This window comes from Ottowia sp. (assembly GCF_016703145.1).
Classification (GTDB): domain Bacteria; phylum Pseudomonadota; class Gammaproteobacteria; order Burkholderiales; family Burkholderiaceae_C; genus Ottowia.
Genome location: NZ_JADJCO010000003.1, coordinates 734,578 through 951,767, shown reverse-complemented (window position 1 = coordinate 951,767; position 217,190 = coordinate 734,578). Strand labels below are relative to the sequence as shown.

The 217,190-nt window shown below is 70.0% G+C and carries 210 protein-coding genes, 1 tRNA gene and 11 pseudogenes (1 of these 222 running past the window's edge); 108 read left to right on the top strand and 114 right to left on the bottom strand.

What is annotated here, in order from left to right; genetic code table 11:
- Window positions 1–55 precede the first annotated feature (55 nt).
- Window positions 56–1,597, bottom strand: a complete 1,542-nt coding sequence (glpK, locus tag IPG65_RS08220) for a glycerol kinase GlpK (RefSeq protein WP_293188740.1) — start codon at window positions 1,595–1,597, stop codon at window positions 56–58.
- Window positions 1,598–1,658: 61 nt separating this feature from the next.
- Between glpK and IPG65_RS08215 the strand changes: the two genes are divergently transcribed.
- A complete protein-coding gene (locus IPG65_RS08215; protein ID WP_293188739.1) occupies window positions 1,659–2,807 on the top strand; it encodes an esterase-like activity of phytase family protein in 1,149 nt (382 codons plus the stop codon).
- Between the two features lie 89 nt (window positions 2,808–2,896).
- Window positions 2,897–3,733: a pyrroline-5-carboxylate reductase gene (gene proC / locus IPG65_RS08210; RefSeq protein WP_293188738.1), complete on the top strand. Its 837-nt coding sequence runs from the start codon at window positions 2,897–2,899 to the stop codon at window positions 3,731–3,733.
- Window positions 3,734–3,750: 17 nt separating this feature from the next.
- Here proC and IPG65_RS08205 read toward each other — a convergent pair whose 3' ends face one another.
- A complete protein-coding gene (locus IPG65_RS08205) occupies window positions 3,751–4,491 on the bottom strand; it encodes a GntR family transcriptional regulator (RefSeq protein ID WP_293188737.1) in 741 nt (246 codons plus the stop codon).
- Window positions 4,492–4,633: 142 nt separating this feature from the next.
- On the opposite strand from IPG65_RS08205, the gene pcaB reads away from it, so the two are divergent.
- The 3 genes from pcaB (at window position 4,634) to IPG65_RS08190 (ending at window position 8,541) form a co-directional block, all read left to right on the top strand.
- Complete coding sequence (gene pcaB, locus IPG65_RS08200) at window positions 4,634–5,989, top strand: 3-carboxy-cis,cis-muconate cycloisomerase (protein WP_293188736.1); 1,356 nt, start codon at window positions 4,634–4,636, stop codon at window positions 5,987–5,989.
- Between the two features lie 60 nt (window positions 5,990–6,049).
- Window positions 6,050–7,045 (top strand): tripartite tricarboxylate transporter substrate-binding protein, encoded by a 996-nt coding sequence (locus tag IPG65_RS08195; RefSeq protein WP_293188735.1) that lies wholly within the window; start codon window positions 6,050–6,052, stop codon window positions 7,043–7,045.
- Window positions 7,046–7,149: 104 nt separating this feature from the next.
- Window positions 7,150–8,541, top strand: a complete 1,392-nt coding sequence (locus tag IPG65_RS08190) for a lyase family protein (protein ID WP_293188734.1) — start codon at window positions 7,150–7,152, stop codon at window positions 8,539–8,541.
- Between the two features lie 93 nt (window positions 8,542–8,634).
- Here IPG65_RS08190 and ubiA read toward each other — a convergent pair whose 3' ends face one another.
- Together ubiA and IPG65_RS08180 are read right to left on the bottom strand one after the other, a co-directional pair.
- Window positions 8,635–9,525: a 4-hydroxybenzoate octaprenyltransferase gene (gene ubiA / locus IPG65_RS08185; RefSeq protein WP_293188733.1), complete on the bottom strand. Its 891-nt coding sequence runs from the start codon at window positions 9,523–9,525 to the stop codon at window positions 8,635–8,637.
- 69 nt (window positions 9,526–9,594) lie between these two features.
- On the bottom strand, window positions 9,595–10,542 hold the full coding sequence (locus IPG65_RS08180) for a LysR substrate-binding domain-containing protein (RefSeq protein WP_293188732.1): 948 nt from the start codon (window positions 10,540–10,542) through the stop codon (window positions 9,595–9,597).
- 149 nt (window positions 10,543–10,691) lie between these two features.
- Between IPG65_RS08180 and IPG65_RS08175 the strand changes: the two genes are divergently transcribed.
- Entirely contained in the window at window positions 10,692–12,137 is a 1,446-nt protein-coding gene (locus IPG65_RS08175) for a DUF1254 domain-containing protein (protein ID WP_293188731.1), read from the top strand.
- Between the two features lie 91 nt (window positions 12,138–12,228).
- Window positions 12,229–13,671, top strand: coding sequence for a DUF1254 domain-containing protein (locus IPG65_RS08170; RefSeq protein ID WP_293188730.1), 1,443 nt, complete (start codon window positions 12,229–12,231; stop codon window positions 13,669–13,671).
- A gap of 182 nt (window positions 13,672–13,853) precedes the next feature.
- Here the strand turns inward: IPG65_RS08170 and recG are convergent.
- Window positions 13,854–15,925, bottom strand: a pseudogene (recG, locus tag IPG65_RS08165) (ATP-dependent DNA helicase RecG).
- Between the two features lie 214 nt (window positions 15,926–16,139).
- Here recG and queA point away from each other — a divergent pair.
- From queA to IPG65_RS08140, 5 genes and pseudogenes are all read left to right on the top strand, one after another.
- Window positions 16,140–17,182: pseudogene (gene queA, locus IPG65_RS08160) on the top strand (tRNA preQ1(34) S-adenosylmethionine ribosyltransferase-isomerase QueA).
- Between the two features lie 87 nt (window positions 17,183–17,269).
- The gene (locus tag IPG65_RS08155) at window positions 17,270–18,607 is read left to right on the top strand and encodes a tetratricopeptide repeat protein (protein WP_293188729.1); all 1,338 of its coding nucleotides are present in this window, start codon (window positions 17,270–17,272) and stop codon (window positions 18,605–18,607) included.
- An 8-nt stretch (window positions 18,608–18,615) separates the two neighbouring features.
- Window positions 18,616–19,788 (top strand): tRNA guanosine(34) transglycosylase Tgt, encoded by a 1,173-nt coding sequence (gene tgt / locus IPG65_RS08150; RefSeq protein ID WP_293188728.1) that lies wholly within the window; start codon window positions 18,616–18,618, stop codon window positions 19,786–19,788.
- An 88-nt stretch (window positions 19,789–19,876) separates the two neighbouring features.
- Window positions 19,877–20,848: a hypothetical protein gene (locus IPG65_RS08145; protein WP_293188727.1), complete on the top strand. Its 972-nt coding sequence runs from the start codon at window positions 19,877–19,879 to the stop codon at window positions 20,846–20,848.
- A 30-nt stretch (window positions 20,849–20,878) separates the two neighbouring features.
- Window positions 20,879–21,853: pseudogene (locus IPG65_RS08140) on the top strand (nitronate monooxygenase family protein).
- 171 nt (window positions 21,854–22,024) lie between these two features.
- Here IPG65_RS08140 and IPG65_RS08135 read toward each other — a convergent pair.
- The 8 genes from IPG65_RS08135 to IPG65_RS08100 form a co-directional block, all read right to left on the bottom strand.
- Window positions 22,025–23,083, bottom strand: a complete 1,059-nt coding sequence (locus IPG65_RS08135) for a serine endopeptidase (RefSeq protein ID WP_293188726.1) — start codon at window positions 23,081–23,083, stop codon at window positions 22,025–22,027.
- 35 nt (window positions 23,084–23,118) lie between these two features.
- Entirely contained in the window at window positions 23,119–23,922 is an 804-nt protein-coding gene (locus tag IPG65_RS08130; protein ID WP_293188725.1) for a DUF2145 domain-containing protein, read from the bottom strand.
- Window positions 23,923–23,932: 10 nt separating this feature from the next.
- The gene (locus IPG65_RS08125; protein WP_293188724.1) at window positions 23,933–24,406 is read right to left on the bottom strand and encodes a hypothetical protein; all 474 of its coding nucleotides are present in this window, start codon (window positions 24,404–24,406) and stop codon (window positions 23,933–23,935) included.
- Window positions 24,407–24,476: 70 nt separating this feature from the next.
- The gene (locus tag IPG65_RS08120) at window positions 24,477–24,755 is read right to left on the bottom strand and encodes an IS1 family transposase (RefSeq protein WP_293190000.1); all 279 of its coding nucleotides are present in this window, start codon (window positions 24,753–24,755) and stop codon (window positions 24,477–24,479) included.
- 102 nt (window positions 24,756–24,857) lie between these two features.
- Window positions 24,858–25,223: an IS1 family transposase gene (locus tag IPG65_RS08115; RefSeq protein ID WP_293188723.1), complete on the bottom strand. Its 366-nt coding sequence runs from the start codon at window positions 25,221–25,223 to the stop codon at window positions 24,858–24,860.
- Window positions 25,224–25,287: 64 nt separating this feature from the next.
- Window positions 25,288–25,752 (bottom strand): YiaA/YiaB family inner membrane protein, encoded by a 465-nt coding sequence (locus tag IPG65_RS08110; protein ID WP_293188722.1) that lies wholly within the window; start codon window positions 25,750–25,752, stop codon window positions 25,288–25,290.
- A 238-nt stretch (window positions 25,753–25,990) separates the two neighbouring features.
- On the bottom strand, window positions 25,991–26,806 hold the full coding sequence (locus IPG65_RS08105; protein WP_293188721.1) for a class III extradiol ring-cleavage dioxygenase: 816 nt from the start codon (window positions 26,804–26,806) through the stop codon (window positions 25,991–25,993).
- 74 nt (window positions 26,807–26,880) lie between these two features.
- Window positions 26,881–27,783: a nitronate monooxygenase gene (locus tag IPG65_RS08100; protein WP_293188720.1), complete on the bottom strand. Its 903-nt coding sequence runs from the start codon at window positions 27,781–27,783 to the stop codon at window positions 26,881–26,883.
- Between the two features lie 55 nt (window positions 27,784–27,838).
- On the opposite strand from IPG65_RS08100, the gene IPG65_RS08095 reads away from it, so the two are divergent.
- The 3 genes from IPG65_RS08095 to IPG65_RS08085 all read left to right on the top strand — a co-directional run bounded on the left by IPG65_RS08095 (window position 27,839) and on the right by IPG65_RS08085 (window position 30,141).
- The gene (locus tag IPG65_RS08095) at window positions 27,839–28,291 is read left to right on the top strand and encodes a MarR family transcriptional regulator (protein ID WP_293188719.1); all 453 of its coding nucleotides are present in this window, start codon (window positions 27,839–27,841) and stop codon (window positions 28,289–28,291) included.
- Window positions 28,288–28,710: a PAS domain S-box protein gene (locus IPG65_RS08090; protein WP_293188718.1), complete on the top strand. Its 423-nt coding sequence runs from the start codon at window positions 28,288–28,290 to the stop codon at window positions 28,708–28,710. The genes IPG65_RS08095 and IPG65_RS08090 overlap by 4 nt, the downstream gene beginning before the upstream one ends.
- Window positions 28,711–28,833: 123 nt before the next feature.
- Window positions 28,834–30,141, top strand: coding sequence for an alpha/beta hydrolase (locus IPG65_RS08085; protein ID WP_293188717.1), 1,308 nt, complete (start codon window positions 28,834–28,836; stop codon window positions 30,139–30,141).
- Between the two features lie 87 nt (window positions 30,142–30,228).
- Here the strand turns inward: IPG65_RS08085 and IPG65_RS08080 are convergent, their stop codons facing one another.
- Complete coding sequence (locus IPG65_RS08080; protein ID WP_293188716.1) at window positions 30,229–30,423, bottom strand: hypothetical protein; 195 nt, start codon at window positions 30,421–30,423, stop codon at window positions 30,229–30,231.
- Window positions 30,424–30,541: 118 nt separating this feature from the next.
- On the opposite strand from IPG65_RS08080, the gene IPG65_RS08075 reads away from it, so the two are divergent.
- The 3 genes from IPG65_RS08075 to IPG65_RS08065 are packed head-to-tail and all read left to right on the top strand — an operon-like array spanning window position 30,542 to window position 31,897.
- Window positions 30,542–31,138 (top strand): hypothetical protein, encoded by a 597-nt coding sequence (locus IPG65_RS08075; protein ID WP_293188715.1) that lies wholly within the window; start codon window positions 30,542–30,544, stop codon window positions 31,136–31,138.
- On the top strand, window positions 31,135–31,473 hold the full coding sequence (locus IPG65_RS08070) for a hypothetical protein (protein ID WP_293188714.1): 339 nt from the start codon (window positions 31,135–31,137) through the stop codon (window positions 31,471–31,473). Before IPG65_RS08075 ends, IPG65_RS08070 begins: the two co-directional genes overlap by 4 nt.
- A 49-nt stretch (window positions 31,474–31,522) precedes the next feature.
- Window positions 31,523–31,897: an RES domain-containing protein gene (locus IPG65_RS08065; RefSeq protein WP_293188713.1), complete on the top strand. Its 375-nt coding sequence runs from the start codon at window positions 31,523–31,525 to the stop codon at window positions 31,895–31,897.
- A 443-nt stretch (window positions 31,898–32,340) separates the two neighbouring features.
- Here IPG65_RS08065 and IPG65_RS08060 read toward each other — a convergent pair whose 3' ends face one another.
- The 6 genes from IPG65_RS08060 to IPG65_RS08035 form a co-directional block, all read right to left on the bottom strand.
- Window positions 32,341–33,534, bottom strand: a complete 1,194-nt coding sequence (locus tag IPG65_RS08060) for a restriction endonuclease subunit S (RefSeq protein WP_293188712.1) — start codon at window positions 33,532–33,534, stop codon at window positions 32,341–32,343.
- Window positions 33,531–35,177, bottom strand: coding sequence for a class I SAM-dependent DNA methyltransferase (locus IPG65_RS08055; protein WP_293188711.1), 1,647 nt, complete (start codon window positions 35,175–35,177; stop codon window positions 33,531–33,533). Before IPG65_RS08055 ends, IPG65_RS08060 begins: the two co-directional genes overlap by 4 nt.
- A 73-nt stretch (window positions 35,178–35,250) precedes the next feature.
- A complete protein-coding gene (locus IPG65_RS08050; RefSeq protein ID WP_293188710.1) occupies window positions 35,251–35,679 on the bottom strand; it encodes a type II toxin-antitoxin system VapC family toxin in 429 nt (142 codons plus the stop codon).
- Window positions 35,676–35,942, bottom strand: a complete 267-nt coding sequence (locus IPG65_RS08045; protein WP_293188709.1) for a hypothetical protein — start codon at window positions 35,940–35,942, stop codon at window positions 35,676–35,678. Before IPG65_RS08045 ends, IPG65_RS08050 begins: the two co-directional genes overlap by 4 nt.
- A 489-nt stretch (window positions 35,943–36,431) precedes the next feature.
- On the bottom strand, window positions 36,432–38,576 hold the full coding sequence (locus tag IPG65_RS08040) for a DEAD/DEAH box helicase family protein (RefSeq protein ID WP_293188708.1): 2,145 nt from the start codon (window positions 38,574–38,576) through the stop codon (window positions 36,432–36,434).
- Between the two features lie 37 nt (window positions 38,577–38,613).
- Window positions 38,614–40,521 carry an MFS transporter gene (locus IPG65_RS08035; protein ID WP_293188707.1) on the bottom strand — a complete coding sequence of 636 codons (1,908 nt, stop codon included), beginning with the start codon at window positions 40,519–40,521 and terminating at the stop codon, window positions 38,614–38,616.
- 128 nt (window positions 40,522–40,649) lie between these two features.
- On the opposite strand from IPG65_RS08035, the gene IPG65_RS08030 reads away from it, so the two are divergent.
- The 4 genes from IPG65_RS08030 to IPG65_RS08015 all read left to right on the top strand — a co-directional run bounded on the left by IPG65_RS08030 (window position 40,650) and on the right by IPG65_RS08015 (window position 45,132).
- On the top strand, window positions 40,650–41,381 hold the full coding sequence (locus tag IPG65_RS08030; RefSeq protein WP_293188706.1) for a helix-turn-helix transcriptional regulator: 732 nt from the start codon (window positions 40,650–40,652) through the stop codon (window positions 41,379–41,381).
- 214 nt (window positions 41,382–41,595) lie between these two features.
- A complete protein-coding gene (locus tag IPG65_RS08025) occupies window positions 41,596–42,303 on the top strand; it encodes a response regulator transcription factor (protein WP_293188705.1) in 708 nt (235 codons plus the stop codon).
- Between the two features lie 23 nt (window positions 42,304–42,326).
- The gene (locus IPG65_RS08020; protein WP_293188704.1) at window positions 42,327–43,649 is read left to right on the top strand and encodes a HAMP domain-containing sensor histidine kinase; all 1,323 of its coding nucleotides are present in this window, start codon (window positions 42,327–42,329) and stop codon (window positions 43,647–43,649) included.
- A gap of 256 nt (window positions 43,650–43,905) precedes the next feature.
- The gene (locus tag IPG65_RS08015) at window positions 43,906–45,132 is read left to right on the top strand and encodes an O-antigen ligase (RefSeq protein WP_293188703.1); all 1,227 of its coding nucleotides are present in this window, start codon (window positions 43,906–43,908) and stop codon (window positions 45,130–45,132) included.
- Between the two features lie 12 nt (window positions 45,133–45,144).
- Here IPG65_RS08015 and IPG65_RS08010 read toward each other — a convergent pair whose 3' ends face one another.
- The 6 genes from IPG65_RS08010 to IPG65_RS07985 all read right to left on the bottom strand — a co-directional run bounded on the left by IPG65_RS08010 (window position 45,145) and on the right by IPG65_RS07985 (window position 49,547).
- A complete protein-coding gene (locus IPG65_RS08010) occupies window positions 45,145–45,351 on the bottom strand; it encodes a zinc-finger domain-containing protein (protein WP_293188702.1) in 207 nt (68 codons plus the stop codon).
- Window positions 45,352–45,365: 14 nt separating this feature from the next.
- Window positions 45,366–46,304, bottom strand: a complete 939-nt coding sequence (locus tag IPG65_RS08005) for a branched-chain amino acid transaminase (protein WP_293188701.1) — start codon at window positions 46,302–46,304, stop codon at window positions 45,366–45,368.
- Window positions 46,305–46,386: 82 nt separating this feature from the next.
- The gene (locus tag IPG65_RS08000; RefSeq protein ID WP_293188700.1) at window positions 46,387–46,806 is read right to left on the bottom strand and encodes a glycerate kinase; all 420 of its coding nucleotides are present in this window, start codon (window positions 46,804–46,806) and stop codon (window positions 46,387–46,389) included.
- A gap of 155 nt (window positions 46,807–46,961) precedes the next feature.
- Window positions 46,962–48,350: a DNA repair protein RadA gene (radA, locus tag IPG65_RS07995; RefSeq protein WP_293188699.1), complete on the bottom strand. Its 1,389-nt coding sequence runs from the start codon at window positions 48,348–48,350 to the stop codon at window positions 46,962–46,964.
- A 34-nt stretch (window positions 48,351–48,384) separates the two neighbouring features.
- The gene (locus IPG65_RS07990; protein WP_293188698.1) at window positions 48,385–49,173 is read right to left on the bottom strand and encodes an RES family NAD+ phosphorylase; all 789 of its coding nucleotides are present in this window, start codon (window positions 49,171–49,173) and stop codon (window positions 48,385–48,387) included.
- Window positions 49,170–49,547, bottom strand: a complete 378-nt coding sequence (locus tag IPG65_RS07985) for an antitoxin Xre-like helix-turn-helix domain-containing protein (RefSeq protein ID WP_293188697.1) — start codon at window positions 49,545–49,547, stop codon at window positions 49,170–49,172. The genes IPG65_RS07990 and IPG65_RS07985 overlap by 4 nt, the downstream gene beginning before the upstream one ends.
- Window positions 49,548–49,799: 252 nt before the next feature.
- Here IPG65_RS07985 and IPG65_RS07980 point away from each other — a divergent pair, with 252 nt between their 5' ends.
- The gene (locus IPG65_RS07980) at window positions 49,800–51,032 is read left to right on the top strand and encodes an MFS transporter (protein WP_293188696.1); all 1,233 of its coding nucleotides are present in this window, start codon (window positions 49,800–49,802) and stop codon (window positions 51,030–51,032) included.
- Window positions 51,029–51,919, top strand: coding sequence for a glutamate racemase (gene murI / locus IPG65_RS07975; RefSeq protein ID WP_293188695.1), 891 nt, complete (start codon window positions 51,029–51,031; stop codon window positions 51,917–51,919). Before IPG65_RS07980 ends, murI begins: the two co-directional genes overlap by 4 nt.
- 30 nt (window positions 51,920–51,949) lie before the next feature.
- On the opposite strand, the gene ybaL is transcribed toward murI, so the two are convergent.
- Window positions 51,950–53,686 carry a YbaL family putative K(+) efflux transporter gene (ybaL, locus tag IPG65_RS07970; RefSeq protein ID WP_293188694.1) on the bottom strand — a complete coding sequence of 579 codons (1,737 nt, stop codon included), beginning with the start codon at window positions 53,684–53,686 and terminating at the stop codon, window positions 51,950–51,952.
- Between the two features lie 138 nt (window positions 53,687–53,824).
- Complete coding sequence (locus IPG65_RS07965; RefSeq protein ID WP_293188693.1) at window positions 53,825–54,025, bottom strand: hypothetical protein; 201 nt, start codon at window positions 54,023–54,025, stop codon at window positions 53,825–53,827.
- 9 nt (window positions 54,026–54,034) lie between these two features.
- Between IPG65_RS07965 and IPG65_RS07960 the strand changes: the two genes are divergently transcribed.
- Window positions 54,035–54,865, top strand: coding sequence for an HpcH/HpaI aldolase/citrate lyase family protein (locus IPG65_RS07960; RefSeq protein ID WP_293188692.1), 831 nt, complete (start codon window positions 54,035–54,037; stop codon window positions 54,863–54,865).
- Between the two features lie 74 nt (window positions 54,866–54,939).
- Here IPG65_RS07960 and IPG65_RS07955 read toward each other — a convergent pair whose 3' ends face one another.
- Entirely contained in the window at window positions 54,940–56,757 is a 1,818-nt protein-coding gene (locus IPG65_RS07955; protein ID WP_293188691.1) for a choice-of-anchor U domain-containing protein, read from the bottom strand.
- Window positions 56,754–57,311 carry a hypothetical protein gene (locus IPG65_RS07950; RefSeq protein WP_293188690.1) on the bottom strand — a complete coding sequence of 186 codons (558 nt, stop codon included), beginning with the start codon at window positions 57,309–57,311 and terminating at the stop codon, window positions 56,754–56,756. Before IPG65_RS07950 ends, IPG65_RS07955 begins: the two co-directional genes overlap by 4 nt.
- A 274-nt stretch (window positions 57,312–57,585) precedes the next feature.
- On the opposite strand from IPG65_RS07950, the gene IPG65_RS07945 reads away from it, so the two are divergent.
- From IPG65_RS07945 to IPG65_RS07930, 4 genes are read left to right on the top strand one after another with little or no spacing between them, the layout of a single operon-like run.
- Window positions 57,586–58,029: a hypothetical protein gene (locus IPG65_RS07945; RefSeq protein WP_293188689.1), complete on the top strand. Its 444-nt coding sequence runs from the start codon at window positions 57,586–57,588 to the stop codon at window positions 58,027–58,029.
- Window positions 58,026–59,156 carry an MBL fold metallo-hydrolase gene (locus IPG65_RS07940; protein ID WP_293188688.1) on the top strand — a complete coding sequence of 377 codons (1,131 nt, stop codon included), beginning with the start codon at window positions 58,026–58,028 and terminating at the stop codon, window positions 59,154–59,156. The genes IPG65_RS07945 and IPG65_RS07940 overlap by 4 nt, the downstream gene beginning before the upstream one ends.
- Window positions 59,157–59,209: 53 nt before the next feature.
- Entirely contained in the window at window positions 59,210–60,199 is a 990-nt protein-coding gene (locus IPG65_RS07935; RefSeq protein WP_293188687.1) for a 2-dehydropantoate 2-reductase, read from the top strand.
- Window positions 60,200–60,241: 42 nt separating this feature from the next.
- On the top strand, window positions 60,242–61,033 hold the full coding sequence (locus tag IPG65_RS07930; RefSeq protein WP_293188686.1) for a UPF0149 family protein: 792 nt from the start codon (window positions 60,242–60,244) through the stop codon (window positions 61,031–61,033).
- A 167-nt stretch (window positions 61,034–61,200) separates the two neighbouring features.
- Here IPG65_RS07930 and IPG65_RS07925 read toward each other — a convergent pair whose 3' ends face one another.
- On the bottom strand, window positions 61,201–62,949 hold the full coding sequence (locus IPG65_RS07925) for a hypothetical protein (protein WP_293188685.1): 1,749 nt from the start codon (window positions 62,947–62,949) through the stop codon (window positions 61,201–61,203).
- A 401-nt stretch (window positions 62,950–63,350) separates the two neighbouring features.
- On the opposite strand from IPG65_RS07925, the gene IPG65_RS07920 reads away from it, so the two are divergent.
- Window positions 63,351–64,598 (top strand): nucleoside recognition domain-containing protein, encoded by a 1,248-nt coding sequence (locus IPG65_RS07920; protein WP_293188684.1) that lies wholly within the window; start codon window positions 63,351–63,353, stop codon window positions 64,596–64,598.
- A 67-nt stretch (window positions 64,599–64,665) separates the two neighbouring features.
- Here IPG65_RS07920 and rsmI read toward each other — a convergent pair whose 3' ends face one another.
- A complete protein-coding gene (rsmI, locus tag IPG65_RS07915; RefSeq protein WP_293188683.1) occupies window positions 64,666–65,586 on the bottom strand; it encodes a 16S rRNA (cytidine(1402)-2'-O)-methyltransferase in 921 nt (306 codons plus the stop codon).
- Between the two features lie 21 nt (window positions 65,587–65,607).
- Here rsmI and IPG65_RS07910 point away from each other — a divergent pair, with 21 nt between their 5' ends.
- From IPG65_RS07910 to IPG65_RS07900, 3 genes and pseudogenes are all read left to right on the top strand, one after another.
- Window positions 65,608–66,006, top strand: a complete 399-nt coding sequence (locus IPG65_RS07910) for a YraN family protein (protein WP_293188682.1) — start codon at window positions 65,608–65,610, stop codon at window positions 66,004–66,006.
- Window positions 66,007–66,055: 49 nt separating this feature from the next.
- Window positions 66,056–66,307: pseudogene (locus IPG65_RS07905) on the top strand (SIS domain-containing protein); the annotation flags it as partial.
- 127 nt (window positions 66,308–66,434) lie between these two features.
- Window positions 66,435–67,199 (top strand): BON domain-containing protein, encoded by a 765-nt coding sequence (locus tag IPG65_RS07900; protein WP_293188681.1) that lies wholly within the window; start codon window positions 66,435–66,437, stop codon window positions 67,197–67,199.
- A gap of 187 nt (window positions 67,200–67,386) precedes the next feature.
- Here the strand turns inward: IPG65_RS07900 and IPG65_RS07895 are convergent, their stop codons facing one another.
- Window positions 67,387–68,304, bottom strand: coding sequence for an NAD(P)-dependent oxidoreductase (locus tag IPG65_RS07895; protein WP_293188680.1), 918 nt, complete (start codon window positions 68,302–68,304; stop codon window positions 67,387–67,389).
- A 256-nt stretch (window positions 68,305–68,560) separates the two neighbouring features.
- Here IPG65_RS07895 and IPG65_RS07890 point away from each other — a divergent pair, with 256 nt between their 5' ends.
- Window positions 68,561–68,725, top strand: a complete 165-nt coding sequence (locus IPG65_RS07890; protein ID WP_293188679.1) for a DUF6516 family protein — start codon at window positions 68,561–68,563, stop codon at window positions 68,723–68,725.
- Window positions 68,697–69,044: a transcriptional regulator gene (locus tag IPG65_RS07885; protein ID WP_293188678.1), complete on the top strand. Its 348-nt coding sequence runs from the start codon at window positions 68,697–68,699 to the stop codon at window positions 69,042–69,044. Before IPG65_RS07890 ends, IPG65_RS07885 begins: the two co-directional genes overlap by 29 nt.
- Before the next feature lie 142 nt (window positions 69,045–69,186).
- Here the strand turns inward: IPG65_RS07885 and IPG65_RS07880 are convergent, their stop codons facing one another.
- Both IPG65_RS07880 and IPG65_RS07875 read right to left on the bottom strand, forming a co-directional pair.
- On the bottom strand, window positions 69,187–70,323 hold the full coding sequence (locus IPG65_RS07880) for a PilT/PilU family type 4a pilus ATPase (protein ID WP_293188677.1): 1,137 nt from the start codon (window positions 70,321–70,323) through the stop codon (window positions 69,187–69,189).
- A gap of 86 nt (window positions 70,324–70,409) precedes the next feature.
- Window positions 70,410–71,453 carry a type IV pilus twitching motility protein PilT gene (locus tag IPG65_RS07875; protein WP_293188676.1) on the bottom strand — a complete coding sequence of 348 codons (1,044 nt, stop codon included), beginning with the start codon at window positions 71,451–71,453 and terminating at the stop codon, window positions 70,410–70,412.
- A 49-nt stretch (window positions 71,454–71,502) separates the two neighbouring features.
- On the opposite strand from IPG65_RS07875, the gene IPG65_RS07870 reads away from it, so the two are divergent.
- Complete coding sequence (locus IPG65_RS07870; RefSeq protein ID WP_293188675.1) at window positions 71,503–72,204, top strand: YggS family pyridoxal phosphate-dependent enzyme; 702 nt, start codon at window positions 71,503–71,505, stop codon at window positions 72,202–72,204.
- A gap of 100 nt (window positions 72,205–72,304) precedes the next feature.
- Here IPG65_RS07870 and IPG65_RS07865 read toward each other — a convergent pair whose 3' ends face one another.
- Window positions 72,305–73,846 carry a winged helix-turn-helix domain-containing protein gene (locus IPG65_RS07865; protein ID WP_293188674.1) on the bottom strand — a complete coding sequence of 514 codons (1,542 nt, stop codon included), beginning with the start codon at window positions 73,844–73,846 and terminating at the stop codon, window positions 72,305–72,307.
- Window positions 73,847–74,034: 188 nt separating this feature from the next.
- Here IPG65_RS07865 and IPG65_RS07860 point away from each other — a divergent pair, with 188 nt between their 5' ends.
- The 7 genes from IPG65_RS07860 to IPG65_RS07830 all read left to right on the top strand — a co-directional run bounded on the left by IPG65_RS07860 (window position 74,035) and on the right by IPG65_RS07830 (window position 79,791).
- Window positions 74,035–74,334: a hypothetical protein gene (locus IPG65_RS07860; protein ID WP_293188673.1), complete on the top strand. Its 300-nt coding sequence runs from the start codon at window positions 74,035–74,037 to the stop codon at window positions 74,332–74,334.
- Window positions 74,335–74,439: 105 nt separating this feature from the next.
- Entirely contained in the window at window positions 74,440–75,957 is a 1,518-nt protein-coding gene (locus tag IPG65_RS07855; RefSeq protein ID WP_293188672.1) for a GMC family oxidoreductase N-terminal domain-containing protein, read from the top strand.
- A 51-nt stretch (window positions 75,958–76,008) separates the two neighbouring features.
- Window positions 76,009–76,683, top strand: a complete 675-nt coding sequence (locus IPG65_RS07850; RefSeq protein ID WP_293188671.1) for a hypothetical protein — start codon at window positions 76,009–76,011, stop codon at window positions 76,681–76,683.
- Between the two features lie 56 nt (window positions 76,684–76,739).
- Window positions 76,740–78,158, top strand: coding sequence for a hypothetical protein (locus IPG65_RS07845; protein ID WP_293188670.1), 1,419 nt, complete (start codon window positions 76,740–76,742; stop codon window positions 78,156–78,158).
- Window positions 78,159–78,174: 16 nt separating this feature from the next.
- A complete protein-coding gene (locus IPG65_RS07840) occupies window positions 78,175–78,429 on the top strand; it encodes a hypothetical protein (RefSeq protein ID WP_293188669.1) in 255 nt (84 codons plus the stop codon).
- Window positions 78,405–79,100 (top strand): GNAT family N-acetyltransferase, encoded by a 696-nt coding sequence (locus IPG65_RS07835; RefSeq protein WP_293188668.1) that lies wholly within the window; start codon window positions 78,405–78,407, stop codon window positions 79,098–79,100. The genes IPG65_RS07840 and IPG65_RS07835 overlap by 25 nt, the downstream gene beginning before the upstream one ends.
- Window positions 79,101–79,116: 16 nt before the next feature.
- Entirely contained in the window at window positions 79,117–79,791 is a 675-nt protein-coding gene (locus IPG65_RS07830) for a hypothetical protein (protein WP_293188667.1), read from the top strand.
- A gap of 27 nt (window positions 79,792–79,818) precedes the next feature.
- Here the strand turns inward: IPG65_RS07830 and purU are convergent, their stop codons facing one another.
- Complete coding sequence (gene purU / locus IPG65_RS07825; protein ID WP_293188666.1) at window positions 79,819–80,667, bottom strand: formyltetrahydrofolate deformylase; 849 nt, start codon at window positions 80,665–80,667, stop codon at window positions 79,819–79,821.
- A gap of 118 nt (window positions 80,668–80,785) precedes the next feature.
- On the opposite strand from purU, the gene IPG65_RS07820 reads away from it, so the two are divergent.
- Window positions 80,786–81,202, top strand: a complete 417-nt coding sequence (locus tag IPG65_RS07820; protein ID WP_293188665.1) for a YXWGXW repeat-containing protein — start codon at window positions 80,786–80,788, stop codon at window positions 81,200–81,202.
- Here the strand turns inward: IPG65_RS07820 and IPG65_RS07815 are convergent.
- From IPG65_RS07815 to IPG65_RS07805, 3 genes are all read right to left on the bottom strand, one after another.
- Window positions 81,196–82,038, bottom strand: coding sequence for a ChaN family lipoprotein (locus tag IPG65_RS07815; protein ID WP_293188664.1), 843 nt, complete (start codon window positions 82,036–82,038; stop codon window positions 81,196–81,198). The genes IPG65_RS07820 and IPG65_RS07815 overlap by 7 nt on opposite strands.
- Before the next feature lie 84 nt (window positions 82,039–82,122).
- Window positions 82,123–82,404, bottom strand: a complete 282-nt coding sequence (locus IPG65_RS07810; protein ID WP_293188663.1) for a DUF3567 domain-containing protein — start codon at window positions 82,402–82,404, stop codon at window positions 82,123–82,125.
- A gap of 142 nt (window positions 82,405–82,546) precedes the next feature.
- Window positions 82,547–83,575: a DUF3108 domain-containing protein gene (locus IPG65_RS07805; protein ID WP_293188662.1), complete on the bottom strand. Its 1,029-nt coding sequence runs from the start codon at window positions 83,573–83,575 to the stop codon at window positions 82,547–82,549.
- A gap of 57 nt (window positions 83,576–83,632) precedes the next feature.
- Here IPG65_RS07805 and IPG65_RS07800 point away from each other — a divergent pair, with 57 nt between their 5' ends.
- Both IPG65_RS07800 and IPG65_RS07795 read left to right on the top strand, forming a co-directional pair.
- Window positions 83,633–84,643: a fumarylacetoacetate hydrolase family protein gene (locus IPG65_RS07800; RefSeq protein WP_293188661.1), complete on the top strand. Its 1,011-nt coding sequence runs from the start codon at window positions 83,633–83,635 to the stop codon at window positions 84,641–84,643.
- A gap of 26 nt (window positions 84,644–84,669) precedes the next feature.
- Window positions 84,670–85,502: pseudogene (locus tag IPG65_RS07795) on the top strand (tripartite tricarboxylate transporter substrate-binding protein).
- Between the two features lie 51 nt (window positions 85,503–85,553).
- On the opposite strand, the gene IPG65_RS07790 reads toward IPG65_RS07795, so the two are convergent.
- Complete coding sequence (locus tag IPG65_RS07790) at window positions 85,554–86,219, bottom strand: glutathione S-transferase family protein (protein ID WP_293188660.1); 666 nt, start codon at window positions 86,217–86,219, stop codon at window positions 85,554–85,556.
- Between the two features lie 146 nt (window positions 86,220–86,365).
- Window positions 86,366–87,025: a glutathione S-transferase gene (locus IPG65_RS07785; RefSeq protein WP_293188659.1), complete on the bottom strand. Its 660-nt coding sequence runs from the start codon at window positions 87,023–87,025 to the stop codon at window positions 86,366–86,368.
- A gap of 105 nt (window positions 87,026–87,130) precedes the next feature.
- Here IPG65_RS07785 and IPG65_RS07780 point away from each other — a divergent pair, with 105 nt between their 5' ends.
- The 5 genes from IPG65_RS07780 to IPG65_RS07760 all read left to right on the top strand — a co-directional run bounded on the left by IPG65_RS07780 (window position 87,131) and on the right by IPG65_RS07760 (window position 90,813).
- Window positions 87,131–87,493: a DUF2946 domain-containing protein gene (locus IPG65_RS07780; RefSeq protein ID WP_293188658.1), complete on the top strand. Its 363-nt coding sequence runs from the start codon at window positions 87,131–87,133 to the stop codon at window positions 87,491–87,493.
- A gap of 74 nt (window positions 87,494–87,567) precedes the next feature.
- Entirely contained in the window at window positions 87,568–88,074 is a 507-nt protein-coding gene (locus IPG65_RS07775) for a YcnI family protein (protein WP_293188657.1), read from the top strand.
- 29 nt (window positions 88,075–88,103) lie between these two features.
- Entirely contained in the window at window positions 88,104–88,598 is a 495-nt protein-coding gene (locus tag IPG65_RS07770; RefSeq protein WP_293188656.1) for a copper chaperone PCu(A)C, read from the top strand.
- A gap of 89 nt (window positions 88,599–88,687) precedes the next feature.
- Window positions 88,688–89,542, top strand: coding sequence for a PhaM family polyhydroxyalkanoate granule multifunctional regulatory protein (locus IPG65_RS07765; protein WP_293188655.1), 855 nt, complete (start codon window positions 88,688–88,690; stop codon window positions 89,540–89,542).
- Between the two features lie 2 nt (window positions 89,543–89,544).
- Window positions 89,545–90,813 (top strand): FIST N-terminal domain-containing protein, encoded by a 1,269-nt coding sequence (locus tag IPG65_RS07760; protein WP_293188654.1) that lies wholly within the window; start codon window positions 89,545–89,547, stop codon window positions 90,811–90,813.
- A 40-nt stretch (window positions 90,814–90,853) separates the two neighbouring features.
- Here the strand turns inward: IPG65_RS07760 and IPG65_RS07755 are convergent, their stop codons facing one another.
- The 3 genes from IPG65_RS07755 to IPG65_RS07745 form a co-directional block, all read right to left on the bottom strand.
- The gene (locus tag IPG65_RS07755) at window positions 90,854–92,128 is read right to left on the bottom strand and encodes an MFS transporter (protein WP_293189998.1); all 1,275 of its coding nucleotides are present in this window, start codon (window positions 92,126–92,128) and stop codon (window positions 90,854–90,856) included.
- A gap of 259 nt (window positions 92,129–92,387) precedes the next feature.
- The gene (locus IPG65_RS07750) at window positions 92,388–93,044 is read right to left on the bottom strand and encodes an MBL fold metallo-hydrolase (protein WP_293188653.1); all 657 of its coding nucleotides are present in this window, start codon (window positions 93,042–93,044) and stop codon (window positions 92,388–92,390) included.
- 83 nt (window positions 93,045–93,127) lie between these two features.
- Window positions 93,128–93,922 carry an exodeoxyribonuclease III gene (locus IPG65_RS07745; protein ID WP_293188652.1) on the bottom strand — a complete coding sequence of 265 codons (795 nt, stop codon included), beginning with the start codon at window positions 93,920–93,922 and terminating at the stop codon, window positions 93,128–93,130.
- A gap of 13 nt (window positions 93,923–93,935) precedes the next feature.
- Here IPG65_RS07745 and pyrE point away from each other — a divergent pair, with 13 nt between their 5' ends.
- Both pyrE and IPG65_RS07735 read left to right on the top strand, forming a co-directional pair.
- A complete protein-coding gene (pyrE, locus tag IPG65_RS07740) occupies window positions 93,936–94,637 on the top strand; it encodes an orotate phosphoribosyltransferase (RefSeq protein WP_293188651.1) in 702 nt (233 codons plus the stop codon).
- The gene (locus tag IPG65_RS07735; protein ID WP_293188650.1) at window positions 94,634–95,302 is read left to right on the top strand and encodes a DUF4124 domain-containing protein; all 669 of its coding nucleotides are present in this window, start codon (window positions 94,634–94,636) and stop codon (window positions 95,300–95,302) included. The genes pyrE and IPG65_RS07735 overlap by 4 nt, the downstream gene beginning before the upstream one ends.
- Window positions 95,303–95,305: 3 nt before the next feature.
- On the opposite strand, the gene gatB is transcribed toward IPG65_RS07735, so the two are convergent.
- The 3 genes from gatB to gatC are packed head-to-tail and all read right to left on the bottom strand — an operon-like array spanning window position 95,306 to window position 98,524.
- A complete protein-coding gene (gene gatB / locus IPG65_RS07730) occupies window positions 95,306–96,757 on the bottom strand; it encodes an Asp-tRNA(Asn)/Glu-tRNA(Gln) amidotransferase subunit GatB (RefSeq protein ID WP_293188649.1) in 1,452 nt (483 codons plus the stop codon).
- Between the two features lies 1 nt (window position 96,758).
- A complete protein-coding gene (gene gatA / locus IPG65_RS07725) occupies window positions 96,759–98,225 on the bottom strand; it encodes an Asp-tRNA(Asn)/Glu-tRNA(Gln) amidotransferase subunit GatA (protein ID WP_293188648.1) in 1,467 nt (488 codons plus the stop codon).
- Window positions 98,225–98,524, bottom strand: coding sequence for an Asp-tRNA(Asn)/Glu-tRNA(Gln) amidotransferase subunit GatC (gene gatC / locus IPG65_RS07720; protein WP_293188647.1), 300 nt, complete (start codon window positions 98,522–98,524; stop codon window positions 98,225–98,227). The genes gatA and gatC overlap by 1 nt, the downstream gene beginning before the upstream one ends.
- A 210-nt stretch (window positions 98,525–98,734) precedes the next feature.
- Here gatC and IPG65_RS07715 point away from each other — a divergent pair, with 210 nt between their 5' ends.
- From IPG65_RS07715 to IPG65_RS07695, 5 genes are all read left to right on the top strand, one after another.
- Window positions 98,735–99,778 carry a rod shape-determining protein gene (locus tag IPG65_RS07715; protein WP_293188646.1) on the top strand — a complete coding sequence of 348 codons (1,044 nt, stop codon included), beginning with the start codon at window positions 98,735–98,737 and terminating at the stop codon, window positions 99,776–99,778.
- A 149-nt stretch (window positions 99,779–99,927) separates the two neighbouring features.
- Window positions 99,928–100,878, top strand: coding sequence for a rod shape-determining protein MreC (gene mreC / locus IPG65_RS07710; protein WP_293188645.1), 951 nt, complete (start codon window positions 99,928–99,930; stop codon window positions 100,876–100,878).
- A complete protein-coding gene (mreD, locus tag IPG65_RS07705; protein ID WP_293188644.1) occupies window positions 100,875–101,393 on the top strand; it encodes a rod shape-determining protein MreD in 519 nt (172 codons plus the stop codon). Before mreC ends, mreD begins: the two co-directional genes overlap by 4 nt.
- 87 nt (window positions 101,394–101,480) lie before the next feature.
- The gene (mrdA, locus tag IPG65_RS07700; RefSeq protein WP_293188643.1) at window positions 101,481–103,421 is read left to right on the top strand and encodes a penicillin-binding protein 2; all 1,941 of its coding nucleotides are present in this window, start codon (window positions 101,481–101,483) and stop codon (window positions 103,419–103,421) included.
- A gap of 155 nt (window positions 103,422–103,576) precedes the next feature.
- On the top strand, window positions 103,577–105,103 hold the full coding sequence (locus tag IPG65_RS07695) for a catalase (RefSeq protein ID WP_293188642.1): 1,527 nt from the start codon (window positions 103,577–103,579) through the stop codon (window positions 105,101–105,103).
- A gap of 144 nt (window positions 105,104–105,247) precedes the next feature.
- Here IPG65_RS07695 and IPG65_RS07690 read toward each other — a convergent pair.
- Together IPG65_RS07690 and IPG65_RS07685 are read right to left on the bottom strand one after the other, a co-directional pair.
- Window positions 105,248–105,323, bottom strand: a tRNA-Arg gene (locus IPG65_RS07690).
- 54 nt (window positions 105,324–105,377) lie between these two features.
- Window positions 105,378–106,010 (bottom strand): TetR family transcriptional regulator, encoded by a 633-nt coding sequence (locus IPG65_RS07685; protein WP_293188641.1) that lies wholly within the window; start codon window positions 106,008–106,010, stop codon window positions 105,378–105,380.
- A gap of 180 nt (window positions 106,011–106,190) precedes the next feature.
- Here IPG65_RS07685 and IPG65_RS07680 point away from each other — a divergent pair, with 180 nt between their 5' ends.
- The 4 genes and pseudogenes from IPG65_RS07680 to IPG65_RS07665 all read left to right on the top strand — a co-directional run bounded on the left by IPG65_RS07680 (window position 106,191) and on the right by IPG65_RS07665 (window position 113,275).
- Window positions 106,191–107,483, top strand: a complete 1,293-nt coding sequence (locus IPG65_RS07680; RefSeq protein WP_293188640.1) for an efflux RND transporter periplasmic adaptor subunit — start codon at window positions 106,191–106,193, stop codon at window positions 107,481–107,483.
- Window positions 107,484–107,498: 15 nt separating this feature from the next.
- On the top strand, window positions 107,499–110,759 hold the full coding sequence (locus IPG65_RS07675) for an efflux RND transporter permease subunit (protein ID WP_293188639.1): 3,261 nt from the start codon (window positions 107,499–107,501) through the stop codon (window positions 110,757–110,759).
- Entirely contained in the window at window positions 110,756–112,282 is a 1,527-nt protein-coding gene (locus IPG65_RS07670) for an efflux transporter outer membrane subunit (RefSeq protein ID WP_293188638.1), read from the top strand. Before IPG65_RS07675 ends, IPG65_RS07670 begins: the two co-directional genes overlap by 4 nt.
- A gap of 138 nt (window positions 112,283–112,420) precedes the next feature.
- A pseudogene (locus IPG65_RS07665) lies at window positions 112,421–113,275 on the top strand (c-type cytochrome).
- Window positions 113,276–113,401: 126 nt separating this feature from the next.
- Here IPG65_RS07665 and IPG65_RS07660 read toward each other — a convergent pair.
- Genes IPG65_RS07660 through IPG65_RS07650 form a run of 3 tightly spaced genes read right to left on the bottom strand, consistent with a single transcriptional unit; the run spans window position 113,402 to window position 115,466 of the window.
- Entirely contained in the window at window positions 113,402–113,941 is a 540-nt protein-coding gene (locus IPG65_RS07660; protein WP_293188637.1) for a DUF2946 family protein, read from the bottom strand.
- A gap of 7 nt (window positions 113,942–113,948) precedes the next feature.
- Window positions 113,949–114,983, bottom strand: coding sequence for an alpha/beta fold hydrolase (locus IPG65_RS07655; protein ID WP_293188636.1), 1,035 nt, complete (start codon window positions 114,981–114,983; stop codon window positions 113,949–113,951).
- A gap of 36 nt (window positions 114,984–115,019) precedes the next feature.
- Complete coding sequence (locus IPG65_RS07650; protein WP_293188635.1) at window positions 115,020–115,466, bottom strand: nuclear transport factor 2 family protein; 447 nt, start codon at window positions 115,464–115,466, stop codon at window positions 115,020–115,022.
- Window positions 115,467–115,633: 167 nt separating this feature from the next.
- Between IPG65_RS07650 and IPG65_RS07645 the strand changes: the two genes are divergently transcribed.
- Genes IPG65_RS07645 through IPG65_RS07635 form a run of 3 tightly spaced genes read left to right on the top strand, consistent with a single transcriptional unit; the run spans window position 115,634 to window position 117,750 of the window.
- Window positions 115,634–116,254: a LemA family protein gene (locus IPG65_RS07645; protein ID WP_293188634.1), complete on the top strand. Its 621-nt coding sequence runs from the start codon at window positions 115,634–115,636 to the stop codon at window positions 116,252–116,254.
- A gap of 42 nt (window positions 116,255–116,296) precedes the next feature.
- On the top strand, window positions 116,297–117,205 hold the full coding sequence (locus IPG65_RS07640) for a TPM domain-containing protein (protein ID WP_293188633.1): 909 nt from the start codon (window positions 116,297–116,299) through the stop codon (window positions 117,203–117,205).
- A gap of 5 nt (window positions 117,206–117,210) precedes the next feature.
- On the top strand, window positions 117,211–117,750 hold the full coding sequence (locus IPG65_RS07635) for a TPM domain-containing protein (protein ID WP_293188632.1): 540 nt from the start codon (window positions 117,211–117,213) through the stop codon (window positions 117,748–117,750).
- Between the two features lie 177 nt (window positions 117,751–117,927).
- Here the strand turns inward: IPG65_RS07635 and IPG65_RS07630 are convergent.
- The 11 genes and pseudogenes from IPG65_RS07630 to IPG65_RS07580 form a co-directional block, all read right to left on the bottom strand.
- Window positions 117,928–119,212: pseudogene (locus IPG65_RS07630) on the bottom strand (IS1182 family transposase).
- A gap of 184 nt (window positions 119,213–119,396) precedes the next feature.
- Entirely contained in the window at window positions 119,397–119,993 is a 597-nt protein-coding gene (locus IPG65_RS07625) for a Crp/Fnr family transcriptional regulator (protein WP_293188631.1), read from the bottom strand.
- Between the two features lie 817 nt (window positions 119,994–120,810).
- Window positions 120,811–121,230, bottom strand: coding sequence for a F0F1 ATP synthase subunit epsilon (locus tag IPG65_RS07620; protein ID WP_293188630.1), 420 nt, complete (start codon window positions 121,228–121,230; stop codon window positions 120,811–120,813).
- 61 nt (window positions 121,231–121,291) lie between these two features.
- Window positions 121,292–122,695, bottom strand: coding sequence for a F0F1 ATP synthase subunit beta (gene atpD / locus IPG65_RS07615; protein WP_293188629.1), 1,404 nt, complete (start codon window positions 122,693–122,695; stop codon window positions 121,292–121,294).
- 37 nt (window positions 122,696–122,732) lie between these two features.
- The gene (gene atpG / locus IPG65_RS07610) at window positions 122,733–123,611 is read right to left on the bottom strand and encodes a F0F1 ATP synthase subunit gamma (protein ID WP_293188628.1); all 879 of its coding nucleotides are present in this window, start codon (window positions 123,609–123,611) and stop codon (window positions 122,733–122,735) included.
- Window positions 123,612–123,637: 26 nt separating this feature from the next.
- Complete coding sequence (gene atpA / locus IPG65_RS07605) at window positions 123,638–125,251, bottom strand: F0F1 ATP synthase subunit alpha (protein WP_293188627.1); 1,614 nt, start codon at window positions 125,249–125,251, stop codon at window positions 123,638–123,640.
- 49 nt (window positions 125,252–125,300) lie between these two features.
- Window positions 125,301–125,831, bottom strand: coding sequence for a F0F1 ATP synthase subunit delta (locus tag IPG65_RS07600; protein WP_293188626.1), 531 nt, complete (start codon window positions 125,829–125,831; stop codon window positions 125,301–125,303).
- A gap of 15 nt (window positions 125,832–125,846) precedes the next feature.
- Window positions 125,847–126,317, bottom strand: a complete 471-nt coding sequence (locus tag IPG65_RS07595) for a F0F1 ATP synthase subunit B (RefSeq protein WP_293188625.1) — start codon at window positions 126,315–126,317, stop codon at window positions 125,847–125,849.
- Window positions 126,318–126,372: 55 nt separating this feature from the next.
- On the bottom strand, window positions 126,373–126,621 hold the full coding sequence (gene atpE, locus IPG65_RS07590; protein ID WP_293188624.1) for a F0F1 ATP synthase subunit C: 249 nt from the start codon (window positions 126,619–126,621) through the stop codon (window positions 126,373–126,375).
- A 67-nt stretch (window positions 126,622–126,688) separates the two neighbouring features.
- Complete coding sequence (gene atpB / locus IPG65_RS07585) at window positions 126,689–127,576, bottom strand: F0F1 ATP synthase subunit A (protein ID WP_293188623.1); 888 nt, start codon at window positions 127,574–127,576, stop codon at window positions 126,689–126,691.
- A gap of 67 nt (window positions 127,577–127,643) precedes the next feature.
- Window positions 127,644–128,156 carry an ATP synthase subunit I gene (locus IPG65_RS07580; protein ID WP_366820261.1) on the bottom strand — a complete coding sequence of 171 codons (513 nt, stop codon included), beginning with the start codon at window positions 128,154–128,156 and terminating at the stop codon, window positions 127,644–127,646.
- Between the two features lie 132 nt (window positions 128,157–128,288).
- Here IPG65_RS07580 and IPG65_RS07575 point away from each other — a divergent pair, with 132 nt between their 5' ends.
- From IPG65_RS07575 to IPG65_RS07550, 6 genes are all read left to right on the top strand, one after another.
- Window positions 128,289–129,224, top strand: a complete 936-nt coding sequence (locus tag IPG65_RS07575; RefSeq protein ID WP_293188622.1) for an aminotransferase class IV — start codon at window positions 128,289–128,291, stop codon at window positions 129,222–129,224.
- A complete protein-coding gene (locus IPG65_RS07570) occupies window positions 129,221–129,526 on the top strand; it encodes a DUF493 domain-containing protein (protein ID WP_293188621.1) in 306 nt (101 codons plus the stop codon). Before IPG65_RS07575 ends, IPG65_RS07570 begins: the two co-directional genes overlap by 4 nt.
- Window positions 129,527–129,591: 65 nt before the next feature.
- Entirely contained in the window at window positions 129,592–130,296 is a 705-nt protein-coding gene (gene lipB / locus IPG65_RS07565; protein ID WP_293188620.1) for a lipoyl(octanoyl) transferase LipB, read from the top strand.
- Entirely contained in the window at window positions 130,293–131,294 is a 1,002-nt protein-coding gene (gene lipA / locus IPG65_RS07560) for a lipoyl synthase (RefSeq protein ID WP_293188619.1), read from the top strand. The genes lipB and lipA overlap by 4 nt, the downstream gene beginning before the upstream one ends.
- Window position 131,295: 1 nt before the next feature.
- Entirely contained in the window at window positions 131,296–131,619 is a 324-nt protein-coding gene (locus IPG65_RS07555; RefSeq protein WP_293189995.1) for a YnfA family protein, read from the top strand.
- 6 nt (window positions 131,620–131,625) lie between these two features.
- Window positions 131,626–132,513, top strand: a complete 888-nt coding sequence (locus IPG65_RS07550; RefSeq protein ID WP_293188618.1) for a DMT family transporter — start codon at window positions 131,626–131,628, stop codon at window positions 132,511–132,513.
- An 81-nt stretch (window positions 132,514–132,594) separates the two neighbouring features.
- Here IPG65_RS07550 and IPG65_RS07545 read toward each other — a convergent pair whose 3' ends face one another.
- The 8 genes from IPG65_RS07545 to IPG65_RS07510 form a co-directional block, all read right to left on the bottom strand.
- Complete coding sequence (locus IPG65_RS07545) at window positions 132,595–133,635, bottom strand: NADP-dependent oxidoreductase (protein ID WP_293188617.1); 1,041 nt, start codon at window positions 133,633–133,635, stop codon at window positions 132,595–132,597.
- Window positions 133,636–133,722: 87 nt separating this feature from the next.
- Window positions 133,723–135,060, bottom strand: coding sequence for a HAMP domain-containing sensor histidine kinase (locus tag IPG65_RS07540; RefSeq protein ID WP_293188616.1), 1,338 nt, complete (start codon window positions 135,058–135,060; stop codon window positions 133,723–133,725).
- On the bottom strand, window positions 135,057–135,854 hold the full coding sequence (locus IPG65_RS07535) for a response regulator transcription factor (RefSeq protein ID WP_293188615.1): 798 nt from the start codon (window positions 135,852–135,854) through the stop codon (window positions 135,057–135,059). The genes IPG65_RS07540 and IPG65_RS07535 overlap by 4 nt, the downstream gene beginning before the upstream one ends.
- 87 nt (window positions 135,855–135,941) lie before the next feature.
- Complete coding sequence (locus IPG65_RS07530) at window positions 135,942–136,397, bottom strand: Spy/CpxP family protein refolding chaperone (RefSeq protein WP_293188614.1); 456 nt, start codon at window positions 136,395–136,397, stop codon at window positions 135,942–135,944.
- A gap of 133 nt (window positions 136,398–136,530) precedes the next feature.
- Window positions 136,531–138,279, bottom strand: a complete 1,749-nt coding sequence (ptsP, locus tag IPG65_RS07525; protein WP_293188613.1) for a phosphoenolpyruvate--protein phosphotransferase — start codon at window positions 138,277–138,279, stop codon at window positions 136,531–136,533.
- A 196-nt stretch (window positions 138,280–138,475) separates the two neighbouring features.
- Window positions 138,476–138,745, bottom strand: a complete 270-nt coding sequence (locus IPG65_RS07520; RefSeq protein ID WP_293188612.1) for an HPr family phosphocarrier protein — start codon at window positions 138,743–138,745, stop codon at window positions 138,476–138,478.
- Complete coding sequence (locus IPG65_RS07515; RefSeq protein ID WP_293188611.1) at window positions 138,714–139,163, bottom strand: PTS fructose transporter subunit IIA; 450 nt, start codon at window positions 139,161–139,163, stop codon at window positions 138,714–138,716. Before IPG65_RS07515 ends, IPG65_RS07520 begins: the two co-directional genes overlap by 32 nt.
- A gap of 194 nt (window positions 139,164–139,357) precedes the next feature.
- Window positions 139,358–139,894, bottom strand: a complete 537-nt coding sequence (locus IPG65_RS07510; RefSeq protein ID WP_293188610.1) for a hypothetical protein — start codon at window positions 139,892–139,894, stop codon at window positions 139,358–139,360.
- A 131-nt stretch (window positions 139,895–140,025) separates the two neighbouring features.
- Here IPG65_RS07510 and IPG65_RS07505 point away from each other — a divergent pair, with 131 nt between their 5' ends.
- Complete coding sequence (locus IPG65_RS07505; protein WP_293188609.1) at window positions 140,026–140,523, top strand: TlpA disulfide reductase family protein; 498 nt, start codon at window positions 140,026–140,028, stop codon at window positions 140,521–140,523.
- 64 nt (window positions 140,524–140,587) lie between these two features.
- On the opposite strand, the gene IPG65_RS07500 is transcribed toward IPG65_RS07505, so the two are convergent.
- The 5 genes and pseudogenes from IPG65_RS07500 to IPG65_RS07480 form a co-directional block, all read right to left on the bottom strand.
- Complete coding sequence (locus tag IPG65_RS07500; RefSeq protein ID WP_293188608.1) at window positions 140,588–141,580, bottom strand: tripartite tricarboxylate transporter substrate binding protein; 993 nt, start codon at window positions 141,578–141,580, stop codon at window positions 140,588–140,590.
- A 29-nt stretch (window positions 141,581–141,609) separates the two neighbouring features.
- Window positions 141,610–142,863 carry an alkyl sulfatase dimerization domain-containing protein gene (locus IPG65_RS07495; protein WP_293188607.1) on the bottom strand — a complete coding sequence of 418 codons (1,254 nt, stop codon included), beginning with the start codon at window positions 142,861–142,863 and terminating at the stop codon, window positions 141,610–141,612.
- A gap of 3 nt (window positions 142,864–142,866) precedes the next feature.
- Window positions 142,867–144,249, bottom strand: coding sequence for a DUF1254 domain-containing protein (locus IPG65_RS07490; RefSeq protein ID WP_293188606.1), 1,383 nt, complete (start codon window positions 144,247–144,249; stop codon window positions 142,867–142,869).
- Between the two features lie 85 nt (window positions 144,250–144,334).
- Window positions 144,335–145,303 (bottom strand): tripartite tricarboxylate transporter substrate binding protein, encoded by a 969-nt coding sequence (locus IPG65_RS07485; protein WP_293189993.1) that lies wholly within the window; start codon window positions 145,301–145,303, stop codon window positions 144,335–144,337.
- A gap of 110 nt (window positions 145,304–145,413) precedes the next feature.
- A pseudogene (locus IPG65_RS07480) lies at window positions 145,414–146,410 on the bottom strand (tripartite tricarboxylate transporter substrate binding protein).
- A gap of 271 nt (window positions 146,411–146,681) precedes the next feature.
- Here IPG65_RS07480 and IPG65_RS07475 point away from each other — a divergent pair.
- Entirely contained in the window at window positions 146,682–147,392 is a 711-nt protein-coding gene (locus tag IPG65_RS07475) for a Crp/Fnr family transcriptional regulator (RefSeq protein WP_293188605.1), read from the top strand.
- Window positions 147,393–147,506: 114 nt separating this feature from the next.
- Here IPG65_RS07475 and IPG65_RS07470 read toward each other — a convergent pair whose 3' ends face one another.
- The gene (locus tag IPG65_RS07470; protein ID WP_293188604.1) at window positions 147,507–147,962 is read right to left on the bottom strand and encodes a cytochrome c; all 456 of its coding nucleotides are present in this window, start codon (window positions 147,960–147,962) and stop codon (window positions 147,507–147,509) included.
- A 122-nt stretch (window positions 147,963–148,084) separates the two neighbouring features.
- Here IPG65_RS07470 and IPG65_RS07465 point away from each other — a divergent pair, with 122 nt between their 5' ends.
- A complete protein-coding gene (locus IPG65_RS07465) occupies window positions 148,085–148,756 on the top strand; it encodes a cytochrome b/b6 domain-containing protein (RefSeq protein ID WP_293188603.1) in 672 nt (223 codons plus the stop codon).
- 5 nt (window positions 148,757–148,761) lie between these two features.
- Window positions 148,762–149,277 (top strand): GNAT family N-acetyltransferase, encoded by a 516-nt coding sequence (locus tag IPG65_RS07460; protein WP_293189991.1) that lies wholly within the window; start codon window positions 148,762–148,764, stop codon window positions 149,275–149,277.
- A gap of 76 nt (window positions 149,278–149,353) precedes the next feature.
- Here IPG65_RS07460 and IPG65_RS07455 read toward each other — a convergent pair whose 3' ends face one another.
- The 16 genes and pseudogenes from IPG65_RS07455 to rpsL all read right to left on the bottom strand — a co-directional run bounded on the left by IPG65_RS07455 (window position 149,354) and on the right by rpsL (window position 159,941).
- Window positions 149,354–149,860 carry a peroxiredoxin gene (locus IPG65_RS07455; protein ID WP_293188602.1) on the bottom strand — a complete coding sequence of 169 codons (507 nt, stop codon included), beginning with the start codon at window positions 149,858–149,860 and terminating at the stop codon, window positions 149,354–149,356.
- A gap of 88 nt (window positions 149,861–149,948) precedes the next feature.
- On the bottom strand, window positions 149,949–150,218 hold the full coding sequence (gene rpsQ, locus IPG65_RS07450; RefSeq protein ID WP_293188601.1) for a 30S ribosomal protein S17: 270 nt from the start codon (window positions 150,216–150,218) through the stop codon (window positions 149,949–149,951).
- Between the two features lie 2 nt (window positions 150,219–150,220).
- Window positions 150,221–150,424, bottom strand: a complete 204-nt coding sequence (gene rpmC, locus IPG65_RS07445; protein ID WP_293188600.1) for a 50S ribosomal protein L29 — start codon at window positions 150,422–150,424, stop codon at window positions 150,221–150,223.
- Window positions 150,425–150,440: 16 nt separating this feature from the next.
- A complete protein-coding gene (gene rplP, locus IPG65_RS07440; RefSeq protein WP_293188599.1) occupies window positions 150,441–150,857 on the bottom strand; it encodes a 50S ribosomal protein L16 in 417 nt (138 codons plus the stop codon).
- A 3-nt stretch (window positions 150,858–150,860) separates the two neighbouring features.
- Entirely contained in the window at window positions 150,861–151,760 is a 900-nt protein-coding gene (rpsC, locus tag IPG65_RS07435; protein WP_293188598.1) for a 30S ribosomal protein S3, read from the bottom strand.
- A gap of 18 nt (window positions 151,761–151,778) precedes the next feature.
- A complete protein-coding gene (gene rplV / locus IPG65_RS07430; RefSeq protein ID WP_293188597.1) occupies window positions 151,779–152,108 on the bottom strand; it encodes a 50S ribosomal protein L22 in 330 nt (109 codons plus the stop codon).
- A gap of 12 nt (window positions 152,109–152,120) precedes the next feature.
- Window positions 152,121–152,396 carry a 30S ribosomal protein S19 gene (rpsS, locus tag IPG65_RS07425; protein WP_293188596.1) on the bottom strand — a complete coding sequence of 92 codons (276 nt, stop codon included), beginning with the start codon at window positions 152,394–152,396 and terminating at the stop codon, window positions 152,121–152,123.
- Window positions 152,397–152,406: 10 nt separating this feature from the next.
- A complete protein-coding gene (gene rplB, locus IPG65_RS07420) occupies window positions 152,407–153,231 on the bottom strand; it encodes a 50S ribosomal protein L2 (protein WP_293188595.1) in 825 nt (274 codons plus the stop codon).
- A gap of 3 nt (window positions 153,232–153,234) precedes the next feature.
- Window positions 153,235–153,570, bottom strand: a complete 336-nt coding sequence (rplW, locus tag IPG65_RS07415) for a 50S ribosomal protein L23 (protein ID WP_293188594.1) — start codon at window positions 153,568–153,570, stop codon at window positions 153,235–153,237.
- On the bottom strand, window positions 153,567–154,187 hold the full coding sequence (gene rplD, locus IPG65_RS07410) for a 50S ribosomal protein L4 (protein ID WP_293188593.1): 621 nt from the start codon (window positions 154,185–154,187) through the stop codon (window positions 153,567–153,569). The genes rplW and rplD overlap by 4 nt, the downstream gene beginning before the upstream one ends.
- Window positions 154,187–154,870 carry a 50S ribosomal protein L3 gene (rplC, locus tag IPG65_RS07405; protein WP_293188592.1) on the bottom strand — a complete coding sequence of 228 codons (684 nt, stop codon included), beginning with the start codon at window positions 154,868–154,870 and terminating at the stop codon, window positions 154,187–154,189. Before rplC ends, rplD begins: the two co-directional genes overlap by 1 nt.
- Before the next feature lie 152 nt (window positions 154,871–155,022).
- The gene (gene rpsJ / locus IPG65_RS07400; protein ID WP_293188591.1) at window positions 155,023–155,337 is read right to left on the bottom strand and encodes a 30S ribosomal protein S10; all 315 of its coding nucleotides are present in this window, start codon (window positions 155,335–155,337) and stop codon (window positions 155,023–155,025) included.
- Between the two features lie 11 nt (window positions 155,338–155,348).
- Window positions 155,349–156,539 carry an elongation factor Tu gene (gene tuf / locus IPG65_RS07395; RefSeq protein ID WP_293188044.1) on the bottom strand — a complete coding sequence of 397 codons (1,191 nt, stop codon included), beginning with the start codon at window positions 156,537–156,539 and terminating at the stop codon, window positions 155,349–155,351.
- A gap of 187 nt (window positions 156,540–156,726) precedes the next feature.
- Window positions 156,727–158,831, bottom strand: a pseudogene (gene fusA, locus IPG65_RS07390) (elongation factor G).
- Window positions 158,832–158,913: 82 nt separating this feature from the next.
- Window positions 158,914–159,384: a 30S ribosomal protein S7 gene (gene rpsG / locus IPG65_RS07385; RefSeq protein ID WP_293188590.1), complete on the bottom strand. Its 471-nt coding sequence runs from the start codon at window positions 159,382–159,384 to the stop codon at window positions 158,914–158,916.
- A gap of 179 nt (window positions 159,385–159,563) precedes the next feature.
- Window positions 159,564–159,941, bottom strand: a complete 378-nt coding sequence (gene rpsL / locus IPG65_RS07380; RefSeq protein ID WP_293188589.1) for a 30S ribosomal protein S12 — start codon at window positions 159,939–159,941, stop codon at window positions 159,564–159,566.
- A 225-nt stretch (window positions 159,942–160,166) separates the two neighbouring features.
- On the opposite strand from rpsL, the gene mnmA reads away from it, so the two are divergent.
- Complete coding sequence (mnmA, locus tag IPG65_RS07375; RefSeq protein ID WP_293188588.1) at window positions 160,167–161,294, top strand: tRNA 2-thiouridine(34) synthase MnmA; 1,128 nt, start codon at window positions 160,167–160,169, stop codon at window positions 161,292–161,294.
- 67 nt (window positions 161,295–161,361) lie between these two features.
- Here the strand turns inward: mnmA and IPG65_RS07370 are convergent.
- A pseudogene (locus tag IPG65_RS07370) lies at window positions 161,362–161,481 on the bottom strand (short-chain dehydrogenase); the annotation flags it as partial.
- A gap of 522 nt (window positions 161,482–162,003) precedes the next feature.
- Between IPG65_RS07370 and IPG65_RS07365 the strand changes: the two are divergent.
- The 5 genes from IPG65_RS07365 to IPG65_RS07345 all read left to right on the top strand — a co-directional run bounded on the left by IPG65_RS07365 (window position 162,004) and on the right by IPG65_RS07345 (window position 164,058).
- On the top strand, window positions 162,004–162,489 hold the full coding sequence (locus IPG65_RS07365) for a glycine zipper domain-containing protein (RefSeq protein WP_293188587.1): 486 nt from the start codon (window positions 162,004–162,006) through the stop codon (window positions 162,487–162,489).
- Window positions 162,490–162,658: 169 nt separating this feature from the next.
- On the top strand, window positions 162,659–162,922 hold the full coding sequence (locus IPG65_RS07360; protein ID WP_293188586.1) for a hypothetical protein: 264 nt from the start codon (window positions 162,659–162,661) through the stop codon (window positions 162,920–162,922).
- A 302-nt stretch (window positions 162,923–163,224) separates the two neighbouring features.
- The gene (locus IPG65_RS07355) at window positions 163,225–163,437 is read left to right on the top strand and encodes a hypothetical protein (RefSeq protein WP_293188585.1); all 213 of its coding nucleotides are present in this window, start codon (window positions 163,225–163,227) and stop codon (window positions 163,435–163,437) included.
- Window positions 163,438–163,477: 40 nt separating this feature from the next.
- Window positions 163,478–163,798, top strand: coding sequence for a hypothetical protein (locus IPG65_RS07350; RefSeq protein ID WP_293188584.1), 321 nt, complete (start codon window positions 163,478–163,480; stop codon window positions 163,796–163,798).
- The gene (locus tag IPG65_RS07345) at window positions 163,732–164,058 is read left to right on the top strand and encodes an isochorismatase family cysteine hydrolase (RefSeq protein ID WP_293188583.1); all 327 of its coding nucleotides are present in this window, start codon (window positions 163,732–163,734) and stop codon (window positions 164,056–164,058) included. Before IPG65_RS07350 ends, IPG65_RS07345 begins: the two co-directional genes overlap by 67 nt.
- Window positions 164,059–164,106: 48 nt before the next feature.
- Here the strand turns inward: IPG65_RS07345 and IPG65_RS07340 are convergent, their stop codons facing one another.
- The 3 genes from IPG65_RS07340 to IPG65_RS07330 all read right to left on the bottom strand — a co-directional run bounded on the left by IPG65_RS07340 (window position 164,107) and on the right by IPG65_RS07330 (window position 167,348).
- Window positions 164,107–164,874: a TerC family protein gene (locus tag IPG65_RS07340; RefSeq protein WP_293188582.1), complete on the bottom strand. Its 768-nt coding sequence runs from the start codon at window positions 164,872–164,874 to the stop codon at window positions 164,107–164,109.
- Between the two features lie 158 nt (window positions 164,875–165,032).
- A complete protein-coding gene (locus tag IPG65_RS07335; protein WP_293188581.1) occupies window positions 165,033–166,052 on the bottom strand; it encodes a C4-dicarboxylate ABC transporter in 1,020 nt (339 codons plus the stop codon).
- A 306-nt stretch (window positions 166,053–166,358) separates the two neighbouring features.
- Window positions 166,359–167,348 (bottom strand): tripartite tricarboxylate transporter substrate binding protein, encoded by a 990-nt coding sequence (locus tag IPG65_RS07330; protein WP_293188580.1) that lies wholly within the window; start codon window positions 167,346–167,348, stop codon window positions 166,359–166,361.
- A 267-nt stretch (window positions 167,349–167,615) separates the two neighbouring features.
- Between IPG65_RS07330 and IPG65_RS07325 the strand changes: the two genes are divergently transcribed.
- From IPG65_RS07325 to IPG65_RS07295, 7 genes are all read left to right on the top strand, one after another.
- Window positions 167,616–168,620 (top strand): sulfate ABC transporter substrate-binding protein, encoded by a 1,005-nt coding sequence (locus tag IPG65_RS07325; RefSeq protein WP_293188579.1) that lies wholly within the window; start codon window positions 167,616–167,618, stop codon window positions 168,618–168,620.
- A 30-nt stretch (window positions 168,621–168,650) separates the two neighbouring features.
- Entirely contained in the window at window positions 168,651–168,851 is a 201-nt protein-coding gene (locus tag IPG65_RS07320) for a hypothetical protein (RefSeq protein WP_293188578.1), read from the top strand.
- Between the two features lie 121 nt (window positions 168,852–168,972).
- A complete protein-coding gene (gene rpsI / locus IPG65_RS07315) occupies window positions 168,973–169,968 on the top strand; it encodes a 30S ribosomal protein S9 (RefSeq protein WP_293188577.1) in 996 nt (331 codons plus the stop codon).
- A 22-nt stretch (window positions 169,969–169,990) separates the two neighbouring features.
- Window positions 169,991–170,866, top strand: a complete 876-nt coding sequence (gene cysT / locus IPG65_RS07310; protein ID WP_293188576.1) for a sulfate ABC transporter permease subunit CysT — start codon at window positions 169,991–169,993, stop codon at window positions 170,864–170,866.
- Window positions 170,866–171,822, top strand: coding sequence for a sulfate ABC transporter permease subunit CysW (gene cysW, locus IPG65_RS07305; RefSeq protein ID WP_293188575.1), 957 nt, complete (start codon window positions 170,866–170,868; stop codon window positions 171,820–171,822). The genes cysT and cysW overlap by 1 nt, the downstream gene beginning before the upstream one ends.
- On the top strand, window positions 171,819–172,907 hold the full coding sequence (locus IPG65_RS07300) for a sulfate ABC transporter ATP-binding protein (protein WP_293188574.1): 1,089 nt from the start codon (window positions 171,819–171,821) through the stop codon (window positions 172,905–172,907). Before cysW ends, IPG65_RS07300 begins: the two co-directional genes overlap by 4 nt.
- A gap of 310 nt (window positions 172,908–173,217) precedes the next feature.
- The gene (locus IPG65_RS07295) at window positions 173,218–174,375 is read left to right on the top strand and encodes a BMP family ABC transporter substrate-binding protein (RefSeq protein WP_293188573.1); all 1,158 of its coding nucleotides are present in this window, start codon (window positions 173,218–173,220) and stop codon (window positions 174,373–174,375) included.
- A 31-nt stretch (window positions 174,376–174,406) separates the two neighbouring features.
- Here the strand turns inward: IPG65_RS07295 and IPG65_RS07290 are convergent, their stop codons facing one another.
- Together IPG65_RS07290 and IPG65_RS07285 are read right to left on the bottom strand one after the other, a co-directional pair.
- Complete coding sequence (locus tag IPG65_RS07290; protein WP_293188572.1) at window positions 174,407–174,847, bottom strand: nuclear transport factor 2 family protein; 441 nt, start codon at window positions 174,845–174,847, stop codon at window positions 174,407–174,409.
- A gap of 26 nt (window positions 174,848–174,873) precedes the next feature.
- Complete coding sequence (locus IPG65_RS07285; RefSeq protein WP_293188571.1) at window positions 174,874–176,895, bottom strand: FAD-dependent oxidoreductase; 2,022 nt, start codon at window positions 176,893–176,895, stop codon at window positions 174,874–174,876.
- Window positions 176,896–177,070: 175 nt separating this feature from the next.
- On the opposite strand from IPG65_RS07285, the gene IPG65_RS07280 reads away from it, so the two are divergent.
- The 6 genes from IPG65_RS07280 (at window position 177,071) to IPG65_RS07255 (ending at window position 183,322) form a co-directional block, all read left to right on the top strand.
- Complete coding sequence (locus IPG65_RS07280) at window positions 177,071–177,679, top strand: PadR family transcriptional regulator (RefSeq protein ID WP_293188570.1); 609 nt, start codon at window positions 177,071–177,073, stop codon at window positions 177,677–177,679.
- Window positions 177,680–177,858: 179 nt separating this feature from the next.
- Window positions 177,859–178,620 (top strand): hypothetical protein, encoded by a 762-nt coding sequence (locus tag IPG65_RS07275; RefSeq protein WP_293188569.1) that lies wholly within the window; start codon window positions 177,859–177,861, stop codon window positions 178,618–178,620.
- A 138-nt stretch (window positions 178,621–178,758) separates the two neighbouring features.
- Window positions 178,759–179,904, top strand: a complete 1,146-nt coding sequence (locus IPG65_RS07270; protein WP_293188568.1) for a BMP family ABC transporter substrate-binding protein — start codon at window positions 178,759–178,761, stop codon at window positions 179,902–179,904.
- A gap of 58 nt (window positions 179,905–179,962) precedes the next feature.
- A complete protein-coding gene (locus tag IPG65_RS07265; protein WP_293188567.1) occupies window positions 179,963–180,964 on the top strand; it encodes an aromatic ring-hydroxylating dioxygenase subunit alpha in 1,002 nt (333 codons plus the stop codon).
- On the top strand, window positions 180,961–182,016 hold the full coding sequence (locus IPG65_RS07260; protein ID WP_293188566.1) for an adenosine deaminase: 1,056 nt from the start codon (window positions 180,961–180,963) through the stop codon (window positions 182,014–182,016). Before IPG65_RS07265 ends, IPG65_RS07260 begins: the two co-directional genes overlap by 4 nt.
- 235 nt (window positions 182,017–182,251) lie before the next feature.
- Window positions 182,252–183,322, top strand: coding sequence for a BMP family ABC transporter substrate-binding protein (locus IPG65_RS07255; RefSeq protein ID WP_293188565.1), 1,071 nt, complete (start codon window positions 182,252–182,254; stop codon window positions 183,320–183,322).
- A gap of 95 nt (window positions 183,323–183,417) precedes the next feature.
- On the opposite strand, the gene IPG65_RS07250 is transcribed toward IPG65_RS07255, so the two are convergent.
- The 7 genes and pseudogenes from IPG65_RS07250 to IPG65_RS07220 all read right to left on the bottom strand — a co-directional run bounded on the left by IPG65_RS07250 (window position 183,418) and on the right by IPG65_RS07220 (window position 189,330).
- Window positions 183,418–183,996 (bottom strand): YceI family protein, encoded by a 579-nt coding sequence (locus IPG65_RS07250; protein WP_293188564.1) that lies wholly within the window; start codon window positions 183,994–183,996, stop codon window positions 183,418–183,420.
- 35 nt (window positions 183,997–184,031) lie between these two features.
- The gene (locus IPG65_RS07245) at window positions 184,032–184,607 is read right to left on the bottom strand and encodes a YceI family protein (RefSeq protein WP_293188563.1); all 576 of its coding nucleotides are present in this window, start codon (window positions 184,605–184,607) and stop codon (window positions 184,032–184,034) included.
- Window positions 184,608–184,643: 36 nt separating this feature from the next.
- Entirely contained in the window at window positions 184,644–185,228 is a 585-nt protein-coding gene (locus tag IPG65_RS07240; RefSeq protein ID WP_293188562.1) for a cytochrome b, read from the bottom strand.
- Between the two features lie 184 nt (window positions 185,229–185,412).
- Entirely contained in the window at window positions 185,413–186,384 is a 972-nt protein-coding gene (locus IPG65_RS07235; RefSeq protein WP_293188561.1) for an IPTL-CTERM sorting domain-containing protein, read from the bottom strand.
- Between the two features lie 70 nt (window positions 186,385–186,454).
- Window positions 186,455–186,964, bottom strand: a complete 510-nt coding sequence (gene ssb / locus IPG65_RS07230) for a single-stranded DNA-binding protein (RefSeq protein ID WP_293188560.1) — start codon at window positions 186,962–186,964, stop codon at window positions 186,455–186,457.
- Between the two features lie 83 nt (window positions 186,965–187,047).
- Window positions 187,048–188,031: an IPTL-CTERM sorting domain-containing protein gene (locus IPG65_RS07225; protein ID WP_293188559.1), complete on the bottom strand. Its 984-nt coding sequence runs from the start codon at window positions 188,029–188,031 to the stop codon at window positions 187,048–187,050.
- A 133-nt stretch (window positions 188,032–188,164) separates the two neighbouring features.
- Window positions 188,165–189,330 (bottom strand): annotated as a pseudogene (locus IPG65_RS07220) (MFS transporter).
- A 131-nt stretch (window positions 189,331–189,461) separates the two neighbouring features.
- Between IPG65_RS07220 and IPG65_RS07215 the strand changes: the two are divergent.
- The 4 genes from IPG65_RS07215 (at window position 189,462) to IPG65_RS07200 (ending at window position 195,767) form a co-directional block, all read left to right on the top strand.
- Window positions 189,462–189,968, top strand: a complete 507-nt coding sequence (locus tag IPG65_RS07215; RefSeq protein WP_293188558.1) for an ecotin family protein — start codon at window positions 189,462–189,464, stop codon at window positions 189,966–189,968.
- A gap of 185 nt (window positions 189,969–190,153) precedes the next feature.
- Window positions 190,154–193,132, top strand: coding sequence for an excinuclease ABC subunit UvrA (gene uvrA / locus IPG65_RS07210; RefSeq protein ID WP_293188557.1), 2,979 nt, complete (start codon window positions 190,154–190,156; stop codon window positions 193,130–193,132).
- 31 nt (window positions 193,133–193,163) lie between these two features.
- Entirely contained in the window at window positions 193,164–195,479 is a 2,316-nt protein-coding gene (locus tag IPG65_RS07205; RefSeq protein ID WP_293188556.1) for an FdhF/YdeP family oxidoreductase, read from the top strand.
- A gap of 30 nt (window positions 195,480–195,509) precedes the next feature.
- Window positions 195,510–195,767 (top strand): hypothetical protein, encoded by a 258-nt coding sequence (locus IPG65_RS07200; RefSeq protein WP_293189989.1) that lies wholly within the window; start codon window positions 195,510–195,512, stop codon window positions 195,765–195,767.
- A 410-nt stretch (window positions 195,768–196,177) separates the two neighbouring features.
- On the opposite strand, the gene IPG65_RS07195 is transcribed toward IPG65_RS07200, so the two are convergent.
- The 6 genes from IPG65_RS07195 to IPG65_RS07170 form a co-directional block, all read right to left on the bottom strand.
- On the bottom strand, window positions 196,178–196,801 hold the full coding sequence (locus IPG65_RS07195; protein WP_293188555.1) for a glutathione S-transferase family protein: 624 nt from the start codon (window positions 196,799–196,801) through the stop codon (window positions 196,178–196,180).
- 203 nt (window positions 196,802–197,004) lie between these two features.
- Entirely contained in the window at window positions 197,005–198,483 is a 1,479-nt protein-coding gene (locus tag IPG65_RS07190) for a class I SAM-dependent DNA methyltransferase (protein ID WP_293188554.1), read from the bottom strand.
- A 132-nt stretch (window positions 198,484–198,615) separates the two neighbouring features.
- Window positions 198,616–200,085: an ATP-binding protein gene (locus IPG65_RS07185; protein ID WP_293188553.1), complete on the bottom strand. Its 1,470-nt coding sequence runs from the start codon at window positions 200,083–200,085 to the stop codon at window positions 198,616–198,618.
- A gap of 171 nt (window positions 200,086–200,256) precedes the next feature.
- Window positions 200,257–201,774, bottom strand: a complete 1,518-nt coding sequence (locus IPG65_RS07180) for a restriction endonuclease subunit S (protein ID WP_293188552.1) — start codon at window positions 201,772–201,774, stop codon at window positions 200,257–200,259.
- Window positions 201,771–204,545: a DEAD/DEAH box helicase family protein gene (locus IPG65_RS07175; protein ID WP_293188551.1), complete on the bottom strand. Its 2,775-nt coding sequence runs from the start codon at window positions 204,543–204,545 to the stop codon at window positions 201,771–201,773. Before IPG65_RS07175 ends, IPG65_RS07180 begins: the two co-directional genes overlap by 4 nt.
- Before the next feature lie 48 nt (window positions 204,546–204,593).
- A complete protein-coding gene (locus IPG65_RS07170; RefSeq protein ID WP_293188550.1) occupies window positions 204,594–205,301 on the bottom strand; it encodes a glutathione S-transferase N-terminal domain-containing protein in 708 nt (235 codons plus the stop codon).
- Window positions 205,302–205,415: 114 nt separating this feature from the next.
- Between IPG65_RS07170 and IPG65_RS07165 the strand changes: the two genes are divergently transcribed.
- The 4 genes from IPG65_RS07165 (at window position 205,416) to IPG65_RS07150 (ending at window position 208,680) form a co-directional block, all read left to right on the top strand.
- On the top strand, window positions 205,416–206,375 hold the full coding sequence (locus IPG65_RS07165; RefSeq protein ID WP_293188549.1) for a sulfurtransferase: 960 nt from the start codon (window positions 205,416–205,418) through the stop codon (window positions 206,373–206,375).
- Complete coding sequence (locus IPG65_RS07160) at window positions 206,372–207,508, top strand: YeeE/YedE family protein (protein ID WP_293188548.1); 1,137 nt, start codon at window positions 206,372–206,374, stop codon at window positions 207,506–207,508. Before IPG65_RS07165 ends, IPG65_RS07160 begins: the two co-directional genes overlap by 4 nt.
- Before the next feature lie 13 nt (window positions 207,509–207,521).
- Window positions 207,522–207,695 (top strand): hypothetical protein, encoded by a 174-nt coding sequence (locus IPG65_RS07155; RefSeq protein ID WP_293190103.1) that lies wholly within the window; start codon window positions 207,522–207,524, stop codon window positions 207,693–207,695.
- A 166-nt stretch (window positions 207,696–207,861) separates the two neighbouring features.
- Window positions 207,862–208,680, top strand: coding sequence for a M48 family metallopeptidase (locus IPG65_RS07150; protein ID WP_293188547.1), 819 nt, complete (start codon window positions 207,862–207,864; stop codon window positions 208,678–208,680).
- A gap of 12 nt (window positions 208,681–208,692) precedes the next feature.
- Here the strand turns inward: IPG65_RS07150 and IPG65_RS07145 are convergent, their stop codons facing one another.
- A complete protein-coding gene (locus IPG65_RS07145) occupies window positions 208,693–209,502 on the bottom strand; it encodes an amidohydrolase family protein (RefSeq protein ID WP_293188546.1) in 810 nt (269 codons plus the stop codon).
- An 88-nt stretch (window positions 209,503–209,590) separates the two neighbouring features.
- On the opposite strand from IPG65_RS07145, the gene IPG65_RS07140 reads away from it, so the two are divergent.
- The 6 genes from IPG65_RS07140 to nirD all read left to right on the top strand — a co-directional run.
- Complete coding sequence (locus tag IPG65_RS07140) at window positions 209,591–210,307, top strand: GntR family transcriptional regulator (RefSeq protein ID WP_293189987.1); 717 nt, start codon at window positions 209,591–209,593, stop codon at window positions 210,305–210,307.
- A 28-nt stretch (window positions 210,308–210,335) separates the two neighbouring features.
- Window positions 210,336–211,328 (top strand): tripartite tricarboxylate transporter substrate binding protein, encoded by a 993-nt coding sequence (locus IPG65_RS07135; protein ID WP_293188545.1) that lies wholly within the window; start codon window positions 210,336–210,338, stop codon window positions 211,326–211,328.
- A gap of 64 nt (window positions 211,329–211,392) precedes the next feature.
- Window positions 211,393–212,748: a nitrate regulatory protein gene (locus IPG65_RS07130; RefSeq protein ID WP_293188544.1), complete on the top strand. Its 1,356-nt coding sequence runs from the start codon at window positions 211,393–211,395 to the stop codon at window positions 212,746–212,748.
- A gap of 420 nt (window positions 212,749–213,168) precedes the next feature.
- Window positions 213,169–214,428, top strand: a complete 1,260-nt coding sequence (locus IPG65_RS07125; protein WP_293188543.1) for a nitrate/nitrite transporter — start codon at window positions 213,169–213,171, stop codon at window positions 214,426–214,428.
- A gap of 34 nt (window positions 214,429–214,462) precedes the next feature.
- Window positions 214,463–216,919 carry a nitrite reductase large subunit NirB gene (gene nirB / locus IPG65_RS07120; protein WP_293188542.1) on the top strand — a complete coding sequence of 819 codons (2,457 nt, stop codon included), beginning with the start codon at window positions 214,463–214,465 and terminating at the stop codon, window positions 216,917–216,919.
- Window positions 216,916–217,190, top strand: partial view of a nitrite reductase small subunit NirD gene (gene nirD / locus IPG65_RS07115; protein WP_293188541.1) — the 5' portion only. Its footprint extends 109 nt past the window's final position; 275 of the gene's 384 nt are visible here — the first part of the coding sequence; the start codon lies at window positions 216,916–216,918; its stop codon lies beyond the right edge, outside the window. The genes nirB and nirD overlap by 4 nt, the downstream gene beginning before the upstream one ends.

Sequence of the window (217,190 nt, the reverse complement as noted above, 5' to 3'; positions counted from 1 at the left end):
TATCCACGCTGGCTGGAGGCCGATTTCGCTTGAAATCCATCACGCCCTCGCCCGCTCACCCGGCGGCCCCGTCGCGGGCCCAGCCGCGCGCGCGCTCGACGGCCTCGCGCCAGCGCGCCAGGCGGGCGCGCCGCGCGGGCTCGGGCAAGCGCGGCTCGAAGCGCCGCTCGGCCGACCACTGCGCGGCGATGGCCGCGCCGTCGCGCCACACGCCGGTGGCCAGCCCGGCCAAGTAGGCCACGCCCAGGGCGGTGGTCTCGGTGACGCGCGGGCGCACCACGGGCACGCCCAGCAGGTCGGCCTGCAGCTGCATCAGCAGGTCGTTGCGGCTGGCGCCGCCGTCCACGCGCAGCTCGGTCAGCGGCAGGCCGGCGTCGCGGCTCATGGCGCCGAACAGGTCGGCCGACTGCAGCGCGATGGCCTCCAGCGCGGCGCGGGCGATGTGGGCGCGCGTGGTGCCGCGCGTCAAGCCGACCAGGGTGCCGCGCGCGCGGCCGTCCCAGTCCGGCGCGCCCAGGCCGGCGAAGGCGGGCACCAGGAAGACGTCGCCCGTGTCGGGCACGCTGGCGGCCAGCGGCTCGACCTCGGCCGCGCTCCGGATGATCTGCAGGCCGTCGCGCAGCCACTGCACCGTGGCGCCGGCCATGAAGACCGAGCCCTCCAGGCAGTACGCTGTGCGGTGGGCCCCGGCCTGCGCCGGCCCCTGCCAGCCGACGGTGGCGAGCAGCCGGTTGCGGCTGGGCCGGGCCTTGGCGCCGGTGTTCATCAGCATGAAGCAGCCGGTGCCGTAGGTGTTCTTGGCCATGCCGGGCGCGAAGCAGGCCTGGCCGAAGGTGGCGGCCTGCTGGTCGCCCGCCACGCCGGCGATGGGGATGGGCGCGGCGCCCAGCAGGCCGGGCGCGGTCTCGCCCAGCACACCGCTGGAGGGCACGATGCGCGGCAGCACCGCGCGCGGGATGCCGAACAGGCGCAGCAGCTCGTCGTCCCACGCCAGCCGGTGGATGTCCATCAGCATGGTGCGCGCGGCGTTGCCGGGGTCGGTGGCGTGCACGCGCCCGCCGGTCAGCTTGTGGATGAGCCAGCTGTCGATGGTGCCGAAGGCCAGCTCGCCCGCCTCGGCGCGGGCGCGCGCGCCGGGCACCTGCTCCAGCAGCCACTCCAGCTTGGTGGCGGAGAAGTAGGCGTCCAGCACCAGCCCGGTCTTGCGCTGGATCGGCCCGGCCTGGCCGGCGCGCCGCAGCTGCTCGCAGCGCGCCGCCGTGCGGCGGTCCTGCCAGACGATGGCGGGCGCCACCGGCGCGCCCGTGGCGCGGTCCCACAGCACCGTGGTCTCGCGCTGGTTGGCGATGCCGATCGCTATTATTTCAGGAGCTGATGGCACAATGCGGGTACTGGCTGGAGGCAGTTTCTGTATACATTCCCGTGCCACGGCCAACTGCGTCGCCCAAATATCTTGCGCGTCGTGCTCCACCCAGCCGGGCCGCGGAAAGTGCTGCGCGAACTCGCGCTGCGCCAGCGCCGCCACGCGCCCGTCGCGGTCGAAGGCGATGGCGCGGCTGCTGGTGGTGCCTTGGTCGAGGGCCAGGAGGTAGCTCATGGCGGCAAGCGTAGCCGAAGCCACCCGGCCTGCCCATCGCCTCCCTCTACACTGCGCAGCCATGACCGGACCCGATCGCACGCCCCCGCTCAGCCGCCGCGCCGCCCTGCGCGCGCTGGCTGGCGCCGCCGCGCTCCTTGGCGGCGGTGCCCGCGCCCTGCAGCCGCCCGCCGCCGGCACGCCCGCGCTGAAGCTGATCGCGCACGGCAGCCTGGCCAGCGGGCAGTCGTTCCAGAACACGACCATCGGCGGCCTCTCCGGCCTGGCCGGGGACGCGCGCACCGGCCTCTGGTACGCGCTGTCCGACGACCGCAGCCGCCACGCCCCGGCGCGCTGCTACGTGCTGCGCCTGCCGCCCTTCGCGGCCGGCCAGCCACTGCTGCCGCAATGGGTGGACGTCATCACCCTGCTCGGCCCCGACGGCCAGCCCTTCCCGCGCCACCGTGTCGATCCCGAGGCGCTGGCGCTGCGGCAGGACGAAGCCACCGGCGCCACCACCCTGCTGTGGACCAGTGAAGGCGACCTGCGCGCCCGCATTCCGCCGGCGCTGTACGAGAGCGCGCTCGACGGCCGCCTGCTGCGCGAGCTGCCCCTGCCCCCGCTGCTGCGCCAGACCGGCGCGCGCGGCCGCGGCCCGCGCAACAACGAAACGCTGGAGGCCCTGGCCACCACCCCCGACGGCCGCCACGCCTGGGCCGGCATGGAAAGCGCGCTGGCGCAGGACGCCGGCGGCCCCGGCGCCCCGGCCGGCCCGTGCCGCATCACCCGGTTCGACCTGGCCCGCGGCCGCGCCGACCGGCAGGTGGCCTACCTGCCCGAACCCCTGCCCTTCGGCATGGCCCTGCCCCACGGCCCGGCCGAGAGCGGCGTGGCCGAAGTCCTGGTGGCCGACGAGCATCGCCTGTGGGTGCTGGAGCGCGCCTGGACCCCCGCCACCGGCGTGTCCGCGCGGCTGTACGAGGCCGACCTGCGCGGCGCCAGCGACACCCTGGGCATCGACACCCTGCGCCCCGGCCGCTACCGCCCCACGCCCAAGCGCCTGCTGCTCGACCTGCGCGCCAGCGGCCTGCCGCACGTGGACAACTTCGAGGCCATGGCCTGGGGGCCGCCTCTGCCCGGAGGCTGGACGTCGCCCCCAAGCTCCGCTGCTTCGCATGCCGCGCTGCCCCCAGGGGCCCCGCCCGGGCGGCCGGCGGCCGGACGCTGGTGATGATGACCGACGACAACTTCAACCCACTGCAGGTGACGCAGTTCGCCGCCTTCGAGGTCGTCGAATAGCCTGGCCTACACTGCCGCGCCATGAACACCGCCACCGCCCTCCCCGCTTCCACCCGCATCGCCTTCATCGGCGGCGGCAACATGGCCAGCGCCATCATCGGCGGGCTGGTCCGGCAGGGCCTGCCGGCGCAGCGGATCGCGGTGGTGGAGCCGTTCGAGGGCTCACGCAACAGCCTGCGGCAGCGCCACGCGGTCGAGGCCCGGCCGGCCGCCGGCGACTTCCTGGCCGGCGCCGGGCTGGTCGTCTGGGCCGTCAAGCCGCAGAGCTTCCGCGAAGCGGCCGCGGCCGCCGCGCCGCACATCGGCCAGGCGATGCAACTGTCGGTGATGGCCGGCATCCGCCTGGGCGACATCGCCGCCGCCACCGGCACGGACCGCATCGTGCGCTGCATGCCCAACACGCCGGCGCTGGTCGGCCGGGGCATGACCGGGCTGTTCGCCAGCTCCAGCGTGGGCGCCGCCGACCGCGCGCTGGCCGAGGCCGTGATCCGCACCACTGGCGACGCGCTGTGGGTGGAGCGCGAGGCACAGCTCGACGCCGTGACCGCGCTGTCCGGCTCCGGCCCAGCCTACGTCTTCTACTTCCTCGAAGCCATGCAGCAGGCCGGAGTCGAACTGGGCCTGAGCGCCGAGCAGGCGCGCCACCTGGCCGTGGGCACTTTCGCCGGCGGTAGCGCACTGGCGGCCGACTCACCCGAACCGCTGGCCGTGCTGCGCGAGCGCGTGACCAGCAAGGGCGGCACCACCCACGCCGCGCTGGCGGCGATGGAGCAAGCGGGCATGAAGGCGTCCTTCATCGAGGCCATGCAGGCGGCCTGCGCGCGCGCCAGGCAACTGGGCGACGAGTTCGGGCGCTGAGAAGCCGTGCCGCGGCCTCAGGCGCCGCGCTCCCGGGACCGGTTCATCTCCATGGTCAGCGTGAAGCGGTCCGCCGGGTGGATGGACACCGAGATCTCGATCGCCTCGCCCTCGGCGTCGAGGTAGGAACGCGTGATCTTGAGCGCCGCCGCCCCCGGCTCCGCCTGCAGTTCGGCCGCCAGCGCCGGAGACAGCGTGATGGCGCCGATCTCCTGCCGGATGCGCGCGATGGCGGTGCCGTAGCGCTCCTCGATCAGCGCGCTCACCAGCCGGTCGGGTGACTGGCGCGCCAGCGCCTCGATCCCGGCGAAGCGCTCGTCCACGTAGACGTCCGTCCAGCCCATCGGGCGGCCCTGCCCGCCGGCCTCCATGCGCAGGCTCGACAGGCGCAGCAGCCGCGTGCCGCCCGGCACGCCCAGTTCGCCGGCCAGCGCCAGGTCGGCCACCACCGGCACGACCTCGCGCACCTGGCGCACGTGCCGGGAGCCGAACTGCGCCAGTTCTTCCGCCGTCACGATCGACTGTGTGAACCCCTGCCTCGGCGCGCGCGCCTCGACGCGCGTGCCGACGTTCTTGCGGCGCGAGACCAGCCCCTGCTCCTGCAGCTCGTCCAGTGCCTTGCGCACGGCGTAGCGGCTCAGGCCGTGGCGCGCGCACAGCTCGAACTCGGTCGGCAGCAGCGAGCCCACCTCTTGCTGGCCGGAGGCGATCGCCTCCGTCAGGTGGCGGGCCAGGTCGTGGCTTGACGTGATGCTCATGCGCAACTTCATCAGGGTAAACCCCAGTATTTTCTATGTTCGAACATATTTAGACTTTATATGTTCGAACAAATAAACATGTTCGATCAATGCCCGACATATTAGCCAACCTGGAGACCCCGTGACCGCTTCACCCCCTCCCATGACCAGCACCGTCCTGGATTCGATCCTGTTCCGCGACGCCTTCGGCACGCCCCGCATGCGCGAGGTGTTCTCCGACCGCCAGTTGATCGCCCGCTACATCGAGGTCGAGGTCGCGCTGGCCCGCGCCGAGGCGCGCTGCGGCGTCATCCCGGCCGACGCCGCCGAAGTCATCGCGCGCGAGTCGCGGCTCGACCGCATCGACTTCGACCACATGCGCCATGAGACCGACATCGTCGGCTACCCCATCCTGCCGCTGGTGCACCAGCTCGTCGCGCTGTGCGGCGACGCCGGCCGCTACATCCACTGGGGTGCGACCACGCAGGACATCATGGACACCGCCAACGTGCTGCAGGTGCGCGATGCGCTGGCCCTCGTCGAGGCCGACATCCGCGAGCTGCGTGCCATCCTCGCCGGCCTGGCGGAGAAGCACCGCGACACGCCCATGGCCGGCCGCACGCACCTGCAGCAGGCCCTGCCGGTCACCTTCGGCTACAAGGCCGCGATCTGGTTGGCCATGTTCGACCGCCACCAGCAGCGGCTGGCCGAGCTGAAGGGCCGCGTGCTGGTGGTCGAGTTCGCCGGTGCCGCCGGCACGCTGGCCTCGTTGGGTGACAAGGGCTTCGAGGTGCAGGCCGCGCTGGCCGACGAGCTGGGCCTGGGCGTGCCGGCCACCACCTGGCACGTGGCGCGCGACGGTTTCGCCGAGGCAGTGAACCTGCTGGCGCTGGTCACCGGCTCGCTGGGCAAGATCGCGCTGGACATCATGATCATGGCGTCCACCGAGTTCGCCGAGGTATACGAGCCCTTCGTCAAGGGGCGCGGCGCGAGCAGCACCATGCCGCAGAAGCGCAACCCCATCTCCAGCGAGCTGATGCTGGCCGCCGCCAAGGCCGTGCGCCAGCACGCCGGGCTGATGGTGGACGCGATGATCCACGACTTCGAGCGCGCCACCGGCCCCTGGCACGCCGAGTGGATCGCCATTCCCGAGAGCTTCGTGCTCACGGCCGGGGCGCTGCACCAGGCCAAGTTCGCGCTCTCGGGCCTGATCGTGGACGAGGCGCGCATGCGCCACAACCTCGGCATCAGCCGCGGCCTGATCGTGGCCGAGGCCGTGATGATGGGGCTGGCCCCGCACATCGGCCGCCAGCAGGCGCACGACGTGGTCTACGACGCCTGCCGCACCGTCAACGAACAGGGCGGCACGCTGGCCGAGGCGCTGGCCGCGCTGCCCGCCGTGACCGCGCACGTGGACCGCGCCACGATCGACCGCCTCACCGACCCCGCGAACTACCTGGGCCTCGCGCCGCGGATGGTGGATCGCGCGCTGGCCGCATCCCGGCAGTGCGGCGCCTGAGGCGCCCCGAGCCCGCCCCCCGATTTCCCCGCCACCACCCCACCCCAGGAGAGATTCATCATGAACGCATCCCGCCCGAACACCCTGCGCCGCCTGTGCCTCGCCGCCGCCCTCGCGGCCGCCGCGCCGCTGTCCCTGGCCCAGGCCTGGCCGAACAAGGCCCTGACCTGGATCGTGCCCTTCGCCGCCGGCGGCCCCACCGACGGCATGGCGCGCGACATCGCCGACAAGGTCGGCCGCCAGCTCGGCCAGCCCATCGTGATCGAGAACGTCGCCGGCGCCGGCGGCACCATCGGCGCCACCAAGGCGGCCCGCTCCAAGCCCGACGGCTACACCTTCCTGGTGGGCCACCTGGGCTACATGGGCGCCGGCCCGTCGCTGTACAAGAAGTTGGCCTACGACCCGGTCAAGGACTTCGACGCGGTGTTCCGCTTCCCGGACACGCCGCTGGTCCTGCTGGCCGGCAAGAACTCCAAATACAAGACCGCCACCGACCTGATCGCCTTCGCCAAGGCCAACCCCGGCACGGTGAACTTCGCCAACGCCGGGGTCGGCTCCACCTCGCACCTGATCGCCGCGCTGTTCGCGTCCCGGGCCGGCATCGCCGTGTCGCAGGTGTCGTACAAGGGTGTCGCGCCGGCCGTCAACGACCTGATCGGCGGGCAGGTCGATGCCATCTTCGATCAGAGCAACACAGCGCTGCCCCAGGTGCAGGGCGGGCGGCTCAACGCCATCGCGCTGACGTCCCTCAAGCCCATGCCCCAACAGTACCCCGGCGTCGCGCCGCTGGCCGACCAGGGCCTGCCCGGCTTCGAGGCCGCCACCTGGTACGGGCTGTACGCACCCAAGGGCACGCCGCAGGACGCGATCCAGAAGATGCACGCGGCCTACCTCAAGGCGCTGGCCGACAAGGCGTGGACCGACCGCATGGCCGCCGCCGGCATCCAGTTGCTGCCCGAGGCGCAGGTCGCGCCCGCCGCGTTCGCCAAACACACGGCCGACGAGGTGGATCGGTGGCGCAAGGTAACGGCCGAGGCCAAGATCCAACTCAACTGAGCGCCCGCCGCGCCCACCCTGGGCGCGGTGCGGGGCCAATATGGACGCGAGGCCGCACGTTGAGAAACCGTCGCGGCCAAGACCCGCATCCCACTGGAGTGAACATGGACACATCACGCACCGAGCATGACGCCTTCGGACCCGTCGAGATTCCCGCGGACCGCTACTGGGGCGCGCAAACGCAGCGCGCGCTTGGCGTCTTTGAAGTCGGCGAGGAGCGCTTTCCCGCGTGTCTGATCCGCGCGTTCGGCCTGCAGAAGATGGCGGCCGCGCGCGCCAACCTGCGTTGCGGTGCGCTCAAGGCGATGCTGGCAGAACCGATCGTGGCGGCTGCCGCTGAGCTGCGCGACGGCCGCTTCGACACGCACTTCCCGCTCACCATCTGGCAAACCGGCTCGGGCACGCAGACGAACATGAACGCGAACGAGGTGATCGCGAACCGGGCCAACGAGCTGATGGGCCAGCCGCTGGGCACCAAATCCCCGGTGCATCCCAACGATCACGTCAACGCGTCGCAATCGTCCAACGACAGCTTCCCGACCGTCATGCACCTGGTCGCGGTGCTGGAGCTGGAGCAGCGGCTGAAGCCAGCGCTCGCATTGCTGCGGGACAGTCTGCGGGAGCGTGCCGACGCGTTTGCCGACGTCCTGAAGATCGCGCGCACTCACCTGATGGACGCCGTGCCGATGACGATGGGGCAGACCTTCGACACCTTCGCCCGCCAGGTCGGGCATGGCATCGAACGAATCGACGCCACCCTGCCGCGGCTTTTGTCGCTGCCGCAGGGCGGGACGGCGGCCGGCACGGGTCTGAACGCGCCGCCGGCGTTCGATGTCTTCTTCTGCGAGGAGATCGGCGCACTCACGGGCCACGGCTTCTCGCCCAATGCCTCGAAGTTCGAGGGCATGGCGGCGCACGACGCACTGGTCGAGGTGTCAGGCGCGCTGAACGTGCTGGCGACTTCGCTGCTCAAGATCGCCAACGATCTGCGCTGGCTCGGATCCGGCCCGCGCTGCGGCCTGGGGGAGCTGAAGATTCCGGATGACGGCCTCACGAGTTCGATCATGCCGGGCAAGCGCAACCCGACGATCGCGGAGGTGCTGGCGCAGGCCTGCATGCAGGCCATGGGCAACCACGTGACCATCACCCTGGCCAACGCGTCGGGCAATTTCGAGCTGAACGTCGCCAAGCCCGTGCTGATCGCCAACCTGCTGCAATCGATCCGCGTGCTGGCCGATGCGGCGGGCGTGCTGGCCCGGCGACTGGTTCAGGGTATCGCGGTGGACCCTGCGCGCCTGGCCGGCAACGTCGAGAACGCGCTGCTGCTGGCGACGGCCTTGAATCCGCACCTTGGGTACGACCGGGTGGCGAAGATCACCGCCGCGGCGCTCGCGCAGGGAATGACGCCGCGCGCTGCCGCTGTATCACTGGGATTCCTGGATGAGGCGACCTACGACCGGATCGTGGATGCCGGAAGGATGGCCCATCGCCAATAGCCTGGCCTCGGCGCCGATCGGCGGTTCGTTCCCATCTCAAGCAGGACTGGCGCATAGCGGCGACCGGCGCCAGCATCCAGCTCAGCCGACCATTCAACGCACCCATGCCAGCGCCAGCGCGATGCCCGCGAAAACCGTGAAGCCGAGCCAGTGGTTCTGCCTGAAGGCGGTGAAGCAGCCCTCGCGCGTGCGCCCGCGGATCAGCGTGTAGTGCCACAGCGCCTGCGCGGCGGCCAGCCCGAATGCTATGTAAAGAATAGCTGAAGGCGCATGCTGGACGCCAACCCAGAGCCAGATCGACAGGAAAACGGCGTAGAAGGCCATGACCGCCGGCACGTCCAGTGCGCCCAGGGTGATGGCCGAGGTCCGGATGCCGATCTTCAGGTCGTCGTCGCGGTCGACCATGGCGTACTCGGTGTCGTAGGCCAGCACCAGGGCGATCTCGCCCAGGGTCAGCCACAGCGCCTCCAGTGGCACGCGGCCCTGCGCGGCGGCGTAGGCCATCGGGATGCCGAAGCTGAAGGCGACGCCCAGCACCGCCTGCGGCATGGCGAACCAGCGCTTGGTGAAGGGGTAGGCGATGGTCACCAGCAGCGCGGGCACGGACCACAGGATGACCAGCCGGTGGGTCGTCAGCGCCAACGCGAAGGCGGCCAGCGCCAGCGCGGCGCCCAGACCCAGCGCCTCGCGCACGCTCACCTGCCCCGTGGTCACCGGCCGCCCGGCGGTGCGTTTGACGTGGCGGTCGAACTCGCGGTCGGCCACGTCGTTGACGCAGCAGCCGGCCGAGCGCATGAGGATGGTGCCGCCCACGAACACCGCCAGCAGGTGCCAGCCCGGAAAGCCGCCCGCCGCCAGCCACAGCGCGCCCAGCGTGGGCCACAGCAGCACCAGCCAGCCGGCGGGGCGGTCCCAGCGGATCAGGTCGAGGTACAGCGCCGGCTTGCCGCGCGGCGCGGCGGGGGCTTGGGACGAAGCGTTCATGCAATCGAAATGATAGCGGCTGGCACAACGCGGACGCCGGCTGGAGGCCGATTTTGCTTGAAATCTCCGTCAGGACAGCCGGGCGACGCCGGGCAGCGGGCAGCCGTAGACGGCGTTGCGCAGCGCGGCGATGGCCTCGTAACGCGTGAAGCTGCGCCGCCACGCCAGCACCACGCGCCGCGTGGGCGGGGCGGTGCCGGGGTGGTCGTCCACCACGGGCAGGTAGCGCACCAGCGCGTCCTGCCCCTGCGCGCCGGGCGCGGGCACCGACAGGCGCGGCACCAGGGTCACGCCCATGCCGGCGGCGACCATGTGCTTGATGGTTTCCAGCGACGAGCCCTCGAAGCTCTTGCGGATGCCCTCGGCGTCGCTGGCGTAGCGCGCGAACTCCGGGCACACCTGCAGCACGTGGTCGCGGAAGCAGTGGCCGGTGCCCAGCAGCAGCATGGTCTCGCTGCGCAGCTGCTGCGAGGTGACGGACGGCTGCGCGGCCAGCGGGTGGCCGGCCGGCACGGCGGCCATGAAAGGCTCGTCGTACAGCGCGGCGATGGCCAGGCCGGTGTCGGGGAAGGGCTCGGCCAGGATGGCGCAGTCGATCTCGCCGGTGCGCAGCATCTCCAGCAGGCGCACGGTGAAGTTTTCCTGCAGCATCAGCGGCATCTGCGGCGTGCGGGCGATGTTCTGGCGCACCAGGTCGGGCAGCAGGTAGGGGCCGATGGTGTAGATCACGCCCAGCTTGAGCGGCCCGCCCAGCGGGTCCTTGCCGCGCTGGGCGATCTCCTTGATCCGGGCCGCCTGCTCCAGCACGCTCTGCGCCTGGCGCACGATCGCCTCGCCCAGCGGCGTGACGGTGACCTCGCCGGCGCTGCGCTCGAACAGCTTGAGCTCCAGCTCGTCCTCCAGCTTCTTGACCGCCACCGACAGCGTGGGCTGCGAGACGAAGCAGGCCTCGGCGGCCTTGCCGAAGTGCTTTTCGCGGGCCACGGCGACGATGTATTTCAGTTCGGTCAGGGTCAAAAACAACTCCTTGCGCAACTCCTGCGGTCCCGTCGCCGGCCATCATAGGGCGGCCGTCTCTTCGCCGCTTTGTAAACGCGATGACAGTCTGCCCGCAGGTTCGGCACTATGGTGCGCGGACCCGATTTCACAACGACAAGGAGACACCCATGATCCCATTCATGGCTCATGCGCGGCGGGCCGGCCAAACCGCGGCGACGCTGGCCTGGGGGCTGGCACCCGTGTGCCTGGCCTTCTCGGCTTCCGTGGCGAGCGCCGCGCCACCGCCGCTGACCGAGGACGAGGCCTACGCCATCGGCGTGGAGGCCTACACCTACGCCTACCCGATGGTGCTGATGGAGGTCTCGCGCCGCATCACCACCAACGTGGCGCAGCCCGACGGCGCGAAGCTGCGCGCGCCGGTCAACCAGTTCACGCACGCCTCGACCTACCCGGACGCCAAGTTCAAGGACGTGGTGCGCCCCAACGCCGACACGCTGTACTCGATGCTGTGGTTCGACGTCGGCCAGGAGCCCCTGGTCATCTCGCTGCCCGACACCGCCGGGCGCTATTTCGTGGTGCCGATCATGGACCAGTGGACCGACGTCTTCGCCACGCTCGGCACCCGCACCACTGGGCGCGCCACGGGCGACTACGCGCTGGTCGGCCCGCGCTGGCAGGGCGCGCTGCCGGCCGGCGTGCGCAAGATCGTGAGCCCGACGGACAAGGGCTGGATCGTCGGCCGCATCCAGACCAACGGGCCGGAGGACTTCCCCAACGTGCGCAAGTTGCAACAGCAACTGAAGGCGGTGCCGCTGTCCGGCCGGGGCAAGCCCGATGCGCCGCCGGCGGGCCGCGTCGATCCGGCGGTCGACATGACCACGCCGCCGGTCGCCCAGGTGGCGGGCCTGGCGCCGCAGGCCTTCTTCGGGCTGTTCGCCGAGGCCCTCAGGCACAACCCGCCGCACGCGGCCGACTACCCGGCGGTGCTGCGCATGGAGCGCCTGGGCCTGGTGGCGGGCCAGGGCTTCGACCTGGCCAAGGCCGACCCCGCCGTGCAGCGCGGCCTGGCGCGCGCCGCGCCCGACGCGCTCAAGCGCATCGTCGAGCGCGGGCGCTTCCGCTACGTGCGCAAGGACGGCTGGAGCACCCCGCAGGCCATGATCGGCACCTACGGCAACGACTACATGATGCGCGCTTTCACCGCCTACGCGGGCCTGGGCGCGCTGCCGCCCGAGGAAGCGATCTACCCCGGCGGCGTGCTCGACAAGGATGGCCAGCCCCTGACCGGCGCGGCGCGCTACGTGCTGCACTTCGACAAGAGCCAGTTGCCGCCCGTGGACGCCTTCTGGTCGCTGACCATGTACGGCCCGGACCAGTTTTTCGTCGACAACCCCATCCACCGCTACGCCATCGGCGACCGCGACAAGCTGGCCTACAACGCCGATGGCTCGCTGGACATCCACATCCAGCACGCCTCGCCGGGCAAGGACAAGGAAGCCAACTGGCTGCCCGCCCCCGCCGGCCCCTTCAGCATGAACCTGCGCTTGTACCTGCCGCGCCCCGAAGCCGCGGACGGCCGCTGGGCCGCGCCCGGCCTCGTGCGCCAACCCTGAGGGCCGCCGAATCGCCCGCTGGACGGCGCGGTCCGTTGGCGGGCGCACCGGGTGCTATGGTGCGTGCCTCGACAACATTGAGGAGACCTCCATGATTCCATTCCTGGCGCCCTGGCGACGCGGCGCGCACACCGTGACCGGTCCGGCCCGGGGGCTGATGCCCCTGTGCCTGGCCTTGTCCGTCACCATGGCCAGCGCCGCCGCACCCACGCTGACCGAGGACGAGGCCTACGAGATCGGCGTCGAGGCCTACACCTACGCCTACCCCCTGGTGCTGATGGAAACGACCAACCGCGTCACCACCAACGTGGCGCGGCCGGACAGTGCCAGCCTGCGCGCGCCCTACAACCAGCTAGTGCACGCCACGGCCTTCCCGGACGCCAGCTTCAAGGACGTGGTGCGGCCCAACGCCGACACCCTGTATTCCCTGGTGCGCTACGACGTGGGCCAGGAGCCGATGGTCATCACCGTGCCGGACACCGCCGGCCGCTATTTCTCGCTGACGCTGATGGACATGTGGACCGACGCCTACGCCTCGATCGGCACCCGCACCACGGGCGCGGCGACGGGCCGGTTCGCCATCGTCGGCCCGGGCTGGCGAGGCCCCCTGCCGGCGGGCGTGCGCAAGATCGTCAGCCCCACCGCCGGCGGCTGGCTCACCGGCCGCATCCAGACCAACGGAGAGGCCGACTACGCCAAGGTGCACCAGCTCCAGTCCGGCCTGCACGCCGTGCCGCTGTCGGCCCTCGGCAAGCCCTACACGCCGCCGCCCGGCCGCGTGGACCCGGCCATCGACATGAAGACGCCGCCGGTCGATCAGGTGCAGACCATGAGCCCCGCGGCCTACTTCGCCCTGTTCGCCGAAGCGCTCAAGCGCAACCCGCCGCACGCCGCCGACTACCCCATGCTGCTGCGCCTGGAGCGCCTGGGCCTGGTGGCCGGCCAGGGCTTCGACCTGAACCGGGCCGACCCCACCGTGCAGCGCGCCCTGAACCGCGCCGCGCCCGATGCGCTCAAGAACTTCGCCGCCGGCCGCTCACGCTTCGCGCAGCGCAACGGCTGGAACCTGGCCATGGCCAGGATCGGCTCCTACGGCGAGGACTACCTGCTGCGCGCCCTCGTCGCCCGCGGCGGCCTGGGCGCCCTGACGCCCGAGGAGGCGGTCTATCCCGGCGGCTTCGTCGACCCCGACGGCCAGCCGCTGACGGGCGCGGCGCGCTACGTGCTGCACTTCGACAAGGGCCAGTTGCCGCCGGCCAAGGCGTTCTGGTCGCTGTCCCTGTACGGCGCCGACCAGTTCTTCGTGGCCAACCCGCTCAATCGCTACGCCATCGGCGACCGCGACAAGCTGGTCTTCAACCCCGACGGCTCGCTGGACATCCACGTGCAGCACGAGTCGCCCGGCAAGGACAAGGAAGCCAACTGGCTGCCCGCCCCGGCCGGCCCGTTCAGCACCAACCTGCGCCTGTACCTGCCCAAGCCCGAGGCGACGGATGGGCGCTGGACCCCGCCCGGCATGCAGCGGGTGAAATGAGCCACCCCCGTGGCTCCACTCGCTGCGCGATGTTTCGCCTCCCCCCTTGAAGGGGGCGCACCCACTGGCCGGGGGAACCCCGGCCATGGGTGCACTGGCATGGCCTGCTCCGCGGCCATTGGGCTCTTTGGGTTTCACGCGATGCGGGTGGAAAGCAGCGTCATGGGCAACGGAAACGAAGGTCAAGCCTTGAGGTAGTCCGTCCGCCCGCCCAGCCAGCGCTCAACGTGGCGCTCGGCCAAAACCGGGTACCGGTCCCACATGAGCGGCGCCGCGCGGCGCGCCCACTGCAACAGCGCGTCGTCCTCGGCCAGGTCGGCAAAGCGCAGCAGCGCGGCGCCCGATTGGCGCGCGCCCAGGAACTCGCCCGGGCCGCGAATGGCCAGGTCGCGCCGCGCGATCTCGAAGCCGTCGCTGGTCTGCACCATCGCCTTCAGCCGCTCGCGCGCCGTCTCGCCCAGGCGGCCGCCCTCGGGCGCGCTGTACAGCAGCACGCAGGCCGACGCCGCCGCGCCGCGCCCGACGCGCCCGCGCAACTGGTGCAGCTGGCTCAGGCCGAAGCGCTCGGCGTGCTCGACGACCATCAGGCTGGCGTTGGGCACGTCCACGCCGACCTCGATGACGGTGGTGCTGACCAGCACCGCCAGCGCGCCGGCGACGAACTCGGCCATCACCGCCTTTTTCTCGGCCGGCGGCAGGCGCGCGTGCAGCAGGCCGACGCGCGCGCCGGGCAGGGCGGCGCTCAACTCCTCGTGCGTGGCGCTGGCATGGCGCAGATCGAGCACCTCGCTTTCCTCGATCAGCGGGCAGACCCAGTACACCTGCCGGCCGGCGGCGATCTGGGCGCGGATGCGCCCGGCCACCTCGTCGCGGCGATGCTCGGCCACCAGCTTGGTGACCACGGGCGTGCGGCCGGGCGGCGGCTCGTCCAGGGTGGAGACGTCCAGGTCGGCGTAGTAGCTCATCGCCAGCGTGCGCGGGATGGGCGTGGCGCTCATCATCAACAAATGTGGTTCTTGCTCTGATTCCGATAGCTTCTGACGCAGGCTCAGCCTTTGCTGCACGCCGAAGCGGTGCTGCTCGTCGATGATGGCCAGGCCCAGCCGCGCGAAGCGCGCCTGCGCCTGAATCACGGCGTGCGTGCCAATGACCAGCGCCGCCTCGCCCGAGGCGATGAGCGCCAGCATGGCGGCGCGCTCCTTCTTCTTCTGGCTGCCAGTGAGCCAGGCCACGCGCCGGCCGCGCGGCGCCAGCAGCGGCTCGACCCACTGCGCCAGCTTGGTGAAGTGCTGCTCGGCCAGGATCTCGGTGGGCGCCATCAGCGCGCACTGCCAGCCGGCGTCGATGGCGACGCAGGCCGCCAGCGCGGCCACCACGGTCTTGCCCGAGCCGACGTCGCCCTGCAGCAAGCGGTGCATGGGCTGGGGGCGTGCCAGGTCGCGCGCGATCTCCTCGCCCACGCGCCGCTGCGCGCCGGTGAGCGAGAAGGGCAGCGCGGCCAGCAACCGCTCGGGCAGGCCGCCCAGCGCGGCGCGCAGCACGGGCGCGCGCAGGCGCTCGCGCTCACCGCGCGCGCGCCACTGCGACAACTGCTGCGCCAGCAGCTCCTCGGCCTTCAGGCGCTGCCAGGCCGGGTGGCTGCGGTCCCCCAGCTCGGCCAGGGAGGCATCGGGCGCCGGTTGATGCAAAAAAGTGAGCGACTCACACAACCCCCATGCGGTCTGATGGCCAATTTTGCTTAGAAACGCCTCCGGAATGGTCTCCGACAGGTCGGCCTGCGCCAGCGCGCCCAGCACCGCCTTGCGCAGGTAGGGCTGCGGCAGCCCGGCCACCGTGGGGTAGACCGGCGTGAGCGCCCGCGCAGCGCGCCGCCGGCCACGCGCACCGTGGGGTGCATCATCGTCAGGCCGGCGAAGCCGCCGCGCAGTTCGCCGCGCACGCGGATGCGCGCGCCCACCGCCATCTGCCTTTGCTGCGAGGGGTAGAAGTTGAAGAAGCGCAGCACGCAGGCGGCGCCGCCGTCGTCCACCGTCACCAGCAACTGGCGGCGTGGGCGGTAGGCCATCTCCTGGTGCGTCACCGCGCCTTCGATCTGCACCACGTCGCCATCGCGCGCGTCGGCGAGCCGAGTCAGCCGCGTCTCGTCCTCGTAGCGCAGCGGCAGGTGCAGGGCCAGGTCGATGTCGCGCACGAGGCCGAGCTTGCGCAGGGCCTTCTGGGGCGCTGACAAGGGCTGGGCATCGGCGGTCGGCATAGGACAATTCTGCCCGCACCCACTGCATCAGCCATGCCGCAGCATTTCAGTTGTCCATCACGCCCAACATCACCCGCATAGCATGAAACCCAACGAGCCCGAAGGCCGCGGAGCAAACCATGCCAGTGCACCCGTGGCCGGGGTTCCCCCGGCCAGTGGGTGCGCCCCCTCGAGGGGGGAGGCGGAACATCGCGCAGCGAGTGGAGCCACGGGGGTGGGCCTTTTCACCACCAGCGACTTCGATTTCTCGCTGCCCTCCGAACTCATCGCCCAGCACCCCGCCGCCGAGCGCAGCGGCTCGCGCCTGCTCGACGGCAGCGGCGAATTGCCTGAGGACCGGGTGTTCCGCGACCTGCCCGCCCTGCTGCGGCCGGGCGATCTGCTGGTCTTCAACGACACGCAGGTGGTCAAGGCGCGTCTGTACGGCAAAAAGCCCAGCGGCGGCAAGCTGGAACTGCTGATCGAGCGCGTGCTGGACGGCCACGAGGTCGCCGCCCACATGAAGGTGAGCAAGAAGCCGCCGCCCGGCACCGTGCTGCGCATGGCGGGCGGCTTCACGGCCGAGCTGCTGGGCCGCTGGCCCGATGCGGCCGGGCCGCTGTTCCGCCTGCGCCTGTCGGATGACCCCCATGCGCTGATGGCGGCGCACGGCCACGTGCCGCTGCCGCCGTACATCACGCACGCCGACACGGCCGAGGACGCCTCGCGCTACCAGACCGTGTTTGCCCGCAACCCCGGCGCCGTGGCGGCGCCGACGGCGGCGCTGCACTTCGACGAGGCGCTGCTGGCCGCCCTGGCCGCGCGCGGCGTGCAGCGGGCGGCGGTCACGCTGCACGTGGGCGCGGGCACCTTCCAGCCGGTCAAGACGGAAAGCCTGGCCGAGCACGTGATGCACCGCGAGCGCTATCACGTGCCCGAGGCCACGCAGGCCGCCATCGCCGACTGCCGCGCGCGCGCGGCTGCGTGGTGGCGGTGGGCACGACCACGGTGCGCACGCTGGAATCATGGGCCGCCAGCGGCGAGGCCAGCGGCGACACGGCGATCTTCATCACGCCGGGATTCGGCTTCCAGGTGGTGGACGCGCTGGTGACCAACTTCCACCTGCCGCGCAGCACGCTGATGATGCTGGTCAGCGCCTTCGCCGGCCACGCGCACGTGATGGCGCTGTACCGCCACGCGGTGGAGGCGCGCTACCGCTTCTTCAGCTATGGGGATGCGATGTGGCTGGTGCGTGCCGTCCAGACCGATGCCGGATAATTCGGCGACTTGCCGACCAGCGGTCGCCCTGCAACGGTGTCCATGCCGACACTGCGCCGTCTCACCCTTCTATTCGCGTCCATTTCAATGTCGAGTTCTTCCTCCTCCACCGATCAGTTCACGGCAGAACTGCAGCAAATTCGCGGCTTCATCGCCAACGGCCAACTGCAAGAGGCCGCGCAGGCCTTGAACGTGGCACAGCAACGAGCCCCCAAGGACGCGCGCGTGCCACTGCTTGGCATGCGCCTGGCCGAAAGCGTTGGCAATCTGCCCAATGCCACGAAGGCGGCGCGGCGGGCCCTGGCGCTGGCGCCCGGATGGCACGTCGCGCAGATCGAGCTGGCCCTGTTGCTGGCCCGTCAGAAGGAGGCCGACGAGGCCATGCGCCTGGCCATGGAAGCACTGGCGAACGCACCGAAGGACGTTCAGGTGATGGCCGGCGCCATCAACGTGGCGTTTTTCTCCGGGCAGACCGACCAGACCCTGGCCTGGGCCGAGGAAGGCGTGCGACGCTTCCCCGACAACGCTGGCGTCCGCCTGTTCCTGGCCCGCCATCTGAGCAGCCTGGGGCGCCACGACGATGCAGCGGCGCACCTCCAATACATCCACCAGCGCGCGCCCCACCACGACGAAACCTTGAAGGGCCTGCTGAACTGCGCCCTGGCCAAAGGCGATGAAGCGCAAGCGCGCGAATACGCCGACCGCCTGCTGGCCGTGACGCCCTACGACGACACCGCGCGCTATTGGCACGCCGTGGCGCACGGCCAAACGCCCGCGACCCAGCCGCCGGAGCTGGTGTCCAGTCTGTTCGACGACTATGCGCCGAATTTCGACCTGCACCTGGTGCGCGGCCTGCAGTACCGCGTGCCCGAGCGGGTGGCGCAGATCCTGCTGGAGAAGCACCCCGACCGCCGCTTCAACCTGCTCGATCTGGGCTGCGGCACCGGGCTGATCGGCTTCTACCTGGGGCCTATCGAGGGCTTCATCGTCGGCGCCGACCTGTCCGAGAAGATGATCGAAGAGGCCGCCCGCCACGGTATCTACGCCAAGTTCCACCGCGTGAATGTCCTGGACGCGCTGCGCGAGACGCCATCCGACCACTACGAAGCCATCACCTGCACCGACGTGCTGATCTACGTGGGCGACCTCGCCCCGGTCATCCCCAACGCGCTGCGCATCCTCAAGCCGGGCGGCCACTTCGTCTTCTCGTGCGAGGCGGCCAGCGAGGACGAGGCCGACCTGGTGTTGCGCGAAAAGGTCAACCGCTACGCGCACAAGGCTTCGGCCGTCGAACGCCAGTGCCGCGAAGCCGGCTTCGACGAAGTGATCGTCGAACACCTGCCGACGCTGCGCACGGAAGGGGGAACGCCCGTGCCCGGCTTCCTGGTGACGGCTCGCAAACCCCAGGTGGCGCCCGCCGCCTGAGCGCGGCCATGCTGCGCTTCGACGTGCTCGGCACCGACCCGGGCAGTCACGCCCGGCGCGGGCGCCTGACGCTCAACCACGGCGTGGTCGAGACGCCGATCTTCATGCCCGTGGGCACCTACGGCACCGTCAAGGGCGTGATGCCGCGCAGCCTGCACGAGATGGGCGCGCAGATCATCCTGGGCAACACCTTCCACCTGTGGATGCGCCCGGGGCTCGACGTGCTGCGGCAGTTCGGCGGCCTGCACCAATTCGAGAACTGGCCCAAGCCCATCCTCACCGACTCGGGCGGCTTCCAGGTCTGGTCGCTGGGCGAGATGCGCAAGATCAGCGAGGAAGGCGTCAAGTTCGCCAGCCCCGTCAACGGCGACCGGCTGTTTCTCACGCCCGAGATCAGCATGCAGATCCAGACCGTGCTGAACAGCGACATCGTGATGCAGTTCGACGAGTGCACGCCCTACGAGACCCAGGGCCGCGTCACCACCGAGCGCGAGGCGCGCGCCAGCATGGAACTCAGCCTGCGCTGGGCCACGCGCTGCCAAGCCGAGTTCGCGCGGCTCGGCAACCCCAACGCCCTGTTCGGCATCGTGCAGGGCGGCATGTTCGAGCACCTGCGGCAGGAATCGCTGGAGCAGCTCGTCGCCATGGACTTTCCCGGCTACGCCATCGGCGGCGTCAGCGTGGGCGAGCCCAAGGAAGACATGCTGCGCCTCACCGCCCACACCCCGCACCGCCTGCCGGCGCACAAGCCGCGCTACCTGATGGGCGTGGGCACGCCCGAGGACCTGGTGTACGGCGTGCAGCACGGCGTGGACATGTTCGACTGCGTCATGCCCACGCGCAACGCGCGCAACGGCCACCTGTTCACGCGCTTCGGCGACCTGAAGATCCGCAACGCCCGGCACAAAACCGACCCGCGCCCCATCGACGAAACCTGCACCTGCCACGCCTGCGCCGGCGCCTCGGGCGTGGCCTGGGCCGACGGCGGGCGCGATGGCTTCTCGCGCGCCTACCTGCACCACCTGGAGCGCTGCGGCGAAATGCTGGCCCCCATGCTGGCCACGGTGCACAACCTGCACTATTACCTGCGGCTCATGCGCGAGATCCGCGAGGCGCTCGACGCCGGCGCCTTCGCCGGGTTCCGTGCCACGTTCCAGGCCGACCGCGCGCGCGGGGTGTAGCGCGCCTGCCGCACAGGCGACTGCGACCCCCCTCTCGCGGGGCTATGCTTTTTCGATCTCCATTCCCGACCGCATCGAGCACGCCGCCATGACCCGTCCCATTCCCGATGCCTTCCCCGGCTTCCCCGCGCCCGCTCCCCTGTGCGGCCCGCCGCGCCAGCCGCGCCAGATGCTCGCCGAGCAGACCTACGACGGCCACCTGTCCATCCACGACGACCAGACCGCCGCCGACCTGGGCCTGGCCGCCGGCCCCATCGAAGGCCCCACGCACTTCAGCCAGTTCGACCCGCTGCTGTTCCAGTTCTTCGGCCCGCGCTGGTTCGAAAGCGGCTGCATCAGCGTCCACTACCAGACCATGGTGGTCGAGGGCGAGGAGGTGCGCGCCTTCGTGCAGCCGCCCGCCGCCGGCGAGGCGGTGGCGCGCATCTGGGCCGAGAAGCGCGATGGCACGCCGGTGCTGACCGGCACCGCGTCGGTGGGCGAGGTGCCCGACGCCGCGCACGAGATCCCCCAGCGCATCGCCAAGCTGCGCCCGCCCACCGGCCTGGTGATCAACCGCGACCTGAAGGTCGGCCAGCGTGGCGCCGAGGCCGAGACGGTGACGATGGGCTTCGAGCAGCACATGGGCCACTACTACCCGTTCACGCTGGCGTCCAAGCTCAAGGCCATCACCGAGCCCTCGCCCTGGTACACGCCCGAGGGCGGCCCGGCCTCGCCCTGGGGCCGCGCCATCATCCCCATCGAGATGATCAGCGTGCTGCTGGGCAGCAGCGGTGACCGCGCCGGCCTGCACGGCCGCGGGCCGGCGGTGGGGCTGTTCGCCGGCCAGCAGATCCGGCTGGTGAAGGGGCCGCTGTTCGTCGGCCAGGCCTATGATCTGGCGCGCGAGATCATCGCCCTGAGCGAGAGCGCGCGCACCGAATCGGTCTGGGTCCGCACCCAGGTCTTCGAGGCCGGCACCCGCACCCTGGCGGCCGAGATGATCCTCAACCACGCCACGCTCAAGGCGTCGTACGCCCACTACGAGAAAGAAGCGCGCGAACTGGGCCTGGCGGCCTGATACCCCATCCACAACGACTCGGAGACCCTCTTGAAGACCCGCATCACCGAACTCTTCGGCATCGAACACCCCATCATCCAGGGCGGCATGCACTACGTCGGCCTGGCCGAGCTGGCCGCGGCCGTCTCCAATGCCGGCGGGCTGGGCATCATCACCGGCCTGACGCAGCGCACGCCCGAGCTGCTGGCCAAGGAAATCGCGCGCTGCCGCGAGATGACCGACAAGCCCTTCGGCGTCAACCTGACCTTCCTGCCCTCGGTCAACCCGCCCGACTACCCCGGCTACGTCAAGGCCATCATCGACGGCGGCGTGAAAGCGGTCGAGACGGCGGGCAACAACCCGCAGAAATGGCTGCCCGCGCTGAAGGAGCATGGCATCAAGGTCATCCACAAGTGCACCTCGGTGCGCCATGCGCTCAAGGCCGAATCGATTGGTTGCGACGCCATCAGCGTGGACGGCTTCGAGTGCGGCGGCCACCCCGGCGAGGACGACGTGCCCAACTTCATCCTGCTGCCGCGCGCGGCCGAGGAGCTGAAGGTGCCCTTCGTCGCCTCCGGCGGCATGGCCGACGGCCGCAGCCTGGTGGCCGCGCTGGCGCTCGGCGCCTAGGGCATGAACATGGGCACGCGCTTCATCGCCACGAAGGAGGCGCCGGTGCACGAGAACGTGAAGCAGGCCATCGTCGCCGCCACCGAGCTGGACACCCGCCTGGTGATGCGCCCGCTGCGCAACACCGAGCGCGTGCTGACCAACGCCGCCGTCGAGCGCCTGCTGCAGAAGGAGCGCGACATCGGCCCCGGCATCAAGTTCGAGGACATCCTGCCGGAAGTCGCCGGCGTCTACCCGCGCATCATGCAAGGCGGCGAGATGGAGGCCGGCGCCTGGTCCTGCGGCATGGTGGCCGGCCTGATCGACGACGTGCCCACGGTCAAGGAGCTGATCGACGGCATCATGGCCCAGGCCAACGCGATCATCAACGAGCGCCTGGCCTCCATCGCCCGGTGAAGTGAAGCGCCCCCAGGCGCCACACGCTGCGCGTTGTTCCTCCTCCTCCCTCGAGGGGGCACCGCCAGCAACCCGGCCAAGCCGGGCCGCGGCGGTCGCTGGCGTGGCCTGCTCCGCGGCCTCCGGGCTCTTTGGATTCGTGCGCCGCGGGCGGGCGCCGGCGGGCTGAACTCAAGCAGCGGGCAGCGGCTCGGCGGGCGACGCCGTGGTGCCGCACGCGTGGCAGAACTTCGAGAACGCGCTCTTGCGCGCGTCGCATTGGCGGCAGTGGTCGAACAGGCCGATGCCGCAGTGCGGGCAGAAATCGATCTCCGCGTTCTTCAAATCCACCGGCCGCTCGCAGCCGGGGCACACGCCCTTGGCCAGCCGTGCCAGCGCGGTGTCGTAGGACAGCTCCTGGCGCCGCACGGTGTCGGGCTGCGCCTCGGCCGCCTGCTGGCGCGCCAGGTAGCGGTTGAGCGCGACGATGGCCCAGCGCCCCACCAGCACCGTCACCACGATGCCGACCGCGTAGCGCACGTAGCCGCCGTAGCTGGGCAGGTAGGGCACCAGCTCGACGAAGAAGGCGAACAGCGCGAACAGGATGAAGCCCCAGACGAAGGGCCACCAGGTGCCGCGCCGCTTCCTGGCGAACAGCCAGCCCGCCGCCACCAGCAGCGGCAGGGTCAGCGCCAGCCGGTAGCCGAACACGCGCAGCTCCACGCGGCGGTACTCGGCGGCCAGCTTCTCCCGCGCGTCGGCCTCCAGCACCGACAGCGACTCGCGCGCCCGCTGCGCGCCTTGCCGGGCGTCCAGCACGATCTGGCGCTGCGCCTCGGCCTTCTGGCGCGCCTCGTCCTCCTTCTGCTTGAGGCCGTCGAGCGCGCGGGTGCGAGCGATCAGCTCGGCGTCCTGGTCGGGCTGCTCGGTGGCGCGGCGCGTGGCGAGCCAGTTGCCGAAGGCCTCGCGCGCGCTGGCGTTGGCCTGCCGCGCGGCGTCCTGCTGCAGCTCGATCTGCTCCAGCGCGCGCTGGGCCTGCCGCTCGGCGTCCTCCGCCGCCTTGACGGTGGCGCGCAGGGGGTCGGCCGCGGCGCGGTCGATGAAGTCGTCGAGCTGGCGCACGTGCTCGACCTGCGGCAGGTCGCCGACGACGGTGCCGCCCAGCCCGATCAGGAACCCGGCGAACATCAGCGCCACCAGCCACAGGCCGCGGCGGAACCATTTCTCGGACAGTCGCAGGGACTTGCTCATACCTCTCTCCAGTCAGATGCATGCGTCGCGCATTGTCACAGCGCCAGCCGCTGTGCCGGCGCCGCCTGCAGCGCGCGCGGCAGCCATTCCAGCACCGAATCGGCGGTCACGGTCTCGATGCGGTCGGCGAAGCGCTGCGCGTCGGGGTGGTCATCGAAGGCCACGTTGCCCGCCGTCATGCGCCCGCCAAGGCGGGTGAGCGCGCCGATGCGCAGCGTGGCCGGGCGGTAGTCCTTCAGCCGCAGCCAGGCCTGGGCCTGCTCGCGCCGCGCCAAGCCCGGCTCGGCCGCCAGCGCCAGCGTCTCGATGGCCCACTGGTTGGACTGCTGGTAGCGCGTGCCCCAGGCGTAGCTGACCATGCTGTAGCGCGGCTGGTGCAGCGTGCCCGCGCGGCGGTTGTCCTGCAGCAGCGGCCACAGCGCCTGCTGCAGCGCGGGCGGCGGCGCGACCCAGGCGGCCTCGTAGCGCCACGGGTCGTCCAGGAAGAACTCGCCCAGGCCCTGGCGCATCAGCACCGAGCGGTCGGTGCCGCATTCGTTGAGCTTGTGCACCACGCGCCACGGCCCCTCGGCGCCGCGGTAGGCCCAGCCGACGTGCGACCAGTGCTGGCCGTACTTCGTCAGGTCCTGCCCGGCGCGCGCCAGCAGCACCACGCGCGTGCCGTCCCGGGCGTGCGCGGCGTCCAGCGCGGCGGCGGTCTGCTGGGCCAGTTGCATGCCGCGCTCGACGGCCTGCGGCGCGGGCGGCCTGGCATCGCATCGGCGGCCGGCATTTGCGGCGCCAGCCCCCGCCAGTGCCGCGCCAGCCACTATGGCAACGATAGCAAATCGAATCGTCATGATCGCCCTTTCACATCATCCGTTCGTTGTAAAGCAGCGCGCGGCCGACGGCGTTGGGGATGAAGGCGATGGCCTCGCCCGCCGCCGACAGGATGACGCCCGAGGCGATCACCGCCGTCGTCACCACCGCGCCCGCCGACAGCGCCGCTGCGCTGGCCATGTGGCCGGCGATCTCGACACTGGCCGCCGCGCCGTCGCTGGCGCGCTCCAGCACGAGCAAGGTGCCGCGCGCCGAGGCCTCGACGGCCTTCACCGTCAGCACCGCGCCGCCGACGGCCAGCGCGATGGGGATCGCCACCACGCTGCTGGCCGCCGCGCCGGCCACCGAGGCGGTGCCGACGACCGAGGCCACGGGCAGCATCGACAGCGCGGCCGACGCCTCGCTCTGCGCCTGGGCGTGGCCGGCGGCCAGCACGGCGCAGGCGGCCAGCACGGCGGCGGTGGCGCGGCGCAGCGCGCCGATCGAGGGTTCTGGTTTGGTCATGGTGGTTACTCCTGTTTCAATAGCATTTGGCGCTTGTTGCATGCGGGTTTCTGGGCGATTTGTGGGATTGCTAAATAGGTATTGATATCTCAACATCCCAGAGCCGCCGGCATGTGATCTCGCCGGCCTGGGGCGCCAGCGCGTGGCCGAACTTGCGCTGCCACACAAACAGCAGCGAGTCGCGCAGGTTGAGCGCGCTCTTGGAGTAGCAGTGCGTCTTGCGGCGCAGCCGCGCCAGATAGCAGCGCAGCTTGTTGTTCATGCTCTCGATGATGTGCGTGTGCGCCTTGCCTTGGGTGTGCTGCCCGGCGGGGAAGATGGCTGCGTAGCAGCGCCAGTGGTCGGGCAGTACTGGATGTGAGGGCCTTGAGGAATCTGCGCGCCCAGCGCTCGGGCTGCTCGGGTGTCACGATCGCCCAGCGCCCAGCCGAGAATTCGGCAGGAAGTGCGATCAATAGCCCACCACAGCCAAATTGGTCTTTTTTGAACCCACGTAGCTCCACAGCTCATCGGCCTCGACGTACTGCACCTGCGCCGCATCCAGGCGCGCCAGCGCCTGACCAGCAACCTCCTGGCGCACCCAGCCGATGATGGTGTTGTGACTGGGCCCCACCAGCCGCTCGGTGGCCCGCAGGCCCACGCCTTCGGCGTAATGGCGCAAAGCGCTTTGCTTGATCGCCGGGTCAATGAGCCGGTGATCGCGCTCGCCGAAGGTCAGCGCGCAGCCCTTGCAGCGCCAGCGCTGGTGGCCGTGGCGGCTGCGGCCATTCTTGACCACCTGATCGGTCAAGGTGCAACGTGGGCAAGCGAGGTTCATCCGGCAATCTTGAGGGAAAAATGCAAGTGTATCAACCCCTGTTCAGCAATCCCCGATTTGTCCCTCACTCCTGCCCGGCGCGGGCCTCGCGGCGGCCGCGCAGTTGGGCTTCGAGCAGGTCGGCTTCCTGGCGGTCGCGCAGCAGCTTGGCCAGCGTGAAGGCGCCGGTGATGAGGTAGAGCCAGCTCACGCCCAGGAAGACCTTGTAGGTCGGGTTGACGTCCATGCGCAGCAGGCCCCAGGCGGTGAGCGCCATGGCCAGCGCGAAGCCGCCCCAGACCACCCAGCGGAACATGGGCGTGTCGGCCGCGCGGCCGTCGGCGCGGGCCGCCTCGCCGTCGCGCACGAACTTGGACAGCACGAAGGCGCTGGTCAGGCAGAACAGGTAGCCCATGACCATGAAGGCGCGGTCCAGGTCCTGCCCCGGCAGGTAGGCCAGGCCGGTGACGCACAGGGTAACGGCGATGCCGAAGGAGGCCCACACTTGCAGTTGCCAGGGCTTGGAGTCGCGGCGGATGAGGTTTTGCATGGCGTTCGATGTCGTGGTGTTTAACATGGAACGCGAGTCTGGCGGCGAGGCGGGCCGGCAGAGTCGGATTTCGGCTCTGGTGGCGACCGGCTGGCCTATGAGTATCCCAGGACGATACTTTTCGGCGTTTCGCCGTTCTTTGCCTGACGCTATTAAATAGAGAGCCATGGATTCAATAGGGGCACCGGCAAAAGCCCCAAAGCCCTTCGATTCCGGGCCCCGCGACCGCCAGGCCGCGTCAGTCGAAGCGGAAGGCCGAGATCACCGTCTCCATCACCCGGTCGGAGAACACTTGGCGCCCCACGTCCTCGCCCGCCGCGCCGGCGGCCACGTGCAGCGGCAGCAGGTGCTCCTCGGCGCGCGGCGGGTGCGACAGGCGCCCGGCCGGGCCGCTGGCCGTGGCCCAGTCGGCCAGCCGCGCGTCGCGCTCGGGCGCGGGCAGAGCGACGGTCTCGGTCAGCCAGCGGTCGAATTCAGCGCTGACGGGCGTCGAGCGCGGGTCGCCGTAGCCGCGCATGTTGTGGTAGCTCATGCCGCTGCCGACGATCAGCACGCCTTCGTCTCGCAGCGGCGCCAGCGCGCGGCCCAGGGCGATGTGCGCGGCGGCATCCAGGCCGTGCAGCAGCGAGAGCTGCACCACGGGCACGTCGGCGTCGGGAAAGGCCACCTTCAGCGGGATGAACACGCCGTGGTCCCAGCCGCGCTGGGCGTCCTGCACGGCGGGCAGGCCGGCGCCGGCCAGCAACCGCGCCACGCGCGCGGCCACCTGGGGCGCGCCGGAGGCGTCGTAGCGCAACTGGTAGGTGTGGGGCGGAAAGCCGCCGTAGTCGTGGATCAGGCCGGGGCGCGCGCCACTGGTCACGGTGGGCCGCGGCGCCAGCCAGTGGCCGGAGACGAGCACGATGGCCCGGGGCCGCGCCGGCAGGCTGGCCGGAATGCCGCGCAGGAACTCGGCCGTCTTGTCCCAGGCACCGGGCGGGTTCCAGTCCATGAAGAAGCACGGGCCGGCGCCGTGGGGAATGAACAGGGTCGGCTGGCGGGCGGGGGGGTCCATGGCGGCGGGCAGAAGACGCGATTGTCCGCCCGGCGCGCTCAGGTGCACAGCAGCGCGCCCGCGCGCAGACAGCGCTAGGCGTCCCGCGCCAGCCGCTCGACGACGTGCGCCGCCGGCGCCACGTCATCGATCAGGTCCACCGCCTCGCCGGCCCAGACCATGGCGGTGTCGAAGTCCTCGTCCCGCTGCGCGGCCTGGAACGCCTCGCGCTGCCGGGACACGTCCCGCGCCAGCCCGGCCTCGTCGCCCTGCCAGCGCGCCATGAAGCCGTTGCGCAGCGCGCGGCCGGTGTAGAGCGCGGGCCAGTCCAGGCCGCGCACGACGTCGAACACGCGGGTGCGCGCCGTCTCGTCGCCGCTGGCCTGCACGATGCACTGGCGCGCGCGGAGCGAGCCCAGCGCCTCGTCGCAGGCATGGAAGCGCGTGCCCACCAGCGCGCCCTGCGCGCCCAGCATCAGCGCCGCCGCCACGCCGCGCCCGTCGGCGATCCCGCCAGCGGCCAGCACCGGCAGCGGCGCCAGCGCGTCCACCACGGTGGGCACCAGCGGCAGCGTGGCGCGCAGCGCGCCGTGGCCGCCGCCCTCGGCGCCCTGCGCCACCACCAGGTCGGCGCCGGCCAGGTCCTGCACCTGGCAGATCAGCTTGCAGCCGGCGGCCTTGATCAGTGCGCCATGAGGACGCGGGTCGCCGAAGGACAGCAGCACCGCGTGCGGCCTGGCGGCCAGCACCTGGTCCAGCACCGCGCGGCTGGCCGACCAGGTGATCAGGCCCGCGCCCCACGGCCGCGTGGTGGCACGGCGCACCGCGTTCAGCTCGGTGCGCAGCCAATCCGCATCGCCGTAGCCGCCGCCCACCAGCCCCAGCCCGCCGGCGTTGGACACCGCCGCCGCCAGCGCGCCGCCGGCCACGCCGCCCATGGGCGCCAGCACGATGGGGTGGTCCAGGCCGAACAGGCGGGTCAGGGCGGTGGTGATCATGATGGGCTCCGTGGCAGGACCGGATCAATGTATCACGTCATGATATAAATCGCCCATGTCCACGCGCCGCCTGTCCCAGTCCGAGATCGAACGGCTGGCCGACTTCCGCTACCAGCTGCGGCGCTTCCTGCGCGCCAGCGAGGCGCTGGCGCACGCCCACGGCTGCACCGCGCAGCAGTACCTGCTGCTGCTGCAGCTGCGCGGCTTTCCGGGCCGGCAGTGGGCCAGCCTGGCCGAGCTGGCCGAGCGGCTGCAGGCCCAGCCGCACGGCGTGGTGGCGCTGGTGACGCGCTGCGAGGCGGCCGGCTGGGTCGAGCGCCGCGCCAGCCGGGGCGACCAGCGCCTGGTCGAGGTGCACCTGACGCCCGCCGGCCGCGCGCTGGTGGAGCGCCTGGCCAGCCTGCACGACACCGAGCTGCGGTCCCTGCGCGAGGGCTTCAGCATGCCCGCCGCCGACCCCGCCCCTGACCCCGCTGCCCCCGGCAGCAGAAAGCGAGACCCGCCATGAATCCCACCGCACCGCCCGACGTCATTCCCTGGGCCGGCATCGCCGCCGGCGTGCCCGACGCGCTGATCTACGCCGACGACGCCGGCCTGATCCGCGTGTGGAACGCTGGCGCCGCCGCGCTGTTCGGCTTTTCGGCCGCCGAGGCGCTGGGCCAGAGCCTGGACCTGATCATCCCCGAGCGCCTGCGCGCCGCGCACTGGGCCGCCTACGACCGCACGCTGGCGGCCGGCGCCACGCGCGGCGGCACCGACGTGCGCACCACGCGCGCCACGCACCGCGACGGGCGCAAGCTGTACGTCGAGATGAGCTTCGGCGTGGTGCTGGACGGCGACGGGCGCGCGCTGGGCTCGGTGGCGGTGGCGCGCGACGGCACCGCGCGCCACCTGGCCGCCGCGGGCGGCCCGGCGGCAGCGGCCTGAACGCCGTGCCCCGGCACGCGAGGGGCCAGGGTTTTTCCTGAAGCGAAAACGTGCGCCGCCGCCCTCGGGCGGGGGTGGGCTGGGCCACACTCGGCGGTCTTCCATTTCTTCATGCAGTGCACCGTGTCCCAGCCCACCCCCGACCTTCGCCTTTTGACGGCCCCCACGCCCACCGGCACGCCCGGCCTGCCCACGCGCCTGCGCGCCGACCAACTGGACGGCGAGTCCGAGGCGCTGCTGGGCGTGCTGAACCTCGCGCGGCGCGGCACCATCACCCACGACACCCTGCGCGCGCAGCGCAAGGGCTGGGAAATCTCGGCGCGCGCGCTGGGCCGCGCCGACGCGGTGGCGGAGGTGCGCAACGTCTGGATCCCGGGGCCGCACGGCGACATCGAGGCGCGTGTGTACCGGCCGGCGGCGGCCGCCGCCGATGCGTCGCCCGCCTTCATCTGGTTCCATGGCGGTGCGTTCATGATCGGCGGCCTGACGACGGCCGATGCCGTGTGCCGCCACATCGCCCGCGTCAGCGGCGTGGTGGTGGTGTCGGTGCGCTACCGGCTGGCGCCCGAGCACGACCTCTACGCCGGCCGCGCCGACTGCCTGGCCGCCGTCGAGTGGCTGGCGCGCGAAGGCCACACGCTGGGCATCGACGGCGCGCGCCTGGCGGTGGGCGGCGACTCGGCCGGTGGCAACCTGGCCGCCGCCGTGTCCCAGCGCTGCACCGAACAGGGCGGCCCGGCGCTGCGCCTGCAGGTGCTGGTGTACCCGGCCACCAACCTGAGCGTGGAATTCCCGTCCAAGCAGGAGAACGCCGCGGGCTACCTGCTCACGTCCGACGGCATTGATTCCATCCACGACATCCTGCGCGAGCGCGACGCCGACCACCTGGCCGACCCTTGGGTCTCGCCCGCGCTCAACCCCCAACTGGCGGGCCTGCCGCCCGCGCTGGTGCTGACGGCCGGGTTCGACCCCATCCGCGACGACGGCCTGGGCTACACCCAGCTGCTGCGCGAGGCCGCCGTGCCCGTCGAACTGCTGCACTACCCCGGCCAGTTCCACGGCTTCGTCAACTTCGACGGCGTGCTGCGCAGCGCGCGCGACGCGCTGGAGCGCATCGGCACCGCGCTGCGCGCGGCGCTGCGGCCGGCCGTGGGGCAGCCCGCGCCCGCCGTGAACCGCACGCTGGAAATCACGATCACGCCCGCGCTGACGTTGCCGCGCGCCGGCCGGCGCCTGCTCACCGGCAGCCTGATGCTGGGCGAGCGCCTGGAAAGCTGGCGCGCCCGCGCCACGCGCCGCCTGTGGGCGCGCAGCCCCCGGGGCGGCGACTGGGCCAGCGCGCCGCTGCTGAACCCGGTGACCACCTGCCGTGCGCAGGTGGCGCGGCGCCTGGCGCCCATCCAGGCGAGCGAGACCTTCTGCGGCGCCTGAACGGCGCTGGCTGAAGACGCTGGTTGAAAGCCCTGCTGGCGACTCTCAAGACCGCTGGGCTGCACGCACCTTGCTCGCGAAACGCGGTCAGCGCGCCTGATCCTCGATCAGGGCGGGCTCGCGTTGCAGTTCGCGCTGCAATTCTTCCTCGCTGGGCAAGGTCAGGCGGTAGCGCGAGGCGAAAAGCTGCCGGCTGTCGTTCAGCACAGAGTACCAACCGGTCGCGTGCGGCTTGACGAGGCCGGCTGACTCGCCCCATGGATTTCGGTCATCGTCGGTCATTTGCCTACTTGGAGCGCATCCAGAGATCAGCAGGCGCATCCAAAATGTCAATTTAAATGTCTTGTCATAACGCTATTTAAAGCAGTATAGTGGAGTCGGATCATCCTTAAGGCTTGCCATGCCCGCCCCAACTCTCCGTCTCGTCCGCTTGGCTCCAGACCCTCTCGGGCTGTACATCCGTGCAGGGCGCATAGATCAGAAGGATCTACTGAGCTTCATCACCTCAGGCGCAGCCGCGTTTACTGGAGTCGTTTTCGAGGCTAAGCGCGTCGGACAGCAACAGGAACTGCTCTCACTCGTGCTGGAACGCGGCCTGGATGCTGTGCTCGACCCACAGACCCAGGCCATGGCCACGATCGGCGGCTATGCCAAGAACATGGATGGTCTTCCTTGGTCGAAGAAGAGACCTCATTCCTTAACTGACTTAGCTTCTGTGTTTCAACAGCGGCAGATGGCTGAAGACATCGCGAATTTCGCGATCTCCCACGGTTTCACACAGGTGATCGCTCCTACGCATTTGATATCGGGAGCCGATGACCCTTGGCTAGCTATCGACATTGCACTGGCCAATGCGCTACGTACTGCACTGGAGCGCCGGGGCGCCAGTCACGTTCAACTTCATTACTCTCTGGCCTTGAGCTACGAGGCCTTTCGGACATGCGTTGACAAACCCGCCGCCATGAATCACGTGCCTACCCACGGAGGCATGCCATGAGCAATGCGATTGCGCGCCGCCTGGAAGCCATCCAAAGCAAGGGCGCCATGCGTTCATCCGATGTGGCGAACGTCTTGAACGTGCGGCCCGAAACCGTTTCCCGATGGAACAAAGGCAAGGCGCTGCCGCACGCCAGCACTGAAAAGCAGCTTCTCGAACTGGAGTTCGTCATCGACAAGCTCGCCGACATCTATGAGCCACGCGATGCACGGTTGTGGCTGTTCGCCCGCCAGCGCCTTTTGAACGACCAGGTGCCCGCCGAGTTGATCCAGCAGGGCCGTGTCGACGAAGTCCTGGCCTCGGTGAACCAGTTGCTCGATGGCGTGCATCTGTGAGGTTCGGGCAGCAGGATGATCCACGACACCGACCTGCTCGACCGGCTGGATGCGTTTCCAAAGGAAACCTTCCGAGATCTCGTTCCACTGGGGTCAGCTCTACCCTCGCCCCACGAAGCCCGTCATGCTGCACAAGCTGCGCGTGATGGCGCATCGAACCCTGAGACTGGTCAGGGCCGACCTGCCGACACTGGGCGTGCCGGAAAGCGCCTATACCGACGTTAACCTGCCGCGCACGCAGGAGATCGGCGCGGCGGTCGAATTCCTCGGCTGTGACGGCCTGATTGCACCTTGCGCCAGATGGGCCTGCGACAACCTCATCCTGTTTCCGGATCGAATGGGATTGGATGCCACGCCGGAGATCGTGACCAGTGAGGCCGTCGATTGGGTCACATGGGCCACTGCCAACGGGTTGCTCGCATAGATGGTGATGGGCCAACAGACCGCTGAACTACCGAGGTGACCAGTTGCTGGGTGCCACGACCGCATGCGCTATTCATTGGATAGCTGTTTATGCCTTATACAAGCCGGATAGAGACCTATTTCACCCTAGAAACGGCAGTTGAACGCGCCCGCCAGTGCCGTGATTGGCGTGGCAGGCAAGGGTGAACGCCGCGGCTCCACAGGCGCCTGCGCGCCTGTGGACGGCGTGAACGGGGCCGGCCTCTGGACGGCCCGCGCCCTGCAAGGGAGACGACGCGGCGCACTGTTGTGCGCAAGGAGGAGCAACGCCGCATGGCGCGGCGAGCGCGGTGCTGGCGGGTGCGTAGCGCTCTCACCCGAAAGGTGAAGGTCATCGAAGCCGTCGAGGTCAATGCTCACGCGGCTTTCCCGAGGGTGGCAAGCGGTCAACTGCCGTTTCTAGGTTCACTCATAACCACCCTTGTTGAATGCGCGCGCCAGGAGCGCCTGAAAAGTGGCTTCGACCTTCTTGAGGGCTGCGGTTTGTTGGAGCACGATTGCGGCGATGGAAGCGGCCCGATCCGTAAAAGCCACCTGTTCCAACGGCGGCGGCAACACGACCGGAAACGCACTCAACTGCGTTTTGTTGATCGACGCGATCCCTGTCGTCTTTTTCGCCACGCTCAGGAAGTAAGCCTTGCCGTAGGTGCTGCTGGCGAGGGCGCGCAGATAGGAGGGCAGCACTCGGCTGCGGTCGCTGCGCACCTTGAAGACGTGGTTCTGGTGAACGCAGCGGTCGATTTCACCCGACCAGAGCGCGGCACGGCCCAGCTTGTCGGGGTCACCGCCTTCGGTCATGAGCAGATCGCCGGGCTGGATCAGCAGTTTGTCCACTTCGGTGTGCTTGATCTCGATGGTCTTGACCTCGCCAAGGTCCAGGTAGCCGTCCTTCACGTTGGCGACGCGCATATACGGCAGTTCGATCCCTTCGCCGGCCGCCAGCTTGCGGCCCTTGGCGATGCCGGAGATCACTTGCGCAACCTCGGACAGCGGCGTGATCGGCCACCCCTTCGGATTCGTCACCGGGTCGCCGAACATGTCGAGGAAAAGCGCGGGGATGATGGCTTGGGCCTTGGTTTGGGCCTCGCGGCGCAGGCTCATGATGCCCTCGGCGCGGGCAAGGAGATCGACGATGCGGCGCTGCTCTTCAAGTGGCACAACTGGAATACGCTGCTCCAGCACTTGGCGATCTGTGACTGCTGGATAGAGAGCGCCGGACACCAGCTTAGTGAGCTCATCGATAAATCGTCTGGAACGCACAAAGTAGAAAAGGTACTTCGGTAACACCACCTCTTCTTTCGCACGCAGCACGCAGAAGCCGGTACTGGCGATCTGATCGTCGAGCGCTTCCGGTACCAGTGCCACCGCATTGAGATTGGGTCTCACCGTGGAAACGAGAACGTCACCGGTGCGCAAGACTTTACGGGCACGACTTGGCGCTTCTGCACCCGTCATGCGCTTCGCGCCGGTGATGCTTTTTACTTCGTTGTCTATGGCTGCGACGTCCACATAGACAAACTCCTCATTCGGTTTCTTTGCTGGATTCCGGCTACCCGTTGTCGTGATCACAACGTCTGCAAGACGCATCGCGCTGGTCATGCCACCCCACCCAACGCCACCCGCAACGCCTCCACCTCCTGCGCGATCTCCGCCTCGATCGCCGCCAGCTCGGCCAGCAGTTCACGCGGGTCCTGGTGCGCCACCTGCGCCTGGCTCATGGGCCGGTAGCGGCCAGCGGACAGGCTGAAGTCGTTGGCGCGCAGGGTGGCCGCGTCGGCGAACCACCAGGGCGCCGTCCATTCGGCCTGGGGGTCGCGCGCTTCCCAATCAGCCAGGTGGACCGCGCGGTCGCGGTACGCGGCCACCAGGCCGGGCAGGTCGTCGCGCTCGATGGGCTGGTCGTGGTTGGCGTCGAGCTTGTAGCCGTCGTTGTCGGCGTGCAGGAACATCACGTGCTGGGTGCTGCCGCCCTTGCGGAAGAACAGCACCGACGTTTTCACGCCGCTGTAGGGCTGGAACACGCCGCCGGGCAGGCTCAGCACGGCTTCGACGCGGTTGTTCTCCATCAACTGGCGGCGCAACTCCTTATGCGCGCCGGTGGAGCCGAAGAACACGCCCTCGGGCACGATGACGCCGCAGCGGCCGCCCCCCGCGCCGGTGCGCGGGTTGGTCGGGTTCTGGAGGCTGTCCATCATGTATTTGAGGAACAGCAGTTCGGTGGCGGTGGTGGTGCCGACCTTCACGTCATCGACGATGCGGTCGCGGTCCACGCGGCCCGAGAAGGGCGGGTTGGCCAGCACGACGTGGTAGCCGCCCTCGGGCAGGCCCAGTTCGGCCTTGCGTTCGCCGTCCAGCGTGGTGGTGAGCACGTTGCGCAGCAGGATGCGCACGTTGGGCAGGCCGCGCAGGGTGAGGTTCATGGTGGCCAGGCGCACCATCTTCGGGTCCACGTCGTTGCCGAAGAAGGTCTGGTTGTGCAGCACGGATGTTTGCGCCGCCGACAGCTTGTCGCCCAGGCCGCGCGCCAAGGTCTTGCCGTCCAGCTCGACGGATTGCGTGCCGCCGGGCGACGAGTTGGCCAGGCGGATGTGGTTGTACGCGGCGACGAGGAAGCCGGCGGTGCCGGCCGCCGGGTCGTAGACGGTTTCGCCAATCTTGGGGTCGATGATCTCGACGATGGCGCGGATGACGTGGCGCGGGGTGCGGAACTGGCCCAGCTCGCCGGCCTGCTTGATCTGCTTGAGCACGTGCTCGAACAGGTCGCCCTTGGTGTCGGCGTCGGCGCGGTCCAGGCGCAGGCCATCGACCAGGGTGACGACCTGGGTGAGCACGGTGGGTTCGTCGATGACGAGGCGCGCGCCGTGCATGAAGTTGACGGCGGATTCACCGGCCACGTCGGCGAAGAAGGGGAAGACTTCATCGCGCACCCAGCGCACCAGTGGTTCGCCGGACAGGTTGGCCCACACGGACCAGCGGAAGCGCTCGCACGGCACGGTGGTCTGGCCGGGCGTGGTGGCGTTTTGCAGGTTGCGCAGCGTGCGGGTGCCCACGAACAGGCTGTCGTAGGGCTGCTTGAGAACCTTGGCGCGGGCCTGGTTTTCGGCGTCGATGCCTTCGACGAGGTAGAAGAAGAACAGGAAGGACAACTGCTCGGCGTTGCTCACCGGGTCGGGGTAGCCGCCGCCGAACAGGTAGTTGCGTATCTGTTCGACATCGCGGCGCATGTCGGGGGTGAGGGGCATGGGGATGGCGAATATTTGAATGAAATAGGCGTTTTGTCGGCGTGTAGCAAGCGTGGGCAGCTATGATTTTTGACTATTGCGGCGGCGCACGCTGGGCCAGCACGGTCACATTGAGCCCCGCGACGCGCCGAAAGGCCGCATCCCCCGTCAGCAGCACATGCCGCGGCCCCAGTTGCAGGCAGCAGGCGGCCTGCAATGCATCGGGGGTGAGCAGGCCATGCCGCACGCGGATGGCCGCCGCCAGTTCCACCACCTCACGGCTCAATTCCACCCACACCAGGTCGGGCCGGGCGAAGAACGCATCGAACAACGCCAGCGTTGCGGCGTCATTGGCCTTCATGGGGCCGACCCGGCATTCCAGCCACGACAAGCGGCTGATGGCTGCCTGCAGGCCGGGGTGCGCCTGTTCAAGCGCGGCCAGTTGCGCGCGCACGCGCTCGGCGAATGAGGGCTGGCCCTCCAGCACATAGATCAGTGCGCTGGCATCGAAGAAGACGATCACCAGGCACGCTCCTGGGCCAGGGCGGCATCGATGTCCTTGCGGTTGCGCGTGCCGGCCGCCGGCTGCGCCAGCAGCCACTGCAAGGCCGTCATGCCCGGCCGGGCCTGCGGCTGCCCCGAGGCCAGGCGCTGGTAGTCCTCCTCGGACAGCACGACGGCCGCCAGCTTGTTGCGCTTGACGATGTGCACCGGGCCGTGCCGTAGCCCCTCCTCGATGGCGGCCATGCCGCAGCGCTTGATCTCGGCAATGGTCAGGGTGTTCATGGACGCTCCTGCATCGGTACTTGAATTAACTCAAATCATACTGTTTTCGGTATCAAACCAACAAGGGTTGCGCTGCCACCATTGCGCGCGCCTAGCATGGCTTTCAGCGACGAGGGCAGGCGCAAGGCGCGGTGGCCTTGGGGCTCCAGGGCCGGCCTGCCCGGATCATCCTAGAAACGGCAGTTGAACGCGCCCGCCAGTGCCGTGATCGGCGTGGCAGGCAAGGGTGAGCGCCGCGGCTCCAAAGGCGCCTGCGCGCCTTTGGACGGCGCGAACAGGCCCAGCCTCTGGCTGGGCCGCGCCCTGCAAGGGCGAGGACGCGGCAGGCTGATGCCCACAAGGACGAGCAACGCCGCATGGCGCGGCGAGCGCGGTGCTGGCGGGCGCGTAGCGCGCTCACCCAAGAGGTGAAGGTCATCGAAGCAGCGAAAGTCAGCACCCATGCGGCTTTTCCTGAAGATGGCGAGCGGTCAACTGCCGTTTCTAGGATCATTGCCACGCGGCGGGCTGGCTGGCGGCGCCATCGGCGGGGCCGCCGCCCTGGGCCGGGAACACGGCGGCGCTCAGGCTGGCCAGCAGTTCGTCCAGCCGATCCTCACCGCCAAACACGCGCAAGGCCTCGGGCAGCCCGCCCATGAGGGTGAAGGGCGCAAAGGCGAAGTGGCCGGGCGTGAATTCGTCCCAGACGTCGGCGTTGGCGCGCAACTGGCTGCCGATGGTGAGCAGCCAGCGCTGCTGGTCGGGGGTGAGCTGGTCTTCGCGCGCCAGCCACCAACCCTCGAAGCGCGCGCCGACGTCGGCGCGGCACTGTTCCGACGCTTCGGGGAAGACCAGGTTGCCGTCTTCGTCCACGGTGATCCAGGCGCGGGTGGCGGGGTCGATGTGGTCGTCGATGTCGAGCGACAGCAGGCGGCGCGGCTCGTGCCGTTGGCGGCGGGGGCGCTCCATGACGAGGCCGCCTTCGGCCATGCCGTCGTCGTCGCCGTGGTAGTCGGTCACGCCCACGAAGTCGAACAGGGTGAAGACGGGCTTGCCCCTGGCCTTGCGGGTGCCGCGCCCGCGCATCTGCTGGTAGAGGATGGCGGAGCGGGTGAAGCGGGCGAAGACGAGGTTGACGACCTCGGGGCAGTCGAAGCCCGTGTCGAGCATGTTCACCGAGACCAGGATTTGCGGGAACGGCTCTTTCTTGAAGCGCTTGATCCTGGTCATGCCGTCGGCGCTGTCCTGAGGCCCGGTGCCGGAGACCACGTAGTCAGCATAGCGCACGTCGGGCGAGGGCTTGCAGTCGGCGAAGGCGGCGTCGAACAGTCGCGCCAGTGTCTCGGCATGCCGCTTGTTGACGGCGAAGACGATGGTCTTGCCGATCAGCGGTTTGCGCAGCATGCCGCGCGCGTCGGTGTAGCCGTGGGTCAGCACCTGGCGGAACTCGCGCACGATGGCGCGGTTGCGCTCGGGGATGGTGAACCGGCGCTCCAGCGCGGCGGGGTCGATGGTGAGGCTCTTGCGGTCGCCGAACGCCTGCTCCAGCTCGGCGTGGGTGGCGGCATCCATGGCGGACCAGTCCAATTCATCGCGTTGCACCTCGAAGCCGCCCTCGGCGGCGGTCTTGACGGTCTTGGCCTTGTAGATCTGGTAGGGGACGAGGGTGCCGTCGCGGATGGCGTCCTTGAGCCGGTAGCTGAAGGTAGGCCGGTCCACCTCGAAGAAGCGCAGCGTGTCGCGCACGAACAGCGCGTCTTCGGCGTCGCCCAGGTCTTCGACGTTGGCGACGCAGGGCGTGGCCGTCAGGCCGATCTGGATGCCGTCGAAGTGCTTGAGCACGCCGCTCCACTTGCCGTAGATGGAGCGGTGGCATTCGTCGGAGATAACCAGGTCGAAGTAGCCGGCCGAGTAGTCGCGGAAGATGTTGACCATGCTCTGCAGCGTGGTGATGGTGATGCGCTTCTCGTCCTGGAAGCGCCGCCCGGCGCGCAGCACGTAGGCAGGGATGCCCGGCAGGTGCTCGGCGAAGGCGTCCTCGGTCTGCCGCGCGAGCGGGATGCGGTCGACGAGGAACAGCACGCGGGTGACGGCGCCGGCCTCGAACAGGCGCTGGATGAGAGCGGCGGCGGTGCGTGTCTTGCCGGTGCCGGTGGCCATTTCGACCAGCAGTTTGCGCTGGCCGGTGGCGATGGCGCGGCAGAGGGTGTCGATGCAGTCGATCTGGTAGTCGCGGCTGGCGATGCGCCGGTCGATGGGCACGGCGAGCGGGTCGCGCCGCACCTGCACGGTGGCGGCGCGGCGCTCCAGGTCAGGTTGCGAGAAGAAGGTCTTGACGGGGCGCGGGAAGGCGTCGCGCCGCCAATCCCAGAAACGGATTTCCTCGCCGTTGGCGAGGAAGATGCAGGGCACGTTCAGTTGCTGGGCGTAGGCCCGGGCCTGCGCCTCGGCCTCGGCCGGGTTGATGGCGGCGCGCTTGGCCTCCACCACGGCCAGCGCGCGGCCGTGGCGGTCGCACAGCACGTAGTCGGCCTTGGTTCTGTCGGGCAGCACCACCTCGAAGCGGACGGCGCTGGTGTCCAGCACGTCCCAGCCCTGGTCCTTGAGCTGGGCGTCGATCCTGACGCGCGAGAAGGCTTCGTTGGTGGGGAGCATGCCTCCAATTATGGGAGGGCGTGCCTTGGGGGGCGCCTCACCCCGCCATCAGCTCCGCCACCCGCGCCCGCAGCCCCTCGGGCGTGGCCCGCGCCGCCGGCATCGCCTCGCCCACGTTCAGCCCCACGCGGTTGAACAGGCCGCGCCGGAACGGCCGCACCATCGCGCCGCCCTGCTCGATGCGGCTGAAGTACGAGCCCCACAGGTTGGTCAGCGCCATCGGCACCACGGGCACGTGCAGGCCGTCGGCGCGGGCCTGCTCCAGGATCTTCATCACGCCACCCTTGAAAGGCTGCAACTGGCCGTCGCGGGTGATGCCGCCTTCCGGGAAGATGCCCAGCAGGTCCCCCTCGCGCAGCACCTTGGCGGCCGCGTCGAAGGCGCGCTGGTAGGCCGCCGGGTCTTCCTTCTGCGGCGCGATGGGGATGCACCTGGCGAGCCGGAAGACCCAGCCGAGCACCGGCACCTTGAAGATGCGGTGGTCCATCACGAAGCGGATGGGGCGCGGGCTGGCGGCCATCAGCAGCACGGCATCGACGAAGCTGACGTGGTTGGCCACCAGCACGGCCGGGCCGGTGGCGGGAATGTGCTCGTCGCCCACGACGCGGTAACGGTACACCCCGCGCGAGGCCGCCCAGGCGATGAAGCGCAGCAGGTACTCGGGCACCAGCAGGAAGATGTAGAAGCCCACCACCGCGTTGGCCAGCCCCACCGCCAGGAAGATCCGCGGGATGCTGAAGCCCGCCTTCAGCAGCGTGCCGGCGATGACGCTGCTGGCGATCATGAACAGCGCGTTGAGGATGTTGTTGGCGGCGATGATGCGCGCGCGGTGCGTGGGCGCGCTGCGCAACTGGATCAGCGCGTACATGGGCACGCTGTACAGGCCGGCGAACAGGCTGAGCAGCAGCAGGTCGGCCATCACGCGCCAGTGCGCCGGCTGCGCGAGGAAGCTGCCCAGCGTGTGCCCGGCGTGCGGCGGCAGCCCGCGCGAGGCGAAGTACAAATCCACCGCGAACACCGTCATGCCGATGGCGCCCAGCGGCACCAGGCCGATCTCGACGTGGTGGCGCGAGAAGCGCTCGCACAGCAGCGCCCCGGCGCCGATGCCGACCGAGAACACCACCAGCAGCAGCGAGGCCACCTGCTCGTTGCCGTGCAGCACCTCCTTGGCGAAGGCCGGGAAGTTGGACAGGAACACGGCGCCGAAGAACCACATCCACGAGATGCCCAGCAGCGAGCGGAAGACGACCAGGTTGCCGTGCGCCAGCTTCAGGTTGCGCCAGGTCTCGCTGACCGGGTTCCAGTTGATGACCAGGCCCGGGTCGGTGGCCGGGGCGCGCGGGATGAACTGCGAGATCACCCGTCCCAGCACCGCCAGTGCTACACAAGCGATAGCTACCGCCGCATGCCCCACGCTGGGCATGGCCACCAGAAGGCCGCCCACCACGTTGCCCAGCAGGATGGCGACGAAGGTGCCCATCTCCACCATGCCGTTGCCGCCGGTCAGCTCGCGCTCATGCAGCACCTGCGGCAGGTAGGCGAACTTGACCGGCCCGAACAGCGTGGAATGCAGCCCCATCAGGAACACGCAGCCCAGCAGCACCGGCACGTGGGCGGCGATGAAGCCCCAGGCCGCCAGCGCCATGATGGCGATCTCCAGGTTCTTCACGAAGCGGATCATGGCCGTCTTCTCGAACTTGTCGGTCAACTGCCCGCTGGTGGCCGAGAACAGCAAAAAGGGCAGGATGAACAGCGCCCCGATCACCAGCCCCGCCATGGCCGGCGGCAGCCAGCCGACGCTGAGCTGGTAGGTCACCATCACGGTGAAAGCGAACTTGAACAGGTTGTCGTTGGCCGCGCCGGAGAACTGCGTCCAGAAGAAGGGCGCGAAGCGGCGCTGGCGCAGCAGGACGAACTGGTTGGGCGCGTCGGAGGGCTGGGACATGGTGGCGGGGCTCGTCGGATCGGGTGCGCGCATTGTGCCGGCTGCGCGCCGCGCGGGCGGGGCGGATTCCGCGCCCTGGCCCGTGCCCCGCCACCCCGGGTATCGCCAGGCGATGCTCTAATAAACCCATGAGCACCACCGCCGACCTCGTCGCCGCCGTCAAGAAGGAGCTGAAAAGCGCCCAGATGACCTACGCCGACCTGGCGCGGGCGCTGGGCCTGGCCGAGTCCAGCGTCAAGCGCATGCTGGCGCGGGGCGACATGCCGCTGTCGCGCGTGGACGCCATCTGCCGCGCGCTCAGGATCGACTTCGCCGAGCTGGCGCGGCGCGTGGCCGACGCGCAGCCGCTGCTGAAGGAGCTGACGGCCGAACAGGAGCGCGCCGTAGTGCAGGACGATAAGCTGCTGCTGGTGGCCATCAACGTGCTGAGCGGCTGGACGCTGGAGCAGATGACCGCTGCCTACCGGCTGACCGACGCGGAGGTGATCAAGTACCTGGCGCAGCTCGACCGCATCGGCATCATCGAACTCAAGACCCTCAACCGCTACCGCCTGAAGGTGGCCAAGACCTTCCGCTGGCGCCCGCACGGGCCGGTGATGCAGTACTTCCGCGAGCACGTGGTGCTGGACTATTTCGGCGGTGGCTTCGACGGCGCGGGCGAGCACCTGCAACTGGTGCACGGCAGCATCAGCCGCGCGCTGGCGCCGGCGTTCGTGGAGCGCCTGCAGCGCCTGGCGCAGGACTTCGCGCAGCAGCACCAGACGGACCAGAAACTCAAGGCCGCCGAGGTCGAGGGCTACACCCTGGTGCTGGCGATGCGCTGCTGGGAGTTCGAGGCGTTCACGCGGCTGCGGCGGTAACTACTGTTTTAATAGCTGTTCGCGCAATATCCATGCGGGCTACCGACATTTTTTACCAATAAATCACCGTGGACCTCCGGCCCATGCCGACGACGCGTTTACGTATCTTTACCGGGGCGACAAGCGCCGCTGGCCGATCGCGGCCACCATGCGGGCGGGCCTGACGCGCCCCTGAGAACTTGAACGCCATGGCGCATGGTCTGGAGGATATGGAATGAGCACACCCCGACTGCTGATGATCGAGGACGACGGGCGGCTGGCCGCCATGGTCGGCGAGTACCTGTCGCAGTCCGGCTTCGCCGTGACGCACGCGGCCGACGGCGAGGCCGGCCTGGCGGCGGTGCAGGACGCGCCAGTCGAGCTGGTCATCCTCGACCTGATGCTGCCCGACATCGACGGGCTGGAGGTCTGCCGCCGCCTCCGCGCGCTGCCGGGCGAGATGGCGCGCGTGCCGGTGCTGATGCTCACCGCCAAGGGCGACCCGATGGACCGCATCATCGGCCTGGAGCTGGGCGCCGACGACTACCTGCCCAAGCCCTTCGAGCCGCGCGAGCTGCTGGCGCGCATCCGCGCCGTGCTGCGCCGCCGCCAGCCCGGCGCCGCGCCCGAGCACAAGCTGATGCGCTTCGGCGCGCTGGAGATCGACCGCGACGCGCGCATCGTCACCGTCGAGGGACAGGCGCGCGAGCTGACCAGCTACCAGTTCGACCTGCTGGTGACCCTGGCCGAGCGCGCCGGCCGCGTGCTGACGCGCGACCAGATCATGGAGGCGGTGCGCGGGCGCGAGCTGGAGGCGTTCGACCGCTCCATCGACGTGCACATGGGCCGCATCCGCGCCGCCATCGAGGCCGACCCGAAGAGCCCGAAGCGCATCCTCACGGTGCGCGGCGTGGGCTACGTGTTCGCCAAGCAGCAGGACTGAACCCGCGCGCCGCCGCCCCGCCGATGATCAAGCTCTTCACCCGCCACCTCTACGTGCGCATCTGGCTGGCCGTGCTGGCCGGCGTGGCCGTGGTCGTGCTGGCGGCGGGCTGGGCCTGGCAGGGGGCGGAGGACCGGCGCTCGCAGCCGCTGCCGCGCGAGGTGACGCTGCGCAACCCGCGGAACCAGCCCATCGGCAGCGGCCAGTCGCTGCGCACCAGCCGGCCGGGCGAGCCGCTGGAGTTCACCATCACGCTCGACAACGGCCAGCAGTTCGTGATGGAGCTGGGCCCGCGCACCGACCGCCGGCCCAGCCCGCCGCCCTGGCTGCACCCGCAGACGGGCATCTTCTGGCTGCTGGCCCTGGTGGGGCTGGCCACGGCGGCGGGGCTGTTCCCCATCGTGCGGCGGCTCACCACCCGGCTGGAGGGCCTGCAGCGCAGCGTGCAGCGCTTCGGCGCGGGCGACCTCTCGGTGCGCGCCCCGGCCGACGACGGCGAGGACGAGGTGGCCGACCTGTCGCGCCGCTTCAACGACGCCGCCGAGCGCATCGAGGGCCTCATGGACTCGCAGGCGGCACTGCTGCAGTCGCAGAAGTCACTGCTGGCCAACGCCTCGCACGAATTGCGCTCGCCCCTGGCGCGCATCCGCATGGCGCTGGAGCTGATGGGCCCTCCGCGCCCGGCGGCGGCGCCCTCCGCGGGGGCCGCACCCGCCTCGGGGCGGCCCAGCGGCGGATGGGTCGGGCCCTCGGCGTCCGTCGCCCGGGACGAAATCTCCCGCAGCATCGCCGAGCTGGATCAGTTGGTGGATGAAATCCTGCTGGCCAGCCGCCTGGACGCGCGCGAGGCCGATCTGGGCACCGTGGAGCCGGTGGACCTGATCGGCCTGCTGGCCGAGGAATGCGCCCGCGTCGGCGCGGCGGCCGAGGTGGCGCCGGGCACGCCCGAGGTGCTGGTGCCCGGCGTGGCCAAGCTGCTGCGCCGCGTGGTGCGCAACCTGCTGGAGAACGCCGTGCGCCACGGCAGCCGCACCGGCCGCGGCAGCGAGGTGAGCGCCGAGCTGGGCACCGCCGGCGGCTGGGCCGTGCTGCACGTGGACGACCGTGGCCCCGGCGTGCCGCCCGGCCAGCGCGAACGCATCTTCGAGCCGTTCTACCGCTTGCCGGGCGCCAGCGAGCGCGAGGGCGGCGTCGGCCTGGGCCTGGCGCTGGTGCGCTCCATCGCGCTGCGCCACGGCGGCGAGGCCACCTGCGACAACCGGGCGGGCGGCGGCGCGCGCTTCACGCTGCGCCTGCCGCTGCAAGTGGATTCGCGGGGACAAAAACAAATTCTGAATACTTTGTAATTCAAAATACATCGGCACCCTACCGCAAATGAGGGCGTGTGTTCTGCGGCCCGATTGTGTGGAGTTGTATCCCATTGCTGTCACACACATTCGCGGCGGCAGGGCCCCTCCGGGCCTGATCCGCATTCCTCCACGAACAACCATCGCCCCTTCTCTTCAGCCGCCGCAAGGCGGCTTTTGTTGCCTCGGGACCCGTCCCCGCACGCCGGCCGGGAGCCGCCAGGGCACCGGGAAGGGGCGCCTACAATTGCCGCCCATGCCGCAGCTTCCCCTGGTTCGCTGGGCGGCCCTGTTCTGGGGATTGGCCGCCTTCTTCCCCATTGGTTTGAACTACGCCGCCTTCCTGGGGCTGGCGCTGGCCATGGCGTGCCAGGGCGGCTGGCCGGAGCGCGGGGCGCGCCTGCGGCGCACCCCCAACTGGTGGCCCGCCTGGCTGTTCGTGGGCTGGACGGCGCTGGTCCTGGCGTTTGGCCCGACCTACCCCGAGACCTCCTCCAACGCGCTGCACGCCCTGCGCATCGTCCTCACCCTGGCGCTGGCGCTGGCGCTGTCGCGCGACGAGGCGGTGTGGGCGCTGCGCGGCTTCTGCCTGGGGCTGGCGGCCAGCCTGGCGCTGGTGGTGCTCAACGAGACGGTGGGCCTGCCGCCCGGCGCGGCGTGGGACAGCATCGTCCGCTACGGCGGCAACAAATCGCTGGCCAACGCCGCGCTGATGGCCCTGGCGGCCGGCACCGGCCTGCTGCTGATGCCGGTCCTGTCAGGGCGCCAGCGCCTGTGCGCGGCGGTGCTGTCGCTGGGGGCGCTGGGGGTGCTGGCCTGGGTGCTGCATTCGCGCACGGCCTGGCTGATCCTGCTGGCCTGCGGGGTGGCGGGCCTGCTGCACCAGTTGCGGGCGCGGCGCCAGGAGCAGGTGCTGGCCGTCGCCCTCGCGGCGGCGCTGACCCTGGGCACCGGCCTGCTGGTGCCGGGCGTGAAGGACCGCGTGGCGCTGGGCCTGCACGAAATCGCCAGCGCCTACGAAGGCCACGCGGTGGACCCGGGCAGCAGTTGGGGCATCCGCTTTCGCATGTACAGCGAGACGGCGGCCATGGTGCGCGAGCAGCCGCTGTGGGGCTGGGGCATCGGGGGCTGGAGCGCGCAGTGGAAGCAGCGGGTGGAGCCGGCGCTGGCCGACTCCAACATGCCGCACAACGACTTCCTGTGGATGGGCGCGCAGGCCGGCCTGCCAGGCGCGGCGCTGCTGCTGTGGCTGGTGGCGGCGGGCCTGCCCGCGGCTTGGCGCCGCCACGACCTGAGCGGACGCCTGGGCGTGGTGGCGCTGCTGACGATGCTGGTCGCGGTGGCCACCAACTCGGCCCTGCGCGATGCCGCCATCGGCCTGAGCCTGTGGTTCATCGTGCTGGTCTACCAGCGCCTGTCCACCGAGCCGGAGGCCGTGTGGCTGCAGGCGCTGCCGGGCGGGCGGCCGGCGGATCCGGCGTAGCGGTGGGCGGGGTCAGTGGCCGCCGGCCAGAACCTCGCCAGCCTTCAGCCGGTACAGCGCGCCGCAATAGGGGCACTTGGCCTCGCCGGTGCTCAGGTTCAGGAACACGCGCGGGTGCGTGTTCCAGAGCTGCATGCCGGCCTTGGGGTTGGGGCAGTAGGTTTCGCCGGCGGGCGTCAGGTCCTTGGCCAGCAGTTCGACGGCGGCGGGGGTGCTCATGGCGGGCTCCTGGTTCAGACTTTGGACAGCCACTTGGCGTACTTGGCGTTGCGGCCGTTCACGATGTCGAAGAACGCGCTCTGGATCTTCTCGGTCACGAGGCCGCGCTGGCCGGCGCCGATCTCCACGCGGTCGAGTTCGCGGATGGGCGTGACCTCGGCCGCGGTGCCGGTGAAGAAGGCTTCGTCGCTGATGTACACCTCGTCGCGCGTGATGCGCTTTTGCACCACCTCCAGCCCCAGGTCCTTGGCGATATGCAGCACGGTGTTGCGCGTGATGCCGTTGAGCGCGCCGGCCGACAGGTCGGGCGTATGGATCACGCCGTCCTTGACCAGGAAGATGTTCTCGCCCGCGCCCTCGCTCACGAAGCCGGCGGCGTCGAGCAGCAGCGCCTCGTCGTAGCCGTCGTCCAGCGCTTCCATGTTGGCCAGGATGGAGTTGCTGTAGTTGCTCACCGCCTTGGCCTGCGTCATGGTGATGTTGACGTGGTGGCGGGTGTAGCTGCTGGTCTTGACGCGGATGCCGCGCCGCATGCCCTCCTCGCCCAGGTAGGCGCCCCACTCCCAGGCCGCGACCATGGCGTGGATGGTGTTGCCCTTGGGCGAGACGCCCAGCTTCTCGGAGCCGATCCAGACCAGCGGGCGCAGGTAGCAGCTCTTGAGGCCATTGGCGCGCACGACCTCCTTCTGCGCCTCGTTCAGTTGCTCGGGCGTGAAGGGGATTTTCATGCGCAGGATCTTGGCGCTGTTGAAGAGGCGCTGCGTGTGCTCCTCCAGGCGGAAGATCGCCGTGCCGTCCACCGTGTCGTAGGCGCGCACGCCCTCGAAGGCGCCGCAGCCGTAGTGCAGGGTGTGGGTCAGCACGTGGATCTTGGCGTCGCGCCAGTCGACCATCTGGCCGTCGAGCCAGATCTGGCCGTCGCGGTCGGCCATGGAGGGGGCGGGGGAGCTCATGGGCATGTCCTCTTCGTGGGCTGCGTGGGGCGGGCCGCGGAAACGCCGGCGCAGGCGTTGGGTCCGCCGGAAAACGGCGATTCTAAGCCTGCGCAGGACCGGTTTCGGGCGCCTCGGCGGGCCGCTCCAGTTGCCAGCGGGCCAGGCGGCCGCCCTCGAACTCGGCGGTCACGTGCGACTCGCCGGGGTCGCGCCAGCGGTAGACCTCCGGCTCGGCGCCTTCGTCCGACAAGCGCTGGCCCAGCGCGCGCGTGAGGGCGAGCACCGTCAGCAGCGGCTGGCCGCGCTTGAGCTTGGCGTTCAGCATCACCGCGCTGCCGACGTAGCCGATGGGGCGGTCGACGGCGCGTTTCATGATGGTCATGAGGCGCGTGTAGTAGAGCATCACCCACAGCATCAGGCCGCTGCCCAGCAGCGCCAGCCCTTGCCAGCCGCCGGCCCGCCAGGCGCCGGCACCGAGCGCCACGGCGCCCAGGATCGCGAGAATTCGTTGCCATTTCATGGCCGCGATTGTCGCCGCTCGGCGGCGTCCAGAAACACGCCACCTGGCCAGTGCAGCCCTGGTGCGGCGCCGTACACGGTTTTTCTGAATGAAAACGGCCTTCAATCGTCGTACTATCTACGTCGATAGCTATAAAAAAAGCAGCATTCGGACGCTCAATCCAATCGCCGCACCACCTCCATCGCCTCTTCCACCCGCTCCACCGCGTGGATGGTCAGCCCTTCCAGCTCGCCGCCGGCCTTCTTCGGCGCGTTGGCCTTGGGCACCACGGCGACGGAAAAGCCCAGCTTGGCCGCCTCCTTCAACCGTTCCTGCCCGCGCGGGGCCGGCCGCACCTCGCCAGCCAGGCCCACCTCGCCGAAGGCGATGAAGCCCTTGGGCAGGGGCCGGCCGCGCAGGCTGCTGGAGATGGCCAGCAGCACCGCCAGGTCGGCCGCCGGCTCGCTGATGCGCACGCCGCCGACGGCGTTGACGAACACGTCCTGGTCGCCGCAGGCCACGCCCGCGTGGCGGTGCAGCACGGCCAGCAGCATGGCCAGGCGGTCGCGCTCCAGGCCCACCGACAGGCGGCGCGGGCTGGGGCCGCCGCCATCGACCAGCGCCTGGATCTCCACCAGCATCGGCCGCGTGCCCTCCAGCGTGACCAGCACGCAACTGCCCGGCACCGGCTGGGCGTGCTGGCTCAGGAAGATGGCGCTGGGGTTGCTGACCCCCTTCAGCCCTTTTTCCGTCATGGCGAACACGCCGATCTCGTTGACGGCGCCGAAGCGGTTCTTGATGGCGCGCACCAGCCGGAAGCTGCTGTGCGTGTCGCCCTCGAAGTACAGCACCGTGTCCACCATGTGCTCCAGCACGCGCGGGCCGGCGAGCTGGCCGTCCTTGGTCACGTGGCCCACCAGCACGATGGCGCAGCCGCTGGCCTTGGCCCAGCGCGTCAGGTGCGCCGCGCACTCGCGCACCTGCGCCACGCTGCCGGGGGCGCTGGTGAGCTGGTCGCTGTAGACGGTCTGGATCGAGTCGATCACCGCCACGGCCGGCTGCTGCGCAGCGAGCGTGGCGATGATCTTCTCCAATTGGATTTCCGCCAGCACGGCGACCTGGGAGCCGGTGATGCCGAGCCGGCGCGCACGCAGCGCCACCTGCGCGCCGCTTTCCTCGCCGGTCACGTACAGGGTCGGCAGGCTGGCGCGCTGCAGCGCGTCCAGGGCCTGCAGCAACAGCGTCGATTTACCGATGCCCGGATCGCCCCCGATCAGCACCACGCCGCCGGGCACGATGCCGCCGCCCAGCACGCGGTCCAGTTCGCCTTGGCCGGTGGGCGTGCGGGGCACGTCCACCGCCTCGATCTCAGCCAGCGCCTGCACGGCAGACGACGGCGCCAGCGCGGCGAAACCAGCGCTCAGGCGGTTTTTGCCGGGTGCCGCGCTTTCAGCGGCGGACTCCACGAGCGTGTTCCAGGCGCCGCAGCCCGGGCACTTGCCGAGCCAGCGCGGGCTGGTGGCGCCGCATGCGTTGCAGGTGTAGATGGATTTGGGGCTGGCCATCGGGCCGATCGTACCGGCTGGGGTGCCGGCGGCCCTACCCCGGCCACTCGTAGCGCCCGGCGCCGCCGTCCCGCGCCATCATGACGTGCTCGCGCGTGGCGGTGCAGGTCCATTGCTGCCGGGACGCGTCCAGGCCCTTGCGGGGCTCGCCGAGGGCGTCGGGCGTGAAGACCGCCACGCAGGCGCAACCAGGCGCGCGGGCGGATTCGTAGCGGATGACCTGGATACCGGCGGCTTGCGCCGCCGCGGACAGGCGGTGGGTTTCGGCGTAGTCGCCGCTGTGCTTCCACGCCGCCTCGAAGGCGTTCCAGGGCGGTGCCATGAGATCGATGCCGTTACCCGCGACTTCGGCCGCGAAGAACGTGTGTTTGGTGATGATCTTGCTGCTGGCCAGTCCGGCGCTGTCCTGCATGAAGCGCATGCGCCAATAGGCCACCTCGGCGCACGCGCCCTGCAACTGCCGGGCGCCGTACCAGAGGCCGTGCCGCCCCTGGCCGGCCTGGCGGAACCGGCTGTCGTGCAGCGGGGTGTAGCGGAACGGGGTGACCAGCAGGAAGTGCTTGCGCGGATCCGCCGCCTCCGGCAACGGCGGCTTGCTGCCTTCCAGCAGCCGCTCCAGCGCGTCGTGCTCGTCCAGCGAGTCCACCAGCAGCGTGGTCGAGCTGGCGTACTGGCTTTCCACCCCGCGCCAGGCCTGGGGCTCGGTAATTCGGCCGGCGTGGTCTTGGAGCCAGTGCGGCTCCCACCCCTCCGCGGTCACTGGAGTTGCTTCGCCTTCGGCGGCGGTGCGCGCTTGCTTCGGGCGGCCGGGCGCGGCGCTCATGCCGCCGCGCGCATGCCGTCCAGGTAGGCGAGCGTCCTGACCAGGCCTTCCGGATGCCGGATCAGCTTGGCGGGCACGCCGCCCAGGGCCTGGTGGTCCGAGTGCATCCACGCCTTGCGCATCTCGTTGTCCGAGCCCACCAGCGGGTCGAGCGAGCGAAAGACGCGGATCAGCATCAAGGCCAGCTCGCCCGGCTTGGACGTGGGCGAAATGCCCGCGCCCTTGGTCTTGTAGCGGGATACCGTGGAGTCGCTCACCCCGATGATCCGGGCCAGGTCGGCGTTGTGCAGGCCCAGCCCTTCGGCCGCCCGGACGGTGGCCTTGGTCAGTACCGCTTCGGGGTGGACTTGCGGCTTGTGCAGGGCGGCGTTCATGTCGTGCTCCTTCTGGCTGGCTTTCGCGGCGGTGCGCGCTCGCCGGGTGAGAAAGATGGTACCCCATCTCGACGAAAAACATGTCATGTGAAATAAATAATCAATGAATTGCCATATGAAAATCATTGCCCCCCACTTCGGCGCACCGATGCCTCGGCGCGCCGCCAGCCCGGCCACGCAACCCCCTCGCCCTTGCGGTCGCCGCCAGCCGGGTACCATGCGCCACCCTTTCCACCCACCCCGGAGCCGACCATGACCGCCCCAGCGGCCGCCGCCAGCACGCCTCCCGTGTCGAGGAACCGCCTGCTCGTCACCTCGGGCCTGGGCTGGATGTTCGACGCGATGGACGTGGGGCTGCTGTCCTTCGTGCTGGCCGCGCTCAAGGCCGACTGGGGCCTGTCGGCCGGGCAGATGGGCTGGCTGGGCGCCATCAATTCCATCGGCATGGCCGTGGGCGCCGTCGCCTTCGGCATGATGGCCGACCGCATCGGCCGCAAGAGCGTGTTCATCGTCACGCTGCTGCTGTTCGCCATCGCCAGCGGCCTGTCCGCCTTCGCCAGCACGCTGGCGGTGCTGATGGTGCTGCGCTTCTTCATCGGCATGGGGCTGGGCGGCGAGCTGCCGGTGGCCTCCACCTACGTGTCGGAGCGCGTGCCGGCGCACGAGCGCGGCCGCGTCGTGGTGCTGCTGGAGAGCTTCTGGGCGCTGGGCTGGCTGCTGGCGGCGTTGATCGCCTACTTCGTCATCCCGCGCTTCGCGCCGGACATGGGCTGGCGCGTGGCCCTGCTGCTGGGCGCGCTGCCCGCCGTCCATGCGCTGGTCCTGCGCCGCGGGCTGCCCGACGACAAGCCCACCGCCCCGCCCGCCGCCGGCCTGCCCTGGACGGCGCGGCTGGCCGCCCTGTGGTCGCCCGCGCACGCGCGCGCCACGCTGGTGCTGTGGGTGCTGTGGTTCACCATCGTGTTCTCGTACTACGGCATGTTCCTGTGGCTGCCCAGCGTGATGGTGGGCAAGGGCTTCGCGCTCATCAAGAGCTTCGAGTACGTGCTGGTGATGACCTTCGCGCAACTGCCCGGCTACTTCACCGCCGCCTGGCTGATCGAGCGCATGGGCCGCAAGTTCGTGCTGGTGGCGTACCTGGCCGGCACCGCCGCCAGCGCCTGGGCCTTCGGTACCGCCAGCACCGAGGGCGCGCTGCTGCTGCATGGCGCGCTGCTGTCGTTCTTCAACCTCGGCGCCTGGGGCGCGCTCTACGCCTACTCGCCCGAGAACTACCCCGCCCCCATCCGCGCCAGCGGCGTGGGCACCGCCGCCGGCGTGGGCCGCGTCGGCGGCATCCTGGGACCGCTGGCCATCCCGTACCTGGGCGCCCAGGGCTGGGCCACGGGCGCCATCTTCGGGCTGTTCGCGGCCGCCCTCGCCGTCGGCGCGCTCGCCGTGGCCCTGCTGGGGCGCGAGACCAAGGGCGACCTTGCCGTGACATGAGCCCGGAGTCGTCCGAAGCGGCCCCCATCGGCGTGTTCGACAGCGGCGTCGGCGGCCTGAGCGTGCTGCGCGCGCTGCAGGCCGAGCTGCCGCACGAGCACTTCGTCTACCTGGCCGACAACGGCCACGCGCCCTACGGCGAGCGCGGCGACGCCTTCGTCGCCGCGCGCACGCACGCCATCGCCGGCCACCTGCGGCGGGCGCACGGCATCAAGGCGCTGGTGGTGGCCTGCAACACCGCCACGGCGGCGGCCATCCACGAGGCGCGCGCCAGCCACCCCGGACTGCCCGTGGTCGGCGTGGAGCCCGCCCTCAAGCCCGCCGTGGCGGCCACGCGCACCGGGCGCGTGGGCGTCATCGCCACGCGCGGCACGCTGGCCAGCGGCAAGTTCGGACGGCTGCTCGATTCGCTGCGGTCGCAGGCCGAATTCATCGTGCAGCCTTGCGACGGCCTCGCTCACGCCATCGAGCAGGCGGTCGCCGAGGGACTGGCCGGCGCCACGGCCGCTGCAGAAATTGAAGCGCTCTGCACAATGTACATGCGGGCCATGGGCCGATTTGGCACTGAAACAGGCGCCATCGACACGTTGGTGCTGGGCTGCACGCACTACGTCTTCGCCGAAAGCGTGCTGCAGCGCCTGGCCGGCCACGGCGTGCGGCTGGTCGAAACCGGCGAGCCCGTGGCGCGCCAGACGCGGCGCCTGCTGGCGCAGGCCGGTCTGCTGGCCTCCGCGCCCGGCGGCGGCGCGCTGCAACTGCTGACCACCGGCGACCCCGGCCTGCCGCGGGCAGCGGCGGCGCGCTGGCTGCGTGGGCCGGCGCGACAGAGCGAACGAGTGGATGTGCCGGCTGTTCCGCCCGCTCTCCCCGCACGACGGCCGGGGTAAGGGCCGAGGGCGCGCCCCGAAACGCCGGCCCTACCAGGCCTTCAGCGCCCCCGCCTCCGAATGGGGCGCCATGGCCCGCTCCAGCACGTCGCGCGCCATCGCCCGCGCCAGTTCCTGCTCGCCGATGTAGACCGTGGCGGCCTCTTCCTGCACCAGCAGTTGCGCCTCGGTCTCGTTGTGGCCGCGCACCACGATCTCGATCGGGGGGTTGAGCGTGCGCGCGGTGGCGATCATCTGGCGGATGTTCAGCGTGTCCGGCGTGGTCACCACCAGCACGCGGGCGCGCGCGATGTGCGCCTGGATCAGCACCGCCGGCTCGGCGGCGTTGCCCCACACGGCCGCGAAGCCCTGCTCGCGCAGCCGCTCGACCAACTCGCGGTTCTGGTCCGCCACCACGAACGGCACGTCGCTCGCCTTCAGCTGGTCGGCGATGCGCCGCCCCAGCCGGCCGTAGCCCACCAGCACCACCTGGCGCGAGAGGTAGCGCGCCTCGGTGCTCCGCGGCAGCTCGGCCAGCGGGTCGTCGCGCTGCTCCAGCCGCCGGGCCAGCGCCGAATGCACGCGCAACCAGCGCAGCAGCGGCCCGATGGCCTGGAAGCACAGCGGATTGAGGGCGATGGAGATCAGCGCCCCCGCCAGCACCAGGCTGCGCGCCTCGTCCGGCAGCAGTTCGTGCTTCATGCCCAACACCACCAGGATGAAGGAGAACTCACCGATCTGCGCCAGGCTGGCGCTCACCGTGAGCGCCGTCGCCAGCGGGTAGCGGAAGGCCAGCACCAGCGCGCAGGCCGCGAAGGACTTGCCCAGCACGATGACCAGCACCACCGCCAGCACCTGCAGCGGCCGCTGCAGCAGCACGGCCGGGTCGAACAGCATGCCCACCGAGACGAAGAAGATCACCGCGAAGGCGTCGCGCAGCGGCAGCGACTCCTGCGCCGCGCGGTGGCTGAACTCGGACTCGCGCATCACCATGCCGGCGAAGAAGGCGCCGAGCGCGAACGACACCCCGAACAGCGCCGCCGACGCGAAGGCGATGCTCACCGCCGCCGCCACCACGCACAGCGTGAACAGCTCGCGCGAGCCGGTGCGCGTGACTTGCCACAGCACCCACGGGAACAGCCGCCGCCCCACCACCAGCATCAGCGCCACGAAGCCGCCCACCTGCAGCAGCGTCGTCCCCAGGGCGTGCCAGACCGAGGCCGCGCCGTGCGCCTCCTCGCCCGCCGCGGCGCCGGCCCGGCCGCCCAGCGCCTCGGCCAGCGGCGGCAGCAGCACCAGCACCAGCACCATCGCCAGGTCCTCCACCACCAGCCAGCCCACCGCGATGCGGCCGGTGTGCGTGTCCAGCAGGCCCATGTGCTCCAGCGCGCGCAGCAGCACCACGGTGCTGGCCACCGACAGCGCCAGTCCGAACACCAGCGCGGCGCCCAGCGACCAGCCCCACCAGGTGGCCAGCCCGGCCCCCATCAGCGTGGCGGCCACGATCTGCACCAGCGCGCCCGGCAGCGCGATGCGCCGCACCGCCAGCAGGTCGCCCAGCGAGAAATGCAGCCCGACGCCGAACATCAGCAGCATCACGCCGATCTCGGCCAGTTGCGCCGCGATGTCGCTGTCGGCCACGAAACCGGGCGTGAACGGCCCGATGATGACGCCCGCCACGAGGTAGCCCACCAGCGCCGGCACGCGCAGCCGCGCGGCCACGAAGCCCAGCAGCAGCGCCAGGCCGAGCGCGGCGGCGAGTGTCTGGATCAGAGCGCCATGGGCCATGCTGTTCATTTTGCAGGCAATGGCGCAGCGGCCCTCGAAAAAAATCACCTGGCGCGCACGCCGCGGGGCCGCCTTCCGGCCTCCTCAGCCCCAGCCCCGCGCCAGCGCCCGCGTGATCTCCGCCGCCGGCGCGCTGCGTCAGCCGCTGGCGTTCTGGCCGCCCCACAGGGGCGTGAAGTCGGTGCGGCCGGTTTCGCGCGCGGCGTCGGGCGCGGTCGGCGTGTGGCGGAAGTAGTTGACGTTGTAGGGCAGCGAGCCGAGCGCGCCGACGCCATTGGCCAGCGCCAGGGCGCGGCCTTGGGCGCCGGGCTGCGCCAGAATCCACGGGACGCAAAACACAAGGCGACCATGAAAACCCCGCACAACCCCTTCAAGCAGGCCCTGGCCGAGGGCCGCACCCAGATCGGCCTGTGGGCCGCGCTGGCCAGCCCCTACAGCACCGAGCTGCTGGCCGGCATCGGCTACGACTGGCTGCTGCTGGACGGCGAGCACGCGCCCAACGACCTGCGCTCCACCCTCGGCCAGTTGCAGGGCGTGGCCAGCGCCCAGCACGCCTTTGGCGACGCCCGCTCGCACCCCGTGGTGCGCGTGCCGCTGGGCACCGGCGAGGCCGGCACCGCGCTCATCAAGCAGTACCTCGACATCGGCGCCCAGACCCTGCTGGTGCCCATGGTGGACACCCCCGAGCAGGCCGCGCAGGTGGCCGCCGCCTGCCGCTACCCGCCCGCCGGCGTGCGCGGCATGGGCAGTTCGCTGGCGCGCTCCGCGCGCTGGAACGCGCACCCGCGCTACGTGCACGAGGCCAACGGCCAGGTCTGCGTGCTGGTGCAGGCCGAAACCGCGCTGGCCATGCGCCACCTCGACGCCATCGCCGCCACCCCCGGCGTGGACGGCGTGTTCATCGGCCCGGCGGATCTTTCCGCCAGCATGGGCCACCCCGGCAACGCCGCCCACCCCGACGTGCAGGCCGCCATCGAGCAGGGCATTGCCCGCATCCTGAAGGCCGGCAAGGCCCCCGGCATTCTTGCCACCAGCGAGCCGCGGGCGCGCAAGTGGCTGGCGGCCGGCGCGCTGTTCGTGGCCGTGGGCATCGACACCGCGCTGCTGGCCAGCGGGGCGCAGGCGCTGCTGGGCCAGTTCAAGGAAGGTACGGCCGCCGCCAGCGGTGCCGGCTACTGAGACGAAACAGCCCGTTGTGCGTCCTGCGTTTGGCGTTGAGCGTGAAAACGCAAAACGCTCAACGCCAAACCATTTCATGCGCCGCGGGTGGCGCGCCGCGGCAGCGCGGCGGTCAGCGCGGTCAGCAAGCCCAGCAGCGCCAGCGCCCAAGGGCCAAGGCCCGGCACGGGCGTGGGCGCGGGCGCCGCGGCCGCGCGCAGCGGGCCGTTGGGATCGGTGATCTCTCCGTTCCGCGCCCAGTCGTCATCGCCCAGCCCGCCGTCGGTCACGCTGAAGGTGGCGGTGTGGCCGCTGACGGCGATGCCAACGGGCGCGAAGTAGCTGCGCGTGCTGCTGCCCATATCGGCCGGGGTGGCGAAGCCGTGCTTCAGGTAGTCGCCCATGGCGGTTGACAGCGGCTCGGGCCAGGTCACCTGCATGGTCACGGTGCCGCCCTCCTCGCAGCCCACCAGCTTGAACTGGAACAGGCCCTGCGGCAGCGCCTTGCCCCGCGGCGGGTTGGCGGGCGCGGGTACGAAGGCGGTGGCGCCGGGCGTGGGGTCAAAGTGGCAGCTGTCGCCGCCGCCCGTGAAGCTGGCGCTGGCCGCGCCGCCGGTGCCGCTGGCGGGCACGGTGGTGCCGCTGTAGGTGGTGATGGCCGCAAAGTGGGCTTGCACGTTGCGCGGTTGGGTGACGTTGCTCAGGCTGCAAACCATGCCGCTCACGCTGTCGCAGCCGCTGAAGCCGCTGAAGGTGAAGCCCGCATGGGGGCTGGCGGTGCAGGTGGTGGAGCCACCGTGGGTGACGGTGCTGTCGTCGCAACTCACGCTGCCGCCTGCTGGGGGGCTGGCCGTGGCGGTGATGTCGTGGCTGTTGATTTCAAAGCTGGCCGTGCAGGTTTTGTCGCCGTCCATCGTGACCGTGGCCTGCGGGGTGGTACCACCCGCCGCGCAGTTGCCGCCCCAGCCGCTGAAGTGCTGGCCGGCTGCCGGCGTGGCCGTGAGGGTGACCTGCACGGCGGGCCAGGCCGAGTCATACAGCGCCAGGCAGGCGGCGCCGCCGGTACTGGTACAGGTGCTTATGCCGCCCGACTGCGGTGTCGGAGGGGTTGCCGCCGACACACTGCCGCCGCCGCTGACGGCCACTTGCAGCCCAAAGACCGTGTTGGTGGTGCCGCTGCCCCCCAGGTTAGCGCTGGCAGCCGCAGGGCCACCGCTGTTGCCCCCGCGCCCGCCGCCGGCGGCATTGCCACTCACCGCTGCCTGGCAGGCGGGCGTGATGTTCAGCACACCGGCATTCCACAGCCCGCCCACGGCGGCCCCGCCGCCGCGGTAGCCAGGGCCGCCGCCGCCCGCCGCCAGGTTGGCGCTGACGGCGCAGCCAGCGCCTTGCACCGTGAGCGTGGCGCCCGCCGCGTTGTAAATGCCGCCCGCCGCCGCGCCGCCGCTGTCGCCGCTGTTGCCGCCCGCGCCGCCGCCGCCGCCGACCCAAACGCCGCTCAGCGCCGCGTAGCCGCCACCGCCGCCACGGCCATAGCCGGCGTCGACTCCTGCATCATTACCGGCTGCGCCGCTGCCGCCGCTGCCGCCGTAGGTGCCGCCGCCGCCGCCGCCGGCGCTTCCATTGCTGCCGCCACCGCCGTTCCAATCACCCCCCCCGCCGCCGAAGCCGCCGCCGCCCGCACCAAGCCGCCCTCCGGCTCCACCGCCACCGGCCCATCCGCCGCCGCCGCCGCCGAAGCCGAGGCCGCCGCCGCCGCCGCCGGCACCTCCCCCATTGCTGCCATTGCCGCCTGTGTTAACACCGGATCCCGCACCACCGGTGGGGTTGGCGGCGTCGCCGGTGCCGCCCGCCCCGCTGCTTGTAGCGCCGCCGTTGCCGCCCGCGCCTGTCAACCCGGCGCTGTTCTTCACGCCGCTGCTGCCGCCGCCGCCGCCGCCGAAGGTGCCACCTCCCCCCCCCCCCCGCCCGTGGCGTAGTTGCCCTGCACCTTCACGCCATCCAGCACCAGGGTGCCGTTGTTCAGAATGCCGGCGCCGTAAGAAGACCCGCTGGCCTGGTTGCCGTTCCAGTCAATGCCCTTGCCGGCCAGCAGGCCGTTGGTGAGGGTGAGGCCACGGAGCGTGGCGTTGACGCCCGTGTTGACTTGCAGCACGCGGCCCTTCAGTTGCCCGTCGAGCGTGACGCCGGGGCCGTGGATGGTGACGTCCCGCGCCAGCGCGAGCTCGCTGGCCAAGTACACCGTGACCACGCCAGGGGCAAAGTCGATGGTGTCGCCAGGGCTGGCGTTAGCCAGTACGTCGCGCAAACTGCCCGTGCCGCTGTTGCCGCCGTTGGTGACGGAGAGGGTGGCGGCTTGGGCGCTGGCCGCCAGCAGCGCCGCCGCCAGGGCCACGCCCAGGCGCGGCAGCGGACACCTCCTCGGCAAGTGCAGGCACGGGGACAGGCGGGAGGGAAGCGTAATCATGGTGTGGGTCCGGTAATGAAATGAAACCGCCCGAGCATGGAGGGAACGGCGCGCCGCCGCCATCACGTAAATTAGTGATTTGTGTGTCCAAATGAAACAAAGACAGATGGACGCGAAGGACGCGAATCCTTCGCGTGCTCTGCGTCCGGCGGTCCGGTTTCATGCGCCGCGGGTGGCGCGCCGCGCCATGAACAACCGATATGAAGACCGCCGGCGAGGCCGGTGCCCAATAGTTCGGCATCATCCGGCACAAGAACAATCAAGGAGCGACCCAGTGACGATCCCGCCGACCCGGTTTGAAGGCCGTGGCATCCGCCGCGTGCATGACGAAGCCACCGATACGTGGTGGTTTTCTGTCGTGGACGTGGTGCAGGTGCTCACCGACAGCAGCAACGCGCGCCGCTACTGGTCAGACCCCAAGCGAAAGTTGGCGCAAGAAGCGGGTTCCGGGCAACCGTACGAGAAAATCGTACAGTTGAAATTGGCCTCTCCGGACGGCAAGCAGCGCCTGACGGGCCAGGAAACGCGCAACAAGCTCACCGACTACTGGCGCGGCCACGGCATCAAGGAGGGCCAGGAATCCGCCATCCTGACCAACTTCATTCACCAGGAGTGGGCCGGCGTCAGCGTCAAGGACCACAAGGCCATCAAGGGCCTGAAGAGCCACAACCCGCGCGACCGCATGACCGAGGCCGAAACCGGCTCAAACCCACCATGACGTCCCTCGCCCAACGCGCCCAGGGCGCCCGCCTCGAACGCATGCGCGCCTCGCCGCGCTGGGCGGGCGAGGGCTTTCGCAACCTGCATCCCATTGCGCCGGGGCTGCGCGATGCGGCGGTGCCGTTCCCGTCCATGCGCGACCTGCTGTGCCCGGGCGAGCGGCGCCTGCCGCCAGGGCCGCTGCCGTCGGTGAAGCCCTTGGACGACTGGCAGCGGCCAGCGAGCAGCGGGCTGCGCGCCACCTGGCTGGGCCACTCCACGGTGCTGATCGAGATCGACGGCCTGCGCGTGCTGACCGACCCGGTGTGGGGCCCGCGCGCCTCGCCCACGCGGTGGGCCGGGCCCAAGCGCTTCCAGCCGATGCCGGTGCCCTTGAAGAGCCTGCCGCCGCTCGATGCCGTGCTGATCTCGCACGACCACTACGACCACCTGGACTACGGCACCATCCGGCAGCTGGCGCGGCTGCAGCCGCAGGTGCCCTTCGTCACCTCGCTGGGCGTGGGCGGGCACCTGGAGGCGTGGGGCGTGCCCCCTGCCCGCATCCACGAGCTGGACTGGTGGCAGGCCTGGCGCCTGCCCGGCGCCGAGCTGGCGGTGCACGCCGCGCCGTCGCAGCATTTCTCGGGCCGGGGCTTCAAGGACCGCAACCGCACGCTGTGGTCGTCGCTGGTGATCGAGACGCCGCGCCACCGCGTGTTCTTCAGCGGCGACACGGGCTTGACGGCGGAGTACGCCGCCATCCGCCAGCGCTTCGGCGCCTTCGACCTGGTGATGCTGGAGGTGGGCGCCTTCCACCCCGCCTGGGGCGACATCCACCTGGGGCCGCGCAACGCGCTGAAGGCGCTGGACCTGCTGGGCGGCGGCGCCTTTCTGCCGGTGCACTGGGGCACCTTCGCGCTGTCCACGCACGACTGGGACGAGCCGGCCGAGACGCTGCTGGCGCTGCCGCCGCCGCAAGGCGCGCACCTGCTCATGCCGCGCCTGGGCGAGGCGGTGGAGCCGGCCCACGGACCGCGCGCCGTGCCCTGGTGGCGCGCCGCGGCGGCGCTGGCGCCGGGACGCGCGCCGGCACCCCAGGCCAACCCCGCGCCTCTGCCGCCGTCCACGCCCTGGCCGCTGGACTGATGCTATTAAAAAAGAAGCTACCAGCGCAATATGGATAAGGGCTAGAGGCTGAAATGTTCAATAAAATCACGATTTACGGCGCCGGCGCCATTGGCGGCTGGCTGGGCGCCCGGCTGGCCGCCCAGGGCGCCGACCTGAGCGCCGTCGCGCGCGGCGACACCCTGGCGGCCCTGCGCGCACACGGCCTGCGCCTGCGCGAGGACGGGGCCGGCGGCGAGCGCGCCCACCCGGTGCGCGCCGCCGAGCACCCAGCGGAGCTGGGCGCGCAGGACCTCGTCATCGTCGCCGTCAAGGCGCCTGCCCTGGCCCAGGTGGCGTGGCACATCGGCCCGCTGCTGGGGCCCGAGACCGTGGTGCTGACGGCGATGAACGGCGTGCCCTGGTGGTTTCCACAGGGCTTTGGCGGCGCGCTGGCGGGCGCGCGCCTGCAGTCGGTGGACCCGGACGGCGCCATCGGCCAGGCCATCCCCGTCCGCCACGTCATCGGCGCCGTGGTGCACGCCAGCTGCTCGCTGGATGCGCCGGGCGTGGTGCGCCGCCACTTCGGCAACGGCCTCATCGTGGGCGAGCCGGCCGCCGGCGACACGCCCCGGCTGCGGGCACTGGCGGCGCTGCTGCGCGGGGCGGGCTTCGACGCCACCGCCTCGCCGCGCATCCAGCAGGACGTTTGGTACAAGCTGTGGGGCAACATGACCATCAACCCCATCAGCGCCCTCACCGGCGCCACCGCCGACCGCGTGCTGGACGACGAGCTGGTGCGCGGCTTCGCCAGCCGCGTGATGGCCGAGGCGCGCGAGATCGGCGCGCGCCTCGGCGTGCCCATCGAGCAGACGCCCGAGGACCGCCACGCGGTCACGCGCAGGCTGGGCGCCTTCAGGCCCTCGATGCTGCAGGACGTGGAGGCCGGCAAGGCGGTCGAGATCGACGCGCTGGTCGGCTCGGTGCGCGAGCTGGGCCAGCTCGCCGGCGTGCCCACGCCCTTCACCGACGCGCTGCTGGGCCTGTCGCGGCTGCACGCGCGCGGGCGCGGGCTGTACGCCTGAACCGGGGGTACGATCGGCGCGACCCCTCAACCCACCGCGCCCATGACCGACCCCGCCACGCCCCAGGACGACGACCTCGACGATGCCACCTCCGCCACGCTCGACGCGCTGGAGGACGCGCTGGACGCGCTGCGCGAGCGCCACCCCGACACCACGCCGCAGTGGGAGTTCTGCGAGGGCCTGATGACGGCGCTGCTGTGCATGCGCCGCGCGGTGCCGCAGGACGAGTGGCTGCCGGCGCTGTTCGGCCCCGGCGGCGCCGAGGTGTTCGGCAGCGAGGCCGAGCGCACGCACTTCAGCATGCACTGGCTGGCGCGCGAGTCGCAGCTGCGCGCCGCGCTGCAGGCGCCGGTGGACGCGCTGGACGACGAGCGCGCCCTGGCGCCGGCGGTGATGGACTGGCGCGGCCTGCTGGCCGCCCTGCCCGAGGACGAGCGCGCCGCCGCCGCGCCCGACGGCCCGCCGCCCGCGCTGGGGCAGGTGTGGGCGGCCGGCTTCATGGCCGCCGTCGATCACTGGGCCGACGACTGGGCGCCGCCGCGCGACAAGGAGATCGCCGAGTCGATGGCCGACGCGGTGGACTGCATCGCCGAGCTGCTGGAGGGCGACCGCGCCGCGCCGGCGATGAACCTGTACGACGAGGTCGGCCCGCCCAGCGTGAGCGAGGCCCGCTTCGATGCCTTCGGCGAGGCCATCTGGGCGGTGTACGACCTGCACGACATCGCCCGCAGCCTGGGCCCGCGCATCGCGCCGGCGCGCAGCGAGAAGGTGGGTCGCAACGACCCGTGCCCGTGCGGTAGCGGCAAGAAGTACAAGCAGTGCTGCGGGAAATGAGGCTGCCCTGCCGAACGTGAACACGTTGCAGGAAAAAAAAGCCCCCGCGCTCCCCCGCTTCGCGTGGTCCGCTGCCCCCCGAGGGGGCATTTTTGTCTTGGGGCGGCCCGGCGACAAAAAAAGGAGGCACGCGGCTCCGCACGTTCCCCCTTGCACGCGCGGGCGGGCTATTTGAGCCGCGGCTGCACCGTCTCGACGTCCATGCTCAAGCCATTGGCCTTGGGGTCGCTCGCGGTGTAGACCGCGGTCACCCGCAGTTCCACGTTGCTCACGATCTCCAGATAGCCGATCGCGAGCGGCTGCGGACCGGACGACGGCGCGCCCAGCAGCATCTCGCCGATGCGGCAGCAGTCGATCATCGTCGCCGTGTCGGCGCGCAGCACCGTGCGCTCGCTCGCCTTGCGCGTGGCCGCCCGCGGGTTGCGCCCGGCGGCGGCGCCGCCCAGCACCAGCGGGATCAGGTGCGTTTCGATCACCGCGTCGTGGCACTTGAAGTTGTGGATGTTGATCTCGGTCGCGTAGGTGCCCGGCCGCACCGGCGCGCATTCGCAGCCGCACTCGGGCTGCGTGCCGCACACGAACTTGACGCTGTAGGTGAAGGGACAGGCCGGCACCGTGATGCGCGTCGGCTTGCGCCCGACGACCGCGCCGTCGACGACGACGTCGAGCGCGCCGACGAACACCCGCTCGCGCGTGGCGCAGTCGAGGTGGTCGGACGAGAAGGCGACGTCGAACTTCAGCGTGTGGTCCTTGTCGCGCGGCAGCGGGCCATGGCCGCCGGCCGGCGTGATCGAATCGACGAACGGCGCCACCACGGCGTCCGGCACCAGCGACACGTTGTTGATCGGCCCCAGCACCTTCTTGATCAGGTCGATGATGGTCTGCACGATGGTCGTCGCGTCGATGCCGGTGGCGTGGATGCCGCCGGTCGCCGCCGCGATGCGCGTGGCCTGGCCGGCGCTGCCGCCGGGCGCGCCGCAGGCGCCGCTGTAGTCGGTGGACAGCGGCGCCGGGTCGGCGTCCAGCGCGCCGGGCGTGCCGGTGGTGGTGCTGATGGCGATCGCGGCGATCTTCTCGCCCACCAGCTTGGCGGTCACGCTGGCTTCGGTGATGGCGCCCGGCAGGCCCGAGAGGGCGGCGCACACCGGATCGTGCGCCGGCGCGTCGCCGAACCAGACGATGATGCGCGTCGAATCGGCGCGCCAGCCGATCGGGCCGCCCGCCGGCTCGGCCAGCCGGTCGAGCGCGAAGAACTGGCCCTCGGGCGTGTCACCGCCGCCGCTGGCCGACCAGGCGTTGATGGCGGCCTGCACGCTGGCGGCCACCTTGGTCACGCTTTGCTGCGGCTGAAAGGCGTAGGGATCGCCGGAGCCGAAATCCTTGTAGTTGCCGACGCCGAACGCGAAGTCGAAACCCCCCAGCCCGCCCAGGATGGCCCCGGCACCCGCGCGCACGGCGGCCAGGATGGGCTCCATGCTGCCCGTGGTGTCGGCCAGGAAATAAATGTCGGCCTTGGCCAGCGCCGCGGTGGCGGGGATGAACACCGTGACCGTCTCCCTGAACGTGTCGCATTCCTTCAGCGTCAGGTCGTTTCGGGGTGGATCGATCTTGACCTTGATCGGCTCCAGCACGGCATCCGCCACCGCGCTGATCGCCGGCGCGAAGAAGCGCTTGGTCTCGGACGCGGCGAGCCGGGCGAAATCCACCTCCGCGCCGCTGTCGTCCAGCACCACGCTGGCGGCGGGGCCGTTCGGCCTGGCCTTGTCGGTGGCGAAGAAGCGATGGATCCTTTGGCCCGTGGAGGGAACCACGTCTTCGGCCGCGTGCACCAGCACCGGGCTCTTGAGTCCGGATTGCGCGGAGATCACCTTCAGCGCGGCGCGCTTCAGGGCATCGTTGTTGTCGACTGCAGTCATGCCATTTACCTCCAAAAAGGGTTGAACAAACACCCATCGTGGCCTGGCAAGGCAGTGCGAAGCGGCCGCGTCTGAATGGCAATCGGCCGTGATCCGTCAGGGCTGAGGTTCGCGGCGATGCGAGTTCATGCTAGGTAGGGCTCAACGCGGGCGCATCATCAATGGGACGGACCCGGCGGGCATTTGCGTAACAGCGCGCACGGGGCGGCGATGGGGCGCCACCGAATGGCCTGATCCATTCACGCCAGGGCTGGCCGTTGATCGCTTGTTACCGTCAGCAAGGCCGCATGGGCATGCCAACCGCCCCGCCGGCTGGAAATGCGTGGCGCGCTGCCGTCAGCGCCGCTTAGCTACATTTACAATAGCTTCCAACGCTTGTCTGTCGCTGGCTGGAGGCGAATTTGATTCTGAACTGGGTCTGGCTGGGCTTCATCCTGTGCGCCATCGCCGCCGCGCTGGTGCAGACCCTGGGCGGCGACGCGGCGGCGCTGCCGCGCCTGATGAGCGCCCTGTTCGACGCCGCCCGCGGCGGCTTCGAGGTGTCGCTGGGCCTGGTCGGCGTGATGGCGCTGTGGCTGGGGCTGATGCGCATCGGCCAGCAGGCCGGCATGATCGACGCCTTCGCCCGCGCGGTGAACCCGGTGATGCGCCAGCTCTTTCCCGGCGTGCCGGCCGGGCACCCGGCGCAGGGCGCGATGACGCTGAACATCAGCGCCAACCTGCTCGGCCTGGACAACGCCGCCACGCCGCTGGGCCTGAAGGCTATGCAGGAGCTGCAGTCGCTCAACCCCCGGCCCGACACCGCCACCAACGCGCAGGTCATGTTCCTGGTGCTCAACACCGCCGGGCTGACGCTGATCCCCACCTCGGTCATCGCCATCCGCCAGACGCTGGCCGCCCGGCAGGGGCTGACGGGCTTCAACGCGGCGGACATCTTCGTGCCCACGCTGGTCGCCACCGCCTGCTCGCTGCTGGCGGCGCTGCTGGCGGTGGCGGCGGTGCAGCGCATCCCGCTGTGGCGCGCCAGCCTGCTGGGGCCGCTGGCGGGCTTCGCGGCGGCGGCGGGCGCGCTGGTGTGGTGGCTGTCGCGGCAGCCGCCGGAGCAGGCCGCGCAATGGATGGGCGTGGTGGGCGCGGGCGCCATCCTGGGCGTGATCGCGCTGTTCCTGGTGGCCGGCGCGGTGCGCCGCGTGAACGTGTACGAGGCCTTCGTCGACGGCGCCAAGGAGGGCTTTGGCGTGGCCGTGCAGATCATTCCCTACCTGGTGGCGATGCTGGCGGCCATCGCCCTGTTCCGCGCCGCCGGGCTGATGGACGTGGCGATGGGCGCCCTCGGCGCGGCCGTGGCGGCGCTGGGGCTGCCCACCGACTTCCTGCCCGCCGTGCCCGTGGGGCTGATGAAGATCCTGTCCGGCTCGGGCGCGCGCGGGCTGATGGTGGACGTGATGCAGGCGCACGGCGTCGATTCGTTTCCGGCCAAGCTGGCCGCCATCATCCAGGGCTCGACCGAGACCACCTTCTACGTGCTGGCGGTGTACTTCGGCAGCGTGGGCGTCAAGCACACGCGCCACGCCCTGCCCTGCGCGCTGGTCGCCGACGCCGTGGGGCTGGTGGCGGCGATCTTCGTGGGTTATGCGTTCTTCAAGTGATGTGCTATTTTTTTGATAGCTTTTGACGAAATACCCATGCGGGTTCATGGCCGATTTGATTCAAGAATCAGTCCGCCGCCGCCTTCAACGCCAGCGCCTGCCCGTAGAGCACGTTGCGTGGCGCGCCGGTCAGCTCGGCGGCCAGCCTGACGGCGGTCTTCAGCGGCAGCTCAGGCAAAAGCAGCTTCAGCACGCGCTCGCCTTCGCCCTCGGGCGGCGCGGCGTCGAAGGGGTGCAGCACCAGCACGAACTCGCCGCGCTGGCGCTGCGCGTCGGCCGCCAGCCAGTGGGCCAGGCCGGCGCACGGCAGGGTGGCGATCTGCTCGAACTGCTTGGTCAGCTCGCGCCCCACGGTCACCGGGCGCTCGCCCAGCGCGGCCAGCGCGTCGGCCAGGGCGGCGATGCGGTGCGGCGCCTCCAGCAGCACCACGGCGCGGCGCTCCTGCGCCAGCGCCTGGGCAGCGGCGGTGCGCTCCCCCGCCTTGGCCGGCAAAAAGCCCATGAACACGAAGCGGCCGTCGCCCGCCAGCCCCGCCGCGCTGATGGCCGTGGTCACGCTGCTGGCGCCGGGCAGCGGCACCACGCGCAGGCCCGCCTGCGCGCAGGCCGCCGCCAGCCGCGCGCCGGGGTCGCTGACGGCGGGCGTGCCGGCGTCGCTGGCGTAGGCCACGCGCTCGCCGCGCCGCAGGCGCTCCAGCACCTGCTGGGCGGCCTCGGCCTCGTTGTGCTCGTGCACGGCGATCAGCGGCCGGCCGTCGATGCCGTAGCTGCGCAGCAGTCGCTGCGTGTGGCGCGTGTCCTCGCAGGCGATGGCGTCGGCGATTTGCAGCACGTGCAGCGCGCGCAGGGTGATGTCGGCCAGGTTGCCGATGGGCGTGGCCACGGCGTACAGCGCCCCGGCCGGATAATGCTGCGGCCCCGCGGCCTGCCGCGCGGCGTGCAGCGCGCTGTCGAACGAGGGCTTGCCGATGGGCGCTGCGACGGACATGGAGACACCTTCCGATAGGCCATGGCGATGGCGCTGCTGAACTTCTTCAAGGGGCCGCCCGGCGGCACCACCCGGGCGCGCGGCGGCGCGGCGGAAGACGCCGCCCTGGCGCACCTGCGGCGGCAGGGCCTGCGGCTGGTCGAGCGCAATTATCGGACGCCGGGGCGCGGCGGCGGCGAGATCGACCTGATCCTGCGCGAGGCGGATGGCACGCTGGTGTTCGTCGAGGTGCGCGCCCGCGCGGCCGGCACGCACGGCGGCGCGGCGGCCAGCGTGGGCGCGGCCAAGCAGCGGCGCATCGTGCTGGCGGCGCGGCACTACCTGCTGCGGCTGCCCGCGCCGCCGCCGTGCCGGTTCGACGTGGTGGCGATCGACGGCGAGCACATCGAGTGGCTGCGCGCCGCGTTCGATGCCGGTTGAAGCAAATAACCAGGCAAAGCCGGCGCCGGCGCCGCTATGATTGCTATTAATGCTAGAGCACCGCATCCAACAGCAGTTCATCGACAGCGCCGACCTGAAGTACCAGTGGGCGCAGGCCCTGGCCCGGCCCGTCGCCGAGGCCACGCAGGCGCTGCTGGCCTGCGTCACCGGGGGCGGCAAGGTGCTGGTGTGCGGCAACGGCGCCTCGGGGGCGCTGGCGCAGTACGTGGCGGCGCTGCTGGTGGGCGGGCTCGACCGGCCCCGGCCCGAGCTGCCCGCGCTGGCGCTGGGCACCGACGCCGCCACGCTGACCGCCGTGGCGCGGCGCGGCGAGTACGCCGATGCCTTTGCCGCGCAGATCCGCGCGCTGGGCAGCGCCTGTGCGACGGCCTCGATCAACAACTGCTTGGCGACGAGGAGAACTCCGCATGACATCCCTTTCCACCCGCTCCGCCGCCCTGTGCCTGGCCCTGGCCGCCGCCGGCCTGGCGGGCTGCGCGGCCGCCGTGGTCGGCGGCGCCGCGGCCGTGGGCGGCCTGGTGGCCATCGACCGCCGCAGCCCCGGCACCCAGGTGTCCGACCAGACCATCGAGCTGCGCGCCGGCAGCCGCGCCAGCGAGGTGCTGGGCGGGCGCGGCCACATCAACATCACCAGCTACTACCGCAAGGCGCTGCTGACCGGCGAGGTGCCCACCGAGGAAATCCGCCAGCGCGTGCAGGCGGCGGTGGCCGGCACGCCCGACGTGGCGGGCGTGGTCAACGAGCTGGCGGTGATGGCCGATTCGACGCTGGCCCAGCGCTCCAACGACACGCTGATCACCGGCAAGGTCAAGTCCAGCCTGCTCAACGCCAACGGCGTGCCGGCCAACAGCATCAAGGTGGTGACCGAGCGCGGCACCATCTACCTGATGGGCCGCCTGACCCATCGCGAGACCGACCTGGCCACCGAGGTGGCGCGCACCACCGGCGGCGTGCAGCGCGTGGTGCGCGTGGTCGACTTCATCAGCGAGCAGGCCGCGCTGCACCCCAGCGACGCGTCCGGCGTCACGCCCGCGCCGGCGCCGGTGACGTCGGTGCCGGGCATCGGCGGCTCACCCACGCCCGAAGGCGTGGTCACGCACCCGGTCACCCAGCCGACCATCGTGCAGCCGCAGCAGCCCATCCAGGTGCAGACGCTGCCGCCGGTGAAATAGGCCACCCCCAGGCTCCACACGCTTCGCGTTGTTCCTCCTCCCCCCTCGAAGGGGGCACCGTCGTGGCCCGGCAAAGCCGGGCCACGACGGTTGCTGGCATGGCCTGCTCCGCGGCCTTTCGCGTCTTTGGGTTCCCCTGTGTCCGGCGGCGGAAGATCGGGTGCGCGACGCCCGCCGACAGCGGCGCTTACTTCAGGCGGCGGATCAGGCTGGACGTGTCCCAGCGGCCGCCGCCCATCTGCTGCACGTCGGCGTAGAACTGGTCCACCAGGGCGGTGACGGGCAGGCGCGCGCCGTTGCGGCGGGCCTCGTCCAGCACCAGGCCCAGGTCCTTGCGCATCCAGTCCACGGCGAAGCCGAAGTCGAACTGGTCGGCCACCATGGTCTTGCCGCGGTTGTCCATCTGCCAGCTCTGCGCCGCGCCCTTGCCGATGACGCCCAGCACCTGCGCCATGTCCAGACCGGCTTTCTGCCCGAAGGCGATGGCCTCGGCAAGGCCCTGCACCAGCCCGGCGATGCAGATCTGGTTGACCATCTTGGTCAACTGGCCGGCGCCGCTCGGCCCCATCAGCGTGAAGGCGCGCGAGAAGGCCAGGGCCACCGGCCTCACGGCGTCGAACGGCGCCGCCTCGCCGCCGCACATGACGGTGAGCTGGCCGTTCTGCGCGCCGGCCTGGCCGCCCGAGACGGGCGCGTCGATGAAGTGCAGGCCCAGCGCGCGGGCGGCGGCGTCGAGTTCGCGCGCCACGTCGGCCGAGGCCGTGGTGTGGTCCACGAACACGGCGCCCGGTTTCATGCCGGCGAGCGCGCCCTGCCCGCCCAGCACCACCGAGCGCAGATCATCGTCGTTGCCGACGCAGCAGAACACGATGTCGGCGCCGCGCGCCGCGTCGGCCGGCGTGGGTGCGCCGTGCACGCGGCCGGTGCCGGCCAGCTGCGCGCGAAACGCCTCGGCCTTGGCCGGGCCGCGGTTGTAGACGGTCACCTGGTGCCCCGCCAGCGCCAGATGGCCGGCCATGGGGTAGCCCATCACGCCCAGGCCGAGGAAGGCGACCTGGCGGGCGGGTGTGGATTCGTAGGTCTTGGGGTGGATGGTCGTGCTCATCGGGGCATTGTAGGAAGCGGTTACGTCAGCGAGGGCTGGAAATGCCGGAGATGCGATGCCAGGGGCGCATTGACAAAGCGCTTGCGTGTTGGAACAATTTACAGCATGCGGAAGGCGCATCAGTTGATCAGATCACGCGAGGTGCTGAGCGAGAACAGCTTTGTAGAGCGCGTGGTCTGGCTGCTGCCGGCGCCGCTGAAAGGCAGCGCGCACACGTTGAAATACCGGTTGGCCTACGTGGTCGAGGGGGACATGCGTGGTGCGCTACGACAACGAAGCGGGCAAAGGCGACCACCGGCACGTCGGCGCGGACGAACATCCCTACGCCTTCACCACGCCCGAGCAATTGCTGGCGGACTTCTGGCAGGACGTGCAGAACTGGAAGGTGAACCATGAACACTGTGACCATCGAAGTGGCTGATCGGCGCACATTGGATGCGCGCTTCGTCGAGGCCATGCGGCAAGGGCGCCCGGTGGGCGCGTTCATCACGTTCCCCACCGTTCAGGCGCTGTGGTCTGCCCTGACCGTGAAGCGCTGGGAGATCGTGCAGGCGCTGTGCGGCGCCGGCCCGGTGACCCTGCGCGAGGTGGCCCGCCGCGTGGGCCGCGATGTGAAGGGCGTGCACACCGATGTGCATGCCCTGCTGGCCGCCGGGGTGCTGGAAAAAACGGACGAGGGGAACATCGCCTTTCCCTACGATGCCGTGCACGTGGATTTCATGATGAAGGCAGCGGCGTAGCCGCGGTCGTAATCCGCGTTGAGCGCAGGTTGTTCACGCTGGACGCTCGATATTCAAAATTGATAGCTTCCGGCGCAATACCCGCGCCGGCTTGCAGCCGATCTGGCTTGAAATTCCAAAGCAGCGCCCGACCCCGCCGGATTCAGACGATCCGCAGGTGCTCCGTCCCCGCCGCCAGGTCGAGCGACTTGGCGCGCTGGCTGGTCAGCTTGATCTGCAGCCGCAGGTCGTTGGCCGAGTCGGCGTTGCGCAGGGCGTCCTCGCAGCTGATGAGGTTGGCCTCGAAGGCGTCGAACAATGCCTGGTCGAAGGTCTGCATGCCCAGCTCGCGGCTCTTCTTCATGACTTCCTTGATCTCGCCGACCTCGCCCTTGAAGATCAGGTCGGAGATGAGCGGCGAGTTGAGCATGATCTCCACCACCGCCGTGCGGCCCTTGCCGTCCTGCTTGCCGATCAGGCGCTGCGAGATGAGCGCGCGCAGGTTCAGCGACAGGTCCATCAGCAGTTGCATGCGCCGCTCCTCGGGGAAGAAGTGGATGATGCGGTCCAGCGCCTGGTTGGCGCTGTTGGCGTGCAGCGTGGCCAGACACAGGTGGCCGGTTTCGGCGAAGGCCACCGCGTGCTCCATGGTCGCGCGGTCGCGGATTTCGCCCATCAGGATCACGTCGGGCGCCTGCCGCAGGCTGTTCTTCAGCGCCGCTTCCCAGGTCTCGGTGTCCAGGCCCACCTCGCGCTGGGTGACGATGCAGTTCTTGTGCGGGTGCACGAATTCCACCGGGTCTTCGACGGTGATGATGTGGCCGTGGCTGTTGAGGTTGCGCCAGTCCACCATCGCCGCCAGCGTGGTGGACTTGCCCGAGCCGGTGGCGCCCACCAGGATGGCCAGGCCGCGCTTGCTCATCGCCACGTCCTTCAGGATCGGCGGCATGCCCAGCTTGTCGATGGTGGGCAGCTCCTGCGGGATCACGCGCAGGACCATGCCCATCTGGCCCTGCTGCACGAAGGCGTTGCAGCGGAAGCGCCCGATGCCGGCCGGCGAGATGGCGAAGTTGCACTCCTTGGTGCGCTCGAACTCGGCGGCCTGCTTGTCGTTCATCGCCGCGCGCACCAGCGCCAGGGTGTGGGCGCCGGTCAGGTTCCGCGGCGACACCTTGGTCACCTTGCCGTCCACCTTGATCGCGGGCGGAAAGTCGGCCGTGATGAACAGGTCGCTGCCCTTGCGCGTGAGCATCAGCTTGAGCAGGTCGTTGATGAATTTGCTGGCCTGGTCGCGTTCCATGGTCGGGCACTCCTTGCGCTCTTTAATCAGTAGCTGCTGGCGCAGTGTTCATGCGGGCTAGAGGCCAATTTCACTCAAAAAACCGGTCACCCGGGGAAGTTCTCGGGAATCTTCGCCTTGCCGCGCGCCTCGGCCGCGCTGATGACGTTGCGGCGCACCAGCTCGGCCAGGTTCTGGTCCAGCGTCCGCATGCCGGCGCCGTGGCCGGTCTGGATGGACGAGTACATCTGCGCCACCTTGGCCTCGCGGATCAGGTTGCGGATGGCGGGCGTGCCGATCATGATCTCGTGCGCCGCCACGCGGCCCGCGCCGTCCTTGGTCTTGCACAGCGTCTGCGAGATCACCGCCTGCAGCGACTCGGACAGCATGGCGCGCACCATCTCCTTCTCCTCGGCGGGGAAGACGTCGATGATGCGGTCGATCGTCTTGGCGGCCGACGAGGTGTGCAGCGTGCCGAACACCAGGTGGCCGGTTTCGGCGGCGGTCATGGCCAGGCGGATGGTTTCCAGGTCGCGCATCTCGCCCACCAGGATGGCGTCCGGGTCCTCGCGCAGGGCCGAGCGCAGCGCGTTGGCGAAGCTGTGCGTCATCGGCCCGACCTCGCGCTGGTTGATGAGGCACTTCTTGGACTCGTGCACGAACTCGATCGGGTCCTCCACCGTCAGCACGTGGCCGTACTCCCTCTCGTTCAGGTGGTTGATCATCGCCGCCAGCGTGGTGGACTTGCCCGAGCCCGTGGGGCCGGTCACCAGCACCAGCCCACGCGGCTTGAGGGCCAGTTCACCGAAGATCCTGGGCGCGTGCAACTGCTCCAGCGTCAGGATCTTGCTCGGGATCGTGCGCAGCACGGCGGCGGCGCCGCGGTTCTGGTTGAAGGCGTTGACGCGAAAGCGAGCCAGGCCTTCGATCTCGAACGAGAAGTCCACCTCCAGGTTCTCCTCGTACACCTTGCGCTGGGTGTCGTTCATGATGTCGTACACCATGGCGAACACCTGCTTGTGGTCGAGCGGGTCGACGTTCAGGCGCCGCACGTCGCCGTGCACGCGGATCATGGGCGGCAGACCGGCCGAGAGGTGCAGGTCGGATGCGTTGTTCTTGACGCTGAAAGCCAGCAGTTGCGTGATGTCCACGGCTTTTGTCAGGAGTGGGTTGGTTGCAGTTTGATACGCTTCGGGGATTATGACGACGATCGAACGCAATCTCCAAGACGTGCGTGCACGGATCGCAACGGCCTGCCACGCCAGCGGGCGCAGCGTGCAGGATGTCGCGCTGCTGGCCGTGTCCAAGACCTTCGGCGCCGACGCGGTGCGCGCCGCCCACGCGGCGGGCCAGCGCGCCTTCGGCGAGAACTACGTGCAGGAGGGCGTGGACAAGATCGCCCTGCTGCGCGGCCTGGGGCTGCAATGGCACTGCATCGGCCCGATCCAGAGCAACAAGACGCGGCCGGTGGCCGAGCACTTCGACTGGGCGCACACGGTGGACCGGCTGAAGATCGCCGAGCGCCTGTCCAGCCAGCGGCCGGCGGGGCTGGCGCCGCTGCAGGTGTGCATCCAGGTCAACATCGACGGCGGCGCCAACAAATCCGGCGTGGCGCCGGGCCAGGCCCTGGCGCTGGCCCGCGCCGTGGCGGCGCTGCCTTCACTGCGGCTGCGGGGGCTGATGGCGATCCCCGAATCTGCTCCTGATTTCGAAGCCGCCCGCGCAGTTCACATGCGGGCCAAAGACCTTTTTGACCAATTGAATGCGGCCGGTCTGGGCCTGGACACGCTGTCGCTGGGCATGAGCGCCGACCTGGAGGCGGCCATCGCCGCCGGCAGCACGCTGGTGCGCGTGGGCAGCGCGATCTTTGGCGCGCGCGCATCCAGGCCTGTTGCGGGGTGACGGCAAGACCGCGCGGCGCCGATGGGTTGATCGAGCCATTCGGCCGCTGGCCGTTCACGACTTCCGGCTCTGCGCGGTGCCCTGCGCGCGGACACGCCCCTCAGGCGATGGCCTGGCAGTTGGCCGCATGCAGGAAATCGGCCTCGCGCCGGCGCACCTCGGGGTCACTGGCCAGCCACCTGCCGCCCAGCCGCGCGGCCACCATATCGGGCTGCAGCCGCTTCAACTCCCGCAATTCGCTGGCAGCGCGCGCCAAATCACCCGCGCCGACCAGGCACAGCACCAGACACAACCGCGTGCCCGCGAAATCGGCCTCGCGCAGCGACTGGCGCGCGGTGTCGATGCCGTCGTCGTAGGCCTTGGCGGCGAATTGCGCCCAGATCAGGTTGTCCAGCAGATGGAACCGGGCGGGGTCGCGCGGGCTCAGGCGCAGCGCCTGCAGGCACTGGCGCAGGCCGCCCGCTGGATCGCCGCCGACGGCCTCGCACATGCCGAGCCGGACCAGCGTGATGGCATCGTTCGGGTTCAGTTCGAGCGAGCGCCTGAAGTCCGCCGTGGCCTGGGGCAGCTTGCCGCTGACCAGCATCAGCCAGCCGCGGCCACGCCAGGCCAGCGCGTCGCTGCTGTCGATGGCCAGCGCCTGCGCGGCAGCCATCAGCGCATCGTCCAACGCCGGCGGCGTGGCGGTGTCGAAGTACAGGTGCCACGAGAGTGCGTCGACGATGGCGTTGTGCGCCGCGCTGCAGCGCGGGTCGATGGCCAGCGCTTCGCGCGCCAGTGCGAGCGCGGCGTCGCGCGCACCGCGGTTGGAGCGCGACAGGCCTTCCCGGGCCTGCGCCCAGGCGCGCTGCGCCAAGGCGTAGGCGCTGTCCTTTTGCGGCCGGGGGCCGCGTGCGCGCTCGATCTCCGAGCGTTCGATGTGCGGCGCCATCGCGATGACGATGGCGCGCGCCGTTTCGTCCTGCAGCGCGAACAGTTCGTCGAGGCGGCGGTCGTAGCGCTCACCCCAGATCTGCTGGCCGCTGAGCGCGTCGATCAGCGCGGCGCCGATGCGCACCTGCCCGGCCGAGCGGCGCACGCTGCCTTCGAGCACGTAGCGCACGCCCAGCTCGCGCGCCACCGTGCGGGGGTCCACCGCGCGGCCCTGGTAAGCCTGCACGCCGTGGCGTGAGATGACGAAGATCGACCGCACGCGGGACAGCGCGTCGATCAGTTCATCACCGATGCCTTCGATCAACGCCGCGTCGTCCAGCACGCCGCCGACATTGGCGAACGGCAGCACCGCGATCGACGGCTTGTCGGGCAGCCCCAGCACCATGCTGTCGGCCGCGGCCACGCCAGAGGGTGGCGACACCGGCAGCGTGAAGCGGTAGCCCTGGCCCGACACCGTGCGCAGCGCATCCGCGCCCAGCACCTTGCGCAAGGTGGACACCTGCACGCTGAGGTTGTTCTCTTCCACCGCCGCGTCGCGCCAGACCAGCCGCAGCAGTTCGTCCTTGGACACGACGCGGTCGCGGTGCCGCACCAGCACCGCCAGCAGGTCGAATGCACGCGCGCCGAGGGCCACCGGCGCACCGTGCTCGAGCAGGCGGCGCTGTTCGAGCAACAGCTCGAAGCGTCCAAAGACCAGCGGGTCGGACATGGAAGCTCTTGTGAGGGGGTGTTCCGCAATGTAACCGCGGCGCTTCCGGTTTAGGGAAATTAAAGGACAAGGGCACCGCCGGGCGGCGACAGTCATGCCAGCGCGCCGGTCGTGGCCGCGCCGCCTTCTACAGCCCACGCCGCCGGGGCTCGCCAAGGAATTGCTTCAAAGGCGTCAGGAGACTTCAAATGATTGCATTCGTCCGCGTGGCCTGCGTCAGGCCCGGCAAGCAGGTTGCCGCCATGGCCTTCGCCAAGGAAATCTCGGCCTTCCTGAAGGCCAGCTACCACCAGGACGTGGAGGTGCTGCGCCCGGTGGGCGGCAATCCGCAGCGCATCGCGTGGTCCACCCGCCACGCCGACATGGCGGCGATGGAGACCTTCACCACCAAGATGCTCGCCGATCCCAAGTATTGGGAACTGGCCAACGGCGCCGCCGAGTGCTTCATCGGCGGCGCGACGCGCGATGCCATCTGGCAGACGACCTGAGCCCGTCGCAGCGACGGCGCCATCGGCCTCGCGTTCGGCTCGGTGGCGTTTGCCGGCAGCCAGACCGACGCGTTCTTTCTCTCCACGGAACCCGAGGGTGATCCCATGAAATCCTTCGACTATGTCATCGTCGGAGCGGGCTCCGCAGGCTGCGTCCTGGCCGCGCGGCTGTCGGAGGACCCGGCCTGCAGCGTTGCCTTGCTGGAGGCCGGCGGCGAAGACGAGTCACGCGCGGCGAGGCAGCCGAACCAATGGCCGTTGCTCTGGGACCGCGCCGAAGCCTGGGGCTACGCCACGACGCTGCAGGCCGGCTACAACATGCGCAGCATCCCTTGCCCGCGTGGAAAGGCATTGGGAGGCACCAGCGCCATCAACGCCATGATGTATGTGCGAGGGCATGCCCGCGACTACGACCACTGGCGTGAACTGGGCAACGAAGGTTGGGGCTGGTCGGACGTGCTGCCCTATTTCCTGAAGTCGCAGGATCAGCAGCGTGGCGCATCGGCGTGGCATGGCGTGGGAGGGCCCCTCGCCGTGTCGGACCAGATTTCGCCCAACCGCTTGAACCTGGCGTTCATCGAGGCCGCCGTGGCGGCCGGGCACCGGCGCAATCCCGACTTCAACGGTGAATTTGCCGACGGCGCAGGCTTGTACCAGGTCACCATGCGCAACGGCGAACGTTGCAGCACGGCGACGGCCTTTCTCGCGCCGGCGCGCGAGCGGTCGAATCTGCACGTGATGACACGCGCGCGGACGATGCGCGTGCTGCTCGAAGGCGATCACGCGGCCGGCGTCGACTATTTCGATGGCAGCCAGGTCGAGCGCATCTACGCGGCTCGCGAGGTGATCTTGAGCGCGGGTGCCATCGATACGCCCAAGCTCTTGATGCTGTCCGGCATCGGCGATCCCGCGAAACTGGAGCCGCATGGCGTGACCGTGCGGCACGCGCTGCGCGGCGTGGGCGCCAACCTGTGCGACCACCCCGGCACGGCCCTCGTGCTCGGTCTTCGTGAGGTCGACCAGCCGCTGCCGACCAGCATCCTTGCAGAAGGCGGGATGTTCATGAAGAGCGCGCGCCTGAACGACGGTTTCGACGCGGACATCCAGTTCTTCTCCGTCCCCTTCGTGCCCTTGCAGGCGGGCGCGGTCGGCAAGGCGCAGTTCATGTCCATCGTCGTTCAGGCTTGTCGGCCCAAGAGCCGGGGCCAGGTCACTCTGCGATCTGCCGATCCATTCGACACGCCGATCATCGATCCGCGCTACATGACGCACCCATACGATCTGGCGCTGCAGATCGAGGGCTTGAAGACTGCTCGGGAAATCGTCTCACAGGAACCCTTGAAGTCACTGATCGCAAACGAACTGCTGCCGGGGGCGACGGCCATGGACGATGTTTCGCTGGAACAGCACGTGCGGGTAATGAGCCAGTGCATCTGGCATCCGGTGGGTACCTGCCGCATGGGCCGGGGCGACGACGCGGTGGTCGACGCCCAGCTGCGCGTCCAGGGCATCCACGCGCTGCGCGTGGTCGACGCGTCCATCATGCCGCAGATCATTTCAGGCAATACCAACGCGCCGACGATCATGATTGCGGAGAAGGCAGCGGACATGATCCTGTCGTGAGCCGGCTGCGCGCGCCAGGTCATGGACGCTCTCCGTCGAAGAGGACTGAACATGCAGTGGCCTGATCTGGATGCGGTATTTCGGGAAGTTCCCTTGCCGGAGGGCTATCGGTACCGCCAGCTCCGGCGCGTGGACGTCCCTGCCCTTCGTGCGGCAGTCGCCGAGTGGCATCCCGATGTTGCCGTGGGAGCGGCCAGCTGCTACCTCGAACAGGACTTCTACGAGACAAGCGCCACGTTCGCCGGCGAAGCGCAGCGCGATCTGTTGATCGTGCTGTTCTGGAAGGCGGAAGAACTCGCGGGCTTCGTGTCCTGGGACCGCGAGCGCGCGCAACAGGCCGTGTATGCGCGGTTCGGTGTCGTTTCCCCCGCTCACCGTGGAGCGAGGCTGTCGACCTGCGCCATGCAACTGGGAGAAACGATAGCCCGCGCCATGGGCGCCGGCTTCATCTACACGCTGGCGACCCTGAAGGTCGCCAGCATGCAACTCGCCCTCGGGCGCGCCGGCTATCAGTTGCTCGGGATCGCCCCAGGCTATGACCGCGAGCTCGTGGCACCTGGCGTCGTCAGGCGAGTCTACGAGGCCTGGTATGCGAAGGTGCTCGTGCCCGAAAGCGACCTGCTCCGCCCGGATCCCGCCAACATGACCCCGAAGACCAGGGAGCTCTTCCAGTTGCTGTTCCCGCACTGCTCTCGACCGGACGAGCCTCCGATGCGCGCGGGGTGATGCCGCCTCACCCTTTGCTCCAGCACAAGACCTTCAACATCACAAGGATCACCCGCATGCCCGCTTCCGCACTCGAAACCGACTACCTCGTCATCGGCGCCGGCGCCACAGCCATGGCCTTTGTCGACACCCTGCTCAGCGAAGACGCCGAGGCCACCGTGCTGATGGTGGACCGGCACCACCGCCCCGGCGGCCACTGGAACGACGCCTACCCGTTCGTGCGGCTGCATCAGCCATCCGAGTGGTACGGCGTGGCCTCGCGCGAGTTGGGCCAGGGCAACCGGGATGCCGCCGGAGTCAACGCCGGCCTGTACGGGCTGGCGTCGGGCGCCCAGGTGCTGGCCTACTTCGACCAGGTGATGCAACAGCGCTTCCTGCCTTCGGGCCGGGTGCGCTGGCTGCCGATGTCCGAGGTCGGTACGAACGCCAACGGAGTCCACGAGGTCAGCTCGCTCACGAGCGGCACCCGGCAGCGCGTCAGCGTGCGCAGGAAGGTGGTCAACGCGACCCACGCGCAGACCGCCGTGCCGTCCACCCATCCGCCCAAGTACACGCTGGGCCCGGGCGTGAACTGCGTGCCGCTGAATCGCCTGCCCGACATCAGCCGCCCGCATGCGGCGTACACCGTGGTGGGCTCGGGCAAGACCGGCATGGACGCGATCCTGTGGCTGCTGGAAAACGGCGTGGTGCCGGCGCGCATCCGCTGGATCATGCCGCGCGACGCCTGGCTGTGGAACCGCGCCAACTTTCAGCCGGGCCTGGAGAACTTCGAGCGCAGCGTCGGCAGCAACCTCGGTCAGCTCGACGCCATCGCCGAGGCCGCATCGCTGCCCGACCTGTTCGCGCGGCTCGAAGCCGCCGAGCAGCTGCTGCGCATCGACCCGGCCGTGCAGCCCGGCACCTTCCGCTGCGCCGTGGTGTCGCAGGCCGAACTGGCGCAGTTGCGGCGCATCGACGACATCGTGCGGCTGGGCCATGTGCGCCGCATCGAGACGGCGCACATCGTGCTCGACCAGAGCACGGTGCCCGCCGACCCCGACACCCTGTACATCGACTGCAGCGCCAGCGCGATCGTGATGCCGCCGGCGCTGCCGGTGTTCGAGGCCGGCCGCATCAACCTGTTCATGGTGCGCACCTGTGCGCCGCTGTTCAGTGCGGCCCTGATCGCCTACGTGGAAAGCCACGTCACCGACCCGGCCGAGAAGAATGCGCTGTGCACCGTGGTGCCCAGCCCCGAGCGGCCGATCGACTGGCTGCGCATGTGGGCCGTGACCCTCGCCAACAGCGCGCGCTGGCGCCAGCATGCGGGGCTGCAGGCCTGGCTGATGCAGTGCCGGCTGAACGCCCTCGCGGTGTTCGTGCGCGGTCTGCGGCCCGACGACACGGCTAGGCTTGCGCTGCTGAAGCAAATGGGCGCCAGGGCGGGCGCAGCCGGAGCCAGGCTGCCGGCACTGCTGGCGTCCGCCACGGCCTGAGCGGGGATCACCGCGCATGCGCACGCTCCAGATGAAAACCGCTGCCGTCAACGGCATCGACCTGCGCGTGGCCCGCCAGGGCACCGGCCCGCTGGTGCTGTTGTGCCATGGCTTCCCCGAGTTGTGGTGTTCCTGGCTTCAGCAGAGGACCGCACCGGCGGACGCTGGCAGTGAGGCAATGACCACCATCGAGGCCGGCTACCCGAGCGTGACCGACCTGGCCGTGGCCAACGGTAAGGAAAAAAGATGGACTGGCCCACAGCTGAAATGATGACAAGCGTCTGCCCACCCGGTGCGGGCTACCGCTACGAGGTGCTGCGAAAAGAGTCCGTCGCTGAATTGATCGCGGCGCTGCGTGCCTGGCAACCTGGCTGGCGTGTGGGCGCAGCCAGTGTTCATCTGCGGGAGGACTACTACGACAGTTCCGTCTTCCTCGAAGGCGGCCCGCGGAAAAACGTATTCACCATGCTCATTCGGCGCGGTGATGAACTCGCAGGCATGTTGTCGCAGGAGCGAGGGGTGGACGCGCTGTCCCTGTACGCCAGCCTGGTGGCTGTTGCGCCTGCGCACCAGGGCGGCAAGGCGCTGTTTCAAGGCGATTACCTCGAAGCGCTGGCCAAGCTGATGGGGCTTGAATTCATCTACACGCTCGTGACGCTGAAACACCGTGCGGCGCAGCGGTATTTCGAGAGCCATGGCTATTCGCTGGTGGGCTTCATGCCCGGCTACGACCGGGAAGAAGTCTCTCCGGGCGTGGTCAAGCGCGTGGTGGAAGCCGCATTCGTCAAATGCCTTGCGGGACGCGAAGCGGTCCTTTCCCCGGATGTTTCGAACATGACGCCCACGGTGCGAAGGCTGTACGAAGTCATGCATGAAACGTCTTTCGCGCCGAGTGCGGCCCAATGCCTCGCTCAAGCGGAGCGCCAACGGCCGGAGACTTGAACGAAGAGGACTGAACATGCAGTGGCCTGATCTGAATGCGGCATTTCGAGAAGTTCCCTTGCCGCAGGGGTATCGGTACCGCCAGCTCCGGCGCGTGGATGTCCCGGCCCTTCGTGCAGCCGTCGCCGAGTGGCATCCCGATGTCTCGGTGGGAGCGGCCAGTTGCTACCTTGAACAGGACTTTTACGAAACAACCGCCACGTTTGCCGGCGAAGCGGAGCGCGATCTGTTGGTCGTGCTGTGTTGGAAGGCGGAAGAACTCGTGGGCTTCGTGTCCTGGGATCGCGAACGTGCGCAACAGGCCGTGTACGGGCGATTCGGCGTCATTTCCCCCGCCCACCGCGGGGCCAAGCTATCGACTTGCGCGATGCAACTGGGCGAGACGATTGCCCGCGCCATGGGCGCCGGCTTCATCTACACGCTGGCGACGTTGAAGGTGGCCAGCATGCAACTCGCCCTCGAGCACGCCGGCTATCACCTGCTCGGGATCGCCCCAGGCTATGACCGCGAGTGCGTGGCCCCTGGCGTCGTCAAGCGCGTCTACGAGGCCTGGTATGCGAAAGTCCTTGTGCCCGAAAGCGAGTTGCTTCGCCCGGATCCCGCCAAGATGACGCCCAAGACCAGGGAGCTGTTCCAGTTGCTGTTCCCGCACCTCTTTCGACCGGACGAGCCGCCGACGCGCACGGGGTGACCCGCATCGCGGCGGCCAACTTCAACGCTATTTGAAGACCACCGTCTTGTGCCCGTTCAGCAGCACGCGCCGCTCGCTGTGCCACTTCACCGCCCGCGCCAGCACCTGGCTTTCGGTGTCGCGGCCGACGGCGGTGAGGTCTTCCACGGTGTGGGTGTGGTCCACGCGGGCCACGTCCTGTTCGATGATGGGGCCCTCGTCCAGGTCGGCCGTCACGTAGTGCGCGGTGGCGCCGATCAGTTTCACGCCGCGGTCGTGCGCCTGGTAGTAGGGCTTGGCGCCCTTGAAGCTGGGCAGGAAGCTGTGGTGGATGTTGATGGCGCGGCCGGCCAGGCGCTGGCACATGGCGTCCGACAGCACCTGCATGTAGCGCGCCAGCACCACCAGCTCGGCGCCCTCGCCGTCGATGATTTCCAGCTGCCTGGCTTCGGCCTGCGCCTTGTTGTCCTTGCCGACGGCGATGTGGTGGAAGGGCACGTTGTAGCTGGCGGCCAGCTGGTAGAAGTCGCGGTGGTTGCTGACGATGGCGCGGATGTCGAGCGGCAGCAGGCCGCTTTTCCAGCGGAACAGCAGGTCGTTCAGGCAATGGCCCTCGCGGCTGACGAAGATCACGGTGCGCATGGGCTGCGCCGCCTCGTGCAGTTGCCAGCGCATGGCGAAGCGCTCGGCCAGCGCGGGGATCTGCGCGCGCAGCGCGTCGGCGCCGAGCCCGCCGCCGGCAAATTGGACGCGCATGAAGAACAGGCCGGTGTCGTGGTCGTTGTACTGCGCGGCCTCCTCGATGTTGCCGCCGCGCTCCAGCAGAAAGCCCGACACGGCGTGCACGACGCCGCGCTGGTCCGGGCAGGACAAGGTGAGGATGTGGGTGTCTTGCATCGGACGCGATTGTCGCAGGGCAATCCACTTTGAGGGCTCAACTTTTCCACCGCTTCGCGGGCGGTTTACACGCCGGGCGCAGCATGGCGGCATCGCTACTCACGAAAGGACGCGAACCATGAAAACCCTGTCGATCTCCTCCCTGCTGCTGGCCGGCGCGATGGCCGCGGGCGCCGGCGTCGGCGTGGCGCTGCCCACGGCGGCGCAGGCGCAGACGCAGATCGCGGTGCGGATCGGGCCGCCCCCGCCGCCGCGCGCCGAGGTGATGCCGAGGGCGCGGCCCGGCTACGTGTGGGCGCCGGGCCACTACGAATGGCAGCGCGGCCGCTACCGCTGGCACGCGGGCCACTGGGAGCGCGCGCGCCCCGGCTACGCCTACGTGCCGCCCGCCTGGCACGCCTCGGGCCAGCGCTGGGTGTACGAGCCCGCGCGCTGGGACGCCCGGCCGCTGCCGCCCCCGCGCGGGCGCGACCGGGACGGCGACGGACGGCCCGACCGCCGCGACCGCCACCCGAACCACCCCGGGCGCTACTGACCTGCCGGCGATGCGCCGCGCCGCGGCAAGGTGAACGCGGCGCAGTGGTCGCGCGGCGGCAGCGGCGGCGTGAGCCAGCGCTGGTCGCCCTTGGACAGACCATCGCCGTCCGCTCTGGATTCGATAGCTTCCGGCGCAGTATCCGTGCTGGCCAGAAGCACTTTTGACTTCAAATCCGGCGACAGGTGCCGGGGCACGCCCAGCGCGCGGTGCACGTGGCCGCCGCCGGCGATCAGCAGCACCGTGCGGCCGGGCTGGCGCGCGCCGGCGGCCGTGGCGGCCATGGCCCGGTCGCGCGCGATCTGCACCCGCGCCATGGGCGCGATGCGGGCCTCGGGCAGGGCGTGGCAGTGGCCCTCGCGGATGCGGCGCCGCTGCTCGGCCAGGGCGGCGGGCGGCAGGCGCGCGTCCAGCGATTCGTCCTGCATCGCCTCGCGCAGCCGCGCGGCCGGCAGGTTGGCGCCCAGCACCGGCACGCCGGCGCGCACGGCGCCCATCACCACCGGGCCGTAGGCGGCCCAGGGCCAGGCGACGTCGTGCCAGCCCAGGGCGGCGCGCACCTCGGCCTCGCTGGCCGCGCGCGGCAGGCCGGTGGTGGCGCGGCCCTGCTCGGCCATCTCCAGCGCCACGGCGGCCAGCGCGCCGCGCGCGGCCAGCCAGGCGACGGCCTGCCGCTCGATGCGCTGGTGCTCGGGGGCGTCGTGCTGCTCGCCCAGCAGCAGCACGTCGGCGGGCAGCAGCGCGGCCAGGCGGGCCTGCTCCGCGCCGTTCAACGGCGGCGAGCTGGCGCAGGCGGCCAAGCACAGGACAAAGACAATGGAAACGAGCCGAGGCATGGCCCGGATGCTACGCGCCCCGTGGACGCGGACCGGGCCCGCGGCGGTGAATTGCGGGGACGCGGTGGCGGGACAGGCGCGAGGTCAGTGCACGACCACCGGGTTCTGCGCCAGTTCGGCGTAGCCCTCCAGCGTGTCCTCGACCTCTTCCTGGGTGGGCGTGTTTTCCTGCCAGGCGGTGATGCGCCGCTGAAACAGCTCGGCCCACAGGCCGTCGAGGTAGACCTCCTTGCCCGAGCGCTTGTCCACGATCTCGAACCCGTGGCGCGCCAGCACGGGCGTGCCCGCCGGCACGTCGGCGCCCTGGGGCGCGTCGGGCAGCAAGTGAACGACCGCGAAGGTGTCGGATTCGTAGAGCGTGTTCATTGGTGCACTGGTCCTTTCTGGACGGCATTGACAGGTGTGCTTGCCCTCCACAGATGAGAACGCAGGCCGGGGATTCAAGATGTCCGCGCTTACCCTGAGCCGCTGTCGGACCAGCGCCCGCCCGTGAAAAATTCCCGCCAAGTCAATCGCCTGGCCGCGGCGCCTCGAAGGCGACGCCCGCCACCGCGCGCAGTTGCTGATCGGCCACGTCGCCGCTGGCCTGCGTGACGCGCAGGCGCACGGGCAGGTGGCCGAGAGTGCGCGCCAGCCACAGCTCGATGCGCGGGGCGTAGGCCGTGGGCGGCGCGCGCACCAGCCGGGCGCTGGGCAGCGCGTGGCCGGCCAGCTGCAGGATCTCGTCGTCCTGCACTTCCCAGGCCCAGGGCTCGGCCTCGCGCACGCCGGCCGTCTGCACGGTGATCACGGTGCCGGGCGGGTAGCGCGCAGGCGCGGCGGCGAGCAGCGCGCCCAACTGCAGCGCCGCGCTGAGGCGGTCCTGGGCGCCGGGGTGCAGCGCGGCGTCGGGCGCGTTGGCGCTGAAGCGGATGCGCGCGCCCTCGGGGTCGAAATGCGCGGCGCGCTCGCCGCGCGCCTTTTCGGCGAAGCGCTCGGGCGCCAGGCCGGCGGGCGTGACGACGCCTTCGCTGCGCTGCGTGCGCGCGCCCTCGTGCGGCGAATTCACCGTCCAGGTGGCCTCGTAGCGCGCCGCGTCGCGCTGCCAATGCAGCCGCGCCTCGGCCTCGTAGGGCAGGCCGCGCGACACGCCGCTGACCGCGTAGTCGAGCGTGGCGGAGCCGGGCACGCGCACCGGCACCGGCGACACGGGCGGGGCCGCGTGCGTGGCCCCGCGAGCGGACGCATGGGTGCGTGCCGGCCTGGACGTCGCCGCGGCCACGCGCGGCGCGTGGGCGGAGCGTGACGCGGAGGGCGGACGGACGACCGGCGCGGGTGGTTGGGGGGCGGGCTCCGCCACGGCTGGCGGCGCGGGCGCGGCGGCGATGGCCCGGGTCCACAGCGCCGGGGGCGCCGGCGCGGCGGGCGGGAGCGCGGCCCGGCGGGGCGCTGCCCCGATCAGCAGGGCGTGCGCCAAGGCGACGATCAGCACCAGACCGATCGGCGGCCGCTGTCCGATGCGCTGCGCGCGGTCCACCTGTCCAAGCCTCCCCGGCACGGGCGGAGGGCGGGGCGGCGTGCTTGCCGGCGGACCCGAAACCCTACACTCGCGCCCATGAAACTGGCAACCTACAAAGACGGTTCGCGCGACGGCCAGCTGGTGGTCGTCTCGCGCGACCTGACGACGGCCCATTATGCGACCGGCATCGCCAGCCGCCTGCAGCAGGTGTTGGACGACTGGAACTTCCTTTCCCCCCAGTTGCAGGACCTGTCGCACACGCTCGACCAGGGCAAGGCGCGCCACGCCTTCCCGTTCGATCCCGCGCTGTGCATGGCGCCGCTGCCGCGCGCCTACCAGTGGGCCGACGGCTCGGCCTATTTGAACCACGTCGAGCTGGTGCGCGCCGCCGGCAAGGGCGACGTGCCCGAGAGCTTCTACACCGAGCCGCTCATGTACCAGGGCGGCAGCGACGACTTCCTCGGCCCCCGCGACGACATCCTGGTGGCCGACGAGGCCTTCGACATCGACTTCGAGGCCGAACTGGCCGTGATCACCGGCGACGTGCCCATGGCCGCCACGCCCGAGCAGGGGCTGAAGGCCGTGCGCCTGCTGATGCTGGCCAACGACGTCAGCCTGCGCGCGCTGATCGCCGCCGAGATCGACAAGCGCATGGGCCTGCTCCAGGGCAAGCCCGCCACCGCCTTCAGTCCGGTCGCCGTCACGCCCGACGAACTGGGCGAGGCCTGGCAGGCGGGCCGCGTGCACCTCACGATGCAGACCACCTGGAACGGCCGCAAGGTCGGGATGCGCGACGCCGGGCCGGAGATGCGCTTTCACTTCGGCCAGTTGATCGCCCACGCCGCGCGCACGCGCCGGCTGCGCGCCGGCACCATCGTAGGCGGCGGCACCGTCAGCAACCCCGGCATCGAGAGGGACGGCCGGCGCGAATGGCCCAAGGGCTACGGCTGCATCGCCGAGAAGCGCGCCATGGAGACCCTCCAGGACGGCGCGCCCCGGACGGCCTACATGCGCTTCGGCGACACCCTCCGCATCGAGATGAAGGGGCTGGGCGGCGAGTCGGTGTTCGGCGCCATCGAGCAGAAAATCAGGCAATTCGCGCCCTAGACCGCTCCCTTTTTGCGCCAACAGCTATCAAAAAAGGAGACGCCAGGCAACGCCGACAACTCATCGCTCTGGCCGCCGCCGGCCTGGCCAGTCCTTGGGCGCGCGCGCAGGCCCCGTGGCCGGCGCAGCCGATCCGCTGAATCGTGCCCTACCCGCCCGGCGGCGGCACCGACATGCTGGCGCGCGCCATTGCCGAGGCCATGCGCCCGGCGCTGGGCGAGCCGCTGGTGGTCGACAACCGCCCCGGCGCCGCCACCGACATCGGCGCCGACCTGGTGGCCAAGGCCCGGCTCCACGACTATACGGTGATGTCGGCCGACAACGCGCTGATGGCCTACAACGAGCACTTGTTCAGCCGGCTGCCCTTCGATGCCGAAAAGGACTTCAGCTACACAGTGAAGGAACTGCTCGACGAGGGGCGCGCGCGCCCCGGCCAGCTCGACTACGCCTCGCCCGGCAACGGCTCGCCGCACCACCTGGCGATGGAGCTGTTCAAGAGCCGCACCCGCGCCTTCATCACCCACATCCCCTACCGCGGCGCGGCGCCGGCGCTGCAGGACGTGATGGGCGGCCAGGTGCCGTGCATGTTCCTCGAACTGCCGGCGGGCCTGCCCGGCAGCGAGGTCTACGCCTTCCAGGGACTGGTCGGCCCCGCCGGCCTGCCGGCCGGGGTGGTGCAAAAGCTCAATGCCGCCGTCAACCAGGTGCTGAAGGATCCGGCCGTGGTCAAGCGCATGCACGACTACGGCATGGAGGCCCAGCCCAGCCCGGCACGCCGCAGCAGTTCCTGGCCATGGCGCGCGCCGAGAGCCGACGCTGGGGGCCGGTGATCAAGGCGGCGAGAATCAGGCTCGATTGATCCTGGGCCGGCCGCCGCGCAAGCGGCGCGGGCGTGGCCGGAAGGCCTGCGTCAGCCGTTCAGCGCCGGCTCGGCCGGGACGCCCTGCGCGATGGCGGCCTCGCGCTGCGCCGCCTGCGCGCGCGTGAACGCGGGGCGCCGTGCCAGGCGCTCGCCGTACGCGCGCACGCGGGGCGGCAGCTGCTCGCCCAGCCCGATCCGGCCGGCCAGCATGGGCGCGTAGGCGACCGCGACGTCGGCGGCGGTGAACCGACCGGCGCACAGGTGGGCGCGCTCGTCCGCCAGCGCCGCGTCCACCGCGCGCAGGCGGGCGAGAAACCACCGGGCGTAGTCCTGTGCCACCTGCGGCTGGCGGCGCTCGGGCGGCTCCAGCCGCTCGTAGCGCAGCACCAGCGTCTGCGGGAAGGTCAACGTGGCGTCGCTCATGTGCAGCCAGTTCAGGTAGGCGGCGTAGTCGGGCTCCCGCGGACCCACGTCCAGCGCGCCTGGGCTGTGGCGCGCGGCCAGGTACTGGCAGGTGGCGCTGGACTCGGTCAGGCGCGCCCCGCCGTCGATGAGCAGCGGCACCGTGCCCAGCGGGTTGATGGCGAGGTAGTCCCTGGCCCGCGCGCGCGGCGGAAACGGCAGCACCTTCAGCTCGTAGGGCAGGTCCAACTCCTCCAGCATCCACAGGGTGCGGAAGGAGCGCGCGTCGATGCAGTGGTAGAGCGTGATCATGGCCCCGATCATCGCCGCCCCGAAAGCAACCGCCAGGCGGGCGGGGTGACGGCGCCTTTCGATGCGCGCCGATTGCTACCAATTAAATAGCTAATGGCGCAATACCCACGCTGGCTGCGAGCCGATTTCCCTTGAAAACAGCGGCGTCAGCCCTTCTTGGCCAGCGCCTTGTAGTGCTCCAGCATCGCGATGGTGTTGGTCTTGCGGTCCGCGTTCACCCGCTGCACCGCGGGGCGTTCGCCCAGGCGCTTCAGGTAGTCGCCCATGGGCAGGGCGGCCAGCACGTCGCGGCCGTAGATGATCTTGCTGGCGTTGCTGATCACCGGCAGGTGCACGGCGGCGGCGCAGTCGGCCAGGGTGAAGCCGTCGCCCGCGATGAAGGGCGAGAAGCGGCACAGCGTGGCGAACGCGGCGACGTTCTTGTCCAGTTGCGGCCCGATCTTCTGCTTCACCCCGTCGCTCACCTTGCCGCCGAAGAAGGCTTCGGCGTAGAGGTTGCGCGCCACCAGCTCCAGGTGCAGCTCCAGGTAGCGCGCCAGCTCGCGCACCTTGGCGGCGGCGAAGGGGTCGCGCGGCAGCAGCGGGTGCTCGGGATAGCGGTCCTCCAGGTATTCGACGATCACGGTCGATTCGCTGATCGGCCCCTCCTCGGTGACCAGGTAGGGCACCTTGCCCAGCGGGCTGGCGGCCAGGTCGGTCTCACCGATCCAGGCCAGTTGCTCCTCGAACGGCAGGCCTTTTTCGAGCAGGGCGAGCTTGACCTTGTTGTAGTAGTTGCTGGCGGAAAAACCGGTGAGCTTGAGCATGGCGTGCGCCCTCGCGGGCAGAGGATGGAAAGGACGCCAGCGTAGCGCCGCCGCGCCGCGCTCGCAGTCGCAGTCGCCCAGCGGACGCGCGCCATAATCGCCGCCATGCCGCCGCGCCGCTGGTCCCTCGCCGCCGCCCGCCTGATGTGGGTGTGGTTCGCGCTCGCGCTGGGCGTGGCCACCGCCGCGCCGCTGGTGCAGCCGCGCGCGATGCAACTGGTGTGCGGCGCCGCAGGCGCCGTCAAGCTGCTGGTGGACACCGGCGAGGGCCTGGCCGAGGCCGCGCCCGCGCACCAGCTCGACTGCGCGCTGTGCCTGCTGGCCAGCGCGCCGCCGCCCGCCTCGCCCCAGGCGCGCGCCCCCCAGGCCGCCGCCCCGCGGGCGCAGGCCTGGGCGCGCACCGAGGCGGGCGTCCACCGGCACGCGCGGGCGCCGCTGCCGGCGCGCGGGCCGCCCGTCTTCTCCTGATCCATCCCGTTCTTTGCCGCGCACCCGCGCCCCGGGGCACGGCGCCCGTTTTGCCTTGGATTTCAGGAGGAACCATGACGGTTCGATCGTTCTCCGGCCGCCTCGCCTGCGCGGCCGCCCTCGCCCTGCTCGCCGGCACCGCCGCGCGGGCACACGTCACGTTGGAGCAACAGAGCGCCGACGCCGGCAGCACTTACAAGGCGGTGTTCCGCATCGGCCACGGCTGCGCCGGCGCGGCCACGCACACCGTGGTCGTGCACCTGCCCGAGGGCCTGCCCGCGGCGCGGCCCATGCCCAAGGCCGGCTGGGCCCTGGAGCGCCAGCCGGCCGACGGCCCCACGCGCCAGATCGCCTGGCGCGGCGGCCCGTTGCCCGACGGCTTCTACGACGAGTTCGTGCTGCAGCTGCGGCTGCCGCCGCAGCCCGGGCCGCTGTGGTTCCGCGTCGAGCAGCACTGCGAAGGCGGTGCCGTCGACTGGGCCGAGGTGCCGGCCAGCGGCACCGACACGCGCGGGCTGAAGCACCCCGCGGCGCTGCTGAACGCGCGTCCGCCCGCCAGCGCGGCGGCGCATCAGCACTGAATTCCCCGCTTTCGTCAAAAAGGAAAACCATGTCGATCAAGACCGTTTCCCGTACCGCAGGCCTCGTCCTGGCTGGCCTGCTGTGCGCGGGCGCCGCGCTGGCGCAGGCCGTGCGCGCCGAGGGCGCCTGGGCGCGCGCCACGGTGCCGGGCCAGCAGGCCACCGGCGCCTTCATGACCCTGACCGCGCCGGCCGGCGCGCGCCTGGTGGGCGCCAGCTCGCCCGCCGCCGGCGTGGCCGAGATCCACGAGATGGCCATGCAGGGCGACGTGATACGCATGCGCGCGCTCGATGCGGTGGCCCTGCCCGCCGGTCAGGCGGTCGAGCTCAGGCCCAGCGGCCGGCACCTGATGCTGCTGGACCTGAAGGCGCCGCTGAAGGACGGCAGCACCGTGCCGCTGACCCTGCGCCTGCAGGATGCGCAAGGCGTGGAAACCCGCCTGGAGCTGCAGGTGCCGGTGCGCAAGGCGGCCGCGCCGGCCGCCGCGGCCGGCCACGACCACGACCACGACCACAAGCACTGACCGCGCGCCCAGCTTTGCGTTAAGCTGCGCCCACCCCGCCGCGACGCCAGGAGCGGCGGCCCCAGACCACCCATTGAAGAGGCGCGGCCATGAGCGACGACAACACCTTTGCCCTCGGCAAGTTGATTCCCGGATTCGATTTCCTGCAGCAATTGACTTCCACCACCAAGGGCGCGTCCAAGTCCGCGCCCGGGCTGCGCCACTGGATCGCGCCCACCGTCAGCGTGGAAGAACTGGACAAGCGCATCACCGAGCTGCGGGCGGTGCAGTTCTGGCTGGAGCAGAACCTGCTGGCGCTCAAGGCCACCATCCAGGCGCTGGAGGTGCAGAAGATGACGCTGGCCACGCTGCGCGACATGAACCTGAGCGTGACCGAGGTCGCCAAGGCCTTCACCCTGCCCAAGTCCGAAGAGCGCGCCGCCCCGGCGGCGCCCCCGGCCGAGGAGACGGCCAAGCGGTGGCCCTACAAGGACAAGGGCGCCGCGTCCGCCGCCAAGACACCGGCTGAAGCCGCTGCGCCAACCCCCGAAGCCGAGCCAGCCGAACCCGCCCAGCCGCCGGCCGCAGCCGCGCCGCGCGCCAGGGCCGGCCGCAAAGACGCCGCCGCGTCGTCCGGCGGCGTGGCCGACCCGATGCAGTGGTGGGGCGCGCTGACGCAGCAGTTCCAGCAGATCGCCGCCGAGACCCTGCGCGAGGCGGCGCGCGCCGTCCCCGCCCCGGCCGGCGAGGCCTCGGGCGCGGATGCCGCGCCGCAGGCCGAGGCGGCCCAGCCCGCCGCCAAGAAGAGCGCGCCCCGCAAGAGCGCGGCCAAGAAGGCCGCCAAGAGGAAGGCGCCGGCCAAAAAGGCCGCTGCCAAGAAAACCCCCGCCAAGAAAGCCAGCCCGGCGCGCCCGCTGGCCGCCGGCTGGCCGCTGCCGACGCCCTTCAAGCTGGGCCGCCGCTGAGCATGCTCTTTCCCCACGGCCACGCCACCCACCCCCAGTGGCGCCTGGCCGCGGAGCTGGTGCTGGCCCAGTTGCGCGCGCAGATGGCGCGGCCGGACTACGCCCGCGCGCCGACGCTGGGCCTGCTCTACATCACCGACCACTACGCCGCCCACGCACGCGACATCCTCGACCACCTGGGCGCCGAGCTGCCCGGCGTGACCGACTGGGCCGGCACCGTCGGCGTGGGCGTGTGCGCCAGCGGCGCCGAGTACATCGACGAGCCGGCGCTGAGCGTCATGCTGTGCGCGCTGCCGCTCGAGCAGTACCGCGTGTTCTCCGGCGTCGCGCCGCTGGCCGGCGGGCTGGGCTTCACGCCCCACACCGCGCTGGTGCACGCCGACGCGCAGACGCCCGACGCCGCCGAGCTGATCGCCGAGATGGCCCAGCGCACCGCCACCGGCTACCTGTTCGGCGGGCTGGCCGCCAGCCGCGGCCCGGTGGTGCAGTTCGCCAGCAGCCGCGACGGCAACGCGCCGGGGCAAGGCGCGGCCGGCGGCGTGTTCAGCGGCGGCCTGTCGGGCGTGGCCTTCGGCGCCGGCGTGGCGCTGGTGTCGCGCGTGACCCAGGGCTGCCAGCCGGTGGCGCCCGAGCACGAGGTCACCGTCGCCGACGGCAACGTGCTGCTGGCGCTGGACGGCGAGCCCGCGCTCGACGTGATGCTGCGCGACCTGCGCATCAGCCTGGACAAGCCACGCGAAGCCCTGGCCGTGGTGCGCCAGACCCTGGTGGGCCTGGCGGACCCGGGCGAGCAAGGCGTGCGCCGCACCGGCCATTTCGGCGCCGACGTGCTGGTGCGCCACATCATCGGCGTCGATCCGGGCCGGCGCGGCGTGGCCGTGGCCGAGCGGCCCGCCGCCGGCCAGCGCGCCACCTTCTGCCAGCGCAGCGCCACGGCCGCGCGCGCCGACCTGGTGCGCGTGTGCGCCGAGATTCGGGAGGAGCTGGAGCCGGAGGAAGTCAGCGTCGCCACCGCCGCGCTGCTCGCGGCGCCGCACGAGCTGTCGGCGCCGCACCCGGCGCGCCGCATCGCCGGCGCCGTCTACGTGAGCTGCGCCGGGCGCGGCGGCCCGCACTTCGGCGCGCCGGGCGCCGAGCTGCAGACCATCCGCCACGCCCTGGGCGACGTGCCCCTGACCGGCTTCTTCGCCGGCGGGGAGATCGCGCGGCATCACCTGTACGGCTACACCGGGGTGCTGACGGTGTTCACGGGCGAGGCGGTTGATTCTTAATGTTTTCGCCCGTTGGCCCGCATGGATCATGTGCGAACAGCTATTGAATAAATAGCATCAACGCCCCGCCTACCCGGCATCCCTCACCGGCCGCGCGCGCCGCCAGTGCCACCAGCAGCAGCACCGGCAGGCCCAGCAGCGCCGTGGCGGTGAAGAAGCCGGCGTAGCCGAAGGCGTTGACGTAGTCGCCCGAGAAGCCGGCGATGAACTTGGGCAGCAGCAGCATCAGCGAGGAAAACAGCGCGTACTGCGTGGCCGAGTAGCTGACGTTGGTCAGGCTCGATAGGTAGCCCACGAACGCCGCCGAGGCGATGCCCGAGGCCAGGTTGTCGGCCGACACCACGACGATCAGCGCCGGCACGCTGTGCCCCACCCCGGCCAGCCAGGCGAAGGCCAGGTTGGTGGCGGCGCTGAGCAGCGCGCCCAGCATCAGCACGCGCATCACGCCCACGCGCAGCGCCAGCGCGCCGCCAATGAAGGCGCCGGCCAGCGTCATGGCCACGCCGTACACCTTGGTCACGGCCGCCACCTCGTCCTTGGTGTAGCCCATGTCGACGTAGAAGGGGTTGGCCATGATGCCCATCACCACGTCGCTGATGCGGTACACGGCGATCAGCGCCAGCACCAGCGCGGCCTGCCAGCGGTAGCGGCGGAAGAACTCGGCGAACGGCTCGACCAGCGCGCCGCGCAGCCACTCGCGCGCGCCGCGCGCCGGCGGCAGCGGCGCGCGCGCCGGCTCGCGCGCGAGCAGCACCGTCACCACGCCCACCACCATCGACGCGGCCATCGCCAGGTAGGCGGTGCGCCAGGCGTGGTCGTCGTAGCCCGCCTGCGCGCCCTGCGCGCGCGCGGCCAGCCACAGCACGCCGGCGCCGGCCCAGATCATGGCCAGGCGGTAGCCGGTCTGGTAGCTGGCGGCCAGCGCGGGCTGCTGCTCGGTCGGGGCCGATTCGATGCGGTAGGCGTCCAGCGCGATGTCCTGCGTGGCCGAAGCAAAGGCCACCGCCAGCGCGCACCACACCACCGCCGTAAGCGACACGCGCGGATCGGCCAGCGCCATGCCGATCAGGCCCGCAGCCACGCCCAGTTGCGCCATCAGCAGCCAGCTGCGCCGCCGCCCCAGCCAGCCGGTCAGGCCCGGCAGCGGCAGGCGGTCGACCAAAGGCGCCCACACCCACTTGAAGCCGTAGGCCAACCCGACCCAGCTCAGGTAGCCGATGGTGGAGCGGTCGATGCCCGCCTCGCGCAGCCGGAACGACAGCGTGCCCAGCACCAGCAGCAGCGGCAGGCCGGCGGAGAAGCCCAGCGTCAGCATGCGCAGGCTGGCGGGCGCGAGGTAGACCCGGAGCGACGCCCGCCAGGAAGGCCGGGGCACGGCGGCGTCAGACAAGGGCCGCACCCCTGGGGCTGGCGCGCGGGCGGGTGATCGTGTGCATTTTCATCGTTGGCTATTATTCACGCGCCGTCGGCTTGGTCTGCGGCAATCACTACATATTTCGTAGCTACACGCGCATGATGGGCGCGGGCTCAAGCCCGATTTTTCTCATGTATTCCCGCTCGGGAGCAGGACGCCTTCAGGTCCCGCGCACGTAGGGGTTGTGGCGGCGCTCCTCGCCGAACGTGCTCTCCGGCCCGTGGCCGGGGATGAACACCGTCTCGTCGCCCATGGGCCACAGGCGCCCGGCGATGCTGTCGATGAGCTGCCGGTGGTTGCCACCCGGAAAGTCGGTGCGGCCGATGCTGCCGGCGAACAGCACGTCGCCGACGAAGGCGCGGGCGATCCGCGGCGCATGGAACACCACGTGCCCCGGCGTGTGGCCCGGGCAGTGGCGCACCGCCAGCGCGCACTCGCCCACCTGCACCGTGTCGCCGTCCTGCAGCCAGCGGGTGGGCGTGAACGCCTCGGCGGGCGGGAAGCCGAACATGCGGCCCTGCTCGGCCAGCGCGTCGATCCAGAACTGGTCGGCCGGGTGCGGGCCGACGATGGGCAGGCCGTGGCGCCGGCTCAGCTCGGCCGTGCCGCCGGCGTGGTCGATGTGCGCGTGGGTGAGCCAGATCTGCGTGAGCCGAACGCCCAGCGCCGCCACGGCCGCCTCGATGCGCGGCAGGTCGCCGCCGGGATCGATGACGGCCGCCTCGCGCGTGGCGCCGCACCAGACGATGGAGCAGTTCTGCGCGAAGGGGGTGACCGGCACGGTCTGGTAATGCAGGAGAGCGGTGGAGGCGGTCACGGCGGGAACACTCGGTTTATTGAATGAAATCAAGCGTCAGCCAGCGCGGGTATTGCGCCAGCAGCTATCAATCTTGAAGAATACTAGGCCAGCGGGAAATCGTAGTCGATGGTGATCGGCGCGTGGTCCGAGAACTTCTGGTCCTTGTAGATCGACTCGCGGCGCGCCGTGGCGGCGGTGGCGGGCGTGGCCAGGTGGTAGTCCAGGCGCCAGCCCACGTTCTTGGCGTAGGCCTGGCCGCGGTTGCTCCACCAGGTGTAGGACTCGCCGGTGGCGTCGGGCCGCAGGCGGCGGTACACGTCCACCAGCTGCAGCTCGTCGATCACGCGGCCGACCCAGGCGCGCTCCTCGGGCAGGAAGCCGCTGTTCTTCTGGTTGCTCTTCCAGTTCTTCAGGTCGATCTGCTGGTGCGCCACGTTCACGTCGCCGCACAGGATGAACTCGCGCTCGCCCTTCAGGCGGTGCAGCACGGGGTAGAACTCGGCCAGGAAGCGGTACTTGGCCTCCTGCCGCTCGGGGCCCGAGGAGCCGCTGGGAAAGTAGCAACTGATGACCGAGAACTTGCGCCCCGGCGTGTCGAAGCGCGCCTCCAGGTAGCGGCCCTCGGCGTCGAACTCGGGCGAGCCGTAGCCGGCGATGACGTCGCTGGGCTCGTGGCGGGTATAGATGCCCACGCCCGAGTAGCCCTTCTTCTCGGCCAGGTGGAAGTGCCCGCGCAGGCCGGCCAGCGATTCGAAGCGGCCCCGCAGATCGGGCATCTGCGCCTTGATCTCCTGCACGCAAATACAATCCGGCGCGTGCTGCGCCAGCCACGCTTCCACGCCCTTGGTGGCGGCCGAGCGGATGCCATTGAGGTTGAGGCTGGTCAGCTTGAACAAGGGGATGTCTCCAATGAACGCACCGCAAGCGGCGGCCCAAGAAGAGGACCGCCTGGCGCAGGACTTCGTGCAGTTCGCCATCGAGGCCGGGGTCCTGCGCTTCGGCGAGTTCAAGACCAAGGCGGGGCGGCTGTCGCCGTATTTCTTCAACGCCGGCCTGTTCGACGACGGCGCCAAGCTGGGGCGGCTGGCGCAATTCTATGCGCGCGCCCTGCTGGCCTCGGGCATCGAGTTCGACGTCATCTTCGGCCCTGCGTACAAGGGCATTCCGCTGGGCGCCGCGGTGGCGGTGGAGCTGGCACGCCTGGGCGTGAACAAGCCCTTCGCCTACAACCGCAAGGAGGCCAAGGACCACGGCGAGGGCGGCACGCTGGTGGGCGCGCCGCTGCGCGGGCGGGTGTTGATCGTGGACGACGTGATCTCGGCCGGCACCGCGGTGCGCGAGTCCATCGCCCTGATCCGCGCCGCCGGCGCCACGCCGCACGCCGTGGTCATCGCGCTGGACCGGCAGGAGAAGGCGACCGAGAACGGCCAGGACGTTTCCTGGAGCGCCGTGAACCATGTCCGCGACGAGCTGGGCCTGCAGGTGTGCGCCATCGCCAGACTGGCCCACTTGTTGCGCCATCTCGGCGCGACCGACCAATTTTTGCAGCACTACGAAGCCGTCTCGGCCTACCGCGCCCGCTACGGCGTCGATGAGTCCGCCGCCCCATGAAAAGCCCGCCGCCGCCGCCCCGCCGCCCGCCGTCCCTCGCCGTCCTGGCGGGACTGCTGCTGGCCGGCGGCCCGGCGGGCGCGCAGCAGGGCATCTACACCTGCGTGGACGCGCAGGGGCGCCGCCTCAGCGCCGACCGGCCGATCCTGGCCTGCCTGGACCGCGAACAGCGCGAACTCAACCGGAGCGGCACCACCCGGCGCGTGATCGAGCCGACGCTGAGCACCGCCGAGCGCGAAGCCCAGGAGGCGCGCAAGCGCGAGGCCGCGCTGTCGCGCCAGCGGGCGCGCGACATGATCCGCCGCGACCAGGCGCTCATCACCCGCTACCCCGACGCGGCCGCGCACGACGCCGCGCGGCGCGCCGCCCTGGCCCAGACCCAGGCCGTGGTGGATGCGGCCACCGCGCGCATCGCCGAATTGGCCGGCGAGCGCAAGGCGCTCGACGACGAGATGGAGTTCTACCGGCGCGACCCGTCCAGGGCGCCCGGCCGGGTGCGCCGCGGCATCGAGGACAACGCCGAAGCCCTGCAGGCGCAGCGCCGCGCCATCGCCGGCCAGCAGGTCGAGCAGGGCCGCATCAACGCCGCCTTCGACGAGGAGGCGGCGCGCCTGCGGCAGTTGTGGCAGGCCAAGGCGGCCAGCGCCACCGGCGACAAGCGCTGAGCCTCAGGCCCCCAGCCGCGCGCGCAGCAGCGCGTTGACTTGCGCCGGGTTGGCCGTGCCCTGGCTGGCCTTCATCACCTGGCCGACCAGGGCGTTGAAGGCCTTGTCCTTGCCGGCCTTGAACTGTTCCACGTTGCCGGGGTTGGCGGCGATCACCTCGTCGATGATTTTTTCCAGCGCGCCGGTGTCGTTCATCTGCCTGAGTCCCTTGGCCTCGATGAGCGCGTCCACGTCGCCGCTTTCGCCGCTCCACAGCGCGTCGAACACCTGCCGCGCGGCGGCGTTGCTGAGGGTGCCGTCCTGGACGCGGCCGATGAGCCGGGCCAGTTGGGCGGCCGGCACCTTGGCGGCGTCGATGCCGATCTCCTCGGCGTTCAGGCGCTTGGACACCTCGCCCATGATCCAGTTGCTGGCCAGCTTCGGCGCGCCGCTGGCGCGCGCGGCGGCCTCGAAGTACGCGGCCATCGCCGGGCTCTGGGTGAGCGTGGTGGCGTCGTATTCGGGCAAGCCGTGGTCGGTGACCAGGCGTTCGGCCATTTTTCGAGGCAATTCGGGCATCAGCCCGCGTGTTTCCTCGATCCATTGCTCTGAAATACAGAGCGGTGGCAGGTCCGGGTCGGGAAAGTAGCGGTAGTCGGCCGAGTCCTCCTTGGTGCGCATGGCGCGCGTCTCGCCGGTGTCGGGGTCGAACAGCACGGTGGCCTGCTGGATGGCGCGGCCGTCCTCGATCTCCTCGATCTGCCAGCGGATCTCATAGTCGATGGCCTGCTGCATGAACTTGAAGCTGTTCAGGTTCTTGATCTCGCGGCGCGTGCCCAGCGACTGGCCCGGCTTGCGCACCGACACGTTGGCGTCGCAGCGGAACGAGCCTTCCTGCATGTTGCCGTCGCACACCCCGATCCAGGTGACGATCTTGTGCAGCTCCTTGGCGTAGGCCACCGCCTCGGCGCTGGAGCGCATGTCGGGCTCGGTGACGATCTCCAGCAGCGGCGTGCCGGCGCGGTTCAGATCGATGCCGCTCATGCCGTGGAACTCCTCGTGCAGCGACTTGCCGGCGTCTTCCTCCAGGTGGGCGCGCACCAGGCGCACGGTCTTCTTTTCCTCGCCCAGGAAGAACGACACCTCGCCGCCCTGCACCACCGGGATCTCGAACTGGCTGATCTGGTAGCCCTTGGGCAGGTCGGGGTAGAAGTAGTTCTTGCGCGCGAACACGCTGCGCGGCGCGATGCGCGAGCCGAGGGCCAACCCCAGCTTGATGGCGCACTGCACCGCCTCGCGGTTCATCACCGGCAGCGTGCCGGGCAGGGCCAGGTCCACCGCGCAGGCCTGCGTGTTCGGCTCGGCGCCGAAGGCGGTGGCGGCGCGGCTGAAGATCTTGCTTTGCGTGCGCAGCTGGGCGTGCGTCTCGAAGCCGATGACGACCTCGTAGCCCTGGATCAGTTTCGGGGCGGTCATGTCAGAAACCCTCCGGGGCGCGGAGGTGGAAGTCCGTGGCCTGCTGCAGGCGGTGCGCCACGTTGAGCAGTCGCCCTTCCTGCAGGTAGTTGCCGATCAGTTGCAGGCCGACGGGCAGGCCGTCCTCGCCGAAGCCGGCCGGCACGCTCATGCCGGGCAGGCCGGCCAGCGAGGCAGGCAGGGTGTAGATGTCGGCCAGGTAGTCGGCCAGCGGGTCCTGGCCGTGTGCGCCCAGCGCCCAGGCCACGGTGGGCGCCACGGGGCCGGCGATGACGTCGCAATCCTGGAACGCGCGCTGGAAGTCGTCGGCGATCATGCGGCGCAGCTTTTGCGCCTGCAGGTAGTAGGCGTCGTAGTAGCCGTGTGAGAGGACATAGGTGCCGGTCATGATGCGGCGCTGCACCTCATCGCCGAAGCCCTCGGCGCGGGTCCTCTTGTACATGTCCTCCAGGTCGGCGTAGTCCTTGGCGCGGTGGCCAAACTTGACGCCGTCGAAGCGCGCCAGGTTGGAGCTGGCCTCGGCCGGCGCGATGACGTAGTAGACGGGGATGGCCAGCTCGGTGCGCGGCAGCGAAATCGCCACGCGCCGGGCGCCCAGCTTCTCCAGCTCGGCCAGCGCGGCGTCGATGGCGGCGCGGACGCCGGACGCCAGGCCCTCGCCGAAGAACTCGCGCGGCACGCCGATGCGCAGGCCGTCGAGGCGGCCGTCCAGCGCGCGGGTGAAGTCCTCGGCAGGCACGTCGAGCGAGGTGGCGTCGCGGTCGGGGTCGGGGCCGCACATGCTGGACAGCAGCAGCGCGCAGTCCTCGGCGGTGCGCGCCATGGGGCCGGCCTGGTCGAGGCTGGAGGCGAAGGCGATCATGCCGTGGCGCGAGGCACGCCCGTAGGTGGGCTTGATGCCGGTAAGCCCGCAGAAGCTGGCCGGCTGGCGGATGGAGCCGCCGGTGTCGGTGCCGGTGGCGGCGGGCACCAGCCGCGCGGCCACGGCGGCGGCGCTGCCGCCCGACGAGCCGCCGGGCACGCGGCCGGGGTTCCACGGGTTGCGCGCGGGGCCGTAGGCGGAGTTCTCGTTGCTGGAGCCCATGGCGAACTCGTCGCAATTGAGCTTGCCGAGGCAAACCATGCCCTGGTCCGCCAGCTTGCTGACGACCGCGCTATCGAACGGTGAGCGATAGCCCTTCAGCATCAGCGATCCGGCGGTGGTGGGGAAGTCGCGGGTGACGAAGATGTCCTTGTGCGCCAGCGGCACGCCGGCCAGCAGCGGCGCGCCGCCCTGGGTCAGGCGAGCGTCGGCGGCCCGGGCCTGGGCCAGCGTCACGGCCTCGTCGGTGGCCAGGAAGGCGCCCAGGCCGGCGTGGCGCTCGATGCGGCCCAGAAAGTGTCGCGCCAGCTCGACGGCCGACACCTCGCGCGCGCGCAGCGCGGCGGCCAGTTGCGCCACGGTCTGGTCATGCAGGGCGGCGGCCATCACTCGATCACCCTGGGCACCAGGAACAGGCCGGCTTCAACCGCCGGGGCATTGCGCTGGTTGGCCTCGCGCTGGTCGGGCTCGCTGGCCACGTCTTCGCGCAGGCGCAGCTGCACGTCCTGGATGGCGGCCAGGGGGTGGGCCAGCGGCAGGACGCCCTGGGTGTCCACGGCGCGCATGGTTTCGACGATGCCGAAGAAGCCGTTCAGCCGGGTAAGCATGCGCTCGCGCTGCTGCTCGGGCAGCGCCAGCCGCGCCAGGTGCGCGATGCGGTCGATGTCTGTGGGGGTCAGGGACATGAAAAAAGACGTGGAAACCAGGTGTAAATCGAACTTTCCGCCCGCGCGCCGGCCCAGTGCCGGAAGGGCGATGCGGTATTATCCTGCCTTTGCTGAAACGGCTGCGAAATGGCCGTATTTGCGCGAAATCCACGCCTAAATCGCACAGAACACATCGCACGAGGGGCGGCGGCGACAGGTGCCGGCCGGCGCCCCCCAGAAGGATCTTTCATGTTTGGAGCTTTCCGTCGGTACTTCTCCACCGATCTGGCCATCGACCTGGGCACCGCCAACACCCTGATCTACGTGCGCGACAAGGGCATCGTCCTGGACGAGCCCTCGGTGGTGGCCATCCGCCACGAGGGCGGCCCGCAGGGCAAGAAGACCATTCAGGCCGTCGGCGGCAAGGCCAAGGCCATGCTGGGCAAGGTGCCGGGCAACATCGAGGCCATCCGGCCCATGAAGGACGGCGTGATCGCCGACTTCACCGTCACCGAGCAGATGCTCAAGCAGTTCATCCGCATGGTGCACCCGCGCGACCTGTTCCGGCCCAGCCCGCGCATCATCATCTGCGTGCCCTGCGGCTCGACCCAGGTCGAGCGCCGCGCCATCCGCGAATCGGCCCTGGGCGCGGGCGCCAGCGAGGTGTACCTGATCGAGGAGCCGATGGCCGCCGCCATCGGCGCCGGCCTGCCGGTGAGCGAGGCCAGCGGCTCGATGGTGGTGGACATCGGCGGCGGCACCACCGAGGTGGGCGTGATCTCGCTCGGCGGCATGGTCTACAAGGGCTCGGCCCGCGTGGGCGGCGACAAGTTCGACGATGCCATCATCAACTACATCCGCCGCAACTACGGCATGCTGATCGGCGACCCGACGGCCGAGGCGATCAAGAAGCAGATCGGCAGCGCCTTCCCGGGCAGCGAGGTCAAGGAGATGGAGGTCAAGGGCCGCAACCTCTCCGAGGGCGTGCCGCGCAGCTTCACCATCAGCAGCAACGAGATTCTCGAGGCGCTGACCGAGCCGCTCAACAGCATCGTCTCCGAGGTGAAGAAGGCGCTGGAGGAAACCCCGCCCGAGCTGGGCGCCGACATCGCCGAGCGAGGCATGATGCTGACCGGCGGCGGCGCCCTGCTGCGCGACCTGGAGCGCCTGCTGGCCGAGGAAACCGGCCTGCCCGTGCTGGTGGCCGAGGAGCCCCTGACCTGCGTGGTGCGCGGCTGCGGCCTGGCGCTGGAGCGCATGGACCGCCTGGGCAGCATCTTCACCAATGAATGACGCCCACCCCTGAGGCGCTGGCGCGCCTTCCCCTCAAGGGGATGCACCCACTGGCCGGGGAAACCCCGGCCACGGGCGCGCTGGCATGGCCTGCTCCGCGGCCCTTCGCGCCCAGGGACACTGATGGGCCCCGGATGCGCTGATCCGCCATGCCGCTCGAAACGCTCGACCGCACGCCGCCGCCCTTTTTCAAGCAGGAGCCGTCGGCGCTGTCGCGGCTGATGCTGCTGAGCACACTGGCGCTGTTCCTGATGGTGGCCGACGCGCGCCTGCACGTCGTTCAGCCGCTGCGCGCGGCCATCGCCACGGTGCTGTACCCCGCGCAGTGGCTGGCGCTGCAGCCGGTGCAGATGATCCAGGAGCTGGCCGGCTACCTGACCGAGTTGAAGACCGCCCGCAAAACCGAGTCCGCCGCGCGCCTGAAGCTGGCCGAGCAGTCGCAGCGCGCCGGGCAGGTGGAGCAGTTGCTGCTGGAGAACGCCCGCCTGCGCGAGCTGCTGGCGCTGCGCGAGCGCGTGCAGGTGCCCGCCAAAATGGCGCAGGTGCTGTACGACGCCACCGACCCCTACAGCCGGCGCGTGGTCATCGACAAGGGGCAGTTGCAGGGCATCCAGCCGGGCTCGCCGGTGCTGGACGAATCGGGCGTGCTGGGCCAGGTGACGCGGGTCTACCCGTTCGGCAGCGAGATCACGCTGCTGATCGACCGCGAGCAGGTGATCCCGGTGGTGAACACGCGCACCGGCACCCGCAGCGTGGCCTACGGCGACCCGGCGCTGCACGGCGGCATGCTGGAGCTGCGCTACATGTCGACCGCCGAGGACGTGAAGGAAGGCGACCTGCTGGCCACCAGCGGGGTCGATGGCGTGTACCCGCCGGGCCTGCCGGTGGCGCGCGTGGCCAGCGTCGATCGCCGCGGCGATTCCAGCTTTTCCCGCATCCGCTGCCAGCCGCTGGCGCGGCTGCAGGGCGTGGCGCACGTGATGGTGCTGGAGCCGGTGGGCGACCTCGCGCCGACGGCCGCCGTCGGCGCCGCGCCGGCCGAGGCGGCGTCGGCGCCCGCCTCGCGGCCGGGCCGCGCCGCGCGGGGAGGCCGCTCATGATCATGCCGCGCGGCCAGCCGCTGCTGCTGCCAGCCAGCCCCGGCTTCATCTGGGGCAGCCTGCTGGCGGCGCTGATGCTCGATCTGCTGCCGTTGGGGCGCGTGCTGTGGATGCCGGATTTCCTGGCCGTGGTGTTGGTGTTCTGGAGCATCCATCAGCCGCGGCGCGTGGGCCTGACCGCCGCCTTCGCGTTCGGCCTGATGCTGGACGTGCACCAGGCCTCGCTGCTGGGCCAGCACGCGCTGGCCTACACGGTGCTGATCTACTTCGCCATCATGGCGCACCGGCGCATCCTGTGGTTCTCGGTGCCGGGGCAGGCGCTGCAGTTGCTGCCGCTGTTCGCGGCGGCGCACGCCATCGCGATCGTGCTGCGGCTGATCGGCGGCGCGGAGTTCCCCGGCTGGCAGGTGCTGCTGGCGCCGGCGCTGGAGTCGGCGCTGTGGCCCATCATCGGCGCGCTGCTGCTGGCGCCCCAGCGGCGCGCGCCCAATCCGGACGCCAACCGGCCGTTGTGATGATTTTCAATATTTTTCGGCTCTATCCCGCGTGGATACTTCGCCAAAAGCTATTATTTTGATAGTTTTACGTCGAACACTTCCCACATGACCAAGCTGCGCAACGTCGAGACCGATCTGGCGCGTTTCCGCGTGCGGCTGGTGGCGGTCGCGCTGGTGGTGCTGCTGGCCTTCGGGCTGCTGGGCTGGCGGCTGGTGGTGCTGCAGGTGGTGCGCCACGACGACCTGGCGCGGCAGGCCGAGACCAACCGCACGGCGGTGGTGCCCATCGTGCCCAACCGGGGCGAAATCCTCGACCGCCACGGCGTGGTGCTGGCCACCAGCTACAAGGCCTACACGCTGGAGATCACGCCCGCGCGCACCGGCCGCCCGCTGGATGAGACGATCGACGCCATCGGCCAGGTGGTGGAGGTGACGGCGCGCGACCGGCGGCGCTTCAGGCGCCTGCAGGAGGACTCGCGCAGCTTCGAGTCGCTGCCCATCCGCATGCGCCTGTCGGACGAGGAGGTGGCGCGCTTCGCCGCCCAGCGCTACCGCTTTCCGGGCGTGGACATCAAGGCGCGCCTGTTCCGCACCTACCCGCAGGGCGAAGCCGGCGCGCACGTGGTGGGCTACATCGGCCGCATCAACCAGCGCGAGAAGGAGCGCATCGAAGAGTCGGACGACGCCGCCAACTACCGCGGCACCGACTACATCGGCAAGCTGGGCGTGGAAAGCAGCTACGAGCGCGTGCTGCACGGCACCACCGGCGTGGAGCAGATGGAGACCTCCGCCGGCGGCCACGCGGTGCGGCGCCTGGCCAGCCACCCGGCCACGCCGGGCGACTCGGTCCGGCTGTCGATCGACATCCGGCTGCAGAAGCTGGTCGAGGACCTGTACGGCGAGCGCCGCGGCGCGCTGGTGGCCATCGACCCGCAGAACGGCGAGGTGCTGGCCCTGGTCAGCAAGCCCACGTTCGACCCCAACCTGTTCGTCGAGGGCATCGACCACGAGAGCTGGGCCGAGCTGAACGAATCCATCGACAAGCCGCTGCTCAACCGCGCCCTGCGGGGCACCTACCCGCCCGGCTCCACCTACAAGCCCTTCATGGGCCTGGCGGCGCTGGAAACGGGCAAGCGCGCGCCCGGCAGCATCACCCTGGACGGCGGCTCCTGGACCTTCGGCGGCCACACCTTCCGCTCCGGCCACGCGCTGGGGCCGGTGGACCTCTACCGCAGCATCGTCAAGTCGAGCAACGTGTACTACTACCAGCTCGCCAACGAGATGGGCGTGAACGCCATCCACGACTTCATGAAGCCGCTGGGCTTCGGCCAGGCCAGCGGCATCGACATCCCCGGCGAGACGCGCGGCGTGCTGCCCTCGACCGAGTGGAAGCGCACCACCTACCGCCGCCCCGAGCAGCAGAAGTGGTACGCCGGGGAGACCATCTCGCTGGGCATCGGCCAGGGCTACAACAACTTCACCATGGTGCAGCTCGCCAGCGCCACCGCCACCGTCGCGGCCGGCGGCGTGCGCCACACGCCGCACCTGGTCAAGGCACGGCAGGACCCGCTGACCCAGCGCTTCGCCGACGTGCCGCCGCCGCCCGGGCAGAACCTGGGCTACAACCCGGCGCACGTGGCCCTGGTGCAGCGCGCCATGGTCGGCGTCACGCAGGAGGGCACCTCGCGCGGCGTGTTCGCCGGCGCGCCCTACCTGTCCGGCGGCAAGACCGGCACGGCGCAGGCCGTCACCATCGGCCAGAAGAGCCGCTACAACGCCAGCAAGCTGGCCGAGCACCAGCGCGACCACTCGCTCTATATCGCCTTCGCCCCCGCCGAGCGCCCGCGCATCGCCGTCGCCGCCATCGTCGAGAACGCCGGCTTCGGCGCCGCCCACGCCGCGCCGCTGGTGCGCCGCGTGATGGACTACTGGCTGGCCGGCCTGCTGCCCAGCGAGCAGGACATGAAGGCGGTGCAGCAGGGCCAGGCCACCGCGCCCATCGGCACGCCGCGCCGCGTGTCCGAGCTGGCCGCGCCCGCGCCCTGAAGGTGCACGCGCCCGCGCAGGCCGGGGCGATGCGCACAGGCTATGAGCCCAATAAATACTATCGAATTCATGGCTTGATATTCGTTGGCTAACATTCATCCGTCGGCCGCCGATCGCGGCGCCCCGACCGCCCTTCCACCCCTCAGGAGCCCACGATGACCGATGACGCCAAGCGCTGCCCCGTGACCCACCTCACCACCGCCTTCGGCGCCCCGGTGGCCGACAACCAGGACAGCCTGACCGCCGGTCCGCGCGGCCCGCTGCTGGCGCAGGACGTGTGGCTGAACGAGAAGCTCGCCCAGTTCGTGCGCGAGGTGATTCCCGAGCGGCGCATGCACGCCAAGGGCTCGGGCGCCTTCGGCACCTTCACCGTGACGCAGGACATCACCCAGTACACCCGCGCCAGGCTGTTCGAGCAGGTCGGCAAGAAGACCGAGATGTTCGCCCGCTTCACCACCGTGGCCGGCGAGCGCGGCGCGGCCGACGCCGAGCGCGACATCCGCGGCTTCGCCCTCAAGTTCTACACCGAGGAGGGCAACTGGGACATGGTGGGCAACAACACGCCCGTGTTCTTCCTGCGCGACCCGCGCAAGTTCCCGGACCTGAACAAGGCCGTCAAGCGCGACCCGAGGACCAACCTGCGCTCGGCCACCTACAACTGGGACTTCTGGACGCTGCTGCCGGAGGCGCTGCACCAGGTCACCGTCGTCATGAGCGACCGCGGCATCCCGGCCAGCTACCGCCACATGCACGGCTTCGGCTCGCACACCTACAGCTTCATCAACGCGCGGGGCGAGCGCTTCTGGGTCAAGCTGCACTTCAAGACCCAGCAGGGCATCCGGAACCTCACCGACGCCGAGGCGGCCGCCCTGGTCGGCCAGGACCGCGAAAGCCATCAGCGCGACCTGTTCGACGCCATCGCGCGCGGCGACTTCCCCAAGTGGACGATGTACATCCAGGTCATGCCCGAACTGGAGGCCGACCGGTACCGCCTGCACCCGTTCGACCTGACCAAAGTCTGGCCCAACGCCGACTACCCGCTGATCGAAGTGGGCGAGTTCGAGCTCAACCGCAATCCCGAGAACTTCTTCGCCGACGTCGAGCAGAGCGCCTTCGCGCCCGGCAACCTGGTGCCCGGCATCGGCGCCAGCCCCGACAGGATGCTGCAGGCGCGCCTGTTCAATTACGCCGACGCGCAGCGCTACCGGCTGGGCGTGAACCACCACCAGATCCCCGTCAACGCGCCGCGCTGCCCGGTGCACAGCAACCACCGCGACGGCCAGGGCCGTGTCGACGGCAACTACGGCGGCGCGCTGCACTACGAGCCCAACAGCTTCGGCCAATGGCAGCAGCAACCCGGCTACCGGGAGCCGCCGCTGAAGATCACGGGCAACGCCGACCACTGGAACTTCAACCACGACGACAGCAACTACTTCGAGCAGCCCGGCAAGCTGTTCCGCCTGATGACGCCGGCGCAGCAGGACGCGCTGTTCGGCAACACCGCCCGCGCCATGGGCGACGCGCCCGGGTTCGTCAAGTTCCGCCACATCCGCAACTGCCACGCGGCCGATGCGGCCTACGGCGCCGGCGTGGCCAAGGCGCTGGGGCTGGACCTTGCGATGGCGCTGGATTCGAAGAAGGACGACCCGGCACTGGGCTCGTCCGCCGCGCTGCCGGTGTGAGCCGCTGCCCGCCGGCGACCACGACATCATTTTTGATCTTTTTGGCCTCCAACCAGCGTGAATAAAGCGCCGCAAGCTATATATTAAGTAGCATAAGGACGCAAAAAAAGCCTTGGCGCAAGCCAAGGCTTTCGTCGCTGGATCTGGCGCGGCTGGCGGGGATCGAACCCACGACCCTCGGCTTCGGAGGCCGATACTCTATCCACTGAGCTACAGCCGCGTAAATCAGGAAACACGTGATTATCCTAGAAACGGGCGCGGTCCCCAGGATGGGCTACGGCGCCCCCGCCGGCGCGGGGTCCAGGCCGATGCCGCGCAGGTAGGCGCGGATGGCCGTGTCGGCGGTCGCCTCCAGGTCGAACCCGCCGTCGAGCAGCCAGCCGTAGACCAGCCCGTGCACCATGGCGTAGAAGCCGCGAGCCAGTTGCGCCGCCGGCCCCGGCAGCGCCAGGCCGCGCCGCGCGGCGGCCTGTTCGAACGCGTCCTGCATGCGCCGCACGTTGGCGCGGTCCACCTGCACGTGGCGCTCGCGCACGGGGCCCAGGTCCTCGACGTGCTCGACCATCATGGTGGCGATGGTCAGCACACGCCGGGTCTGCTCGTCCTGCGCGATTTGGCGCATCGAGCCGCGCAGGCGCTCCAGCAGCGTCCGCATCGGGTCGCAGCCGCCCTCGCACAGACCCGCCAGCTCGGCTTCCAGCGGCAGCGTCACCCGCTCCAGCATGGCGTTGAACAGGTCGGCCTTGTCCTTGAAGTGCCAGTACACCGCGCCGCGCGTCAGGCCCGCGGCCTGCGCGATGTCGTTGAGCGAGGTGCGCGACACGCCGCGCTGCAGGAACACGCGCTCGGCCGCGTCCAGCAGCGCGCTGCGGGTGGCCTGGGCATCCTGCTTGGTGCGGCGGATCATGGCGCCAGGATGGGAAAAGCGGCGGTCGGCATGGTGGGAAACTTTAACACATACATTCAAGAATGTATGTACAATGCGGCGGCCGTCGGCCGTCAGGAAATTGACCCTGGTCAACGCCTGGGCGCGCTGCCCTCGGCGCCGTGCGTGCCTCAGGCCATCCCTTTTCGATCGAGACCCACCATGCCCGAATTCCGAGCCGACTTCTCCCCGCTGCCCCGCCGCCTGCGCCCCGCGGCGGCCGTCGCCCTGCTGGCGCTGGCGCTCGCCGCCTGTGGCGACAAGAAGGACGCCGGGCCGCAGGCCGGCGGGCCGGGCGGCGCGGCGCCGCCGCCGCCCGAGGTGGGCGTGGTCACCGTGCAGCCCGGCACCGTGAGCCTGAGCACCGAGCTGCCCGGCCGGCTGGAAGCCTCGCGCGTCGCGCAGGTGCGCGCCCGCGCCACCGGCATCCTGCAGAAGCGCGTCTTCACCGAGGGCAGCGACGTGAAGGCGGGCCAGACGCTGTTCCAGATCGACGCCGCGCCCTACGAGGCAGCGCTGCAGAGCGCGCAGGCGCAGTTGGCCCAGGCCCAGGCGCAGCTGGCGCAGGCCAGCGCCACGGCCACGCGCTACAAGCCGCTGGTGGCCGTCAACGCCGTCAGCAGGCAGGAGTACGACGCCGCCGTCGCCGCCGAGAAGGCGGGGCAGGCCCAGGTGGCGGCCGGCCAGGCCGCCGTGCGCACCGCCGGCATCAACCGCGGCTACGCCACGGTGACGGCGCCGATCTCGGGGCGCATCGGCCGCTCGCTGGTGACCGAGGGCGCGCTGGTCAGCCAGACGGAAGGCACGCAGCTGGCGGTGATCCAGCAGATCAACCCGCTGTACATCAACGTCACGCAACCGGCGGCCGAGGTGCTGCGGATGCGCGAGTCCCTGCAGGCCGGCCGCCTGGCGCGCGCCGGCGGCGGCGAGGCGGCGCGCGTGGAGGTGCTGCTGGAAAACGGCCAGCCTTACGGCGAGCCCGGCCGCCTGCTGTTCACCGACCTGACGGTGGACCCGGGCACCGGCCAGGTCAGCCTGCGCGCCGAGGTGCCCAACCCGCGCGGCCTGCTGCTGCCGGGCATGTACGTGCGCGTGCGCCTGCAGCAGGCGCAGTTGGACAACGCCATCCTGCTGCCACAGCAGGCCGTCACCCGCGGCGGCCAGGGCGACAGCGTGGTGGTGGTGGGCGAAGGCGGCCAGGTGGCGCCGCGCCAGGTCAGGATCGGCGGCGCCAAGGACGGCCAGTGGATCGTGACCGAGGGCCTCAGGCCCGGCGAGCAGGTGATGGTGGAAGGCGCCATGAAGCTGATGCTGGGCGCCAAGGTGGTCAAACCCGTGCCTTGGCAGCCAAAACAGGCCGCAGCCCGCGCCAATTCTGCGCCAACAGCTCCTGAATCAGGAGCATCCGGCGCGCCGCGGGCCGCCTCGGCGCCGGCTGTGGCGGCCTCGCGCTGACCGGAACCCCAGGCCATGGCGAAGTTCTTCATCGACCGGCCCATCTTCGCGTGGGTCATCGCGCTGTTCATGCTGGTGCTGGGCGCCCTCTCCATCACCCAACTGCCGGTGGCGCAGTACCCGAGCGTGGCGCCGCCCACCATCGTGCTGTCGGCCACCTACCCCGGCGCCTCGGCGCAGACGCTGGAGGACGCCGTGCTCTCGGTCATCGAGCGCGAGATGAACGGCTCGCCGGGCCTGGCGTACATGGAATCGGTGGCCCAGGCCAACGGCACCGGCACCATCACGCTCAGCTTCGAGCCGGGCACCAACGCCGACCTGGCGCAGGTGGATGTGCAGAACCGCCTCTCGCGCGCCAGCCCGCGCCTGCCCACCACGGTGGTGCAGCAGGGGGTGCGGGTGGACAAGTCGCGCTCCAACTTCCTGCTCTTCGTGATGCTTTCGTCCAGCGATCCGGGCACGGACGTGACGGCCCTGTCGGACTACGCGTCGCGCAACGTGGTGCCCGAGCTGCAGCGCCTGCCCGGCATCGGCCAGGTGCAGCTGTTCGGCGCCGAGCGCTCGATGCGGGTCTGGATCGACCCGGCCAAGCTGCAGGGCTTCAACCTGTCGCCGGCCGACGTGGCCAGCGCGATCACGCAGCAGAACGCCCAGGTGGCGGCCGGCACCATCGGCGACCTGCCGCTGGCGGCGGGCCAGGGCATGAGCGCCACCGTGGTGGTGCCGGGCCAGTTGGGCACCGTGGCGCAGTTCGGCGAGATCGTGCTGCGCGCCAACGCCGACGGCAGCGCGGTGCGCCTGAAGGACGTGGCGCGCATCGAACTGGGCGCGCAGAGCTACGCCACCGCCGCGCGCCTGAACGGCAAGCCCGGCGCCGGCATGGGCGTGCAGCTCTCGCCCACCGGCAACGCCCTGGCGGCGGCCAAGGAAGTGCGCCAGCGCATGGCCGAGCTGCAGCGGTACTTTCCGCCGGGGATGACGTGGGTGATCCCCTACGACTCCTCCGAGTTCGTGCGCATCTCCATCACCGAGGTGGTCAAGACCCTGCTGGAGGCGGTGCTGCTGGTGTTCCTGGTGATGTACCTGTTCCTGCAGAACTGGCGCTACACCGTGATCCCGACCATCGTGGTGCCGGTGGCGCTGCTGGGCACCTTCGGCGCGCTGCTGGCCTTCGGCATGTCGATCAACGTGCTGACGCTGTTCGGCATGGTGCTGGTGATCGGCATCGTCGTGGACGACGCCATCGTGGTGGTGGAGAACGTCGAGCGCATCATGAGCGAGGAAGGCCTGCCGCCCCTGGCGGCCACGCGCAAGGCGATGGGCCAGATCTCCGGCGCCATCATCGGCGTGACGGCGGTGCTGATCTCGGTGTTCGTGCCGCTGGCGTTCTTCTCGGGCTCGGTGGGCAACATCTACCGCCAGTTCTCGGCCGTGATGGCGGTGTCGATCTTCTTCTCGGCCTTCATGGCGCTGTCGCTCACGCCGGCGCTGTGCGCCAGCCTGCTCAAGCCGGTCGAGGCCGGCCACCACCACGACAAGGGCGGCTTCTTCGGCTGGTTCAACCGCGGCTTCTCGCGCACCGCCAAGGGCTACGAGACCGTGGTGGCGCGCCTGCTGCGCCGGGCCGGCCGGCTGATGCTGGTCTACCTGGCCCTGGTCGCCGTGGTGGGCTGGATGTACCTGCGCCTGCCCACGTCCTTCCTGCCGCAGGAGGACCAGGGCTACATGATCGTCAACATGCAGCTGCCGCCGGGCGCCACGCAGGAGCGCACGCAGAGCGTGGTCGAGCAGGCGGAGGACTTCATCCTCCAGCAGCCCGAGGTGACCAGCATGGTGGCGGTGATGGGCTTCTCGTTCTCCGGCCAGGGCCAGAACGCGGCGCTGGCGTTCGTGTCGCTCAAGCCCTGGGACGAGCGCAAGGGCGCCGCGCACGGCGCCGACGCCATCGCCGGGCGCACGATGGGCGCGCTCTCGGGAGTGAAGGACGCCTTCATCTACCCGCTCAGCCCGCCGCCGATTCCCGAACTGGGGGTCAGCTCCGGCTTCACCTTCCGCCTGCAGGACCGCGGCGGCAAGGGCCACGAGGCGCTGGTGGCCGCGCGCAACCAGCTCATGGGCATGGCGATGCAGAGCAAGGTGCTGGTCGGCGTGCGCCCCGACGGGCTGGAGGACGCGCCGCAACTGCAGGTGGACATCCACCGCGACCAGGCCGCGGCGCAGGGCGTGAGCTTCGCCGCCATCAACAACGCCATCGCGGCGTCGCTGGGCTCGGCCTATGTCAACGACTTCCCCAACCAGGGGCGCCTGCAGCGCGTCATCATCCAGGCCGACGCGCCGGCGCGCATGCAGCCGGAGGACATCCTGCGGATCACCGCGCTCAACGGCAAGGGCCAGGCGGTGCCGCTGTCGGCCTTCGCCAGCACGCGCTGGATCACCGGCGCCGCGCAGACCGTGCGCTACAACGGCTACCCGGCCATGCGCCTGGCCGGCAGCGCCGCGCCGGGCTTCAGCACCGGCGACGCCATGCGCGAGATGGAGCAGCTGGCGGGCAAGCTGCCCGAGGGCTTCGGCTTCGAGTGGACCGGCCAGTCGCGCGAGGAAAAGCTGGCCGGCAACCAGGCCCTGGTGCTGTACGGCTTCGCCATCCTGGCGGTGGTGCTGGCGCTGGCCGCGCTGTACGAAAGCTGGTCGATCCCGCTGGCGGTGATCCTGGTGGTGCCGCTGGGCGTGCTGGGCGTGCTGCTGGCCATCACCGGGCGCGGCCTGGCCAACGACGTGTACTTCCAGGTCGGCCTGATCACCATCATCGGCCTGTCGGCGAAGAACGCGATCCTGATCATCGAGTTCGCCAAGGACCTGCAGGCGCAGGGCATGGGCGCGCTGGAGTCGGCGCTGGCGGCGGCCCACCTGCGCTTCCGCCCCATCATCATGACCTCGCTGGCGTTCACGCTGGGCGTGCTGCCGCTGGCCATCGCCAGCGGCGCCGGCGCCGCCAGCCAGCGCGCCATCGGCACCGGGGTGATGGGCGGCATCATCGTCGGCACGCTGCTGGCGGTGTTCTTCGTGCCGCTGTTCTTCGTCGTGGTGCGCGGCATCTTCAAGGGCTCGGTGCGCCAGCGCGAGCGCTTCGCCGAGCACGCGGCGCAGGCCGGCATCACGGGCGAGTCCGCCCAGCACTACCTGCACGACGCCGAGCAGGGCCTGTCGGAGGACGAACGCCGCGCGCTGCACGGCGGCACGGGCACCCCCGGCCCGAACGCAAAGGATCGCTCATGACGCACGCACCCGCCGCATCCCCGCCCGCGCGCGGCCCCTGGCGCCTGGGCGCGCTGGCGCTGGCCGCCGCGCTGGCCGGCTGCTCCTTCGTTCCCACGTACCAGCGCCCGGCCGCCCCCGTGGCCAGCGACTGGCCCGACAGCGCCGGGGCCCAGGCCGCGGGCGCCGCCGTGGCCGCCGCCGACCTGCCCTGGCAGGACTTTGTGCAGGACCCCGCGCTGCGCGAGCTGGTCGGGCTGGCGCTGGCCCACAACCGCGACCTGCGCGTGGCGGTGCAGGCCATCGAGCAGGCGCGCGCGCAGTACCAGATCCGCCGCGCGGACCAGTTCCCCACCCTCGGCGCCACGGCCAGCGGCCAGCGCTCGGCGCCCAATCCCTACGCGGCGACGGGCGGCCCCGGCGTGGCCTCGACCTACAGCGTGGGCATCGGCGTGTCGGCCTGGGAGCTCGACTTCTTCGGCCGCGTCGCCGCGCTGAAGGACGTGGCGCTGGCCAGCTACCTCGCCACCGAGGAGGCGCGCAAGTCGGCGCAGATCAGCCTGGTGGCCAGCGTCATCACCACCTGGCTGCAATTGCAGACCGACACCGAGCTGCTGGCCCTGGCCGAGCGCACGCTGGGCACGCGCGAGCAGTCGCTGCGGCTGGTCCGGCTGCGCTTCGACAACGGCGCCTCCTCGGCGCTGGACCTGCGCCTGGCCGAGACGCTGATCGCCAGCGCGCAGGCCACCCGCGCGCAGCAGCAGCGCCTGCGCGCGCAGGACATCAACCTGCTCGCCCTGCTGGTCGGCCAGCCGGTGCCGGCGCACCTGATCCCGCCCGTGCCGGCCATGGCCGCCCCCGAGGCCCCGGCCGACCCGGGCCAGCCCAGCGCCGCGGCGGCACCGGCCGCCACGCTGCCCGCCTTCGCCGAGGTGCCGGCCGGCCTGCCGTCCGACCTGCTGCTGCGCCGCCCGGACATCCGCGCCGCCGAGCAGCAGCTCATCGGCGCCAACGCCAACATCGGCGCCGCGCGCGCCAGCTTCTTCCCGCGCATCACGCTCACCGGCAGCCTGGGCCGCGTCAGCAGCGACCTGGACGGGCTGTTCGGCTCCGGCGGCAGCCGCGCCTGGTCGTTCGGGCCCGGCATCACGCTGCCGATCTTCGACATGGGCCGCAACCAGGCCAACCTGGACGCCGCGCGGGCCGGGCGCGAGATCGCCGTGGCGCAGTACGAGAAGGCCATCCAGGCGGCCTTCCGCGAGGCGGCCGACGCCCTGGCCGGTCGCGCCACTCTGGCCGACCAGCTGAGCGCCCTGCAGGCCCAGGCCGAGGCCGAGCGCGACCGCTTCCGCCTGGCCGACCTGCGCTACCGCAACGGCATCGCCAGCCACCTGGACCTGCTGGACGCGCAGCGCTCGCTGTTCGCCGCCGAGCAGGCGCTGGCCCAGGTGCGCCTGGCGCAGCGCGCCAACGAAGTGCAGCTCTACAAGGCGCTGGGCGGCGGCTGGACGGAGCCTCCGGCAACACCCGCCGGCGCGGGCTGAACGGGGCCGCGCCGGCCCCGGGCGCTCCAGGTGGCGCCTCTATAATCGGCGGTTGCCGAGCGGGGCTGGGAACCAGAGGGTCCGGGCCGCGTCAGCGCACCGCCTGCAGACCACCCACGACAGAGCCCCGAGGACGCCATGAGCGACAGCACGCACGAGGAAGCACACACCGGCCCCATCAAGACCCCCAAGCAGCTCTTCTGGGTCAGTTTTGCCGCCTTCGTGATACCGGTGTTCATCATCATCGGCCTGGTGTACTACGTCACCACCGGCAACAAGACCGCGCCCGGTGCCACCGACGTCGAGCGCTCCATCGCCGAGCGGCTGCAGAAGGTGGGCATGGTCGAGATCCGCGACGCCAACCGCCCGCTGCAGGGCGGCGAGGCCGTCTACAAGGCCCAGTGCACGGCCTGTCACGCCACCGGCGTGTCCGGCGCGCCCAAGCTGGGCGACGCCGGCGACTGGGCGGCCCGCCTCCAGCAGGGCTACGACGCGCTGCTGGCCTCGGCCCTCAAGGGCAAGGGCGCCATGGCGCCGCAGGGCGGCGGCAACTTCTCCGACGTGGAGATCGGCCGCGCCGTGGCCTACATGGCCAACAGCGCGGGCGGCAAGTTCGCCGAGCCGGCGGCGCCCGCCGCCAGCGGTGCCGCCGCCGCCGCGGCGCCTTAAGCAGCGCCCGCAGCCGCCGCCGCGCCGGCTCCCGCGGCCGCGCCTGCCCCCGCCGTGGTCGCGGCAGCCGCCCCCGCCGCCGATCCGGCCGCGGGCAAGGCGCTGTACGACAAGGCCTGCGTCGCCTGCCACGCCGCCGGCGTGGCCAACGCGCCCAAGTTCGGCGACAAGGCGGCCTGGGCGCCGCACATCGCGGAGGGCATGGACGCCATGCTGAAGGTGGCCATCAACGGCAAGGGCGCCATGCCGCCGCGCGGCGCCACGACCGCCACCGACGACGAACTGCGCGCCGCCATCCAGTACATGGTGGATGCGGCCAGGTAGCCCGCGCCTCAGCCGCCATGGAAGAGCCGGTCGCCGACCGGCTTTTTTCATGGCATTTCAGGCTTCAGCCCGCACCCCTGTTGCGCCGGAAGCTATGAAAATAGTAGCGATCGCACGCCTGCCGGCTCACGCCGCGTGCCGCGCCTGCGGGCTCGGCACGTAGCCGAAGCGCGCCGGCAGCTCGGCCGCGCGCACGGGCGTGGGCGTCCAGCGGCCCTGCTCCACCGCGTCGGCCACCTGGGCCATGTCCTGCGTGTGCACCAGCCCGAGGCCGAGGTCGGCCGCCAGGAACACGCGCCCGGCCTCGTCGGTCAGCACCTCGCGCACCCGCGCCGGCTGGCCGGTGTGCGACACGACCGCGCCGTCGCCCTGCACGCGCCAGACCCAGGGGGCGGCCTCCAGCTCGACGTACACGCGCTGCGGGCCGTTCTGGAAGAACCACTGGCCAGCCGCGTCGGCCTCGTAGTTGCGCTGGATGAAGTCGATCAGCTTCTCGTGCCGCAGCAGCGCGCCCCGAACGCCCGGCGCGCCGCTGGCGAACGCGCCCAGGGCCTGCGCGCGGTCGTCGCGCAGGTACCACTGGCCGCGCGCGTCCAGCCCCAGCCAGCCGTAGCAGTGCGGCACGTGGGGCCACTTGGCCATGGCCTGTCTGACGATGTCGTCCATGCGCCCATTATGAGGCGGACGGCGCGCCCTGCTGCAGCAGCCAGCCGCCCACGGCCCTGGGCAGCCAGAACAGGTGCCCCGGCGGCGCGCCCTGGGGAAAACCGACGTGGCCGCCCTCGGCCGGCTGCCACAGGGTCACGCAGGGGCCGACTTCGCCCGGCCGGGGCAGCGACGCGGCGGGCACGAAGGGATCGTTGCGGGCATTGAGCACCAGCGCCGGCACGCGGATGCGCGCCAGGTGCGGCTTGGACGAGGCGCGGCGCCAGTAGTCGTCGGCGCTGGCGAAGCCGTGCAGCGGCGCGGTGAAGAGCTGGTCGAAGGCGTGCAGGTCGCGCACGCCGCCGAGGCGCGCCGCGTCGAACAGGCCGGGGTGCTGGGCCTGCTTGGCGCGCGCCTTGGCCTTGAGGGTGCGCAGGAACATGCGGGTGTAGACCTGCCGGTTGAAGCCGCGCCCGATGGCATGGCCGCCGGCCGTCATGTCCAGCGGGGCGCAGACGGCGGCGATGGCGGCCACCCGCTGCGCGCCCGACGCGCCCGTCTCGCCAGCCCAGCGCAGCAGCGCGTTGCCGCCCAGCGACACGCCGACGGCCAGCAACGGCCCGCCGCCGCGCGCCTGCTGCAGGGCGTGCAGGCGCGCCAGCATCCAGCCGACTTCCTCGAAGTCGCCGCAGTGGTAGGCGCGCGGCGCGCGGTTGATCTCGCCGGAGCAGCCGCGAAAGTGCGGCACGGCAAAGCCCAGCCCGTGCGCGCGGGCCCAGCCGGCGAAGGCTTCGGCGTAGTGGCTGCGCGAGGAGCCTTCGAGCCCGTGGAACAGCACGAGCAAGGGCGCGCCCACGCGCCCCGAGGGGGCGTCGAGCAGATCGACATCGACGAAGTCGCCGTCGGGCGTGTCCCAGCGCTCGCGCCGGTAGGCGATGCGCGGCCCGCCGGCGCGCCGTGCGCGCAGCGCGGGCCAGATGGTCTGCAGGTGGCCGCCGGGCAGCCAGGGCGGGGCGCGGTAGGCATTCACTTCAATATTGATAGCTGTTGGCGCAGTATCCATGCTGGCTACGGCCGAATTTCATTCAAAATCCGCTCCTCAATGCAGCAACTGCCCCGGCGCCGTCGCCTCGGCCACCTCGCTGCGGCCGGGACTGGCGTGGTGGGCGACCAGGCGCCAGCCCTGCGCGGTCTTCAGGTACACGTTGGTGGCGACGACCCAGGCGCGCTGCGTGCCCTCGGCGGTGAGCACGTCCACGCGCTCCAGCACGTTGTGAACGGCGGCGCCCAGCGACTCGACGCGGCGCAGGCGCTCGGGCGTGGCGCGGATGACGCCGTGGGCGAACATGGCCTCGAAGGCGCCGCGGATGGCCGCCGCGCCCACCAGGCGCGGGCCGCCGGGGTGGACGCAGACGATGTCGTCCTCGTCGGCCCAGCAGGCCATGAGCTGGTCGATGTCGCCGTTGTGCAGGGCGTCGTAGAACGCGGCTTCCACCTCGTCGGCGGAGCCGCCGAGGGCGGCGGCGCGGTAGCGGGACTTGGGCATGGCGCGGGCTGGGGAGCGGTCGAACCAAAAGCGCATTGTGCCTCCTGGGCGCGGCGTGAACCCCGTCACGCCGGCCCGCGCGACGCGCCCTCCACCTACACGCCAACCCGCCGGCGGCGTGGTATGTTGCGCCGCGAACAATCTCTTCATCCTTCGGAGAACAACCCATGAAAAGCTGGCTCATCAAACTCGGCGCGGTGCTGGCCGCGGCCCTGTCGCTCGGCGGCTGCGGCTACAACGACTTCCAGCGCCTGGACGAGGCCACCAAGTCGGCCTGGAGCGAGGTCGTCAACCAGTACCAGCGCCGCTCCGACCTGATCGACAACCTGGTCAACACCGTCAAGGGCGAGGCCAACTTCGAGCAAGAGACGCTGACCCGCGTGATCGAGGCGCGCGCCAAGGCCACCAGCATCCAGGTCACGCCCGAGACGCTGAACAACCCCGAGGCGTTCAAGCAGTTCCAGGCCGCGCAAGGCGAGCTGTCCAGCGCTTTGAGCCGCCTGATGGTGACGGTGGAGCGCTACCCCGACCTGAAGGCCAACAAGGCGTTCTCGGACCTGCGCGTGGCGCTGGAAGGCACCGAGAACCGCATCGCCGTGGCGCGCAACCGCTACATCCAGGCCGTGCAGGAGTACAACGTGCTGGCGCGCAGCTTCCCGACCAACCTGACGGGCATGGTCTTCGGCTACAAGGCGAAGGAGAACTTCACCGTGGCCAACGAGGCCGAGATCTCGCGCGCCCCGCGCGTGGACTTCGGCGGCGGCGCGGCGCAGCCGGCCTCGCGCTGATCGGCCGAACCGTCCAGTCCACCGGCCATACTTGGATAAAAAGTGCCTCCAGCCCGCATCCGTTATGCGCTGATAGCTATTTTATTAATAGCATTCTCGGTCTTCGGCGCACACGCCCAGGCACTGCTACCGGTGCCACCGCTGACCGCGCGCGTGATCGACACCGCCGGCACGCTGGACGCCGCGCAGCGCGGCACGCTGGAGGCCAAGCTGGCCGCGCTGGAGCAGGACAAGGGCGCGCAGGTGGTGGTGCTGGTGGTGCCCACCACGGCGCCGGAGGACATCGCCGCCTACGCCAACCGCGTGGGCAACACCTGGAAGATCGGCCGCAAGGGCGTGGGCGACGGCCTGATCCTGCTGGTGGCGGTGCAGGACCGGCGCATCCGCATCGAGGTGGCCAAGACGCTGGAAGGCGCGGTGCCCGACATCGCCGCCAGCCATGTCATCAATGAGGCGATCGCGCCGCGCTTCCGCCAGGGCGACTACGCGGGCGGCCTGCAGGCCGGCGTGGACCGCCTCGACGCGCTGGTGCGCGGCGAGGCGCTGCCGCCCGTGGCCGCGCCGCCGGGCCAGGCCGGCGCGATCGAGAACGGGTTCGGGCTGTTCGAGGCGGCCATCCTGCTGTTCATCGCCGTGCCGGTGGTCAGCGCCGTCGCGCGCGGCATCCTCGGGCGCAAGCTGGGCGCGCTGGCCACGGGCGCCGGCGCGGGCGGGCTGACCTTCGTGGTCACCGCCAGCATCGCGCTGGCGGCGGTGGCGGGCGCCATCGCCTTGCTGTACGCGCTGCTGGCCGGCGCCATGTCGGCCCTGCCGCGCTCGCGCGGACGCGGCGGCGGCTGGGGCGGGCCGGTCATCCTGCCGCCATCCAGCGGGGGCTGGGGCCGCGGCGGCGGCTTCGGCTCCGGCGGCGGGGGTGATTTCGGCGGCGGCGGCGCCAGTGGAAGTTGGTGAGGCCCATGATCAAGACCATCGCCCGACTGCTGCGCCACCGCTGGCTGGACGAGGCCGACGCGCGCCGCGCCGTGCCGCCCGCGCTGGCCGAGCGGCTGCGCCAGCGCGTGGCCGCCAGCGAGCGGCGCCACACCGGCGAGATCCGCATCTGCGTGGAAGGCGGCCTGCCCACCAGCTACCTTTGGCGCCACCTGCGGGACGGCCTGTCGGCCGAGGACATCGTGCGCCAGCGCGCGCTGATGATGTTCTCCAAGCTGCGCGTGTGGGACACCGAGCACAACAACGGCGTACTGATCTACCTGCTGCTGGCCGAGCACGCCATCGAGCTGGTGGCCGACCGGGGCGTCAGCCGCCTCGTCCCGCCCGCGGCCTGGCAGGCCATGGCGCGGCAACTGGGCGGCGCCCTGCGCGAGGGCCGCTTCGAGGACGGGCTGACACAGGCGCTGGAGGAAGTGTCGGCCGTGCTGGTGGCCCACTTCCCCGAGGCCGAGGACGCGCCGCTACGGCCTCTCAACCAGTTGCCCGACGAGCCCGTGCTGCGCTGAGAAGCTGTGAAGCAAACGCCTGACGCCATGACCGAGACGGCAATGGACCTGCGGCGACGCAATCGACCGCGCGGCGCTGGTGCGGGCGGTTCAGCGGGTGCGCGAGCCGGTAGGTGGGTTTGCAGGGATGCTGGCGCGAGCCGGTAAGGCCCGGATACGGGCGTATTCGCCCGTGCTTCAGTACACGAAGGCGATGTTCAGCGAGGCCATGCGCATGAGGTTATGGGCCAGCGCGTGCCACAGCAGTACGGCACGGGTCTTGGCCAGGCCACGCACGTTGAACTGCAGCAGTCCACGCCGTCGCAGCTGGGCGTTGGCGCACTCCACCATAGCCCCGCGCCGCGTGTACAGCAACTTGCCTTCGGGGCTGGCCATGCGTTGTCGCCATGCGGCCAGATGCTCGCTGTCAGTGCTCTTGGGCTCGTAGGGGTCGATGTTGGGGTTGCGGCTCTTGGGTAGCGGCAGCATCGGCGCAGTGCCTTGCTCGGCCAGGTGTTCGATGGCTGGCAGCTTGGTGAAGCCGCCGTCGGCCAGCCAGTGCGCAGGGGTGATCTCGTAGCGCCGCTGCAGCTGCGCGTGCATGGGCACCATCTGGTTCATGTCGCTGCCGCTGTTGACCACGTCCACCGCGGCAATGAGCTGAGTGGCCGCGTCCACCGCCAGTTGGGCATTGAACGCCGGGCGGAAGCCTCCGTCGGCCATCTTCATGACCCGTGCTTCGGGGTCGGTGCTGCTCACGCGCGGCTCGGGTTCGGCCTTGGCCGCCGGCGGGGTGCCCGCGGGCGGCTCGTCCTTGCAGCAGCGGCGGCCTTCTTCGGCGCACGCGCCTTGTCGATCTCATCCATCGTCGCCAGCGCTTGCGCCAGGCGCTGTTCACGCTCGCGCGCGGCGCGCTCCTGGGCGGCGTGCTTGCGCCGCGAACTGGCGCCCGCGTCGGCATCGAGTTCGGCCTTCAACGCCTGCACCTGAGTCTGCGCCTGAGCCATGAGTTGCTGCAGTCGACCCTTGCGCCGGAAGCTTGCCGCCTTGGCCGAGGCACGCACGCGCAGGCCGTCTTGCGCCACCACGTTCAGCGTCACCAGCTTGCGATCGAGCAGCGAGGCGATGCTGCGCGTGAGCTGTTGGTCCAGCCACACCTCATGCTCGGTGCGCAAGTCCGCCAGCGAGTGGTAGTTGACCCCGACGCCGCCGCACAGCCAGCGGTAGGCGTTGTCGCGCTCGCACAGGCGGTCGACCTCACGCGCGGAGCCCACGCCGTCGACGGTGGCCCACAGCCCAGGATCGCCGGGTCGATCGCCGGGCGTCCGGCGCCGCCTTGCACGGCCTTGATGCGCGCGTACAGCGGCGCGAGGTCCAGCGATTGCGCGAACGCCCACACCGTGCGGGTCGGGTGATCGGGCGGCAGCAGCGAGTCCAGGTCGCAGGCCCGCAGCTCGACTTGGTCTCGCTGCGGACTCATCACGCGCACCGCGGCAGATGCACCGCTGGCGACCTCTTCGCTTCGGGCTGCCGGAATGGGCAGCTCTTGTTCGTCGAACAACCCCGCGTGGCGCTGTTCGGGCTTCGGCTGATCGGCGTCGGTGCTCATGCACCGCTCAACGCCGGCCCGAGGCTATTGGTTCACAGGTTCTGAGCGGACCGGGCGCTCAGCCCGCGGCCCGGGCGCCGCGCTGTTCCAGCGCCGCCACCTGGTCCACCAGGCGCCTGTTGACCGAGTGGACCGCGTCCAGCTCCTGCTGCAGGGCCTTGCTGACCTGCGCCAGGGTCAGCAGCTTGCGGTTGGTGTCGCGCAGATGGTCGGCGATGCGCTTGGACATGGCCAGCAGCAGGCGCGCGGCCACTGCCGGCTCGTCGTCGATGAGCCGGGTCAGCGCCTCGCGCGTCAGCATCGCCAGCGCCACGTCGCTCGCCGCGGTGCAGGTGGCCGAGCGTGGGCTCTGGTCGATCAGGCCCATCTCGCCGATCAGGCTGCCGGGGCCCAGCACCGACACCACGATGCCGTCGTGGGCCACGGCGTTCTCCACCGTGACCTCGCCTCCCAGGACCAGCGCCATGAAGTCGCTGCGCCCGGTCTGGCCCTCGCGGATCAGCACCGTGCCCACCGGCACGCGGTGCGGGCGCATGTAGTCCACGACCTTGCGGGCATCGGCCTTGCTCAGGGCCACCAGCGCGCCGTCCGTCACCAGCAGCGTGGCGGCCTTGTTCTGAACGCTTTCGTCGAGCCGGGGTTTGCCGATGAACATGGCGGCCATTCTAGGGAATGCTGGCCCCGGCGCCCAGACTGCGGGAACCGGGATCGGCGATATCGGCATAGGGGGCAGCCCTGATGGACTGCACCCCTGCCACACCACCCGGCATGCGGGTCCGCACCGGGCGGTTCGAGAGTTTGAGGTCATGAGAGTCTGGGAAGACCCAGTCTCTCTCGTCAGCGCCGCCTCCAGCAGGCCACCAGTGCCCGCCTTCGGCTTTGCCGACCCTGTGCCCTGGTGCTCCAGCAGCGGGCCGCAGGCTTCGTCGCTGGTGGGATCACGCGCGGCTTCACCGCGCGCTACGCCCTCCCGCCCGGATTTCCCCGGCATCTGACGCATGGCCTTTGACATCACACGTGTCCTCAGTCACTCACTCTCGTTCGGTCCTTCGCCCTTGCCTTGTGGCTTCCTCAGCCCCGGCTCCAGCTACTACGACCTCTGCTGACTTCTCGCTCCGGCAAAGCCGTCGGGCTTTCACCCACAAGGCGAGATCTCCCCAGGTAAGAACGCACACCTTCTTCGCACAACCGCCGCATCTACGCCACCTCGCTTTGGTCACAAGAGCTTTGCGGTTTCTCGCCCGCTCGCCCTGCTTGGCAACGCCTTCTATGCGGTTCTTGTCCATCGGCTCGCGATTTACGCTCCACGCTTCCTTCCCACGCTCGGTCGCCCTCGCGCAGTTGCGCTTCGCTTTGCTCACCGTGACCAGCTCGCAGCGGGACTTGCACCCGCAGGTGTGTGACCATGCTGGGCGCACCCAAAGAACAAAGCCCGCCAGAAGGCGGGCTTCGCGGCAGGCGCCGAGGTACGCTCAGCGCTTCTGGCGGTACTTGCGCAGCGCGGCGATCTGGGCCGCCAGGACTGCCAGTTCGGACGTGGCGCGGGCCATGTCGATCTCGCTCTTGGCGTTCTTCAACGCTTCCTCGGCGGCCCGCTTGGCGGCGTTGGCCTTCTCGTCGTCGAGGTCCTTGCCGCGGATGGCGGTGTCGGACAGCACGGTGACGACATGGGGCCGCACCTCCAGGATGCCCCCGGCGACGAACACGAACTCCTCGCCGCCGCCGGCCTTCTGGATGCGCACCGAGCCGGGCTTGATGCGCGTGATGAGCGGCGTGTGGCGCGGGTAGATGCCCAGCTCGCCGGCTTCGCCGGGCAGCGCGACGAACGTGGCCTCACCCGAGAAGATGGACTCCTCGGCGCTGACCACGTCGACGTGAATGGTGTTGGCCATGCTTTCGTTCCTGTTTGAGCATCAGGCGCCGAGGCTGAGCGCTCGGCGCCGGGAGGCGAGATCAGACCTTCTTGGCCTTCTCCATCGCTTCGTCGATGGTGCCGACCATGTAGAAAGCCTGCTCGGGCAGATGGTCGCACTCGCCGCTCACGATCATCTTGAAGCCCTGGATGGTGTCCTTGAGCGAGACGTACTTGCCGGGCGAGCCGGTGAACACCTCGGCGACGTGGAAGGGCTGCGACAGGAAACGCTGGATCTTGCGCGCGCGGGCCACGGCCAGCTTGTCCTCGGGGCTGAGTTCGTCCATGCCCAGGATGGCGATGATGTCGCGCAGTTCCTTGTAGCGCTGCAGCGTGCCCTGCACCTGGCGGGCGACGTTGTAGTGCTCCTCGCCCACCACCAGCGGGTCGAGCTGGCGGCTGGTGGAGTCGAGCGGGTCCACGGCGGGGTAGATGCCCAGCGCGGCGATGTCGCGCGACAGCACCACGGTGGAGTCCAGGTGGGCGAAGGTGGTGGCGGGCGACGGGTCGGTCAAGTCGTCGGCCGGCACGTACACGGCCTGGATCGAGGTGATGGAGCCGACCTTGGTGGAGGTGATGCGCTCTTGCAGGCGGCCCATTTCCTCGGCCAGCGTCGGCTGGTAGCCCACGGCGGAGGGCATGCGGCCCAGCAGCGCGGACACCTCGGTGCCGGCCAGCGTGTAGCGGTAGATGTTGTCCACGAAGAACAGCACGTCGCGACCCTCGTCGCGGAACGACTCGGCGATGGTCAGGCCCGTGAGCGCCACGCGCAGGCGGTTGCCCGGCGGCTCGTTCATCTGGCCGTAGACCATGGACACCTTGGACTCGCCCAGGTTCTCCAGGTTGACGACGCCGGATTCGGCCATCTCATGGTAGAAGTCGTTGCCCTCGCGGGTGCGCTCGCCCACGCCGGCGAACACGGACAGACCGCTGTGCGCCTTGGCGATGTTGTTGATGAGCTCCATCATGTTCACGGTCTTGCCGACGCCGGCGCCGCCGAACAGGCCCACCTTGCCGCCCTTGGCGAAGGGGCAGATCAGGTCGATCACCTTGATGCCGGTCTCCAGCAGCTCCTGCGACGGGCTCAGCTCGTCGTAGGTCGGGGCCTTGCGGTGAATGGACGCCATGTGCTCATGGCTGACGGGCCCGCGCTCGTCGATGGGGTTGCCCAGCACGTCCATGATGCGGCCCAGCGTGGCGGTGCCCACGGGCACCATGATCGGGCGCTCGGTGTTGGTCACCATCATGCCGCGGCGCAGGCCATCGGACGAGCCCAGCGCGATGGTGCGCACGATGCCGTCGCCGAGCTGCTGCTGCACTTCCAGCGTCAGCGGGGAGCCGTCCATCTTGAGCGCATCGTAGACCCTGGGCATGTGGTCGCGCGGGAACTCCACGTCGACCACGGCGCCGATGCACTGAACGATTTTTCCTTGAACTTGAGCCATGTATTGCTCCAATGATGTGATTCGTCTTTGAACGGCGTCAGACCGCGGCCGCGCCGGCCACGATCTCCGACAGTTCCTTGGTGATCGCCGCCTGGCGGGTCTTGTTGTAGACCAGCTTCAGTTCGTTGATGACGTTGCCGGCGTTGTCCGTGGCGGCCTTCATGGCCACCATGCGAGCGGAATGCTCGGAGGCCATGTTCTCGGCCACCGCCTGGTAGGCCAGCGCCTCCACGTAGCGCACCAGCAGGTCGTCGATCACGCTTTGGGCGTCGGGCTCGTACAGGTAGTCCCACGAACGCTGCGAGCCGCTGTTGCGGGTCTCTTCCTGCATGCGCTCGGCCGACAGCGGCAGCAGTTGCTCGACCACGGGCTCCTGCTTGATGGTGTTGATGAACCGCGTGTAGCAGAGGTACACCGCCGAGAGCTTGCCTTCGGCATAGGCGTCCAGCAGCGTCTTGACGGGTCCGATCAGCTTGTCGAGGTGCGGCGTGTCGCCCAGGTGGGTGACGTGCGCGACCACGCGCGCGCCGATGCGGTTGAGAAAACCCAGTCCGCGCCCGCCGATGGCCACCGTCTCGATCGCCTGGCCCGCCGCCTGCGCTTCGCGCAGGCGCGTGGTGACGGCGCGCAGCAGGTTGGTGTTCAGGCCGCCGCACAAGCCCTTGTCGCTGGTCACCACGATGAAGCCGACCGCTTTCGCGTCGTTGGTCTTCATGAACGCGTGCACGTACTCGGGGTTGGCTTCCCCGAGGTTGGTCGCGATGTTGCGGATCTTCTCGCTATAGGGGCGTGCCGCGCGCATGCGGTCCTGCGCCTTGCGCATCTTGGAAACGGAGACCATTTCCATGGCCTTGGTGATCTTCTTGGTGTTCTCCACCGATTTGATCTTGCCGCGTATTTCCTTGCCTACTGCCATTGTCGTGGCTCCTTAAGTCAGGATGCTCAGGCGAAGGATTTCTTGAAGGCCTCGATGGCCGCGGTCAGTTCGGCCTCGGCGTCGATGCAGGTCTTCTTGAAGGTTTTCTTGTCCGCGCTGTCGGAATCCTTGGCGGGCTTGTTGTCCCACTTGGCGCCGTTCTGCTCGATGGTCTGCAGCAGCGCGGCGTGCTTGTCCTTGAGATAGCCGTGCAGGCCGCTTTCGAACGGGAGAATCTGCTTGACGGCCAGATCGTCCATGTAGCCCTTGTTGACCGCGAACAGCGAGGCCCCCATCAGGCTGATGGACAGCGGGCTGTACTGCGGCTGCTTGAGCAGTTCGGTCACGCGGGCGCCGCGGTCGAGCTGCTTGCGGGTGGCTTCGTCCAGGTCGGAGGCGAACTGCGCGAAGGCCGCCAGTTCACGGTACTGCGCCAGGTCGGTACGGATACCGCCGGACAGGCCCTTGATCCAGTTGGTCTGCGCTGCGGAACCCACGCGCGACACCGAGATGCCGGCGTTGATGGCGGGGCGGATGCCGGAGTTGAACAGGTTGGTTTCCAGGAAGATCTGGCCGTCGGTGATGGAGATCACGTTGGTCGGCACGAAGGCGGACACGTCGCCGGCCTGCGTCTCGATGATCGGCAGCGCGGTCAGCGAGCCGGTCTGGCCCTTCACGGCGCCCTTGGTGAAGGCTTCGACGTAATCGGCGTTCACGCGGGCGGCGCGCTCCAGCAGGCGGCTGTGGAGATAGAACACGTCGCCGGGGAAGGCTTCGCGGCCCGGCGGGCGGCGCAGCAGCAGCGACACCTGGCGGTAGGCCACGGCCTGCTTGGACAGGTCGTCATAGACGATCAGCGCGTCCTCGCCGCGGTCGCGGAAGTACTCGCCCATGGTGCAGCCGGAGTAGGCGGCCACGTATTGCATGGCGGCCGACTCGGAGGCCGAGGCGGCCACGACGATGGTGTAGGCCATGGCGCCGGCCTGCTCCAGGGCGCGCACCACGTTCTTGATGGACGACGCCTTCTGGCCGATGGCGACGTACACGCAGGCCATGTTCTGGCCCTTCTGGTTGATGATGGCGTCGATCGCCACCGCCGTCTTGCCGGTCTGGCGGTCGCCGATGATCAGTTCGCGCTGACCGCGGCCCACCGGCACCATGGAGTCGATGGCCTTCAGGCCCGACTGCACCGGCTGGCTCACCGACTGGCGCGCGATCACGCCCGGGGCGACCTTCTCGATCACGTCCGTCATCTTGGCGTTGATCGGGCCCTTGCCGTCGATGGGTTGGCCGAGCGCGTTCACCACGCGGCCGATCAGTTCGGGGCCCACGGGCACTTCCAGGATGCGGCCCGTGCACTTGACGGTGTCGCCCTCGGAGATGTGCTCGTATTCGCCCAGGATCACGGAACCGACCGAGTCGCGCTCCAGGTTCAGGGCCAAACCGTAGGTGGGTTGGCCGCCGGGCGTGGGCGGGAACTCCAGCATCTCGCCCTGCATCGCGTCCGACAGACCATGGATGCGCACGATGCCGTCGGTGACCGACACCACGGTGCCTTGGTTGCGCACATCGGCGCTGACGCCCAGGCCCTCGATGCGGCTCTTGATCAGTTCTGAAATCTCGGTGGGATTGAGTTGCATGACTCGTTCCTAGTCGTATAAGTTATCGAGCAGCCAGGGCCTGCCTGTGTCAGGCAGTCAGGGCCGATTTCATTTGTTCGAGGCGCGCCTTGACGGAGGTGTCGAGCACCTCGTCGCCCGCCACCACGCGCACACCGCCGATCAGCGACGGGTCGGCCTGCTGGGTCAGCTGCAACTTGCGCCCGAAGCGCCGCTCCAGCGACCGCAGCAGATTCGCCAGGTCGCCCGCGGACAGCGGGAAGGGCGTGTACACGACGGCATCCGTGGTCCCGCCGACACCGCTGGCGAGCGCGCGAAACTGGCGCGCCACCTCGGGCAGCACCGCCAGGCGATCGTTGTCGATCACGGTGCGCAGGAAGTTGGCCGCGCGTGTGGGCAACGCCGTGCCGAGCACGCTGGAGACCAGATCGAACACCTGGTTCTCACGCGCTTTCGGGTTGGCCGCGAACGGAAGCAGCTCGTCATGCGAACCCGCCAGCGCCAAGCCATCCAGCCAGCCCTGCGTGCCCGCCAGATCGTCGCGGCAGGATTTGAACAACGCTTCCGCGTACGGGCGCGCGATGGTCGCGAATTCAGCCATGAACCGCTCCTATCATCACAGCTCGGTCTGCAGGCGCGACAGCAACTCGGCATGCACCGCCGGATTGACTTCCTTGCGCAGAATCTGCTCGGCACCCTTGACGGCGAGTTGCGCCACCTGCTCGCGCAGGGCCTCGCGCGCGCGGATGGACTGCTGATCGGCTTCTGCCTTGGCGGCCGCGACGATCTTGTTGCCTTCTTCCGTGGCACGCGCCTTGGCGTCCTCGATGATGGCCTGGGCGCGGCGCTCCGCGTCCGCCATGCGTTGGGCGTTTTCGCTGCGCGAGGCAGCCAATTCCTGCTCGACGCGCTTGTTGGCGGCGGCGAGCTCGGTCTTGGCCTTGTCGGCCGCGGCCAGGCCGTCGGCGATTTTCTGAGCCCGCTCATCCAGCGCCTTCGCGATCGGGGGCCACACGAATTTCATCGTGAACCACACCAGGATCGCGAACACGATCATCTGGACGAACAGGGTTGCGTTAATGCTCACGGCAGCACCCTTTCAGTCAGTTGAAACACTTGCGGCGAAACGAAAGCCGGGGTGTTTACTTGAGCACGAAGGGGTTGGCGAAGGCGAACATCATGGCGATACCGACGCCGATCAGGAAGGCGGCGTCGATCAGACCGGCCAGCAGGAACATCTTGGTCTGCAGTTCGTTCATCAGCTCAGGCTGACGGGCGGCCGATTCGAGGTACTTGCTGCCCATGATGCCGATGCCGATACAGGCACCGACGGCACCCAGACCGATGATCAAACCAGCAGCCAGAGCGACGAGGCCGAGTACTTGTTCCATTTGAAAGCTCCTGTAGAAGAAAAGTGAGGTTGGTTTAAGGAAAAGAGAAACTGAAGGGCAGCGGCGATCAGTGCGCGTCGTGCGCTTGGCCGATGTACACCAGCGCCAGCATCATGAAGATGAAGGCCTGCAAGGTGATGATCAGGATGTGGAAGATGGCCCAGACGGTGCCCGCGAGGACGTGGCCCACCGGCAGCAGCACGCCCGACAGCGAGGCCGCGGCGGCGCCGCCCATCAGGGCGATCAGCATGAACACCAGTTCGCCCGCGTACATGTTGCCGAACAGTCGCATGCCATGCGACACGGTCTTGGCCAGGAACTCGATCATCTGCATGGCGAAGTTGGCGATGCCCAGCAGCAGCGCGAACAGGGGGTTCTTGCTGGTGCCGAAGGGTGCCGACACCAGCTCGTGCGCCCAGCCGCCCACGCCCTTGATCTTGACGTTGTAGAACAGGCAGACCAGCAGCACGCCGATCGACATGCCCAGCGTGGTGGACAGATCGGCCGTGGGCACAGAGCGCATGTAGGCGTGGTGCTCGTCATGGCCGGCGACACCGAAGATCCAGGCCCACACCTTGGGAATCAGGTCCACCGGCAGCAGGTCCATCGCATTCAGCAGGAAGATCCAGACGAACACGGCCAACGCGAGCGGGGCCACCATCTTGCGGCTGTGCGCGTTGTGGACGATGCCCTTGGCCTGGTTGTCCACCATCTCCACCAGGAACTCGACGGCGGCCTGAAAGCGGCCCGGCACGCCGGAGGTGGCGGTCCTGGCCGCGCGGTACAGCAGCCAGCAGCCCACGACGCCCAGCACCAGCGCCCAGAAGATCGAGTCGTAATTGACAACGCCGAAGTCAATGACGCCCTTCATGGGGCGGTTTTGCCAATGGGTCAGGTGGTGACCGATGTATTCGCCCGCCGTGGGCCCGTGGGCAGCAGCAGTTTCAGCACTCATGAGCGTTTCGCATCCGTATCCATCAGGCCCGCTGGCAGTGCGCCACCGGGTGTTCTTCCTCTTCGGACTAGTTCGGGCGTCTGGCGGCGCGCAGGCTCATGCGCATCAAGCTCAACCAGTACACCTTCACCGCCACCACCAAGCCGATCAGCAACCCCGGCCAGCTCAGCTCCCTTACCAGACGAGGCGCCAGCACCAGCAGCACCACCGTCAGCACAATCTTCACAAACTCCCACAGAAACAGGTTCAGCAGCGCCCCGCCCGCCTGGGTGGTCAACCGCCCCACCGTGCCGCGCAAGAACAGCGCCGCTGGCCCCACCACCGCCAGCACCCCGTAGGCCACCGACCATGCGATCGCCATGCGACCAGTGAGCAGACCCGCCAGGGCCGCCACCGCGACACCGGCAGCGAGCTGCATCGCCAGCACATGCCAAAGGGAACCCTGCGGGTGATTCAGCCGCCACTGCCGCGCCTCTTGTGCGCTGAGCGGCTGGAACGCCTCCTCGGCAACCTCTTCTGTGTGATTGTGCGCGGCCCTCACCGAGGATTTTGATCGCAGTGCGCTTTTTTTCGCATTCACTGACACTGCAACGACACCCGGCGACGGCCCCAAAAACGCTGGATTATATGTGGAACCCGTACCGGTCAGGACTTCTGTGTGGCGCCATGGGCACACGCGCGACAATGGCGCGGGGCGCGCGACAATGGCCGCATGAGCTATTCCACCCAGCATCTGCCCGCGCTGCCCTGCTACCTGAACGGCGAATTCACGTCGCTGCCCGAGGCGCGCATCAGCCCACTGGACCGCGGCTTCATCTTCGGCGACGGCGTGTACGAGGGTATCGCGATCCACGCCCGGCCGGGCCAGACGCCGCGCGCCTTCCGCTTCGAGCAGCACATGGCGCGGCTGGAGTGCAGCCTGGGCGAGACCCGCATCCCCAACCCGCGAACGCGGGCCGAATGGCATCGAATTGCTCTTGATTTGATAGCTTCTCATGCAGACTGGGCGCAGGCCAATGGCCAAAACGATGCCGAACCCGAGCCTCGGGACTGGTTCTACTACCTCCAGGTCACGCGCGGCGTGGCGCTGCGCGACCATGCGATGCTGGTGGGCCTGGCGCCCACCGTCTTCGCCACCTGCCTGCCGACGAACCCGCCCACGCCCGCGCAGCGCGCGCAGGGCGTGGCCTGCGTCACGGCCGACGACTTCCGCTGGCAGAAGGCGCACATCAAGTCGACCAGCCTGCTGGGCGCGGTGTTCGCGCGCCAGATCAGCGTGGACGCGGGCGCGCTGGAGACGGTGATGTTCCGCGACGGCTTCCTGAGCGAGGCCGCCGCCTGCAACGTGTGGGTGGTCAAGGACGATGTGGTGATGGGCCCGCCCGCGGACCACCTGGTGCTGGAGGGCATCCGCTACGGCCTCATCGAGGAGCTGTGCCGCCAGGAGAGCATCGGCTTCGCGCTGCGCCGCCTGCCGCGCGCCGAGGTGCTGGCGGCCGACGAGCTGCTGCTGTCGTCGGCCCCGCGCGAGGTGCTGCCCGTCACCACGCTCGACGGCCGCCCCGTCGGCGGCGGCCGGCCCGGCCCCGTCTATCACCGGTTGTACGCCGCCTACCAACGCGCCAAGGACGCCCTCTTCACCCCATGACCACCCCCGCCACACCGCCCGCCGACGACCCCGCCCAGGAGCGCCGCGAATCGCTGATCGAGTACCCGGCGCCCTTCCCCATCAAGGTGGTGGGCGTCAACGAAGACGGCTTCGTCCACGCCATCACCCACATCGCCCGCCAGTTCGACCCCGGCTTCGACGCCGCCACCATCGAGCTGCGCGAGAGCGGCGGCGGCAAGTACCTGGGCGTGACCATCACCGTGCTGGCCACCAGCCGCGAGCAGCTCGACGAGTTGTACCGCGCGCTGTCCACGCACCCGATGGCGCGCTGGGTGCTGTGATTTCAAGAAAAAATCGGCACCAGCCCGCACCCGAATTGCGCCATAAGCTACTTTATTAATAGCAAATGGAGATCCGTTTCCTGGGCCGCGCGGACTACGCCCCCACCTTCCAGGCGATGAAGGACTTCATCGCCCAGCCCGCGCCGGACCAGCGCGAGCAGTTGTGGATCTGCGAGCATCCGCCGGTCTTCACGCTTGGCCTGGCGGGTCGGCCCGAGCACGTGCTGGCGCCGGGCGGCATCCCCGTGGTGCCCACCGACCGCGGCGGGCAAGTCACCTACCACGGCCCCGGCCAGGTGGTGGCGTACCCGCTGATCGACCTGCGGCGGCGCGGCATCTTCGTCAAGGAATACGTGCACCGGCTGGAAGAAGCCGTGCTGCGCACGCTGGCGCGCTTCGGCGTCACCGGCCACCGCGTCGGCGGCGCGCCGGGCATCTACGTGCGGCTCGATGATCCATTCAGCCACGCCGTGCTGGCGCAAAGGCCGCGGCAGCACGTGCCCGGCGCGCCCGCGCCGCAGCCCGACTTCGGCGGCCTGGGCAAGATCGCCGCGCTGGGCATCAAGGTCAGCCAGCACCGCGGCTACCACGGCGTGGCGCTGAACGTGGCGATGGACCTGGAGCCCTTCGCGCGCATCAACCCCTGCGGCTACCCGGGCTTGCAGACGGTCGATCTTTCTACAATCGGCGTTCCGGTCACCTGGGACGAGGCGGCGCGCGAACTGGCCGCGCAGCTCGGCCGCCTGTTGGCCATCCAAGGAACACCATGACCCCACCCCAGGCCGGCCCCGATGCCCCCGTCGTCCGCGAAGCCCAGAGCCGCGAACACTACGACCCGCGCGCCAAGCAGAAGGCCGGCGCCAAGCTCTCGCGCATCCCGGTCAAGGTCGAGCGCGCCGGCCCCGCGCTCAAGAAACCCGAGTGGATCCGCGTCAAGGCCGGCAGCCCGACCACGCGCTTCTACGAGATCAAGGACATCCTGCGCCAGAACAAGCTGGTGACGGTCTGCGAGGAGGCGAGCTGCCCCAACATCGGCGAGTGCTTCGGCCACGGCACGGCCACCTTCATGATCATGGGCGACAAGTGCACGCGCCGCTGCCCGTTCTGCGACGTGGGCCACGGCCGCCCCGACCCGCTGGACCCGCAGGAGCCGGTCAACCTGGCCAACACCATCGCGCAGCTCAAGCTCAAGTACGTGGTCATCACCAGCGTGGACCGCGACGACCTGCGCGATGGCGGCAGCCAGCACTTCGTCGACTGCATCCGCGAGACGCGCGCGCGCTCGCCCGGCACGCAGATCGAGATCCTCACGCCCGACTTCCGCGGTCGCGACGACCGCGCGCTGGAGATCCTGAAGGCCGCGCCGCCCGACGTGATGAACCACAACCTGGAGACGGTGCCGCGCCTGTACCGCGAGGCGCGCCCCGGCAGCGACTACCAGTACAGCCTGAACCTGCTGAAGAAGTTCAAGGCCCTGCACCCTGCCGTGCCGACCAAGAGCGGCATCATGGTCGGCCTGGGCGAGACCGACGACGAGATCCTGCAGGTGATGCGCGACCTGCGCGCGCACGGCGTGGACATGCTGACCATCGGCCAGTACCTGGCGCCCAGCAGCGCCCACCTGCCGGTGCGCCGCTACGTGCATCCCGACGTCTTCAGGATGTTCGAGGACGAGGCCTACGCCATGGGCTTCACCCACGCCGCCGTGGGCGCCATGGTGCGGTCGAGCTACCACGCGGACAAGCAGGCCCAGGCGGCAGGGGTGTAAGCTGAAGACGCTGCTGCTGTTCGTCGCCACGGCGATCGCGGAGATCGTGGGCTGCTACCTGCCCCACCTGTGGCTGACGCGCGGCGGCTCGGCGTGGCTGCTCGTCCCCGCGGCGGCCAGCCTGGCCCTCTTCGCCTGGCTGCTGTCGCTGCACCCGACCGCGGCCGGCCGGGTCTACGCGGCCTACGGCGGCGTCTACATCGCCGTGGCGCTGGCGTGGCTGTGGGGCGTGGACGGGGTGCGCCCCACCGCGTGGGACCTCGCCGGGGTCGCGGTCAGCCTGGCGGGCATGGCGCTGATCGCGTTCCAGCCCCGGCCGACGTAGCCCGCCATGACCACCTCCTCGCGCACCGCCGCCAACCTGTACGCCCTGGCGGCCATCGGCCTGTGGGCCTCGCTGGCGACGCTGGGCGCGTCGCTGGCGCACGTGCCGCCGTTCCTGCTGACCGGGCTGGGGCTGCTGGCGGGCAGCCTGATCGCGCTGCCCCTGGCGCGCTTCGACCCGCGGCGGCTGGCCGTGCCCTGGCGGACGCTGGGCATCGGCGTGTACGGGCTGTTCGGCTACCACTTCCTGCTGTTCACGGCGCTGCGCCTGGCGCCGCCGGTGGAGGCCAACCTGGTCAACTACCTGTGGCCGCTGGGCATCGTGCTGATGGCGCCGCTGATCCTGCCGGGCGTGCGCCTGGGGCCAGCGCACGTGCTGGCGGCGCTGGCGGGCTTCGCCGGGGCGGCGATCGCCATCCTGGGCCGCGCGCCGAGCGGTATGCCGGTGGCGGATGCGGCGGGCGGCCACGCCGCCCTGGGCTACGCCTGCGCGGCGGGCGCCGCCTTCATCTGGTCGAGCTACTCGCTGCTGACCAAGCGGCTGGCGATGACCGGGCGCGGCTTTCCGACGGCGGCCATCGGCGGCTTCGGGCTGGTGTCGGGCGTGCTGGCGCTGGCCTGCCACGCGCTGCTGGAGCCGGCCGTCAGCTTGTCGGCGCGCGACGTGCTGCTGATCGCGGTGCTGGCGCTGGGCCCGCTGGGCGGTGCGTTCTTCCTGTGGGACAGGGCGCTGAAGCTGGGCGACGCGCGCCAGATCGGCGTGCTGAGCTACCTGACGCCGCTGCTGTCCACCCTGCTGCTGCTGTGGGCCAGCGGCCGGCCCCTGAGCGGGAACGTGGCGCTGGCCACCGCCCTGATCCTGGGCGCCGCCGTGCTCGGCACGCGCGCGCGCTGAGGCGCGGATTACAAGGAAAATCGGCCTGAAGCCGGCGTGGATATTGCGCTAACAGCTATTAATTCAATAGTATCCAGGCCCTCAATCCTGCGCCACTTCCAGCACCAGCTTGCCGAAGTTCTCGCCCGAGAACAGCTTGCCCAGGGCTTCGGGAAAGTTCTCCAGGCCGGGCACGATGTCCTCGCGGCTCTTCATGCGGCCGTCCTTCAGGTAGCCGGCCATCTCGGCGATGGCGACGGGGTAGCGGTCGGCGTAGTCGAAGACGACCATGCCTTCCATGCGCGCGCGGTTGACCAGCAGGCTCAGGTAGTTCCGGGGGCCGGCCGCGGGCGCGCTGTTGGCGTTGTTGTACTGGCTGATGGCGCCGCAGATGACGATGCGGGCCTTGCGCGCGAGCTTGGCCATCACGGTGTCGAGGATCTCGCCGCCGACGTTGTCGAAGTACACATCCACGCCCTTGGGCGCGTGTTCCTTCAGGCCCTCGCGCACTGCGCCGGGGCCGGCCTTGTAGTCGATGCAGGCGTCGAAGCCCAGTTCCTTGACCACCCACTCGCACTTGGCCGGGCCGCCGGCGATGCCGATGGCGCGGCAGCCCTTGATCTTCGCGAGCTGGCCCACGGTCTGGCCCACCGCGCCGGCGGCGCCGGAGACGACCACGGTGTCGCCAGCCTGGGCCAGACCCACGTCGAGCAGGCCGAAGTAGCCGGTCATGCCGGGCATGCCCAGCACGTTGAGCCACTGGCCGGGCGTGCCGACGCCCAGGTCGATCTTCACGAGGCCGCTGCGCTTGACCTCGTCGCCGGGCACCAGCGCGTAGTCCTGCACGCCCAGCGTGCCATGGACCACGTCGCCGACGGCGAAGGCCGCGTTCCGCGACGCCACCACGCGGCCGACGCCGCCGGCGCGCATCACTTCGCCGATGCCCACGGGCGGGATGTAGCTGCGGCCCTCGTTCATCCAGCCGCGCATGGCCGGGTCCAGCGAGAGCATCAGGTTCTTGACCAGCACGCCGTCCTCGGCGGGCTGGGCCACGGGCTCTGCGTGGAAGCTGAAGTTCTCGCGCGTGGCCGCGCCCCGCGGGCGGCTGGCGAGGCGGAATTGGCGGTTGGTGGCGGTGCTCATGGCGGTCTCCGGTTCGGTGGGGATGGCGGCCATGCTAGGCGATGACGCGGGTTGGCGTGCGTGCCCGAAGCGACAAGGGCCGTCGCGTCAATGCAGCCGCGCGCGGACCGACAGCCCCGGCGCGGCATGGCGCAGCGTGAGCACGCCCCCATGCGCCTGCGCCACCAGGCGGCACAGGTACAGGCCCAGGCCCACGCCGCCGGCCGCGCGCGCGCGGGCGCTGTCGGGCCGATAGAAGGGTTCGGCCAGCCGGGCCAGCATGTCCTCGCTCACGCCCGGGCCGAAATCGCGCACCTCGATCTCCAGCGCCGTGCCATCCGCCGCGACGGGCCGCAGATGCACGACGGGCGGCGGCTGCGCCGAGCCCGCGCCCGCGCCATGGCGCAGCGCGTTGTCGATCAGGTTGCGCAGCAGCAGGCGCACGCGCGCACGGTCCAGCGCCAGTGCGGGCAGTCCCGGCGCCACCTCCAGGCGCACGGCGCGTGCGGCCCTCGCCGTGGCGCCGCCGCGCGCGCCCAGTTCCTGCAGCACCTCGCGCACCAGCGCGGGCAGGTCCACGCTTTCGCGCTGCAGGGCCGCGTGCGGGCTGGCCAGGCGTTCGCTTTCGAGCAGGTCGCTGATGAGGTCGCGCATCTCGCCCAGGTCGCGCAGCAGGGCCGTGCGTTCGGCGGCCAGTTCGGGCGTGTCGGGCAGCAGTTCGGCGTTGAGCCGCGCGCGGGTCAGCGGCGAGCGCAGTTCGTGGCTCATGGCCAGCAGCAGCGCGCGCTTGGCGTCGAGCATGGCCTGGATGTCCTGCGCCATGGTGTTGATGCGCTGCGCCAGCGCGCCCAGGTCGTCGGCGCGGCGCACCGGAATGGGCGTGCCGAACTCGCCGCGGCCGAAGCGCTCGGCGCCTTCGCGGATGTCCGTGAGCGGGCGCAGCAGGTGCTGCACGACGGCGTAGGCCAGCGCCACCAGCGCCAGCAGCGCGGCCAACGTGAGCCATCCGGTCGCATGCGGCACCACGCGCCACATCCGCGGCGAGGCGCCGAAGGTGACGCGGTGTCCATCGGCGGTGCGGCGCACGAACCAGGCGTCGCCCGCCTGCACGCCCTCGTCGTCCAGCCGCCGCTCACGCCAGCGGTGCGGTGACTGCGGGTCGGAGGACCAGTTGACCTGCGGCCCGCGGATGTCCAGCGTGATCGGCAGGCGCTCGGCCAGGGCCTGCGCCCGCGCCACATCCGGCGGGCTGCCCAGTTCGGCCACGAGGCGGTCGGCGTAGTCGATGAGCAGGGGCCGCGCGGCCTCGGACCAGCCGCCGCTGAAGGCCCGCTTCACGCCGCCGATGAACACGGCGGCCGTGGCCAGCGCCAGCAGCATGAACAGCAGCACCAGCCGCACGCGCAGCGACTGGCGCCAGCGCGGCGCCTGCGGCGCGGGTTTCATGGCACCTGCGCGGCCGGCGCCACGGCCAGCGTGTAGCCGGCGTTGCGCAGCGTCTTGATGCACGCCAACGGCTCCAGCTTGCGCCGCAGCCGGCTGACGACGATGTCCACCGCGCGCGTGTACAGATCGGCCTCGTGGCCGCGCAGCCGGTTGAGGATGTCGTCGCGGCCGAAGACCTTGCCGGGCTCGCGCGCCAGCAGCGCGAGCAGTTCGAACTCGGTGCTGGTCAGTTCCACCGGCTCGCCCTGGCGCAGCACGGCGCGGCGGTCGAGGTCGATGCTCAGGCCATCGAAACGCAGCAGCGCGGCATGCGGCGGCGCCTGCGGTGCCGGCGATGGGCGCACGCGCTGGCGGCGCAGGATGGTCTGCACCCGCGCCACCAGTTCGCGCGGCTCGAAGGGCTTGGGCAGGTAGTCGTCGGCGCCCATCTCCAGGCCCACCACGCGGTCCATCACCTCGCCGCGCGCCGTCAGCATGACGATGGGGATGTCGCCGAAGCCGGGCTGGGCGCGGATGAGGCGGCACAGCGCGAAGCCGTCCATCTCGGGCAGCATGACGTCGAGGATGGCGGCGTCGTAGCCGCCGTTGCCGGGCCGCCCCAAAGCGGCGGGCTCCCTCTCGGGGGGAAGCGATCCTCGCGCAGCGGGGAGCATGGGGGCCACAGCCTCGCGCAGCCGGGCCAGGCCCTCGCTGGGGCGCTGCGCGCTGTCGAGCGTGCAGCCGAAGCGCGCGAAGTAGCTGGCCAGCGGCGCGGCCAGGTGTTCGTCGTCATCGATCAGGAGGATGCGCGGCATGGGCGGATTGTGCGGCGGCGCGAAACACGCGGCGATCACGAGGCCGCGGGGCATCGCGCGGCACCCTCCGCCGCGCCGCGCGCGTGCTCAGCCATGGCGGCCCCAGCGGCGGCCGCGTTCCATGAACGCACGCACCTTCTGCTGCTGCGCGGGGTTCAGGTGGTCGAAGAAGTCGGCCGCGGCGGCGATCACCTCGGGGCTGCCGGCGCGCAGCACCGCCAGCTTCTCGTCCAGCAGCCGGTTGGCGCCGGCCTGGTCGAGCTTGTCGCCCGCGAAGAGCGCGCGGAACTGGGCGCGCGGCGCCTGATCGCCGCGCAAGGCCTGACGCTGCGCCTGCAGCTTTTGCGCCAGCACCTCCAGCTTCTGCTTCTGCGCCGCGTCCAGATCGAGTTTGTGGCCCACGCGCTCCACCATGCGGGCGCGCCAGGCGCCGGGATCGCCTTCGTGCCAGCGGTCGCGGTGGCCGGCACAGCCCGCCAGGCTGCCGGCCAGAACGGTGGCGCCCAGGGCGCCGAAGAGAGTGCGACGGATCCAGCTTTTCATGAGACTCTCCGAACGAGAACGGTTTGTTGAAGAAGCCTCGATGGTGCGCGGCAGCCCGCATCACCGGGTGTCGGCACCGTCGCGTTATGTTTCGTTTTTTGTCGGCCGGACGCGCCAGGCCCCGCGCACCGCCTCAGCCGCCCAGGAGCTCGGCGGGCTCGTCGCTGTCCAGCACGGCCTGGGCCCAGGGCGCCAGCTTGCCGGCGTCGGCGCGCAGGATTTCCTGCTTGACGGCGAGGATCTGCGACGGGTGCATCGAGAAGCTGCGCAGCCCCAGGCCGAGCAGCAGGCGCGTCATGGCCGGGTCGCCCGCCATCTCGCCGCAGACGCTGATGCCCTTGCCCTGCGCGTCGCACTCGGCGATGGTGGCGGCCACCAACTGCAGCACGGCGGGGTGCAGGGGGTCGAACAGGTGGGCCACCGATTCGTCGGCGCGGTCGATGGCCAGGGTGTACTGGATCAGGTCGTTGGTGCCGATCGACAGGAAGTCGAAGTGGCGCAGGAACAGCCGCAGCGACAGCGCCGCCGCGGGCACCTCGATCATGGCGCCGATCCTCACCGGGCCGTGCGCCTGGCCGCGCCGGTCGAGCTGCTCGCGCGCCTTGTCGATCAGCTCCAGCGTCTGGCGGATCTCGCCGGCGTGCGCCAGCATGGGGATGAGCAGGTGCACCTGCCCGTGCGCGGCGGCGCGCAGGATGGCGCGCAGCTGGTTGAGGAACATCGCCGGCTCGGCCAGGCTCCAGCGGATGGCGCGCAGGCCAAGCGCGGGGTTCAGGTGCGCGCTGTCGCGGCGGTCGTCCAGCGGCTTGTCGGCGCCGACGTCCACCGTGCGGATGGTCACCGGCAGGCCGTGCATGCCCTCGACGGCGTCGCGGTAGGCGCGGTACTGCTCTTCTTCGTCCGGCAGCTTGCCCTGCCTGCCCATGAAGAGGAATTCGCTGCGGAACAGCCCCACGCCGAGGGCGCCGACGGCCAGCGCCGCCCGGGTGTCGGTGGGTTGCTCGATGTTGGCCAGCAGCTCGACTTTCTGGCCGTCCAGCGTGACGGCGGGGGTGTTCTTCAGCCGCGCCAGGCGACCGCGCTCCAGCTCGCCCTGGCGCTGCTTGAAGCCGTATTCGGCCAGGATGATGGGCGAGGGATCGACGATCATCACGCCGGCGTCGCCGTCGATGATGACCCAGTCGTCCTGCCGCACCAGGTGGCTGGCCGAGCGCGCGCCCACCACGGCGGGGATGTCCATGCTGCGCGCGACGATGGCGGTGTGGCTGGTCTTGCCGCCCACGTCGGTGACGAAGCCGGCGAACACGCTCTTCTTGAACTGCAGCATGTCGGCCGGCGACAGGTCGTGCGCCACCAGCACCAGGGGCACGTCCAGCGTGTCGTCCAGCAGCAGGTCCTGCTGGCGCGGCGCGCGCGGCGGCGGCGCGGCCACCGGCTGGGCGGCGCCCTTAAGGTGGCGCAGCACGCGTTCGACCACCTGCTCCATGTCGGCCTTGCGCTCGCGCAGGTACTCGTCCTCCATCTCGTCGAACTGCCGCGCCATGGCCTCCAGCTGCGTGGTCAGCGCCCATTCGGCGTTGTAGTGGCGCTCGTGGATCCATTGGGCGACGCCGGCGGTCAGCGCCTCGTCCTGCAGCAGCATCAGGTGCACGTCCAGCAGCGCGGCCAGCTCGCCCGGCGCGTCCTTGGGCATGTCCTGCTGCAGGCGCTGCAGTTCCTCGGCGACGAAGGCGCGCGACGCCTGCAGGCGCGCCAGCTCGGCCTCGGTCTCCTCGGGCTGGATGAAGTAGTGCGCCACGTCCACCCGGCTTGACGCCACCAGCACCGCCCGCCCGATGGCGATGCCCCGTGCGACGGCCAGACCGTGGACGGCGAAGGTCATGACGTCACCGCCAGGGCGAACCCCGGCCGCCGCCGGGCCGCCCCAAGGCAGCCGGCGCCCCCTCGGGGGACAGCACAGCATGCGAAGCAGCGGAGCGTGAAGGCCACACCGAGCCGCCGCCCGGCCGCCCGAAGGCGGCGAGAGCCCCCTCGGGGGACAGCGCAGCATGCGAAGCAGCGGAGCGTGGGGGCCACATTCACTCGCCTTCGCCGAACTTGTCGGCGATCAAGGCCAGCAGGGCATCCATCGCCTCCTGCTCCTGCGCGCCGTCGGTCTCGATGGACACCTCGCTGCCAAGGCCGGCGGCCAGCATCATCACGCCCATGATGCTCTTGGCATTGACGCGGCGCTCGCCCTTGCTCATCCACACCTCGCACGGATAGCTGCCGGCCAGCTTGGTGAGCTTGGCCGAGGCGCGGGCGTGCAGGCCCAGCTTATTGCTGATGGTCGTGTCGTTCCTGATCATTCGGGGCTCGTCGGGCCTGGTTCTGCGGCGCGGTCACCGCCACGGGCATGATGCCTTGCGTGCCGCCGGCCAGCGCGCGCTGGGTCGTGGCCTCCAGCGGTTCGTGCCGGTAGGTGACGGCGCGCAGCAGCATCGGTAGGTTGACGCCGGCCAGCAAGCGCGTGCGCTCGCCGTCCACCAGGCGCGCGGCCACGTTGCACGGGGTGGCGCCGAACACGTCGGCCAGCAGCAGCACGCCGTCCCTGCCGGCCAGTTGACCCAGCGCGGCCTGGGCGGTCGCCAGGGTTTCCTCGGGCGGCACGTTGGGATGCACGTCCAGCGCCACGATGTCGGACGCGGCGTCGGGGAAGACGTGCAGCGCGGCTTGGCGCAGCGCGTGCGCCAGCGGCGCGTGGGCGATCAACAGGACGGCATTCATCGTGCGTGATTATCGGCGCGCCGGCCACCGGCATCGCGGGCGGATCGCTTCAGGACGGCGCCGTGCCCGAGCGCGGCGTCTCGGTTCAGCCTGCACGCGGCCGATTCAAAGAGATATTGGCCTGAAGCCCGCTCCATTATTACGCCAATAGCTATGTTATTGGTAGCGATCCGGATCGCGCTTCCGCGCGGCGCTCAAGGCCACCGGATGCCGGCGAAGAACGCGTCGGCCACGTCCGGCCGCGGGCGGTCGGCGTAGACCACCGCGTGCAGCAGCTCGGTGCCGCCGCCGGGCGCGGCGCGCGCCGTCCACACGGCCTGCGCGGCCACGGGGCGGCCGTCGGCGCGGCGGCCGGGCGCGCCGACGCGCTGGGCGTGCGCCAACGGCAGGCCGCCGGCGGGGCGGAAGGGCTGACGCGCGATGCCGGCCTCGGCGGCCTGCATGTTGGCCAGCGTGGCCTGCTGCCAGCCGGCCAGCAGTTCGTCCGGCGCGCGGCCGGCGGGGACGCTGGCGGCCATGACGGCGAAGGTGACGCCGTCGGCCTCGCAGCCGGCCACGGCCAGGTCGGTGGGCACGCCACCCAGCGGCACGCGGCGCATGACGCGGTCGGGCTTGCAAGGCAGCAGCGCGACGGCGGTGACGGGCTCCAGCCGCACTTCGCGCCAGTTCAGCGCCGGCGTGCAGGCCGCCAAGCCAGCGGCCAGGGCCAGGGCGACGCGGGGAAACGGCATATCGAGGATTATCGGCGGCGGTCGCCGCGCGGCCGGCCTGTTCCGCGCGCCGGAATGAACTTGCGCGCGCCGCGGCGATCCATCCCGGCAGGGCGCGCCGGCTGCCGCCTGCCTACAATCGAGGGCCCACCATGACCACCGCACGCTTGAGAACCCTGGCCATCGGCGCCGCCCTGGCCGCCGCGCTGGCCCTGGCCGGCTGCGCCCAGGACGCCGCCCCGGCCTCGACCTTCGTGCTGCTGGACGGCAGCACGAAGACGACGCAGGACTTCAAGGGCCAGGTCACCCTGGTCAACTTCTGGGCCACGAGCTGCACCACCTGCGTGGCCGAGATGCCACAGATCGTCGCCACGCATGACAAGTTCAAGGCCCGGGGCTACGACACCGTGGCGGTGGCCATGCAGTACGACCCGCCCAGCTACGTGGTCAACTTCGCCGAAACGCGCAAGCTGCCCTTCAAGGTCGCCATCGACAACACCGGCGCGGTGGCGCGGGCCTGGGGCGAGGTCAAGCTCACCCCCACCACCTACATCGTCAACAAGCGGGGCGAGATCGTGAAGCGCTACGTGGGCGCGCCCGATTTCGCCGAACTGCACAAGCTGATCGAGAAGCTGCTGGCCGAGGCCTGACCCCAGCCCAGCCAGCAGAAAGGGCGCTCGCATGAGCGCCCTTCTTGCTTGGACTCCTTCCCCGTCAATCCAGCGTGACGCCCACGGCCTTCACCAGCACTTCCCAGTCGCGCAGGTCCTTCGCGATGGTGGCCTTGAACTGATCCGGCGTGGTCAGCGGAATGTCGGTGAAGTTCATGTCGTGCAGGCGCTTGACCACCGCCGGGTCCTTCAGCGCGGCCACGATGGCCGCGTTCAGCTTGTTCACGATGGCCGGCGGTGTCTTGGCGGGCACGAAGAAGCCGTACCACGTGTAGTTGCTGAAGGGGTAGCCGCTCTCGTTCATCGTCGGCACGTCGGGCAGCAGGGGCAGGCGGCCCGCGCCGCTGTAGGCCACGGCCTTGACGCGGCCGGCCTTCACCAATTCGGCCGTGGTCGAGATGTCGGCGAAGGCGGCGTCCACCTGGCCGCCCATCAGGTCCTGCACGCAGGGCGTGCTGCCCTTGTAGGCTACGTGCGTCATCGTCAGCCCGGCCTGCTTCTGCAGGCTCTCCATGGTCAGGTGGCCGCCCGAGCCGTTGCCCCAGGAGCAGTAGTTGAGCTTGTTCGGGTGGGCCTTGACGTAAGCCACGAATTCCTTGAGGTTGCCGACCGGCAGGTCCTTGCGCACCAGCAGCAGGTTGCCGGCGCGGCCGACCTGCGCCACGGGCGTGAAGTCCTTCACCGGGTCGTAGGGCAGCTTCTTGTAGAGGAAGGGGTTGATCACCATCGACGCCGTGTAGGTGAACAGCACGCGCGAGCCGTCGGCCGGGCCCTTGGCCGCGTAGTCGACACCCAGGATGCCGTTGGCGCCGGGGCGGTTCTCGACGATGAAGGGCTGCTTCATGGCCTTGCTGAACACGTCCGCGAACATGCGCGCGATGGTGTCGGTGCCGCCGGCCGGAGCCGTGGGCACGACCAGGGTCACGGGCTTGCTGGGGTAGCCGTCGGCGCCTTGGGCCTGGGCGGCCGCCGCCCCACCCAGCAGGGCCAGGGTGGCGAGGATGTTCAGGGTGGATGAAGGAAATGCTGTCTTCATGGCGTGCCTCCTTGCAAGAATGACGGCGCTCAGCGGATGCCGAAGCGCCCCTGCGTGCCCTGGTCGATCATGTCGGCGCTCACCTTGTACAGGTTGCGCGACACGTAGCTGGACACCTGCTCCGCGCGCTGGCGCAGCCACGCGGTCTTGAGCCCGCGCGCCTGCACGGTCTCTGGCGCGTCGCCGGGCGCGGTGGCCAGCAGGTCGATCACGTGCAGCGCCATCTGCCAGCGGCCGGCGTCGGCCAGGGCTTGCGCGCTGGCGATCACGCCGGCCTTGTCGGAGATGGCGGCGGCGACGGCTTCGGCCACCGCCTCGGGCGCATCCGGGTGCAGCGTGGTGGGGTTGCGGTCCCACCAGCCGTTCTCGGAGCGGTAGATGTCGCGCACGATGTAGCCGGGGTCGCCGTAGGTGGGCTTCATCCACGGCACGCCGAACAACTCGTCGGGGAAGCGGATGCGCGCCAGGATCTGCTGCTCGTTCAGGCCCTCGTTCATCAGCCGCACCACTTCGGCGCGCAGCCAGCGCAGGGCGCGGGCGGTGTGGGTCAGCACCTCCTGCACCGCGTCCTCGCCGTCGATCACGGGGCCGAACTCGCGCACGGCCATGCGCGGACGCAGCGCGGCCATGGCTTCGAGCGTGCCGGCCCAGCGCGCCGTGTCGCGCATGGTGCGAAAGGGCGTGCCGATGTTGGGGATGGAGTCCAGCATCGAGGGACCGCTGTACAGCACGCGCTGGGCCGGCGCCCACAGGGCGATGGCGTCGTCGGTCTCCGAGGGCGCCCAGAACAGCTCGACGCGCTGGTCCCCGGTGCCGATGACCACACGCTCGTCGAAGGTCTCGGTGGGCATGTGCATGCCCAGCTTGCCTTCGAAGAAGCCGACCGAGCGGTTGAACTGGATCTCGGCCATGCGGTACTGCAGCGCCTGCGTCTCGCTGTAACGCGCGTAGCGCTTGGGCAGGTTGCGGTGGCCGATCAGGCGCGGCGTGGGGTCGCCGCGCTCCCGCGCATGGGCCACCCAGTCGGGCACGCCGGCGTTGTAGCCGATGTGGCCGTGGCTGTAGCACAGCGCGTGCACGGGCGCGTCGCTGAGCTTGCGCAGGCTTTCGATCATGCTGCGCGTCACCGCGCCGCCGGGGCCGGCATCGATCACGACCAGGCCGGCGTCGGTCTCGGCCACGAAGGACTGGCCCTGGCCGCGCAGGATGTGCAGGCCAGGGGCGACGGTCTCGGTGCCGGTGCCCGAGACCAGGAAGGGCTTGTCGTCGTCGGTGGTGCTCATGGTTCAGTCCTGCAAGGGGCGGAGTTCGGGAATGCGCCAGCTTTGGACGCCGTCCCGCGGGTAGTACATGCGCAGGATCAGGTAGAAGCGGCCGGCCGGCGCGGGCAGCCAGTTGGCGGTGTCCGCCGGGCGCGCGTGGTTCAGTTCGAGCGTCAGGCTGCCGTCGGCGGCGCGCTGCAGGCCCGGCGTGCGGTCGCCGACGGCGTGGCGCCTGATCTCGTTGGGGTAGAGGAAGCGGTCGCTGTCGTACAGCGTGACGGACCAGAAGGCGTCGGCCGGCGGCATGTCGTCCGCCTCGAAGCGCATGACGTAGCGCCGGCTGCCGTCCAGCGGCTCCTGGCTGGCGTCGTAGTGCGAGACGGCGTACACCGCCTCGCTGGTGGCCAGCGCACCGAGGCCGAGGTAGGCGGTGCGGGCGCGGCCCAGGAACTCGCTGCCGTAGCGGCCGGTGGAGGGCGTCATCGTCCAGGGTTTGGGGCGCCGGTTGCGGCCGACGGCGGCGACCGCCATCACGCCGTCGGCGAAGCCTTCGATCAGGCCCTCTCGCAGCGGCTCTTCCAGCGATTCCCATGCGAAGCCGGCATCGGGCAGCAGCCCCGCCTGGGCGAACCAGGCCACCAGGCCGCGGTCCTCCACCCGGCCCGGCGCCTCGGCCAGGACATGGCAGAGGTTGGCGAAGAAGCGCGGCGCCACCTGCGCGGCAGGCTCCTCGTTCTCGAACGCGGCGGCCATGGCGTCCACGGGCTCGCCGACCCAGTTGGCGAGGGCCGCGGGCGGGCCTTGCAGGACCGTGCCGGGCGCGGGCGCGAGCCGGATCTCGGACTGCAGCGCCCGCGCGGCCGGCCAGTCGCTCTCGTCGCCCGCCAGGATGCGCCCGATCAGCCACACCAGGTTGGTGGGGCAGCGCACCACGCGATGGCCCTGCAGCGACTCGGGCACGGTGCCGTCCGGGCCGACCAGCACCACGACCTCGCCCTCGGGCTTGCAGGTGCGCGGCCCGAGGTTCTCGAAGTTCTCGGTGTAGGCGTCGTACAGCGGCAGCACGAAGTAGCGGCCCGGATGCCTGGCCGGCGAGGGCACGGTGAGCAGCATCGGCCCGTCGCCCAGGTACACCCAAGCCATCGTGTAGAGCAGGTCGTTGGCGGGCGTCACCACGTCGCGGTCCTCGCCTGTCGAGGGGCGCGGAGCGTGGTGCAGGGTGTTGAGCGGCGCCCGCACGTCGGAGCCGGCCGAGGCGCCGGAGCGGCGCTGATTCTGGGGATCGGTCTGCAGCCGGCAGGTGCGGTACAGCTCGATGAGCGGGTAGCCGTAAATGAAGGCGGCCAAGCCGATGGAGCGGGCCAACGCGCGGCGCGCCTCGGACAGCGAAGGTGCGGGCTGGGTCATGAGACGGGATTCCTGTGGGAAATTATGAACAAAAGGCCGCACCAGCCCGCGTGCATCAATAGTCTATAGCTATGTTTTTAATAGCTCAATCGAGCGTGACGCCGGTGGCCCGGGTCAGCTCCATGGAAATGGGCAGGAACGTCTTGTAGGCGGCGGTGGCCTCGGCGGGGGTGTTGCCGATCGGCTCCGCGCCCATCTCCTCGATGCGCTTGGTCACCTCAGGCTGCCGGACGACGGCGGCGATGTCGCGGCTCAGGCGTTCGACGATGGCGTCCGGCGTCTTGGCCGGCGCCATGATCGAGGTCGGCGCGGTGACCATGTAGATGCCGTCCTTGTAGCCCTGCTCGGCGAAGGTGGTCACGTCGGGCAGCATCTTGGAGCGGTTGGGCCCCGCCATCGCCAGCGCGCGCAGCTTGCCCGCCGCGATGTAGGGCTGCAGCGTGGTGACGGAGCCGATGGTCATCTGGATCACCCCGCTCATGAGGTCGGTGGTCATCGGCGCCTCGCCCTTGTAGGCCACGTGCATCGTCTGCAGGCCGTAGGTCTTGTCCATGAAGACCTGGGCCTGGTGCGGCTGCGTGCCCGGCCCCCAGGAACCCATGGCGTACTTGCCAGGCTCCTTGCGGATGACCTCGATCAACTCCTTGAAGTTCTTGGCCGGCACCGACGGATGCACCGTCAGCACGGTGCGCGAGCGGGCCACGTCCGAGACCATGCGCAGATCGGTGCGCGGGTCGTAGGGCAGCTTCTTGTAGAGCACCAGGTTGACCGTGATGGGGCCGGGCACGGTCAGCAGCAGGGTGTAGCCGTCGGGCGCGCTCTTGGCGACGTAGTCGGTGCCGATGATGCCGCCGGCGCCGCTGCGGTTTTCCACCAGCACCGGCTGGCCCAGCCGCTTGGACAGGCCCTCGCCCACCAGGCGGGCCAGCGCGTCGGCCGATCCGCCAGCCTGGTACTGCACGACCAGGCGCACCGGCTTGTTCGGGTAGCCGTCCTGCGCCAGCGCCGTGCCGGCAGGCAGCATCAGCGCGGCGGCCAGGGCAGCCCAGTGCATCAGATGGGAACGCCGCGAAGATGTTGTCATGGGAACTCCTTCAAGCAAAAGACAAGAATGGCGCGCTGTCAGCGGCGCGGGGATGGAACGGAACGGGTCGCGGGCCATCGTCAGTCCAGCGTCACGCCGGTGTCCTTGGCCAGTTGCAGCGCCACGGGCAGGAACGCCTTGTAGGCGGCCGTGGCCTCGGCGGGCGTGTTGCCGACCGGCTCCAGGCCCAACTCCTCGATGCGCTTTCGCACCCCGGGCTGCTTGATCACGGCCACGACCTCGCGGCCGAGGCGCTCGATGATGTCGTCCGGTGTCTTGGCGGGCGCCATCAGCGAGATCGAGCCGGTGATGGTGTAGATCTGGTCCTTGTAGCCCTGCTCGGCGAAGGTCGGCACGTCGGGCAGCGACTTCGCGCGGGTGGGGCCGGCCACCGCCAGCGCGCGCAGCCGGCCGGCGGCGATGTACGGCCGCATGGTCGCCGCCGACCCCAGCGTCATCGGGATGACGCCGCTCAGCAGGTCCACCGCCATCGGGCTCTCGCCCTTGTAGGCCGCGTGCAGGGTGCTGGTGCCATAGGTCTTGTCCATGAACACCTGCAGTTGGTGCGGCTGCACCCCCGGCCCCCAGGAGCCCATGGCGTACTTGCCGGGCTCTTTGCGGACGGCCTCGACCAACTCCTTGAAATTCTTGGCCGGCACGGCGGGGTTGACCACCATCACCATGCGTGGCGTCACGATGTCGGGACCGTGCGCAGGTCGGTGCGCGGGTCGTGGGCAGCTTCTTGTAGAGCGCCAGGTTGAAGGAGATGGGGCCGGGCACCGTCAGCAGCAGCGTGTAGCCGTCGGGCGCGCTCTTGGCCACGTAGTCGGTGCCGATGATGCCGGCCGCGCCGGCCTTGTTCTCCACCACTACCGGCTGGCCCAGCCGCTTGGACAGGCCCTCGCCCAGCATGCGGGCGATCGTGTCGGTGGAGCCGCCGGCCTGGTACTGCACGACAATGCGCACCGGCTTGCTGGGATAGCCGCTCTGCGCCAGGGCGCCGCCTGCCGGCAGCGCGATGGCCGCGCACAGCGCCAGCGCCGGCAGCGGTCCGGAAATCCGAGTGGACGTTTTCATGAGATGCCTTTCAGTGTTGAGTGGCCCCCCTCGGCCGGCGCCCCGCGCGCCCGCCCCAGCCCATGTTTTCGGTTCACGAGATTGTCTCCTTTGTGGTCGGTCGAGGCGGAAAATCGCTCTGCTTGGATTCCCGGATCGACGCCGCTACTATGCGAAACAGGGCGACCGCAACTCTGTCAATCCATTGACAAATCGCGGCCGTCGGCCCAGGTGTTTACCCTGCTGGCGACCGCGGCTTGCCGACCCCGACGAACCCATGTCCTCGAAGCCCATGCCCCCCACCGATCCGTTGGCGCTGATCCGGCGCTCGATCGGCCTGTGCCAAATGATGCGCAACTGGCCCGCCCCCGTGCTCGACACGCTGGCGGCCGCGGCGCGCCTGGGACGCTATGCACGCCACGAGCAGATCCTGGCCGAAGACCCGCTGCGGCGCGAGGTGCTCGTCGTGGCGTCGGGCGGCGTGGCGGTGGACAGCGTGGATGCCTCGGGCGCCCGGTTCCTGCTGTCCATCCATGGGCCGGGCGAGATCACGGCCTTGATGCGCCTGCTGGAGGACGTGGGGTTCGTGTACGACTTCCACGCGCGCGAGCCCACCGTGCTGGTGCACATTCCCGCCGATGCGCTGCTGGGCGCGCTCGACGCCCACCCGCCGCTGTGGCGGGACGTGTGCGTGCTGATGCTGTCGCGCGCGCACGAGCAGATCGTGATGCGCCAGCAGGGCACCCTGGGCGCGCTGGACTGCCAGTTGGCCAATGCGGTGGTGCAGCTCGCGCGCGTCCATGGGCGGATCGCCCAGGGCAGCGCCACCTTGCACGTGCGCGTGTCCCAAAGCGACCTGGCGGCCATGCTGTCGGTGTCCCGGCAGACCGTCAACAAGGAACTGCGGCGGCTGGAGCAGCGCGGCCTGCTGCATGCCGAATACGGCCGGCTGGAGATTCTCGACCTGCCCGGACTCGAATGGTTGGCGCAGGGTCGGCCGTAGGCGGCGTGCGCCGCGCGCCCTCGGGCGAATTCAGATCAAAAAGCGGCGCTTTCCCGCACCAACATTGCACGGACAGCTATTAAACACATAGCTCTCCGGCGCCCTGCGGGCGATTCACTTCTTGCGAAAATCGTCGTGACAGGCTTTGCAGCTTTGCGCGGCGGGGCCGAAGGCGGCCTTCAACTGGTTGAGATTGCCGCTCTTGGCCGCCGGCACCAGCTTGGCGACTTCGGCCTGCATCTTCTCGCCGCGGTCCTTGAACGTGGCCTGCTCCTTCCAGATCTCGGGCCGCGCGGCGGTGGGACGGCCGGTGTCGGTGCCGGGGCCGAAGGCGTGCCAGGGCAGCCTGGCGGCGATGGCGACCACGTCCGCATCGGCGGCGGCGATGGCCGCGTCGTAGGGCGCGCGGCCATTGGCCATGGCGCCCAGGCGACCGAAGTGGGTGCCCAGCACGGTGAGGGCGCTCTGGCGGTACTTGATGGCATCCTCGGCCTTGGCGAACTGGGCCGAAGCCGGCGGGGCCAGGGTCGCGGCCGAGAGGGCCAGCGCCAGGGAAACGGCGATTTTCATCGTGGACAGCTCCTGTGGGTGGTGGTAAGCGCGAGAGGTTCAGCATCTACACTGTCTCCTCGGCACGCCCCCGCAGCATATCGGGTCCTGCCGCTGCCCTTTGATCGACGCCCTGTGAAGCCATGCCCTCCGTTCGCATCTGGGACCTTCCCACCCGCCTGTTCCACTGGCTGCTCGCCGCCTGCGTCATCGCCCTGATCGCGACCGCCAAGATCGGCGGCGATGCGATGAACTGGCACCTGCGCCTAGGCTACGCCGTGTTCGGCCTGCTGGTGTTCCGCCTGCTGTGGGGCCTGATGGGCGGGCACTGGTCGCGCTTCGCCAGCTTCTGGCCCACGCCGGGCCGGCTGGCGCGCTACCTGCGCGGGCGTGCCACGGCCGCGGACACGGCCGGCCACAACCCGCTGGGCGCGCTGTCGGTGCTGGCGATGCTGGGCGTGCTGGGCCTGCAGGTGGGCACGGGCCTGTTCGCCGACGACGAGATCGCCTTCGCGGGGCCGCTGACGCCGCTGATATCCGGCGAGGCGATGGGTCGGGCCACGGGCTACCACACGTCCTGGGGCCAGTACCTGGTGATCGGGCTGATCGGGCTGCACGTGCTCGCCATCGTCGTGTACCTGGTCCGCCGCCAGAACCTGATCACACCCATGGTGCTGGGCGACAAGGTGGTGCGCGAGCCGGTTCGCGCCGCGCGAGACACGCCGGCCACGCGCCTGCTGGCGCTGGTGCTGCTGGGCATGGCGGCCGCCGTGGTGTATGGGGTGGTGCGGCTGGGCGCCACCGCGCCGCTGTGAGCCGAATCGCGCTGCATCCCGTGGACACCCGCCCGCCCGTCGATCTGGTCGCTGCCCGCAGCCCCGAGCAGCTGGACGCCACGCGGACGCTGTTCGGCGAGTACGCCGCGCAGCTCGGGGTGGATCTGTGCTTCCAGGATTTCGAGGCCGAACTGGCCGGACTGCCCGGCGACTACGCCGAGCCGCGCGGCGCCCTGCTGCTGGCGCTGGTCGACGGCGAACTGGCCGGCTGCTGCGCGTTGCGGCCGCTGGACGACGTGGACTACGGCAACGCCGCCGAGATGAAGCGCCTGTACGTGCGCAAGGCCTTCCGCGGCTTCGGCCTCGGCCGGCAACTGGCCGAAGCCATCCTGGAGGCGGCGGTGCGCCTGGGCTACGCCTGCGTGCTGCTGGACACGCTGGACGACATGGAGGCGGCGCGCGCGCTGTACGAGGACCTGGGCTTCGAGGACATCCCGCCCTACTACCACAACCCCCTGCCGGGCGCGCACTACCTGAAGGCGGATCTGGCCCGGTACTGAGCCAAGGTTTTTGAATATTTTCGGCCTTGAGCCCGCTCGGGATATACGCCTAAAGCTACTGATAATATAGCATCCGTCAACCCTTGGCCTGCGCCAGCAGCGTGGCGCCATCGCTGACCTCGAACTTGCCCGGGCCCTCGACATTGAGCGCGGCGACCCGGCCGTTCCTGACCAGCATCGAGTAGCGGGTACTGCGCAGGCCCAGGCCCTTGCCCACCAGGTCAAGCGTCAGGCCCACGGCCTTGGCGAAGGCGGCGTCGCCGTCGGCCAGCATGCGGATCCTGCCGGCGGTCTTCTGGTCGCGCGCCCAGGCGCCCATCACGAAGGCGTCGTTGACCGACAGGCACCAGATCTCATCCACCCCCACGGCCTTCAGCGCGTCGTGGTGCTGCAGGTAGCTGGGCACGTGCCTGGCCGAGCAGGTGGGCGTGAAGGCGCCCGGCACCGCGAACACGGCGATGGCCTTGCCGGCGGCGGCCTGGCGCACGTCCACCGGGTTGGGGCCGAGGCTGCAGCCGTCGCCTTCGACTTCAGCGTATTCGGACAGGGTGACGGCGGGCAGTTCGTCTCCGACCTTGATCATGGATGCGCTCCTGAAAAACAAAACGGCCCACATTGTGGGCCGTTTTGGGCAACCCGCGCAGCGCACGGGTTGAAGCAGACGCCGGCGATCAGACCTGCGCCGCCTTCTGCACCAGGCGCGTCGCCACCCAGTTCTTGGTCTTGGACAGCGGACGGCTTTCGGTGATCTCGATCGTGTCACCCAGCTTGTACTCGCCGTTCTCGTCGTGGGCGTGGTACTTGGACGAGCGCATCACGATCTTGTCGTAGATCGGGTGCTTCACGCTGCGCTCGATCAGCACCGTCACGGTCTTGGCGCGCTTGTCGCTCACCACCTTGCCGATCAGGGTGCGCTTGAGGGATGGTTTGGCTTCCGTCATGGTCACTCCTTGCTAGGCGCGGCTTGCTTTTCGGCAATCAGCGTCTTGGCGCGCGCGATGGCGCGCCGCGTCTGGCGCAGCTGAGCGGTGTTGTTCAGCTGCTGGGTCGCTTTCTGCATGCGCAGGTTGAAGTGGGCCTTCTGCAGCTCCTTCACCTCGGCCTGCAGGCCGGCGACGTCTTTTTGGCGCAATTCAGCGGTTTTCATCTGGCATTCCTTCCGATCACTGGCCGATCATGCGGGTGACGAAGGTCGTGCGCAGCGGCAGCTTGGCGGCGGCCAGGGCAAACGCCTCGCGCGCCAGCGCCTCGGGCACGCCGACGATCTCATACAGCACCTTGCCGGGCTGGATCTCGGCCACGTAGTACTCCGGGTTGCCCTTGCCGTTGCCCATGCGCACCTCGGCGGGCTTGGTGGAAATAGGCTTGTCCGGGAACACGCGGATCCAGATGCGGCCGCCGCGCTTGACGTGGCGCGAGATGGCGCGGCGCGCGGATTCGATCTGGCGCGCCGTCAAGCGCCCACGGTCGGTGGACTTCAGACCGAAGTCGCCAAAGGCCACGGTATTGCCACGGGTGGCGATACCGGTGTTGCGGCCCTTGTGCTCCTTGCGGTACTTTCTGCGTGCAGGTTGCAGCATGGTTTACTCTCCTTGAGCGCCGTCCGCTGCTGCAGCGGGCGCGGCGACTTTGCGGACGCGCTTAACGGCGGGTTTGCCATCGGCCCCTGCGGCCTCGGCGGGTTTGTCGCTGCCATCGGCAGGTGCGGCGCTGGTGGGTCCACCGCGGCGTGGGCCGCCACGGCCAGCGCGATCACCACCGGGGCCGCCACGGCCGTCGCGGCGCGGGCCGCGCGGACCACGGCGCTCCTCGCCCTCGGGGCGCGGCGTGCTGTCCAGCGAAGGCGCGTCGTTGCGGCCCAGCGTGTCGCCCTTGTAGACCCACACCTTCACGCCGATCACACCGTAGGTGGTCTTGGCTTCGGAGAAGCCGTAGTCGATGTCGGCGCGCAGGGTGTGCAGCGGCACGCGGCCTTCGCGGTACCACTCGGTGCGGGCGATCTCGATGCCGTTCAGGCGACCGGCGGACATGATCTTGATGCCCTGGGCACCCAGGCGCATCGCGTTCTGCATCGCGCGCTTCATGGCGCGGCGGAACATGATGCGCTTTTCGAGCTGCTGGGTGATCGAGTCGGCGATGAGCTGCGCATCGACCTCGGGCTTGCGCACCTCCTCGATGTTCACAGCCACCGGCACGCCCAGTTGCGCGGCCAGTTCCTTCTTGAGCTTCTCGATATCCTCGCCCTTCTTGCCGATCACCACGCCCGGACGGGCGGAGAAGATCGTGATGCGGGCGTTGCGGGCGGGGCGCTCGATCAGCACGCGCGACACAGCGGCGTTCTTGAGCTTGGCCTTCAGGTACTCGCGCACCTTGATGTCTTCGGCCAGCATGCCGGCGAAGTCGCGGTTGCTGGCGTACCAGCGGCTGGACCAGTTGCGGCTCACCGCCAGGCGGAAGCCGGTCGGATGGATTTTCTGTCCCATAGTCTTTCCAGGCCTTCCTTAGTTGCCCACCGTCACGTACACGTGGCACGTGGGCTTGGAGATGCGCGCGCCACGACCCTTGGCGCGTGCCGCCGAGCGCTTGAGCGTGGTGCCCTGCTCGACGTGGATCGTCTTGACACGCAGTTCGTCGATGTCAGCGCCGTCGTTGTGCTCGGCGTTGGCGATCGCCGATTCGAGCACCTTGCGCACGATCGGCGCGGCTTTCTTCTGCGTGAAGTTGAGGATGTTCAGGGCCTGATCCACCTTCTTGCCGCGGATCAGGTCGGCCACCAGCCGGCCCTTGTCGACCGACAGGCGTACGCCACGGAGGACTGCACGTGTTTCCATGGGTCTGTTCCTTTATTTCTTGGCTTTCTTGTCCGCCGCGTGACCCTTGAAGGTGCGCGTCAGGGCAAATTCACCGAGCTTGTGGCCGACCATCTGGTCCGACACGTAGACCGGCACGTGCTGCTTGCCGTTGTGCACGGCGATCGTCAGCCCGATGAACTCGGGCAGGATCATGGAGCGGCGCGACCAGGTCTTGATGGGCTTCTTGTCCTTGTTTGCCACCGCCTTGTCGGCCTTGGCGAGCAAGTGGTGGTCAACAAACGGACCCTTTTTGAGTGAGCGAGTCATTTGCTAATCCTTACTTCTTGCGGCGCGACACGATCATGTTCTGCGTGCGGCGGTTGTTGCGAGTACGGTAGCCCTTGGTCAGGTTGCCCCACGGATCGACCGGCGCCCGGCCTTCACCGGTACGGCCCTCGCCACCGCCGTGCGGGTGGTCGATCGGGTTCATGGCCACGCCGCGCACGGTCGGACGGATGCCCATCCAGCGCTTGACACCGGCCTTGCCCAGTTGGCGCAGGCTGTGTTCCTCGTTGGCCACCTCGCCGATCGTGGCGCGGCACTCGATGTGGATCCGGCGCACTTCGCCCGAACGCATGCGCACCTGGGCGTAGGTGCCTTCGCGCGCCAGCAGCGTGGCCGAGGTACCGGCCGAGCGGGCGATCTGGGCACCGGCACCGGGCTTGAGCTCGATGCAGTGGATGGTCGAGCCCACCGGGATGTTGCGGATCGGCAGCGTGTTGCCGGCGCGGATCGGCGCCTCGGCACCACTCATGAGCTGGCTGCCCACCTCCACGCCGCGCGGCGCGATGATGTAGCGGCGCTCGCCATCGGCATAGCACACCAGGGCGATGTGGGCCGAACGGTTCGGGTCGTACTCGATGCGCTCGACCTTGGCGGCGATGCCGTCCTTGTCGCGGCGGAAATCGACCACGCGGTAGTGGTGGCGGTGGCCGCCGCCCTTGTGGCGCGTGGTGATGTGGCCGTTGTTGTTGCGGCCGGCCTTCTGGAACTGCGGCTCCAGCAGGGGAGCGAAGCCCGCACCCTTGTGCAGGTGATCGCGCGTGACCTTCACCATGGCGCGGCGGCCCGGCGAGGTCGGTTTCATCTTGATGACAGCCATGGTTTACGCAGCCTCCCCGGACAGGTTCAGCTCTTGGCCTTCCTTGAGCAGGACGTACGCCTTGCGCACGTGGTCACGGCGGCCGATGGTGCGACCGAAGCGCTTGGTCTTGCCCTTGATGTTGGCGACGGACACACCCTTGACCTGCACGTTGAACAGCAGTTCGACGGCGGCCTTGATCTCGGGCTTGGTGGCGTCGCGCAGCACCTTGAAGGTGACGGCGTTGGACTTCTCGGCCACCAGCGTGGCCTTCTCGGAGATCACCGGAGCGACGAGCACCTGCATCAGGCGGCCCTCGTCGAACTGGCGCTCTTTCGGCGTCGGATTGATGCGGCTCATGCGAACATCTCCTTGAGCTTGTCGATGGCGCCCTTGGTGACCAGCACCTTCTTGTAGTGCACCAGCGACACCGGATCGGCGTAGCGCGGCTCGACCACCAGCACGTGGCCCAGGTTACGCGACGCCAGGTACAGGTTCTCATCGACCTCGTCGGCGATCACCAGCACGGAGTCGAGCTTCATGGCCTTGAAGCGGGCGGCCAACTGCTTGGTCTTGGGGGAATCGACCTTCATCGACTCGACCACGGCCAAGCGGCCTTCGCGCGCCAGTTGCGAGAAGATGGACGCCATGCCGGCGCGGTACATCTTCTTGTTGACCTTCTGGGTGAAATTCTCGTTCGGCTGGTTCGGGAAGACGCGGCCGCCTCCGCGCCACAGCGGCGAGGAGGTCATGCCGGCACGCGCGTTGCCCGTGCCCTTCTGGCGGAACGGCTTCTTGGTGCTGTGCTTGACCTGCGCGCGGTCCTTCTGCGCCCGGGTGCCCTGGCGCGCGTTGGCCTGGTAGGCCACCACCAGCTGGTGCACCAGCGCTTCGTTGTAGTCGCGACCGAACACGGTCTCGGGCGCGTCCACCGTGGACGCCGCCTGGCCCTGGTCGTTCAAGAGTTCGAGCTGCATTATTTAGCCCCCTCTTTGGCTGCTGCCGGCTTGGCCTTGACCGCCGGGCGCACGGTGACGAAACCGCCGCGCGATCCGGGCACGGCGCCCTTGATCAGCAGCAACTGGCGGGCTTCGTCGATGCGGATGACGTCGAGGTTCTGGGTGGTGACGGTTTCGTCGCCCATGTGGCCGGTCATCTTCTTGCCCGGGAACACGCGGCCCGGGTCCTGCGCCATGGAGATCGAGCCGGGCACGTTGTGCGAACGGCTGTTTCCGTGCGAGGCGCGCTGCGATTTGAAGTTGTGGCGCTTGATCGTGCCGGCAAAGCCCTTGCCGATCGACGTGCCCTGCACGTCCACCTTCTCGCCCACGGCGAACACGTCGGCCACGGGCAGCTGGCTGCCTGCGGCGTACTTGCCGGCGACGTCGTCGGCGACGCGGAATTCCTGGGTGATTTCACCGGCTTCGACCCCCGCCTTGGCGAGGTGGCCGGCTTCGGGCTTGGTCACGCGAGAAGCCTTGCGCGAACCGAACGTGACCTGCAGGGCCACGTAGCCATCGTTTTGCTGGGTCTTGATCTGGGTGACGCGGTTGTTGGACACATCCACCACCGTGACAGGCACTGCGTCGCCGTCATCGGTGAACAGACGCATCATGCCCACCTTGCGCCCCAGCAACCCCAATCGATTGCTTTGACTCATTTGTTGCTCCATGACTTCCGCCGCGCCTGCTGCAATTGGCCTGCGCGTTTGGTGTGCGAAAGAGAGTTGAAATAACTTGCCTGAAATTCAGGCAAGCCGCAGATTATAGCCGGAGCACGCCGCTTGCGGCAAGTCGCGCGCCCGCCCATGCATTACTGCAGCTTGATTTCCACGTCCACGCCGGCCGGCAGGTCGAGCTTCATCAGCGCGTCCACGGTCTTGTCGGTCGGATCGACGATGTCCATCAGGCGCTGATGCGTGCGGATCTCGAACTGGTCGCGGCTCGTCTTGTTGACGTGCGGCGAGCGCAGGATGTCGAAGCGCTTCATGCGCGTCGGCAGGGGCACGGGGCCCTTGACGATGGCGCCGGTGCGCTTGGCGGTATCGACGATCTCGGCGGCCGACTGGTCGATGAGCTTGTAGTCGAACGCCTTCAGGCGGATGCGGATTCTCTGCTTGGTTGCCATCGCCGTGCTCCTTATTCGATGATCTTGGCCACCACACCCGCGCCCACGGTGCGTCCGCCCTCGCGGATGGCGAAGCGCAGGCCTTCTTCCATGGCGATCGGCGCGATCAGCTTGACGGTGATGCTCACGTTGTCGCCGGGCATGACCATTTCCTTGCCTTCGGGCAGTTCGATGGAGCCGGTCACGTCGGTGGTGCGAAAGTAGAACTGCGGACGGTAGTTGTTGAAGAAGGGGGTGTGGCGGCCGCCTTCGTCCTTGGAGAGCACGTACACCTCGCCGGTGAAGTGGGTGTGCGGCTTGATGGAGCCGGGCTTGCACAGCACCTGGCCGCGCTCGACGTCTTCGCGCTTGGTGCCGCGCAGCAGGATGCCGACGTTGTCGCCTGCCTGGCCTTGGTCGAGCAGCTTCCTGAACATCTCGACGCCGGTGCAGGTGGTTTTCTGCGTGGCGCGGATGCCGACGATTTCGATTTCCTCGCCGACCTTGACGACGCCGCGCTCGATGCGGCCGGTGACGACGGTGCCGCGCCCGGAGATGGAGAAGACGTCTTCGACGGGCATGAGGAAGGCACCGTCCACCGCGCGCTCGGGCGTGGGGATGTAGCTGTCGAGGGCGTCGGCGAGCTTCATGATGGCTTGTTCGCCGAGTTCGCCGGTGTCGCCTTCCAGCGCCAGCTTGGCCGAGCCCTTGATGATGGGGGTGTCGTCGCCGGGGAATTCGTATTTGGAGAGGAGCTCGCGCACTTCCATTTCGACGAGTTCGAGCAGCTCTTCGTCGTCGACCATGTCGGCCTTGTTGAGGAAGACGATGATGTAGGGCACGCCGACCTGGCGCGAGAGCAGGATGTGCTCGCGGGTCTGGGGCATGGGGCCGTCGGCGGCGGAGCACACCAGGATGGCACCGTCCATCTGGGCGGCGCCGGTGATCATGTTCTTGACGTAGTCGGCGTGGCCGGGGCAGTCGACGTGGGCGTAGTGCCGGTTGGCGGTTTCGTATTCGACGTGGGCGGTGTTGATGGTGATGCCGCGCGCCTTTTCCTCAGGCGCGGCGTCGATCTGGTCGTAGGCCTTGGCCTGGCCGCCAAACTTCTTGCTCAGCACCGTGGTGATGGCCGCCGTCAGGGTGGTCTTGCCGTGGTCCACGTGGCCAATGGTCCCAACGTTCACGTGCGGCTTCGTACGCTCGAATTTCTCTTTTGCCATTTTTCAAATCACTCCATAAAGAACAGATGCCCGTGGCGGGGTTTCAAGTCTGCATCCCGGCGCCGGATTCACACCGCACGGGCACGGCGTGGACCCGGGATCGCAGACCATGGAAAATTACTATCTTTTTTATAGCAATTGACGCTTATCCGGTGTGGGCTAGCGGCCAGTTTTGCTAAAAAAATCCTTACTTGGCACGGGCCGCGACAATAGCCTCGGACACGTTGCGCGGGGCCTCGGCGTAGTGCTTGAACTCCATCGTGTACGTGGCGCGGCCCTGCGTCATGGAACGCAGCGTGGTGGCGTAGCCGAACATCTCGGACAGCGGCACCTCGGCCTTGATGGCCTTGCCGCCGCCCACCATGTCGTCCATGCCCTGCACCATGCCTCGGCGGGACGACAGGTCGCCCATCACGTTGCCGGCATAGTCCTCGGGTGTCTCGACTTCCACGGCCATCATGGGCTCGAGGATGACGGGGCCGGCCTTGCGCGCGGCTTCCTTGAAGCCGAAGATGGCCGCCATCTTGAACGCCTGCTCGGACGAGTCCACGTCGTGGTACGAGCCGAAGGTCAGGCGCACCTTGACGTCCACGACGGGGTAGCCGGCCAGAACACCGGAAGTCAGCGCCTCGACCACGCCCTTTTCCACGGCGGGGATGTATTCGCGCGGCACCACGCCGCCCTTGATCTCGTCGACGAACTCGAAGCCCTTGCCGGCTTCCTGCGGTTCGAGCGTGAACACCACGTGGCCGTACTGGCCCTTGCCGCCGGACTGGCGCACGAACTTGCCTTCGACATCGGTGACGGTCTTGCGCACGGTCTCGCGGTAGGCCACCTGCGGCTTGCCGACGTTGGCTTCCACGTTGAACTCGCGCTTCATGCGGTCCACGATGATTTCCAGGTGCAACTCACCCATGCCGGCGATGATGGTCTGGCCCGATTCCTCGTCGGTGCGCACGCGGAACGACGGGTCCTCGGCGGCCAGGCGCGACAGCGCGATGCCCATCTTCTCCTGGTCGGCCTTGGTCTTGGGCTCCACCGCCTGCGCGATCACGGGCTCGGGGAACACCATGCGCTCCAGCGTCACGATGGCATCGGGATCGCACAGGGTTTCGCCCGTGGTCACGTCCTTCAGACCGACGCAGGCGGCGATGTCGCCGGCGCGGATCTCGTCGATCTCGATGCGCTCGTTGGCGTGCATCTGCACGATGCGGCCGATGCGCTCCTTGCGGCCCTTGACGGCGTTGTAAACGGTGTCGCCCTTGGTCAGCACGCCCGAATACACGCGCACGAAGGTCAGCTGGCCCACGAACGGGTCGGTCATCAGCTTGAACGCCAGGGCCGAGAACTTCTCGCTGTCGTCGGCCTTGCGGCTGACGTTTCCTTCTCGTCGTCGTCGGTGCCCGACACGGGCGGGATGTCCACCGGCGAGGGCAGGTAGTCGATCACGGCGTCCAGCATGCGCTGCACGCCCTTGTTCTTGAAGGCCGTGCCGCACAGCATGGGCTGGATCTCGGTGGCGATGGTGCGCGCGCGCAGGCCCTGCTTGACTTCTTCCTCGGACAGGTCGCCCTCTTCGAGGTACTTGTTCATCAGCTCTTCGCTGGACTCGGCGGCGGCTTCCACCATCTTCTCGCGCCATTCCTTGGCGGATTCCACGAGTTCGGCGGGAATGTCCTGGAACTCGAACTTCATGCCCTGCGAGGCCTCGTCCCAGATGATGGCCTTCATCTTCACGAGATCGACCACGCCGGTGAAGCTGTCCTCGGCACCAATGGGGATCACGATGGGCACGGGGCTGGCCTTCAGGCGCAGCTTCATCTGGTCGTAGACCTTGAAGAAGTTGGCGCCGGTGCGATCCATCTTGTTGACGAACGCGAGGCGCGGTACCTTGTATTTGTTGGCCTGGCGCCACACGGTTTCCGACTGGGGCTGCACGCCGCCCACGGCGCAATACACCATGCAGGCGCCGTCCAGCACGCGCATGGAGCGCTCCACCTCGATGGTGAAGTCCACGTGGCCCGGGGTGTCGATGATGTTGAAACGGTGCTCGGGATAGGACAGGTCCATGCCCTTCCAGAAGCAGGTCACCGCCGCCGAGGTGATGGTGATGCCGCGCTCCTGCTCCTGCACCATCCAGTCGGTGGTGGCAGCGCCGTCGTGCACCTCGCCCAGCTTGTGGGTCACGCCCGTGTAGAACAGGATGCGCTCGGTGGTGGTGGTCTTGCCGGCGTCGATGTGGGCCGAGATACCAATATTGCGGTAGCGCTCGATGGGGGTTTTGCGTGCCATGGTTTTCTTTCGTTAACGGCCAAGAGCCCGCCCGCCAGAACCGGCGGGTCGGGCTCCCGGCCTTCGAGACGGGGATGAGCCTTTAGAAGCGGAAGTGGCTGAACGCCTTGTTGGCCTCGGCCATGCGGTGCACTTCGTCGCGCTTCTTCATGGCGCCGCCACGGCCTTCGGTGGCCTCCAGCAGTTCGTTGGCCAGACGCTGGGCCATCGACTTCTCGCCCCGTTTGCGGGCGGCTTCCTTGAGCCAGCGCATCGACAGCGCCAAACGGCGCACGGGGCGCACCTCGACCGGCACCTGGTAGTTGGCGCCGCCGACACGGCGGGACTTGACCTCCACCATCGGCTTGACGTTGTTGATGGCGGTGGTGAAGAGTTCCAGCGGATCCTTGCCGCTTTTCTTCTCCATCTGCTCAAGCGCGCCGTAGATGATGCGCTCGGCAACCGCCTTCTTGCCGCCTTCCATGATGACGTTCATGAACTTGGACAGCTCGACATTGCCGTACTTGGGGTCCGGCAGGATTTCACGTTTAGGGACTTCGAGACGACGTGGCATTTCTGACCTCTATGTTGCTTCAGTTGGCACCCTCATCGGGCACCGCGAGAGCCACCTGGAACTCTCACTTACTCGACCCACGCAGGACGCTGCGCTTGGGGTCACTACGTTCGGGACGCCTGCCTGGGCAGCCCGGACACCGGAAAAACGAACAATGAAAAACGAACGAAAGACGGCGATCAGGCCTTCTTGGGACGCTTGGCGCCGTACTTGGAGCGCGACTGCTTGCGATCCTTCACGCCCTGCAGGTCGAGCGAGCCGCGCACGATGTGGTAGCGCACGCCGGGCAGGTCCTTGACGCGGCCGCCGCGCACCAGCACCACGCTGTGCTCCTGCAGGTTGTGGCCCTCGCCGCCGATGTAGGAGATGACCTCGAAGCCGTTGGTCAGGCGCACCTTGGCGACCTTGCGCAGCGCGGAGTTCGGCTTCTTGGGCGTCGTGGTGTACACACGGGTGCACACGCCGCGACGCTGCGGCGAGTTCTGCATCGCGGGGCTCTTGGACTTGATCTTCTCGACCGCCCGCCCGTGACGCACCAATTGATTGATGGTTGGCATGAATTTCCCTTAACGTGAAAAAACACGTGGAGCCCACGTGAAAAACGCGCTTCACCAGCGCATCCCTCTCGCAAAGCAAAAGCGCGCGCCCAACCCAAGGAGCACGCGCTCAAGCCACAAAAATGCGAGAAAAGCCTGCGATTATAGCCCGCCGCGCCTGATCCGGCAAGGCGCGAGGCCGCCCAGGCCGAAGCGTCCTTTCAGGCCGGCGGGGATAATCCGCCGATGATGAAGCATCGCGTGGTCGTGGGCCTGTCGGGCGGCGTGGATTCCGCCGTCACCGCGCACCTGCTCAAGCAGCAGGGGCACGAGGTGGTGGGCATCTTCATGAAGAACTGGGAGGACGATGACGACGACGCCTACTGCTCGTCGCGCCAGGACTTCCTGGACGCCGCCGCCGTGGCCGACGTGCTGGGCATCGAGATCGAGCATGTCAACTTCGCCGCCGAGTACAAGGACCGCGTGTTCGCCGAGTTCCTGCGCGAATACTCGGCCGGTCGCACGCCCAACCCGGACGTGCTGTGCAACGCCGAGATCAAGTTCAAGGCCTTCCTTGACCACGCCGTGCGCCTGGGTGCCGAGAAGATCGCGACGGGACACTACGCCCGGGTGCGCTTCAACGCGGCCACGCAACGGCACGAGCTGCTCAAGGGCCTGGACCCGGCCAAGGACCAGAGCTACTTCCTGCACCGCCTGAACCAGGCGCAGCTGGCGCGCACGCTGTTCCCGGTCGGCGAACTGCGCAAGACCGAGGTGCGCCGCCTCGCCGCCGAGATCGGCCTGCCAAACGCGCGCAAGAAGGATTCGACCGGCATCTGCTTCATCGGCGAGCGGCCGTTTCGCGAGTTCCTGAACCGCTACCTGCAAACCAAGCCCGGCCCGATCAAGGACGCGCGCGGGCGCACCATCGGCCAGCACGTGGGCCTGTCGTTCTACACCCTGGGCCAGCGCCAGGGGCTGGGCATCGGCGGCATCAAGGACAAGGGCACGGCCCGGGGTGGCGGCGACCATGCCCCATGGTTCGTGGCGCGCAAGGACATGGCCACCAACACGCTCTGGGCGGTGCAGGGGCACGACCACCCGTGGCTGCTGTCGCGCGCGCTGGTCGCAGGCGACGCGGCCTGGACCGCCGGTGCCCCCCCACCGCCCGGCGCCCTGGCCGCCAAGACGCGCTACCGCCAGCAGGACGCGGGCTGCGTCCTGTCGGCCAGCGACGCATCGGGACAGTTTCGCCTGCGCTTCGGCGAGGCGCAGTGGGCCGTCACGCCGGGGCAGAGCGCGGTGCTGTACGACGGCGAGGTGTGCCTGGGCGGAGGCGTCATCGCCTCCAAGACGGATTTGGAGCAAAAATAGCCTTTAGCCCCCATGGATGTTGCGCAATAAGCTATTAATAAAATAGCAACCGCTGGATGACAGCCCTTCAGATGGCGCCGATGTCCCCGGTGACCGGCTGCACGATCCCGGTGATGTAGCTGGCCGTGATAGGCGAAGCCAGAAACACGTAAGCCGGCGACAGCTCCTCGGGTTGGGCCACGCGCTGGGAGGCCCTGTCGGCGCCGAACGAGGCGACGTCCCTGGCCCGCCGCCGCCGGTGATCAGCGCCGCCATCTCCGCCAGCTTGGCCGCGCCCACGTACCGGAGCGCCAGGGACAGATCCTGTTCGCGGCCGGGCTTGCGTGGCAGCGGATTGGCCGGATGTGGCCGCGCGCCGGTCTGGACGGGCGCATGCCCGGGCGCGGGCTTCTTGGGCGCGGGGAGCCGGGCGTCCAGCGCGTCCTGTTCACGTTGGATGCGGCGGGACAGGCGCTCGACGTCCGCCGTGGTGCCGGCGATTTTCCCTGGTTTGCGGGCATCGTTCTTCGTGCTGCCGCCGGGGGGTGGGGACTTGGTCATGGTCCGGCGAGGGGCGCACCGGCGCAGGACAGCGGCGCCCGTGGCGCTGTCGCCAGACACACGCGCCAGACCACACGCCCGCGCCCCCTCGTCCTACAGCCTCCTGCTGGTTTGCGGCCTACGCTGGCCTCAGGCATTCAACCCTGGAGGCCAGACTGAAAGGACGACCATGAACTCCGACGACAGAAACCTCAATCTCGACCCGCTGAGCGGAGCGTCTGGCGCCCATCCCGTCGGCACCGGGGTCGGTGCGGTGGCCGGGGGCGCGGCGGGCGCCGCCATCGGCAGCTTCGCGGGGCCTCTTGGCACCGCGCTGGGCGCCGTCATTGGCGCCGTCGCCGGCGGACTGGCCGGCAAGGCGACGGCGGAAGCCGTCGATCCGACGGCCGAGGAAGCGTACTGGCGCGAGGGCTACGTGCGCGAGCCCTACTACCGCGACGGCTACACGTACGACGACTATGCACCGGCCTATGGCGTGGGCATCGCCGGCACCCTGGCCGAGCGGTACCGCGACCGCCCGTTCGAGGAGTACGAATCCGAGCTGGCGAAGGACTGGGACATCTACCGCGGCAAGTCCCGCCTGAACTGGGTCGAAGCCAGCCCGGCCGCCCGGGCCGCCTGGGAGCGCGCCAAGCGGGACCGGGGCGCCGTCTAGCGCCGCCTTTCCCGCGCTGGCATGAGCGGAGGCGGCCTCACCTCGCCAGTACGGCGGGGGCCGACCTCCATGCCAGCCCAGACTCACAGGAACAGGGCGCACAGGCCGACCCGCGGCGAACGCCAAGCGGCGCAGCATGTTCCCTCTCACCATCTTGAAGGATCGAACGATGAAAACCCATCTTCTCACCGCCTGTGCCTGGGCCGCTGGCTTGGCGATGTCGGCCAGCGTGATGGCCCAATCCACGCAGAACACCACCACGCCGCCGCCCATGCCGAGCGCACCGCCTCAGGCGGCGTCCATGGACGCGCCATCCACCACCCCCGCGTCCGCGCCTGCGCCCGCTGCGGCGCCGCAGACGTTCGCCCCCATGAACACCACCACGGACGGCACCCGCAACGGCCAGCGGCCACCCCGGGCCGACCGCCACTGAGGACGCCGCGCGCACCACGACGCCAAGGAGTCGGCGGCCCCTCGTGCTTCAGGCGCATCCCATGCCACGAGGCGACAAATCCAGCTACACCGAGAAGCAGCGCCGCCAGGCGCGGCACATCGAGGAAAGCGAGCGCGAGGGGGGCACAGCCGCGAGGACGCCGAGCGCATTGCGTGGGCGACGGTCAACAAGCAGGATGGGGGTGGGAAGCGCGCCAGACTGGCACCCAGGAAGACGAATCCGTGATCTCCGGGCTCGCTCGTTGCACTCCGGGCCGTCTGGAAGATATGAAGGAGAGCGTCATGGCCCAGTGTGAAACATGCGGCAATGTCTACGACCGCACTTTCGAAGTCCAGATGGACGGACGCACGCACACCTTCGACAGTTTCGAATGCGCCATCCACAAGCTGGCGCCGCGTTGCGCCGAATGCAGGGTGCCCATCGTGGGGCACGGCGTGCAGGCGGGAGAACGCCTGTTCTGCTGCAACCACGGCGCCACCGGGGGGCGTCCATGAACTGCGCGACCGCGCCTGATCGACAGGCTGGGCGCTTGCCATGTCTTCGGAATCCGTGCTCCCTGGCGGTGCCCAGGGCGGAAACCTGAAGGAAAGCGCCCGGGTGATGGTGCTCGTGGATTTCATCAACCCCCTGCAGTTTCCCGGCGCGGCGAACCTGCTGCGCAGCGCGTTGCGGGCGGCGCAGCCGACCGCGCGGCTCAAAAGGCGCCTGGCGCGCAGCGGGGTGGCCGTCATCCACGCGAACGACAACTACGGCATCTGGCGGTCGGAATTCAAGGACCTGCTCGCCGCATGCAAGGCGCTGCCGGGCATCCGGGGCGAATCGCGGCGCTGCTGGAGCCGATGGAGGGCGACCTGACCATCCTCAAGCCCCTGCACTCGGCTTTCCATTCCACACCGCTGGCGCATCTCCCGCGGCAACTCAAGGCCCGCGAACTGATCGTCGCGGGGCTGGCCACCGACATGTGCGTCCACCTGACGGCGATGGACGCCTACATGCGCGGCTACCGGCTGTGGGTTCCCCGCGACTGCACCGCGGCGGAAAGCGACGCGGCCAGGGACGCCGCGCTGCGGCAGATGGCCTACTTCAAGTGCTCGGTCGTCAGGAAAAGTGCCTAGGCGAGACGGCCGCCCCCTGCGGGCAGGTGGACGGCCGGCTCCCGGCGTTCACTCCTCCCCGCCGGGCATGTGCTTGGCCAGCTTGACGCGCTCCTGGCTGCGGCGCATGTGGATGTTGAGCATCTCCACCGCGAACGAGAACGCCATGCCGAAGTACACGTAACCCTTGGGAATGTGCTGGCCGAAGCCTTCGGCGATCAGCAGGATGCCGACCACCACCAGGAACGACAGCGCCAGGATCTTGATGGTCGGGTTGTTGTCCACGAACTCGCCGATCGGCCGCGCGGCGAACATCATCACGCCCACCGAGGCCACCACCGCGATGATCATGATGGCGATGTCGCCCACCATGCCGACGGCGGTGATCACCGAGTCGAGCGAGAACACGATGTCGATGATGGCGATCTGCACGATGATGCCGGCGAAGGACACGCGTGCCTTGCCGACGACGCCGTCGCCGTCATCGTCCTCGCCCGGGGTCATCGACTGGTGGATCTCGTGCACGCTCTTCCACAGCAGGAACAGGCCGCCGCCAATGAGGATCAGGTCACGCCCCGTCACCTCCTTTCCCAGCACCGAGAACAGCGGCGAAGTGAGCTGCATCACCCAGGTGATCGACAGCAGCAACAGGATGCGCGTGACCATGGCGAAGCCCAGGCCCAGGCGCCGCCCCATGTTGCGCTGCTCGGGCGGCAGGCGGCCGACCAGGATCGAGATGAAGATGATGTTGTCGACGCCCAGCACGATCTCCAGCGCCACCAGGGTGATGAGGGCGATCCAGCCCTCGGGGGTCGACATCCAAGCTAACCATTCCATCCAGTGTCTCCTCGGCAGCGTCCGGACCGCGCTGCTGCGCCGTGTTTATAGCGTCATTCGTCCGCACGGCAAAGCAAAAAAAAGACAGATGCTTCTTTATTGATAGCTTTCAACGCTTGTTCTGTGCGGGCTGGCGGCGGATTTTACTCAATGTGTACTCAGCGCGACGGCGGCGGCCGGTCGCCAGCGCTCGCGGCCATCATCGCCACAGGCTCGGGCTGCAGCAGCGTGCCCTGGCGCCAGCCCTTCCAGGTGGCGACGGCCAGCAGCAGCACGACCAGCGAGGCCAGGGCCAGCGCCAGCATGGCCGGCGCCTGCGCCGCGCCATCGCGCGCCGCCAGCCGCAGCGACAGCGCGGCGAAAGCGCTCAGCGGAAAGCCCAGCGACCAGAACCCGATCGAGAACGGCTGCGCCAGCATGCGCCGGCCGATGCGGAAGCTCCACAGCAGGAAGAACAGCGCCACGCCCCAGCACATCCAGGCCAGCACCGTGGGCGCGCCCAGTTGCAGCGCGGCGCTGCCGATCACGGCCGGCGGCGCGACGGTGATGAAGGTGGCCGGCAGCAGGCGGTCCGGCCACGGCCCTTGCGCCGCGATGCGCGCGAGCAGCAGCGCCAGCAGCACCGGCCACAGCAGCAGCCCCAAGCCGAACTGCGCCGCCGCCCAGCCGCCGGCGCCCAGCGCGTCGCCCGCCAGCGGCGCCAGCACGTTGCCGACCACGGGCACGAACAGCACCGGCGTCAGCGCGTGCCAGCCCGGCCGGCGCGCCGGATCGGGGTACAACCAGCGCGCCAATACCCACAGCGTGACGCCGAACTGCCCCAGCGAGCCCAGCCACCACAGCGCCGCCAGCCAGCCGCTGGCGCCCAGCAGCTCCACGCCGCAGGTGGCCAGCAAGATGAGGGACACCGGCATCGTGGCAAAGAAGGCGTGCCGCACGGGGTGCGCCAGGTCGGCCGCCACCGCGTCGCCGAAATGCTGCCAGCGCAGCAGCGACAGCAGCGCCAGCGCGACGAACACCAGCGCCGCCGCGCCGGCCAGCAGCAGCGCGCCAGCGCCGGCGATATCGCCCAGCATCGGCACCGCGCGGCCCCAGGCCAGCGCCAGGCCGCACAGGCTCATGACGATGGCGAACCAGTGCGGCGCGAGGTGCTTCAGGGCATCGGGTCGGTGGATCATGCGGGCATGATGCCATGGCGCGATCGCTACTTTTTCAATAGCTTTCAGCACTTGTCTGGCACGGGCTGCGGGTCTATTTTCTTTCGGATCGAGGCGCGCCATGCGGCTGGCCGGGCGCGATTCACCGCAGCCGTGCACTCGACGGGGACGCGGACATTCAATCCGCCACCTCGATGCCCGGGCCGTCGTCGATGATCCGACGCCGGGCAAGCAGGCGCCGCAGCGCCTGACCACTGCGAAGAAGGACGCGCGGCCGCTCGCTATCGGCCTTGCCGCGTCCGCGCGACTATGGGGACCAGGGGGGCATCACGGCGTCAACCCAATAGGCACCACGACCATGCCCGCCGTCTCCATGGTCCTGCGCAGGCTGGCGAACTCGCTCTCCACGAACTTGGTGAACTCATCGCCCACCAGCACCGCCGGCGTCCAGCCGTTCTTCTTCAGCGCCTCCTGCCACGCGGGCGACTGCGTGGTGGCCAGCAGCGCGCCGGTCAGCGCCTGGCGTTGCGCGGGCGTGAGACCCGGCTTGCCGAACAGGCCGCGCCAGTTGCTGATCTCGACGTCGATGCCCTGCTCCTTGAGCGTGGGAATGTCCTTGTACGCCGCCAGGCGCTCGCCGCTGGTCACGGCCACGGCCTTCATCTTGCCACTGCGGATGTGTTCGGCGAACTCGCCGATGCCGCTGCCCCCCACGGTGACCTTGCCCTCCAGGACGGCGGCTGCCGCCTCGCCACCGCCGTCAGACGCCACGTAGTTGATCCTGATCGGGTTCACGCCCACCGCGCGCGCGACCATGGCCGCCGCGATGTGCTCGGTGGAGCCGGACGAGCCACCGCCCCACTGCACGCTGTCCGGGTCCTTCTTGAACTGCGCGATCACGTCGCCCATGGTCTTGAAGGGCGAATTGGGGGGCAACACGAACACGTTGTCCTCCGTCGTCAGGCGCATCAGCGGCGTGCCCCGCATCAGGTTGATCGGCCACCTGGAGGCGATCAGTCCGCCCAGCATCACCGCGCCCATCACCATGATCTGGGTGGCGTCGCCCTTGTCTCTCGCTATGAAAGGCCCCATGCCCAGCACGCCGGCCGCGCCGCCCTTGTTCTCGTAGGTCACCGCGGCGGCCTGCTTGGCGTCGAGCATGGCCTGGCCCAGCGCGCGGCCGGGGGTGTCCCAGCCGCCGCCTGGACTGGCGGGGATCAGCACCTTCAGGTTGGCGCCCGGCTGGGCCCACGTGCCAGGCACGGCACCGGCGGCCGCCAGCGCAGCCAGAGATTTGAGAAAAGTAGCGCGATCCATCAGCAAGTCTCCTTAAAAGTTATCGACAGTCCGGCGACCCCATCATCGCCGAGCCGGGAGGCTTTCCCCCGGCCGGTCCGGCCCCGGCGTCCCAAGGGTATTTCAATTTGCCCCACTCATGGACATATATGGATTTCCCCACTGGGTTGGGAGCCAACGGCCGCCGAATGCGGGCCGCATAAGCAAACAAGAAAAGAATCGTTCCCCCGGCGGGATGCGCACGCCAAGATCGCGGCCTTGTCTGCACCCATTCACAAGGAGTCCCGCATGTCTGTCCCCACCACCCGCCGCCTGGCACTGGCCGCGCTGGCCGCCGCGCCTGCCGCGCTGGCGCAGCAGGCCGCCGTCACCCTGCTCAACGTCAGCTACGACCCCACGCGCGAGCTGTACGCCGAGGTCAACGCCGCCTTCATCAAGCACTGGAAGGCCAAGACCGGCCAGGACGTGGCGGTCAAGCAGTCGCACGGCGGCTCGGGCAAGCAGGCGCGCTCCATCATCGACGGCCTGGACGCCGACGTGGCCACCCTGGCCCTGGCCGGCGACACCGACGCGCTGCACACCCACGGCGGCTGGATCCCCAAGGACTGGCAGAAACGCCTGCCGCACAACAGCTCGCCCTACACCTCCACCATCGTGCTGGTGGTGCGCGCGGGCAACCCCAAGGGCATCAAGGACTGGGACGACCTGGTCAAGCCCGGCGTCAAGGTCATCACCCCCAACCCCAAAACCTCCGGCGGCGCGCGCTGGAATTACCTGGCCGCGTGGGAGTTCGCCAAGCGCAAGTACGGCGGCGACGCCAAGGCCAAGGAGTTCGTCGCCAAGCTGTACGCCAACGTGCCCGTGCTCGACACCGGCGCGCGCGGCTCGTCCATCACCTTCGCGCAGCGCAACCAGGGCGACGTGTTCATCTCCTGGGAGAACGAGGCCTACCTGCTGGAGAAGGAGTTCGGCAACAAGGTGGACTTCGTCTACCCCTCGCTGTCCATCCTGGCCGAGCCGGCGGTGACCCTCGTGGACAGGAACGTGGACAAGAAGGGCACGCGCGCCGTGGCCCAGGCCTATCTGGAGCACCTCTACACCGATGAGGCGCAGGACATCATCGGCAAGCACTTCTACCGCCCGATCTCGGCCCAGGCCCAGGCCAAGTACGCCAAGCAGTTGCCCAAGCTCAACCTGTTCCGGATCGAGGACGCCTTCGGCGGCTGGGAACAGGCCGCCAGGACGCACTTCGCCGACGGCGGCAGCTTCGACCAGATCTACACCAACAAATGACCTCCCCCACCTAACCCCCAGGAGCCCGCCATGACCACCGCCCCTGCCCGCCCGTTGCCGACGCACGCCCAGGCGCTGCTCGCCACCACCGCCGCGCACTGGGGCCTGGCCATGCGCGGCGGCGGCGCCACGCCGCTGCGCCGCCGCCGTCCGGCGCCGGCCGTGTTGGTCGAAAACCAGCCCTGGCCCTACTGGCCCGCCTACCCCGGCGCGGCCGTGGGCTGGCGTTGACGCACGCCTTATCGTCTTTTGCGTATAAGAAAACTAGAAAAAGATCGTTTGAGTTTGAAGTCATGGGCCGCAGACTTCGCGCCTCGCCGGCACTTCGAGCCGGCATCTTTTTTGTGCCGTCATGAAACTCAAGCTCCGCCTCCTCGCCGCCGCCCTGGCGCTGGCCGCCACCGCCGCCTCCGCCCAGACCACGCTGCTGAACGTCTCTTACGACGTGGCACGCGAGTTCTACAAGGACTACAACGCCGCCTTCGTCGCCCACCAGAAGAAGGCCACCGGCCAGGACATCAAGGTGGACCAGTCGCACGCCGGCTCCAGCGCCCAGGCGCGCGCCGTGGCCGACGGCCTGGCCGCCGACGTGGTGACTTTCAACACCACCACCGACATCGACTTCCTCGCCGACAAAGGCGTGGTGGCCAGGGACTGGCGCCAGAAGTTTCCCCACGGCGCCTCGCCCACCACCTCGACCATGCTGTTCCTGGTGCGCCAAGGCAACCCCAAGGGCATCAAGGAGTGGGACGACCTGGTGCGTCCCGACGTGAAGGTGATCGTGGTCAATCCCAAGACCGGCGGCAACGGCCGCCTGGCCTACCTCGCGGCCTGGGGCCAGGTGCGCGCCAAGGGCGGCAGCGACGCGCAGGCGGCCGACTTCGTCGGCAAGCTGTACAAGAACGTGCCGGTGCTGGCGCGCGGCGGGCGCGACGCCACGGGCGTGTTCCTGCAGCGCAACACGGGCGACGTGCTGATCACCTTCGAGTCGGAGGTGGTGTCGGTCGAGCGCGAGTTCGGCGCCGGCAAGGTCGAGGCCGTCCACCCCTCGACCAGCATCGTCACCGAGAACCCGGTGGCCGTGGTCGAGCGCACGGTGGCCAAGAAGGGCACCGGGGCCGCCGCCAAGGCCTACCTCGATTACCTGTACTCGCCCGAAGGCCAGGAGATCGCCGCCAAGCACGGCATCCGCCCGCGCGACGAGGCGGTGCTGAAGAAGCACGCCGGCACCTTCAAGCCCATCAAGCTGTTCACGGTCGATCAGTACTTCGGCTCGCTGGGCGAGGCGCAGAAGGTGCACTTCAACGACGGCGGCCAGTTCGACAGGCTCTACCAGCCCGGCAAGTAAGCAGCAAGGGAGGCCATCCGCCATGTCTGCTGCCGCCACCGCCCTGGCGCCGCCGGCCCGTCCCGGCCCGCGCCGCGGCGCCCGCCGCGTGCTGCCGGGCTTCAACCTGACGCTGGGCTACACGCTGCTGTACCTGAGCCTGGTCGTGCTCATCCCGCTGTCGGCGCTGGTCTTCAAGACCCTGTCGCTGAGCTGGCCCGAGTTCTGGGCCGCCGTGTCGTCGCCGCGCGTGCTGGCCTCGTACCGGCTCACCTTCGGCGCCTCCTTCCTGGCGGCGCTGGTCAACGTCGTGACCGGGCTGCTGGTGGCGTGGGTGCTGGTGCGCTACGAGTTCCCCGGCAAGAAAATAGCCGACGCGCTGGTGGACCTGCCCTTCGCCCTGCCCACCGCCGTGGCTGGCATCGCGCTGACGGCCATCCTGGCCGGCAACGGCTGGATCGGGCAGTTCCTGGAGCCGCACGGCATCCAGATCGCCTTCCAGCCGGCCGGCGTGGTGGTGGCGCTGATCTTCATCGGCCTGCCCTTCGTGGTGCGCACCGTGCAGCCGGTGCTGGAAGACACCGAGAAGGAGCTGGAAGAGGCCGCCGCCTGCCTGGGCGCCAACCGCTGGCAGACTTTCTGGCGCGTGATCTTCCCGGCCATCGCGCCGGCGCTGCTGACGGGCTTCGCCATGGCCTTCGCGCGCGCGGTGGGCGAGTACGGCTCGGTCATCTTCATCGCCGGCAACATGCCCATGGTGTCGGAGATCACGCCGCTCATCATCATCGGCAAGCTGGAGCAGTACGACTACGCCGGCGCCACGGCCGTGGCCTCGGTGATGCTGCTGATCTCGTTCGTGCTGCTGCTGGTCATCAACGGCCTGCAGACGTGGCAGCGCCGCCGCATGGGGGGCGTGTGATGAGCACGACTGGCATCCCCAAGCGGGTGAGCACGACCGAAGCGCCGTGGATACGCTGGCTGCTGACCGCGCTGGCGCTGGGCTTCATGGCCCTGTTCCTGGTGCTGCCGCTGGCCGCCGTGTTCGTCGAGGCGCTGCGCAGCGGCTGGGGCACCTACCTGGCCGCGCTGCGCGAGCCCGACGCGCTGGCCGCCATCCGCCTGACGCTGCTGACGGCCGCCGTCGCCGTGCCGCTGAACCTGGTGTTCGGCGTCGCGGCGGCCTGGTGCATCGCCAAGTTCGAGTTCCGCGGCAAGTCCTTCCTGACGACGCTGATCGACCTGCCGTTCTCCGTCTCGCCGGTGGTGGCCGGGCTGATCTACGTGCTGGTGTTCGGCGCCCAGGGCTGGCTGGGGCCGTGGCTGGCCGAGCACGACATCAAGATCGTGTTCGCCGTGCCGGGCATCGTGCTGGCCACGGTGTTCGTCACCTTCCCGTTCATCGCGCGCGAGCTGATCCCGCTGATGCAGGCGCAGGGCAGCGACGAGGAGCAGGCCGCGCAGGTGCTGGGCGCCAGCGGCTGGCAGACCTTCTGGCACGTGACGCTGCCCAACATCAAGTGGGGGCTGATCTACGGCGTGATCCTGTGCAACGCGCGGGCGATGGGCGAGTTCGGCGCGGTGTCGGTGGTGTCGGGCCACATCCGCGGCCAGACCAACACGCTGCCGCTGCACGTGGAGATCCTCTACAACGAGTACCAGGGCCAGGCGGCGTTTGCCGTCGCCTCGCTGCTGGCGCTGCTGGCCATCGCCACCCTCGTCATCAAGACCGCCGTGCAGTGGCGCCACGAGCGCGAGATGCGCGCCGCGGCCGAGCTGCCGCCCGAGCGGCCCGCAGCCGCGGATTCAAAGGTTTTTCAGCCCCAATCCGGCGTGGATACTACGTCGACAGCTATCAATAAAAGAGCATTCTCATGAGCATCGAGATCCGCCACGTCACCAAGCGGTTCGGCGACTTCCGCGCGCTCGGCGACGTCAGCCTCGACATCGGCTCGGGCGAGCTGGTGGCCCTGCTCGGCCCCTCGGGCTGCGGCAAGACCACGCTGCTGCGCATCATCGCCGGGCTCGAATCGGCCGACGCCGGCAGCATCCTGTTCAGCGGCGAGGACACCACCGACGTGCACGTGCGCGACCGGCAGGTGGGCTTCGTGTTCCAGCACTACGCGCTGTTCCGCCACATGACCGTGGCCGACAACGTCGCCTTCGGCCTGCGCGTCAAGCCGCGCCGCGAGCGGCCCGGCGAGGCGCGGATCCAGGCCAAGGTGCACGAGCTGCTGAAGCTGGTGCAGCTTGACTGGCTGGCCGACCGCTACCCCTCGCAGCTCTCCGGCGGCCAGCGCCAGCGCATCGCCCTGGCGCGCGCGCTGGCCGTGGAGCCCAAGGTGCTGCTGCTCGACGAGCCCTTCGGCGCGCTCGACGCCAAGGTGCGCAAGGAGCTGCGCCGCTGGCTGCGCCGCCTGCACGACGAGCTGCACGTGACCAGCATCTTCGTCACCCACGACCAGGAAGAAGCGCTCGAAGTCGCCGACCGCGTGGTGGTCATGAACAAGGGCCGCATCGAGCAGGTCGGCACGCCTCAGGATGTGTGGGAGCACCCGGCCAGCCCCTTCGTGTACGGCTTCCTGGGCGACGTGAACCTGTTCCGTGGCCGCGCCAGCGGCGGGCAGTTGCAGGTGGGCGACTGGTCCATCGCCGCGCCCGAGCACCGGGACGCCATGGACGCGGACGCGCTGGCCTTCGTGCGCCCGGCCGATCTGGCCGTGTCCGCCTACGCCGCCGGCGCCCCGGGCCTGCCCGCGCGCCTGGACCGCGCGCTGGTGGTCGGCCCGCTGGCGCGGCTGGAGCTGACCCCGCGCGAGCAGCCCGACCACATCCTCGAAGCGCACCTGGGCGCCGACGAGTTCCGCCGCCTGGGCCTCGGCGAGGGCGACACCGTGCTGGTCTCGCCGCGCAAGGCGCGCGTGTTCCTGGAACCGGCCGACGACCCGGCGGCGATGATCTGAACTGAAACACCCCCGTGTCTCCACTCGCTGCGCGATGTTTCGCCTCCCCCCTCAAGGGGGCGCACCCACTGGCCGGGGGAACCCCGGCCAGTGGGTGCACTGGCATGGCCTGCTCCGCGGCCATTGGGCTCGTTGGGTTTCGTGAATCGCGGGTGCCTCGCAGTGCCATGGAAAACTGAGACGCATCGAATTCGATAGCTGCCGGCGCAGCAGGCGTGCGGGCTACAAGCCAATTTTCCTCAGAATCCACCTCCTCCCGCGCGGCCCTCCGTAGAATCCGGGCTTTCCCCCTGGACACGGAGAACCTCCCATGATCGACCTGAACAAACGCTCGGCGCTGCGGCTGGCCTCGCTGGCGGCCGCCGCGGCCGCGCTGGTGGCCTGCGGCAAGAAGGACGAGCCGGCGCCCGCCCCCGCGGCCGAGGCGTCCGCGCCGGCCGCGGCCAAGCCCGAGCCGCTGAAGGTGGCCTTCGCCTACGTCGGCCCGGTGGGCGACGCGGGTTGGACCTTTGCGCACGACAACGCCCGCAAGGCGATCGAGAAGGAGTTTGGCGACCGCATCGCCACCAGCTACGTCGAGAACGTGCCCGAAGGCGCCGACACCGAGCGCGTGCTGCGCGACCTGGTGTCGCAGGGCAACAAGGTGATTTTCGGCACCAGCTTCGGCTTCATGGAGCCGATGCTGAAGGTGGCCGCCGACGCCAAGGACGCCAGGTTCGAACACGCCACCGGCTACAAAACCGCCGACAACCTGCGCACCTACGACAGCCGCACCTACGAGGGCGCCTACATGGCCGGCGTGATCGCCGGCGCGATGACCAAGTCGAACGTGCTGGGCGTGGTCGGCTCGGTGCCGATCCCCGAGGTGGTGCGCAACATCAACAGCTTCACCCTGGGCGCGCAGCTCACCAACCCCAAGGTCCGGACCAAGGTGGTGTGGGTGGGCGACTGGCACAACCCGCCCAAGGAGACCGAGGCGGCCACCGCGCTGATCAACGGCGGCGCCGACGTGCTGATGCAGAACACCGATTCGCCCGCCGTGCTGAAGACGGCCGAATCCATGGGCAAGCGCGCCTTCGGCTGGGACAGCGACATGACGGCCTACGGCCCCAAGGCTCACCTGGGCTCGGCCATCATCGACTGGACGCCCTACTACACCAGGGCCGTGGGCGAGGTGCTGGAAGGCAAGTGGGCCACGGGCCAGAGCTGGTGGGGCGTGAAGGAAGGCGCGATCGACATGGTGTCGCTGGCCGACGACGTGCCCGCCGGGGCCAAGGCCCGGCTGGACGAGGTACGCGCGGGCCTGAAGGCCGGCACCTACGCCATCTGGAAGGGCCCGCTGGTGGACAACAACGGCCAGGAAGTGCTGCCCAAGGACCAGGTGGCGGACGACAAGTTCCTCGGCGGCATCAACTTCTACGTCAAGGGCGTGGAAGGCAAGGTGCCCGGCAGCGACAACAAGAAGTAGGCCGCGCGCTTGGGGTCCCGTGACCCGCCCCTCAGGCCTTGGCCTTGAAGGCGGGCAGCTTGTCGGCCAGGCGCTGGCCCATGGCGGCGCCCAGCGCCTGCAGGCCGCTCAGCGGGCGCACCATCACCTCGAACTCCACGATCCGCCCCTGCTCGTCGAAGCGGATGAAGTCGATGCCCTTGAGCTTCTTGTCGCCGACGTTGGCGCTGAACTCCAGCACCACGTCCAGGCCGTCGTCGCTGGCCAGTTGGCGGTGGTAGGCGAAATTCTCGAACACCCGGGTGACGGTGGACAGCACCAGGATCAGCGCCGGCGCCGAGGCGTAGGCCGTGTTCGCCATGGGCGAGCGGAACACCGCGTCCGGGTGGACGATGGCGGAAAGGTCGCCGAGGTCGTTGCTGGCGATCATCCGATGCCAGAGGTCGAGGGAGCGGGCGACCGCGGGATGGGCGTTCTTCGGGGGCTGCGACAAGGTCGTCTCCTTGCGGTTAGTGGAATTCAGATGCTGGCGGCCAGGCTCGTGCCCTGGAGGATCGCGCGCTTGGCGTCGAGTTCGGCGGCCACGTCCGCGCCGCCGATGAGATGGACGGCGCAGCCCGCCGCGCGCAGCGCGTCGTGCAGCTCGCGCAGCGGCTCCTGGCCCGCGCAGACCACGACGTGGTCCACGTCGAGCACCCGGGCCTCGCCGTCGAGGGTCAGGTGCAGGCCGGCGTCGTCGATGCGTTCATAGGACACCCCCGAATGCATCGCGACGCGGCGCGCCTTCAGCGACGCGCGGTGGATCCAGCCCGTGGTCTTGCCCAGCTGGTCGCCCACCTTGGCGGCCTTGCGCTGCAGCAGGTGCACGCGGCGCGCGGGCGCTTCCACGCGCGCATGGCGCAGGCCGCCGGCCTGGGCATAGTCGGTGTCGATGCCCCATTCCTCGTAGAACTTGGCCGGCGCGACGGCGCCGCTCTCGCCCGCATGCGTCAGGTATTCGCTCACGTCGAAGCCGATGCCGCCGGCGCCGATCACCGCCACGCGCGCTCCCACGGGCTTGTCGTCACGCAGTACGTCCAGGTAGTTCAGAACCTTCGGGTGCTGAACGCCGTCGATCGCGGGAACGCGCGGCTGGATGCCCGTGGCGAGGATCACTTCGTCGAAGCCGGCCCGGGCGAGTTCGTCGGCGCTGACGCGCGTGCCGAGCTTCACCGTCACGTTCTGCAGTTCGAGCTGGCGCCGGAAGTAGCGCAGCGTTTCGTGGAACTCCTCCTTGCCGGGCACCTTCTTGGCGATGTTGAGCTGGCCGCCGATCTCGCTGCCCGCGTCGAACAGCGTCACCGCGTGGCCGCGCCGGGCCGCCGTCACCGAGAAGCTCAGGCCAGCCGGGCCAGCCCCCACCACCGCGATGCGCTTGAGCGCCGCAGCCGGCGTGATGACCAACTCGGTTTCGTGGCAAGCGCGCGGGTTGACGAGGCAGGACGTGATCTGGCGACCGAAGGTGTGGTCCAGGCAGGCCTGGTTGCAGCCGATGCAGGTGTTGATCTCGTCGGCGCGCCCCTGCCGCGCCTTGCGCACGAAGTCGGCATCGGCCAGCAGCGGGCGCGCCATCGACACCATGTCGGCATAGCCCTCGGCCAGCAGCCGCTCGGCCACTTCGGGCGTGTTGATGCGGTTGGACGCCACCAGCGGAATGCCCACCTGGCCCATGACCCGCTTCGTCACCCAGGCGTAGGCCGCGCGCGGCACCTTGGTGGCGATGGTCGGGATGCGCGCCTCGTGCCAGCCGATGCCGGTGTTGAGGATCGTCGCGCCGGCCGCCTCGATCGCCCGGGCCAGTTGGATCACCTCTTCCAGCGTGGAACCGCCGTCCACCAGGTCCAGCATGGACAGGCGGTAGACGATGATGAAGTCCGGTCCCACGCGCTCGCGCGTGCGGCGCACGATCTCGACCGGAAAGCGCATGCGCCTGGCGTAGCTGCCGCCCCATTCGTCGTCGCGGTGGTTGGTGCGCGCCGCGATGAATTCGTTGATGAGGTAGCCCTCCGAGCCCATGATCTCCACGCCGTCATACCCGGCGTGCTGGGCCAGCACGGCGCAGCGCACGAAATCGTCGATCGTCTGCTCGACCTCCTCCGGCGTCAGCGCGTGGGGCACGAAGGGATTGATCGGCGCCTGCAGGGCGCTGGGCGCGACCAACTCGCCGTGGTAGGCATAGCGCCCGAAGTGCAGTATCTGCATGGCGATCTTGCCGCCCTCGGCATGCACTGCCTGGGTGACGATGCGGTGCTGTCCGGCCTCGTCCTCGTTCACCAGCATCGCGCCGCCCTTCGCGGGCCGCCCGCGCTCGTTGGGCGCGATGCCGCCGGTGACGATCAGGCCCACCTCGCCGCGTGCCCGCTCCGCATAGAACGCGGCCATGCGCGCGAAGCCGTTCGGCGCTTCCTCCAGCCCGACGTGCATGGAACCCATGAGCACGCGGTTGCGAAGCGTGGTGAAGCCCAGGTCGAGCGGAGCGTTCAGGCGAGGGTAGAGGGTCATGGCGGCCGCGTCCTTGTTAATGCAACCGGTTGCATGAATGTAGCCGCTTCCCCGGTCGAATGCAACTGGTTGCGCAAAATGGTGCGGAAACCACGCAACGCCCGCGGGACTGTCGCGCGGGCCGGCACTTGAGGCAAGATGTGGCGCTCCGCTCCAGCCTCCCTGCTTCGTCCCGATGTCCCTGCCTCACGCCCTTCTCACCGCACTGATCGAGCACCCGTGCTCGGGCTCCGAACTCGCCGAGCGGTTCGACCGCTCCATCGGCTACTTCTGGCACGCCACGCACCAGCAGATCTATCGCGAGCTGGCCCGGCTGGAGGAGGCGGGCTGGATCGAGGCGCTGGCGGAGGAGGCCGGGCGGGGACGCAAGCGCCAATACCGCATCCTGGCCGCTGGACGCAAGGAACTGCGGCGCTGGGTGGCTGAGCCCGAGGACCCCAAGCCGCTGCGGGAGGAGTTGATGGTCCGCCTGCGGGCGGCTGCGGTCATCGGCCCCAGCGGACTGCAGGACGAGATCACGCGGCGAGTGGCCATGCACCGGGACAAGCTCGACCTGTACCGGCGCATCGAGCAGCGCGACTTCCTGGACCAGCCGCCCAGCCGCGAACGGCGCCTGCAGCACCTGGTCTTGCGGGCGGGCATCCTGCAGGAGGAGCTGTGGCTGCAGCTCTCGCAGGAAGCCCTGGAGATTCTGGCCAGCAGCGACGCGGACGACCGCCCGGAGGCGAGCGCCGAAGCCGGCGCCCCGGGCCGCCAGCGCCGGCCGGCGGCCCGGGGTTCTTAATGCAACCAGTTGCATTCGAGGACGCCTTCGCATAGACTATGCAACCAGTTGCATGATTGGCGTGCAACCTCTGCATTGGAGTCGCCATGAGTCCCTCGATCAGCCTCGCCGCCTCGAATCACCCGGGCCCGAGGCGCCCCCTGGGCCTCGGCCCGGCTTCGCCCCGCGGCCGCCTGTCCATGAGTTCCGCCGCCGGCGGTGGCACCGCGCTGCCCGCCGGAATGCAGGGCGAAGTGGCCCAGCGCATCCTCGAAGACCTGAAAGCCGTCGAGCGCGGCCACGCGGTGCGGGCCGCCGACGACACGCTGCGGCGGCGCGTGCAGGCGATCAAGGCGTACCAGCAGCGCCGCTTCGAGAACAGCTACGCGGACCTGCTCGCCGAAAGGCGCTACGCGGCGGCGGTCGGGTTCTTCGTCGATGAACTGCATGGTCCCCAGGATTTCGCCGAGCGCCAGGCGCAGATCGCGGGCATCGTGCCGACGCTGGTGTGGATGTTTCCGCGCGAGGTCGTGGACACGGTCGCCACGCTGGTGGCGCTGCACGCGCTGTCGGAGTCGCTGGACGCCGAGATGGGGCGGCGCCTGCGCTCCGACTCGGTGACCCCGAAGCGCTACGTCGCGGCATGGCGGGCGACGGGCCGGGCCGATGACCGCCGCCGGCAGGTCGACCTGACGCTCTCGGTGGGCCGCCGCCTCGACCTCCATACGCGCGACCCCCTGCTGCGCAGCAGCCTGCGCATGATGCGCGGACCGGCGCTGCTGGCGGGCCTGGGCGAGTTGCAGCACTTTCTCGAATCCGGCTTCGAGGCCTTCGGGTCGATGCGCGGCGCCGCGCGCTTCATCGCCGCCATCGAGCAGCGCGAAGGCGCCCTCAACGCGGCGTTGTCGGGTGCGGGCGGCCTGGACGGCGGCGTACTGGATCAGCTGCCGCCCGTCGCCTGAGTCGCCGCGCAGCCTCTGAAAATCGCCTTGGCGCGAGGCGCCGGGCTCGCGGAACCGGACGCCGGTTGCGTACACTGCGCCGCTGGCATGGTCCATGCATGGCCCTGGTTTCACACCCCTCATCGACAAGGCCCCACGATGCCCCACGACCAACGCAAGCGCACCCTGCTCCGCCTCGCCGCCGCCGCGCTCGGCGCCGCCGCCCTGATCGGGTGCGGCAAGAAGGACGATGCCGCCCCCGCCGCGCCGCCGGCCGCCGCCGCGCCCGCCGCCGAACCCCTGAAAGCCGCCTGGATCTACGTCGGCCCCGTCGGCAGCGCCGGCTGGAGCTACGCGCACGACCAGGGCCGCCAGGCGGCGGAGGCCGCGTTCGCGGGCCAGGTCAAGACCAGCTTCGTCGAGAGCGTGCCCGAGGGCGCCGACACCGAGCGCGTGCTGCGCGACCTCATCGCCCAGGGCAACACGCTCATCTTCGGCACCAGCTTCGGTTTCATGGAGGCCATGGTCAAGGTGGCCAGGGATTTCCCGCAGGTGAAATTCGAGCACGCCACCGGCTACAAGACGGCCGAGAACCTGAACGTGTACGACTCGCGCTTCTACCAGGACACCTACCTCGCCGGCATCATCGCCGGCCACATGACCAAGACCGGCACGCTGGGCTACGTCGGCTCGGTGCCGATCCCCGAGGTGCTGCGCAACATCAACGCCTTCACGCTGGGCGCGCGGAGCGTCAACCCCAAGGTCAAAACCCGCGTGGTGTGGACCAACAGCTGGTACGACCCGCCCAAGGAGACCGAGGCCGCGCAGGCGCTGCTGGACGGCGGCGCCGACGTGCTGCTGCAGAACACCGACTCGCCCGCCGTCATCCAGGCGGCCGACAAGGCCGGCAAGCTGGCTTTCGGCTGGGACTCCGACATGAGCGGCTTCGGCGGCAGCGCCCACCTGGGCTCGGCCATCGCCGACTGGAGCCACTACTACAAGAAGGCCGTCAAGGACGTGCTGGACGGCACCTGGAAGGGTGGCCAGGTCACGCGCTGGGGCGTGCCCGAGGGGCAGAACGACCTCATCAAGCTTTCCGACAGGATCCCACCCGAGGTGCGCGCCCAGGTCGAGGAGATCAAGGGCCGCATGAAGGACCGCGGCTTCGACGTCTTCACCGGCCCGGTGGTGGACGCCGGCGGCAAGGAGCGCCTGGCCGCCGGCGCGCGCGCCGACGACGCCTGGATGGGCGCCATCGACTTCTTCGTCAAGGGCGTCGAGGGGCAGATTCCCGCCGCAAAATAGATAGCTACCTGCGCTTCACCCATGCGGGTTGGAGCGTTATTTCATCCAAAAACGCACGATGAAGCTCGAACGAACCCTGTGGCACCCCGTGGCGCTGGCCCACGCGGTGGGCGCGAGCCCCGCCGCCGCTACCCTGCTGGGCGAGGACCTCGTGCTGTGGCGCGACGCCGCCGGCCGCGCCCACGCCTGGATGGACCAGTGCCCGCACCGCGGCGCGCGCCTGTCGCTGGGCCGCGTGGCGCGCGGCGAGCTGGAATGCCCGTACCACGGCTGGCGCTTCGAGGCCGGCGGCCAGTGCACCCACATCCCCGCCGTGCCCGACTTCAAGCCCGGCCCGCGCCACTGCGCCCGCGCCTACGACGCGCGCGAGGCCTACGGCATGGTGTGGGTGCGCTTGGCCACGCCCGAGAACGAGGCCCGGCCCATCCACGACCTGCCCGCCTTCGCCGCCGAGGCCGAGCCGCGCCTGCGCAAGACCACCAGCGGCCCCTACGTCGTCAATGCGAGCGCGCCGCGCATCATCGAGAACTTCCTCGACATGGCGCATTTCGGCTTCGTGCACGAGGGCTGGCTGGGCAGCCGCGAGCACACCGCCATCGCGCCCTACGAGGTGCGCCCCACGCCGCACGGCGTGCTGGCCACCGGTTGCCTGGCGTGGCAGCCGCGCTCGTCCATCCACGCCGAGAGCGGCGCGCAGGTCGAATACACCTACGAGGTCACCGCGCCCTACATGGCCGTGCTGACCAAGGTGCCGGAGGCCGGCAGCACCGCCATCGACGGCATGAACGAGGCCATCGCCATGTTCGTCTGCCCGGTCACCGAGGAGACCAGCGTGGCCTGGACGCGCATGGCCATGAACGACTTCGACTCGCCCGACGCGCGGCTGATCGACTTCCAGGACACCATCTTCGGCCAGGACCGGCCGGTGCTCGAATCGCAGCGCCCTAAGCGCCTGCCCCTGGCGCCGGACGCCGAGGTGCATTCCGCCGCCGACCGCATCTCCAGCGCCTACCGCCGCTACCTGCGGGACAGCGGCATCACCTTCGGCGTGATCCCATGACCTGGACGGTGCCGCCGATCGCCCCCGAGCGGCTGCCCGGCCTGCTGGCCGCCATGCCCAAGGCCGAGCTGCACCTGCACATCGAGGGCTCGCTGGAGCCCGAGATGATCTTCGCGCTGGCCGCGCGCAACGGCGTCGCCCTGCCCTACGCCAGCGTCGAGGCGCTGCGCCGCGCCTACGCCTTCACCGACCTGCAGAGCTTCCTGGACATCTACTACCAGGGTGCCGCCGTCCTGCTGGAAGAACAGGACTTTCACGACCTGGCCAGCGCCTACCTGGCGCGGGCCGCTGCTGAAAACGTCGTGCACGCCGAGATCTTCTTCGACCCGCAGACGCACACCGCGCGCGGCGTGGACATGGGCACGGTGATCCGCGGCCTGGCCCGCGCCTGCGCCGACGCGCCCGCGCGGCACGGCATCAGCGCCGCGCTGATCCTGTGCTTCCTGCGCCACCTGAGCGAGCGCGAGGCCTTCGAGACCTTGGAAGCCGCGCTGCCGTACCGCGACCAGTTCATCGGCGTCGGGCTCGACTCCAGCGAGGTCGGCCACCCGCCCGAGAAGTTCGCCCGCGTCTTCGCGCGCTGCCGCGAGCTGGGCCTGCGCATCGTCGCCCACGCCGGCGAGGAAGGCCCGCCCGCCTACATCTGGCAGGCGCTGGACGTGCTGAAGGCCGAGCGCATCGACCACGGCGTGCAGGCCGTGCACGACCCCGCGCTGATGCGGCGCCTGGCCGACGGGCGCGTGCCGCTGACCGTGTGCCCGCTGTCCAACCAGAAACTGCGCGTGTTCCCCGACCTGGCGCGCCACAGCCTGCCGCGACTGCTGGACGCGGGCTTGTGCGCCACCATCAACAGCGACGACCCGGCGTACTTCGGCGGCTACGTGAACGAGAACTTCCGCGCCGTGTTCGCCGCCACCGGCCTGCGCGCCGAGGCGGCCTGGCGGCTGGCCGCCAACAGCTTCGAGGCCAGCTTCGCCGGCAACGCCGCCAAGCGGGACTGGACGCAGCGGCTGCAGGACTGCTTCGAGCGCTGGCACGACGACAAGGCCTAGTACGCCGACACGGAGATATCGAAACATGAAACCGCGTCTTTGCGCCCAGGGCGGCGTTGCAAATCCTCGCGATACCGCCCGGTATCGCCGCGGTTCGCGCCTTGCCCTGAACGCAAATCCATCGGTTTCATTGTGTTCCGATATCTCCGTGCCGGCGTACTAAAATGCGCGCTGCGGGTCCGCCGCCCCGACGGCCCGGCGACTTCTTCCATTCGGGACCATGTAGAGGAACACCATGTACAAAAACCTCGCAGCCGCGCTCGCGGCCGCCTGTTTTTTTCCGCCCCTGCACGCCCAGGCCCCCGCGCCCGTCAAGGCCGCGTGGGTGTACGTCACCCCGCTCACCGACGCCGGCTGGACGCGCCAGCACGACGAGGGCCGGCGCGCCGTCGAGGCCGCGCTGGGCGCCCAGGTGCAGACCACCTTCGTCGAGAACGTGGCCGAGGGGGCGGACGCCGAGCGCGTGATCCGCGACCTGGCGCGCCAGGGCCAGCAGATCATCTTCACGCCCAGCTTCGGCTACATGGAGCCCACGCTGAAGGTGGCGCGCGAGTTTCCCGGCGTGAAGTTCGAGTCCATCACCGGCCTCAAGCAGGCGCCCAACGTGGCCACCGCCAACGCGCGCTACTACGAGGGGCGCTACCTGGCCGGCATCGCCGCCGGGCGCATGACGAAGTCCGGCGTGGCGGGCTACGTGGCGGGCTTTCCCATCCCCGAGGTGCTGCAAGGCCTCAACGCCTTCACGCTGGGCCTGCGCAGCGTCAACCCCCGGGCCACGGTGAAGGTGGTGTGGCTGAACGAGTGGTTCAACCCGCCGCGCGAGCGCGAGGCCGCCACCGCGCTGATGGACCAGGACGCCGACGTGCTGGCCTTCCACACCGGCTCCACCGCCGTCATGGCCGCCGCCGAGGCGCGCGGCAAGCTGGCCGTGGCCTACCACTCCGACATGCGCGGCGTGGCGCCCAGCGCGCAGATCGCCGCCATCACCCACCAGTGGGGCGACTACTACACGCGCCGCGTGAAAGCGGTGCAGGCGGGCCGCTGGCAGAGCGGCAACCTGTGGGGCGGCGTGCGCGAAGGGATGGTCCGCGTGGACGCCTTCGGCCCCAAGGTCCCGGCCGCGGTGCAAAAGGAAGTGCTGGCGCGCCAGCAGGGCATCGCCGCCGGCCGCCTGCACCCGTTCGCGGGGCCGGTCATCGACGGCGCCGGCCAGGTGCGGGTGCCCCAAGGCCGGACGGCGAGCGACCGCGAAATCCTGCGGATGGACTACCTCGTGCAGGGCGTGCAGGGCACCCTGCCGCGCTGACCGTTTTTCAAGCCAAATTGGCTTGAAACCGGCACCGGTATTGCGCCATCAGCTATTGATAAAGTAGCAACCCGCCGCCTGGCGCGGCCGGGGCATCACTGCTTGACGGCCTCGATCTGCGCCACGATGCGCACGTTCTTCGGAAAGCCGTACTGCACGCCGTAGTCCAGGCCGAACTGGGTGCGGTCGATGGTCGTCTCGAAGTCGCCGCCGCAGACCTCGCGCTTGAGCATGGGGCTTTGGTAGCAGGCGAACTGGCTGGCCTTGAAGGTGGCCGGATGGGTCTGGCCCTTGAGCGTCAGGCTGCCGGCCACGGCCACGACCTTGTCGCCGTCGAAGGTGAACTTGTCGCCCACGAACCGGGCGGTGGGGTGCTTGGCGGCGTCGAGGAGGTCGGCGCTCATCAGGTGCTTGTCGAACGGCGCCGTGCCGGTGGTGAGGGAATCGATCTGGAACGTGATGTCCACCTTGCCGGTCCGGGCGGCCTTGTCCAGTTGCACCGTGCCTTCCTTCCGGTCGAAACGGCCGCGGTTCATGGCCGCGCCGAAGTGGTTGATCTCGAACGTGGCGAAAGTGTGGGTCGGATCGATGGCGTACGTGGCGCCCTGGGCCTGCGCGGCGCCGGCGGCGAGGGTGGCGGCCATGGCGGCGAGGGCAAGGAAGGATGGCTGCATGTCGATGGGTCTCCTGGTGAAAAAAAGAAAAGGGATCAGAGCTTGCCCACGCCGGTGAGCGCGAGCCTGAACCTGACCTGCACCTCGTCGGCGACCATGGACGTGTCCGCCCATTCGTTCTCGCCGATCTTGAAGGCCAGGCGCTTGATGGCGAAGGCGCCCGTGGCCACCGTGGTGGCGCCGCTCTGCGTCAGCGTGACGGGCACCACCACGTCCTGCGCCGCACCCTTGATGCCCAGCTTGCCGGCCACCTCGTACTTGCCCGGGCCCACGGCCTTGATCGCGGTGGACTGGAAGGTGGCCTGCGGAAACCTGGGCACGTTGAACCACGCGGGCTTGGGCAGCTCGGCATCGGACTCCTTCACGCCCAGGGTGGCGCTGCCGGTGTCCACCGTGAAAGCGACCTTGCTGGTGGCGGGCCGGGCGGGGTCGAACGCCACCTGGGCGTCGAACCGGGTGAACTTGCCTTCGACCGGCACGCCCATCTGCTTGCTCACGAAGGCGATCTCGCTCTGGCCGGGCACCAGCTTCTGCTGCGCCAGGGCCGGCGCCGCCGCCAGAAGCGCGGTGCAGGCCAGTGCCAGGGTCGCCAGGGAAGTCGAATGCGTCATGAAGGGTTCCGTCGATGAAAAAGGTGGAGGAGGCGGTCAGCCCCGGCCGGGCAGCATGCGCCCGAGCAGGCCGTCGCGGTCGATGACCTGGTGCTTGAGCGCCGCCGCCACGTGCAGGGCCGCCAGCGCCGCCAGGGCGTAGGCGGTCCAGGCGTGCCAGGGCTTGAGGGCCTCGGCCAGCTCGGGGTTGGGCGCGACGAAGTCCGTCAGCGGCACCAGGCCCAGGAACACGACGGGGAATCCCGCCGCCGAGCTGTAGGCCCAGCCGACCAGCGGCACGGCCAGGAACAGCGCGTACATGAGGTGGTGCGTGCCGTGGTGCGCCACCTGCTGCCAGCGCGGCATGGCCGCCCGCACGGGCGCGGGCAGCGCCGGCGGGCGATGCGCCAGGCGCCACGCCAGGCGCAGCACCGACAGCGCCAGGACCGCCACGCCGGCCCACTTGTGCCAGTTGTAGAGCTTCAGGCGCTGGGGCGAGAAGGGCAGCCCCGTCATGTACCAGCCCACACCCAGCATCGCCAGAATGGCCAGGGCCAGCACCCAGTGCAGCGCGATGGCGATGGCGCCGTAGCGGGCTGGTGGCGGCGGGGAAGCGGTGAGGGCGGAAGCGTCGGTGTGCATGAGGGCTGCTGCGCCGGCGCACTTCGTGCGGCGACCGCCCTCTAGAGTCGCCGCCGGCCGTCAAGTTTCAAGAAAATCCGGGGTCAGATCAAAATTTCCCCGTGCTGATCTCGCCGCGCCAGGCGCGCGGATTCCGGGACACCGCCGTGCAGCCGGCGGCGATGCGCCCCGGCGCACCCCCGGGCTACATCCGCCGGCGCGCGCCCCGCAGGCCCAGCCCGGCCGCCAGCAAGGCCAGCAGGCCCAGCGCCCACTCATTCAGGCTGGGCACCGGAGTCGGGACCGGAGCGGCCACCAGCGTGAGGGTGACCGCACCGTCGCCGCCGCTGGTGCTGGCCACATATTGTTGTCCCGCAAAACTCTCGCCGGTCCCGCCTGCGCCGCCTCCGCCTGCAGTCACCACCAGGTTTTGCACCGCGCCCAGGAAGCAGGAGCCTCCGGCCCCGCCGCCACCGGTCTGCACAACCTCGTCCTGCCCGGCCGTTCCGCCCGTCCCCGCGGTCACGCCGCCGCCACCACCACCACCACCACCGCCGTCCACGCCTGCCCCTGGCGTCGCGCCTTGCGCGCCGGCCACGCCGGTGGCGCAGTTGGCATTGCTGGCGGCCGCAGCCCCGGCCGCGGTGCCCGGCGAAGCCGTGTCGTTCGGCACCGCCAGACGGCTCCCGCCGCCGCCGCCGCCGCCGCCGCCCGCCTGCAGCGCGATGCCAGCCACGGACACCAGGCTGCTGCCACCGCCAGCGCCGCCAGCGCCGCTGATACCCTCACTTCCTGATCCGGCCCCCGGTCCGCCAGCGCCCGCGCCAGTGCCGCCGGTGCTGGCGGTATGTGAGTTTTCGCCCGCGCCGCCGCCAGCGCCGACCACCACCTGCACCGTGCTGCCCAGCGTCACCGCGATCAATCCCTGCAGCGACGCGCCCGCGCCGCCACCGCCGCCGGAACCCAGGCCCGAATCGCCGTCCATCCCGCCGCCACCGCCGCCACCGCTGGCCACCGTCACCTGGATCGCGCTGATGCCGGCGGGGACGACGTAGTTGTAAGTTCCTGGCGTGGTGTACTGCTGGGTCTGCGCGAACGCCGGGCCCGACCAGGCTGCCAGGCAGGAAAGCGCGGCCAGCGCGTGCAGGCCGGTTCGGTGAATGTTCAGGTAGGCCATGATCCGTCGTCTCCTATGTGTTGTTGCTCTATGAAAAAAAGAGGGCATCGCTGCCCTCGGTGACCACTCTTCAGAATGGGATGTCGTCGTCCATGTCGTCGAACCCCGACGCCGGCTTGCCCGCCGCGGGCGCCGGCGCGCGGGGCGCGGCGGCGGGCCGGGCCGCGGGCGCGGGGGGCGCGGCCCGGCGCGGCGCGTCGTAGCCACCACCGCCGCCGTCGTCCGACGGGCCGCCCATGCCCTGGCGGCTGCCCAGCATCTGCATCTGGTCGACGCGGACCTCGGTGCTGTAGCGCTCCTGGCCGCTCTGCGTGTCCTGCCACTTGCGGGTGCGGATGCTGCCCTCGATGTAGATCTGGCTGCCCTTGCGCAGGTACTGGCCGGCGATCTCGGCCAGCCGGCCGTTGAACACCAGGCGGTGCCATTCGGTGTGCTCGCGCGGCTCGCCGCTGGCCTTGTCCTTCCACTTGTCGGTGGTGGCCAGCGTGACGTTGGCGATCTGGTCGCCATTGGGAAAGGAGCGCATCTCGGGGTCGCGCCCAAGATTGCCGACGAGGATGACTTTGTTGACTGAGGCCATGATGGAAATGTGCTGCGAAAAAAGCCGGCACGCCGGCCGGCTACTTTCAACATTGTGCCGCAGCCCAGCGGCACCCGCCGCCGCTACGCGCGCCGCCGGCGCATGCCCTGGGTGCCCAGGGCCGCCGCCAGCAAAGCCAGCAAGCCCAACGCCCACTCGCCCAGGGTAGGCACCGGCACCGGTGCCGGCGCGGCCACCAGCGTCAGTGTCACCGCGCCATTGCCGCCGGCGGTAGCGTCCGTTATCTCCACCGCCTCTCCGGATTCAAACGTGGCTCCCGTGCCGCCCGTGCCGCCGTCCGCCGTGGTCACAAGGTTCTGCACCGCGCCCAGGTAGCAGGATCCACCAGCCCCACCGCCGCCGCCGCCGCTTCCGCTGTCGCCCGGACCATCGGCTCCGGCCGCGCCGCTGCTGCCGCCGGTCACGCCGCCGCCGCCGCCGCCGCCGCCGCCGCCATCCCCGTTTGCGCCCGGGCTACCGCCCGCGCCGCCCTGGGCACCCGTGGCGCAATTGGCGTTGCTGGAGGCCGCGGCGCTCGCCGCGGTTCCCGCTACACCATTTCCATTGTCGGTAAAGCTGCCGCCACCACCACCACCGCCGCCCGCGGCCTGCAACACGATGCCGACCACCGATACGCGGCTGCTGCCGCCGCCGCCGCCGCCCGCGCCGCTGAGACCCTGACCGCCCGCCGCACCGCCCGCTCCGCCGGCCCCCAGCCCCGTGCCGCCTACGGACGGGGTAGCGTCGGCGCTATCCGAGGCGCCGAACTCACCGCCGCCGCCCACCAGCACCTGCACGGTGCTGCCCGGCGTGACCGCGATGGTGCCGCTGAGCAGGGCGCCAGCGCCGCCTTGGCCACCTACGCCACCCGAGCTGTCAACCCCGCCGCCGCCGCCGCCGCCGCCCGCCACCGTCACCCGGATGGCGCTGATTCCCGCGGGAACCTGGTAGCTGTAGGAGCCGGGCGTGGTGTACGGCACGGTTTGCGCCAGGGCCGCCCCGGCCGCAGCCAGGAACAGCCCGGCTCCCACGAACAAACCACGTTGGCGCATCGCTCGGTTCGACATCTGAGTCTCCTCTTTGTGTGAATAACTCAGAATTATAAGAAAAAGCAACTTATTCACGAGCAATGCTTCACATGCGTGTGGCATCCGCTCCACACCGGCCGCCACTCCCCTGAGGTTCGGCGTGTTCAGGGGCTCAGGGCTTCGCCGCCGACACCTGCTGCACCCAGCCCAGCAGCAGCCACAGGGCCACCAGCAGCGTGGTCGCCGCGAACACCCCCGGCGCGCCGCCGTGCTTGAGCATCCAGCCGCCCAGCGCGCCGCCGGCGAACAGGCCCAGCGACTGCAGCGTGTTGTAAACGCCCAGCGCCGCGCCGCGCGCGCCGGGCGGCGCCAGGCGCGAGATCAGGCTGGGCTGGCTGGCCTCCAGCACGTTGAAGGCGACGAAGAAGACGAACAGCACCACCCCCAGCGCCCACGCCCCCGGCGCCTGGGGCGCCAGCCCCAGCAGCGCCAGTTGCGCCAGCCCCAGCAGCGCGATGGCCCCGCGCAGCACCGCGCGCAGGTGGCCGCGCCCAGCGCGAACAGCCCGCCCATCAGCGCGAACGAGGCCAGCACCGCCGGCAGGTACACCTGCCAGTGCGCCGACCTGGGCAAGCCCGCCTGCAGCAGCAGGCCCGGCACCACCACCCACATCGCCATCTGCACCGTGTGCAGCACGAACACGCCCAGGTCCAGCCGCCACAGCAGCGGGTGGCGCCAGACCTCGGCCAGGCGCCCGCGCGGCTCGCCCGTGTGGCGCGCGGGCTCGGCCGGCGTCCAGCGCAGCACCACGGCGATGCCCGCCAGCGCCAGCAGCGCGGTGAGCCAGAACAGCCCCGGCAGCCCCAGCCAGCCGACCAGCGGCGGCGCGGCCACCAGCGACACGGCGAACACCAGGCCGATGCTGGCCCCGACCAGCGCCATGCCCTTGGTGCGCACCTCGTCGCGCGTCAGGTCGGCCAGCAGCGCCGTGACCGCCGCCGACACCGCGCCCGCGCCCTGCAGCGCGCGGCCCACGGCCAGCGCCTGCACGCTGCCGGCCAGCGCCGCCACCGCGCTGCCCAGGGCGAACAGCAGCAAGCCCAGCACGATCACGCGCTTGCGCCCCACGCGGTCGGACGCCAGGCCCAGCGGCACCTGCATCAGCGCCTGCGTCAGGCCGTAGAGGCCCATGGCCAGGCCCACCAGCGCCGGATCGTCGCCGCCCGGGTAGCGCGCCGCCTCGATGGCGAACACCGGCAGCACCAGGAACAGCCCCAGCATGCGCAGCGCGAAGATGGCCGCCAGCGACTGCGTGGCGCGCCGCTCGGCGGCCGTCATGCGGTGGATGGTGGGCGAATCGGGGACGGAAGACGAGGCGGGGTCTGACATCGGCATGCGGCGCAAGGCGTGCCGGCTGGCGGCCGGGCAGCGGGTATTGTCGGGCATCGTCCGCTTGGTAGATTCCGTCCATGAACACCACCCCCCGCCTCCTCGCCCTGCTGCCGCTGTGCGGCGCCCTGCTGGCCGCCTGCGCCCAGCAGCCTCCCGCCGCGCCAGCCGCCCCGAACCCGGCCGCCAGCCCGGAACTGAAGGCCTTCCCGTCCAGCCTGGCGGGCCACCGCCGCCACGTGATCGAACTGCCGGCCCTGCCCGACGAGGCGGACCGCCAACTGGAGCTGATCGGCGTCAAGTCCATGACCGTGGACTGCAACAGCCGCGGCATGGACGGCCGCTTCGAGGCCCGCGACGTGGCCGGCTGGGGCTACACCTACTGGGTGCTGCGGAGCCAGGGCCAGGTGCGCGACACCATGATGGCCTGCCCGCCCGGCAGCCAGCGCCCCGGCTTCGTGCAGGCCGAATCCACCCTGGTGCGCTACAACAGCAGGCTGCCGGTGGTCGTCTTCGTGCCCGAGGGCATGGCGCTGCGCTACCGCGTGTGGCGCGCCGGGGCGGCGCAGGACGCGCCGCGGCGCTGATGCGCGCCGCGCCAAAAGCTCATTTTTTAATAGCTGTTGGCGTAATGTCCATGCGGGCTTGAGGCCGATTTGGCTTGAAATCCGATCCCTCGCCAGCCCCCTCGGCGGACGGCGGGGGCGGCCCCGGCGCCGAAGTCCCGGTTTTCGGATAATGGCCGGTTGCCCTGCGCCCAGGGCCGCCCGCCATGACCGACACCCTCTCCCTTGCTTCAGACGCCGACGACGGCCTGCCCCTGGCCGCCGCGCTGCGCGCGCAGCGCATCAGCATCCGCGGCGCGCGCACGCACAACCTCAAGAACATCGACCTCGACATCCCGCGCAACCAGCTGGTGGTGCTGACGGGGCTGTCGGGCTCGGGCAAGTCCTCGCTGGCCTTCGACACGCTGTACGCGGAGGGGCAGCGCCGCTACGTCGAGAGCCTGTCGGCCTACGCGCGCCAGTTCCTGCAGCTCATGGACAAGCCCGACGTGGACCTGATCGAGGGCCTGTCGCCCGCGATCGCCATCGAGCAGAAGGCCACCAGCCACAACCCGCGCTCCACCGTGGGCACGGTGACCGAGATCCACGACTACCTGCGCCTGCTGTTCGCCCGCGCCGGCACGCCCTACTGCCCCGACCACGACCTGCCGCTGACGGTGCAGACCGTCAGCCAGATGGTGGACGCCGCGCTGGCGCTGCCCGGGGACACCAAACTGATGATCCTGGCGCCCGTGGCGCGCGGCAAGAAGGGCGAGTTCGCCGAGCTGTTCGCGCAGATGCAGGCGCTGGGCTACGTGCGCTTTCGCGTCGATGGCGCCACCGTCGAGGCGGACAGCCTGCCGGCGCTGAAGAAGGCCGAGAAGCACGACATCGACGTGGTGGTCGACCGCCTGAAAGTACGCGCGGACATGGCCAGCCGCCTGGCGGAAAGCTTCGAGGCCGCGCTGGGCCTGGCCGAGGGCCGCGCCATCGCGCTGGAGATGGACGGCGGACGCGAGCATCTGTTCAACAGCAAGTTCGCCTGCCCCGTGTGCGGCTACTCCATCGCCGAGCTGGAGCCGCGCCTGTTCTCCTTCAACGCCCCGGCCGGCGCCTGCCCCGGCTGCGACGGGCTGGGCACGATGGAGTTCTTCGACGCCGAGCGCGTGGTGGCCTTCCCCTCGCTCAGCCTGGCCAGCGGCGCCATCAAGAGCTGGGACCGGCGCAACGGCTACTACTTCGCGCTGGTCGAGAGCCTGGCCAGGCACTACCGCTTCGACCCCGAGACGCCGTTCGAGGAGCTGCCCGAACGCGTGCGCCACGTGCTGCTGCACGGCTCGGGCGAGGAGGAGATCAAGTTCAGCTACACCTTCGAGAGCGGCCAGTCCGCCGGGCGCAAGGTCGGCAAGAAGCACCCGTTCGAGGGCATCCTGCCCAACATGGCGCGCCGCTACCGCGAGACCGACTCGCCCGTGGTGCGCGAGGAACTCGCGCGCTACCGCAGCCAGCAGCCCTGCACCGAATGCGGCGGCACGCGCCTGAAGCGCGAGGCGCGCCACGTGCGCATCGGCGAGGGCGGGCAGTCGCGCGCCATCTACCAGATCAGCCACGTCACGCTGGGCGAGGCGCTGGCGTACTTCGGCGCGCTGCGCCTGACGGGCGCCAAGGCCGAGATCGCCGACAAGGTGGTGCGCGAGATCGGCAACCGGCTGAAGTTCCTCAACGACGTGGGCCTGAACTACCTCAGCCTGGAGCGCAGCGCCGAATCGCTCTCCGGCGGCGAGGCGCAGCGCATCCGCCTGGCGTCGCAGATCGGCAGCGGCCTGACGGGCGTGATGTACGTGCTGGACGAGCCCAGCATCGGCCTGCACCAGCGCGACAACGACCGCCTCATCGCCACCCTGCAGCACCTGCGCGACCTGGGCAACAGCGTGCTGGTGGTCGAGCACGACGAGGACATGATGCGCGCCGCCGACCACGTCATCGACCTGGGCCCCGGCGCCGGCGTGCACGGCGGGCGCGTGATGGCGCAGGGCAGCTTCGCCCAGGTGGCGGCCGCGCCCGACTCGGTGACCGGCCAGTTCCTGCGCGGCGCGCGCCGCATCGCGCTGCCCCGGCAGCGCAAGCGCTTCATTAATAATAGCTACCCGCGCAATACCGGCGCTGGCCAGAGCCCGAAAACGCTTGAAAACCACGCACCCGACGGCGTGCTGCGCATCGCCGGCGCCCAGGGGCACAACCTGAAGCAGGTGACGGTGGACTTCCCCGTCGGCCTGTTCACCTGCGTCACCGGCGTGTCCGGCTCGGGCAAGAGCACCCTGGTCAACGACACGCTGTACGCCGCCGCCGCGCGCGAGATCCACCGCGCCCACGCCGAGCCGGCGCCGCACGCCGCCATCGAGGGGCTGGCGCAGTTCGACAAGGTGATCGCGGTCGACCAGTCGCCCATTGGCCGCACGCCGCGCAGCAACCCGGCCACCTACACGGGCCTGTTCACCCCCATCCGCGAGCTGATGGCCGAGACCGCCACGGCGCGCGAGCGCGGCTACGGCCCCGGGCGCTTCTCCTTCAACGTGGCCGGCGGGCGCTGCGAGGCCTGCCAGGGCGACGGCGTGGTGAAGGTGGAGATGCATTTCCTGCCCGACGTGTACGTGCCCTGCGACGTGTGCCACGGCCGCCGCTACAACCGCGAGACGCTGGAGGTGCAGTGGAAGGGCCGCGACATCGCCCAGATCCTGGCCATGACGGTGGAGGAGGCGCACGGCTTCTTCAAGGACCAGCCGGCCATCGCGCGCAAGCTGCAGACGCTGCTGGACGTGGGCCTGGGCTACATCACCCTGGGCCAGAGCGCCACCACGCTGTCCGGCGGCGAGGCGCAGCGCGTGAAGCTGGCGCAGGAGCTGTCGCGCCGCGACACCGGCCGCACGCTCTACGTGCTGGACGAGCCCACCACCGGCCTGCACTTCGCCGACATCGAGCTGCTGCTGAAGGTGCTGCACCAGCTGCGCGACGCGGGCAACACCATCGTCGTCATCGAGCACAACCTGGACGTCATCAAGACCGCCGACTGGCTGATCGACATGGGCCCCGAGGGCGGCGACGGCGGCGGCACGGTGGTGGCGCAAGGCACGCCCGAGGACGTGGCGGCCAACCCGGCCAGCCACACGGGGCGCTACCTGCGGCGCCTGCTGCCTGACGCCCCTTGACCGAGCGCAACCCGCCGCCCACACTCGCCCGATGTCCGAGCAGAAGATCGCGTTCTACACCGGCCCCGCCGGCGGCTGGGGCGCGCTGCGCGGCGTGGCGAACGCGCTGCTGAAGCAGGACGCGGCGGTCAAGGGCGCGAAGACGCTGCTGTCGGCCAACCAGCCGGACGGCTTCGACTGCCCCGGCTGCGCCTGGCCGGACCGCAACCACCATTCCACCTTCGAGTTCTGCGAGAACGGCGCCAAGGCGGTGGCGGCCGAGGCGACGGCGCGGCGCGCGGGGCCGGCGCTGTTCGCGCGGCACACGGTGCGCGAGCTGGCGCGGCAGAGCGACTTCTGGCTGGAAGACCAGGGCCGGCTCACGCACCCGATGGCCTACGACGCGGCCAGCGACCGCTACGCGCCCATCGCCTGGGACGCGGCCTTCGCGCTGATCGCGCGGCACCTGAACGCGCTGCCCGACCCCGACGAGGCCATCTTCTACACCTCGGGCCGGACCAGCAACGAGGCCGCGTTCCTCTACCAGCTGTTCGTGCGCGAGTACGGCACCAACAACTTTCCCGACTGCTCGAACATGTGCCACGAGCCCAGCGGCGCGGCGATGAAGCCGCAGATCGGCGTGGGCAAGGGCACGGTGACGCTCGACGACTTCACACGGGCCGACGCGATCTTCATCTTCGGCCAGAACCCGGGCACCAACCACCCGCGCATGCTGGGCGAGCTGCGCGCGGCGCACCAGCGCGGCGCGCGCATCGTCAGCTTCAACCCGCTGCGCGAACGCGGGCTGCAGCGCTTCCAGGACCCGCAGAGCAAGCTGGAGATGGCGACGCTGGGCGCCACGCCGATCAGCACGCACTACTTCCAGCTGCGCGTGGGCGGCGACCTGGCGGCGGTCAAGGGCATGATGAAGCATGTGCTGGAGCAGGAGGCGGCCCGCGGCGGCGTGCTGGACCGGGCCTTCATCGCCGAGCACACCACCGGCTTCGAGGCGCTGGCCGCCGACCTGCGCGCCGAACCGTGGGCCGTGCTGGAGGCCGAGTCGGGCCTGACCGAGCAGCAGATGCGCGGCGCGGGCGAGGTGTACATCGGCGCCGGCAGCGCCATCGTCTGCTGGGGCATGGGCATCACGCAGCACCCCCATTCGGTGGCCACCATCCAGATGCTGGTCAACCTGCTGCTGCTGCGCGGCAACCTGGGCCGGCCGGGCGCGGGCGCCTGCCCGGTGCGCGGCCACAGCAACGTGCAGGGCGACCGCACCATGGGCATCTGGGAGAAGCCGCCCGCCGCGCTGCTCGACCGCCTGCGGCAGGTGTTCGGGTTCGAGCCGCCGCGCGCGCCGGGCGTCGATACCGTGGAGGCGATCCGGCTGATGCTCGCCGGCCGGGGCCGCGTGTTCTTCGCGCTGGGCGGCAACTTCGCCGCCGCCACGCCGGACACGCACGAGACGTGGAAGGCGCTGCGCCAGTGCGACCTCACGGTGCACGTCGCCACCAAGCTCAACCGCAGCCACGTGGTGCATGGGCGCGCGGCGCTGATCCTGCCCTGCCTGGGCCGCACCGAGATCGACCTGCAGGCCGGCGGCGCGCAGGGCGTGACGGTGGAGGATTCGATGAGCATGGTGCACCTCTCCGCCGGCATCAACCCGCCGGCGTCCGGGCACCTGCTGAGCGAGCCGGCCATCGTGGCGCGCCTGGCGGCGGCCACGCTGGGCGGGCCGGGCGGCAGGGGCAGCAAAACGCCGTGGCCGTGGCTGGTGGAGGACTACGGCCGCATCCGCGACCTGATCGAGCGGGTGTTCGACGACTTCGAGGACTTCAACGCGCGCGTGGCGGTGCCGGGCGGCTTTCGCCTGCGCAACACCGCCAGCGAGCGGGTGTGGGCCACGGCGTCCGGCAAGGCCGGCTTCGTGCCGCACGCCGTGCCGCGCGACACGCCCTCCCACCGGGCGCGCCAGCGCGTGCGCGGCACGGTCGTGTTCACGCTGCTGACCACCCGCTCGCACGACCAGTACAACACCACCATCTACGGCATGGACGACCGCTACCGCGGCGTGTTCGGCCAGCGGCGCGTGGTGTTCATCCACCCCGGGGACATCCGGGCGCTGGGCCTGCGGGACGGCGCCTGGGTGGACCTGGTGACGGTGTGGGACGACGGGCAGGAGCGCCGGGCCGACCGCTTCAGGCTGGTGGCCTACGACATCCCGCGCGGCAACCTCGCCGCCTACTACCCGGAGACGAACCCGCTGGTGCCCCTGTCCGCCACCGCCCTCGGGGCGGGCACGCCGACCTCCAAGTCGATCCCGGTGGTGGTGCTGCCGCACCAGGGGGCCGCGGCGGACGGCGCCTGACGCGGCCCGATGGCCACCCCCATGGCACCCATGGCGCCGCTGGCGGCGGCCCTGCTGCGCGCGCTGGCGCAGGAGCCGCCGGACCGGGACGTGTCCCTGCCGCGCCTGGGCAAGCGGCTGGGCCAGGGGGCCAGCGTGCTGCTGCGGCAGCTCTCGCTGATGGGCGACGCGGCCCTGGGCGGCGTGCCCGGCCCCGGCTGGGTCCGGGTCTGGCAGCACGAGGGCGGCTGGCGTGCGCGGCTGACGGAACGGGGCCGCGCGCAGGCGCTTTTGCTCCCAGAAGAATAGCTGCCGGCGCCCACCACGCACGGGGTTGAGGCCGAATGGACCTTGAACCTAGAAACGGCAGTTGAACGCGCCCGCCAGTGCCGTGATTGGCGTGGCAGGCAAGGGTGAACGCCGCGGCTCCAAAGGCGCCTGCGCGCCTGTGGACGGCGCGAACAGGCCCAGCCTCTGGCTGGGCCGCGCCCTGCAAGGGAGACGACGCGGCGCAGTGTTGTGCGCAAGGAGGAGCAACGCCGCATGGCGCGGCGAGCGCGGTGCTGGCGGGTGCGTAGCGCTCTCACCCGAAAGGTGAAGGTCATCGAAGCCGTCGAGGTCAATGCTCACGCGGCTTTCCCGAGGGTGGCAAGCGGTCAACTGCCGTTTCTAGGTTGAATCGCCTCGCGTCCTTCACCCTGGCCCGCGCCGCCCCAAAGTCAGCCGACGCGGGCACTCTCGCGCGCCGCCACGCGGTCGCGCCAGGCCCGCAGCGCGGCGAAGCCCTCGGCGCCGGCGTCGAACTTGAGCAGCCCGCGCGCGAACTCGTGGGCGCAGAAGGCGGTGATGTCGGCGATGGTGAAGCGTTCGCCGGCGATCCAGGGCTGGCGCGCCAGGGCCTCGTCCAGCCAGCGCGCCGACTCGCGCACCTTCTCGCCCTGCGAGCGGCCGAAGTCGGCGAACTGCGGCTGCTCCAGCGGCGCCAGGCCGGGGTGCGTGTGGCGGATGGCGTTGGCGATCGGCAGCAGCCAGTACCACTCGGCCTGCCGGTCGTGCATCTCGATGAAGGCGCGCTCGTCGAAGTCCACGCCCATCAGGTTGGGCTCGGGGTGCAGCCCTTCCAGCCAGGTGCAGATGGCGCGCGTCTCGCTCAGCACGCGGCCATCCTGAAGTTCGAGCGCGGGCACGCGGCCGGCCGGGTTCTTGGCGCGGTAGGCGGCGCCGCGGTGCTCGCCGGCGTTGATGTCCACCGGCACCAGCTCGATGCCGGTGATGCCTTTCTCATGCATGAACATCTGCACGCGGCGGGGACTGGGGGCGCGGGGGGCGATGTAGAGCTTCATGGGAGTCAACCTAGATTCGGTAGTTGAACGCACCCGCCAGTGCCGCGATCGGCGTGGCAGGCAAGGGTGAACGCCGCGGCTCCACAGGCGCCTGCGCGCCTGTGGACGGCGTGAACGGGGCCGGCCTCTGGACGGCCCGCGCCCTGCAGGGGAGACGACGCGGCCTTGCAGAGAAAACATGGTGGTCAACCGCCGAATCTAGGTTATTGGTTGAGGGTAGGCACGCGAGCAGGCAGCGCGGCAGCCACTTCCCGGAATGCGGCCAGCGCTGCCTCCAGGTGCTCGATGATTTCCTGCGCCAGCACATCCGGCGCGGGCAAGTTGTCCAGATCATCCAGGCTGTCGTCCTTCAGCCAGAAGATGTCCAGGCTGGCCTTGTCGCGGGCGGTCAGCGTCGCGTAGTCAAAGTACCTGAACCGCTCCGACGCCGTTCGCTGGTGGCGTTGGCCCGGCTGGTACGCCGCGATGAAGTCCTGCAAATCCTCGAAACGCAGTGGCCGCGTCTTCAGCGTGAAATGCTTGTTGGTGCGCAGGTCGTAGATCCACACGCCCTGGGTCTGCGCCTTGCCGTCCTTGGGCTTGGCGTCAAAAAACAGCACGTTCGCCTTCACGCCCTGCGCGTAGAAGATGCCCGTGGGCAGGCGCAGCAAGGTGTGCACGTCGCAGGTTTCCAGCAGCTTGCGGCGAATCCGCTCGCCCGCGCCGCCCTCGAACAGCACGTTGTCCGGCAGCACCACCGCCGCCTGCCCGGTGGTCTTGAGCATCGAGACGATGTGCTGCAGGAAGTTGAGCTGCTTGTTGGATGTGGTCTGCCAAAAGTCCTGGCGCTCGTAGGTCAGCGCGTCGCGGTCCTCCTCGCCGTCGGCGTTGGTGATGGTCATGCTGCTCTTCTTGCCGAAGGGCGGATTGGCCAGCACGTAGTCGAACTTGCGCCGTGATTCGGCGATCAACGCATCGGCCCGCTCCACCGTCGGTTCGCCGTCCAGGTCGCCGATGTTGTGCAGGAACAGGTTCATCAGGCACAAGCGGCGCGTGGCGGCGACGATCTCGTTGCCAAAGAAGGTCTCGCGGTGCAGAAAGGCTTTCTGCTTCTTGTCGAGCGTGGCGCCTTCGCGCGTCAGCCACGCATACGCGCCCAGGAAGAAGCCGCCCGTGCCGCAGGCCGGATCGGCGATGGTCTTGCCAGGCCGCGGCCGCACGCATTCCACCATCGCCCGGATCAGCGGGCGCGGCGTGAAGTACTGGCCCGCGCCGCTCTTGGTGTCTTCGGCGTTCTTCTGCAGCAGCCCTTCGTACAGGTCGCCCTTGGTGTCCACGTCCAGGCTGATCCAGTCCTCGGCATCGATCATCTGCACCAGCCGCGCCAGCTTGGCCGGGTCCTGGATCTTGTTCTGCGCCTTGAAGAAGATCGCCCCCAGCATGCCGGGCTCCTCGCCCAGCCGGTGCAGCACGTGCAGGTAATGCGCCTCCAGCGGCTCGCCCGTCCTGCCGCGCAGGCTGGGCCAGTCGCAGCTTCTCGGGATGTGGGTGTCGCGGTGGTACGGCGGCTGCGAATACTCGTGCGCCAGCTTCAGGAACAGCAGCGTCGTCAGCTGCTCCAGGTAGTCGCCATAGCCCACCCCATCGTCGCGCAGGGTGTGGCAGAAGTTCCAGATTTTCTGGACGAGGGTGGAGGCGTTCATGGCTGCTCAGTCAAATACCCGTCAAGTAAAGGCCCAAGAAATATTCTCATAACCCATTGATTTGTATAAAATTTCATTCATTAATGCATAAAAACACAGGCATTGATCAAGGCACCGATCAAGCAAACGCCGTCAAGCCCACCAGGGCACGTAGCGGCGCAACTTGGGCGCGGCAACGGGGTCGAAGGTACGGATCACGCCAGCCGCCTCCGCCTCTTTAAGCAAACGACTCGCCATGGCGCTGTTCGTGTCCGCGATGGCGAAGCGCTTGCGCACGGTGGTGTTGTTGGTGTGCTGTCCATTCACATGGCGCAGGCAGGCATGCCAATACACGGCACGAATCCGCTCCCTGGGCTCCATGCGGGTCAGCGGTCGCATGGCAAACAGAATCGAGCGCGTGAAGCCGTCCGTGGCTTCGAATTGCGGGGCCGGCAACTGGTACAGCTCGCAACTGCCCACGACCTTGTCCACCCCCGTGCCTCGCTCCTCGCACACATTCATGCGCCGCATCATCGACGCCATGGCTTCGTTGCGCGAGCGTGGAGGCGTGTCCAGCAAACGCTCGGTGTCCACCAGCGGCGCCCCTGGGTTGGAAATCTCCAGACGGTCGTCGAACAACTCGATCAGCGGGCTGGTGCCCGTGACCGAGAGGTCTTGATGGATCAACGCATTGGCAACCAATTCGCGGATGGCGACGTCCGGGTACATCCGGACATCCTTGCGCACGGCCCTGCCGATCGCCTCATTGCCCGGCAACCATCCATGCAGGGTCTGGATGACCTGCTCATACGCGCTGGCATAGCCTTGCGGAAATGGCGGTTCGGGATGTGCATTCAGCCTGTCGTTGCCGTGGTAGCGCACCAGCCGGATGGCCTTTCGGCCCAGCGAGCCGAAATCCGCCAGGCGCCGCGCGAACAGCAGCGCGCCCAGATTGAAGATGCGCCAATGCCCGCTGTCCATGCGCTCCACCAGCCGGTCGGCGGCCAACGCCGCCAGCAGCGCCTGATGCCCATCGGGCAGCGGGACATTCATGCGGGCGAAATAGGCGGGGTAGTCCAACAACGCCAATACATCCTGCCCGGCCAGCTTTTCCGCCGCGATCAGCCACTCGAACGGTGTCCGGTCCAGCGTGCGCCACAACTCGCGCTCCATTTCGGGAAACTCGCGCAGCCGCTTCTTGTACGAACCCACCCGCACCCATTCCGCCCCCTGGAACTGCACCGGATGCCGAAACGCCGCATCCATCTCCAGCACGACCACGGGCTGCCCGGTGTGCGTGACCGAGTGAAATGCGAAATTGAGCTTCGGGCCAAGCTGCTGCAACAGCCAGCTCTCCAGTTCCTGATTTCCTACCTTGGCCGCCCCAGGGTCGAACCCCGTACCCACCACAGCATGCGTGCCGTCCTCGACGCCCCACACCACATAGGCCTTGGCCTTGCCCTTCAGGGCCGCCGTGTTGGACAGGGCCGAGATGTACTCGCCGATCTCCTGCGGGTCGGCTTTGTTGTGCTTGAACTCGACCCAGCCCGTTTCCCGAGGCAGGTTGACCAATTCGGTCACCAGGCTGTGCCTGTAATCATCCGCCTGCGTCATCGCGCCCATCCCCCGTTTGCACAACGCCAGTCAAGTACCCGTCAAGCAAGAAAATTGACGTAAGCCATTGATTTATATGAACACCTGACGACGCCCAAGCCGCTCCAATCAAGTACCCGTCAAACAAATCAGCAGACGCGCCAAGCGCTGGAGCGGGCCTATGGCGCCCATCGACGCCTGTCATGCGGCCTCCCTCGCTTGGCGCCCGCGCGGCTTCTTGTGCACCGCACCTTGCGCCGCTCGCTCGGCCCGGATGCGCGCCAACAGCGCGCTGGCCGGCTCATCACGTGGGTCCTGCGCCACGAGCTGGCCAGCGAAGGCGGCTTTGAGAATGTTGCGGCGCTGGGCGGCGGCTTGTGCCAAGCCTTTTTCGATGGCGGCTTCTTGCTCCTTGACGGCGGCGAGAGCGGCGGTGAGTTGCTCGACGATTTCGGTTTGTTCTTCCAAAGGTGGAAATGGGATTGAGGTAGCGCGAACATCTTGTTGATTGATGCTCGCTTGGTTGACGGCCCATTTCGCATCCGCCGTCAGGCGTGCACGCCCAATATCCGAGCCGAGGTATAGGACGACGAACGCCACGCGCACATGCTCGAACAACCGGAATCGCATCATGTTCGACTCGAACAATGCGTCTTCGAGTTCTTTTCCTATGAGGAGAGACTTTCCAAGATGCGTCATGCTGTTGACGCGATTGATGACGACGTCATCGACGTGCAACGAATAAGTCATGCACTCATCTGCGCTGGCGCTGGCGCGATTCAGTTCGCTTCGTGCGCGGTGCCAGCCGATTTGATAGTCGTCGATTCGCAGCATCGGCGTCCCGCTGCCGTATCGCTCACGAGGCAGGTACAGACCATTTTGCGGGCCTTCGTCGATAAGCGCGTCCAAGTTCGCCCACACCCACCCTTGTGGCAGCGCCGGCAAATCACTGAGATCCGACGCAGCAGGCTCCGGATACTTGGCTTGCCAGCCCCTGGGCGGTGTCTTGCCGGCTTGCGCGAACTTGGCGAGTTGCCTCGCTTCCCAGTGGGCGCGGCGTTCAGCGAGGATGCGTTGCAGGAGTTGCGCGCCACTTTCCGTCGGCGCATGGGCCGCGCGCCATGGCGCCGTGAGCGCGCCTTCCACCGCCGCCTTCAGCAGCGATTGGCGCAGCGAGGCCAGCTTGCGCTGCGCGGCCTTCAACTCGGCCACGGCGGCGTCCAGGCCGCCCAGCAGTTCTTCGAGTTTTTCGACGATGCGGGTTTGCTCGGCGCGGGGCGGCAGCCGAAATCGAAACTTCGCAATGTCCGCGGGGCGTACCGCCGGATACAGCGCGCCCTGTACCACTCCGCTCATGGCGTCGATGAATTCCGCACTTTGCACCAGATAGCGAAGAAAGCCAGGCTCCATCCATTGCGTGCGCAAGACTTGGAAGCCTGTGGAGCCGATAGCACCGTCCAACGATGCTGGAACCTGCGCAACTGCATTGAGGTTGGGCCGCGTCATCGAAACCAGCACATCGCCCGCATGCAGCACCTGCCGCGCGCGGCTCGGCGCGTCGGAGTGTGCAAGTTGCTTCGCGTCGCTGATGACTTTGTTTTCCCGATCCACGCTACCGATGTCAACGTAGCTGAAATCGCTGCCTTCAGTCGGACCGGCCTGGGAAACAGGCTCATAAGCGACTTCACCAAGGGTGGCAAAAACCTCAATCTCCCTCACGCCACCAACTCCTCATTCATCCCCGCCATCAACCCATCCAGTTCCCCGCCAAACACATGCCACGCCTTCTGCAGGCCGCCGCGCGCGGCCAGTTGGGCGTAGTCGAAGTCGTCGCGCTCGATGCAGCAGCTGGCGGCGATGTGGTCCTTCATCAGGCGCAGCCAGTCCATTTGCTCGGGCGTGAAGGCGGTGGCGCGCTGGGCGTTGTGGCGGAACACCCAGTCGGCGAACTTCCGGTCCACGCTGTCGGCGAAGGGGCGCAGTTCCTCGTCCAGGCCCAGCGCGAAGCGCACCAGCGTCACCAGGTCGGTCAACTGGCGGCGCGTGTCCGTGCCACGCACCTGGCCTTCCCGCACGCGGGCGTAGGCGCTCCAGAGTTTTTCGGTGGTGAGCAACAGCGGCGGGCGGCTCAGGCGCTCGTGCAGGTCTTCGATCATGTCGAGCGTGAGGGCGCGGCGCTGGTAGGGCTGCGCATGGAAGAAGCTGAGGGCGGCCAGCTCGTCGCGGTGGGTTTGCAGAAAGTCGCTGAACTGCTGGATGACGGCCTGGGCATTGGCTTGCGCCTGGGCGGCGAATTCGCTGCGCGTCACGCTGTCGGGGTTGAGGGTGTCGATGAGCTGCTCACGGTCGCGCCGGGCGGATTCGATGGCGTCGCGCAGTGGCGGCACGTCGAAGGGCGCGCAGGCGGCGGCAAGGCGTTGTTGCCTGGCGGCTTGCAGTTCGGCGTCGGTCAAGGTGGCTTCGTTGCGGGTGATGCCCGCCGCCTGGGCTGCGGCCAGCGCATCGGCGGTGATGCGGTCGGCGTCCAGCGCCTGCACCAGGCCGCGCGCCAGATCATGCAGGCCGATGCCGCCGCTGGCTTGCGCGATGCGCCGCAGTGCCTTGTCGTCCAGCTGCCGGGCCAGCCGCACCAGGCGGTTGCCCAGGCTGAGCACGGTGTCCGCGTCGGGCTCGCCAAAGGCCACGCCCTTGAGCAGCGCGTCCAGGCTGACGCCGGGCTTGCGCTCCAGCGGGCGGCTGTCGGTCTTGAGCGATTGCTCGACGCCCACGGCGTCGATGAGCACGAAGCGGTCTTTGGCGCCGCTGGCGGAGTTGCTGACTTTCTTCAGCGATTCGGCGTCCAGGCTGCGCACGCCGCGGCCCTTCATCTGTTCGTAGTAGCCACGGCTGCGCACGTCGCGCATGAACAGCAGCACCTCCAGCGGCTTGACGTCGGTGCCGGTGGCGATCATGTCCACGGTGACGGCGATGCGCGGGTGGAATTCGTTGCGGAAGTTGGCCAGCACGGCGTCGGCGTCTTTCTCGCTGTAGGTGACCTTGCGGCAGAAGTCGTTGCCCCGGCCGTACACCTCGCGCACGGTGCGGATGATGTCGTCGGCGTGGCTGTCGGTCTTGGCGAAGATCAGGGTCTTGGGGGTTTCGGCGCGGCTGGGAAAGATGCGCGTTTCGACCGCCGTTTTCATGGCCTGGATGACGGCGCGGATCTGATCCGGGTTGACCACGGATTTGTCGAGCTGGGTTTTGCCGTAGTCGGTGTCTTCCTCGGTCTGTGCCCAGCGTTTGGCGCGGGTCAGGCGGTCGCGGTGGTCCACCCATTCGCGCGCCTCGATCTTGCCGCCCCTGGCGGTGACTTCGGTCTCGATCTCGTACACGTCATAGCCGACGTTGACGCCGTCGAGCACCGACTGCTCGTAGTGGTATTCGGCCACCACGTTGCTGTTGAAGAAGCCGAAGGTGCGCTTGTCGGGCGTGGCGGTGAGGCCGATGAGGCAGGCGTCGAAATAGTCCAGCACCTGCTTCCACAGGTTGTAGATGCTGCGGTGGCATTCGTCGATGACGATGAAGTCGAAGCTTTCCACCGGCACGGCGGGGTTGTAGCGCACCAGCCGCTCGCCCTTGAGCGCGGGCGCGGCGTCAAAGGGCGAAATGTCTTCGCTGTCCTCGGACAACTCGGTGCCCGAGAGAATGGAATACATGCGCTGGATGGTGCTGATGCAGACCTGCGCGTGTGGGTCGATGCGGCTGGAGGCCAGGCGCTGCACGTTGTACAGCTCGGTGAAGGTGCGGGCGTCGTCGGGCGGCGTGTAGGCCATGAATTCCTGGTGCGCCTGCTTGCCCAGGTTGCGCGTATCGACCAGAAACAGCACGCGCCGGGCGCCCGCGAACTTCAGCAGGCGGTACACGGCGGTGATGGCGGTGAAGGTCTTGCCGGCGCCGGTGGCCATGTGGATCAGGGCGCGCGGTTTGTTCCGGGCCAGGGAGTGCTCCAGCCCGGTGACGGCGCTGATCTGGCAGTCACGCAGCTTGCGTTCGGGCAGCGGCGGCATGTGGCGCAAGCGGCCGCGCAAGGTGTCCGGTTGCGCGGCCCATTCGGCCAGGGTTTCAGGGCGCAAAAAGTGGAACAGCTCGCGGGCGCGCGGCACCGGGTCGGCGCCATCGGTGAACCAGAGGATTTGACCCGTGGCCTCGTACAGGAAGCGCAGCGGCGCCTGGTTCTTGCGCCACTTCAGCGCGGCGTTGGCGTAACCGGCGGTCTGTGATTCGTGCACGCTGAGCCGATGGCCTTCCTCGTCGCGCTTGGCCTCGATCATGCCGACGGGCTGGCGGTCGACGAACAGCAGGTAGTCGGCGGGGCCGGTGTCGGTGGGGTATTCGCGCGCGGCGATGCCCCGGCCCGCACCCAGGCTCAGGTCTTTCACGTCCTGCACCCGCCAGCCCGCGGCTTCAAGCTTCTGGTCGATCAGCAGGCGGGCCTTTTGTTCTGGCGTCATGCAAGAAAGGGAGAGTGACGGCGGCTGTAGCGGTGGCGGCGTCAGATGTTACTGGCGAGGCGGGTTGCCCCCGGTCACCACCATGGCGCGGGCCTGTTCGGAAAATGCGCGCGCCTGTTCGTCGCCGTCGCGCGTCAGATCGATCCTGGAGGGCGGGCGCTCGATGCCGCGCTGCACCGCCGGCCGGTCGCGGATGGCGTCGCGCCAGCGGCGCAGGTGGTCGAGCCCGTCGATCGGCACGCCCGACCAGCGGTGCGTGCGCACCCAGGCCCAGTTGGCGATGTCGGCGATGGAGTAGTCGCCGGCCAGCCATTCGTGCCGCGCCAGGTGGCCGTCGAGCACCTCGAACAGGCGGCGGCACTCGGCCTGGTAGCGGTCGATGGCGGGCTGGATCTTCTCGGGAAAGTAGCGCAGGAACACGTTGGCCTGGCCCATCATGGGGCCGATGCCGCCCATCTGGAACATCAGCCACTGGATGACGCGCGAGCGGCCCTGCGCGTCCCGCGGCATCAGGCGGCCGGTCTTCTCGGCCAGGTAGATCAGGATGGCGCCGGACTCGAACACGGCGAAATCATCCGCGCCGTGGTCCACGATGGCGGGGATGCGGCCGTTGGGGTTGAGGGCCAGGAACTCGGGGCGCTTCTGCTCGCCAGCGGCCAGGTCGAGCACGCGCAGTTCATAGGGCAGGCCCAGCTCCTCCAGCGCGATGGAGACCTTGTGGCCGTTGGGCGTGGCGGCGGTGTGGAGGGTGATCATGCGGCGCATCGTAGCGCCCGCGCATCAGCTTCCAACGCCTGGGTATTTGGGCGTGGCGCCTTGGCACGCGACAATATGCGGCTTCGCTTATCTTTCCAACCTTCGTCCTTCGCCATGCGTTCCGCGCTCCGATTCCTGCTGCTCTGCCTGGCCCTGGCGTCGGGCGCCGCCCAGGCGGCCGGGCCGCTGCTCACCCCGGCGGAGCTGCAGCCGCTGGCCGCGGCCGGCGCGGTGCGCCTGATCGACGTGCGCGAAGGGCCGGCCTACGCGCTGCAGCACCTGCCCGGCGCGGTGTCGGCGCCCTACGGCCGCTGGCGCGGGCCGGACACCAGCCCCGGCCAGGTGCCGCCCCTGGCCGAGCTGACCGCGCTGGTGCAGGAGCTGGGCCTGACGCCCGACACGCACGCGGTCGTCGTCTACACCGGCATCGACGCCACCGACTTCGGCAACGCGGCGCGCACCTACTGGACGCTGAAGTCGCTGGGCATGGCGCGGCTGTCGATCCTCAACGGCGGCCTGGCGGCCTGGCGGGACGCCGGCCTGCCCGTCAGCAGCGCGCCGGCCGCGGCGCCGCGCAGCGCGTGGCAGCCCCGCTTCGACCCGCGCTGGATGGCCACGCGCGATGAGGTGAAGGCCGCCATCGGCCAGCCCGGCACGCTGCTGATCGACGCACGCCCGCCGCCCTACTTCCAGGGCCGCATCGCGCACGACGCGGCGCGCGCGCGCGGCACGCTGCCCGGCGCCGTCAGCGTGGACAGCGAGCTGTTCTTCGAGCTGGGCAGCGCGGCGCTGCTGGACAAGGCCTCGCTCGCCGCCGAGGCCGACGCGCTGGACGCGCCGCCGGGCGCGCCCGTGGTGGCGTTCTGCAACACCGGCCACTGGTCGGCCACCGACTGGTTCGTGCTGTCGGAGGTGCTGGGCCGCCCCGGCGTGCGCATGTACCCCGGCTCGATGGTCGAATGGACCCAGTCGCCCGCGCCATTGCCCATGGCCAACGAACCCGGCCGCTGGCGGCAACTGCGCTACATGGCCCTGGGCTGGGCGCACCGCAACCTGGGAACCAAGGCCCCATGAACACGCTCGCCTCCCCCATTCAACACACGGCCACGCGGCCGCCCGGCCTGTGGGCGCGGCGCCTGCCGCTGGCCGCCTGCGTGCTGGCGCTGTTCGGCTGGCTGGTGTGGTCGGTGTCGGCGCGCCAGGGGCTGCTGCTGCTGGTCGGCGTGGGGCTGGGCTGGGGCCTGGCGGCGGCGCGCTTCGGCTTCACCACCGGCTGGCGGCACCTGGTGGAGAACCGCGACCCGGCGGGCGTGTACGGCCAGATCATCCTGCTGGCGGTGCTGGCGGCGCTGTCGATGCCGATGCTGGCGCATTTCCCCGAGACGCACGCGGCGCTGGGCCCGCCCTCGGTCAGCCTGCTGGTGGGCGCCTTCGTGTTCGGGCTGTGCATGCAGATCGCCGACGGCTGCGGCTCGGGCACGCTGTACAAGGCGGGGCTGGGCGTGCCGCTGAACATGGGCATCCTGCCGCTGTTCGCGCTGGGCAGCTTCGCCGGCTCGGCGCACCTCAACGGCTGGCTGGCGCTGGGCGCGGCCGAGCCGGTGGGGCTGGTGCCGCTGCTGGGCGCCGGCGGCGCGCTGGCGGCCACGCTGGCGGGCCTGGCCGTGGTCACCGTGGGCGTGGGGCTGTGGAGCGGCCAGCACTTCAGCCCGCGGCGCATCCCCTCCCGCTGGGTGTGGGGGGCGCTGGTGCTGGCGGTGTTCGCCGCGCTCAACCTGTTCATCGCCGGCCAGCCCTGGGGCGTGGTGTACGGCTTCGGCCTGTGGGCGGCCAAGGCGGTGACGGCGCTGGGCCTGTTCGACCCGGCGCACAACGCCTTCTGGAGCGACCCCGGCCACGCCCAGCGCCTGCGCGAGACGCTGCTGCTGGACATCACCAGCATCACCAACATCGGCATCCTGGCCGGCGCGCTGTGGGTGGCGCCCCGCAGGCCGCAGGACGCGCGCCCCTTGACCGGCACGCAGTGGGTGGTGGGGCTGATCGCCGGCTTCGTGCTCGGCTACAGCTCGCGCCTGGCTTTCGGCTGCAACGTGGGCGCCATGGTCAGCGGCATCAGCACGGGCAGCCTGCACGGGTGGATCTGGGTGCCGATGGCCTTCCTGGGCACGCTGGTGGGGCTGCGGGTGCGGCGCCATTTCAAGTTCTGAAGGGCCGTCCGTCATGAGCATGAGCACCGTCACCGCGCGCCGCTGGGTCTTCTGGGCCGCGCTCGCCGGCTTCGTCGCCTGGGACTTCGCCGCGTCGGCGCCGGTCAACCTGCGGCTGGAGCCGCCCTTCATCGCCGCCGGCTCGGGCACGCCCGGCAGCGGCGGGCATTGCGCGATGCCCAAGTGAGGGCGGTGGCGACATTAAGTCGCTACATTTAGCATAGCATATAACGTAGTATTGGTAAGGGCTATCGGCACTTTTTTCTCATAATCAGCATTGACGGCGCCATCCGACGCCGAGGCGAGGCCGCGCTCTGCACAATGATCAGTTCAACCGTCAGGAGGATTCACCCATGAAGCACTGGACACCCATCGCCGCCCTCGCCGCCGCCGCGCTGGCCGCCGGCTGCGCCAGCACCACCGGCGGCAGCGTGGCCACCGGGGGCAAGGGGCGCGCGCAACTGCTGCTGGCATCGCAGGAGCAGGTGATGCAGCAGTCGCTGCAGTACTACGACCAGCAGAACCGCGAGGCGCGCTCCGGCGGCAAGCTGGTCACCAGCGGCTCGGAGTTCGAGCGCGTGAACGCCGTCATGCGCCGCATCGTGCCGCAGGTGGCCGCCTTCCGCCCCGACGCGGCGAAGTGGCCGTGGCAACTGGTGCTGATCAACGAGGACACGGTCAACGCCCACGTCATGGCCGGCGGCAAGATCACCTTCTACACCGGCATCCTCCGCAAGCTCCAGCTCACCGACGACGAGATCGCCGCCATCATGGGCCACGAGATGGCCCACGCGCTGCGCGAGCACACGCGCGAGAAGATTTCGCAGTCGCAGGCGGGCGACCTGGCGCTGGCCGTGGGCGGCGCGCTGCTGGGCGCCGGCCAGGGCGCCGTGCAGGTGGCCGGCCTGGGCAAGCAGCTGGCGCTGGACCTGCCCTTCTCGCGCCACATGGAGAGCGAGGCCGACCTGTACGGCCTGGAACTGGCCGCGCGCGCCGGCTACGACCCGCGCGCCGCCGTCACGCTGTGGCAGAAGATGGCGCGGCAGGGCGGGGGCGGCGGGCCGCAGTTCCTGTCCACCCACCCCGCCTCCAGCGAGCGCATGGCGGCGCTGCAGGCGGCCATGCCGAAGGTGATGCCGCTGTACGAGGCGGCGCGGGGCGGACGGCGGTAGGCCCCCGCCGCCTCACGCCGCCCAGTACAGGGCGTCGGGGTTGCCGGTCAGGATCCGCGTGGCGGCGGGCTCGTCCACCCAGTCGAACAGCGCGCGGTGCAGGGCGCCGTAGCGGGCTTCGTGCTCGTGGTTGGTGAAGGGCCAGTCGCTGCCCCACAGCAGGGCGCCGTCGCCGAGTTCGCCTTGCCACAGCCGCGCCAGCGCGGCGGGGTCGCGCCCCTGCAGCCGGTAGGGGCCGCTCAGCTTGATCCACACCGGCCGCGTCGCCGCGCGCCGCGCCACGGCGGCGACGGTGGGGTCGTGCAGCCGCGCCTGGTCGGGCTTGCCCATGTGGTCGATCACCAGCGGCAAATGCGCGGGCAACTGCGCCATCACCGGCGGCAGCGCGCCGACGTCGGTGTGCAGCTCCACGTGCCAGCCCAGCGCGCCCAGCGTGTCCCACAGGCCCGACGCGGCCGCCCATTCGGGGATGCCGGTGGGCCGCCCCGCCAGGTTGAGGCGGATGCCGCGCACCCCGTGGCGGTGCAGGTCCTGGAGCAGCGCGGCGCCCGCGCCCGGCGCCACCACGGCGACGCCGCGCAGCAGGTCGGGATGGGCGTCCAGCTCGCGCAACAGGCGGGCGTTGTCGGTGCCCAGGAAGCTCGTCTGCACCAGCACGCCCCGGCCAATGCCCGCGGCGCCGGCGGCCTCGCGCCATTGCGCCAGCGGCGCGTCGTAGCCGGGGACGTAGCGCGCGCCCGCGACGGCGACGCCGGCATCGAACACGTGGAAGTGGGTGTCCACCGCGCGGGACAGGGCCGGTTTTGACAAGGTGTGCGCCATGGCCTATATTCTAGTCCTATAGATGACCAATGCAATCGCTTCGCCCGACGAGGTGACGGCGCGCACCCACCCGCTGCCACCCGCCGCCATGCCCGGCCTGAGCCGCTACGGCCGGCTGGCGCACGCGCTGCGCGCGCGCATCCTGGAGGGCGAATGGGCGCCGGGTGACGGCCTGCCGGCCGAAGCCGCGCTGGCGCGCGCCTATGGCGTGGCCCTCGGCACCCTGCGGCAGGCGTTGGCGGTGCTGGTGGACGAAGGTCTGCTGGTGCGCGAGCAGGGGCGCGGCACGTTCGTGCGGCGAGGGCTGGAGGGCGCGTCGCTGTTGCGCTTCTTCCGCTTCCGGCAGGACGGGGGCGACGCGCTCGCCGTGCCTCGGTCGCGCATCCTGTCGCGCGCGGTGCGCCGCGCCAAGCCGCAGGAGCGCGGGCTGTTCGGGCTGGACGCCGAGGGCCGGGTGCTGACGCTGCGGCGCCTGCGCAGCCTGGAGCAGCAGCCCTGCCTGCTGGAACAGGTGGTGGTGCCCCTGCCGCTGTTCGCGCCGCTGGTGGATTCCGACCCGTCGGGCTGGGGGCCACTGCTGTACCCGCTGTACCAGCGCCTGTGCGGCGTGGTGGTGGCGCGCGCGCAGGACCACCTGGCGATCACGCGCCTGGACGCGACGCAGGCCGACTGGCTGCGGTTGCCGGCGCAAGCGCCGGGCCTGCGGGTGCAGCGCCAGGCGTTCAGCCTGGCCGGCCCGTGCATCGAATCGCGCACCACCTGGGGCGATGCCTTCGCTTTCGAATACACCGCCGAGGTGCGGTGATCCTGTTTTCAACCTCCTGGAGATTCCCATGATGTCGCTTCGTTCGTGGTCCCGCGTCACGGCCGCCGCCGTGACGGCCGTCGGCGCCCTCGGTGCCGCCGCCCCCGCCCTCGCCCAGGCCGAGGCCTACCCCACCAAGTCCATCACCTGGGTGGTGACCTACCCGCCCGGCGGCGGCGCCGACGTGATGGCGCGGCTGATCGGGCCCAAGATGGGCGAGGCGCTGGGCCAGCCCATCGTGATCGAGAACCGCCCCGGCGCGGGCGGCCAGATCGGCGCGGGCTACGTGGCCAAGGCCCGCGCCGACGGCTACACGCTGATGTTCGACGCCTCGTCCTTCGCGGCCAACCCGGCGCTCTACCCCAAGCTGCCCTACGACAGCCTGAAGGCGTTCCAGCCGATCGGCGTGACCGCCCTGTTCCCCAACGTGGTGCTGGTGAACGCCAAGTTCGCACCCCAGAGCATCGCGGAGCTGGTGGCGCTGGCCAAGGCCAAGCCGGGCGCCGTGTCTTTCGCGTCCTCGGGCAACGGGTCGGCACAGCACCTGGCGGGCGCCCTGTTCGAGTCGGCCGCCGGCGTGGACATGGTGCACGTGCCCTACAAGGGTGGCGGGCCGGCGCTGAACGACGTGGTGGGCGGCCAGGTGCCGCTGTTCTTCGGCAACCTGGCGTCCACGCTGCCGCACATCCAGTCGGGCAAGCTGCGTCCCCTGGCCGTGACGGGCGCCAAGCCCTCGCCCCTGCTGCCCAAGGTGCCCGCGCTGGCCGATGCCGGCGTGAAGGGCGCGGAGATGTACGAGTGGAACGCCCTGTTCGCCCCCGCCGGCACGCCCGCGCCGGTGGTGGCCAAGCTGTCGGCCGCGCTGCGGAAGGTGCTGGCCGCCCCCGAGGTGCGCCAGCGCATCGAGCAGCTCGGCGGCGACATCCAGACCACCTCGCCCGAACAGGCGCAGGCCTTCATCCGCGCGCAAATGGACAAGGCCAGCCAGTTGATCAAGGCGCGCAACATCACGGTGGAGTGACGCCGCGCGGGCGCCGTCGGCATGGAGCTTGCATGCACCGCCAGCCATCCCTGGCCGACACCCGATGAAATCCGCCCTCAACTTCCTGATCGCCGCGCGCCGCTGCGAGATCGACGAGCTGGAGCAGCTCGCCCGCACCGGCGAGCTGGTGGGTGCCATCGCCCGGCTGGTGCATGCGCTGCAGAAGGAGCGCGGGCTGTCGAACCTGTTCCTGGCCTCGCAAGGCGCGCGCGGCGGCGAGGCGCGCCTGCGCCAGGCCGAGGACTGCGATCGCCTGGCCCGGGCGGTGCAGGACGATTTCGAGCCCCTGGCGCAGGGCGTGCCGCGCCATCCCGGCAGCGGCGCGCGGCTGTTCAGCCGCATCGCGTGCGTGCTGCCGGGGCTGGCCGCGCTGCCGGCCCTGCGCGCGCGCATCGGGGCCCTGGCGCTGGCGCCGCACGACGCCGCCGCGGCTTTTGGCCGGCTCATCGCCGGGCTGCTGGCGGTGGTGTTCGAGGCCGCCGACAGCGCCACCGATCCGGAGGTGTCGCGCCTGCTGGCGGCACTGTTCCACCTGATGCAGGGCAAGGAGCTCAGCGGCCAGGAGCGTGCCTGCGGCACGGCCGCCTTCGCCAGCGGCCGCATCGACGAACCGCAGCGGCGGCAATGGCTGGACCTGATCGCCGCGCAGGAGCGCTGCCTGGCGCTGTGCGCCGCGTTCCGCGACGCCGACATCGACGCGCTGGTGCAGCCCGGCCCGGATGCGCAGGCCCCGGCCGAGCTGGAGCGGCTGCGTCGCGTCGGCTGCGCATCGCCCGCCGGCACCCCGCTCGACACCGAGCTGAGCGGCCCCTGGTTCCGCTGCTGCTCCACGCGCATCGACGCGCTGAAGGCGCTGGAGGACGAGATGGCCGCCCTGCTGCAGGCGCGCTGCGCGGCCAAGATCGCGCAAGCGCGGCAGGAATGCACCCAACTGCAGGCGCTGACGCGGCAGTTCGATCCCGCCCGGGACGGTCCGGCCGGCCTGCCGGCCGAAGCCGCGGGCTTTCTCGAACGCGCGGCGGCGGGGCTGCCGCTCGACTGGCCGGCCAGCCTCGGCCACGCGGCGGGCGGCGCCATGGACCCATTGCAGTCCCTGCCCTACGGCCATCAGTTGGCGCGCTCGCTGCTGGACACGCTGCAGGCGCAGTCGCGCCGCCTGCAGGCCATGCAGGACGAGCTGGCCGCGGTGCGCGCCGCGCTGCACGAACGCAAGCTGGTGGAGCGTGCCAAGGGCCTGCTGATGGCGCACCGCCACCTGGGCGAAGCCGACGCGCACCGGCTGCTGCGCGAGACGGCGATGCACCAGAGCCGCCGCTTGGTGGAAGTCGCCGAATCGGTGCTGGCCCTGGCCGAGCTGCTGCCGGCGGCGGCGCCCGGCGACGGGCGCGACCCGCCTTGAAATGGTGCGCCGCACAAAACAAGTGCCGTGATCTCGCCGGGGCTCCGCCCGTCCCCGCCCATGCCCTTTTCGCGGCGGGAAAAGGGAGGATTTGGGCATCATTTTGCTATTATTTAAGTAGCTATTACCGCAATATTGGCGCTGGCCAGAGCCAGATTTGACTTGAAAAACCCATGCGCCACCGCCGCCTGGCGGATCGGCCGGCACGACGGGCGCGCCGCGGCACCTGGCACGAGAACTGCATGACGTTGCGCAAGAGGCCAACGGCGGCCTCCAGGCAGCGGCTTCCAACGGCGGAGGCCGCCCGCCGCATCGGACAAAGGCGTCCCCACCCTTGACCGGGCCCCGCTTCGCAGCGCGCGAGCGGCCCGGTACGCGGTGAGGACGCCTTTTTTGTTGGCCCATCGACCGCCTTCCGCCATGTCTCACTTCAAGACTTTCCTCCGCTCCGGCCACTGGCCGACGCTGGCCGCGTCCTTTCTCTACTTCGACTTCACCTTCGCCATCTGGGTGCTCAACGGCGCCATGGGGCCCTTCATCGCCGAGGCCTACGGGCTCAACGCGGCGCAGACGGGCTTCATGGTGTCGGTGCCGATCCTGGCCGGCGCGCTGATGCGCTTCCCGCTCGGCGTGCTGTCCCAGTACATCGGCCGCAAGAACGCGGCCATGGTCGAGATGGGGCTGATCGTGCTGGCCCTGCTGTACGGCTACTCCTTCGTCGACAGCTACGACAGCGTGCTCGCCATGGGCGTGCTGCTGGGCATCGCGGGCGGCAGCTTCGGCGTGGCGCTGTCGCTGGGCTCGGGCTGGTTCCCGGCCAAGTACAAGGGGCTGGCCATGGGCATCGCCGGCGCGGGCAATTCGGGCACCGTGATGGCGGTGCTGTTCGCGCCGCCGCTGGCGATGCACTACGGCTGGACCACGGTGTACGGCCTGGCGGCGCTGTCGATGCTGGTGCCGATGGTGGTGATGTGGGTCTGCGCCAAGGAGCCGCCCGACCGCGAGCCGCACCAGCGCCTGCGCACGCACGTGGCCTGCCTGTTCGAGAAGGACGGCTGGGTGTTCAGCCTGATCTACGTGGTCACCTTCGGCGGCTTCATCGGCCTGGCCAGCTTCCTGCCCAGCTACTTCTACGACCAGTTCAAGGTCACCAAGGTGGAGGCCGGCCAGTTGACCATGCTGGCCACGCTGGTGGGCTCGGCGGTGCGGGTGCTGGGCGGCCACCTGGCCGACCGGCTGGGCGGCGTGACCGCGCTGACCGGCGTGCTGCTGCTGGTGGCGGCGTCACTCATGGCCTGCGGCTTCGCCGGTGGCTCGGTGGCGCTGACCACGGCGCTGTTCATGCTGTGCTTCGCCGGGCTGGGCGCGGGCAACGGCGCGCTGTTCCAGCTGGTGCCGCTGCGCTGGCCGCTGGCCACGGCGGTGGCCGGCTCGATGATCGGCGAGATCGGCGCGCTGGGCGGCGGGCTGGTGCCCAACGCGATGGGGCTGTCGCGCCAGTTCACCGGCAGCTACCTGTGGGGCTTCGCCGCCTTCACCGTGCTCGCGCTGGCCATGCTGGTGCTGCTGCGCGTGGCGCAGAAGCGCTGGACCCGCACCTGGGTCGGCGCCGGCGGCCGCGCGCGCCGGCCCGAGGCCCAGCCCGGCGGCGCCACGGATAGCCTGGTCCCGCAAGCCTGAGCCGAACCCTGCCCCACGACAAGGAACCCGAGTCATGAAGAAACTCAAACTGGTGATGGTCGGCAACGGCATGGCCGGGGTGCGCACCCTGGAAGAGCTGTTCAAGCTGGAGCCCGACCTGTACGACGTGACGGTGTTCGGCGCCGAGCCGCACCCCAACTACAACCGCATCCTGCTGTCGCCCGTGCTGGCGGGCGACCAGACGGTGGACGAGATCGTGCTCAATTCGTGGGACTGGTACCGCGACCACGGCGTGACGCTGCACGCCGGCAAGAAGGTGGTGTCGGTGGACCGCGCGCGCCGCGTCGTGCACGCCGAGGACGGCACCAGCGCCGAATACGACCGCCTGCTGCTGGCCACCGGCTCCAACCCCTTCATGCTGCCGGTACCGGGCAAGGACCTGAAAGGCGTCATCGCCTACCGCGACATCGCCGACACCGAGTACATGATCGAAGCCGCGCGCGTGCACCAGCACGCCGTGGTCATCGGCGGCGGCCTGCTGGGCCTGGAGGCCGCCAACGGCCTGATGCTGCGCGGCATGCAGGTGACGGTGGTGCACATCGCGCCGTGGCTGATGGAGCGCCAGCTCGACGAGACCGCCGGCCGAATGCTGCAGAAGTCGCTGGAGGAGCGCGGCCTGAAATTCCTGATCGGCGCGCAGACGCAGGAACTGGTGGGCAACGACGCCGGCCGCGTGACCACGGTGCGCTTCAAGGACGGCACCGAGGTGCCGGCCGACCTGGTGGTGATGGCCGTGGGCATCCGCCCCAACACGCAGCTCGCCGAATCGATGCGGCTGCACTGCGAGCGCGGCATCGTCGTCAACGACACGCTGCAAACCGTGACCGACGCGCGCATCTACGCCGTGGGCGAATGCGCCGCGCACCGGGGCATCGCCTACGGGCTGGTGGCGCCGCTGTTCGAGCAGGCCAAGGTGGTGGCCAACCACCTGGCGCAGTTCGGCATCGGGCGCTACAGCGGCTCGCTCACCTCGACCAAGCTCAAGGTGACCGGCATCGACCTGTTCTCGGCCGGCAACTTCACCGGCGGCGAGGGCACCGAGGAGATCGTGATGAGCGACCCCTTCGGCGGCGTCTACAAGAAGCTGGTGCTGCGGGACGACAAGCTGGTGGGCGCCTGCCTGTACGGCGACACCACCGAGGGCACCTGGTACTTCCAGCTGCTGCGCGAAGGGCGCAGCGTGCAGGACATCCGCGACAGGTTGATGTTCGGCGAGTCCAACATCGGCGACACCGGCCACCAGGGCCAGAGCAAGGCCGCCGCCATGGCCGACGACGCCGAGGTGTGCGGCTGCAATGGGGTCAGCAAAGGCACCATCTGCAAGGCCATCCGCGACAAGGGCCTGTTCACGCTGGAGGACGTGCGCAAGCACACCAAGGCCAGCGCGAGCTGCGGCTCGTGCACCGGGCTGGTCGAGCAGATCCTGATGGCCACGGCAGGCGGCGATTTCTCCGCCACGCCCAAGAAGAAGGCGCTGTGCGGCTGCACCGACCTGAGCCACCAGGACGTGCGCAAGGCCATCCGCGAGCACCATCTGCTGACGCGCCGGCAGGCGACCGACTTCATGGAATGGCGCACGCCCGACGGCTGCGCCAGCTGCCGCCCGGCGCTGAACTACTACCTCATCAGCACCTGGCCCAAGGAGGCCGTGGACGACCCGCAAAGCCGCTTCATCAACGAGCGCAGCCACGCCAACATCCAGAAGGACGGCACCTATTCGGTGGTGCCGCGCATGTGGGGCGGCGTGACGAGCAGCCAGCAACTGCGCCGCATCGCCGACGTGGTGGACAAGTACCAGATTCCCACCGTCAAGGTCACCGGCGGCCAGCGCGTCGATCTGCTGGGCGTGAAGAAGGAACAGTTGCAGGCCGTGTGGCGCGACCTGGACATGCCCAGCGGCTTTGCCTACGGCAAGTCCACCCGCACGGTGAAGACCTGCGTGGGCAGCGAATGGTGCCGCTTCGGCACGCAGGACAGCACCAGCCTTGGCATCGCGCTGGAAAAGGCGCTGTGGGCCATGTACTCGCCGCACAAGGTCAAGCTGGCCGTCAGCGGCTGCCCGCGCAACTGCGCCGAGTCCGGCATCAAGGACGTGGGCGTGATCGGCGTCGATTCGGGCTGGGAAATCTATGTCGGCGGCAACGGCGGCATCAAGACCGAAGTGGCGCAGTTTTTGGTGAAGGTGAAGACCGCCGACGAGGTGCTGGAATACGCCGGCGCCTTCCTGGAGCTGTACCGCGGCGAAGCCTGGTACCTGGAGCGCACGGTGCACTACATCGCCCGCGTGGGGCTGGACCACGTGAAGCAGCGCGTGGTGGACGACGAAGCCAGCCGGCGCGCGCTGTGGGCGCGGCTGCGGGCGGCGCTGGACGGCGCGGCCGACCCCTGGCTGGCCTCCCGCAAAGCGGATGTCGATCTGCGCCAGTTCATCCCCATCGTGGCCGTGACTTCCGAGGGAGTGCTGGCATGAGCGATTGGCAAGTGATCTGCCGGGTGGACGATATCCCGGTGCTGGGCGCGCGCCGCGTGGCGCGGGCCGAGGGGCTGGACGTGGCCGTGTTCCGCAACGCCGACGACCAGGTGTTCGCCCTGCTCGACCGCTGCCCGCACAAGGGCGGCCCGCTGTCGCAAGGCATCGTGTTCGGCACCCGCGTGGCCTGCCCGCTGCACAACTGGACCATCGGCCTGGCCGACGGCTGCGCGCAGGCGCCCGACGAGGGCTGCACGCCGCGCTTCGCGGT

What these genes read in the sequence shown, in the direction of transcription:
- glpK (WP_293188740.1), bottom strand. Translation starts at nt 1,597, where the DNA reads ATGAGCTACCTCCTGGCCCTCGACCAAGGCACCACCAGCAGCCGCGCC.
- IPG65_RS08215 (WP_293188739.1), top strand. Translation starts at nt 1,659, where the DNA reads ATGACCGGACCCGATCGCACGCCCCCGCTCAGCCGCCGCGCCGCCCTG.
- proC (WP_293188738.1), top strand. Translation starts at nt 2,897, where the DNA reads ATGAACACCGCCACCGCCCTCCCCGCTTCCACCCGCATCGCCTTCATC.
- IPG65_RS08205 (WP_293188737.1), bottom strand. Translation starts at nt 4,491, where the DNA reads ATGAGCATCACGTCAAGCCACGACCTGGCCCGCCACCTGACGGAGGCG.
- pcaB (WP_293188736.1), top strand. Translation starts at nt 4,634, where the DNA reads ATGACCAGCACCGTCCTGGATTCGATCCTGTTCCGCGACGCCTTCGGC.
- IPG65_RS08195 (WP_293188735.1), top strand. Translation starts at nt 6,050, where the DNA reads ATGAACGCATCCCGCCCGAACACCCTGCGCCGCCTGTGCCTCGCCGCC.
- IPG65_RS08190 (WP_293188734.1), top strand. Translation starts at nt 7,150, where the DNA reads ATGGACACATCACGCACCGAGCATGACGCCTTCGGACCCGTCGAGATT.
- ubiA (WP_293188733.1), bottom strand. Translation starts at nt 9,525, where the DNA reads ATGAACGCTTCGTCCCAAGCCCCCGCCGCGCCGCGCGGCAAGCCGGCG.
- IPG65_RS08175 (WP_293188731.1), top strand. Translation starts at nt 10,692, where the DNA reads ATGATCCCATTCATGGCTCATGCGCGGCGGGCCGGCCAAACCGCGGCG.
- IPG65_RS08170 (WP_293188730.1), top strand. Translation starts at nt 12,229, where the DNA reads ATGATTCCATTCCTGGCGCCCTGGCGACGCGGCGCGCACACCGTGACC.
- IPG65_RS08155 (WP_293188729.1), top strand. Translation starts at nt 17,270, where the DNA reads ATGTCGAGTTCTTCCTCCTCCACCGATCAGTTCACGGCAGAACTGCAG.
- tgt (WP_293188728.1), top strand. Translation starts at nt 18,616, where the DNA reads ATGCTGCGCTTCGACGTGCTCGGCACCGACCCGGGCAGTCACGCCCGG.
- IPG65_RS08145 (WP_293188727.1), top strand. Translation starts at nt 19,877, where the DNA reads ATGACCCGTCCCATTCCCGATGCCTTCCCCGGCTTCCCCGCGCCCGCT.
- IPG65_RS08135 (WP_293188726.1), bottom strand. Translation starts at nt 23,083, where the DNA reads ATGAGCAAGTCCCTGCGACTGTCCGAGAAATGGTTCCGCCGCGGCCTG.
- IPG65_RS08130 (WP_293188725.1), bottom strand. Translation starts at nt 23,922, where the DNA reads ATGACGATTCGATTTGCTATCGTTGCCATAGTGGCTGGCGCGGCACTG.
- IPG65_RS08125 (WP_293188724.1), bottom strand. Translation starts at nt 24,406, where the DNA reads ATGACCAAACCAGAACCCTCGATCGGCGCGCTGCGCCGCGCCACCGCC.
- IPG65_RS08115 (WP_293188723.1), bottom strand. Translation starts at nt 25,223, where the DNA reads ATGAACCTCGCTTGCCCACGTTGCACCTTGACCGATCAGGTGGTCAAG.
- IPG65_RS08110 (WP_293188722.1), bottom strand. Translation starts at nt 25,752, where the DNA reads ATGCAAAACCTCATCCGCCGCGACTCCAAGCCCTGGCAACTGCAAGTG.
- IPG65_RS08105 (WP_293188721.1), bottom strand. Translation starts at nt 26,806, where the DNA reads ATGGACCCCCCCGCCCGCCAGCCGACCCTGTTCATTCCCCACGGCGCC.
- IPG65_RS08100 (WP_293188720.1), bottom strand. Translation starts at nt 27,783, where the DNA reads ATGATCACCACCGCCCTGACCCGCCTGTTCGGCCTGGACCACCCCATC.
- IPG65_RS08095 (WP_293188719.1), top strand. Translation starts at nt 27,839, where the DNA reads ATGTCCACGCGCCGCCTGTCCCAGTCCGAGATCGAACGGCTGGCCGAC.
- IPG65_RS08090 (WP_293188718.1), top strand. Translation starts at nt 28,288, where the DNA reads ATGAATCCCACCGCACCGCCCGACGTCATTCCCTGGGCCGGCATCGCC.
- IPG65_RS08080 (WP_293188716.1), bottom strand. Translation starts at nt 30,423, where the DNA reads ATGACCGACGATGACCGAAATCCATGGGGCGAGTCAGCCGGCCTCGTC.
- IPG65_RS08075 (WP_293188715.1), top strand. Translation starts at nt 30,542, where the DNA reads ATGCCCGCCCCAACTCTCCGTCTCGTCCGCTTGGCTCCAGACCCTCTC.
- IPG65_RS08070 (WP_293188714.1), top strand. Translation starts at nt 31,135, where the DNA reads ATGAGCAATGCGATTGCGCGCCGCCTGGAAGCCATCCAAAGCAAGGGC.
- IPG65_RS08065 (WP_293188713.1), top strand. Translation starts at nt 31,523, where the DNA reads ATGCGTTTCCAAAGGAAACCTTCCGAGATCTCGTTCCACTGGGGTCAG.
- IPG65_RS08060 (WP_293188712.1), bottom strand. Translation starts at nt 33,534, where the DNA reads ATGACCAGCGCGATGCGTCTTGCAGACGTTGTGATCACGACAACGGGT.
- IPG65_RS08055 (WP_293188711.1), bottom strand. Translation starts at nt 35,177, where the DNA reads ATGCCCCTCACCCCCGACATGCGCCGCGATGTCGAACAGATACGCAAC.
- IPG65_RS08045 (WP_293188709.1), bottom strand. Translation starts at nt 35,942, where the DNA reads ATGAACACCCTGACCATTGCCGAGATCAAGCGCTGCGGCATGGCCGCC.
- IPG65_RS08040 (WP_293188708.1), bottom strand. Translation starts at nt 38,576, where the DNA reads ATGCTCCCCACCAACGAAGCCTTCTCGCGCGTCAGGATCGACGCCCAG.
- IPG65_RS08035 (WP_293188707.1), bottom strand. Translation starts at nt 40,521, where the DNA reads ATGTCCCAGCCCTCCGACGCGCCCAACCAGTTCGTCCTGCTGCGCCAG.
- IPG65_RS08030 (WP_293188706.1), top strand. Translation starts at nt 40,650, where the DNA reads ATGAGCACCACCGCCGACCTCGTCGCCGCCGTCAAGAAGGAGCTGAAA.
- IPG65_RS08025 (WP_293188705.1), top strand. Translation starts at nt 41,596, where the DNA reads ATGAGCACACCCCGACTGCTGATGATCGAGGACGACGGGCGGCTGGCC.
- IPG65_RS08020 (WP_293188704.1), top strand. Translation starts at nt 42,327, where the DNA reads ATGATCAAGCTCTTCACCCGCCACCTCTACGTGCGCATCTGGCTGGCC.
- IPG65_RS08015 (WP_293188703.1), top strand. Translation starts at nt 43,906, where the DNA reads ATGCCGCAGCTTCCCCTGGTTCGCTGGGCGGCCCTGTTCTGGGGATTG.
- IPG65_RS08010 (WP_293188702.1), bottom strand. Translation starts at nt 45,351, where the DNA reads ATGAGCACCCCCGCCGCCGTCGAACTGCTGGCCAAGGACCTGACGCCC.
- IPG65_RS08005 (WP_293188701.1), bottom strand. Translation starts at nt 46,304, where the DNA reads ATGAGCTCCCCCGCCCCCTCCATGGCCGACCGCGACGGCCAGATCTGG.
- IPG65_RS08000 (WP_293188700.1), bottom strand. Translation starts at nt 46,806, where the DNA reads ATGAAATGGCAACGAATTCTCGCGATCCTGGGCGCCGTGGCGCTCGGT.
- radA (WP_293188699.1), bottom strand. Translation starts at nt 48,350, where the DNA reads ATGGCCAGCCCCAAATCCATCTACACCTGCAACGCATGCGGCGCCACC.
- IPG65_RS07990 (WP_293188698.1), bottom strand. Translation starts at nt 49,173, where the DNA reads ATGAGCGCCGCGCCCGGCCGCCCGAAGCAAGCGCGCACCGCCGCCGAA.
- IPG65_RS07985 (WP_293188697.1), bottom strand. Translation starts at nt 49,547, where the DNA reads ATGAACGCCGCCCTGCACAAGCCGCAAGTCCACCCCGAAGCGGTACTG.
- IPG65_RS07980 (WP_293188696.1), top strand. Translation starts at nt 49,800, where the DNA reads ATGACCGCCCCAGCGGCCGCCGCCAGCACGCCTCCCGTGTCGAGGAAC.
- murI (WP_293188695.1), top strand. Translation starts at nt 51,029, where the DNA reads ATGAGCCCGGAGTCGTCCGAAGCGGCCCCCATCGGCGTGTTCGACAGC.
- ybaL (WP_293188694.1), bottom strand. Translation starts at nt 53,686, where the DNA reads ATGGCCCATGGCGCTCTGATCCAGACACTCGCCGCCGCGCTCGGCCTG.
- IPG65_RS07960 (WP_293188692.1), top strand. Translation starts at nt 54,035, where the DNA reads ATGAAAACCCCGCACAACCCCTTCAAGCAGGCCCTGGCCGAGGGCCGC.
- IPG65_RS07950 (WP_293188690.1), bottom strand. Translation starts at nt 57,311, where the DNA reads ATGATTACGCTTCCCTCCCGCCTGTCCCCGTGCCTGCACTTGCCGAGG.
- IPG65_RS07940 (WP_293188688.1), top strand. Translation starts at nt 58,026, where the DNA reads ATGACGTCCCTCGCCCAACGCGCCCAGGGCGCCCGCCTCGAACGCATG.
- IPG65_RS07935 (WP_293188687.1), top strand. Translation starts at nt 59,210, where the DNA reads ATGTTCAATAAAATCACGATTTACGGCGCCGGCGCCATTGGCGGCTGG.
- IPG65_RS07930 (WP_293188686.1), top strand. Translation starts at nt 60,242, where the DNA reads ATGACCGACCCCGCCACGCCCCAGGACGACGACCTCGACGATGCCACC.
- IPG65_RS07925 (WP_293188685.1), bottom strand. Translation starts at nt 62,949, where the DNA reads ATGACTGCAGTCGACAACAACGATGCCCTGAAGCGCGCCGCGCTGAAG.
- rsmI (WP_293188683.1), bottom strand. Translation starts at nt 65,586, where the DNA reads ATGTCCGTCGCAGCGCCCATCGGCAAGCCCTCGTTCGACAGCGCGCTG.
- IPG65_RS07910 (WP_293188682.1), top strand. Translation starts at nt 65,608, where the DNA reads ATGGCGATGGCGCTGCTGAACTTCTTCAAGGGGCCGCCCGGCGGCACC.
- IPG65_RS07900 (WP_293188681.1), top strand. Translation starts at nt 66,435, where the DNA reads ATGACATCCCTTTCCACCCGCTCCGCCGCCCTGTGCCTGGCCCTGGCC.
- IPG65_RS07895 (WP_293188680.1), bottom strand. Translation starts at nt 68,304, where the DNA reads ATGAGCACGACCATCCACCCCAAGACCTACGAATCCACACCCGCCCGC.
- IPG65_RS07885 (WP_293188678.1), top strand. Translation starts at nt 68,697, where the DNA reads ATGAACACTGTGACCATCGAAGTGGCTGATCGGCGCACATTGGATGCG.
- IPG65_RS07880 (WP_293188677.1), bottom strand. Translation starts at nt 70,323, where the DNA reads ATGGAACGCGACCAGGCCAGCAAATTCATCAACGACCTGCTCAAGCTG.
- IPG65_RS07870 (WP_293188675.1), top strand. Translation starts at nt 71,503, where the DNA reads ATGACGACGATCGAACGCAATCTCCAAGACGTGCGTGCACGGATCGCA.
- IPG65_RS07865 (WP_293188674.1), bottom strand. Translation starts at nt 73,846, where the DNA reads ATGTCCGACCCGCTGGTCTTTGGACGCTTCGAGCTGTTGCTCGAACAG.
- IPG65_RS07860 (WP_293188673.1), top strand. Translation starts at nt 74,035, where the DNA reads ATGATTGCATTCGTCCGCGTGGCCTGCGTCAGGCCCGGCAAGCAGGTT.
- IPG65_RS07855 (WP_293188672.1), top strand. Translation starts at nt 74,440, where the DNA reads ATGAAATCCTTCGACTATGTCATCGTCGGAGCGGGCTCCGCAGGCTGC.
- IPG65_RS07850 (WP_293188671.1), top strand. Translation starts at nt 76,009, where the DNA reads ATGCAGTGGCCTGATCTGGATGCGGTATTTCGGGAAGTTCCCTTGCCG.
- IPG65_RS07845 (WP_293188670.1), top strand. Translation starts at nt 76,740, where the DNA reads ATGCCCGCTTCCGCACTCGAAACCGACTACCTCGTCATCGGCGCCGGC.
- IPG65_RS07840 (WP_293188669.1), top strand. Translation starts at nt 78,175, where the DNA reads ATGCGCACGCTCCAGATGAAAACCGCTGCCGTCAACGGCATCGACCTG.
- IPG65_RS07835 (WP_293188668.1), top strand. Translation starts at nt 78,405, where the DNA reads ATGGACTGGCCCACAGCTGAAATGATGACAAGCGTCTGCCCACCCGGT.
- IPG65_RS07830 (WP_293188667.1), top strand. Translation starts at nt 79,117, where the DNA reads ATGCAGTGGCCTGATCTGAATGCGGCATTTCGAGAAGTTCCCTTGCCG.
- purU (WP_293188666.1), bottom strand. Translation starts at nt 80,667, where the DNA reads ATGCAAGACACCCACATCCTCACCTTGTCCTGCCCGGACCAGCGCGGC.
- IPG65_RS07820 (WP_293188665.1), top strand. Translation starts at nt 80,786, where the DNA reads ATGAAAACCCTGTCGATCTCCTCCCTGCTGCTGGCCGGCGCGATGGCC.
- IPG65_RS07815 (WP_293188664.1), bottom strand. Translation starts at nt 82,038, where the DNA reads ATGCCTCGGCTCGTTTCCATTGTCTTTGTCCTGTGCTTGGCCGCCTGC.
- IPG65_RS07810 (WP_293188663.1), bottom strand. Translation starts at nt 82,404, where the DNA reads ATGAACACGCTCTACGAATCCGACACCTTCGCGGTCGTTCACTTGCTG.
- IPG65_RS07800 (WP_293188661.1), top strand. Translation starts at nt 83,633, where the DNA reads ATGAAACTGGCAACCTACAAAGACGGTTCGCGCGACGGCCAGCTGGTG.
- IPG65_RS07790 (WP_293188660.1), bottom strand. Translation starts at nt 86,219, where the DNA reads ATGATCACGCTCTACCACTGCATCGACGCGCGCTCCTTCCGCACCCTG.
- IPG65_RS07785 (WP_293188659.1), bottom strand. Translation starts at nt 87,025, where the DNA reads ATGCTCAAGCTCACCGGTTTTTCCGCCAGCAACTACTACAACAAGGTC.
- IPG65_RS07780 (WP_293188658.1), top strand. Translation starts at nt 87,131, where the DNA reads ATGCCGCCGCGCCGCTGGTCCCTCGCCGCCGCCCGCCTGATGTGGGTG.
- IPG65_RS07775 (WP_293188657.1), top strand. Translation starts at nt 87,568, where the DNA reads ATGACGGTTCGATCGTTCTCCGGCCGCCTCGCCTGCGCGGCCGCCCTC.
- IPG65_RS07770 (WP_293188656.1), top strand. Translation starts at nt 88,104, where the DNA reads ATGTCGATCAAGACCGTTTCCCGTACCGCAGGCCTCGTCCTGGCTGGC.
- IPG65_RS07765 (WP_293188655.1), top strand. Translation starts at nt 88,688, where the DNA reads ATGAGCGACGACAACACCTTTGCCCTCGGCAAGTTGATTCCCGGATTC.
- IPG65_RS07760 (WP_293188654.1), top strand. Translation starts at nt 89,545, where the DNA reads ATGCTCTTTCCCCACGGCCACGCCACCCACCCCCAGTGGCGCCTGGCC.
- IPG65_RS07755 (WP_293189998.1), bottom strand. Translation starts at nt 92,128, where the DNA reads ATGCTGACGCTGGGCTTCTCCGCCGGCCTGCCGCTGCTGCTGGTGCTG.
- pyrE (WP_293188651.1), top strand. Translation starts at nt 93,936, where the DNA reads ATGAACGCACCGCAAGCGGCGGCCCAAGAAGAGGACCGCCTGGCGCAG.
- IPG65_RS07735 (WP_293188650.1), top strand. Translation starts at nt 94,634, where the DNA reads ATGAAAAGCCCGCCGCCGCCGCCCCGCCGCCCGCCGTCCCTCGCCGTC.
- gatB (WP_293188649.1), bottom strand. Translation starts at nt 96,757, where the DNA reads ATGACCGCCCCGAAACTGATCCAGGGCTACGAGGTCGTCATCGGCTTC.
- gatA (WP_293188648.1), bottom strand. Translation starts at nt 98,225, where the DNA reads ATGGCCGCCGCCCTGCATGACCAGACCGTGGCGCAACTGGCCGCCGCG.
- gatC (WP_293188647.1), bottom strand. Translation starts at nt 98,524, where the DNA reads ATGTCCCTGACCCCCACAGACATCGACCGCATCGCGCACCTGGCGCGG.
- IPG65_RS07715 (WP_293188646.1), top strand. Translation starts at nt 98,735, where the DNA reads ATGTTTGGAGCTTTCCGTCGGTACTTCTCCACCGATCTGGCCATCGAC.
- mreC (WP_293188645.1), top strand. Translation starts at nt 99,928, where the DNA reads ATGCCGCTCGAAACGCTCGACCGCACGCCGCCGCCCTTTTTCAAGCAG.
- mreD (WP_293188644.1), top strand. Translation starts at nt 100,875, where the DNA reads ATGATCATGCCGCGCGGCCAGCCGCTGCTGCTGCCAGCCAGCCCCGGC.
- mrdA (WP_293188643.1), top strand. Translation starts at nt 101,481, where the DNA reads ATGACCAAGCTGCGCAACGTCGAGACCGATCTGGCGCGTTTCCGCGTG.
- IPG65_RS07695 (WP_293188642.1), top strand. Translation starts at nt 103,577, where the DNA reads ATGACCGATGACGCCAAGCGCTGCCCCGTGACCCACCTCACCACCGCC.
- IPG65_RS07685 (WP_293188641.1), bottom strand. Translation starts at nt 106,010, where the DNA reads ATGATCCGCCGCACCAAGCAGGATGCCCAGGCCACCCGCAGCGCGCTG.
- IPG65_RS07680 (WP_293188640.1), top strand. Translation starts at nt 106,191, where the DNA reads ATGCCCGAATTCCGAGCCGACTTCTCCCCGCTGCCCCGCCGCCTGCGC.
- IPG65_RS07675 (WP_293188639.1), top strand. Translation starts at nt 107,499, where the DNA reads ATGGCGAAGTTCTTCATCGACCGGCCCATCTTCGCGTGGGTCATCGCG.
- IPG65_RS07670 (WP_293188638.1), top strand. Translation starts at nt 110,756, where the DNA reads ATGACGCACGCACCCGCCGCATCCCCGCCCGCGCGCGGCCCCTGGCGC.
- IPG65_RS07660 (WP_293188637.1), bottom strand. Translation starts at nt 113,941, where the DNA reads ATGGACGACATCGTCAGACAGGCCATGGCCAAGTGGCCCCACGTGCCG.
- IPG65_RS07655 (WP_293188636.1), bottom strand. Translation starts at nt 114,983, where the DNA reads ATGGATACTGCGCCAACAGCTATCAATATTGAAGTGAATGCCTACCGC.
- IPG65_RS07650 (WP_293188635.1), bottom strand. Translation starts at nt 115,466, where the DNA reads ATGCCCAAGTCCCGCTACCGCGCCGCCGCCCTCGGCGGCTCCGCCGAC.
- IPG65_RS07645 (WP_293188634.1), top strand. Translation starts at nt 115,634, where the DNA reads ATGAAAAGCTGGCTCATCAAACTCGGCGCGGTGCTGGCCGCGGCCCTG.
- IPG65_RS07635 (WP_293188632.1), top strand. Translation starts at nt 117,211, where the DNA reads ATGATCAAGACCATCGCCCGACTGCTGCGCCACCGCTGGCTGGACGAG.
- IPG65_RS07625 (WP_293188631.1), bottom strand. Translation starts at nt 119,993, where the DNA reads ATGTTCATCGGCAAACCCCGGCTCGACGAAAGCGTTCAGAACAAGGCC.
- IPG65_RS07620 (WP_293188630.1), bottom strand. Translation starts at nt 121,230, where the DNA reads ATGGCCAACACCATTCACGTCGACGTGGTCAGCGCCGAGGAGTCCATC.
- atpD (WP_293188629.1), bottom strand. Translation starts at nt 122,695, where the DNA reads ATGGCTCAAGTTCAAGGAAAAATCGTTCAGTGCATCGGCGCCGTGGTC.
- atpG (WP_293188628.1), bottom strand. Translation starts at nt 123,611, where the DNA reads ATGGCAGTAGGCAAGGAAATACGCGGCAAGATCAAATCGGTGGAGAAC.
- atpA (WP_293188627.1), bottom strand. Translation starts at nt 125,251, where the DNA reads ATGCAACTCAATCCCACCGAGATTTCAGAACTGATCAAGAGCCGCATC.
- IPG65_RS07600 (WP_293188626.1), bottom strand. Translation starts at nt 125,831, where the DNA reads ATGGCTGAATTCGCGACCATCGCGCGCCCGTACGCGGAAGCGTTGTTC.
- atpE (WP_293188624.1), bottom strand. Translation starts at nt 126,621, where the DNA reads ATGGAACAAGTACTCGGCCTCGTCGCTCTGGCTGCTGGTTTGATCATC.
- atpB (WP_293188623.1), bottom strand. Translation starts at nt 127,576, where the DNA reads ATGAGTGCTGAAACTGCTGCTGCCCACGGGCCCACGGCGGGCGAATAC.
- IPG65_RS07575 (WP_293188622.1), top strand. Translation starts at nt 128,289, where the DNA reads ATGAGCTATTCCACCCAGCATCTGCCCGCGCTGCCCTGCTACCTGAAC.
- IPG65_RS07570 (WP_293188621.1), top strand. Translation starts at nt 129,221, where the DNA reads ATGACCACCCCCGCCACACCGCCCGCCGACGACCCCGCCCAGGAGCGC.
- lipB (WP_293188620.1), top strand. Translation starts at nt 129,592, where the DNA reads ATGGAGATCCGTTTCCTGGGCCGCGCGGACTACGCCCCCACCTTCCAG.
- lipA (WP_293188619.1), top strand. Translation starts at nt 130,293, where the DNA reads ATGACCCCACCCCAGGCCGGCCCCGATGCCCCCGTCGTCCGCGAAGCC.
- IPG65_RS07550 (WP_293188618.1), top strand. Translation starts at nt 131,626, where the DNA reads ATGACCACCTCCTCGCGCACCGCCGCCAACCTGTACGCCCTGGCGGCC.
- IPG65_RS07545 (WP_293188617.1), bottom strand. Translation starts at nt 133,635, where the DNA reads ATGAGCACCGCCACCAACCGCCAATTCCGCCTCGCCAGCCGCCCGCGG.
- IPG65_RS07540 (WP_293188616.1), bottom strand. Translation starts at nt 135,060, where the DNA reads ATGAAACCCGCGCCGCAGGCGCCGCGCTGGCGCCAGTCGCTGCGCGTG.
- IPG65_RS07535 (WP_293188615.1), bottom strand. Translation starts at nt 135,854, where the DNA reads ATGCCGCGCATCCTCCTGATCGATGACGACGAACACCTGGCCGCGCCG.
- IPG65_RS07530 (WP_293188614.1), bottom strand. Translation starts at nt 136,397, where the DNA reads ATGAAAAGCTGGATCCGTCGCACTCTCTTCGGCGCCCTGGGCGCCACC.
- ptsP (WP_293188613.1), bottom strand. Translation starts at nt 138,279, where the DNA reads ATGACCTTCGCCGTCCACGGTCTGGCCGTCGCACGGGGCATCGCCATC.
- IPG65_RS07520 (WP_293188612.1), bottom strand. Translation starts at nt 138,745, where the DNA reads ATGATCAGGAACGACACGACCATCAGCAATAAGCTGGGCCTGCACGCC.
- IPG65_RS07515 (WP_293188611.1), bottom strand. Translation starts at nt 139,163, where the DNA reads ATGAATGCCGTCCTGTTGATCGCCCACGCGCCGCTGGCGCACGCGCTG.
- IPG65_RS07510 (WP_293188610.1), bottom strand. Translation starts at nt 139,894, where the DNA reads ATGCCGTTTCCCCGCGTCGCCCTGGCCCTGGCCGCTGGCTTGGCGGCC.
- IPG65_RS07505 (WP_293188609.1), top strand. Translation starts at nt 140,026, where the DNA reads ATGACCACCGCACGCTTGAGAACCCTGGCCATCGGCGCCGCCCTGGCC.
- IPG65_RS07500 (WP_293188608.1), bottom strand. Translation starts at nt 141,580, where the DNA reads ATGAAGACAGCATTTCCTTCATCCACCCTGAACATCCTCGCCACCCTG.
- IPG65_RS07495 (WP_293188607.1), bottom strand. Translation starts at nt 142,863, where the DNA reads ATGAGCACCACCGACGACGACAAGCCCTTCCTGGTCTCGGGCACCGGC.
- IPG65_RS07490 (WP_293188606.1), bottom strand. Translation starts at nt 144,249, where the DNA reads ATGACCCAGCCCGCACCTTCGCTGTCCGAGGCGCGCCGCGCGTTGGCC.
- IPG65_RS07485 (WP_293189993.1), bottom strand. Translation starts at nt 145,303, where the DNA reads ATGCACTGGGCTGCCCTGGCCGCCGCGCTGATGCTGCCTGCCGGCACG.
- IPG65_RS07475 (WP_293188605.1), top strand. Translation starts at nt 146,682, where the DNA reads ATGCCCCCCACCGATCCGTTGGCGCTGATCCGGCGCTCGATCGGCCTG.
- IPG65_RS07470 (WP_293188604.1), bottom strand. Translation starts at nt 147,962, where the DNA reads ATGAAAATCGCCGTTTCCCTGGCGCTGGCCCTCTCGGCCGCGACCCTG.
- IPG65_RS07465 (WP_293188603.1), top strand. Translation starts at nt 148,085, where the DNA reads ATGCCCTCCGTTCGCATCTGGGACCTTCCCACCCGCCTGTTCCACTGG.
- IPG65_RS07455 (WP_293188602.1), bottom strand. Translation starts at nt 149,860, where the DNA reads ATGATCAAGGTCGGAGACGAACTGCCCGCCGTCACCCTGTCCGAATAC.
- rpsQ (WP_293188601.1), bottom strand. Translation starts at nt 150,218, where the DNA reads ATGACGGAAGCCAAACCATCCCTCAAGCGCACCCTGATCGGCAAGGTG.
- rpmC (WP_293188600.1), bottom strand. Translation starts at nt 150,424, where the DNA reads ATGAAAACCGCTGAATTGCGCCAAAAAGACGTCGCCGGCCTGCAGGCC.
- rplP (WP_293188599.1), bottom strand. Translation starts at nt 150,857, where the DNA reads ATGCTGCAACCTGCACGCAGAAAGTACCGCAAGGAGCACAAGGGCCGC.
- rpsC (WP_293188598.1), bottom strand. Translation starts at nt 151,760, where the DNA reads ATGGGACAGAAAATCCATCCGACCGGCTTCCGCCTGGCGGTGAGCCGC.
- rplV (WP_293188597.1), bottom strand. Translation starts at nt 152,108, where the DNA reads ATGGAAACACGTGCAGTCCTCCGTGGCGTACGCCTGTCGGTCGACAAG.
- rpsS (WP_293188596.1), bottom strand. Translation starts at nt 152,396, where the DNA reads ATGACTCGCTCACTCAAAAAGGGTCCGTTTGTTGACCACCACTTGCTC.
- rplB (WP_293188595.1), bottom strand. Translation starts at nt 153,231, where the DNA reads ATGGCTGTCATCAAGATGAAACCGACCTCGCCGGGCCGCCGCGCCATG.
- rplW (WP_293188594.1), bottom strand. Translation starts at nt 153,570, where the DNA reads ATGAGCCGCATCAATCCGACGCCGAAAGAGCGCCAGTTCGACGAGGGC.
- rplD (WP_293188593.1), bottom strand. Translation starts at nt 154,187, where the DNA reads ATGCAGCTCGAACTCTTGAACGACCAGGGCCAGGCGGCGTCCACGGTG.
- rplC (WP_293188592.1), bottom strand. Translation starts at nt 154,870, where the DNA reads ATGAGTCAAAGCAATCGATTGGGGTTGCTGGGGCGCAAGGTGGGCATG.
- rpsJ (WP_293188591.1), bottom strand. Translation starts at nt 155,337, where the DNA reads ATGGCAACCAAGCAGAGAATCCGCATCCGCCTGAAGGCGTTCGACTAC.
- tuf (WP_293188044.1), bottom strand. Translation starts at nt 156,539, where the DNA reads ATGGCAAAAGAGAAATTCGAGCGTACGAAGCCGCACGTGAACGTTGGG.
- rpsG (WP_293188590.1), bottom strand. Translation starts at nt 159,384, where the DNA reads ATGCCACGTCGTCTCGAAGTCCCTAAACGTGAAATCCTGCCGGACCCC.
- rpsL (WP_293188589.1), bottom strand. Translation starts at nt 159,941, where the DNA reads ATGCCAACCATCAATCAATTGGTGCGTCACGGGCGGGCGGTCGAGAAG.
- mnmA (WP_293188588.1), top strand. Translation starts at nt 160,167, where the DNA reads ATGATGAAGCATCGCGTGGTCGTGGGCCTGTCGGGCGGCGTGGATTCC.
- IPG65_RS07365 (WP_293188587.1), top strand. Translation starts at nt 162,004, where the DNA reads ATGAACTCCGACGACAGAAACCTCAATCTCGACCCGCTGAGCGGAGCG.
- IPG65_RS07360 (WP_293188586.1), top strand. Translation starts at nt 162,659, where the DNA reads ATGAAAACCCATCTTCTCACCGCCTGTGCCTGGGCCGCTGGCTTGGCG.
- IPG65_RS07355 (WP_293188585.1), top strand. Translation starts at nt 163,225, where the DNA reads ATGGCCCAGTGTGAAACATGCGGCAATGTCTACGACCGCACTTTCGAA.
- IPG65_RS07350 (WP_293188584.1), top strand. Translation starts at nt 163,478, where the DNA reads ATGTCTTCGGAATCCGTGCTCCCTGGCGGTGCCCAGGGCGGAAACCTG.
- IPG65_RS07345 (WP_293188583.1), top strand. Translation starts at nt 163,732, where the DNA reads ATGCAAGGCGCTGCCGGGCATCCGGGGCGAATCGCGGCGCTGCTGGAG.
- IPG65_RS07340 (WP_293188582.1), bottom strand. Translation starts at nt 164,874, where the DNA reads ATGGAATGGTTAGCTTGGATGTCGACCCCCGAGGGCTGGATCGCCCTC.
- IPG65_RS07335 (WP_293188581.1), bottom strand. Translation starts at nt 166,052, where the DNA reads ATGATCCACCGACCCGATGCCCTGAAGCACCTCGCGCCGCACTGGTTC.
- IPG65_RS07330 (WP_293188580.1), bottom strand. Translation starts at nt 167,348, where the DNA reads ATGGATCGCGCTACTTTTCTCAAATCTCTGGCTGCGCTGGCGGCCGCC.
- IPG65_RS07325 (WP_293188579.1), top strand. Translation starts at nt 167,616, where the DNA reads ATGTCTGTCCCCACCACCCGCCGCCTGGCACTGGCCGCGCTGGCCGCC.
- IPG65_RS07320 (WP_293188578.1), top strand. Translation starts at nt 168,651, where the DNA reads ATGACCACCGCCCCTGCCCGCCCGTTGCCGACGCACGCCCAGGCGCTG.
- rpsI (WP_293188577.1), top strand. Translation starts at nt 168,973, where the DNA reads ATGAAACTCAAGCTCCGCCTCCTCGCCGCCGCCCTGGCGCTGGCCGCC.
- cysT (WP_293188576.1), top strand. Translation starts at nt 169,991, where the DNA reads ATGTCTGCTGCCGCCACCGCCCTGGCGCCGCCGGCCCGTCCCGGCCCG.
- cysW (WP_293188575.1), top strand. Translation starts at nt 170,866, where the DNA reads ATGAGCACGACTGGCATCCCCAAGCGGGTGAGCACGACCGAAGCGCCG.
- IPG65_RS07300 (WP_293188574.1), top strand. Translation starts at nt 171,819, where the DNA reads ATGAGCATCGAGATCCGCCACGTCACCAAGCGGTTCGGCGACTTCCGC.
- IPG65_RS07295 (WP_293188573.1), top strand. Translation starts at nt 173,218, where the DNA reads ATGATCGACCTGAACAAACGCTCGGCGCTGCGGCTGGCCTCGCTGGCG.
- IPG65_RS07285 (WP_293188571.1), bottom strand. Translation starts at nt 176,895, where the DNA reads ATGACCCTCTACCCTCGCCTGAACGCTCCGCTCGACCTGGGCTTCACC.
- IPG65_RS07280 (WP_293188570.1), top strand. Translation starts at nt 177,071, where the DNA reads ATGTCCCTGCCTCACGCCCTTCTCACCGCACTGATCGAGCACCCGTGC.
- IPG65_RS07275 (WP_293188569.1), top strand. Translation starts at nt 177,859, where the DNA reads ATGAGTTCCGCCGCCGGCGGTGGCACCGCGCTGCCCGCCGGAATGCAG.
- IPG65_RS07270 (WP_293188568.1), top strand. Translation starts at nt 178,759, where the DNA reads ATGCCCCACGACCAACGCAAGCGCACCCTGCTCCGCCTCGCCGCCGCC.
- IPG65_RS07265 (WP_293188567.1), top strand. Translation starts at nt 179,963, where the DNA reads ATGAAGCTCGAACGAACCCTGTGGCACCCCGTGGCGCTGGCCCACGCG.
- IPG65_RS07260 (WP_293188566.1), top strand. Translation starts at nt 180,961, where the DNA reads ATGACCTGGACGGTGCCGCCGATCGCCCCCGAGCGGCTGCCCGGCCTG.
- IPG65_RS07255 (WP_293188565.1), top strand. Translation starts at nt 182,252, where the DNA reads ATGTACAAAAACCTCGCAGCCGCGCTCGCGGCCGCCTGTTTTTTTCCG.
- IPG65_RS07250 (WP_293188564.1), bottom strand. Translation starts at nt 183,996, where the DNA reads ATGCAGCCATCCTTCCTTGCCCTCGCCGCCATGGCCGCCACCCTCGCC.
- IPG65_RS07245 (WP_293188563.1), bottom strand. Translation starts at nt 184,607, where the DNA reads ATGACGCATTCGACTTCCCTGGCGACCCTGGCACTGGCCTGCACCGCG.
- IPG65_RS07240 (WP_293188562.1), bottom strand. Translation starts at nt 185,228, where the DNA reads ATGCACACCGACGCTTCCGCCCTCACCGCTTCCCCGCCGCCACCAGCC.
- IPG65_RS07235 (WP_293188561.1), bottom strand. Translation starts at nt 186,384, where the DNA reads ATGGCCTACCTGAACATTCACCGAACCGGCCTGCACGCGCTGGCCGCG.
- ssb (WP_293188560.1), bottom strand. Translation starts at nt 186,964, where the DNA reads ATGGCCTCAGTCAACAAAGTCATCCTCGTCGGCAATCTTGGGCGCGAC.
- IPG65_RS07225 (WP_293188559.1), bottom strand. Translation starts at nt 188,031, where the DNA reads ATGTCGAACCGAGCGATGCGCCAACGTGGTTTGTTCGTGGGAGCCGGG.
- IPG65_RS07215 (WP_293188558.1), top strand. Translation starts at nt 189,462, where the DNA reads ATGAACACCACCCCCCGCCTCCTCGCCCTGCTGCCGCTGTGCGGCGCC.
- uvrA (WP_293188557.1), top strand. Translation starts at nt 190,154, where the DNA reads ATGACCGACACCCTCTCCCTTGCTTCAGACGCCGACGACGGCCTGCCC.
- IPG65_RS07205 (WP_293188556.1), top strand. Translation starts at nt 193,164, where the DNA reads ATGTCCGAGCAGAAGATCGCGTTCTACACCGGCCCCGCCGGCGGCTGG.
- IPG65_RS07200 (WP_293189989.1), top strand. Translation starts at nt 195,510, where the DNA reads ATGGCGCCGCTGGCGGCGGCCCTGCTGCGCGCGCTGGCGCAGGAGCCG.
- IPG65_RS07195 (WP_293188555.1), bottom strand. Translation starts at nt 196,801, where the DNA reads ATGAAGCTCTACATCGCCCCCCGCGCCCCCAGTCCCCGCCGCGTGCAG.
- IPG65_RS07190 (WP_293188554.1), bottom strand. Translation starts at nt 198,483, where the DNA reads ATGAACGCCTCCACCCTCGTCCAGAAAATCTGGAACTTCTGCCACACC.
- IPG65_RS07185 (WP_293188553.1), bottom strand. Translation starts at nt 200,085, where the DNA reads ATGGGCGCGATGACGCAGGCGGATGATTACAGGCACAGCCTGGTGACC.
- IPG65_RS07175 (WP_293188551.1), bottom strand. Translation starts at nt 204,545, where the DNA reads ATGACGCCAGAACAAAAGGCCCGCCTGCTGATCGACCAGAAGCTTGAA.
- IPG65_RS07170 (WP_293188550.1), bottom strand. Translation starts at nt 205,301, where the DNA reads ATGATCACCCTCCACACCGCCGCCACGCCCAACGGCCACAAGGTCTCC.
- IPG65_RS07165 (WP_293188549.1), top strand. Translation starts at nt 205,416, where the DNA reads ATGCGTTCCGCGCTCCGATTCCTGCTGCTCTGCCTGGCCCTGGCGTCG.
- IPG65_RS07160 (WP_293188548.1), top strand. Translation starts at nt 206,372, where the DNA reads ATGAACACGCTCGCCTCCCCCATTCAACACACGGCCACGCGGCCGCCC.
- IPG65_RS07155 (WP_293190103.1), top strand. Translation starts at nt 207,522, where the DNA reads ATGAGCATGAGCACCGTCACCGCGCGCCGCTGGGTCTTCTGGGCCGCG.
- IPG65_RS07150 (WP_293188547.1), top strand. Translation starts at nt 207,862, where the DNA reads ATGAAGCACTGGACACCCATCGCCGCCCTCGCCGCCGCCGCGCTGGCC.
- IPG65_RS07145 (WP_293188546.1), bottom strand. Translation starts at nt 209,502, where the DNA reads ATGGCGCACACCTTGTCAAAACCGGCCCTGTCCCGCGCGGTGGACACC.
- IPG65_RS07140 (WP_293189987.1), top strand. Translation starts at nt 209,591, where the DNA reads ATGCCCGGCCTGAGCCGCTACGGCCGGCTGGCGCACGCGCTGCGCGCG.
- IPG65_RS07135 (WP_293188545.1), top strand. Translation starts at nt 210,336, where the DNA reads ATGATGTCGCTTCGTTCGTGGTCCCGCGTCACGGCCGCCGCCGTGACG.
- IPG65_RS07130 (WP_293188544.1), top strand. Translation starts at nt 211,393, where the DNA reads ATGAAATCCGCCCTCAACTTCCTGATCGCCGCGCGCCGCTGCGAGATC.
- IPG65_RS07125 (WP_293188543.1), top strand. Translation starts at nt 213,169, where the DNA reads ATGTCTCACTTCAAGACTTTCCTCCGCTCCGGCCACTGGCCGACGCTG.
- nirB (WP_293188542.1), top strand. Translation starts at nt 214,463, where the DNA reads ATGAAGAAACTCAAACTGGTGATGGTCGGCAACGGCATGGCCGGGGTG.